Origin of the sequence: Legionella sp. PATHC035 (genome assembly GCF_026191115.1) — a bacterium.
Classification (GTDB): Bacteria; Pseudomonadota; Gammaproteobacteria; order Legionellales; family Legionellaceae; genus Legionella.
The window spans coordinates 2,522,672-2,753,357 of record NZ_JAPHOT010000001.1 but is presented as its reverse complement, the minus strand read 5'-3'; the positions used below and the strand labels follow the sequence as shown (position 1 = coordinate 2,753,357).

The following is a 230,686-nucleotide window of genomic DNA, read 5'->3' as shown; positions in this document are numbered from 1 at the left end:
GTGATTGTGAAGGGGCCGGTGAAATGTTCCGCGTATCGACCTTAGACCTCTTAAATATCCCTAAAAATGAATACGGTCAAATTGATTTCAGTAAAGATTTTTTTGGAAAAGAGACTTTTCTCACCGTTTCAGGACAGTTAAATCTTGAGGCGTATTGTATGGCCATGTCGAAAGTATATACTTTTGGACCGACTTTTCGTGCTGAAAACTCAAATACAAGCCGCCATTTGGCTGAATTCTGGATGATTGAACCTGAAATCGCTTTTGCCACTTTGCATGACATTTGTACCTTAAGCCAAAAGATGTTGCGTTATTTATGCAAAGCAGTTCTTGATGAGCGTGCAGATGATATGGACTTTTTCAATCAGTTTGTCGCTCCAGGATGTATTGAACGGCTAGAACACATCGCGGATTCTAATTTTGAAATCATGACTTATACTGATGCCATTAGAATTTTGGAACAATGCGGCCAATCATTTGAATTCCCTGTAAGCTGGGGATTGGACTTACAATCAGAACATGAACGTTATCTGGCAGAAATCCACTGCAAAAAACCGGTCATACTGACTAATTATCCTCAAGAAATCAAAGGGTTTTATATGCGTCTCAATGATGATGAAAAAACCGTTGCTGCTATGGATGTTTTAGCACCTGGAATTGGTGAAATCATCGGCGGCAGTCAACGTGAAGAGCGCCTGGATATCCTGGATAAGCGCATTGAAGAATGCAATTTAAATAAAGAAAGCTATCAATGGTATAGAGACCTACGTCGATATGGTACGGTACCCCATGCAGGATTTGGTTTGGGCTTTGAACGCTTGGTCAGCTATGTTACAGGCTTAGCTAACGTACGCGATGTCATTCCTTTCCCACGCACCCCAGGGCATGCAAACTATTAAACAAATCTCTTGCTGCATTGGGTAATTTGTAGCCTGGGTGAAGGCGTCAGCCGTAACCCAGGAGATTTGGATGGAGCGAATTAGGCTTCTTGATTTAGAAATCTTATTCCCGCTTGGCTCAGAAACCCGGATTTCGCGTGGCTCCACCCAGGCTACATACGAAGGTCTATACTTGCTTAGATTATAAATTTGAAGGAGCTTTATTTTCAGGCAGGTTATATTCTACTGCTTCGATTTCCTCAATAATGATCGGTAATTGATGGGCTTTAATTTTTGAACTTTTATTTCTTAAAAATCGATGAGGATTTACAGCCCCCATATCGACCAAATCATATGCTACTTTATCTTCTCTGATTCCATCGAATATATCTTTTTTTGCCTCAGCTGGCTGAGGGCTACCAACCCCCTCATTTTTTTTATACATACTTGTTTACCCCTATTTCTGTTAATAACCCTGAATCAGTACTCATTCAGGAAAACAATCACCTAATACAAAATTTATTTAAACTCAGATAAAAGACCATCACCCAGCACTAAAACACGATCCATTTGTTTTGCTAACTGCTGATCATGAGTCACAATAACCAAAGCCGTATTCATTTTTCTATTCAGCTCCAGCATTAAATCAAACACTTTGGTTGCCGTGGTCTGATCGAGATTGCCTGTAGGTTCATCAGCTAGCACGCAGTAAGGTTGATGTACCAAAGCTCGAGCTATGGCAACGCGTTGCCGCTCGCCTCCTGAAAGCTGAGCCGGTTTATGTGTTTTTCTTTCTTTTAGTCCAACATCATCCAACATTTTACTGGCTTCAGCCGTAGCATCCTTTACTGAGATATTCGCTAAGAGCAGAGGCATAGCCACATTTTCAAGTGCGGTGAACTCAGGTAACAAGTGATGAAACTGGTAAATAAATCCCAAACCTTGATTACGTAATCGGCAACGTTGTTTTTCATTTACTTTTTGCCAATTCACATCCTTAATTAATACATCGCCAGTGGTTGGTTTATCCAAACCGCCCATTAGATGCAATAAGGTGCTTTTTCCAGATCCTGATGGACCAATAATTGCCACGCGTTCTCCTTTGGCAATCGACAAATCGATTCCTCGCAGCACATCTACTTTAGAAGCGCCATCATTGTATGATTTACATAATTTTGTAGCATTTAAAATAACGTCACTCATAATGCAAAGCCTCCGCAATCACTGTTTTTGAGGCACGCCAGGCAGGATAAATTGTTGCCAGAAAGCTCATTAATAAAGCCATAACACAGACGGTCCACAGATCGCTTAACATAATCTTGGAAGGTAAATAATCAACAAAATAAATACTGGATGACAAGACCTTGAAATGAAACCAGGATTGCAGATGGTTCACAATTGTGGTCGCATTTTTAGCCAATACTAATCCACCCAGCAAACCAAACAATGTTCCGACGACTCCTACCATCATTCCTTGCACAATAAATGTCCACAATATCGTAGAAGGGGTCGCACCAATGGTTCTTAAAATGGCAATTTCTGCTTGTTTGTCATTAACAACCATCACCAAAGAAGAGACCAGATTAAATGCAGCTACGGCGATAATGAGCAATAAAATCATAAACATCATCGTTTTTTCCATTTTGACAGCCTGAAAAAACGCACCATATTGCTGTGTCCAATTGCCGACCTGATATTCTTCTCCCAGCAAATGAGATAATCGAGAAGTCAATTCCGGTGCTTGGTACACGTTATCAATTTTCATTTTGATCCCGGTGACATCATCGCCCATTTGTAATAACTTTTGGGCATCTCCCATATTGATGAATGCCAACTTTGTATCAAAATTAAATCCAGTGCCCGCCGAGAAAACACCAACTACGGTAAATCGTTTAAAACGAGGAATCATTCCAGCTGGAGTCACGGTTGCTTGAGGAATCATCACCGTGACCTTATCGCCAATCATGGTGCCCATACTGTCTGCGAGACCTCTACCTAAGATAATGCCAAAATCTTTTAAATTGCTTAGACTACCGGCCAGCAATTTATCTTGTAAGTGACTCATCTTTTCTTCTTTTTCAGGCAATACTCCCGTTAAGACAATAGGTAAAACTTGCCCTTCATGCACCATTAACCCCTGTCCACCAACATAAGGAGCTAATGATTTAATTTCGGGAACTGTTTGAATTTTTTTAGCTACTTCAGGCCAATTATTGAGTCGCTCATTGGGGCCAGAGACCGTAATTTCAGGGGCCATACCGAAAAAACGGTTATGTATTTGCTCATCAAAACCATTCATTACTGATAAAACAGTAATAAGAACCATCACTCCTAAGCCTATACCCAGCATGGAGCTCAGGGAAATAAAAGAGACAAAATGATTCTTTTTTCGAGAACGCGTATAGCGTAAGCCCATAAAAAGAGCTAATGGTTTATACATAATTACTATTAGTTAGAGTTAAAGTCTTATTGTAGAGAAAAAATCATCCAAGAGATATACCTCATAAGCAGTTCTGCTATTTTATTGTTTCGTCATCAGATAACCCACATACTTATCCACAGAATTTGTGGATATTTATAGACTGTCAGCCCGCAGTCAAGGGATGTTATTAAGCCATTAATTCTACAAATTGTGAATTATATTGAATTAAAGTAAACTGTTTTATCAAAAAGAATTACAGGAGTATCTTATGGCATCATCTCCATTCCAGGTAAAAAAAATCATTCTCAGTGATAAACTTAGAGCCTTAATCAACACCCCCCAAGTTTGCATTGATGAAATTAATGCCGTATTGGATGCCGAACTCACTACGGTTACAGCAGGAAGAGCACTCGATCAACTAACTGATTTCATTCATTTAGTTACGTTCCTTCGTTTAAAACGCTTTTCTGATCCTCTTCGAGCGCTGCAAATATTTGCGGATATAAATACAACTCCAGAAACAGCAAAAGCACTCGTTAACGCGATTAGAATGGCTCCAGCGCAAGATGATAAAATTTATGAGCTCATCTGCATTTTAGCTCAAAATGAAAAGCTGTCTCGCTACACCAACATCACCCATGTTACGCCACTGCGTTTTGCCATGATTGTAAATAAATCCGGGAGTGCAAAGGAACCCATATATGTAGAGGAGGAATGCAAGGAATGGTATTTGCTGTTTGACTTATTTGGACTGTGTAAAAATCTACCTCGCGATTTAATTCCCTTACTCGCAAAACATCTTTGCACTACGAGTCCTTCGGCAGAGGATCTTCAAGCCCTCAGATTATTCTTAAATCATTTAGATAAACTTAAGCTGTTACACTACGAACTAGTAACCGTGATGCTGCCCCAGCTCAATAATAAAAGGAACATCGTCAACCTCCAGTCCCTGCTGCTTCTTTTACAAAATAATGATTTGCTCCATCCTCAAATTTTAGACCAAGCACTCCCTTGGTTGCCTCATCTGGATGTGCTTAAGATTTTTTTCTCCATCTATTATGAAGAACTGCAGTCCGCGAGCTCATGTCGAGAAACATTAGAAAAACTCCCCTTATATTGCCAATTGTCTCTTCCTGCTGCCGGCAATTTTGATGATGTAGTGACTACAAACACCCCCTTACACCTGGCAGTTATCCAAGGTACTCCTTTGAGTCTAAAACAAGCATTACGCCTAGCGAATCCCAAACTCCTTTTGGCGACTTCCTATGAAAATACAGCCTTGGTCTTAGCGTGCAAACTGGCTGATAAACAATCTGCAGAGCTTATTCTGGCACGGATGCGTGAATTAGGCTGTGATGTAAATCAGGCTGATCATCACGGGATGACTGCGCTTCATTGGGCGAGATTATACCATTTTGATAATTTAGCTACGGAACTTATTGCTGCAGGGGCCAATGAAAAAATAAAGACCGCCAATGGGAAAAGCAGCACCTACTTTGCAAAACACCAATTTACACTCGCTGATTTCAAAATAGAGGGGCATGAAATTATTGAAGATAATTTCAAATTAAACAATTCCGCTTTAACGGATATTGCCTTTCATGCAGATAAAATAGCCTTAAATTTAAAATTAACCAGTTCCGATGAGATCATGGATTTGTATCAAAGGGACGGGGCAGCTCAAATTCGGTCTTCTAACCGTTTTATTTTATTTTTTAAAACATTTCGTACTCGATTAATTGAATGGTTAGGCAAACAAAGAGAATTAGATTTAGAAGCCGGTCAATCAGCAGCTGCTCGTTCTACTCCTGGCTAAAGTAGACTGTAGGTTTCCGTTCTCCTCGTCGAGGAGAATGTGCCCGTCAGGGAGGAATGAGCGAATTGATTACGACAAATGAACCATCACCACTACCTCTCAAACCAGAAACTCATTCCCTCGGTTAGACCACAAACCTAGCAAGGAATAAGAATAACATACTGAGTAGTGTCTTTTTAATAGACTACCAGTTATCCTATATAACATTTTGTAAACTCGCTAACAGGTAAGGTAATTTGTATGAATCCGAGCTCTTGGTATTTGCCTTCACTCATTGCTTTATGTCTTTATGGTGCCTGGGGCTATTGGGGCACAAGAGCATCAAGCTTTATCAATCCTCTTTCCATTACCTTTTATTCAAGTATCGGCGTATTAATTTCAGGCATCATCGCCTTGGTATTACTTGATTTTAAATTGGATCTTTGCCCGCGGGGAGGAGCGTATGGGTTATTGAATGGTTTAGCGAGTGGTATTGCCTGTATTTTTTTCATTTTGGCACTACAAAATGGACCTACAATGCCGGTAGTGCTCGTCACATCCATGTACCCTATGATTACTCTATTATTATGCGTCGTGTTTCTCAAGCAAGGATTGACTTTCAAACATGGATTGGGAATGGTTTTTGCAATTCTTGCGTTAATCTTACTGGCGACAGAATGATTGGTAATTGGTGCCCAGGGCCGGAATCGAACCGGCACGGAGGTTAAGCTCCGAGGGATTTTAAGTCCCTTGCGTCTACCTGTTTCGCCACCTGGGCAATTTTCTTATGGAGGCTGAGGCCGGAATCGAACCGGCGTACACGGCTTTGCAGGCCGCTGCATGACCACTCTGCCACACAGCCTCATTTGATACTTCTAATAGGTCTATCTCTTAAAGCTCTTAAAAAAAAAAGCGACTTTTTTTGTCGCTTTAATTTGGAGCGGGAAACGAGACTCGAACTCGCGACCCCAACCTTGGCAAGGTTGTGCTCTACCAACTGAGCTATTCCCGCGTCTCTACGGGGTGTGATTCTACCGAAATTTAACACCCTGTCAATAATAAAATTAATTTTTTTTCGTTAATTCTGGCCAAGCAATCGCCAAGTAAATAATCATCGACCAAATCGTTAAAATTGCGGCCACATACAGTAAGACAAAACCGAAAATACCACCCCATGTATCTAAAGAATTAAAAGCCAACAATAAAAATAAAGCCACCATTTGTAAAAAAGTTTTTATCTTGCCGACATAACCGACCGTCACACTGGCACGCCGACCAATTTCAGCCATCCATTCCCTTAATGCTGAAATAACAATTTCCCTTCCAACAATGACAATAGCGGGAATAGTAATGTAATTAATTTCCTTAGCGCCTACGAGCAACAGTAAGCTCGTAGAAACCAATAGCTTATCTGCAACAGGATCAAGAAAAGCACCAAAGGGAGACATCATCTTCAGTTTACGTGCCAAGTAGCCGTCTAACCAATCCGTAAAACTTGCAGCAGCAAAAATACTAGCTGCCAACATATGTGCAAACGAAAACGGCATATAAAATATGATAACTAATACTGGAATCAGTACGATACGCAGCAAAGTTAATAAATTAGGCAAACTGGTTAATGTACTCAACGTTTGATACTCCCTTTACATATGACTAAATAAAGCAACTCCCGTTTCTATGAATCACTGCCACTAGGTTAAGGAGTTTCCCTTCTCCCCATAGGAAGAAGGGGTCTGAAGGGCGGATGAGAGTATGATGATGGCCGATGAACCCTCAACCCTGCCCCTCTCCCACAAGTGGGAGAGGGGCTCCTTAAGCTTAACGACAATGGTCCTATGAGTGTCCATATAAAAACGTACCCTAGGTGAAACGAAAACCTACACCCGGAATTGTGCAGTTTTTATTTTTCATACCCACACAAAAACAAATAGCTAAGGATTCAGTTAACTCCATTTGGATAAATTTAAAAAATCCGCTACCTGTTTATAATCATCAAATACGGCTACTGCCCCAGCTGCCATGAGGACAGCTTCTTCTTGTTGATGATAAATATCTATTCCTACCGCAGTTACTTTAACACTTTTTGCCATTTCCATATCGGTAAGAGAATCACCTATCATCAATGTTGTCGCAGCAGTTCCGCCGTATTCTTCAATAATTTCTTCTAACATTTGTGGACAAGGTTTTGCTGGTACTTGTCCCGCAGAGCGAGTTACTTTAAATAGTTTATCAAGCCCTGCAGCCTGCAAAGCACGAGATAAGGATTGATGTCCTTTATTGGTTGCAACAGCCAGATTTATCCCAGCTTCATGTAATTGATGGATCAGTTCACGTACACCAGGCATCAAACAGACATCTGCGGAACGAGAATGCATCGCCAATTGCACTGCCTGTAATAATTGTTGATGTTGTGGTTCAGTCAAGTGCGGATAAGTTTTTTTTAAAGCCTGTACCAAACCTAAATCAACAAATTTTCTCGCCTGATTGGGGTCAAAATCGCCAAAGCCTAGCAAATTGGCCTCTGTAGCAACAACATGTAAAACTATCCCTAAAGTATCCGCAATAGTACCTTCCCAGTCAAATACTACCAAATCATATGGATTGCTCATTGCTCACTACGCTCCTCGCACGTAATTGTTTTAGTGCGGTAGAAAAATGGTTATCTGCATCAGCTTGAAACAAATGCTTTGTGCCATTTAATTCAAATTGAATCGATCGTGCGTGTAAAAAAAGACGATGATGCTGATTATCTATCCCTTCTACATCTCCTGCAAGTGCCCCATATTTTTTATCACCGACTATAACATGTCCTAAATGGGCACTATGTACACGAATTTGATGCGTACGCCCGGTTTTAGGACTGGCCTCGACCCAACAGGCCTGTTGATAATTTTCAAGAAGTTTAAATACCGTTTCAGAAGCTTTTCCTTCTTCTTTAACGGACACAATACGCTCACCTGATTTTAAAGTATTTTTTTCAAGTGCAGCTCGTACGGTGACTTGTTTTTTACCTTCCCAGCGATGAGTCAATAAGGTCCAATAGGTTTTTTGCACCTCGCGCGCCTCAAGTAATGCATGCATTGCCCTCAGGGTGCTTCTTTTTTTAGCTAATAAAAGACATCCCGAAGTGTCTTTATCAAGTCGATGAATCAATTCAAGATAAGTTAAATCAGTTCGGGTTTTTCTCAACGCTTCGATTACTCCAAGACTCAAACCACTTCCACCATGAACCGCTATGCCTGCTGGCTTGTTAATGACCAAAAAACACGAATCTTCAAAAATGATGCAGTCTTTCAATCGTTTGGCCAAAGCATCGCCCACAAATACCTCTTTTGATTCGGAAACCCGAATTGGAGGAATACGGACATTGTCCCCGGCATGTAATCGTGAATTGATTTGTGCTCTTTTTTTATTAACCCGAACTTCACCACCACGGATAATTCTGTAGATATGGCTTTTGGGAACACCTTTTAAAATGCGAATCAAATAATTATCCAGACGTTGCCCTTCTTCTTCATTACTGATTTCTCTATAACTTACTTCACTCATTTGTCAATAAACCTGTTTGCTGGGCGTGATTTTTTTGATATGATCGCCTGTAGCGTGGGAAAATTTCCATGCAACCGAATTATAACGCATTTAAATAAAAAAAGCGTAACTATTTACTTTAAAGTATATGCTAATCATTGAGGAAGAAAGGCTTTAGCCCATCTAAATGAATGATTATTTGTTAAATAGAGTTACATAAAAATAGCGCTTCCATTTAAGCATAAGATATAAGGAAGCGACCCAATGCCAGAGATAAATTGACCATATTTTTGACAGAAACCTACGCATGCCAGACATGCTTTATACCGATTACGAATTATTTCAGGGCTTTCGCACGCCTTTGGCTTCCTATTTCAACCCGTTTGGTTTGTAATCAGTATATCTCACAGTATGCACCTCTCATCAGACCTCTTTCGAAACTCGCTGTAGAGCGACAAATGCTAGGAGGAACGGAGCACAGAACTTCAGTGTACACGTTAGTACATAAGGATTCTGTTGAACAAGGTACATGTGTAACGTCTGTTTATAGGGCCATGGGTTCGCCTAAAGATCACATCGCTTATTGTTCAATTCCAGGTGCTACTGATCGATTACCTACTTGCGGTGAAAACCCCGGATTTTCCACTATTGCAACAGAGCATACCAAGGTATGCCATGAAGCACAGAAAATCCAGACCTCAGCCAAAAGCATCGAAATATCAGTAAATCCCATTGAACCTCTAAGGTATTTTGAGCCTTATATTAGGTTTTTTTCACGTTTCGCTAGCTTGAGCCAAAAATGGCTTGATTTTCGAGTATTGAAGCGCAACCTCTACGAAGTAGGTGCGCATCGAAACGCAGACAATCAAACCGTCTTAGCCAAGATAATAGAAAGGTAAAAAGACCCTATCTCAACTTGAATGATGGCGCCCTTAATTACGGGGTAACAGATGGAAAAAATGTTAATCAATGCAATGCAAACTGAGGAAGTTCGTGTTGCACTTGTTAAAGATCGTTATTTATTTGACCTGGATATTGAATGTCCCGGTGAAGTGAAAAAAAAGGGTAATATTTATAAAGCAACCGTCACCAGACGAGAGCCGAGTCTCGATGCTGTTTTCGTAGAATATGGTTCTAAACGTCAAGGTTTCTTGCCCCTTAAAGAAATAGCACCTGAATATTTAAGCAAAAATCCTGATGAATTTGGCGATGAAAAGCCACCCATCACTTCTTTAATCCGCGAAGGTCAGGAATTGTTGGTTCAGGTTGACAAAGAGGAACGTGGCAGCAAGGGAGCAGCGCTAACAACCTATATTACTTTAGCCGGTTGTTACTTAGTTCTGATGCCTAATAATCCTCGCTCAGGCGGTATCTCCAGACGTATCGAAGGTGAAGAGCGCGATGAACTGCGAGAAACACTCAATGCATTGACTTTACCTGAAGACATGGGACTTATTATCCGTACTGCGGGTGTAGGCAAAAGCCAAGAAGAATTACAAGATGACCTGGATATGCTGTGCAATCAATGGCAATCGATCAAACAAGCTTATAATTCGGAACTTGCCCCTTCGTTGATACATCAAGAAGGTGATGTCATCATTCGTTCTATTCGTGATAATTTACGTAAGTCCATCAGCGAAATCATCATCGATGATCAGATTTCTTACATTAAAGCCAAGCAATATATCGAGCGAGTAAAACCAGAATTCTTGCCTAACTTGAAGCTCTACAACAGCAGCATCCCTCTGTTTAACTTCTATCAAATTGAAAGTCAGATAGAGACTGCATTCCAGCGTCAAGTGATGTTGCCGTCTGGAGGTGCTTTGGTGATCGACAGAACCGAGGCTCTGGTTTCAATTGATGTCAACTCCGCTAAAGCAACGGGGGGATCAGATATCGAAGCCACTGCATTCAATACAAATATTGAAGCAGCCGACGAAATCGCTCGCCAGTTACGTCTACGTGATTTGGGTGGTTTAGTTGTTATCGATTTCATTGATATGAGCTCCAGTAAAAATCAACGGGATGTCGAAAATCGCCTGAAAGAAGCATTGCAAGCGGATAGAGCACGTATTCAAGTCGGACGTATTTCCCGCTTTGGTCTTCTGGAAATGTCACGTCAACGTCTGAGATTATCACTAGGGGAAAGTGCTCAGGAAGTGTGTCCACGGTGTGAGGGACGAGGTACGGTTCGTAACATTCAGTCGCACGGGTTGGCAATTACACGTCTCATTGAAGAAGAAGCATTAAAGGAAAAGACCGCTGAAATCCAAGTACAGCTTCCTGCAGAAATGGCAACCTTCATTATGAATGAGAAGCGTAATTTCATTAAAGACATTGAGAAAAGACATAGTGTTTCAGTAATGATTATCGCCAATCCTTACATGCACTTACCACAATACTCAATCACTCGTCTGAAAGAAGATAATGTCGGTAAATCGAAAAAACCTAGTTACTCTCTAATCCAACAGCCTGAATTACATGTTCCTGGTAGTGAGGTAGATAGTTCTTTACGAGATGAGCCTGCAGTTAAGCCACTAACAGAACATCAACCAGTAAAAAGCGCTCAAGCCAGCTTTATCAAGCGCTTATGGTCGAGTTTATTTGGTGGACATACAGATACTTCAGTTTCAGTACCACAAAGTCAGGCTAAAAGAGCACCAGGCCGTCATCAAGCTCAGACAAAAACGTCTAAAGGTTCTGGTGGTGACCGCAGATCGCAAAATAGAAGACGTCGGCCCAGTGGTAATCAACAACAAAGAACCGGTGCCGGTAATAATCCAACTGCTTCTAACCAGAATCGTAGAAGAACAGGACAACAGCAGCAGCAAGGAAATATCAAAGCGGTTGCTAAAGGAGATGGCCAGAAAAAAAGAGAGACTGCAGTAAAAGAATAACGCTGCCTCTTTAATCTGATGAAACAAGAGATCTTCCGCAATAGCAGGTTGTTATCACGGGAGATCCCTCGTTGCACTCGGGATGACGGCAAAAAGTCCCCTCGTCTTCCGGCCTTATCCTGGCTACAATTCAGGTACCATCCCATGAAGGCATACTCCACAAGATAGGACTTCACCTTCATGAGTAAAGGTAAAATAATTCGACATAACAAGGAGAGTTTTAGATGATACCCGTAAAAGGTTATGCGGCTCAAAGTGCAAAAGCCCCTCTTAAACCTTATTCATTTGAGCGTCGTGATGTTGGAACAAATGACGTGCTAATTGACATTCATTACTGTGGCATCTGTCACTCAGACATTCATCAAGTAAAAGATGAATGGGGTGGTTCCTTATTTCCAATGGTTCCAGGTCATGAAATTGTTGGCGTAGTCAGTCAGGTAGGCCCATCGGTCAGTAAATTTAAAGTAGGCGACCGCGTTGGTGTCGGTTGTTTTGTTGATTCGTGCCGACAATGTGAAAGCTGTCATGAAGGAATGGAACAGTTTTGCGAAGAAGGTATGACTTTAACCTACAACAATGTGGAAAAACAGAGCGGTAACTTGGCTCAAGGTGGCTACTCGACCCAAATTGTTGTTGACGAAAATTATATTCTAAACATTCCTAAACACCTGCCGTTGGACGCTGCGGCCCCTCTGCTTTGTGCAGGAATAACTCTCTACTCCCCCTTAAAGCATTGGCAGATTGGCCCTGGAAAACGTGTCGGTATTTTAGGCTTGGGTGGACTTGGACATATGGGTGTCAAGCTGGCACATGCAATGGGTGCTGAAGTGACCGTTTTAAGTCATTCGCTCAGTAAAGAAGCAGATGGTAGACGCATGGGTGCCGATCATTTTTTGGCCACTTCGAACCCTGAAACGTTTCGAAAACTAAAAAATTATTTTGATCTCATAATCTGTACTGTTTCTGCTAAGATCGATTGGAATGAATACATCCAATTACTCCGTCGCGATGGGACTATGGTTGTTGTTGGGATTCCAGAAGAGTCCGTTCCACTGAATGCATTTTCTTTAATCGCGAAACGTAGAAGTCTTGCTGGGTCAATTATTGGAGGAATCAAAGAAACCCAGGAAATGCTCGATTTTTGCGGCAAACACAACATTGTGTCCGATATTGAACTTATTCCCATACAACAAGTAAACGAAGCTTATGAACGTGTCCTAAAAAGTGATGTCCGCTATCGTTTTGTCATTGACATTGCCACGTTGTCATAACTCCCCCGCATCATCCCGGGTCTAACGCGGGATGATGAAGATTCTTGAGCGCACCTAGGGCAAATCTACGGCAATGCAGTAAGCGATGCGGTTCCAAATAAACTCAAAATTAAAAATGCCAGGAAAATAACGATAAACAAAAAGAAGAGTACTTTGGCAATACTGGTTGCCGTGGACGCAATGCCGCGAAAACCAAATAAACCTGCAACAATGGCGACTACCAAAAAAATGAGCGCCCACTTTAACATGATGATCTCCTTATCTGAATCGATAATTCGTACCTTTTGAGTATAGTCGAAAAAGTGGCGATAATTAAAAAACTGTAGGTCTCCTAGGCTGCTTATAGCGAAACCATCATTTCTCGCACTACATCCAATTCAAATCATAAATCGGTGGCAACGGGATTCACGCCAATATTGGGATTGATCCCGCAATCATCAAGAATTTTGAGTAAATTATTCCCTTTTTTGGTTAACCGTTTGATGCAATACTCTTCAAGATAACTTTTTAAAATGTATTCATAATCTGGCAAGGTGAGAATTTTGAGTATTTTCTCTGCCATTTCCAAATGGCGCGCATTGTTATAATGACAGGCTTGGAATAAAACGCCACCTAACATGGCGGCAATACTGGCTTTACGGAGAGGATTAGCCAAATAAAAACGTTGAATGCATTCATCGATAGCTCGTTCCTTGTCCCAAGATACCCACTCATCATAAAAGCTCATCGCTGGATCGAAATTAATAAAATTATTCTTTTGTAATTCTTGAATGGCATAAGCAACTGCAACAATCGCCTGGATATTGGCCCAAGAGCAATTACCACTAATTTGCGAACTAATTGGCATTTTTGCGACGGGAATCAACCCTAATTGCTGGTTAATTACTTGATGGAAATAACGTCTCGGCTGTTTTTTATAAAGAAAATCTTGCAGAAAACGAACATTCAAGGCTTCGGGATTACTCATTTTATAGATATTAACACTCCCCTCCTGTAAGCTGTTTTCACCGCGATCAATTTTAGCCCACCATTGACCAAAACGAATAAATCCCATAGCATGGCCGCGACTGGCTGCAGGAAGAATCAACATAGGTGCTTTTAAAAATTCCTGCACCCGTCGTATTTGTTGTTCGTTCAAATAAGGCAAGTGCTGATATTGTAAAAGCTCCTCTGCAAGCGTAAAGCCATCGATAATGACGTAAGCCAATGGAAAATAGTCTCGTAAATGGCGTGTTGAATAGCTGCTGATAAAACGTCTTAAGGCATCCCTGATCACGGCAACAGTAAATTCAAGAATAAAACCTTCATAATCCAGTTCAATAAATTCGCCCTTGGCATTGACTATATCCACATCCCCTTGCAACTCAAAACGATGGCCAATGAGTTTGCCGTTAATAAAATCAAGGGCAAAATCAAGTTTAGCCCCATACTGATACAGTAAACGTTTGAGCGTCTCTTGACCGCGCAATACGGGATAGACCAATACAGAAAGTCCATTACGCGTATAGGCATTGGGATCTGCACCACTATTTAATAACAATTGCGCCATTTCGACATCATTATTATCCACCGCCCAATGTAAGGGAGTACGCCCGGTCACGTCGGCTTTATTCACATTGACTTTACGAACAATTAATTGCTCAGCAATGTGAGTTTGGCGGGTAATAGCACACTCAATTAAGGGTGTAAAACCATATTCATCAATATCATCCAACGATTCCCCTGCTCGAAGATAAGCTTCAAAATCAGGCATTCGATGGCTGATTATGTCACTTGCAATTGTCATTAAGGACCTCTAGGTTTAGGTGTATTAGTGAATCGAGGCATATTACCTAAACGCAGTTGCTTTTCTTGCTCCTGGTTGCGTCGTTCATTATCGTATTCGCGTCGCGCGTCCGTATTTAGAGGAGGTTCAGGATTTAAAGGTGCATCAATGCCATCAAAACGCTGACTGTCTAACGCGGGATGTTGCAAAATATTATTTTGCAACTCCCCTTCAAGACCCGGTTGAGCCTCATAATTGGAGTGTTCACGCGCTTTCACCGACGCCATTCGCCGCTCACCTTGCTGCTCAGCCAGACGTCTCTGCCGCTCCATAGCTTTAGTTTCCACAACTAAAAAGGAAGAGCTTTCCGTACGAGTGAATACAGGAAGATCCGATACTCTTTTAAGTAAAACATAGACTGCGCCAGTACCACCATCACTAGGCTTCGCGCTATGAAACGCAATGACCTCTGGGATTTGCGGCAACCAGTGGTTCACTAAATTCTTGAGCAGAGGAGGAGCATTTTTGGCGCTTTGTGTACCATGAACAATAAGTAGGGAATGTTTATTCTTCTTCACCTGTTTTTGAATAAATTCAAGCAAAGCCTGACGTGCATCCTCTGGCTTTAGATTTGAAAGATCCAGTTTTGCTTCCCAAGGAATTTGCGCAGTTTTTAATTCATTAAAACGCTTACCAGAAACATTAGGTGTCACATAAGCTAAAACACTACTCGCAAGAACAGGCTCTTCAATATCATCGGTTAAATAATATTCATTTAGCATAGTTTAAAAATCCAATCATGTTAATCAAAGTATAACTTAGGTTGCAAAAAGTAGGAGGATTTTTTTAAAGTTCTGCTTATCGTACAAAAAATGTGATTCTTGAAGCCTCGATGTGTTGTAGTCCGGATTAGCGCACCGTAATCCGGGAACTTTTGACGTCACTCCGAGTCCTATAAGGGATCTCTCATCATCATACAGAGTACTGGGGAGATCCCATCTCCTCACTAATGTTCGGGAGACGGACCGATCATTCAGGCAACAAAACCGCACAAAATATCTTACAAAAATTCTCTTTGCAAAATTTCAGCAATTTGTACTGCATTGGATGCCGCACCTTTGCGGATATTATCTGCAACGACCCACATATTTAATCCATTAGGATGAGAAATATCTTGTCGAATTCGCCCAACAAACACCTCATCATGCCCTATAGCGTTTTTAAGAACCGTGGGATAACTTGCCTTAGCCACATTATCAACGACTTTCACTCCAGGAGCTTTAGAAAGAATCTTACGCGCCTCGTCAGCAGTTAAAGGCTTTTTTAATTCCAAATGAATGGCTTCAGAATGACCATAAATAACAGGTACTCTAACTGCCGTAGGATTGACCATGATGTGGTCATCTTCCATAATCTTACGTGTTTCCCAGACCATTTTCATTTCTTCGCGGGTATATCCATTCTCTTCAAACTGATCAATATGCGGAATCGCATTAAAAGCAATCTGTTGTGGGTACACATTGATATTCGCAGGCCGACCATTCAAAAGATCCCCTACTTGCGACACAAGCTCACTAATCGCTTTCTTTCCCGTACCAGAAACGGATTGATACGTCGCCACATTAATTCGAGCAATTCCTACCGCATCATATATAGGCTTTAAGGCAACTACCATCTGAATCGTAGAGCAATTGGGGTTGGCAATAATGCCTCTATTTTTATAGTCAATTATACGGTGAGGATTGACTTCGGGAACAACTAAAGGGATGTCCTCTTCGTAACGAAAGCAAGAACTATTATCGACCACCACACATCCGCTTGCAGTAGCTTTGGGTGCATATTCTTTAGATACAGAACCACCTGCTGAGAATAAAGCGATATCCGCTTTACTGAAATCAAACTCAGCCAAATCTAAAACATCAAATTGTTCATTTCTAAATTCTACTGTTTTACCTACAGAACGAGAACTTGCCAATGGATAAAGATTCTTGATAGGAAAATTTCGTTCTGCCAATACGGTTAGAAAAGTTTCACCAACTGCCCCAGTAGCACCAACAATAGCTATATTTAACTCTCTGCTCATGATTAACCTCTTCTGAATTCTTTTATCTTTTTTTCTCCACGGGGAGAAGGGAAATAATTAAGGGGAGTTTAGGATAATGCCTTATTTCTCAAATAGTGATCCATCAGCACCAAAGCCATCATTGCTTCAGCTATAGGCACAGCCCTAATTCCAACACAAGGATCATGTCGTCCCTTAGTCACTACAGTCACTTCGTCCCCAGCAGTATTGATCGTCTTTCCTGGGGTAGTAATACTTGAAGTAGGCTTTAATGCAATACTTACTTCCACATTTTGTCCTGTAGAAATACCACCCAAAATTCCACCGGCATTATTACTGAGAAAACCCTGACGAGTCATTTCATCGCGATGTACAGAACCTAACTGATTTACCGACGCAAACCCTGCTCCCACTTCGACGCCTTTAACCGCGTTAATTGACATCATAGCATAAGCTAATGTTGCATCCAGTCTATCAAATACTGGATCACCTAATCCAACAGGCATATTTTTAGCGATCACTTTAACTCGGGCGCCCACTGAATCGCCTCGACGTCTTAAGTGTTCAATTGCCTCCTCAAGATCCTGAATTTGAGTATTATTGGGGCAGAAGAAAGGATTATTAGGGATCTCCGCCTCATCGACAAAGTCCAGAATCAAATCGCCCATTTGCTGTAAGTAACCCACGATGACCAAATTTAAATGACGTTGCAAATACAAACGCGCAATCGCACCGGCTGCTACGCGTGCCGCAGTCTCGCGCGCTGAAGAACGCCCGCCGCCGCGATAATCTCGATGACCGTATTTATGATGATAAGTAAAATCTGCGTGTCCTGGTCGAAATAAATTTTTGATTTCTTCATAGTCGCGAGATCGTTGATCGGTATTATGAATCAATAAGGCAATAGGGGCGCCTGTCGTCTTACCTTCAAATACACCTGAAAGGATTTGTACTTTGTCTTCCTCACGGCGTTGTGTCGTATATTTGGATTGGCCTGGCTTGCGTTTGTCGAGAAATGGTTGAATGTCTTCTTCCTGCACCATTAATCCGGGTGGGCAACCATCGACCACACAGCCAATAGCTGGACCATGGCTTTCACCAAATGTTGTTACCGTAAATAAAGTTCCAAATGTATTACCGGACATTAAAATACTCGTCTAGCTGCTGCTTCGTTAATAAAAATATACCTTGTCCACCATGGCTCATTTCCAGCCAGGTAAAAGGAACATCGGGATAGGCCTCGCATAAAGCCTCCTCACTGTTCCCTACTTCTACAATCAGGACACCCGCTTCACTTAAATACTCAGATGCATTGTGCAGAATCGTTTCAACAATAGCCAATCCATTATTGCCAGTTTCCAAAGCTAAAACCGGTTCATGACGGAATTCATCAGGTAAAGTCTGCATCTCTTCCTTGCCCACATAAGGAGGATTACTAACAATTAAATCATAGCCTACCTTTGGTACTTTGGAAAAACAATCAGACTCAATTAACGTCAGTTGCTCTTCAACCCCTAACTGTTCGCGATTCCTTGCAGCAACAGCAAGCGCTTCACTAGAAATATCAACTGCATCAACTTTGGCCTCCGGAAAAGCATAACAACAGGCAATCGCAATGCATCCGCTGCCCGTACACAAATCCAAAATACGATGCACTTTTTCCGCATCGACCCAGGGCGAAAATTCATTTTTAATCAGTTCTGCCATGGGTGAACGGGGTATAAGCACTCGTTCATCCACATAAAAGGGGATGTCACAAAAATAGGCTTCTTTGATCAAATAAGGCACTGGTACGCGTTGATTGATTCGCTTTTCCAATTGATGGTGTAAATATTTTTTTTCACTGGTAGTCAAACGGGCATTAAGCCAATTGGGTTCTAAATCATAAGGCAAAGACAAGCTTCTCAGGATTAATGAATGCATATCATCCCAAGCATTATCGGTGCCATGGCCATAATATAAGTTTGCATGGGTTGCACAGGACACACTAAAACGTAAAAAATCCAAAATCGTAACTAATTCTTCCGTTTCCTTAAGTATATAATTGCTCATAGGGGGTCAATTCTCATCCAGAAAAAGTACAAATTGTACCCTATGTTAGTCAACAAAAGTAGTTGTATGTTTTACCTTGATGAAAACCCAGATTTGAGTGCAGCACAGCAAAACCCGGGTTATACTTCTCATATCACTTATTATTTTTAGTACAATATGGCTGATGATTTTTTGTCCGATGAAGACAAAGCCTTGTTTCGCGAACACATGCGTTCTGTAAAACCATTGCAGAAACAAGCAAAGCAGGTCAAAGTGGTTCAACCAAAGCCTTCTGTCCCACCTCAGAAAAGGACACCCCAAGCAACATACCCAAAAAAGAAGTATTACTTATCCGATATGATTGTTGACACAGTTCTTTCCGAAACCATATTATCCTATTCTCATTCCAGCCTGGCCAGCCAACGATTTAAAGCATTAAGACATGGCCAAATCCCATGGGAAGCCCGTTTGGATTTGCATGGACTAAAAAGTGAAAATGCCCGCGATACCTTATGCCAATTTATTCAAACCCAAGCCGAAAACAACAGCAGATGCATTTTAATTATTCACGGTAAGGGCGGTTACCAAGGTGCACCCCCTGTGATTAAAAATTTACTCAATCGTTGGCTGCCCCAGCTAGATGAGGTTTTGGCTTTTCACAGTGCCCTTCCCAAGGACGGAGGAAGTGGAGCAGTTTATGTGTTGCTTAAGAGAAACAAATAACCACGTCATTCCAAGCAGCCGAAAGATCTCCACTCTACAGCACCCTATTTCATTAGCGCTCTCGCTACCCTAGGGATAACCATAAAAGATCCCGGGTTTCGCATAATGGTGTCCCCCCGTGACATAGAAAATAGTTCTGTGACTTGCGTTAATGCCTCATTCTGGTGATAATTCCCAGATTAATAAAATATGCAAGAGAGAACATGGAACACTTTAGTCAATTTATCATCCATCATTGGCAGCTATGGCTCGCCTTTATCGTGATTTTATTATTAACTTTTATTAACGAATTAATCACCCAAAAACGGAAAGCAAAGGAATTAACCCCTCAAGCCGCTGTCGATTTAATCAATCATGAAAATGCTGTGGTCATTGACTTGCGTGACCAAGAAGCCTTTTCGAAAGGACACATAATTGATTCGATCCATGCTAAAAGCGAAGATTTTGATCAACAGAAAATGGATAAATATAAAAATAAACCCATTATTCTGATCGCCTCACGCGCTTTTGATGCTCAGGCTGTTGCCAATAAAATTCGTGCTCAAGGCTACCAGCCCCACGTTTTAGGTGGTGGAATCGCTGCCTGGCAAAATGCCGAGTTACCCTTAGTTAAAGGAAAATAAATTATGGCTGAAGTCATTATTTACAGTACCGCATATTGTCCCTACTGTGTCCGAGCCAAAGAGTTATTGCAACAAAAACAGGTTTCATTCACAGAAATTCGTGTTGATGTGCAACCCGAATTACGTGATGAAATGATAACCAAAAGTGGCAGACGTACCGTTCCGCAAATTTTCATTAATGGCCAACACGTGGGTGGCTGCGACGATTTATATGCCCTGGATGCCCAGGGAAAACTCGATACATTACTAAGAGGATAACAATAACATGAACGATCAAGCTAACCAGGCGCAACAAAATCAAAATGAAACACAATTCATGATTCAAAGGATTTATACTAAAGATTTATCTTTTGAAACGCCTAATACCCCAGCTGTATTTCAGCAACAATGGGAACCTGAACTGAATCTTGAACTCAATACCGCCAATACCAAACTGGAAGAAGGTGTTTTTGAAGTAGTATTAACCGTGACTGCCACTGTAACCAATAACAAAACAACTGCTTTCCTTGTTGAAGTAAAACAAGCCGGTATTTTTACCATTCAAGGCGCTCCAGCAAATCAACTGGATCATTTGCTAAACAGTTTCTGCCCCAATATTTTATTTCCTTATGCTCGTGAAGCAATTACATCGCAGGTAATTCGTGGTAGTTTCCCACAACTGGTCCTGGCACCCATTAATTTTGATGCGCTGTACATGCAACAACTTGCCGAAAAGCAAAAAGAAGGCAAAGCTTAATATAGCAAGTGCACTGATAAGATAAACAGGATGCAGGCAAAATCGTATTACCTAGGTAAGGAATTTCTCTTCTCCTCCTGACCAGTAGTCATCCCGAGTTCATCGGGGATAATGTGGACAAAGAGAAGAGGCCGTCAGGGCAGATGAGGTGTTGATTAACAAGGAGCCCTCACCCCTGACCCTCCTCCGCTTCGGGAGAGGGTATTTCTTAACTTAAAGAGAGTAAACACCTGCTTCCAACTCTATTTAACCCCTATTCAAGAACATAAAATGAACCAAAAAACCATTGCTATATTAGGTGCTGGCTCTTGGGGCACTGCCGTCGCAATTCACCTAGCCAAAGCGGGTCATCGTGTTTTGTTGTGGGGGCATGATCCACAACATGTTGCTCTAATGAAGGGAAAAAAATCAAATCCAAATTATTTACCCGATATCGCTTTTCCTGAAACGTTGGAACCCTTGGCTGATTTGGATCAATGCATCAATGAAGCCAATTACGTCATTATTGCGGTTCCTTCCCATGCATTTGCAGAAATTATTGCGAAAATTAAAAAATCACCCCAAGGTTTAGCCTGGCTAACTAAAGGTATTGATCCACAAAGTCATCGATTATTAAGTGATTTGGTGAGCCACACTTTTGGTGCTAGTTTTCCACAAGCCATTATTTCAGGTCCATCGTTTGCCAAAGAAGTGGCTCACTTTTTACCTACAGCGGTCACTTTAGCCTCCAACGATCCGCACTATCAAAAAAATATTCGCGAACTACTTCATCATCACAACCTACGTGTTTATCTGAGCGATGATCTGATCGGGGTGCAAATTTGTGGCGCGATAAAAAACGTCTTGGCTATTGGCTGTGGAATCAGTGATGGTTTAGGTTATGGGGCTAATGCCAAAGCAGCATTAATAACCCGTGGCTTGGCAGAAATGGAGCGTCTTGGACTGGCTTTAGGTGCACGTCCGGAGACTTTTCTTGGTTTAGCTGGCGTTGGCGATTTAGTATTGACCTGCACCGATGATCAATCACGAAACCGTCGCTTTGGTTTACTTTTAGGGCAAAATATCAGCATCAACGATGCAGAAAAGCAAATTGGCCAGGTTGTGGAAGGAAAATATAATGCATCGCAAGTTTGCTTCATCGCCAAGCAATATCAAGTGGAAATGCCGATATGTGAACAAATTAACGCCCTGTTACAAGGAAAAATCACCCCAAAACAGGTGGTGCAAAATCTAATGAGTCGGCCGCCGAAGGAAGAATAATGTTCTTTTAACTCCCTCACCCCTTGCCCCTCTCCCGATACGGGAGAGGGGATGTTTTCAGGTGTAACTCAAAAACTTCCTTGTTCTCCCCTTTTCCTTCATTTTTTCTTTTCCTAATTCACCTCATTTTCGTCATCCCGAGTGCAACGGGAGATCTCCAAGTAATAGAACAGTGTGTACATAAGGAGATCCCTCGCTAAGCTCGGAATGAGGGTGAACAGGGCCTCGTCAGGGCGGATGAGGGATACGTTCTACTTAATTCCTAACATCCACGAGCTCAATATCGTCTGATGCCAACTGCTCACCCAAAAATATCTCGCCTACAATCTGGAAACGTTTGATGGAATCGGTTACTAAATAATTGACTCTGCGATTCAAGGAAGGGGTATCATTCAGTAAATCCTGCTTTTCGAGCAACTGATGCAATGCCAGCGATGTGGCATGTGCTGAATCGACTATAGTGACTCCTTGCGGCAATAAACTGTGTAACAAAGGCTTAAATACCGGGAAGTGGGTGCATCCCAACAAAACTGTATCTTCGTTAGTAAATCCATCGAGATAATGTTTTAACGCTTCACGGGCTACTTGATTGTCCACCATACCTTCCTCAGCCAGGGCAACCAAAACACTACACGCACGAGTATTAATTACTGCCTGAGGTAGTTTTTGGATGATGAGCTTCTGGTATGCGTTGGATGCAATCGTGGTTTCAGTCGCTAAAACAATAATACGTTTGTTCTCAGTTGCCGCAACAGCTGCTGCAGCACCTGGAGCCACCACACCAAGCACCGGCATATCGGGCAGCATTTCCTGCAAATAAGGGAGTGCAGCTGTAGTTGCGGTATTACAGGCGATCACTAAAGCCTTAATCTGCCGCTCTACCAGCAACTTTGCCATTTGCATTGCATATTGTTTTACAGTATCTGGACTTTTAGTACCGTAAGGCAGCCGGGCTGTATCCCCTAAATAGATAAACGATTCTTGCGGCAAGCCCTCTCGCAATGCCCGCAAAACCGTTAGTCCGCCCATCCCAGAGTCAAATACACCAATCGCCAGTTGGCTTGAATTCAATTGAATCCCCCTTATTGTTAGCTGTTACGGGTTGTTAGTTCCACCTGGTACAGGAGTAATAGTAGCTTCCATCTCGCCTCGCGCTTTGATATTGCGCTCTGCTTGGTCTGCAATACCTTGCCGACCTGTACTCATTTTATCTCTAAAGAGACTGGTGGCACTCACAACCCCTTTATCGACTTGATCTCTTTTCTTTGGATTAACCATGGCCTTAAACTCGTTTTCAACCTCCTCAACAAGTCCTCTGGCTGTCCCTTTAAATACTGTATTGTAATAAGAATCCTTAGTAAAACTTTTTCCGCGTATCCCACCTAACTCCTTTTTATGGCCTTGATCAGGTCTCCACGCACAAGAACCTCTAAATTCTATCTTATCCATTGAAAATTTGGGGTGATGCTCTCCTAAAACGCACACAGCGGTCCATAAATAAGCCAATTCTGTATTCTTTCCGTGCACCCCTCTTAATCGGATAGGGCTTTTACCATCCCAGTCTTTTAAAAGCTGTTTCGCTGCTTCCATACATTGTTCTGCCAGATAGTTTTCATCCTTAGCTACGATAGCCAGGCTTACGCTTATCGGTTTAGAACCGGATGCACTGGGTTTACCCTCAGGATGATAATTTACAGTTACACGGGCTTTGCCTTTGGGGTTTTCTATCTCATCCGGTTCACCGGGACTACCGCGCTTGGGATTGTCGATTTTGTGAACTAAATCAACACCGAAGACATGACCTTTTGCAGGGATTTCGTGAACTTTATAGTTAGGAGAACTTTCGTCAACATTAGTAGCGGCATTGGTTATGCCTACATTTTCGCCACTTTTTGATTGAAGTGCTGCTGTTCTTTCCTGGCCTATGGGAATTACTGAATAAGTAACCGTTGCTTTCTCCACTTGAACAGTAGCCTTACCCTTCACCACTTTATCAATGTTTGCTAAAGCACCATTCTCACCATTGATTTGCGTTTGGAGTCCTTTATAAAACTCCAATTGCTGATCAATTGCCTTGATTTCGCCCTCTAGCGCTTTGCGTTGTTCTTCAAATTGTCCTGTAGGAGACTTAGGTATTGCCTCAAGATACTTATTAAGATCATGCTTTGTGGTATGTAAATGCTCTACAATCAAAGTACATTGTCGTGACAAATCTTGATACTTCTCCTTCACTTCTTTAGCTTTGTTCTTCGCTTTTACATCATTTGCTCCGCTGAATAAAGCAGGTAATGCCGCAAGCTCTTGATTCAGAGCTTTTAAATATCCCTTATGTTTTTCTATTGTGGATTTTGTTTCTTGTACCTGCTCTAATTTTCTATCAATTAAACTTGTACCTTTCTCTTGCGCTTCATCATCTCCAGCTAAATAAGCCTTAATATTTGTAATACTTATTTCACTGTATAGATCAGATGTAAACTCTCTGCTTAATGCGTCTTTTTGTTTTCGCTTTACTAAATCCTTATTCGCTTCTGCTTCTGGAATTAGTTTATCAAGAAATTCTTGAACATTTGTGCTCTGATTAAACGCATTTACAGCTTTCGTGATTTTATCCCTAGTATCTGCTACCCCCTCCGGTCCCGCCCTCAAAAAGGCATTCAACAAACTCCTCGTTGCCGCATTATTAACTATATTTGGGGCAACTGAGTAATCAAATAAAGCTTTATTGCGATTATGATCCGCTATAACCTGTTGCGATACAGTTGGCGCGACAGGAAGAACAGTGTCATTCTGAATTAGATTAGCATTATTATGGTCTGTCAGATTAAAAGCTTTATATAAATCTGTGCTATCTTGGCCGTTATCAAATGGCGGATTACCACATGCAGTATGAATGGCATCAACAAGGTCTTTATAAGTATTTTGGGCAGTGCCATCAAATTTATTATCTTTTTGTGCTAATAAAGCCGCATTTATAGCAGGAATCTTATCTGGAGCAACCTTAGCAAGCCCCACCAAAACTCTAGCAACTGCGGGGTTATTGATTTGCCTAAACGCAATGGCCCGTGTATTTTCAGCGGCTAAATCTACAAGTCCACCAAGTGCCCCGCCCTTAATATTTTTACTTCCCAAATGGAACTTGATCTCTGCTTCTGTTTTTGCTTGAATTAGCACCTCAAGCTTTGCAGTATCGACTTCATTCGTTCCATTGGATAATGTTTTAACTAACTGTTGTTGTTTTTCATTGGGTAAATCTTTAAAAACGGCAATTAATCTCTGATGTGCTCCTGCGCCTAGGCGAGATTTTTCAACTGCAGCTGCAAAATCTACTTCACGTTGTGCTCGAGCGTAATTCTCTAACTGCTCATCAATCGCTTTACTTAACTCAGGTAAATCCTCTTTCTTCAGAAAAGCAAATGTACCACCGGCAACCTTTCCCTCCATTAGTGTTTTAAATTTCTCTAAATCACCTGCGTTATCCTTGAGCTTTATCATCTCATCGCGACCCGCAGGAAGCGCAGCAGCTCCCAATTTCTTGATTATATTCTTTGCTAAAGCGACTTGGATTGCGGTTATGTTATCATCAGTTAGAGCCTTAGCCGTAATAGTCTTATCACCGGGGTCTGTAATCAAGGCATCTAATGCATCTTTTAGATCCTTTTTATTTTTCGCCTTCAATGCGCTGGCTAGCTCTGCTTTATTAAGCGCTATATCTTGAGCGAGTATGTTTGCTTTCAGATACTGTTCACACAAGAGTTGTTGATGAGCCGTTGCCAGTGCCTCTTTTTTGTCATCAGGCAAAGTCGCCACTCTAGCCTTATACGGGTTCTGAGGATCTTCTTTTAAACTAGCATGCGCAGCTAAATCATTGATGAAAGTTTTTTTATCATCCTCTTTGAGGGGAGCTTTCAGTCCTAAAATTTCGCTATCCGTACCACTACTTCTTAATTTTTGCAGCTGTTTTTCAAATTCAACTATGGCCGATGCATCTAATATGGCGTCTCTGCGTTTTGTAGCTGCAGCATCAACTTCTGACTTTGAATCCAAAGCCAAAGCCGCTGTAAGGTCATCTAGTGTTTTTCCTTGGGGAGGGGTAATTCCTCCTGCTTTAAGAAGGGCTTTCGCAGCTGAGCGGTAATCTAGGGGAGTTGTAGCCTTGGCTAGGTTATCAAATAATTTAGGATCAGTGAGTCCAGGGTTAGCCATTAATTTAAGTAATAGCTGGTTTGCTGCTTCTGTTCTAATACTATCTAAGGCAGCTTTATTAAGGATGTCGTCATTAGCAGGAGCCCATCCATGCATCTCATTAAATTTAACACCCAAATTAGGTGATTTTGATTCCAAGTAGCTCCTAAGTATCGTTCCATTATCGCTGAAATCAGATGTTAAAATACCAACTAAAACATCAGTATCAACTGTTGCTAAGCTATATTTGACGCGTTGTGCGGCTGCAGCTTGTTTTATATCTTTGAAACTAGGAGGGCTATCTTGTGGTTTGGTACTCAAAATATCATCATTTTTTAAAGGATCGGTTGAGACGAATGGAGCTCTCACTCCTCTTTTTAAACTACCCCAACCCCAACTTGGAGGTGCAATTCTTCCGTCTACCTTCATCCAATATTTTAAGCTTTCATCTTCTAATACCGCTTTTCTAAAGTCTTCTGCTTTATTAACATCAGCTTTTAGTATTGCATCTAATGCCTCTTCTCTTTCCTTTACCGTAGCAGTACCAGGTAAGGTAGTATTTTGTATTGCTTTTAAAAGTTCTTTATTCATAGGCATAATCGCACACTCCGCAAACCATTATGTATTCATTTTAACCTTATTTTATTAAAATAACCTTAAATTTCATCGCCTATGCATATCTTGCTTGAATAAAGGCGGTAAGATGGACTAACGTTATAACATCATTATAGCAAGATTAAAGGATTAAGTGTGAAAATCATACTGACTGGACTATTATTTGCATTAATAAACGGTGTTTATGCTCAAGGCTGTGTCATTGGGGAAATCCCCTCTCAACCACGTTATGTCTGTTTTGATGGCAGAACCTTGCAACTTGCAGAAGATGGTCATTACCGCTGGAACGCTAAAAGAGGCTGTTTTGTCAGCGCTGTTCCCTGTTGTGCCTACAAGGCCACCCATTACGCCTTTTACCCTAACCCCGCCAAAATTGGCGCCGCATACGCCCGTTGCCGTCATGATTACCCCTTCCACTTGGGAGAAATGCAAACCCATTAGCTAAAAGTCAGACTACAGATCTACATACGATGTAGGTTGTTGGGCCAAGGCCCAACCTACGTTTAGCACACAGGAACGGTGCTTGCGCAACATAACTCTTGCGCTTCAGAACTTATGCCCCGTTCTCTCTGGCCATCAGAAATACAAGAAAAGAATGAAAATAAACTATCTCCCTTAGGCTTATTTTGCGCCATGGCCTGGTTAATCAGGGTATTGGCTTCCCATTGGGTTGAAGTCCAACCATATAATCCGCGTAATTGACGAATAATCCATAATCTGCTCCGTAATTGGCGTATGTATTTCACGCCAGCAGCTTCTTCTTCCGAGGAGCTGCCATTTATATCGTCCTTTAATTGCTGTAATTGGTCATTAAAATCAGGGCGTCCCTTATTCAGCTGAATAAAACGTTTTATGCATCCAAGGGCCAAATCTTTTTTAAATTTCAAACCAAACTGATGATCTTCACCTATATCCCTTAAAATCTGTTTGAAATCTCGATAATCCATATTGTCACTAATTCTTTTTAAGTATGGGTTTTTAAAATGATACGATCTGATGGTTGACAAGAGCTCACTTGTATATTCTTTTGCGGGTTGCGCCTCGTTTATCAATAAATGTTTGGCAATTAAGACGCCATTGTCTTGTACCGTGTCATAATCAATCTGTTCCCCATGAACACGCTCCAGTGCAATATCTAGAGGAGTCTTGCCCGCTCTGTTTCGGACATTAATGAATTCGCCAAACATATCTAAGGTTTCTTCATACCGATATTCGCCAAGCTTAATTGCAACATGTAGCGGAGTATCTTCAGGATCAAATCCATCTTCATTTTGAGATAACTCTTTAAAACGAGCAATTGAGTCCTTGATTTGCTGCAGGACCCTTTCTGTTGCCCAACGCGGGGGGATGATTTCTTTTACGAAAGCATCTACTTGTTGTTCATCTAATTGACTTACATAATTACGAAATTCTTGGCTGGAAAACAATACAGCGCGCAAACGCGCAAGCCTCGTGGTAGTGGCCTGGATCATCAAGGCAACTTGCGCACGCTCTGAGGCTTTGCTCACATCCGCACAGTCATGTAAAGTCTGCTGAATGAGCTCTTGGGGCATCAGAATATGTTTAAAAAAGGATTTCCATTTCGCTCTGATAAAATGAGGATTAGTCCCTAATTGAGCAAAAGCATTGATTTCGGCATAACTACGATACTCCTTATTATCAAAAGGATTGGCAACATAACAGAATTTCGTAGGCCAATAAACGTTGCATGAAGTGCTTAAACACATGAGCGACTCAAGATCATCCACAGTGATATCAAACGCATGAGGTCCATGGAATAAATGGAAAGGTCTTCTGGTTTTAAATCCCATGATGCTGTCTACAAACATTAAATCATGATCAATTTTGAAAAATACCGCATGGGGCTTGCCGGCACGCTCTACCAAATAAAAACCATAATTTCCTTTATGTAAATCATCCTCTTCGAGGGTATAGGAAGTCGCAAAGATACTGGCCAGTGATTCATAATCAATGGCTAATTGTCCAGCCTCCTCGGCGTTCAGTAAATCGGCAAAAAATCCTTGGGGGAGCTTATCTAGAAAATAAATGGGTATTTTGGTGGGTGCTTCCACGTGTTTAGGGGAGCAATCACAGCCATCATCCGTTTTTTTTAAGCTATAAAAATCATGCTCTAAGCCTTCTCTATTGGCAATGACATAGCACAGATGCTGGACTGCTAAACCAAGAATACGATGGTCTTCATTAACTACTAAATTGTTAGCAGGAGTGAGTTCTGGTAATAGAAAAAGACGAGCCAATTGGCCAAACATCACTTCAAGGCGCGACAACTCAGGCAAACCGTACTTATTTTTTTTATAGATAATTCTGTAAGGCGAATTTTGGTTATCGGGAGGAGTATATACGGCATTGAGAAAAGCCACATGCGAGGTTGCTTGTGTCGCTGGACCTTTATTTATGTCTTTTATATGAAAAAATTCTGCCATACATCAAGGGAGCCAAAGGATCGCATAAGGAATCAAATTGTGTTAAATTTTAACATACGGTAAAAAAATATCAATTATCTTCTATGCTCAAACTGTCATCTTGCGAATCAAAATCTCCAGCACTGTTCAAACGAATTTGTAAACCCACATTATTTTTCGAGTCGGCATATTTGATCGCATTTTCCTTGGAAATCGCCCCAGTCCGGTATAATTTTAATAAAGCCTGATCGAAGGTCTGCATCCCTTGCTCTGTACTACGCTCCATCGCTTCCTTAATGTCATCAATTTTGCCTTTCTCGATTAAATCAGATATGTAAGGAGTGTTTAACAAGAGCTCCACAGCTGCCACCCTTTGATTGTTCACCCCTGGAACCAGCCGCATCGATATAATAGCTCGCAAATTAAGGGATAAATCCATCAACACTTGTTTACGTGCGTCCTCTGGAAAAAAATTAATGATACGATCCATCGCTTGGTTCGCATTATTCGCATGCAAAGTTGAAATACATAAATGCCCTGTCTCTGCATAGGCAATAGCATGTTTCATGGCATTACGTTCTCGTATTTCACCGATTAAAATCACATCGGGCGCTTCACGCATTGCATTGACTAGAGCATTGTCATAACTCATCGTATCAATCCCTACTTCACGTTGATCCACTATGGATTTTTTATGTTGATGAATAAATTCTATGGGATCTTCAATCGTTAAAATATGACCGCTTTGGTTTTCATTGCGATAATCGATCATGGCGGCCAAAGTGGTTGATTTTCCCGAACCGGTAGCACCTACTACAAGAACAAGGCCGCGTAACTCCAAGACAATAGTTTTTAAAATAAGAGGTAAATTTAACTGCTCAATTGAGGGGATTTTATTCTTGATGTAGCGCACCACCATTGAAATATCACCACGCTGACGAAATAGATTGATTCTGAAGCGTCCAACCTGGTTAATGGAAAGCCCCATGTTCAGCTCCATAGTGGCTTCAAATTCTTTACGCTGATCATCATTCATCAGTGATAAAGCAATTTCAGCCATTTGTTGCGACTTGAGCGGTGCCTGCCCCACCGGGGAAATAACTCCTTCAATTTTAATATTGGGTGGTGCACCCACACTAAAAAACAAGTCTGAAGCCCCTCGATCGACCATCAATTTAAAAAAAGGAGTTATGTCCATATATCACCTTCGTATCATTAGAAACGTAGCCTGGGTGTCACACAGTTGCCCTCCCCTCTCCTTAAAAGGGAGAGGGTGCCCGCTAGGGCGGATGAGGGAATTAATTGTAGCGAATGCCCCTCTCTCATTTATGAAAGAGAGGATTCTTCTTAACTTTAAGGCAACACTACTGTGCTGCATCCAGGTTACATCAATCCATTTAACTAATCACCAAATCACGTAATCTTCGATTTTCCAACTCACTGTCACACGTCTGTAAAAAAGCCGCCTTCGCATTTTTTGCAGCTTCATGATGCACAGGCATTAACGCAACGACCTCGCGTAAGCGAGTTAAAAATTGTGTATGCTCCTCTTTAGTATATTCTAAAGACGTCTGTTTGGGTGGAAGAATTTCCTCTTTTGTACTCTTCTCTTCCTCACTGGCCAATTTAGGACTAAGATCAAGCATCTCTTGAAAGTAATTCGTATTATAAGGAGCCATGGCCAAACGCTCTGCCCCATCATTCTGACCTGGGGTTGCATTCCAACGCTCTGCCGCTTCAATAAATTGTTTTATTTTTTTTGGATCTAAAAATTGAGCATAACGAACTACTCCCGCGGGAAACTCTTTTCCTAGATGATTTCTGACTTCAAATCCTTTTTCTTTTAATTTGCCCATAAAAACGGTTTCAAAACGAGCAATTCCTCTCGCCTGCGGGTGAGTGACCACATCCAAAGCTATAATACGCTCATCAGGTGCCTGAGTACTGGTTGGAGACAATCCTCCATTGGTGCCTTTCAAATAGCGAACGTAAATCGCATAGGTTACCGGATTCTCACCTTGTTTTGCCGCACTTTTTATCTGACGTTCAATTTGCTGCAATATTTCTTCCAGCTGTTCCCCTGCCTTCTCATCTTGGACAGGGATAAAATAATCCACATCACGCAATACCTTTGGAAAAGCGACTTGTGGATGGGTAATATGGTTTTCAAAGTCAACTATGGGCTTGGTGCCACGACTTTCAATCGTTTCAGCGGCAGCAATCAGCATGAATTGGGGTAATAAACTTCTCAATTCTGAATTCACTAAAAAATTCATCAAATCCGCCCCCAGCCTTAACTCCAATTCTTGAACAAAGGAAGTGATTGAGGGCGCATAAGTCGCTTTGCTGGATTGGGTTGGTTTCTCTGTAGTAAAATTCCACTTCCGAACTTGCCATTGGTGAATGTGGTCGCTAAGTTCCGAATCAGCAGAACTGGGCATTCCTATAAAACTCACATAGTGATTGTTTTTTAATATGTCGCCCAGTTTGCCTTTCATTTCCTCTGTGTTATGAAACAGCTCTACTGTTTCACGTAAATTAAAGGCCTTCACTGCACGCAACTTCACACTCAGCACAACCCCTAAAAAACCACTATTAGCCCCGCGTAAGGTCTCAAAATCAGGATGCTCTGGAGTCAGCTCGCGAATGGTTCCATCCAAATCGCACACTCTGATTGATTCAATCAGGCCACTTACAGCAGGTTCATCACGCCCCGTTCCATGCCCACCAGGAATAGATAATCCCACAAGACTCGCCCAACTGAGCATACTGAGTGTCGATGAAGATAAATTATTCTCTCGTAAAAATTCTGCATATTCAGCGATCTGAGTTCCTGCGTTTACTTCCACAAGCATCGCTGAGAGTTGATGAATCGGATTTTCAGGATTGATCCATGACGGCTTGGTATCAAGAGGTCCTAAGACTTTGGCTTTATGAAATTTCTTTTTAAAACAGATAATAATGTCCGTTCCTTCACTTTGCGGCGATGTTCGCCCCCCTACTACTTCCGAGAAAGAGAAACTGCCTTTATATTCTTCATCCTGAACTTTAGACCAAGGAAATAAACAACAACCGGCATTCTTCTTATCTTCCCAACCGGCACTTGCTCTTAAAGTAATCTTATTCTGTGGCGTCCGTTTTTCATTCATCTTCTTAACTTCTTTCATGATGAGTTGCACTTGCGCTTCGCTCTCAACATAAACAACCACGGCAGAGGGATTCCTCACATTCCCCATAAAATTGGACCAACCTTGACGGTGAGAAATTTTGTTGCGGGTTAACATATCCATAAAGTCACGTTTTAGCTGGGTGGGAAAAGTCATCATTGCTCCTGTGTTGTGTTGTTTCAATACGATAAAGACTGTGTCTTAAACTCTTAAAACGTTTACAAAGAAGACTGCTTACGTAACCTGGTGCGACGAATGTCCCCGTCATCCGAGTGCCAACGAGAATTCTCCTCTTTCTAGGTGGTGCTAGAGCAGGAAGATCCGTCGTTGCGCTTGGAGTGACAGTGAATTATTGGTTTTGCTTTAATACCAGCGGCACATAGGATTTACATTTTTTCCAAAACTTCATGTAAATATTTGACCGGTTCGATAACCATTGAAGAATCGTGTTGTTGCTTGGGCGCATTCGCAAAAGGAACTATAGCTCGTTTAAATCCATGTTTTGCTGCTTCTTTTAAACGTTCCTGCCCACTTTGTACGGGTCTGATTTCACCAGCAAGACCCACTTCACCAAAAATTATCGTTTCCCTGTCAAAAATCCGATTACGCAAACTGGATACTACCGCAGCTAATAATGCAAGATCTGAGCCAGTTTCTGTCACTTTCACACCACCGACTACATTGATGAAAATATCTTGATCGTAAGTAGCAATTCCTCCATGCCGATGGAGCACAGCAAGTAAAATGGCTAATCGATTGGATTCAAGCCCCACAGTCACCCGTTTCGATTGTTGCCCATGCGCTTCATCAACCAAAGCTTGTACCTCGACTAACATGGGGCGTGATCCTTCCCAAGTCACCATCACGGCACTCCCGGAAGTAGGTTCTGGCTGACGCGACAAAAAAATTGCCGACGGATTAGCGACTTCTTTTAACCCTTTATCGGTCATCGCAAATACACCCAATTCGTTGACTGCGCCAAAACGATTTTTAATGGCGCGAATGACTCTGAAACGGCTGTCGCTTTGACCTTCAAAATAGAGAACACTGTCTACCATATGCTCTAAAACACGTGGTCCGGCTAAAGCACCCTCTTTAGTCACATGCCCCACTAAAAACACGGCGGTCTGGGTGAGTTTAGCAAAACGAACTAATTGAGCTGCCGATTCCCGTACTTGGCTTACTCCACCTGGAGCAGAGCTAATCGTCTCGGTAAAAATAGTTTGGATGGAATCAATCACAATCACTTTAGGATTTTCTTTTTGTGCGTGTGCAATAATCGATTCAACCTGTGTTTCAGCTAAAAGCCTTAATCCCGCTAAAGGTAATCCCAGACGTTTGGCCCGCATGGCGACTTGTTGTAAGGATTCCTCACCCGTGACATATAAAACAGTTTCCTGCATGGAAAGATTAGCCAAGGTTTGCAATAACAAAGTAGACTTACCAATACCTGGATCCCCTCCGATAAGAACCACCGAACCATATACCAAACCGCCGCCAAGAACTCTGTTAAGTTCTGATAAACCGCAATCCATCCGTACTTCTTTATCCATCACGACATCTTCGACTGCAGTAATGACAGAGCGTTGATTAACCCAAGACCCACTGCGTGAGTTACGATTCACCGGGATACCTTCCTCCGCAATCGAATTCCATGCGCCACAATGGGTACATTGTCCCGCCCATTGTTTCGAAATCGCGGCACATTGACTGCATACAAATTGGGTTTTTGTTTTCATGCTTATTCCATCAAATAGTGTTGGCGCTAATATACACGATTTATCACATTGAATCTTTATAATAGGTAGCCAGGATGTTGCGACGCCCCCTGAAAAAACTGGCCCGGTTCTGCTCTGCCTACGTCCCGCGGCTTGTCCGCGGGACGTAGGCAGGGATGTGATTATGCATGACGCAGAAATGAACCCGGATTACAGCTTTGTCTTCACCCAGACCACATCCAATTTTCATTAAAATTGATTCACGTACATTGAATCCTGAGAACAACTCAGTATAATCAGTACATTTTGAACAATCAGGACAAAATCTATGAGCCAGGACATGCATTTTGAACAATCGATCATGGAGCTAGAGGAAATTGTCAGGCAACTCGAAAAAGGAGAGCTTTCTCTTGAAGAGTCGCTCAAGCAATTTGAAAAAGGAATTAGTCTGGCCAGACGATGTCAGGATGTATTACACAAGGCCGAACAAAAAATAGAAATATTAACCTCTGCTGAACCCCGCTCGGATGAACAATTAAGTGATCAGTAATTACATACAAAGGCATGAAGAGTTTCTTAGTCAAATCATTAACGAATCTTCAGTACCTGCCGCAACCATACGTTCTGCAATCAATTACTCGCTGTTCCCTGGCGGAAAGAGAATCCGCCCCATCCTGGTCTATTTAACCGGGAGCCTGCTTGATCTGGATCTAAAAATTCTGGATGTAATTGCTGCGGCTATAGAATTAACGCATTGCTATTCTTTAATTCATGATGATCTCCCTGCTATGGACAATGACGATCTCCGTCGGGGCAAACCGAGTTGTCATAAGGCTTTTGATGAGGCAACTGCCATTTTAGTTGGTGATGGCATGCAAGCCTTAGCCATTGAAGTCTTATTAAACCGCCTCTCTCCTCTGCTGCAACCCCAGCAAGTGATTGCCATCACGCTGGAGCTGGTTAAAGCCAGCGGCATTAGTGGCATGGTGAGTGGGCAAAGTTTGGATTTATCGGAGTTATCCAAATCATCTATTAGTGAAAAACAACTGAGAGAAATTCACTATCTGAAAACCGGACGACTTATTTTAGCGTGTATTGAAATGGTGCTTAATGCCCAGGCTTCAGTCTCTGAAACCGATAAGACCGCTTTACGCACTTATGCCAGTCATCTGGGCATAGTTTTTCAAATGCAAGATGATTATCTGGATCGTTATGCACCTGCTGAGGTATTGGGCAAAGGGCGATCCTCCGATTTGGCGAATCAAAAAACCACCTTTGCAGCGCTCTATACTCAAAATAAATTAGAAGACGAAATCAGCAAACATTATCAAATCGCTCTGGATGCATTGAAAATATTTGATCAAAAAGCATCTACCTTGATTGACTTAACCAAGAAATTACAAGAACGGAGTCGGTTGCACAAGTAACCTGGTGCAACTGCGAATTCTGATTAAGGAAATCCAATTCACTAGTAAACCCCGAGGTATTTATCTCTTTGGCCTAACGATTTGGGAAATGGGAATCATGGTTTCGATTCCAAGTTCGGTTTTTCTTTGCTCCCCTTTCCAGGCATGACCGTATACTACTTCATAAGTCAGGGGATATTTTCCATTATCCGTTTGCAGGGCGGCATAATTTTGTTCAAAATGTCGCCAAGCTGTTTTGCCGGTTAGACCTTGGTTTCTTCTCGGATTAATGTTTTTTACTCCCTGAGCTTTCAAAGCCTGTAAGAGCTTGGGCAACGTTTCATAATGCACCGATAATAATTCCATATCCATTACTGGTTCTAAAAAATGCTCTGCCATCAAACAATCACCCACGTCATGCATGTCAGCAAATTCATTGACATGCGCGTAATGATTGACTCCCGTCCAAGCCTGCTTCAACTCTTTGAATGTATCAGGCCCCAAAGTAGTGAACATCAAACAACCATTCGCTTTCATGACTCGATTCAATTCACGAAAAACAGGTGTCAAAGCACTACCCCAGTGAATCACTTGATTGGCAAAAATTAAATCAAACGCACCAGTAACAAAAGGCATATTTTGCATATCTGCAGCCACTAGAGGCCACTTTCGCAGCCAGCCTTGTTTTTTTTGCGCCTGAATCAACATAAACTGTGCTAAATCCAAACCTACGATCTGTGCTTTCGGATAGATTTTAGTCAATTCATAAGTAAAAAAGCCAGGTCCGCATCCAAGATCCAGGATACGCTGTGGCTTAATGTTCAAATACTGCAAACGCTCTAATAAACGCACCCCAATTTCTTGTTGTACTTTGGCAGCCAATTCATATTCAGAAGCATGTTGATTGAATGTCTTGCTAATTTCGTAGATAACAGCCATTATAAAACCAGGAAAAATTAAAGGAATCCAACACTCGTGCGCCAGAAAATATGGAGTGTAACACAAAGTTTACGCTTGTACTCAATATGTACTTTATGTAATCAATTTCATAATAATAAAATGGCCGTTTGTACCCCTTGCATTGACTTCATGCCTCATCTAGGCTCTGCGTGTGAACGGTGTGCTTATCCTTTAGCGGATACCCATCTGCAAATCTGTGGTCGTTGTATTAAAAAAACACCTCACTTCGATCGGGCCTATATTAATTATACTTTTGAAGAACCGCTACGCAGTCTTTTGCATCAATTTAAATATCATGAGGGGCTTTATCTAGGCTCTTTTTTAAGTCATCTAATGGTTAATTCGCTACCAAACCTTGAAAATCTACCCCAGTGTTTCATTCCAGTTCCTATGCATCCACAACGCATTAAAGCACGTGGGTTCAATCAGGCCGCAGTTTTGGTACGTTTGTTGGCTAGAAAATTAGGAGTACCTTACGATATCACCAGTTGTCAAAAAATTCGCAATACTGAACCTCAAGCAAGCCTTGATGGAGAGCAAAGACAAAAAAATTTACGGCATGCCTTCAAAAGTAAAAAACTGCCTTGGCAGCATGTTGCGATTATTGATGATCTCTTAACTACAGGAAGCACAGCGAATGAGCTGGCATTCACTTTAAAAAAATCAGGGGTGAAAAAGGTGGATATTTGGTGTTGTGCACGAACCGTAGGTAAATTGTAGACACTATAACTATCAAGAAATCGCCCCTACCACTCCTGGCAGAGGCATAGGCCAAGGGTTGATTGACCTCGTCATCTCGAGATAGCGAGGCGTATCCTCGTTTTAGAACAGTGTCGACCCTGCGTGACTCCTCGTTGCATCCACAATAGCGGAGGGAAATTATATTTTGGCCGCTTGGTCTTCTGTCGCCAGGCAGCCCAGGATAGGACCTTATTTCATACCCATTTGCGTACTCAGTGTTGACGGGTCAATCCCACAAAACGCCAACATCATCGGAATATCAATTCCATAGGGAGTAATATCGCGCGTCGTATCGTTAATTTGTAAAAGGCCAAAACCTTGTCCATATGCAGTATAAGTTGCCGCATTCTTATCTAAAAAATCCTGAATTGCTTCTTGAGCGAGCTCAAGGCTCCCTTCAAATTGACCTTTCTCGACGGATAAATAAGTATTACTTAACGCAAAACGAATCGTATCATCTTGTATTGAATTTTCTTCTATCGACTTTTCTGTAGAAAATAATTTTTCTATTTTTGGGGTATTTTTATAGAGTTGTGATTTCATGGAACATCCTTTCATAACTAAATTGAGCCATCAATCGAGATGGAATTTATTTTTTCGGCCTAACTCTCTTTGAAATGAAAATCATGGTGCTGATACCAAATTTTCCTTTTCTTTGCTCCTTTTTCAGGCATATCGATAGATTATTTCATACCGAGCTGATTCGTTAGTGTCGACTCATCAATCTCAAAAAGCTCTAACATCTGAGGAATATCCATTGCATCGAAGGAAGAAATAAGGTTCCGGATGGCGTGTTCGTTAACCAAGTTTTCAAAGTTATTTCCATCCTTTAGATAGGTTAATACCATTTCTACCGCCTCATCTACAGAAGCTTGGATTGCTTTTTGAGCACGCTCTAAACTGCCTGCAAATGCACCCTTGTTGATATGATGGCCTCTACCCAAAAATACAATTCGAATCGTATCATTTTGTGGCGGCTGATTTTGTTCCAGCTTCTTGATTTCATTATCAATAATATTCTTAATATTGTTACAATCAAAAAATTTGGAGGTAAAAGTAGATATTTGATTTTTCACAAAAGAGTCCTTTTTTTAACTAAACTGCACAATAATACCTCGAAATCTTGCATTGTGCAATCATTATGAGTGCAGGAATTGCTGTACATTTAGGATCAAAGTCGTTGCAGGTCATTCATCAATAAGTGCACCAAGAGGACACAAAATACAATAATAACCAATCGATGCAATAAGAGCTCCATGGGCACAGAGACCGCTTTACCGCGGACTTTTTCAATAATTGCATAAACAATTGAGCCTCCATCTAGGCCCGGGATAGGAAACAGGTTGATCACAGCAACGGCAAGGCTTAAGCTGGCTATAAATAACAGAAATACAATGGTTCCTTGCATCAGTGAGGACACCGAAGCTGCAAAGATGCCTATTGGTCCTAACAACACAGAAAAAGGGATCACCCCAGTAAATAATTGCTTTAAGGTCATCATAAAAAAGTAAACCATATTCCCCATGAACTGATTGGCTTGATGGACCGCATCTAAGAGTGATGCAGCCTTTAGTGTGCTTTTGGCCGCAGCCAGATTGGGTTGAATCCCGAGTTGAGTCAATAAAGATAATTTTACCCCACGAAAGTGTTCTTGACTTAAATCAAGCACAACGATTGACTCTTTCCCATCCGCACGACTCACAGTGACTGGAATATTTTTTTTCCCCCATAGAATCACTAAGCGCATCCCCACATCACTCCAAGTTGGAGTAGCTCTGCCATCAATGGAGATGAATTGATCGCCTGGGAGCATTCCTGCTTGGGCTGCGGTACTTTTAGGAAGTACTTCTTTGATTTCAGGCAAAGTGTACGTCAAACCAATTGTGTACACTACAACAAAAGCAAACCACGCAACAATTAAATTTGCAGCAGCCCCAGCTAATAGAATGAGAATACGCTGCCAAACAGGTTTTTTATCAAAACATTCAGGATATTGTGCCGGTTCCACTGGGCTAATGCGTGTATTTTCTAATTGAACATACCCTCCTAAAGGAAAAAATGCCCAAACCCATTCACAACCGCTGCGGCTTTGCCAGCGTAATAAGGGTTTACCAAAACCTATAGAAATTTTTTTGATTTTTACTGAAAAAATGCGTGCTACTAGTGCATGCCCCCCCTCATGAATGCCGACTACTAAAATTAATGTCAGAATGATGGCGATAATTGCCAAAAACATAAGTTACTCCTTCACCGAGGGCGAGTGTTATCTACGATCAATTCGAGTACTGGTGTTCCTTTTCTACCACCTAATTCATAACCTTTACGATATACTTCAAAAACACGATACGCTTGATTCGACTCACTATCAACTAATTCAACATCATCGCCTTGTTCATCAACCAAAGTAACCGTTAAATGAATTTCACGAAATCCAGCGATATGATATCGTTCTTTAAATAATTCTAATACACGCGCCAAACTTTCTGCAGCCTCTTCGCCACTGTGAGCACCTTGCAGGATTATATCCATGATCGACTCCCCATAACTTGGGATTTTGTATAAAACCCTCTACTCTTGTTAGCGGCTGAATAAAGATGTACTTTAATTTTACATGGAGTTTTTTTTCATCAACCTGAGTGCAGCGAGGATCTCCGGTTTTACCTCCCTGGGCTATGAAGTAGAGACTATTTGCTGGAATTGCAATGATCAGTGCACTTTTCTCAGCCGCAGAATCCCATTTCGCGGCTCAGAAGAAAGAAATAAGGCAGCGTACACTACAAATTTAACGGCTAATCGTTTACAATCCCACGATTAACTCAATAATTCATATTCTAATAATTCATATTCTATGGTGTTTGTTGCTTGCGGGCTAAATCATAAAACTGCTCCAATAAACGTGCGTGAAAAAGTCGCATTATCTCCTGCTACCCAGGATTCCGTGCTCGATAGTTTGTTGTGCCTCCCTGAGGTCAGTGAAGCCGCAATCCTATCTACCTGTAATCGCACAGAAATTTATTGTGAGACTCAAGATCCACAGATCATCACCCACTGGCTTACCCAAGAACACCAATTACCTGCAGATTCACTCTCCCCATTTATCTATATGCATAAAGGGCATCAGGGAATCAAACATCTTTTACGCGTTGCCAGTGGCTTGGATTCGATGATGATCGGTGAACCTCAAATCCTTGGACAAATGAAACAAGCATACCAACATGCATGCAGCCTTGGCGCAATAAAAACAGAATTAAGACCCATTTTTGAATATGTATTTTCTGCGTCGAAACGAGTACGCACCCAAAGTGGCGTCGGCACGAACCCCGTATCCGTTGCCTATGCTGCAACACAATTAATAGTCCAACTTTTTACAAACTATAAATCGCTCAATGTATTTTTAATTGGTTCAGGGGAAACCGCCTCATTAGTTGCTAAATACTTACGTCAACAAGGTGTTGAACGGTTCATGATCGCCAGTAGAACACTAGAAAATGCAGAGAAACTTGCCCACTCATTTAATGGACAAACTACGCCGATCACCCAAATTGCCGAATATCTACCGCAGGCAGATGTTATTGTCTCGGCAACAAATTGCCCCATCCATTTTATTAATAAAAATTGGGTTGAGCAGGCGCTACATCAAAGAAATAATGCCCCCATGTTCTTTTTGGATTTATCGGTTCCTAGAGATGTTGAAGACAGCATTAAAGAATTAGAACACGTTCATCTTTACAATATCGATGATTTACAAACCATGATCGATAAAGGAATGGAAGAAAGACGCCATGCTGCATTACATGCAGAGCAATTAGTCGATGAGGAATTGAATAAATACATCCGCAAACATCGTTCGCTTAAAGCCAAAAAGGTCATTTGTGACTACCGCAGTCAAATGCAAGATTTGGCACAAAAGGAACTGCAACGCGCTTTAAAAAAACTTTCTGCAGGACAATGTCAGCAAGTCGTTTTAAATGAGTTTAGTGAACGTCTCGTAAATAAACTGACGCATAATCCGACTGCGGGTTTACGGCAAATTGCCAAAGATGGTCGAGAAGATTTATTTACCTTAGCTCAATATCTTTTTAATACAACAACACATCAAACATCCTATGAAGAAATCTCTTGAACTCAAACTACAGCAAATGCTGGAGCGATATCAGGAAGTGGGTCGTTTACTATCGGAAGCTTCCATAATTGCCGATCAGAATCAATTTAAAACGCTTTCAAAAGAATACGCCCAACTCGAGCCTGTTGCGACATGTTATGAAACCTATATCGTAGCCCAAAATAATTTATCATCACTGCGCGAAATGCTCGAAGGGGACGATAAAGAATTAGCCTCAATGGCGGCAGAAGAATTGGAAAGCGCCCAAAAGCAAGTGGAAGAACTTGACGAACAACTGCAGTGGCATCTCATTCCCAAAGATCCGGATGATGAACGGAATGTTTACCTTGAAATCAGGGCCGGAACCGGTGGTGATGAAGCCGCAATTTTTGCTGGCGATCTTTATCGGATGTACAGTCGATATGCGGAGACTCAAGGTTGGCAACAAGAGTTGATCAGCGCCAATCATGGGGAACATGGCGGATATAAAGAAATAATCACCCGAATTAGTGGTCATTCCGTTTATTCACAACTCAAATTTGAATCCGGTGCACATCGAGTTCAACGTGTTCCTGAGACTGAATCTCAAGGTCGTGTCCATACCTCTGCATGTACGGTTGCGATTATGCCTGAGGTTGATGAAATTGATGACATCCAAATTAATCCTGATGACTTACGCATTGATACATACCGCTCATCAGGCGCTGGGGGGCAGCACGTCAATAAAACCGATTCGGCCATACGCATCACCCATATTCCAACGGGTGTCGTAGTGGAATGCCAAGACGAGCGTTCTCAGCACAAAAACCGTGCTAAAGCGATGTCATTACTTAAAACCCGCTTACTGGATGCAGAACAAAGCAAACAGAAGAAAGAACAGGCGCAAACTCGTAAATCGCTGGTAGGCACTGGTGATCGTTCCGAACGAATTCGTACTTATAATTACCCACAAGGCCGACTGACAGATCACCGCATTAATTTGACGATCTATCAACTCGGTGATGTAATGGAAGGTAATTTAACATTGGTCATCGATCCATTAAAACGTGAGTACCATGCCGAATTGCTCGCAGAGCTGGGACGAAATGATTAATATCCGTACAGCTCTGGGGAAAACTCCGGATCTGGAAACAGAAATCTTACTCTGTCACGTTTTAAATAAAACCAGAACTTATCTCTATGCACATCCTGAGAAATTATTAACCCCGTCACAGTGGGAGGCCTTTCAAAATTTAATGGCTCAAAGAGCCCAAGGGACCCCCATTGCCTATCTCACAGAAGAGCGTGAGTTTTGGTCGCTCAATTTAAAAGTCAATCCGCACACCTTAATTCCGCGACATGAAACAGAGCGATTAGTTGAATTAGCTTTAGAGCTCATTCCCAATCAACCGAATACCTATGTGCTTGAATTGGGTACAGGAAGCGGAGCCATTGCTTTGGCACTTGCTAAAGAAAGGCCTAATTGGAATATTGTTGCTGGAGATATCAGTCAAGAGGCCCTAAATATCGCTCAAGAAAATGCACGAAATCATAAAATACAGAATGTCAGTTTTTATTTATCGAACTGGTTTGATAACATTCCAAAAAGACCCTATCATGCTGTTGTTGCGAACCCTCCATACATTGCAGAACACGATCCGCACTTACAACAAGGTGATCTACGTTTTGAACCACGAAATGCGTTGGTGAGTAGTCAAGAAGGCTTAGGTGATCTACAATGTATTATCGAACAAGGTCATGAGTACCTTTTACCTGGTGGCCTGATCCTACTGGAACATGGGTACGATCAAAAATTAAAAGTACAAGCTATACTTAATGAATTACAATATAAGAACGTAACCTGTTGGCAAGACATTCAGGGCAATGACAGAGTAAGTGGGGGTTGGCGATAATTTTATTGATGATAGAATAGTTTTTTGGTATACCTAACCGCTTTCTGTAAACCCAGGTTGTACGAGTTGGGTACGGAGGCTAAAATGATCGAACAATTAATTGATAAAAACAATGAGAGACGACACAACGTGAAAAACGACGCAATAGGTAGTATGGGTATCACCCCCTACAAGGAAACCCCAGGTGAAGAATATATGAATGAAAACCAGTTGGCACATATTGAAAAAATATTGCTCGCTTGGCGTCAATCATTGATGGAAGAAGTTGACCGAACAGTAACGCACATGAAAGATGAAGCGGCTAATTTCCCTGATCCTTCAGACAGAGCAAGTCAAGAAGAAGAGTTCAGTATTGAGTTGCGTACTCGTGATCGTGAACGTAAACTGATTAAGAAAATTGAAGATGCCTTAGAGCGCTTGCGAAATGAAGATTTTGGTTATTGCGAAGCATGTGGTATTGAAATCGGCCTTAAACGCTTGGAAGCAAGACCCACTGCGACTTTATGTATCGATTGTAAAACTTTGTCTGAGATTAAAGAAAAGCAAAATCAAGGCTCCTAATTACCTGAACCTCTCCCGCAAGTCGGGAAGAGGTCTGTTCTTAATCCATTCCTTATAGAGATTGTATTTAATCAATTCGTAACCTGGGTTAGACAAAGCCGTAACCCGGGGTTTCTGACAATTACATGTGTTCACGCGATGGCGTCAATTTACACTTTTATATGTAGCCCGTATTAGCGTAGTAATACGGGAAGCTGATCATAATTCCGGATTACAACTTCGTCTAATCCGGGCTACTCCTCTTTAAGTCTATCGAAGATATCCTGATTTAGCCTAAATCACCCCTTCAATTTGCTGTAAATGACGTATGACCGATCCCTTATTTTTTTCAAAAACCGCGTTGGCATTTTTAATCATCTGCTGACGAAATGTGGGATCGGTATGCAACTTAATGATTCCGTCAATGACTTCATTAGCTTGCTGTACTAATAGGATACCCTGGGCTAACTTGAGATCATTGCAAATGGCTTTAAAATTATGAACCTGGCTGCCACTTAATACCGGGACATTCATCGCGATGGGTTCTAATACATTATGCCCACCAACTGGAACCAGGCTACCACCAACAAAAGCATAATCACTAATTTGATATAAACCTAAAAGCTCACCCAAGCTGTCTAATACCACAATTTCGTTTTCCGGGCTTAAGGTAGTTAAATCTGAGCGTAACCCAGTCTTAAATCCCGATTGAAGGCACAATTGATAGACTGTTTGAAAGCGTTCCGGATGACGTGGAGCGATTAAAAAAATCACGCCAGGAATTGCTTGTTGCAATCGTTTTAAATGAGATAAAAGTTGTGCCTCTTCATTCTCATGGGTACTGGCGGCAATCACCGCTATTCGCTCAGCGCCCCAATGACTTTTTAAATCACTAAAACGTTTGCTGTCGATTGTATTGGTTTGCAGGTCAAATTTCATATTTCCTAAAACGTGCACTATCTCCTCTCTTGCTCCTAAGGTGATATAACGTCGCGCATCCTCTTCTCCTTGCGCCAAAATAGCAGTGAATTGATTCAGAAGCGGTTTAATTAAAAATTTAATCTTTTTATAGCCATTTAATGAATCATCAGAGATCCGCGCATTGGCGAGCAGTAACGGCACCTTTGCTGCCCGTGCTTGATAAATTAAATTCGGCCATAGCTCAGTCTCCATAATCACACCAACCCGCGGCTGAATTTGTTTAAAAAAGCGTTTAAGGATGCCGGGAAGATCATAGGGCAGGTATTGATGAGTTACCTTGTTACCAAAACGTGCTTGTACGCGCTCAGAACCGGTTGGCGTCATCGTGGTAACAAATAAAGACCACTTTTTATCCAACATCGCATCTATCAATGGAATAGCTGCAATAACCTCCCCCAAAGAGACAGCGTGAATCCAGACATCAACCGGTTTATATTCCTGTTTCGCAAGAAAAAAACGTTCTAATATACGTTCCCTATAGGCAGGTAAGCTTCTTCCTTTCCACCATAAACGGACTAGAATAAAAGGAGTGAGCAAATACATCAAAAAAGAGTAAAAAAATCGCATATAAAACCAAACCCAAAAGGCGACAGTATATACTTAAAATGTGGTATAAAGCGATAAAATCAGTTTAATGAACAAATTTAAGGAATCATTTTAATGTCTCTTCGGGACTTCTTTATCATCTCAACCTGGTGGGGAAAGATCATTGGCGCATTTTTCGGCTATTTAATCGCCGGTTCTACAGGGGCAATTTTCGGCCTCTTGGTGGGTAACTTTTTTGATCGCGGTTTGTACAACTATTTTTCCAATCCTCATTGGTTGTATTACGCTGAAAAGCGTGGAGTAATCCAAAAAATATTTTTTGACGCCACCTTTTCGATTATGGGGCATTTAGCCAAAGCAGATGGTCGCGTTACAGAACAAGAACTGGATATGGCGCGTTTATTCATGGACGAAATGCGTTTGAATAACGAACAAAAAAACCGGGCAAAGCATTTATTTAATGAGGGCAAACAACCGAAGTTCAATCTCGATGCAATGCTTGAAGAGTTAAAAAAAACCTGTAAAGATAACCGTGACTTATTACGGTTATTTATAGATATTCAATATCGTGCAGCACAAGCAGATGGACTTGATGCCAAGAAAATCCAAGTACTGGATAAAATTTTTTCCAGGCTAGGCTTTGCCCCCCTACACAATCAATATCGCTTTTATGAAGATTTTGGCGCAAGTTACTCATCCGAGTCACCAAATAGCGGCAGGCAGCAATCAGAACAATCGCAGCAATCCCATTCCTCATCCCATTCGTACTCATCCTACAGCAGATACAATTATCAACCGACTAAAACAAACATGGATTATGCTTATGCTCTTTTGGAGGTGTCACCGGATGCCAGCAAACAAGAAGTGAAAAAAGCGTATCGACGTTTATTAAGCCGCAACCATCCCGACAAATTAATTGCGCAAGGCTTACCGCAGGAAATGATTAAAATGGCAAATGAAAAAACCCAGAAGATTGTGAAAGCTTATGAATTAATTTGCACCAGCAAAGGGTGGTAATTTCATCTAATGAGCTTTATATATAAGAATGCGCATCAGCTGTGCTCATTCTTAATCGATCTCAAGTGGCTGCTCAAAATATTTGTCCCAGTCCGATGACTTACTATTTGCGAGTTGCTCTTTAAAAAATAATGCAACTGGAGCCAAATAAGAGTACATAACCGGAGGAGGTTTAGGTTGAAACTCAGGAAGCTTTACCATCCAACCATGGATAAAGGAAAAAAGTAGCTGCCGCGAATATTCATAATCATGGTGAGCGCCAGGTATCTCTAAAGCGAGGTAATTATCTTTATTTGCTCCCAATTCTTTTTTTCTGGCCGCCATTTCTTGTTTGGTCATATCAAAATCAAACTGACCCACAATATCAAAAACAGGCATCTTTAATTCAGGCTTTTTATCGGTATTATTTGGAGGAGGAACATCGTATGCAGACAACAGGACCAAGCCTTCGATTTCGGGTGCCGGCGATTTCCCTAAGAAATCAAATGTTTGTTTTAATTGCTCCCCATAATGCAAGAGTACAACACGTACGTTTTTTTGTTTTCGTAAGGCAGTAATCACTTCTGGGAATTGTTTGATCCAAGGCACAGTAATACTGCTGTCATTATTGAGTAATACAACCTGCCATCCATTTTGAGCCAATTGATTGGCCAAATTATCCAGCAATGCGGTGGCTTGTGCTTGCTCACCTCCATTAACTAGGAATACGGCTCCATATTTATCCTTTTTTGCAGGCCAATAAGGTAAGTCAATGTTTTTGGCATCGACTTTAATGTGTAGTTTGTCCGCAAGAGCAATGGAAAATAAACAGAAAAATAGTAAAACTATCCTTGTAATATATTTCATATCGTCCTAATAAATCTGATCCTGATCGAGTAAAAATGAAATCAAATCGCTATGTCCAGCGAAGCGGAAGCGCGCGACCATCCATTCCTTTTAACATCATCCCTCACTATGCTCGGGATGACGTGGCAGAGGCTAAGAGCAGATAATGGGCGCTTCATCAAATCCAGACTCAATTGATGAATGTACTGCATCTAGTCAGCTAACTCTATACCCGCCTGATCCAACATTTCTCTGGCTTTATCACCAAGAATTTTATGTGCCAATTTAGTTGGATGCACTAAATCAAAAAACAAATAACCGGTACATGCATCCTGAGGCAGGTTCGGTTTGACGGAGGCGACCATTTTCAGAATCGATGTTTTGGTGATGTCTTCAACTACTGAATTAACACAAGTACCCGTTAAATTGGTAAATCCATAGTCTTGTGGATGAGACATCAGCTCTTCAAAAGCTTGATGCAGATCGTAATACAACCATTGTACATCGGGATACTCTTGTTTTAACTCATCAATCGACCTACTTAGCATGTTATTATGTTCTTTGGCAAAATAAGTCATCTCATTCACGGAACCAAATTCAATTGCTGCAGGAGTTCTTCCTAAATCCGGCAAATTCACGACTAAAATATGTTTCGCACCTTTATCAACTAACCGTTGTATGCTGTGTATAATTCCTGTATGCACATCGTGTAATGTTTGTTCAACCTCTGAAGGAAATGCAAGATAATTATTTGAACCTATCCATATCACAAAAAGACTGTCTTCACTTGCTTTATCATGATGCTCTGATAAATAATTGTTCACTTCCCTTCTTAGGGTAAATAAAACATCGTCAGCCCCTTCTTCCTCAGATACACCTGCTCCACCATAAGCATAATCTAATAAATGAGCACCAGCATTTTTAGGAAAGTAAGAAGCAATTACGTGTTCGATCCAGACGGGGCCATTAGAAAAACGACCATCATAATAAGGAGGGGATGGAGGTAATTGATATTTCATAAACTTATATAAATTACCGTTATCAGACAAACTATCACCAAATACAACTATATTATGAAGAGGTGTAGCCCATACAATCCCAGTGAATAAAAAAGCCCCTATAGTTGCTAACAGTTTCATGAATACCCTTAAGTTCTAATCCTAAAAAAAGCAGCGTCATCTTGATTAAAGAGGACTACCGCACTGAATTTTGAAGAGTTTATCTGGTTATTTTAAAAACAAAAGCCTCCCGCATTATAGTATGAAAGATCCTTTATAAGCAATTTTTTTAAGCGCGCCTCTTTTTCATAATTTTTTTATATTTATCAAGTAGTTAAATACATATCATCCCTTCTTGGAAACAATACAATAAAGCAAATATGCTTATTTACTGCACAAAAATAAGACTTTAAGCGCTTTCGATTGCGCCCTAGGTAAAAGATATTTATATTAATATTTTTTGCCAAGGAGGCTCGAAAATGGCTTTTGAACAAAATTTTATCCTCAAATGTCTTAGCTATATGGAGCAAATTCTTTCTGATGAAAATGAATTAAAAGAAGCGATTGGTCACTTCACCGAAAATAAAGCAGATAATCCGCGCTATCAATTAAACTCTAAGATTACTGACTCGTCACAATGGTTCGAACACGATAAGCTGTGTTTAAGCGCTACTTTTTTTGAAGCGATTGCCCGCACTTCTTTATCTTTTTACGCAACAAACCCGGAACGGGCCTATGAAATAAATTCAGCGATTACAGCATTTCAAGAACATTTTTTACCGGCTCTAACTGAACATACCGACCCTAACAATCGAATTGATTCCGTAAAAGAAAAGATTGTACGTATGAAAACTAATCTGAAAAATGAAATAGAACGCGCTGAAAATCCTTATGCTTTTTTTACCCCGGTCACCGCAGGCCTGGTCGTTCTAGCTGCTGCAGCGACAACAGCAGCTTTATTCGCTTACAAAGCATAGAGAGCCTGGGTTCAAGCACCCAGGTTACAGATTATGCACTGCCAATTAAAGTAATATTGAGCTGACGTCCACAAACCCAAGCTTTAGTCAAATCACTCATTACTTCTTTAGGCATCCCCTTGGGCAGGCGCACCGTTGAATGATCGTCATGAATTTTAAGACCCGTAATATGTTTACTTTGTAAACCCGCCTCATTCGCAATGGCGCCTACAATATTACCTGGTTTCACACCGTGAATTTTACCAACATCGATTCGGAATAAATCCTGTCCGACCACGTCATCATTAAATTTTTTACGTCCATCACGTGAACCTTTCTTGTCCGCAGCAAAACCTTTTCGTTCCTCTGTTCGAGCACGTTCAAATTTGCCGCCACGTTCAGCACGACCTTCTTTAGCCGGACGGGGTGATTTAGGTAATACTTGCTCTTTTTGCCAAGGCAAATCCTTGTTTAACAGCAAAGCAAGTGTGGCTGCAACATCGACTGCGGAAACATTATTTTCTTTAATGTATTCCTCAATAATTCGTTTGTATGAAGGCAGGTTTGCATGTTCCAAACGTGCTGTGATATTTGCCATAAAACGTTGTTGACGTGCAGTTTGAATCATATGGTCATTAGGGACCGCCACTTTAGCAATACGTTGCCGCGTATGCCGCTCAATGCTACCAATTAAACGGGATTCTTTAGGGGTTACAAACAAAACAGCTACCCCAGAACGCCCTGCTCTACCTGTTCTTCCAATGCGATGGACATAGGTTTCATTATCATGCGGTAAATCATAGTTTATTACATGGGTTACTCGCTCCACATCCAGACCACGAGCAGCCACATCCGTAGCGACCAGGATATCAATCGCTCCTTGTCTGAATTGCGCAATAATACGCTCACGTAATGCTTGGGTAATATCACCATGTATGGCCATAGCCCGCAGACCTTGTTGTTGCAAGAGTTCGGCAACTTCTTCCGTACTGCTTTTAGTACGTACGAATACAATCACTCCTTGATATTCTTCTACGGCCAATACACGTAACAGAGCATCAGGTTTTTGATGTCCAGAAGCAAATAAAAATCGTTGCTCGATACTTTTTACAGTAGCGGTTTCTGATCGTATTTCGATGGACACAGGATCATGCAAATAAGTGTTGGCAATTTGTCGAATACGGTAAGGCATCGTTGCTGAAAACAGACCGATTTGTTTCTTTTCAGGCAATTGCGCCATGATGGTTTCAATATCTTCAATAAAGCCCATCCGCAACATTTCATCTGCTTCATCCAGAATGAATGTACGCAAATTATCGAGATTCAAAGTACGTCTGTCGATATGATCTAAAATACGGCCAGGAGTTCCTACCACAACTTGAGCACCTGCTTTTAACTGCTTTAATTGACGGCCATAATCTTGACCACCACATAAAACAGCAACCATGACGCCCCGTTGTTTAGCACTCAATAATTCAAACTGTTCGGCAACTTGAATCGCTAATTCGCGAGTTGGCGCCAAAATTAAAGCTTGAGTACCTTGCACATTAGGAGATAAATTTTGCAATATAGGCAAAGCAAAAGCAGCCGTTTTTCCTGTTCCTGTTTGCGCCAAAGCAATCGCATCTCGACCTTCCATCAGTAAAGGTATCGTTTGTACTTGAATTGGAGAAGGAGTAGTAAACTTCATATCCTCTAGTGCTTTGTTTAAAGCATCTGAAAAATTAAAGGACGCGAAGCTTGTTATTTCTTGAGACATAAAAATCCTGATCGATTAAAACATAACCTACAAAAGGCTAAGTGATATAAAAATTGAACAGTATAATAACAAAATAAACAAAATAATGCACTATATTTATAAAATTATCAAATAAACTCAACCGTAATTTTTAAAGAGTGACAGCCTGGTTTATAGCCTGCATCCCCTAACTATTTATTTCGAATGTTAATGCAACGACGCCCTATTTCGCGTCTCAAAAAAATTAGCGGGAAACGCATAATCTGTCCAGGGTAACTGCCATTAAAGTGAACGGCTTTTCCATCCCCCTCTCCCAGCAGTGGTGAGGGGATTCTAAAATGAACCAGATAAGATGTTCCTCAAATCAAAGCCGCCAAACGGCATGCCTGATCAATTGCATGGCGGGCATCCAACTCTAAGGCTTTATAAGCACCACCGACTAAATGTACGACCTTTCCTGCTTCTTTTAAGGGGGCGAACAATTCAGCCAATTCGACTTGTCCGGCACAAATCACCACTGTATCTACGGGTAAAATTTGTGGTTTTTCATTAATGTGTACATGTAAGCCTTGATCATCAATCGCATCATACTGTACCCCGGAAATCATTTTGACTTGTTTATGCTTTAAGCTGGCACGGTGAATCCATCCCGTGGTTTTACCCAAACGTTTGCCCATTTTTTCTTTTTTACGTTGTAACAAATAAACTTCACGAGGACTGGGAGTAATTTCTGCAGGTTTAAGTCCACCTCGAAATGTTCCATAAATATCAATACCCCATTCATTGTAAAACTGCTCCCTGGGAACTGGGTGTTGGTGCGTTAAAAATTCAGCCACATCGAAACCAATTCCGCCTGCACCAATAATCGCTACCCGTTGCCCTACCTCTTTTTTCCCCGTAATCACATCGATATAACTTGCCACTTTGGGATGCTCAATCCCGGGAATCCTAGGAATACGTGGTTTAATTCCACTGGCTATAACAATCTCATCAAAATCGCGCAATTGTTCTACTGTGGCTTCGGTATTTAAACGGATGGTCACTTTAAATTTCTGCAGCTGATAATTAAAGTAATCCAATGTATGTTGAAAAATTTCCTTTCCTGGAATGCGTTTGGCCAAATTAAATTGACCGCCGATTTGATCGCTTTTTTCAAATAAGGTCACCTGATGGCCTCGCTCTGCAGCAACTGTTGCAAATGCAAGCCCCGCTGGGCCCGAACCCACCACTGCAATGGATTTAGGTTGTGCAGTAACCTCATAAATCAATTCTGTTTCATTGCAAGCACGGGGATTCACCAGACAAGAAGCGGTTTTGTTGACAAAAACGCGATCAAGACATGCCTGATTGCAGGCAATACACACATTAATCGCCTCACTTTCTCCCCTTTTAGCCTTTTCAGCAAATAATGGATCGGCTAAAAAGGGTCTGGCCATCGAAACCATATCCGCAACCCCAGACTCAATTAACTCATTCGCTAATTCTGGTGTATTGATCCGGTTTGAGGTGATTACTGGAATTTTAACTTCCGGCTTTAAATGTTGGGTCAGATGAGTAAACGCTGCAGCAGGAACCATGGTTGCTATTGTTGGAATTCGCGCCTCATGCCAACCAATTCCCGTATTAATGAGCGTCGCTCCCGCTGCTTCAATCGCTTTAGCGAGAATCACGACTTCATCCCAACTGCTACCATCCGCAATCAAATCAAGCAACGACAAACGAAAAATAATAATAAACTTCTCGCCTACGGCTTCACGCACACTGCGAACCACTTCAATGGGAAAACGAATACGATTTTCATAACTGCCACCCCATTCATCCTGACGTTGGTTGGTATGGCTGACGATAAATTGATTTAGTAGATATCCTTCGCTGCCCATGATTTCAATACCATCATAACCTGCCCATTGAGCAAGACGAGCGCAACGCGCAAAATGTTTAATGGTTTTTTTAATACGGTACTGGCTCATTACCCAAGGCTTAAAAGGGCTAATGGGCGATTTGATGCCACTGGGTGCCACAATAAACGGATGATAGCCATAACGACCTGCATGCAAGGCTTGCAGAATAATTTTGCCCCCGGCTTCATGTACCGTGTGGGTGATTAATTCATGTCGATGTTGTTCTTTACTGTTCGTCAATTTAGCGGCAAATGGTGCTAAACGTCCTGCGCGATCGGGTGCAAAGCCACCTGTGGTGATTAATCCCACTCCCCCCAGTGCCCTTTCTCGATAAAACTGTGCCAAACGATTTAAACTTTCCTTATCTTCTTCAAGGCCAGTATGCATGGAACCCATTAACAAACGATTTTTTAATTGGGTAAAGCCTAAATCTAAAGGCTGAAATAGCGCCTTAAACGGGGTATTATCAATTCTCAATTCCATGAGTGCTCTCACAAAGGGACATCAAAACGAAAGTAAAAGTATAAACCCTGTTGGCCTCTTTTCACAGTGAATAAGTAAGAAACTTAGGACATCATCGATCTGGAAAATCTAGAGGAAGATTCAGTTTTGCGTGCCCAAGTTGGCTTTTCGACGCGCCTGAAAGTGATTGGCAACAAAAGCACCCAACAGAGTAATACTGCATCCTGCAAGCGAGCGGGGTGAAACGTGTTCATCCAAGAAAAAAACACCCATCAAGGTCGATACGATGGGCAGTGCATAAAGGGTGATGGATGCATTGGAAGCAGATAAATATTTCAACACGTAGCCCCATGCCAAATAAGCAAGAGCAGCCGGAAATATGCCCATATAAATAACAGCGGCGGTAGTTTGAAAATCAGCACTTTGAATTTGCTGGAGCATGTCAGGCAAAAATAGGGCTAGCAACAAAGTGCCTCCCCACATAACCCAAGCAATGATTGCCACAGGATGATAAACACTCACAAATTGCTTTTGAATGATAGTTAAGATCGCACCCATTAATGCCGATACCAAAATGGCGAGAATTCCCTGTTGCATTCCAGGTTCTGAACGCTCTCCAATCGCTAATAAAGCCAGACCCAGTATACTGATGAAGATACCGAACCAAACGCCGCGCGTCAGTTTTTCCCGTAAAAAAACCAGTGATAAAAGTACGGTCATCACCGGCATTAAACCAATAACAAAACTGGCTATGCCAGCAGAGACGCTTAACTCCCCATAATTCAAACAAATATTATAAATTCCTATCCCGGCCATCCCCGCAAGAAGCAATTGAATACGATCCTTCCATAGCACTCGTTTCTTAATTCCCAAACTACAGTAAATGACCAACATACACAGCGATGCAACAATAAATCGTAAAAGAGCAAGTGCTCCTGGAGAGTAGCCGGCTAAACCAATACGTATGCCAACGAATGCTGAAGCCCAAAAAACAATGGCAATAATAATGACACAGCTTACCTTGAACGACTGCATGTTGCGCACCTGCTTTGGGAAAAATAATGGACTTATTGTACCTGAATTATCCGATACAAGCACGTCGCTTTAGGTTCATTCATGCACACCAAAACTGCTGCTTTTCACTGTACATTTAAATGGCGCAAATGCTGCATTGCAGCACAAAATCATTGATTTTAAGATCTTTTTTTACAAAATAACACTTTATTGAGTGCAATATGTAAAAAAGCTTGGCATTTTCATTTTTTATAAACTACTTTTAAAGAAGGGCCTGCTCCTAATGAGGATGAATCTATGGATGACCCTTTTGCTTCTTTAAACGAAGCCATTGAATCTGTTTTTCATTTGATCCCCATGAGAAATGGAAAATATACCTATGATGAAATTCAACAGCTCAAAGACGCGATGGATAACTATGAGGCTAATGAAAAAACGAGCTTCCGTGAATTGGTAAAAGCTTTGGGATCCGCATTACCCCATTTTGAAAAGTGGGGCATCAATTTTGAACCGATCAAAAAATCCGTTGATTCGCTGGCTGAGCAACATCAGGATGTTGTTGACTGGAATAAATACCTCATTAACCGTCCTAAAATTTCATCCAGACTCCATTTTTACGCTTTGCAAAATCCTCAACATGATGTGGAGCTTATCCCCTGGCTAAACACCATATCTGAAAAAACTTCCCCGCAAGAAGAATCTGAATTACCGGCCATGTTAATTGCGCACAGGAATTTTCTCGGGTTTAGCAAAAGGCTAAATTCTCATTTGAAAAAAGATCCGGAATTTTTATCACGTTTGATCATGGAATCTAAAGAAAATTTTGTTCAGATTGCAGGCACACGTTTAATTCTATACTTAACCGACGAACAACTCGCCAGAGCAATTGTCAAATACATACCTGACTTGCTGCAAAACCATCCAGATCCCCTAGTCCAAGTCGAGCAACTCATGGATAAACTCAATGGAATATTATCTAATGGACGCTCAATTTCTACTCTTCTACGCAATTCTGGAGCCGAAAAGATTTTAACTCGATCAGAGTTTTCAGAATTTTTTAGAATATATCAGAGTGAAGAATATAAAAATCGTCAAGAACATTCATCGTTTGAAGAAAACGATTTTAATTCGATCAGTATGGCAAATAGGCCAAAGTGACCCTCATCCGCCCTATAGGCACCTTCTCCCCAAGGGGAGTAGGGATTCAAAAGTATCTACCCCTTTGAAAAAGAAAGAAACCTATTCTTATTCTAAAGCAAAAAACCTATGCCGATTCTAAAGAAAAAGGCTACCGCCATTCTAAAGAAAAAAAGCTATCGCCATTCTAAAGAAAAAAATCCTATTCTAAAGAAAAAACCAATTCCTATTCTGCAGAGGGAAAATTTGAAAATCCCCTCTCCCGTCATCGGGAGAGGGGCAGGGGTGAGGGCAAACCTACAGAAAGGAAATTATCCTTAATCCAACAACCCTAAAGACTTAACAGTATCACGCTCTTGTCTCAACTCATTCAATGTCTTGTCAAACATCTCACGACCGTACGCATTAAAAGGTAATCCCTCAACAACACTTAACTCTCCGTGTTCGCGACGGCAAGGGAATGAGAAGATTAACCCTTCATCGACACCATATTCACCTTGAGAACTACGACACATAGAGAATGATTCACCTGCTGGAGTATCATGAACCAAATGATTCACACCGGTGATGATGGCATTCGCTGCTGAAGCCGCAGACGAGGAACCACGGGCTTTAATTACTGCAGCACCGCGTTGTTGTACCGTAGAAACAAAAGTATCTTTCAACCAAGACTCATCAATCACTTGAGCAGCAGAAACCCCATTAATCTTCGCATTATAAAAGTCAGGATATTGAGTGGAAGAATGGTTCCCCCAAATGGTCATTTGAGTGACTGCAGTGATATCGACACCTGCTTTTTTAGCCAACTGAGTTCGAGATCTTAATTCGTCTAAAGTAGTCATGGCATAAAAACGATCATTGGGTACATCTTTGGCATGATGCATTGCAATCAAGCAGTTTGTATTGCAAGGATTACCTACTACAAAAACGCGCACATCATCGCTGGCATTATCATTAATTGCCTGACCTTGTTTGGTGAAGATCCCGCCGTTAATTTCCAATAAATCAGCGCGCTCCATCCCTTGTTTACGTGGCACGGAACCGACGAGTAATGCCCAGTTCACGCCGTCCATTGCCTTATTCATATCTGCAGTACACACAACACGCTTCAATAAAGGAAAGGCACAATCATCAAGCTCCATTGCAACTCCTTCTAAGGAGGGAAGCGCTGCTTCAAGCTCAAGCAGATTTAATTCTACCTCGGTGTTTGCACCAAACATTTGTCCCGAAGCAATACGAAACAATAATGCATAACCAATTTGTCCAGCTGCCCCAGTAATAGCAACTCTAACTCGTTTATTTGCCATGTGATTTCCTCTTATTTTTTAGGTAACCGCTGCACATTCTTTCTTACGAAGCGGTAAAGAAAGCTCATTGCATGATTACATTTTTTGTTACAAAACTCGCAACATGATACTATTGCATTCCCAAACAAGCCAGTATAAAAAAGAGTAATGATACCCTTATCGTTGTACATTCACATTCCATGGTGTATCCGCAAATGCCCTTATTGTGATTTTAATTCCCACAAAAGCCCGGAAACGTTGCCAGAGCAAAATTATATTCAAGCACTTATTGCTGACTTAAAAACTGATTTGCAACACATTGAAGCACGTGAGATTTACTCTATTTTCCTTGGCGGTGGCACCCCGAGCCTTTTTTCTGCTCAAGCCTACGACACCTTATTTACTGAATTGAGGCGCCTTTTGTCCTTTGCCAAGGATATAGAAATCACCATGGAAGCCAATCCAGGTACTGTAGAGCAACAACGCTTTACTGAATACCGACAAATTGGTATTAATCGGCTTTCCCTGGGCATTCAAAGCTTCAACCCAGAACATTTACACGCCTTAGGCCGGATTCATGATGCCCAACAAGCGCATCGTGCCATTGAATCCGCCCGTAATGCCGGGTTCACTAATATCAATTTAGATATTATGCACGGTTTGCCCAAACAAAGTGTAGCTCAAGGAATCGATGATTTACGCACAGCAATCGCGCATCAACCCGAACATTTATCCTGGTATCAATTAACCATAGAACCTAATACGGTATTTTACAAAGTAAAACCCCCATTACCTTCTGAAGATGAAGCGTGGTTTCTCGAGCAAGAAGGACTCGCTCTACTTAAAGAATCTGGTTTTTCACGCTATGAAATTTCTGCCTTTGCCAAACCGGATCGACAAGCGCGGCATAATTTAAATTATTGGCTATTTGGCGATTACCTAGGCATAGGCGCAGGAGCACACGGCAAAATCACTACGAAAGAGCGAGTACTAAGAACGCGCAAGCACCGTCAACCCAGAGAGTATCTCGACTCAGAAAAACCCTTTTTAGCCAGTCTAGAGGAAGTGAGCACTCCCGATCTTCTTTTTGAATTTATGCTTAACACAACGCGTTTGGAACACGCCATTCCTTTAGCCCTTTTTACTCAAACCACAGGGTTGCCACTAAGTCATCTGCTCCCTAAACTCCAAATTGCGGCAAATAAGAAACTCATCTCTTTAAATGACACCCACTGGCAAGTAACTGCTTTAGGAAGACGTTACACCAATGATTTACAGGCTCTGTACTTATAGAGATTATATCCCGCATAAGGCCCCTCATTCGTACTACGGGCTCCTCTCCCTGGCAGAGAGAAGAGATACTCTTTAACTCAAGTCAAGAGCTCCCCTCTCCCACTCGTGGGAGAGGGGCAGGGGTGAGGGCAACTCGACTCTAAAACTCATAACACCACGAATTACACTCATACGATAACGCAGCCACTTGCTTGAAAATAAAGATTATTTAATAATAAGTTACTTTCCGAAAAAGGAGCAATCGGTGATATTGTTCATATTCTTGGTAGTTATTGCTTATCTAATGGGATCATTTTGCTCTGCAGTCATTGTGAGTAAAACGTTTTCTTTACCTGACCCACGGATTGAGGGCTCAAAAAATCCAGGCGCCACCAATGTTTTGCGGCTTGCAGGAAAAAAATATGCAGCCTTGGTTATGATTACCGATATACTCAAAGGTACGATTCCCGTACTCATCGCCAAACTCTTGGATGCCAGCCCTGCCACAGTAGGGTTCACTGCTTTAGCAGCAGTTATCGGCCATATGTACCCGGTTTTCTTCGACTTTAAAGGGGGCAAAGGGGTTGCAACGGCAATTGGAGCGCTCTTAGGTTTTCATTTTCTTGTCGGTATTTTAGTCGCAGCAACTTGGTTGTTGGTCGCTAAATTCTCCCGCTATTCCTCTTTAGCGTCGATTACTGCTATAGGTTTTTCCCCATTTTATTCGCTGTTACTTATCCAACGTTTGGATATTTTCCCCCCTATTTTCATCATGGCCCTCTTAGTGCTCTACAAGCACAAAGACAATATTGTGCGACTTATTGATAAAAAAGAACCAAAAATTAAATTAAAGAATAATGTGATTAACGACATTATGCAGGATGAGCCGCCAGAGGCTGCAACACCAGCTAGAACAGCAGAGCCATCTGTACCAGAAGTAGAAATTGAGGTAGAAACTATCACCATTACCGAAACCGTAGTGACTCCACCTAAAGCAACAAAAACAACTAAAACTAGAAAAACAACCAGCACAAAGGCCGATTCACCTGAAAAGAAAGCTAAAGCGGCTAAAAAGGCAACCTCTCCAAAATCTAAAGAAAGGAAACAAAACGAAGAATAAAAGGACTATTGGAGAGAATCAAAACTTGCACTTGCCTATAGACTTCATTCAAAAATTCAATCGTTTACTTATATTTATTCTACAAATAATAGATAAGGGTATGAAATCATACCCTTATCTATTTATACTCTTTAGAACCAGTCATTACTCCCTAATATTTAAATTTTTATTGCTGTCATAAAAATACCCATTTTAATATCTACTTTATATACTAGTAGTATACATTAGTGCCCACTTTGAGTATAATATATACATAAAGTTCGTATTTTGAGGAATACTATGAGTAAAAGTAAGTGGGCAAAAACCAGATATGAATTCGAAAAAAGAGAAGGAAAAGCATATCATTCGTTTGATACAACCACAGCTAGTCCTTTTCATGAGGTCAAAGTACACAAAGGACAATCAAATATCTTATTGGACTGGTCTAGGTTTGAAGAGGACTCTATAACAATTAACGGAATGAGCTTAGATACTCTCCTTAAAGCACGAGGTTTTGTTAAAGATGATGGTGGGTGCTATTTCAAAAATGTACAGGAATTAAAAAAATTTTTTAAAGAACTGCTAGTTACAGGATTACCGGCAGGTCAACAAGATGCCGCCGTTGATGAATTAATGCTTGTCTTACATCAAGGCGGACTTCAACGCCCAGCCACCACAGCTGCAGCTGAAGCTTTTAGTAAGATGAATATAGAAGCGGCCCAAAAAGTGAAGCCTGCTGATCAAAAAGACGTCTTCAACAAACCACAGGAGCAAAAAGGTGCCGATAACATCATGTCTTGTGCAATAGATCCAGAACCTGATGAAGGCGCCGACCCTATTTGGCAAAAAAGAAAACTGAATTTCGTTACCACCAAAACAGGATTTAAACTGCAAGAGGTCGTCACTCAAAAAGCTTTATATGTGACTAATGAAGCAAATACTACAAAAATTTATCCCGATGATCCAAAGGGTGAAAAGCCTTATGTCTATGAAGCACTAATGACTATAGATGTTGATTTAACAGGCGAAGAAGCAAAAACAACAGTAACAGAATGTGGAATTAATTATGGAAGTAAGCAAGTCCAAGAGCTTTTAGATAGTAGGGGCTTTTGGAGTAAATTTCTTGATGCAGCAAGAAAGTTTTTGGGTTTGGACAGTAGTAAAATCCAAGACTTATCAAAAGTTCAATCTGAAGTAGAAACTACAGCACTAAGTTCTGAAGAGGGGGAGAATGCTAAATTCTCCTTCTGATAGTAAATAATCCCCTAAAATTCATCGAGTAACGAATTTTTTAGGGGATTAGTATAGAAAACTAAAGAGCAATTTTGGACTTGAGATTAGAACCATAATTAAGCCAAGGGCCATCGTGCCTTAACTTCTACTGCATCACTTAAATCCTTTTCTCCCCTTAACATCCGCAAACATCCTGCATAAGCAATCATCGCCCCATTATCGGTGCAATATTCTAAAGCTGGAAAATAAATCGTCCCGCCAATACTCTGAATCCATTCACTTAAGCCTGAACGTAAGGCTTTGTTCGCCCCTACTCCCCCTGCAACTACCAACTGCTTACACCCGGATTCTTGTATCGCACGTTTGCATTTAATCATTAAGGTATCGACAACGGCTTGCTGAAATGCCTTGGCAATTTCAGCGCGTGCACGCTCATCTTTTGCGCTTTGATTCCAAGTATTTAAGGCAAATGTTTTTAAACCGCTAAAGCTAAACTCAAGGCCGGGCCGGTCGGTCATAGGACGTGGAAAACGATAAGGAGTTGATTCACATTGATCAGCAAGTGCTGCGAGTACCGGTCCCCCAGGATAGGGTATTCCCATTAACTTGGCGGTTTTATCAAACGCCTCACCTACCGCATCATCGAGAGTATCTCCGAGTATGCTGTATTTCCCCAAATCCCTTACTTCAACCAGTTGGCAATGGCCGCCGGATACCAAAAGCGCTATAAAAGGAAATTCGAGTGAAGGCGTTTCCATTTTTGCCGCCAAAAGATGTGCTTCCAAATGATGAATGGCTAACGCAGGAATTTGCAATGCATAGGCCAAGCTTTTGGCAAAACAGGAACCTACCAATAATGCACCAATTAGCCCTGGGCCTGCCGTATAGGCAATTCCATCCAATGCATTTTTATCAAGCCCTGCCTGTTCTAATACTTTATCGAGTAAAGGCACCAAGTAATTAATATGATCCCGGGAAGCAAGCTCAGGCACCACACCACCATGCACTCGATGGGTGTCAATTTGCGAATGCAACGCATGCGCTAACAAACCAGCATCGGAATCATAAATCGCTACTCCCGTTTCATCACAAGAGGATTCAATACCCAAAACCAACATAAAAAGAACCTGATAAAAAAATTAAGTCATTGTACCATATATCATAGAGACTGGGTGAAACGCAGCGGAGACGGAAATTCACTGCTCGATACTCGTTTCAGCTGTCTTCTCCCGAATCTTCTATGTCCCCGCTTACCGGCGGGAAGCCTAAGAGCGGTACTTTCGTCAGATTACCCAGTATTCAAGCTGCACTTATTAAAAAATAAAATTGTTGATTTAAAACTTGACGAGGGCTTCAACTAGCACTAGAATTGCCCACCTATTAAGATCAAATAACCAGAGGACTATTTAATGCCTACAGTTCGCGTCAAAGAAGGCGAAAATCCAGAATACGCACTGCGCCGTTTTAAGCGCTCTTGTGAAAAAGCCGGTATTTTAACCGAGTTACGCCGTCGTGAATTTTATGAAAAACCAACTGCTGAACGTAAACGCAAGCAAGCTGCTGCAGTAAAACGTCATCTGAAGAAAATTTCTCGTGATATGACAGCAAAACAACAAGGCGGCAAACGCCGACGTAAATAGGATTTTTGCCTGTCCTGTATTTTTTACTAGGCCACATCTACTTCGCATAGTCACCATTTCATAGATGATTATGATGTTGTATTTAGTGGCCTTTCGCTTTTTAGAATAGATTAAACTTCTTCCAAAACTCATGGTAGTGAGGAGAGAGGTTTCCTTACATAGGGCCGAGCCGCTCATTCGATTTTAAGGAATAAAAAATGACTATTAAAGAACGTCTCAATAATGATGTTAAAGATGCAATGCGAGCCAAAGAAAAAGAATTGTTAGCCGCACTTCGTTTAATTACTGCTGCCGTCAAACAAGTTGAAGTCGATGAACGTATCGAAGTGGATGATGAGCGTATGTTGGTTATTTTAGATAAAATGAGCAAGCAACGAAAAGAATCCATCGCGCAATATGAAAAAGCGAACCGAGATGATCTGGTTGCTCAGGAACAATTTGAACTGGATATCCTGAAGAACTATTTGCCTGAGCCTTTATCTGCCGCAGAAATTGAGCATATGGTTCAAGAGGCGATTGCCTCAACTGGCGCTGAAAAGATGGCCGACATGGGTAAAGTGATGGCACTTTTAAAGCCCAGCTTGCAAGGACGTGCTGATATGGCGCAAGTCAGTGCCATGATTAAGGCTAAGCTAAGCTAAGGATCCCTATGTCTGGCTTAATCCCTCAGCCATTCATTGATGATCTTCTCCACCGCACGGATCTGGTTGAATTAATTGACAGCTATGTTCCCTTGAAAAAACGAGGGAACAGCCATCTTGCTTGCTGTCCTTTTCATAATGAAAAATCCCCTTCGTTTAATGTCGTTGCCAAAAAGCAATTTTATCACTGCTTTGGTTGTGGTGCCTCAGGAAATGCCATCAGCTTTGTGATGAACTACCTCAATCTGGGATTTGTTGATGCAGTGGAAGCTCTGGCTACTCGTGTAGGCTTAACCATTCCGCGGGACAAACATACTGACAAAAATAATCCCTCGCAGGATCTATATAAACTCTTGTCGGCGGTAAGTCTGCATTATCAAAAAAAATTAAAGCATGAAGGGCAACCTGCCATTGATTATTTGCGTGGTCGAGGCTTAAGTGGAGAAATCGCCAAACTGTATCAGTTAGGTTATGCAAGCGAAGGATGGCACCATCTTGAAAAAGCGTTCCCCCGTAATCAACGTGAATTGCTTGCCACCGGTATGTTGATTAAAAATGAAGACGGAAAAATCTATGATCGGTACCGTAACCGGGTCATGTTCCCGATTCATGACCGCCATGGGCGCATTATAGGCTTTGGTGGACGGGTATTGGATAAGGAACAAAAACCCAAATACCTTAACTCTCCTGAAACCGTCATTTTTCAAAAAAGCAGAGAATTGTATGGCTTACATCAAATTCTAAGCCAACAAAAGGCAGTAGAGTACATTATTGTGGTTGAGGGCTACATGGATGTGATTGCATTAGCCCAACATGGAATTATGAATGCAGTAGCCACCTTAGGTACTGCGACCAGTACCTATCACATTCAACTGCTTGCCAAACATACCAAGTCATTAATTTTTTGTTTTGATGGCGATAATGCTGGAAGACAAGCAGCCTGGCGTGCCCTTGAAAGCAGCTTGCCGCATTTAAATTTAGGGCTGGATGCCAGTTTTATGTTCTTACCCGATGGGCACGATCCGGACAGTTTGGTTCGTGAGGAAGGTAAAGACAATTTTTTAAAACGACTCAAGCAAGCTACCCCATTGCACCGTTTTCTTTTTGATAACTTAGCCAAAGACCTCAATTTACTTCGACCCGCAGGCAAAACTCAACTCATTAATTTGGCCAAACCCTTTTTACAAAAAATGGATGAAGGTTCGTATAAACAACTCCTCATTGAAGATCTAGCGCGTTTAACTCATATCGAAACCCACCGCTTAACTCAGCTAGTTACTGAGGAGTCTAAAACGCCCCAGCAAGAACAGGCAATGACCATTGCCCGTACGCCAATGCGTATTGCGGTTGCCCTCCTCTTACAACACCCGGAAATTTATAGCCAGATCAAACAACAAATCAATCTTGAGCTATTGGATGCAAAAGAACATGAAATTTTACTGAGCGTGTTGGGACAACTGGAAGCAAACCCGCAAGCCACTACGGCAACATTAATCGAATCGTGGCGTAATCACCCTTATTTTGAGTCCCTGAACAAACTTGCGGCCTGGGACCATCTGGTTCCGGAACAAGAATTAGTCAAAGAATTCATTGATATTATCCTGTTTTTACAAAAACAAAATCGTGAATTAACCATCCGCCAACTGATTAATAAATCACGCCAGCACGGGTTGAATGAGGAAGAAAAAATACTATTGCAAAAGATGTTAAAAGAACGGCATATTTGAAATAGAGGCGTGTAACTATTTCGCTTTCGCCTCTCGTGCACCGAGGTTCCTCAATGCAAGCCATTGATTGGTCGACAACAGACGAAATGGATTTTATTGTGCATTTTGTATAAATTATGATAACTTGGCGCTTGATCATAGTGAACCCAAGCCTCATAAATAGGATGTTCTAAAAAAAGCAGTGAAAAATTACTAGTATGTTGCAAACTACCGGTCTATAATTGTAAGATTTTGTAATCCTAAAGAAGCAATTATTTCCAACGGTGTTTTAAATGCTACGTGGTTTATTTGTTTTTTAGGATTGTGTCTAATTGTCCCTAGAGAAGTGCCTATGACCATGAACGATCAAGAACAGCAAAGCTCACAGATAACCAAAGTCATTAGCTTGGGAAAAGAGCAGGGTTACTTGACTTACAGCCAAATAAATGACTTATTGCCTAATATAGTTGACACGGAACATTTTGATGTCATTATCAGCATGCTGGAAGGCATGAACATCAAAGTATTTGAGTTACCCCCCGGCGATGATGAACTGGCACTTCTGCTGAATACAGAAGAAGTACCTGATATCGAAGAAGCCGCGATGGTACTTGCTTCTGTAGACAAAGAAACTGGACGCACAACCGATCCAGTTCGCATGTACATGCGTGAAATGGGTACAGTAGAGCTGTTAACCCGCGAAGGTGAAATCCGCATTGCCAAACGCATTGAAGAAGGGATTTACCAAGTTCTTAAATCTTTGGCCAGTTACCCAGAAACGATTCAATTAGTACTTGATGACTATGAGCGCTTTAATGCCCAAGAAATTCGCCTCAATGAAATTATCAGTGGCTTCTCTGACGTTGAAGATGAAGTAGCTCCCGCGGCAAGCATTGGCTCGATGCTGGAAGAGCAACAAATCGATGACCTACTGTTGTCTGATGAAGAAGATGAAGATGGCGAAGGCGGTATTGGCGAAGTCGATGACGGTCCCAATCCAGAACAAGCTAAAATTTATTTTGATGATTTACGTGATACGTATGAAGAAGCCATGGTGGCGTTAAAAGAGCATGGTAGAGAACATGCCAAAACGCTTAAAGCCTTGGAGAAAATGTCTGAATCGTTCTTAAAGCTTAAGCTCACTTCCAGACAAGTTGATCGCTTAACGCGTCATTTCCGTCAATTGCGTAATCACATTAGAGAATTCGAGCGCGGTATTATGCGTCTTTGTATTGAAAGAGCGCGAATCCCCCGTAAACTGTTTATTGATACATTTCCAGGCCAAGAAACGGACATGGAATGGCTCAATGGCATTATTGCCAAACATGGCAAAAAGCTGGATATGGCTCGTATCCAAGAAAACACCGACGAAATTTTGCGCATCCAATCTCGTTTGGTCGCATTCGAAGTGGAATATGGCTTGACGATCGGAGAAATCAAAGACATCAATCGCAAAATGTCTATTGGTGAAGCCAAAGCACGTCGCGCCAAGAAAGAAATGGTTGAGGCCAACTTGCGTTTGGTTATTTCCATCGCAAAAAAATACACCAACCGTGGTTTGCAATTCCTGGATTTGATTCAGGAAGGGAACATTGGCCTCATGAAAGCAGTCGATAAATTTGAATACCGTCGTGGTTACAAATTCTCTACCTATGCAACCTGGTGGATTAGACAGGCAATCACCCGCTCGATCGCTGACCAAGCTCGTACCATCCGTATTCCGGTACACATGATCGAAACGATCAATAAGCTCAACCGCATTTCCAGACAAATTCTTCAAGAAACTGGGCGTGAAGCCACCCCTGAAGAACTCGCGGAAAAAATGGAATTGAGCGAAGACAAGATTCGCAAAGTTTTAAAAATAGCCAAAGAACCTATTTCCATGGAGACCCCAGTCGGTGACGATGACGATTCGCACTTAGGTGACTTCATCGAAGACAACAACATCGAATCGCCAATTGATATGGCAACCGCCGAAGGTTTACGTGAAGCCACTCTGGAAATCCTGGAAACCTTAACCCCAAGAGAAGCCAAAGTACTGCGTATGCGTTTTGGTATCGAAATGAATACCGACCATACCCTGGAAGAAGTGGGCAAACAATTTGACGTAACTCGCGAGAGAATTCGTCAAATCGAAGCCAAAGCGCTCCGCAAACTGCGCCACCCTTCTCGCTCAGAAAAACTGAGAAGCTTCCTAGAAGGCGATGAAGGTTAAAGCTTATCAAGAACCGTAGCCCGCATTAGCGCAAGCGTAATGCGGGTTTCTTCCTATCCCCAAAGATAAAAAAATTTCATCCCCCTTTCCTCAAACACACAGAAAAATCTCTAAAAAAACTCAAAAAAAACTGGCACATTAAGCCAATTAAGTTTAAAATGACCCCCTCTCCGGGCCCATAGCTCAGTTGGTCAGAGCAGCGGACTCATAATCCGTTGGTCCTAGGTTCAAGTCCTAGTGGGCCCACCAATTAAATCAAGTAGTTACGGCAGTTTTCAGAAAGTTCGAAAAAGTCATCTAGTCGCAATGTAGACAGTTTTCAAGGAAGAGGCCAATGAACACAAACCATTAAATAGCTAACCAATTAATGATACAAATTTATCTTATAGGAGCATGGTGTGTATTTGTTTCGTTTAAATCTACCTTATATTGTCTTAACCATTACGTTATTTCTATTTTTTTGCATTCCTTTTACTATGCATGGATTGTCAAGTGATGGACGATTATATGCTTGTTTTGCATTAGACATTGCAAATCACTTAAGTACCGTCTGGCAACCTTTAAGTTCAGTTTGGTCCGTTTCTTCAATATTCCATGAACATCCTCCTTTATCTTTTTATACTCATTCATTATTCATTCAATTATTTGGTGAGGGAGTTTTTGTAGATAAATTTTATTTTTTCTTGATGGGATTATTATCTTTATTTTTAGTTACATTGTTTTGGCGCAAACGTCATCCCCAGCTACAACATACGTTTTTATGGATCCCCATCCTTTCATGGTTATTAACAGTTGGGACTTTTCATCCAGCATGGGAGGGAAATATAGAGGCTACATTAGTTGTATTCACAACAACAGCTTCTCTTTTTATTTTAAACGCATGTGTAACCTCCGATTTATCAAAGCGGTTTGCATTCCTCTTGCTTGGGTCAATATTTATTATCGCAGGATTTCTTACTAAAGGTATTCAAGCTCTTTTCCCTGTTACAATACCAATCATTTACTCATTAACAATTCCTTCATCGTTCATATTAAAGAAAGGAATACAATCAAGTCTGTTAACTACTTTCTTAGCAGTTAGTCTTTTTGCACTTATAGTATTTTTTTATCCAGTGATATTAGAAAATATCATCGCTTATTTTCAACAACAAATAGTAGGAACATTTAAAGGAGCTTATGGTGTTAACATCCATGTTCCAAGATTTATACATATTTTCTGGTTGATCTTTAAAAATCAAATATTGATCATTGCACTCACTTTATTTATGTACAAAATTATAAAAAGAGAGAGCATTTCTTTTACAAACATCGCATGGTTCAAAAATATCCTTTTAAAACTGCGTGACTACCCCTGGGTCTGTTTTTTTCTCCTACTTGCCTTAGTTTCTTCCGTACCCGTGGCGATTTCTCCTCGACAATCTAGCCGTTATATTGCGCAATCCTTCCCTTTTTGGGCTTTGTTTTTTGCAGAGATATTAACACCACTATTTCAAGTTCATATTGCAGCAATAGATTTACAATCTACTAAATATAAACGTTTCATTCGTATAAGTTTTGCTTGTCTTGCAGGTGTGGTTCTGCTTGGTTTTTGTTGCTTTGGGGGAATTTTCAGAACTAATAAACTCATTAAAGATACGTTACTTTTACAGCAAGTTCTACCACGGTCCTCCATTATATCCATTAATAAGCAGGTGGATGAAAGACTAATCCATTTACTGTATAGATATCATCACGTCAGAGTTTCGTTTGAACCTAATCATAGGTATTATGTTCAGCGAAAAGATGAGACTCATGTCCCCTCGTCTGAATATAAGCCGGTTGAACTTCCTTTTGAATCCATTTCATTATTCAAAAAATGACAGCGAGGTAGGTTGGGTTAGACGCTAGCAAGCGTAGGTCGGGCGCCTCGCCCGACATTTCCTTTTCTTCTTGCATACTACAATCAAAAACTGTGATACACACTGCCATCACGGAATAGAAAAACAATCCAACATGCGCTATCGAAGAATGATAAATCCCGGAGGGACTTATTTCTTTACAGTAAATCTGCAACATAGAAAAAGTAACTTACTCGTTGAATACATTGATCAACTGCGTTTGGCTTTTCGTCATGCAAAATATCATTATCCCTTTACAATTGATGCTCTTGTCATATTGCCTGATCACCTGCATATGATCATGACCTTACCGGAACATGATGGGAATTTTTCATTGCGTTGGAATTTAATAAAAGGCATCTTTTCACCGCAGTTGCTTATATGGGAATCCAGATCACCAATACAAAAAAATAGGCGGGAACGGGGCATTTGGCAAAAACGTTTTTGGGAGCATCTCATTCGTGATGAATTAGACTTTGAACATCATGTCAATTATATTCATTACAATCCGGTGAAACACGGGCATGTTGAGCATCCAGTAGATTGGCCTTATTCAAGCATCCATCGATTTATTCGAGATGGGATTATTCCTTCTCATTGGACGTGTCAAATACAACCTTCATTTGTATTTGGGGAATAATGAAATGTCGGGCGAGGCGCCCGACCTACGCGTGCTGGAAATCGATTGGATACTATCCTGATATAAATAAACTTGTTTCTTATTTGACCGGAATTAAAGTAGAGGTGATTCATAACCACCTCTTAATCAAATTGTTAAGAGAACATATTTTCCAAAGGAGTTGCCTGTTCATCAGGCTCTTTGGGCTTGGCCTTAAAGAAGATGTTTTTTTCTAAAAAAACCAGACTTTTTCTTTTACCTGCATCTCTTGATGGTTTCTCCTTTAGGGTTTTTGGAGAATTCTTGGACGTATTTAAGTCTGAAAATTCTTCTGAGGTGTCCAATTGCTTATGTAAGTTATCCAATAAATTGATGAATAAGACCGGATTTTTTTTGTCGGATAATTTTAATTCATGATAGTACTGATTATTTACTTCTATAATTTTCAAAACAGCCAATTTTAATTTTTTAAAACAGCGTTCAAAAAGAATTGACTCTTGTTCGATTTCCTCTCTTGTCTTGCCTTGCTGTTTATCTGCTTTAAATCGCTTAAGATGTAAACTAAATAAATCAATAAGTACCTCAGCGGTCTGAGTGGGTTTGTTTATCTTTTTATTGATCACAATACATGGAAGTATGTTGTTGGGTAAAAAGTTCTTGTGGAGCGTATCGAGCAGCGATTCGATTGCGGCCATATTATTTTCCAAATCGAATAAATCAGCTTTTCTAGGCTGTATTCTGACAGAAGCCCAATATTGACTGTCTTCATCGACGGGTCTGAACTCCTGAATAAATGTGGTCATATTGGTTTGATAGGCAGTTATTTCAAAGTTAATCAATAACTTAACCTCTAGTATTTTTTTAAAAACAATACCTAAGGCTTCTGCTCTCGATAATGGATTCGGATTTCCATCAGTTGCAAAGGTAGCTTCAGTTAAAAGAAGTCCTAAGAAGGGGAGCGCACTTCTAAATGCACCATATACTTCACGCATGTATTTTGAGTTTTTTTCGGAGGAAATTAATTTATTGATTTCCTCGATGTAATCAAGATCCTTGGTTGACAACCCCCTGAAAGCGCTCGGTAACCGAAAAGCATCCTTATCATACAAGCGAGAGATTTGTTGGTTATTAAGAATCCCTGCGATAAGCATCATATGGTTTAGATCCGGATAGTTCTCTCCTTTAAGCGGGCATAATGCCTGTGCCAAATCAATGATAAACTGAAGCGCATTTTTTAAATTTTCCGGCGGCTGGCTTAAAATTTTAAAACAGAAGTAACTGCTCAATAGGTTAAAGCTGTCCGTCAATTCCTTGATATTGGGGGAAAGGTTGTCTTTATCGGATTTTAGCCAATTTCCATCATTTAATTCTGTAATTGATACCTTCTGATAAAATGCAATGGTCAGCTGTCTTAATTCGTGCGCGATTAACAAAACCTCCTCTACTCTGTTCTCACGGTTTTTAGTTAGTGCCTGGTTAACTAACTCATCAAAGGATTGATTCACACCAATTAATGCAGGGCAACGCAACTGTTGGTTTAAGATGAGAAAATTATGTAATAAAGGACAATTGGTGTAAACAGAAGTCAATTCAAAGACTTCCTTTAAATGCTGGTTCAGTTGGCTTCCAAGCTCACCCAACCCTTTATCCTTGTCACCGTTGATGTTACAAAAAAAACGTAACTGCATAGAGAGTGTCGGAACCTCTGTGATCCGGTCAACGGCACTGTAAAATAGCAGTTGCATTACAATAAGATTCGCAATTAATTTCTGATCCGCATCAAAGTGAACATATAGTGTTCTTAGGTTGATCAAAACTTCAATTAACGGTGTCGATCCCAACAAACCCAAGGCCTGGTTAGTGATTTGCTCCAGGTTAAACTCCCTTTTGGATTCAGGGGCTTGCTGACAGGCAGTTAAGAGCCATAACAGATTCAACGTTTGCTTTTTTTGTGGCGTGGCTTCAGGAAATAAGGGGATTTCCCGAGGTTTAGAATCTTCAAGTGAAATATTAGGTAGCAGCAATACTATGAACTGACTCATTAAAATATTAATTTTTTCCTGAGACTGGGTATAAATGCTATCGACGCTTGGATAGAGGATGCCTATTGCGTCCGAGACCACTTCTTGAAATTCAGGTTCTGTAATCAGCTTGGGCGCGAAGATGAACTCTTCAGGAAAAAAGTTTGTTTTGCACAACCCATGAAATTTTTTTTGGGCTTTTAAATATTCAGCGGAATGCTTATTGACTCGGTATTTACCCACCAATTCCTGCACATGTAAATTGATCTGTTCACTGCTGACAACTGCAGCATTCTCCTGAGCCGATACCATTTTCAAGTTTGAAAGATCTCGTTCTGGAGATTCCCCCTGAAGTCTTAATGAGGAATGAAAGGAATCATAACTGGTGGAGGGCGATGAGGAGGGATCTGACCCACTCCTTGAGGAAAGCAAGGGGAATGATTCTCCCAATTTCTCTGCAGAACCAGGACTAGATTTCCGATAGCGCAAATCCAGTGACTTGATGCGGCTTAAATCAATCGATAATAAAGCCTTCCTTAATTCAAGGTTATTTCCCGCCATATCAAGCGGTGTTTTTTCCTGTTCGTTTTTGAGCGCACGATGACATTTTTGTGTACTGACCAGAGTATGTATGGCCCAAACATTATGGTGTAAAACAGCCTCATGCAAGGGAGTATTTCCCAGGTTATTGGTATGATTAATGAGTTCGGGAATAAATTCCAAAAGCACCTTTAACGTTTCAGTGTCTTCTTCACTTCGTACAGCATAATGTAAAACAGTAGCATTTTGCCGATCACCCAGAACAGCGATGTCCCGCCACGGCCTACCCTGCATTAAAGACAATGTTGTATCGCTGAATAGGGATTCCAATACCTTCGCTTTATTTTTTAAAACCAAAAGATGAAAAACAGTCCTATCGAAGAGATACCTTTCTTGAATAAGCTCAGGATTTTTGGTAAACCATTTTATTAGCTTTGCTGCTATTTCTTTTTCATCTTTATCAGAAAATATGAGTTCTTGTATTTTTTCCTTATTCATGTACTTGTTCCTTTCAGAATGAAATCCTCTCCTCTTAAAGTGATTGGAGATATTTTGTAGTAACAAAATAACTTTAAGCCCTTTTTGGAGTTTTATTTTCGGATTAGTTGCTCAAAAATTAGAATCTTGGGTTTAAAAAAGGCTTAATACATCAAAAAATGTAGTGTCGATATTAGGGAAAACCATGGGATACTGAATAAGCTACAATTAATCAATTGGTTATCGATGACTTAATTGTGTGCAGGAGTGTCAATGGCTTGCTTACCTGGTTTTTCCTATTAGCCTGATTTTATCACCCGCGAAAAAGAGCAACAGTTAATTCAGGAACTACAAAGCGTCACATAGAACCCTGGGGCTTTATTTGGTCCAATGGATTATTCTTATAAATGTAGAGAGACCGACTTGCAGAACTACGAGGTATTAGAGTAATAAATTTCAGATTATTGTGTCTCACTATCTATGGATTTAGATACGGTACACAATGAAATTGACGCGAAAAATCGTGTCTTTTGACATGGGTGTATTTAGGACTTGACCTATTGGTACGCCAGCCAACATCAGCGAAAAGTGGTTCACAAATTTCGTTTGTTTATAGCAGGTATTGAGGTTGTTATCACCGCAAAGCGACGCTGGCTCACTAATTAAGTCAGCGACTTCTTTTTGCTGCGGATTTAATCCTATGAGTCGATAATGCTATAAAAATGCCCTTCCTAGAAAATTGATATTATAAAACTCGATTCATTTCTTCACTGCCACAGCAAGTTTACAGTGGATCCTTGAGCCCTCGGCCGCGCGAAGAATTTGATTAAAAATAGGCTTTAAATTGCGAGAGATTGGATTCGGTGTTTTAATAAAAATCAAAATGAAGTACAATTAAGCAAAAAATTATGGGGAGTATATAAGTCATGTTTGTAAAACAATTTCCTGAAAATTCACTTATTAAAAAAATTAAAATTAGCGGCCCTTTTATTAGCGTTTATGTACCTAAAGATCAATTAGAAAATTTTCAAAAAAAATATGAAAAGCTATTAAGCAAATCCAGAGTTTTATCGATTGGCGAAGGATTAATGCATGACTTTGCTCATTATACTCATAACAAACACATCTCGTCTCTTTTTGGGGGCAAATCGAAGAAGGAAGAAGAGAAGGAACATTTCCATTTCATTTTACCTGCAACGGTCACTAGCGCTAACTTAACAGCATTTTTAAATTTTTTTAAAGATGAGGACTTAAGTAAAGAGCAAAAACAACAACTCTTAAAAGAATTCAATGATCATTCCGCTACAGTGACTCTAGAAACATTATCAGAGCAAATTAATTCTTATAATTATTTGATATCCGCGTGGTTACATGAAGACCCATACCTTACACAGATGATGCCATTATTTACTGAAATGGCTCGTAACTTAGGGCCTTATTTGAATGGTAATGCAGATGAGCCTATTGATATATCTCCCTCGATTAGGATCAAGGTCGGTGACCATCAAGTATCTGCGCGAGAGGCTTCGAATAACCTTACTGCATTATTAACCCACTTAGGATTTTTATCATCCTTCGAAAAGATTATTGACCAATTGAAAAAAGATGGGAAAAAGTCTGTTACACCTGAGACCATAAAGGAACTAAATAGACTCTTCAATTCTGCATCTACAACTCCATTTCCCAATTTTAGTACATCACCTTATCTATTCAATGAATTGGTAGCACATTTCCCCTTTATTGATGCAAATTTAAACAATCTATATGGAATGCTGAAACAACAACTCGAAAGATTCTTAGAAACAGAAGAAATTATTTTTGCCCCACAAATAACTCAGCTTCCTCCTGAGGAGGTTTCTTATAATGATGCGATACTTTTCTTAAGTAAGCAGGGAAATATAGGATTAAAAATCATGGAAACTATGGCTCGCTTACACGAAGGAAAAACGAGCTTGAATCCCTACTGGATGAACAGTGGTACAAAACTTCAGGGGATAGTGGATGCCGTATTAAAGCTTAAAAAGGGAGAGGATGTTCTAGGTGAAGTAGTTCAAAAACCAGATTCCGAGCTTTATTTGGCCCTTAATAAACCTCGCCTTTTACCTTTAACTTTCTTCGGAGGTTTTGCTGTTAACAAATCACAAACAATGGTCAAGGTTGAAGCCGAAATTTCAAATTCACTGACCTACTGATAAGCATTCAAACAAGTAAGTTGGGGCATTTTGACCCAACTTACGTTTGCTAAATAGGAGCAAAGGTATTTATAGAGGGATCTCTCTCATGTGTGCGGTATATTTATCCTATATCAATATCTAACTTCTCCTGATTGTAAGGTCTCTAATAGAGAAGGCTTCGCAAGAACATTTCTGTGACCTCCCCCAGTCAAATAATATACGTCCTCACCTTTAGTTTTAGAAATACCAAAATCTTGCAGTTTAAATTCTCTGGGTTTGTGAACGAGGGCGAGAGCCGGGAAATTTCTAATTTCCATAGTAAATAGCTTCGAAAACTTTAGTCATTAATCAAAGTTCGGTTTGGGGAGGAGCTATAGAGTGCCTCCCTCAAGAAGGACTCCTCACCATATACATCGAACTTCCACATCTATATTCATCATCCAGAATTCTAATCCTCATTATTAATTTTTTATTAAGAATTTTAAGAAAAGGCTAATTTTCCATCGATAAAATATGAAAAATCAACTCAATAAGCTTAAAAGTTAGTCATATTGAGGTGATGAATTTATTAAACAATGGTCAATTAGGAGTAGTCCATGCGTAGCAAAACAGAAAAATTAAGCAGTAAACGTTCAGTTATCAATCACGATCACTTAATCTCTAATGAGACTTTCATGATAGGAATTTATAGAGAAGCTGGTGATTTATCAATTTATGCTGAGTCATCTGAAGGAATCGAACATTTCTCTATAAATCGAGGAAACAGTCTTGATACAGTACTATTGACTGATACTTTAGTTGGAACCTGGATGCATAATCAATTACCACGTACGGTAGATCAAGCAGCCCAGATTCGAGCCTTAAGAATGAGATCACATGAGTACATCGAACAATCAGTCACCCGAAAGGAATTCGAGCAATTCAAAGAAGTATTTATGATCGCTTGCGAAGAGAAAATAAGCAATCAACCTGAAATTGACGATTATCTACAAACAGCTTTGGGTAAGTTATATGGAGAACCTGAAATGACTTACAACCCTAAGTACTCAGAGCAATGCAGTATTCTCTAATTTTTATTAGGATTAACAAAGAAAAAGCTCGCGGTTCAAAACCTGCGAGCTTTTTTTATGTCTTTTATCATTCCGATTGGTATCAAGCTTATTTGCAAACTCTATCGTTCTCGACTATACCTCAAACAAGAAGCCGGTATAAATAGAAGTTCAAAGCCTATTAGGTCCGCTATTTATGGATAAACTTAATCTCAATTTACTTCGCGCACTGCATGCATTATTAACCTGTCGTCATCTAACTCTTGCCAGTAAAAAACTGGGTATAAGCCAGTCCTCAATGAGTGTTTATTTGAAGCAACTGCGTGAGCAGTTCCATGATGATTTACTGGTTCGCGGCCAGGGTAATATCATGCAATTGACTCCCTTAGCGCACTCGTTAATCGGCAAAACCCGACAAGCACTCTCACTGATTGAAACACTATTTAACACTACCGAACTCTTTAATCCTCTAATTTCAGAACGAAGTTTCTCAATTGGTATGACTGATTTGACGTCTATTTTATTGACTCCAAGCTTGATTCAACGATTGGAGCAAGAGGCTCCTGGAGTAAAATTGAATATCAAACATCCGAGTTATTTAAATACCGTGGAAGTGTTTGAGTCGGGCGATATTGATTTAATGATTGGTATGTTTGAAGGAGTTCCAGAAAACTTAAAGCAACAAAAATTGTTTCAGGATGAAGCCGTCATCGTTGGGGGCAGAAACCATCCAGGAATCAAAAAAGGCAAAATTTGCATGGAAGAGCTATTTAAGTACCCATTAATTCAATTTTCATTAAGAGAAACTCCTTTTTACAATTATTTCGATCGCTATTTACGTCAACTAGGACATGACAAACGGGTTTCTATTACCTTAGGACAGGGGATCATGCCTTTACTTGTTTTAAATGACTCGCTTTATCTGACCTTAAGTATTCGCCAAGTAGCTGAAAAGCTGGCTCAGTTGATACCATTAAGTATTGCTTCAGTACCCTTTGAGGTTGACCGTTTTAATTGCTATCAATATTGGCACCAAAAAGATGATGTTGATCCTGGGCATCGTTGGTTACGGGAAATGGTTCGCAGTATCGCCAAGCACAGGTGATTGCTAGAATTAATGATCGTACTCACCTGATGCTGCTGGCCTATTGAACCCACTTCAAAACTGGGAACTTCTCTGGAGAAAGGTAAAAATGTGAACTGCAAGTATTTATATCGCTGTTTTTGTTTGCACGTTAACTATTATTCACTACAGTACTCTGTTAATTTATTCAAAAGATTAATTTGTATGTTTTTACAGGATGTTAATTTGAGAAGCGTTATTTTTTTAGAAGTGTTCTTTTATCTCATTTTGGCTACAACTACCCCCTCAGTCTGGGCAAAAGATAGAACAATACCCGATCAAACCCCATCAAAATGTAACCCTTATAATAACTATACGTGTTTGGATAGCTATTTAGGGGAAGATTTTTTTACACGTTTATTTCGTTATTATAAGTTGGAAATCGGACATGCAACAGCACCCTCTGATCCTCATGCCCCCTCCTCTCATAGAGTAGGTTGGCCTGCAACCCCACAGTCCACACCACCAATGCCTTTTACAGAGTGGCCTTATGGTGCTACCACGACTTTAGGCGTAAGCCTACCTAATGCCGTTGATAGTCCATTTATGGTTGGCATTGCTAATACCTCGACTGGAAAATGGTTACAAAAAAACCACATTCAAGCATACGGTTGGGTCAATGGCGGAGGCAATATTAGCACCAATACAGTAAAGCCAGGTGGTAATGCACCTATGGCTTATATGTACACGCCTAATACAGTACAGCTGGATCAAGCAGTGCTTTATATTGAGCGTGTTCCCAATACGGTTCAAACAAGCCATATTGATTGGGGTTTTAGGCTATCGGGAATTTATGGGGAAAACTACCGCTATACCACAGCCTATGGAATTGCCAGTTATCAGCTTTTAAATAACAACTCGGTTTATGGCTATGACTTTCCTATGGTTTATGGTGAGTTATATATCCCTAATGTAGCTCAAGGATTACTCTTTCGAGTTGGACGTTATATCTCAATCCCTGATATTGAAGCGCAACTTGCACCAAATAATTACCTGTACTCACACTCCATGACTTACACTTTTGATAACTATACCAACGAAGGGCTTGTTGCGAGTTTAGCGGTAGCCAAAAATGTCATTTTCCAGTTAGGTCTAGTCGGAGGAACTGATACCGCGATTTGGAATATAGGGAAGAAAGTAAAGAATCCTGCTCCCAATCCTTTATATCCAGATTCAACTTTTCTCAAAGATCCAGGAGCTAGAGTATCAGCTGTTGCTTGTGCTCGCATTACCTGGAATGATGGCAAAGATACGTTCTATCCTTGTATGGATGGTATTAATAATGGCGTATGGGGTTACAATAATCTACAGTGGTATGGATTCACTTTTTATCATAAATTCAATGATCGTTGGCATATTGCCTATGAGCTTTACACACTCCATCAACATAAGGTGGCTAACATTAACAATCCTATTGCAGCTGCCGCCATTGCCGCTGGAGGAACCCCTTTTTCGCCAGAATATATTCCTTTTAACGCACCCAATGCAGCACAATGTAATAACACTAATGCGCTTACTTGTACGGCTTCAGTATTGGCTACCGTAGCCTACATTAATTATCAATTCTCCCCTCTCGATAATATTTCATTGAGACCTGAATTTTATGACGACAAACAGGGACAACGTACTGGTGTAAAAACTCGTTATCTTAACTTTGGACTTGGTTGGCAACATTGGCTATCACCACAAATCGAACTGCGTCCAGAAATTGATTACGATTATGCACTGGATAGGAATGCATTTAATGGCAATGTGAATGCAGGGATTCCTCCAAGCAAACGTTATACTGTTTTAGGTGCAATGGATATTATTGCTCATTTCTGATGCCTAAGTTTTTGCCATATTCACGATAAGGGACTAGAGAACAGGGATACGAATGTAAATCAGCCCGATTCATCTCTGATGCAGCAATCCCAAATAATGCGATTGGAGTATTCACCCATTTGGGAACATGCTTGCACTTGAAGCGAGTTAAATGCAAACAAAGACTGGGCTTTTCAGCCCAGACTACGCTTGCTACAATTTCAGTGAAGTGATTACGGGCAAGGAGCCATTATCATGTATCAGAATATTATGCTAGCACTTGATGGGAGCAAGGTATCTGACACCTTAGTAGACGAAGTGATTAAACTCACTAAAGACCAGAGCCCTAAGCTGCGGATTATCCATGTTATTGATGAAAGCAGTATTCGTTATGGTGGACCTTCTTTTGACTATCTTTCAATTATTGCTGCTTGGAAGAAAGATGGGGAAAAGATATTAGCAAATGCTGCAAAAAAAATAGCGAAGCAATCATCTATCAAACCTGAAACATTCATTTTGGAATTAAAGCCATTTCAGGGAAGAGTAGCTGAGGTAATTGTTGACGCAGCAAAAGAATGGCCTGCTGATTTATTAATGATCGGCACGCATGGCCGGCGTGGCTTTAGTCGTCTCTTTATGGGTAGCGTGGCGGAGAATGTTGTTCGAATTGCCACAACACCAGTACTTCTTGTGCGCGGCACTGATGCCTAAGCAAAATCATAGGAATAGATACTCCTATGCATCGTTCACCATCCATTGTGCTTTGTATGTAACCAGAGCCCCAATCAGGGAAAGTGAGGCAAGGACAGCGGTGGCTCAGCAATGACACGGGTGCCCCACGAGTTGCTTTTGTCCCTGCATTTTGTCTTTTCTGGCTCTATAGCTTTGTACCAGTTTATGATACGTTACAATACCCATTCACTAATTAGTTCTATGAGAGTTTAACTCATGAATACAAGTTTGCATGTTGTTTGTCCTCATTGTAATACAATTAACCGAGTACCTTCCTCGCGTTTGAGTCAACATCCAAATTGTGGGAAGTGCCAACAGTCGCTTTTTAATGGTAAACCGATAAGTTTGGAACAGGATCAATTTGATCGCCATATCGAACGGAATGATATCCCTGTGCTCATTGATTTTTGGGCTCAATGGTGTGGCCCATGCAAAATGATGGCACCACAATTCGAATCTGCAGCACGCCTTCTGGAACCCAGGGTAAGGCTCGCCAAAGTTGATACTGAAGCACAACCCTATCTAGCCTCACGTTTTACGATTCAGAGCATTCCCATGCTCGTTCTTTTCCGTCACGGCAAAGAAATTGCGAGAAATGCCGGTCTCATAAGTTCACAAGATTTAGTAAAGTGGGTAAACAAACACCTCGATTGAGTATGAGGTGAAAATTCATCGTATAAGGTATCATACTCATGGAACATGAGCTGATACCAATACGCAGTGCAAATAAAGGGAGAGTGAGTATGAAATTTTCAGCAAAAGTTGTCTTGGTTTTTACTTCAATTTGCCTTTTCAGCATATCAACATCCTATGCCATGCCATTGAATATCCATGGTAAGCAAGCAAAAAAACTCTACAATGAACTCACAGGTTCTAAGGTGCAGGAAGAAGGGGCTGCAGGGCATTTATACCGCAAGGGAAAAAGCATTCTTTGCCGTTATACCAATGCCGATATGACCAGGAATGGGAAAGAAGTTCCTAAAAAATCAGCATATCGTTATGCTTGCTCCATCCATTTTGACCACAATGGATTCGCCTCTCCTGGACAAAATCCCCAGTAAATTGGGACAAACCAGCATGTCCCGGATCTCGTTTTACTTGATTCGGGCTACGCTTGCTTATACCGCTTGATGATGGAAAAAATCGGATTTTCTAAACCTGTCCATTTAATTCACATCAGGGAAACGACCCCATTCACCACTCTGCGCATCTCGCTTTTTTTACAACGAGCCCCATCCATGCTTCATTTTTATAGGAATCACGCCGTCGCTAAGTCCCCCAAACTCTAATATTGAAAGTGTTTTTTATTATTTATTGTGCGATCGGATATTGATTTATAGCCATTATTACGGGTTTATACCATACTGAATAGAAGCAGCCCCTGAAAAAGATTATGGCTATGCAAAAAATTATTGACAGGAGTCAGAAAATGAAATGGCTACGTTGGTGTGCACTTGTTGTTTTTTGTTTCTCATCCATGGCTTTCGCAGTGAATGATCAGGAGCTATCTCCTAAGCTTATCTTGAATCAAATTAAAATGATAAAAAAGGGAGAGTGGTTGGGCGATGATTTATATTTTGATATTAGTGTATTACGAGCCCAACAGCCAATGAAATATATTCGAATCCCAGAGTTTCCACTGCATTTGCCACCCTCAAAAATCAATGCTCTTAAGCCAACTCCTCTATGGTCTGAACCCATCAAGAACGAAGAAAAAGTTGTTTTGATTGTATCTCTGATGGATCAAGACTCCAAACCTTTAAATCCTGATGATATTATTGGATCAATTCGTATTGAATTAAAAAATGAAAATGGAATTTTACATTCGCAATGGAGTATACCTAATCAAAAATCAGCACCAGTGACTTGGGATATCAACACAACTCAAAAATTCTTACTCGGCAATACCCATGGTCAATACGAACTGTATTTATCCGTTGTAAAGTAAGGAACCATCCCATCCACTGAGTTGGAAAATCGTTGATAGTCACTTAGTATGCGACATGGGAAATTTGAAACTGAACGAGAGGTTCACCAATGAATATGAGAGTCTTAGGCATGGACATAGCGATGCTGTAAAATAATTCAAAAGCATCGATTGATTCAACAACGCCACCAAGCCGGATACTATAAATTACCCACTTGGTGGGGGGGATGATTCATTCCATTAGAACCCCCAAGCCTCTGTAATTACTTTTGCGACTGACGTTGTTGCATAGGATAAAATTCCGGATTGTTTACTTTTTGTATACTATCTTCCACAATAGCATCTAATGTTTTAGCTAACTCCAAGTATTCGCCAGCGATTTTTTCCATTTCGAGATAAGTATTCTCAGCCGGTTTTAAAGAATCATTGTAGATGTCTTTGAGTGATCTATTCTTTACACTCAACTGCGTGGACAATTGTCTGAACTGCTCATTGGCTTTGGCAAACAGTTTCTCAACCTTTATCATTTGCACGTCAAGATTATAAGTAGTACTTGACTTTGCTGTGGCAATTTTTTGTTGCACATTCTCGTGCATAGGATCATATTGATCATCTGCCTGGGGATGATTTTTTCTTTTTAGCTCCATGATAATATCATGATTTTTTTTAAACATGTCTTCTAACTCATGAAACATTCCAAGACATAAATTGACCCTAGTAATTAACGGTGATTCGAGTTGATCCTTATCCTCCTTATCTGGAAAATAGGTTGAATGAAATTCTTCTTTATCGATTACATGAGCCATGGTTTCTTTTAATTTTGAAAGTAAACCTTGAGTTTGTACTACTTGAGTAGATAACTTATCTAACATAGGGGGTACAGTTTCTAAATAATATTTAATCGCTTTTTCTTTTTGGATTTTTTGGAGCTGCATCCTCTGATATTCAGATTGTGAAAACAGTCCCGGCTTTTGTTCTTTTTTCTCAATGGATTCTTCTTGTTTTTTTTCTTGTTTCTTCTCGTTTGGAAATTGACTCCATTGATCCATTAATTTATCTAAATACTCATCAGTTAAACTGACCTCTTCGAAGCCCGTATCAAAATTCATCTGAATTGCTAATAAATGATGCAGAATAGCGCATAGTTCATCTTTATCTTTTAAACTGTTTTCGTCTAATTTCGTTTCTTTAAGAGTAATACGAAAATCATTAATAAGTTTTATCAAATGATCTACTGCCTTAACGTCATTCATATCGGTTCTACTAACTAAATTTCGGCAAATCATTGTCTTGATTTCGATTGAAGCTTCTGATGAATTAAGTAACGATTCCAGTTCTTTTTTATTCATTAACTCAACTAAGGGTTGGTACACTTTCAGAATCATTACCCTTTTTTCTTTAATGTCCGCTTGATACCATAATGTATCCGCTTGCATCGCTAAATTTTGCAGTATCTTTTGTCTTTCCTCATTGGTTAGCTTCAACCCATCCAAAAGATTGCATTTCATTCCCAGAGATATATTTTTTGCGTTAAAAAACATGTTAGCCAATGATGCTGATTGAGAACTTTTGATCTGATTTACCACCTCTTGGCATAATTGTTCCAGTTTGGCTGATTCGTTTAGGAAGTCGGAGCTAACTTGTCCAAATTTATCTTTATAAATTTCCTTCATTTTTTCTAAAAAAACATCACGGAAAATACTCGCTGCTTCTAAAATTTTAATGCATTCAACTGTATTCTTGTTTTTTTCTCTGCTGGCCAGCAAATTCATCGTTGCCAACATCGGAGAGACGATGTATGCCAAATGCATACTGACATTGCCACCAGAGAAATAAAATTTATTAAACGCAAAAACCGCTTTGGCAAAAAATTGTTTTGCTGTATGGTAATCCTCGTCAGTGACATTTTCTTGAGTCAGCAAATGATAGGCAATTTCGAGGTTACCATAGGCAGAAAGAAGCTTTTTCTCTTCCTCACTATTTTCTATGTAAAATCCTGGTTGCCAAGATGCAACAGAAAAATGACCATTAAAAATAGTTTGAAACCCACTGAGATTGTATTCTTTTAAAAAATTTTCTCGATACGCCTCCATTTCTTCCTCATCGTCCCAATCTGCATAAGGCATTGCCAGTTTCGGGGTGATGATTTGCTTGACCATTAATCCCAATAGGCTTACATCGGCAATTTCTAGTTGAAAATTGTCTTCACCTGGGCACTGGATAGCCAGTACAAAGCGAGCGGGTTGACTGACATCAGTGCCTAAAATTTTTTCGATCCGTATGTTGGTGGCTTTCTTAATAATTTTTTCCAGTTCTTGTATATTTTTTTCACCTGATAGTTTAATTCCTGCCTCATTCAAAAAGCTGGTTAACGTAAGCGGCTCAAGCTTAGAACTATTTTTAAGTACAATAAGCTTATGAAAATTTCCAAGCAGCATCGCTTTAAACAAAAAGTTTGCTCTTAAAATTGGGTTGTCGATGCTATCAAATTCCCTGCTCACATCTGCTAATAATTTGTTTGGGCCGACTATAACCTTTCGCATGATTAATGCTGCTTGAGCAGAGGAAACATACCCAGACATTAAATTTACTGTATTTTTAATAAGGTCAACTTCGAAGAATTGATTGGCTGGTGATGATTCTGCTTGTTTCGATTTCCTTACTTCTTGTTTGATAAACATGATTCATACCTGTTTTATGAATAATGTGATAATTGTAGCATATTTGGGCAAAATGAAGGCAATAAACAAGGCCTTAGGCACCGTCCATGAATTAAGCCGCCCAGAATGAATTAGTTTTGGTTTAACGTAGGCTGGGCTGAAAAGCCCCGCGATTATTTCTATTTTCTAATGGATTTCTCTTGAACATTGCATTTAAATAACCAATTGAAATGAGTTGAAGATGCTGGGCTTTTCAGCCCAGCCTACGTTGAGTTGCTCCATCCTTTGTTGGTGCTTGGCTCACCTGGGCAGGCGCATCACGAAGCAAAGTCAGATGTTCCTGAAAAGTCTGATTTACGAACCCTTGGATGTGATTTCACGTGCCAGAGTGGAAGCATCATAAAAAATGGAATCAGGCAGCAAATAAATAATGTAAGGAAGAAATTATCCCAGCCGTAGTTTTTAATAATCGCTCCTAAAGGAGCACCAGCGAGGACCGCCCCTAAACAATAGGCAAAAAATCCCGCAAAGCCGGTTGACGTTGCCGCCGCTTTTTTATGGGTCAACTCCGCACAGGCCATACCAATCATCATTTGGGGACCAAAGATAAAAAAACCAAAGAAAAAGAGAAATAATGAATCGAGAAATGGGGTATATGCCTTGGTCAATGAAAATAACAACAAAGTAACAAATACACCTGCAGTAAAGAGAATATTAATCGGGTTGCGTTTCCCTTGATATACTCTATCAGAAAGCCAGCCGGCAACCAGATTTCCAAAAAAGCCACCAACCTCAAACCAGATGACACAACTACCGGCTGTAATCAAGGAATAATCCTTCACTTCCGTTAAATACAACATGCTCCAGTCATTCAGTGCCGTGCGAACAATATAAATAAACAAATAAGAAACGGACAGTATCCAAATATAAGGATTACTTAACACATAATTCCAAAGAATTTCCTTGACTGAAAGTTCTGTTTTTTCTGAGTGGTGGCTTGATGAGCCAGAAAAATCCTCTCGATATTCCTCTATCGCAGGTAAACCAAGTGATTGCGGGGTATCTCTTAAACGATTAATTAAAAAAATACCGCCCAAAATGCAGATGATTCCAGGCACAAACATGGCTGAACGCCAGCCGAAATATTGCGCACACACAGCAACAACCAATGGAATTAAGGCACCACCCACGTTATGTGATGTATTCCAAATACTCCACCAACGGCCACGTTCGGATTGAGAATACCAATGGGTTAATAATTTAGTACATCCAGGCCATCCCCAGCCTTGAAACCAACCATTCAATCCCCAAAAAATAGCAAATAACCACCAGGTAGAAGACAATCCAAATAAGATGTTACAAATACCCGTCAAAATGAGTCCAATCGCCATTAAATAACGAGGGTTTGACTTATCACCGAGAATTCCACTCAAAAATTTGCTGATGCCGTAACTTAAACTCAAAATACTCGCAATCATTCCCAGTTCTGTTTTGGTCATCCCCAAAGTACTTTGTAATGCAGGCATCGCGAAGGTAAAACTTTTGCGCGTAAAGTAAAACAAAGCATACCCTATATACATTGCATAAAAGGTACGAATACGCCAATAGCGATACTGCTGTTTCACAATGGTTTTATCTTGTATTTCATGAAGATAAGGTGCAGGTTTTAGAAATTTCAAAAAGCCCATGATTGTCCATATCATGATAAAAAATACGATTAGAATTTAACTTGGACAGTATGTCAAATCCTTTCTAACAAAAATGATAAAGGTTCATACCTATTGATAATTAATTTTTTAAAAATTTAAATGGAATTCTTGTGAAATTATAAATAAGCTACGCAGCCTGTATTAAAAAAGGATTTGTCGAAATGAATGAAATACTTGATATATTAGAACAAGATCAAATCGATTCTACGCTTTATAAACCCGAAGTCATAATGGTTTTAAAAAGAAAATTTCGTACTCAAAAAGATTGGATTATTGCCTCGTTCAACCAATATCAATTTAACCCCAAAGAATCGGCTAAAGTCCAAAAAGCCATTCTCAATGGGGATCTTCGCGTAACAGATATTCTAATACGTCCTTTTTCCCACTATTTTTGGAGTTTCCTGACCTTTAAGTGGGGAGAAATCCTTTCGGGGGGAAAAAGATTATCCAAGCAAGAGGTCTTACAAATTGCTACCTGCTCTTGGAATGGCCAAGAATTTACGAGAACCCCCGAGCAAAATAAAAATCGGTTGATAAAAGGTGTGCCATTAGTGATTGGTAAGGTGGTTACCTCCATGGCGCTGTGTATGGTATTTTGCCTTGGATTATTAAGCACTTTAGGAGCTCCTTTTGGCTTTAGCCTCGGCTTAGCAATAGTACTTTCCTTATGTAACGGAATAGTCTGTTTATTAAGTCGTGGGCAAGCGATGCTGGATAGTGCGGGCTTTCAACCGAGCAAACAGAAAACATTTAAGACGCCTGAAGAAAATGCACAGGAAAAAACAATACTCGACAGAGGTCAGAAATTATTGTTTGGTATGGTGACCTTGTTGGCGTGCATTTCTGCCGGGATTACTGGATATGCTGGTCTTGTAGGACTTCTCACTTTTTTGGGGGCAGGCCTGCTCATCTCTAATCCTTTAGTTATGGCAGCTACAATCGGATTGTCGGTGATCGCAGCGATTTCTTTTTATTCGTTTCAAGCGGTAGGTATACGTGAAAATTATACCAAATTTAAAAATCTTTTTATTGAAGATTATAAAAAACCCTATGGTCTTCTGCGATGTATCTTATTAGGACTCGTCAGTACGATCTTTTTAGCAGTTTATGCGACGTTAACCTGGTTTACCACTGTATCAGGGGTTAATAAGTTTTTTAACGCTGTAGGTGCCACTCCTGACACTCTTTTAGCCTATGTTATTGCGATGATATGTACTTCGACAACCATGTTTGTTAATACTTTTTCTCAAGTATATAAAGTCTTTAACCCCAAAACGTATGTCGATCTCAAAGAAAAATTTGAATCAATTTATCAACCACCAGAAGAGGACCAAACAGACGCACAAAAGTTAAAACAGGGATTTCTCAATATACTCAAGCTATGTGCATTGATAGGCGATTCTCTTGCTTATTCTGTTGCTGGTGGCATCCGAAGCGGAATTCATGTTGGAGAAACCCTGGGAGAAGCAATGGGGGCAAAATTTGCATTAACCGTTACCATGGCAATATTGTCTCCAGTCATTTTAGTATTCGTATCAATCGCTTTTACTTGGCCTACCGTTTTTAATAGAAAAAAATCAACTCAAGATTCTTCGCCGAGCGAGAAGCCATCCACAGAGAAAATGCGTCAAAGCGATACTCCAGATGCATTTCCAACTAAAACGGTATGGCCAAGCTTAGAAAAAACTTCCAAACCTAATCCTAAAACCAGGCAAACTGGGCCAGGTTTCTTTGATAAAGGGTTGAGTGAAGGGCTCCATGGTGACCCTACATTAGAGAGCAGAACAGTTTTCACAACCTCTTCGTGTGATTGGTGAGGTTTTTGAATCGAGGAGGTAGGTATCGATTGATTAAAGTCTGGAGAAAAATAAAATCAATCGATACTTTTTTAACAATCGGTTTTGCAACCAGGATTCGGGACACCACGCCTATTTTAAGAATTTGAATCCCTCACCAGGAGTCATATAATTAAAAGAATACTACCTACTCACTTTTAAAAATGATTACTCTTATCACTGGTGCTTCACGAGGAATTGGTCAAGCGTTAGCTTTTGAGTTTGCACGCCACGGCCATGATTTAATTTTAACCGCACGGAATCAGCATTTATTGGAAGAGCTCGCTGTGCAAATCAAGGAAAAATATTCAGTCAAAGTACGTGTCATCGCATTAGATCTAAGTAGTCCCGGAGCAGCTGCTGATTTATTCAAGCAAGTCGAGGCCCTCAACATAGAAATTGATTGTTTAGTGAATAATGCAGGCGTAGGTTACCTTGGTCACTTCGTCTCTATGGATGCAGAGTATTTAAATTCGTTGATACAACTCAATATGACGACATTGACGATGCTTACTTATTATTTTGCTAAAAAATTTGTTCACAAAGGCCAAGGCAAAATACTCCAAGTCGCTTCTACTGCAGGCTTTCAACCAGGTCCCTTTATGGCAGCATATTATGCCTCCAAAAGTTATGTTGTCTCTTTTTCGGAAGCACTGGCTTATGAATTAAAAGGAACAGGAGTTACCCTTTCCATTCTCTGCCCAGGTCCTACTCAGTCCGATTTTTTTAAAGAAGCGGGAATGGAAAATAGCTATTTAGCTAGAGGTTTTATTGGGATAAAATCTACAGAACAAATCGCCACAACTGCCTATCGAGGCTTCAAGAAAAACAAACTGTTTATTATTCCCGGGATTGTAAATAAAATGCTCGCTTGTTCTGCTAAATTTACTCCTGATGCACTAAGTATCAGAATTACCGCTTTCCTTCACAGACGCAATCAGCAAGAGTAGCGAAAGTATAATAAATCTTAAAAATCGAACTCAAAGTAAACAGGATGATTACCTTAACAAATTAGAAGAAATGAAAGATAGCCTGCCTTCGTATTTTAGCAAGAACAATACCAGACCAACGTTACAATTGGAATATGATGACATCCTTTCTCCCTGAGCTAGGTGATTTCAAAGGCCAAATAGTGACTCATTGCAGCACTCCATCCCCTTCTGCTATGGATGATGATGAGAGGTAAAAAAATATCGGGATAACAATGGAATGCTGTCTCAAAATTGAGGCCAAGTATTGATTTAAACTCAGTATGCCAGAGGCGATATTTTAAAAAAATTTCAAGTCGCGGCACGAAGGCAGTGAGGATGAATTGTCAACATGACCTAATTTTGAAGATTATTTTTTTCTTGTTCAAGCCACTCCAAAAAAGCTTCGCGATCTGCTTGAGACAAATTAAAAAATTTATTTTTTATTGTTTCAATAGGTTGTTGTTGTTTTCTGGGAACTCGGCTCCAAGCCTCGTTTATCTTCATTTTTCCTTGTATCACTTGTTCATAGGCAAGAGGATCTTTCTTTTTTAACTTCATAAGTTGCCCATCAATCGATCGCGAATGTGAGGGTAAATAGGTAATATTGTTTTCCTGATGCAGATTAGGATTGGTATTATCTTGCTCCCTTAGATCATGATTCAACTCTTTAATCGAGATTTTATTTTCCTTCGCATAAACCCTGACACTGTGATCTACCATATTAAGAACATCACCCCAATGAGCGACATGCTGGGTATTTACATCCATAGTCGACCGCAATAACCACAACATTTCGTTGTTAATAATACCCAGGCCATCTGATGATTTCTCAAGGGCATATTCGCCAAAATTTTTATAGGGATTATTTCTTTTTTTCCAAACTTCCCGTTCAATGATCTGGGATATGACTGAGGGAAGACTCTGAAAGATAAGTTGTTTAAATTCATCGATATACTGATTTGCTTGAGCATGCAGTGCTTCATCAGAGAGAGTTGGCCTCTCTTCATTGGGTATTTTATTTATTATTTCTTCTGATTGCATGATAAATCCACTTATTAATCAATATCTGTTCGGCATTTTAAAACGACTAAATGGTTATCTTAAGCTGATAAGCTTGTTGAACTCAATAAAACAATATCGCTGGATGCAAAAAAAAAAATGATTTAGACGAGCAAGCAATACCCCTTAATACCCTCTTAATGCTGTTCATTTATAATACACTATGTGCTTTTAAAAACTTACGGTGTGTGTTATGCAAGAGAAAAATGAACTTGAGGTGGATCAAACCTCTTCAAAGGTAGTGATTAATTATCACAAGCATCCCGAAGTTGGTGGTACCGGACATGTTTCTGTAGAAGCCACTCATGAGGGTAAAAAACACGTAATTAGTGTTTATCCCAGTCAGGAGTTATCTCCATTTACGCCTCTTGTTATTAGCTCGATGTACATTTTTCCTACAAAAGCAGTAAATCATAGTTCCCCCTCAACGTCAGACAGTCCTGTATATGCATCTTACGACATTACTGACCAGATAGAAGATATGGGTGCAGTTATTGAAAAGATAGACGAATTAAACGAATTAATGAATTCAGGCCGTGCCAGCTTTAGCTTAGCTCCAGGTTCTGTAACAAAAGCTGCAACAGCACTTTTAAATATTAATTCTTCTACCTCAAGCATGTTGCTGGGATTGAAGATGCTCGATAGAGAGATCATTGAATCTGAAATTGACAAAGTTGACGTAATTAATTGTGCGGAAGCAGTGAGTAGAATCCTAGAGGCAGGAGGTATAAAAAGACCTGAAGGCATAATGTCCTTTCCTGCACCATCATGCATCAATAGTCATTTTGCTGCTCAGTTTAACAAAACAGAAGATGCTGTTACAGCTACAGAGCAAAGTAAAACGAGTTCAACTGAGGAAGCACCTGGCTTGCTTCGAAGCATGTTCAATTCTGTAAGAAATTTTTTTACCTGGCCGGCAACTTCGGAAGAAACGCCCTCCAACACGAGACCAATCCAGCAAAGCTCCAGTAGCTACGATTATGATTGGTCTACGTATGATAGTCGGTCTGTAGAGGAGCCTGAACAAGTAGATGCGCCGGTTGAAATACATTCACCAGCAGCAGAGCCAACATCTAGAAGTGACGATCCCCCCTCTTCAAGACCGTCAGAATGTTCTGAATCATTTTTTAGTAGTGAACCGATTACCACACAAAGAGACGATGAATCGGATCTCGATTACTGCTCAAGATATGAGTCGATGGTCAACTAACAGGACGTGTAACCTAATTAAACCTACCTCTCGTTCAACGGGCAGTAGGTTTGTGTATTGCGAATATCTTTCATTGTATTCAAGGAAGCTTAGCCAAATTACTGCTAGCAATAACCTTGCAACCAGCTCATTTGTTCCATATAATCACCTGAACAATTTTTAACAAAGATGTTCTTCACATCAACAGCATCGGTTTGGTTTGCTGTTAAATAACCAATAAAGGGAGGAATCCTTTATGTTAGCTAAAAAGGAAAGCGTTAGTATAGAACCAGTCCCATTTGAAGACGATTCAGTCACCATTTATGTTTGGTCAAGCGGATTTAATAGCCTTGGTCATGTCGCAATGAAATTTAGCGATGATCAGTATTGGAGTATTTGGCCCAAATCAACCCCTGCTGGAGGTCTTACGTCAATATGGCCATTAAGAGCCACTTTAGCAACAAAATTAGCAGATGATTGTATGCAAGAAGCGATTAGGCCAAGGGAAGATTTCGCAAATCTCATGCAGCCTGATGAAATTTTGCCAGTAGATCCCGATAAAGTATTTGTAGTACATGGCGTCGACAAGCAAAAAATGATCAATGAGTTCACTCGGATAAAAGAAGGATTGGATACGGGTGAGGTGTGCTACCAACTTCTCCCCGGAGTAAAAGCTTCTGGCTTTGTTCACCGCCTGCTCTCAGGGACTCCTACGAACGCTGAAGTATATAACTGCGTTACCCTTACAGGGCATTTATTAGAGGTTGGAGGCAAGTCTTTAACGAACGACCCTTGGGCAACTCCCTCTAATTTTGCAGCGCAACTAGGCAATCTAGAGCAAGTAAAACTTATTACTCCTCCTGCAACGGACACTGAAAAGCCAAGTTTGAGTAGACAACAAGATGCTCCTAATCCTGAATCAGCATCTACCTCTATTAGTAAGAGGTTGACTAGCCGTTGGTTTAGCGATGATTATTTTGATGATGATACCAATGGTCAAGAGACAACCGATACAAGTTCTGCAGAGCAAGAATTTATATCGAGGAGGCAAGATACTCCCAGTCCAAGAGCCTCAGAAACTTTATGTTCTTTTTTTGCCAATGAACCTAGTTCTCGGTCTTTTTTGCAACAAAGGGATGAAGAGTCTGACTCAAAATATATACAAAGAATGGATTACATGCTCAATTAGAAATCCATGACGGGCCTCCAAAAGTGACCGCATTAAGCCCCTCAAAATCATTCGATTGATTGGAGTGGTTTGATCTCATTTGGAACAGAGATTGCTGCCCTTTTCTGGAATACAATGGTACGATGGCATCAACTATAGAACAACATGAACTAAAAGAGAGACTCTTGCAATGAAAATGGCGGCGGAACTGTTAGTCGAATATTTAGAGTATGTATCCCAAGCTCTAAAAAATAGCCCTGTTGGTGGTCAAGATCTGGGGGAGCTTTTAAATAGATTAAATGGAAGGCTATTTTTTACACCGTCGCAGGGCAATATCCAGATAAAAGAACCCACGGCACTATTAGAAATATTATGTGAGGACAAAGTACTCGAAACATTTGGCGAACTCTTCGATAAATGGAAGCCTCGCGTGAATGAAACGAATCTAAATCACACCAAAGCAATTTTTTATAAAATTTTTTTCGAGCCTCTTCAAGAGAGCGAAGCGTGGCGTAACTTTTGGGAGAAGCAAGTTCAATTAATCGGAGAGCGGCTTCAGACTGAACGAGGCGAAGCCACAAAAGAAGAGATAAGTAAAGAAATCCAAAAGATACAGGATCAAATCGCCAGTGCCATTATTTATAGAATACAACAGAGTTGGTTAAACAAACAAAACAAAAAGATTTCTGATGATCTCTTGCATGCATTCACTGAATCGGAACGGGCTGAAGTATTGCGACGAAGAAACCTATTGACTGCTAAGGTAGCGGTATTTACTACGATAATTAATAATGCCTGGAATACTCTAGAACATTTTTTAGGTTCAGAAAGTAATCCAGAACAAGGAACCATTTATTTTGATTTTCGTAATGAAATGAGCACTTTAGTAAAAGGCTTGGAAACGCGTAGCTTAGAAATAGCAACAATGAAAAAAGGGCCAAAAAAAGAAGAGATAATAAGTAATTTAGCAGCTCAAATTCATAGTGCAAGACAAGGAAAAGGGTATCGTAATCTTGGTGAAGAGGTCAATGAACAAAAATTACAACATGCGTTGCGGGTTTTTGTTACTCAATTAATGGAGAGCACTTCCGGAACCGGAAAAGGTTCACTAATTCTTGAGGTCATAGCGAAAGGAATATTAGAAGATATTAAAAAAAATCTTACACAACGCGTTGATGCGGATAATGTAGCAGAATATTTAACGACGATAGATGTGTTAGGTACTATCGAAAATAAAGAGATTAAGAAACAGTGTAACGATTTATTGCTTTTATGCACTATCAAAAAGGATAACGTGAAATTAGATGATAAATCTGAGAAGAGTGAGCTATCCCCTTCTCATAGCTACGGTCGAGAACGTACTGAGACCATTTCAGAACCCTCAACATACAGTCCCCCCTCATCCCCGCGTCCAACGCGCAGTTATACGATGCAGCAAACGCCAGTCAAAGAAAAGAAACCGAATCTATTGGAACGATTTTTTATGAAAAAAGAATCCGCTCAGAGTAGACCTATTCTTAAAAAAAATAATTCTTTTATGCTTCCACAAGGGATGAAAGATAAAGAGTTAAGCAAAATAAAAAGATCGGCAAGCTCTTTTTTTCAAACTCACGATGATGAGGACAATCCATTGCTTTCCCCAAAAACTAATTTAAACTCAGGATTAAATTAAGTCCAGATGAAATCCAATAAGGCGGGTCGATAAGGACCCCACCTTATTGGAGAAGCGCCACAAAATCTTAGAAGAGTGAAATCAAACCGAATCAGAATCTCCTTATAATCAAATCATACCGGAGTTGTTCGAAGTACCAATTGAGAAGGACAGTTCCGCACTTAGCGCCGATCTCTATATCAAATAGAGTGACCTACAAAGATCTTAATCATCAGGCCAATCACTGAGCACATCGTTAAAGAGAAATAGGGACTAAAGCAAATAATATCTTCGGATCCGGAGTAATACGGATGGCTCTATTTCATTGCTTTGGATAAATCCCGATTGCAAGCAACCAGGATTTTAACTTAAATGCCAAGTCGCTTACCCCTATGGGAAGCCACTAATCTCTTATCGAATGAATCAGGCGTTACTTTTTATTATTATCTGCAGGTGCGTTACTATTTTTCGGTTCGCCACATTTGCAGACCGCTTTATTATCTTCATTGCACCAACAACCACAACCTTTACCTGGGCAATCAATTTCTTTTTTCTCACCTTTACAGTCCACCGCACAATCATCAGCAAATACAGTCATAGGAGTTAATGATAAAAAGGAAAAAAAAGCAAAAGTTGAAATAAGAGTTCTTAAAATTTTCATTTTGATGCCTCCTTTCAAATCGTTGAGTTTTTATCGCATTCCATGCGATGTTATTTTGTTACAGATAAATAATAGTTGATTAACTCGTACTTCTCAATTTTGATCATTTAAAACCACATACAGATAGAATAAAAAATAAGCAAGAAGCAATTAGCTGCGTTCACCTTGTTCACTGTTAGTAATGGTTGATGGTATTTTGCAAGGGATAATATGTATTAATGTTTACTTATAGTACAATTGCATTTTTTTTAGTATATCGTGAGGTTTTTTTATGTTCGATCTTATTCGTTTGTGGGAAAAAACTGTATCTCAACACACCAGTACCGATCAATTATCTCGTTCTTATGCTACTGATACAAAACAAGCCGCAATTAATTTTGATACGAATACAACGCAATCAAGTTTTGAATTTAAAAAGAGCCCGAAGGTTATTTTTGTAAAAAATAGTTCCACTTTAGAACCTGCTGATTTTTATGATGATTTACCAGAGATTAATCTGAGTCAGGAAGAGGAAGATGCTCGATTAAAAGTAGTTGCAGAACAAAAAAGCAAAAATCCACGTTTTTATGATGGCAAACAAATGGTTATCACTGGCGTAACCTACAATGAAAGCACGAATACGCTTTATTTGGAGGCTAAAAAAGTACCTTATTCTTTTATTGTCGCGCTCAGTAATAAAAAATTCCCTGAGTACAGTACTCTTTATCAACATAATTTTTTCAAGACCGGTGTTCTTTCCCCATTGGTCACTCGCAACGGCATGTCGATGTTATTACAAAGGGCAGCTCTTGGATTATATTCAGTTCCCGGTGGTTTTCTAGAAGCTCATGATGAAGAAAAAAGACTAAATTTCTATAATGGAAGTAATTTGGTAGTTGAAACGGCTGCCACTGAATTAGAGGAAGAGCTCGTAGGAATTAAAGGGACCAATAAATTACGCTTCAACTTTTCTAAACCACAAATAACCTCGATTTCATTTAGAAAGACCGGTACAAATCCAATCGGAACGGTCGAGTTTGTTGCTCCTTCTTATGCCGATTGTCATAGTAGTTATTTACAGCAGGTTTTTCTTTCCAATCAGGCTAAAGATGCATGTGAACATACGACCCAACATGAATTAATCCCTTTAGATTCTCAAGAGCGAAATACTCTTCTGGAGAAGCTGTTAACTGGACCCGTTAAATTACCTGGGGCAAGCTTATATCTACCTGTAGCGTTGAGTTTAACTCGTCTTGAGAATCAGGCTTCCATGATGGCTTTGCCTAGGGCTATTCCCAACAGTTCATCCATTGCCTGGCCATTAAGTATCTTTGCAGCTAAGCCAATGAAATCTTTACCTACACCCAAGGTTGAATTAGATAGTGAAGCAGATGATGAAGTACGCAACGAAAGATTCGACCTCGTTTCTTGATGCCATTGATCTGCTTAATAAATAAGGAAGCTTATTTCATAACCTTCCTTATTTATGAGTCAAAATACGGTCTATTTGATTCCACTGAGATACAAACCAAGATTTTATTTTTCCCACATCACTCACTCTAAAGTTCGGGTGTGGGGTGTGGATCTTTTTTAAAAAAATCAATTTTGATCATACAAACCATTCCACATTCTTCCAATGACCCATCTCTATTTTTTTAGCTGCAATTCTGGTTTGATAGTTGCCAGCATGAATCTCGAGTTTATGTCCATCTGGATCCAGAAAATAAAGTGAGTCACCTGGCGAAGTGTTGTCCTTGAATCGATATGCCCCTGATTCAGTAATCTTTTTAGCCAGAGATTGAAAGTCTTCGCTGCTGACACTAAAAGCATAGTGAGTATAACAAGGCTGAGGTTTCCTGGCTAAATCAACATTGAGACAGAACCAAAAATCTCCTACAAGAAAATAGGCTCCCTTATCCCATTTTACGAGAGGCTTAAACCCCAGAATATCCTTGTAAAACAAGAAGGACCGATTAATGTCAGCGCATGCAAGCGTAATGTGATTAATATTTGTGATACTCATACTCTGGTTATCATCATAAGAAGAACTCTAGTTTGAACTATGGCTTACGTTTAGTCATCATTTTTGCGACCTAAGAGCCCCAAATTTTTTTAATTAGGCGAATAGGCCAATTAATCAAATGATTATTGGTTTGCAGGCACTTGGCGGTCCGGTGATATTGGCTGATACCGACATCATCTATCACATCCATGATGATATGAATGCGATCCTCGTTGCCATGGTTGTATGCTCTGTGCAAGCAATTAACCGCAACCAGATAGCAATAGCCGTCTGCTGGCATGTGAAATGCACCTTCTTCAGTTTCGAATTTACACTCAGGATTGGTGATCACAGGAATATGCAATCGAACTTTATAGGAGTTTTCCCATGTATCTCGATGCCAAATAGTGGTTCCTTGGGGCGAAATCCGTGTCCAACGGGCATGGTGGGGTTGTAATCCTAATTTGTGAATCGTCTCAATGATGTCAGCAATATATCCAGTAGCCACTTGAGTTGGATTAACATGCATCCTCGGCCATGTATAACCAATTTCACGATGGGCTCTTTCATAGTCAAACTGATATTCGCCACTAGCCTGATCAACAAAGTAGAAACGCTTTTCTGTTTGTTGAAAACCATCTCGATAATCACCACTTGTACTCAATATACTCCAACCACCGAACATCTCATTTTGTTGCACGGGCTGCAGGTGTTTGACGTATTGATTAAAATAATTTTGAATACGCTCAATATCAAACTTGATGTTTAACTTTTCTGCGATCATGAGAATAATTCCTCTCTTTGGATACTGCCAAGATCCGTTTAATGCGAATATCCCGTGAACTCTTTTTGGGTGTCATAACTTAATCAAGTTGATATTTTATGATTAACCTCTAAAAACATGATAGACCTATTTAATTATTTTACTAAATGTTTTATAACAAATCTATTTTTGCAAATAAAAACCAATTAAACCTATAAAAATGAGCTGATTTTGATATTTTAATAAGCAAGCGTCGGTTGGTCATTTGACCCCAACAATACACTCAATACAAGATTTATTGATTTAATAAAACCATTAACGAAGCAGAAATTCTTCTTTGGATCAAAATTAGAGGTTAGGTTGGGCCAAATGACCCAATCCAGTTGCTAAAAATCAAATTGAACAACTTGATTCTGGGGCTGTTTTACTTACAATTTGGGAGTCAGGATTTGAGTGGCCAAATAGGGTTTGAGGTGTAGATGTAAGAAGAGCCGCTGATTTTGCATGATTCAACTTTTTTTCTTCGTCGGCAATAGAAGCATCCTCAGGTGCGAATTTCTTAGCGTCACTCAGTGCCTTTGCCGCCTCATCCCACTCTTGCTCCAATCGATAGGTACAAGCAATGTTTAAATAAGCATCCGCAATTTCTTGTTTATCCTCTGTTTTTAGCAAAATCGAAGAAAAATAGTGTCGTGCCTCTAAGTATTGCTCCTGTTTCGAAAGGGCCATTCCAATTTGATTCATCACAACAAGATGTTCTGGATCAAGAGAAAGTGCTTCCAAATAAGTCTCTTGCGCCTTTCTATACTCTTTATTTTGATACAAATGATGGCCATATTGCGCGAGACATTCGGTGAGGTTAGATAAAATAATGTTTCTCAATGCCAACTCTTGTTCGGAACATGCTGATAATGCTTTTCGGTAATAATCGATCGCATCATTAAAACTGCTAGCTATATTCTTCTGAACAGTTTCTTCGTCTTCAACCACTCGTCCAAGAACTTCAACGTATTGTTCATACCAACTGGCTAGACTGTGTAAAAATACTGGGTTATTACTGCATAGTTCCAAGGCTTTTTTGATAAATGCATATGCACCTTTAAACAGCCTCCCGCTATTGGTCAAGTCTGCTTCAAGATAATGCTGCGCGGATTTCATGTAAAACAAACCCATGTTATTCCAGGCAGAGGCGCCGGAGGGATAAATTTTGGTTGCCGTCTCGTAACATTTGAGTGCGGGCGAGTTCCTATTTTCCGTTTCATAACATTGGCCTAATAAGTCGAATGCATAAGCAACATTGGCTACTTCATCTGAATTAGTTTGTCTCAATTCAATGAATTTTTTTAAAGCAGGAATCGCTTGTTGTTTTTTATCACCAAAAAAGAAACATTGTCCTAAATAAAAATAGCTTTCCGCTACTTCTGGATTTTTATTAATTGCTTGCAGAAAAAAATCTTTAGCTAATCCATAGTTTTTTTGATCAAATGCCTTTACTCCAGCACTATGAAATGTATTAAACATCCTCAAACCTCATTGATAACCATTAAAAAATGATCATTATTTTATCATAGGAGATCACTTATGTTTAAGTAGCTTTCAAAAATAAGTACTTGCCCAAGACAAGATCTGTGAAGATTATTCTTTGTATTGATGCTCTCAGAGTTAGCTGGGCTTATCGGACCTAATTGTGCTCAAATTTTTCGGCAGCACTATGAATTTCGTTAACCATTCTGATTTTGTCATCATAGTTCTTTGTTTTAGCAAGATACAAAATAGCAACGAAGCTAAGACTTATTGCGCTCATTAAATAATAAGTAAAAAACATTGGGTTGTTACTTTGTTCAATTAATGCAGTAACAATAAAAAGTAATCTGGTGGGAAAATCCATTTTCTTGAGATTCATCCAACGTAGGCTGAGCTACAAAAAGCCAGCATCCCATCTTGAGCATACTTAGAAATTGCTAATTAACTGATCTCGCATTGAGAATATGGGCAACAATTAAAGCACGAACCGAGCACGAAACTAATAACCTAGAGCGTCAGAGTTAAGTAGTTTTATTTTAGAGCTTTGGTAAACCATAAAATTAAATCATCATCTAGGGGGTATGCCTGCCCGGGAACAGTTGGCTTGTAGTTATAAGTTACCCCTAAACCATCAGGAATGTAACCCCGATTTACATAAAGACGTTGGGCTTGTCCATATCCGCCATCAGAGCCGCCATATAATCCAACACCAATGCCAACTCGATCATACCGATTCGCTGCCTGTTCTTCAGCAACAGTGAGTAGAGCACTTCCTATTCCATGCCTGCGAAAAGAAGGTAATACATTCAAATCCATAATTTCCGGGATTTTTTGCTGAGCAAAAGGCTGATATTGTGATATCCATTTTAGAGTAGCGTAGCCTGCAATCTGGTCTTGAAAATAAGCGAGCCATATCACTCGCTCAGAGTGTTGTTGTTCTTGATAATACGTCTTAAACAATGATGCAGGTTTTTGCCAATTTGCCTTTTGAAAGGCATCGACGAGAATAGGAATATCAGAGATCTCCAGTGTCTTAATAACAATTGAGTGTTGCTTTACTGATAAAGGCTTAAGCTTTTTCACCATATACACCCTATTCCATTCATATTCTAGGTTCAATATTTTTATGAATCATAACACAATTCAGGAATGGCGAATTTTTAAGGAGAAAATGCTCTGAAAAACAAGCAGCGAGGGGCCATAAAAACACAATCAATGAGAAAATTACCGGATAAAATGTTCAATTCAAATTGATTTGTTTTTATACAATCCCCTTGGATTGTGCTTTAATATAAATAATAGGAGCTTTATCCAGTTGCTTAGATATTTTTAACCTTTGCGCCTATCTCTGCAAGGAATGGAAAAACCATCTAATCTTTATCTAATTTGCATTATAAGAGGTTTGTAAATGAATCCGTACAAAATATTGGGTATTGATCCATCTGCAAAACGAGGAGAAATAAGAGGAGCGTATAAAGCGCTTATTTTGAAGTATCATCCCGATAAACAGGCTGGTAAGAGCCAGAAAGAGAGAGAAGATGCGGCGCGTCAATTTACATTGGTTCGAGAAGCTTATGACCGACTTATGGGCAGCGGACCTGAAATTGCATCCAATCCACATGATTCGCTCAAGTCAATTGAGCCGGCTCCCGAGCTAATTCGCATTGAGGATGAACGTGTAGAGTCAATAAATCCATTTGTTCTCGATGATTTAAATCATCTTAAAAACAGGTTATTTGATTTAAAAAATCAGATTGAGGCGAATTTTAAAGAAAGTGACTCAGAAAAATCCCAAAACATTTTTTTAGACGACTCCTTATCGGATCAATTAATGGAGCAAGAAAGCATTAGTAAAAAAATGGATGAAGCTGAAAATAGATACACCGATTGTCCTGAGCTTGTGAACGATGTTGCATTTTTATGGAAAGCTGAGAAGGAGGGATGTCCACCAATTTATTTATTCAGTACCTGTCATGAGTTCCTGTTGGATACAAAAGATTATTTTGCTGATGTATGTGAAGGGGTGGTAGATAAAGTCGATGAAGTAATGGTTGAAGTAGTCTCAGAGGTAAGAGTGGAAACTTCTGTTGATGATTTAATTCAAGAAAAGGCGATTGAATTAAACAAAAATCTCAAGTCTCTTGAAAATCGGACTGTTATCGCTGCGTCAGGTTTTGTCAAGTCTGAAACTACAAGCACAAAAGATGAACCGACACAATCTGACAAAGAAGATTTCAACAAGCAATATTTAACGTCAATAGCCCCTTTAAAACTTGATGACCGTAGTAAAGCAAATCCTCTCTTACATTCGGCAATAAGACGGAACCTATATTGGTTAGATGATATTCTTTCTCAGAAAAAATCAACGCTAGTAGCCTGTGGTTCAATGCATAATTCGGGTAAATATGGATTACCTAACCTGCTTGCTTTGGAAGGGTATACGCTAACACCACTGATGAAAAAAGCGCCCACGCCAAAAAGTGTCCAACTGCGGGAGTTGGTATACCAATCAAGACAGTCTTTTTTAAAAATCGATCAACCAGATCCTGACGAATCTCCTTCAGGCCCATCTAAACGGGGTAACTAAGTGTAATCGAATAAATAACCACTTTATAAGAAGTTGTTTGATCCAGACTTGCTATAATTAAAATATTAGGACGTATTTTGGCATGGAGCTTAATCATGGACACCAAAAACGATTATAAAATACTTCGGGTTGTTTTGTTTATCATAGGTCTGCTTTTTATTTTCGCTCTCTATCCGTTAACCCTTTTATGGCCTTCTGGATGGGCTTGGCATCAAGTTGGCCAAAACGTCTATTTACAAATGATATTGGGAATTTATGCAACATTAGGCGTGTTTTTAATCCTGGCGGCAAAAAATCCAACTCAGCATTTAAGTTTAATTTGGTTTACCGTTTGGTCTAGTGTGGTCCATGGATTCATCATGACCCTCCAAGCGTTGTACTACCCCAACCATTTTGCTCATCTATATGGTGATGTCCCGGTTTTGTTTCTCGTTGCGTTTGTTTTAGCAGTTTTAACGCCACGAAATAAAAAAAGTGATTGATGTTGCTCTAGAACGGTGGCTTAAATCGATTGTGACCACAGCACAGTCGTTGCAAGAACATTTTAATCGTGATTATTTCTATTAAAAATAATTTCTTAAATAAAATGGTTTTATTGATCAGGCAACAAATCGTGACCTTGAGAAGCAAGTGCAAAGACAGTATCTACCTGGGCTGCTTTAATAAGCTCTTCAAAAACAAGAACAATTTTTAGGCCGCGTTGGTTCAACCCACCTAAGTTTTTCCTGCAGCTCTGCAAGTTCCTCTGTTCTTACTTTATCAAGCTGCTCTAACGCTGCCAAATCAATGTCTATGCGCTCCGCCAGTTCCAGATCAAACCAATTAGGTGAAAGACAGATGGTGTTACTATTTCGTATCAAAAAAGTATTATTAAAATTGGAAAACCAAGAACCGTTGCTTTCACTCCCTGTGTGATAAATTTTTAGCTTTCGTGGCAAGGTATCTTCCTTAAATGTAGGGGTAGGATAAAATGAACGATCCTTACGGCAATATTCATTCGCCACATGGACTGGTACATCGCGTTGGGCTTGAACGATTAGAAGGTCTGCTGCAAGCATCACTTGGAGACCCCACAATGTACTCCAGTTATTATGCCTGTCTCTAAAATTTTTTAATGCACTTAGGAGTGGCGTCATATCATAATGCTTAGAGCCCTTAACCTCGACTCCATGTTGCTCATAGGTCAATCCATTTTTTTCTATGGCTTCACAACGTTTGAGCATTGCCAATTTAGTCTCTCTATCCATGTGTCGTTCCAGCATTCGACACATATGGGTGTCCTTTGCCCAATAGGCGTACTCATACGCCGTTATGTTTTTAAAGGTTCTACCCGAATAGTCTGTTATTGTACCGGGCTTCAGTTGCAACTCAGGATGCATATCGACTAGCCTTTCTGCTTTATCTTGTTGCCCAGTTACCGTATTACACAGCAACTGCTGGGTTAAATCGCCAAGTCGTGTGGGTTGAAATAAGGTATGCATCCTTTTATGCGTCGCGACTAAGGTGCTAATCGCTTTTTCGTCTCTTGCTCCATCCTTCCTGAGACGAGTGATAATTTCCATCACAAGCTCTTCGGGAAGCTTATTAAAATAAGGAGTGCGACACATCATATCAGACAGTAAATTATAGAAATCCCAAAGTTGTCTTTTAATTGTATTGGATAAGGGCGTAGAAGAATCTTTTTTTTGAATCTGTTCTAGACTTGTCTCATCAAGCGACTTCAAAGGGATACTCAGCTTTGGCCTTTCTATTTTAGATTCTGACATATCCCAGTTAATTGAGGTGATTTAATTAAAGCAGATTATATTATATTCTCAATAAATTGATCAACACCAATCCAATTGATCAATTATTTGAACATTAAATTCCTTGGGCATAGGGCAAGCTCAGAGTTGAAAGTCCTATGAATCCCTGCCTACGCTTGCTATTTGTCCACAAGCGAATAAAGTGATGATTACGTCGGCTAGCAAAATACATTCAACTTTGTACTAGAAAGTGCAAGGACATGCTATAAATAAGATTAAAAATTTAGGGAGAATCATAATGGACTCACGAATTGATTTTTATAAAGCAGCACCTGATGCGGTTAAGACTATGTTAGGCGTTGAACAGTACGTTAATCGTTGTGGATTAGAAAAGACCCTTCTTAATCTGGTTAAGCTACGTGCCTCTCAAATTAATGGCTGTGTCTATTGTGTCGATCTACACAGTACTGAAGCAAAAAAAGAAGGTGAATCTGAACGCCGTCTCCATTCAGTGGTCGTATGGAGAGAATCTCCGTTTTTCACCACTCGTGAGCGAGCCGCTTTAGCTTGGACTGAAGCCGTGACTTTATTATCAGAAACTCATGTTCCTGATCCTGTTTATCAGGAAGCCCTGACTTGTTTCGGTGAAAAAGAGCTCATTGATCTTACTATGGCAATTATTGCGATTAATAGTTGGAACCGCTTATCCGTTAGCTTCCGTAAATTACCAAACTGAAAAAAGGCGTATTAGGGTGTCTCATCGGCGTTCGATCACGTGTAGAAGGTTAACGTGTGCAGGATCTGCATGAGTTCAGGATGATTTTTTCGCTAAGCCAGGAAAAATTACTCCGCAAAACATTCAGAACACCTTTTAAAAATCGGAGTTTTCGATGAAACAAAACATCTCCCATCTACCAAGAGAACTCGGTCATATGGTTTCTTGGTCCCTTACTCGTTTAGGGAACGCCATTGCAGAAGTTTATGGAAAAGAAACATTCGAACGAATTGAGCATATCCGACTCTCCATGCAAAACACCATTGGGAATGAAACCTATTCACTTAGAACTGCTCTTGCTAGTCTTCAAATGGAGCTTTCCGAGCTTGATGGTACTCAGCTTTATCACATTGCTCATGGTTTTTCTCTCATGATGGAGCTCATTAATGCCTGCGAGAATGCCTACCGCATTTTTCGTATTAATCAAAGAAAAGAAAAAATCTACGCGGACAAACCTCAGGGAATTCATTATGTCCTAACAGCGCATCCGACAGAAGCTCGCACCAATGAATTTTTAACCCTGTTTAAAGCAATTCGTGACTATCTTGTCGAAGTGCTGAAATCCCCTTATTTGATGAATGAGTCTTATCTTGATCAAATGCTTAGAATTGCACTGCAGATTAATATTTCCTTTTATGAAAAACCAAGCGTCGAAGATGAGGCTCAATACATCTATCAATACGCACTCAATCCATACAACATCAAACTGTATCATTCTTTTTTATCTAAGGGTGCCCCTATTCAATTACGCACCTGGGTAGGAGGTGATAAAGATGGGCATTCAGGGGTTAATGAAAAAATCATGGTTAAAAGTCTCGAACTTTCCCGATCTTTTTTTATCAATTATATCCAGGAATGTCTCAAAGAAGTATTAGAAACTGTCAAACTCTCAACCGCATTAAGTGAAAATAAAGTCTTAGAAAATAAGCTCCATCAGTTTATTAAAAAAGCGAACCATCTTAAGAAAATAAAACCAAGAGATCATGAAACAGTAGCGGCATTCAAAAACGAATTAACTGGGTTACAAACAGACACCTTTCAGTTTTTAAATTTCGAGCTCGAGCAATTTTCCATAATCTCCAGTATTTTTCAGCTCTACCCCACTCTGGTGATACCATTAGAGCTCAGAGAAGATTCAGCTGTAGTAAAAGAAAGCTTAAGCAGCATCAAAAAAACAACGATTAGCAAAATGCTTGAGCAAGTCTACTCGATCACTCAGGGGACGGATCCCAAAAACTATATACGCGGTTTTATTCTCAGCATGGTTGAATCTGCTGAGGATATAAAAAATGGAATTAGCCTGGTGAAGCAAGTTTTTAAAAGTTACGCCTTACCTGTTGTGCCTTTGTTTGAAAATCAACTCGCGCTTACTCGCGCAGATACCATATTAAATGATTCAATCACTGAAGACATTCGACAGAAGCATCTAAAACAGTGGGATGGAAATTATGAGGTCATGCTGGGCTATTCCGACTCGTCTAAAGAAAACGGAGTATTGCCTTCCCGACTGATGATAGCAAAAAGTCTAGGACGTATTCAGACCACCCTGGAAAATAAGAATCTTCGCCCCATCTTTTTTCATGGATCAGGTGGCAGCATTGAACGAGGAGGTGGGGATATCAAGGAACAAACTGCTTCCTGGTCCAAGGAGATGATGAGTAATTACAAAGTGACCATTCAAGGTGAAATGGTCGCTAGACTTTTTGGTTCCAGTTCCATACTTAAAAGTCAGATTGATAAATTTCTTGATATCTATTCACACAAAGAGAAGAACACGGATAATGATTATCCCGAAGAATTATTATTATTTTCCGCAAAAGTCAGTGAGAAATATAAAGAACTGATACAAAGCGAATGGTTTTGGCCAACCATTGAGCAGGCATCGCCTTATCATTTTTTAAACGAACTAAAGATTGGATCTCGTCCGACCAAACGAAAAGCAGGGCCCGATCAAAGAAAACTTCGAGCCATCCCATGGATCCTATGCTGGACTCAAACCCGACTGCTGTTCCCAACTTGGTGGGGTATTGGTTCCACTTGGTTAGAGCTCAATGCATCTGGAAAAAATAGACTTAAGGTGCTTTATAGAGAAAATGCTCTTTTAGCAGCTTTTGTAAAACAATTAGGCGTAACGCTTTCTAAAGTGTACCTCCCTATCTGGGAACAATACCTGGTCCAATTGACTGGCTCCAATGAATACCTAAAGCCGTTTCAATCTGAACTCAAGTCAACCACCTTATTCTTCCATCAGATAACGGGTGAACAAGATTTTTGTTTTCATCAACCCTGGCTTGGGGAAAGCATTCAATTAAGATCAACTCTGGTTCATCCTTTAAATCTCATTCAAATCGAGGCGATGAAAAGAAAGGATTTACCTCTTTTAAGAAAAACGGTCACCGGCATTTCTTGTGGCATGTTGACAACAGGATAATCTAGATTAAAAATCCTCTGCTTGTGTTGTACTATTAACACGTGTTAGCGGAGTAGGCTAGTTCGTTTCCCTGACTTACCCTGTTTGGATATTTAAATATAAGGAGTTACTAATGAAACATGATGTAGAAATGCGATTATCCAAATATTGGTTTTTGAAACCCCAAAAAAAGAAAAAAGATACTCTAGATCTCAAGAAAATCGCAAAACGTGGTGCCAATATCATCGATCAATGTCAAATTATCCTTGCATTAACCGATGACGCTTATACCAAGGAACAGTTAAATCTGATCATTCGCAATACCACAAACCTCATGTCATTAGTTGCAGAAGCTCCAGCAAAAGAGTCATCCGATCATGAAAAAAAAATTTCAGAGGCATGCAAAGAACTACAAACTAATGCGTTGAGCATCCCCGCTACAATCCATACCCCTACTGATTTACCCAGCGCAAATTATAAGCTTGCCCTGGTGTGTATGTACATCTTGTTATTCAGTCTCGCATTGACCATCGGCGCCTCATTCGGTGCCTGGTATTTTGGGTTTCTTACTGCAAGTTACTTTACCGATTACCTTGCAGTCGCTCTCGCAAGTATTGGAATTCCTGCTCTATGTGTTGGTGGTTTTTCTTATGGAATCTATTCTTCACAAAAAAATCCTATGACGGAACAATTAAATAATTTAGGTAAAAATATTGATCAGTTCTGTGATGAAATTACGCCCATTGAAGAGGAAGAACTTTTATTGGCCTTCAATTAAAAATTGCGGTGCTGATGCATCAAGCAAGGAACAACTGGCTTGAACCGATTATTTACGTATTCAAGCAGTTGCATCACCATTTAATTGACAACATCAATTTTAAAGGTACTATAGCAAATCTTGGCCAAAGCGAGCTCTATTGATTCATTGACGCACAGCGAGGCCAACATACTTTATGAAGTGTGATTCAATTAACGAATCATGGAATACAATTCGTGTCTGATTTTAAAGGAGTAATTTTCATGTATAGCCATTTAGATCAATTTAATAATTCTGATGAGTCTGCTTCAAGTGCTTATACTATATTGTTCCTACTCACTGGTCTTGCTGTAGCAACGTATGCACTTGCACGATATGCTGAGTCAAATAATCGCCTTAACTTTGACAATCGTTTTGCTCGTATAATAGCCGGTCTGTTGGTACTCATGATGCGTATGATGCATACAAAAAGTGGTGATCTGGAAATTACGAATAATGAAAATGAAAAGAAACTCATTGCGATAGGCCCACATCGAACGGGTTGGGAAGCCGTTGTTGTTGCCTCCAAGATGAAGGGGACTCCACCTCGATTTTTTGCTACCACCTCTTTTAATTCGGTACCGGGTGTTGCTTCTTTTTTGAAAATGTTTAACACGATACCAGTGGATGCAAACGCTAAAGGCAATAATGGACGCTCTGCTAATGCTGGCTCGCTCGAACTGGCAAGTAAAGCACTTGATGAAAATGGATGCGTCGCTCTTTTCCCTCAAGGTAACTTTGCCAGAATAGGCCAAGAACCACCTAGAGTCTACACCGGGGCAGCCAAACTGGCATTGATGAATAAAACCCCGATTCATGTTATCAGACTTGATGGTTTCTCAAGTTTAGAAAACTCCCTTATTCCTTTATTTGTTCGCAACAGCGCTGCTTATCGTGCATTTTTATCAGGGCTTCATTTTAACAAGGTGCGTGCCACATTATGTTGTGTGATTGATTTTCATCTACAACCTGAGAATGAACAATTAGGTGATGAGGAAAAAATTGAGGAGATATGTGCCCAACTTTACGCTTACTATCGTCATACCGGGGAACTTACTAAAGAACAAATTGGTGTGATTAAAAAGGAAATAGATAATGGAACTCATCGCAAAATTTGGGATCTTAAAGTTCAGCGCGATAAATTAGGAAAGGAGCTTTTAAGTCTAAAAAAAGAAGAGGCTCAATTGGAAGAACTCACTTTATCCTCAATGAAATTAGCATAACCTGTAAGGACAACTGTCTTAGATTAAACGATTTAAGACAGTTGCTGTATTCGAATAATCCATGATGGATTTTATGGCATTATACTGGATAGGATAATGCTGAGCCCTCATAAGAAGCTCCGGTTTCTGCAATGAAAAAAACGACACTCCATACCTTTTTGTCATGCAATATCGCCATCGAATAAATGTATTACAGTGTTACTGCGCATACCAATGCATTAGCATAAGTATTGCCAGTAGTTAAATTATCGAGATATTGATCATTAACCGCATTTAAATGACCTTTACCTAAATAAAAGAAACGATAACCGCATTCCACTGGCATTGGACCAATAATATTGTTTAAACGAATACCGGCTCCAGCCATTACAGAAAAATGGGTTGTGGAGGTCCCTTCAAATGCATTATCAGGGATTGCAAAGTCTTCTAATGGTGTTTCATGATAGCCAGAAGTCCACATAAAGTTTGGACCTATTCCTGCGTCAACCGTAATATTGTACTTTGGGTTGTTCGTCGGTATAAGGGCCTTAGCGGCGGCATAGACAGGGACGTTCTGAATACTGTATTGATAAGAAAAGTTAGTAAACAAGTCCTCTTGAATAATATCACCTCGGACTTTAGTTTGCCCTAAATAAAAAGCGTCGACTCCATATGAAAGCTGAAACCAATGGTTAGAAGGACCATTAAAATAAAGCCCAACACCAACAAGTCCGCTAATTTGAGAATTGCTATCCAAGGTATATTCGTTACCTATCAACCCATCAATATCAATATGTTGCTCTTTGCCCTGAGATGCTCCAAAAAAACCTCCTTGAATAGGGACAGACCAGAGTTTAGAAGGACTTACATTGCCCATTGTCCCTGCAGAACAAACAAGAGGTAATGCCAAGCTAATACAGAGTATTTTAGGTAAGCGCATAATTATCCTTAACAAGTTGCTCCATGGTGTTATGCAGCTGGAATACCCTATTATATATTTTTATAAAGGTCAATTAACTCAAAACGATTGCATTGAATCGTGTAAGGACCGTGATTTTTACCCGTGGAGCACCGCAGTTGGTGTTCAATAAATGCTTTTTGTTGAAATCAAGAGTAGGATAATAAGATCCTACTCTGATTGCCTCAAATCAAAATTGGGAAAAAGAAGATCTTAGTTCTTCTAGCGGTTTTACGGATGGATTTGATTTAAGTTGTTCCTCCATAAACTCAAGAAGAGCCGGTGTGTCACCAGGTTTAATATGACTTGGAAGTGAAGCGACTTTCATGGTCTCAGTAGTACCATAAATCCCTTCCCATACTTCTAATTGATTCGAACGCATCACCGCACAGGCATCTTCAAGAGTCGGTAATCGAAATCCTTTAGGCATCAGTTGCATGTCTACTGCTTTAGCATTCATTTCTTCAAATTCTTCAGGAGTATCAGCAAACACGATATCCAATGCAAAAAGTTCAGGAGAAAAATCTTCATTGGTCCACTGTCTTACATGGGCGGGCTCATTAGAGCTCATAAACTTAGATGCGATTCGCCCAGGACCACACACTTCGATAACGCTATGCACTCGCCTGTCCACATCAGAGCGCCAATCGTCCTTTAACGAGGCACCAATAATCCCGGTAATTTCATTATTATTTTTTGTCATCGTGACGATGCTTTGATATCCTCGAGCTTCATCCAGAGGCATCGACTCAATCATTCTTTTATCGTAACGCTCAAACATTTTTTCATTTAAAAGGAGAAGCTTTTGTGGGGTCGTATAAACTTTCGGTAGTGCAGTTACAAAAATATAACCCTTTTTAGGAATTAATGATAAGCCTACTGTGTAAGGTTTTACAGTTTCTTTGCAGGGAGTGAAGGAGAGGAAAAAACTACTGTCATTATCACGAACATATCCTATGATATTGTGTGTGGGTGTCTTTCTGCTCTCTTCAGCTTTTCTGCCTAACCGCTTTGATTTCATTGTAGCGAGAACCTCTGTAGAACCTTCTGAACCTCGATATATCAAACTGGGCCCAGTCGGTATTTTATCCCGAAGCAATTGTATCCCTTCAGTTCTTTGTTTGGCCTGAAGTCGAAGGTAGGTTGCATCCAGTGGCAAAGGGAGTCTCTTTGATTGTGATGCAGCTGATACTTCATAATGCACATAATGAGAAAACCCGAGTCGCGCAATTCTTCCTCTCATGGATGCCTCCGCAATAAATTCAAAAATCATTTTGATGTATATATTTTTATCATAGTGCATATAAATAATAATTCAACAATCAACCTAAGTGACTGTTTTTTATACATTAAACCGTGTGATTTTTGATTAATGATGGATTATGGGTTCAATTTCTTTGTAGTAATTGGCCTTAGTTCATCGGTGATTAGAGGTTTTCTTGATGAGATTTGCTGAATTGATGTCGGTTAGGCCTTAGCCAACCTAGAACTTATTTATTTAGATTCCTGGTTAAGATAAAGTTACATGGTGCAAGCAGCGCTTGATGATCTCTTGATGAAGAGTATAGTAATATCGTAACTCATGATTTTAAGGAAAAAACATGCCCAGATTTTTTAGTGGTTCGAAACCGACTTCAACCGTTCACCATAATGTACAAGTTTCTAATAGCATCATTCAGATACTTACAACAACCGTGGAATCCTATGCCCCCTCAGTGGTTATACCCGGCACCGTGGCACAAACAATAGGCTCAATTTATGCGGTTTCCCATAGTGACTCCCATGTTTCAGAAAAGCTTTTGCATGTACTGCAGGGTCTTATCGCTTTAGCTCGATTTGGACTCGCAATTGCCTTAATGTTTGATAAGCAAGAATGCGATGTTTCTTCTCAAGAAAATAAGTGTATAGCTTCGTTTTTACTTTTGTTGATCTATTCAGGTATTGTTTCAGTCGGATTGGCATCCAGTGCCTTGTCAAAAGACATAAATTCCTCGCAAGCATCTCATGAGGAGGCAGAGCAACAAAGACTAATTCAAAATGTATAGGAAATAGGTGCCCCCAGCAATGGTTTAAAAAGTGATGATTCAATGCAAAAATAGTAGTTCTGCTTACCTTGTAACCTAGTTTCAAATAATCGACCTGGCTAATGCCCCCTTCCCCCTTGCAATCAATTGAGTTGCCATTTATTTTAGAAAGGTTGTCTGGTTCTGTAGGGCGATGTTTCAAATTTTGAAAAAAACTTAAAGGAGAAAATATGGGAAGCTATGGATGTGCTCAAGGCGAATGCCATTGTCCTTGTCATTATATGCATGAAGAACACCATCATGGAGATCATGGCCATTGTGATCATGCCCATGGAGAAGAAATGCCATCAGATTACTTTTTAGAGCTTGCTGATGAGGCATGGGAAGAGCTATTAATAGACAAAATTAAAGCATATATTTTAAAAACTCAAAATGATCGTATGGAGAAATTGGCTAAATTAGTTGCCGAAGGAAATCATCACCGTTGGAAAAATAAAATGGAGAAAAAACAAGTGCATCAAGCATTTATGGACGAAATCAGCAATTTTTTTCATGAATCAAAAAAATAAGTGAGCGCTCCACTTTTATTCATAAAGTCACCGGATCGGTACTATGACTGATCCGGCATACTCAATTTATGCGCTCAGGGGATTTAAAGACGCAGAGCCCTTCAAACGCCAGGTTGAAAACCTACCTTGCATAGACTAGTACTAAGGCATCAATTTTTAAGGATTGATGATACTTTTAAGCCAGGCTTTTGCCTCTGGAGTCACCTCATCGTCCTTAAATAGAAGGTCATATATGGCTGTTTGGCGCGAAGTCTCATCTCCATACATATCAACCAACACTTCATTCCAAAGTGTTAACAGAGTTGAAGAAGAGGTTTTTCCTACCTGTTGTAGAATGCCATAAATCCGTTCTCGCCAGTACGCATCCATCGCTTTATCCATCCATGATACGATTTCTGGTGTCAAACCCACCTCATCAAGACCTTTGCCTTCCCCAAAACCTTTTTCAAATTTTTTGGTTCTTAAATGGGCATATTTTGTACCGTACACTCCATTAACCCAATCCATCAGTTTTTTTCCTAACTCAACCCCTATTTTTGAATTGGGATCGTGCTTAAGATGATTGCTCACCTCATCCACCAATTGATTCCAATTCTTTTCAAAAGCGGCTTGTTGTTCTGGTGACACATTGGCTTTTATTTCTTGTTCAAACGCCACATACTGCTTTAATTCATCGGGTGTGAATATTTCTTTAACCCAATTATGCTCAAGATGCGCTGTCATTCTATATACCTCAATAAGTTGAATAATGGTTTCCCAAGGAATCGATTGATGGTTGTCAACAGAGTCAATTATGCTTCTCAAAGTTTTGGCACCCTCAAGTAAAGCAGCGGCTTTTTGTTCCAAGACTTGGGCTTGGCTGTTAAAATGTTTCAGCACGCTATGCTCTTCATTGAGTAAGGTTTTTATTTGTGACAACTCAAAACCAAAAAATTTCAAAGCAATAATTTGTTGCAACCTCAATAAATCCTTCTCGGAGTAAACACGATACCCATTGGCACGTCGCAATGAAGGCTTAAGTAAGCCGGTGCGGTCGTAATGATGCAAGGTTTGCACCGAAACACCGGTTAATTTGCTTAGGTCTTTAACGAACCATTGGGTCATAATGTTCCCTCCTTAAATCCAAAGGTAAGGTATATAGCAACAATAGGGTCAAGCATTTTTTTCAAATTTTTTGAGTCACTCGATCTCTTTTGAAACTCGCTGCGCGGAAACCAATGTGCCGAGGAACGGAGCTTAGAACCGGAGTGTCGTCTCGTGCGGATTCGGGCACTACGGACAAGTCAGGTGTCCCCTGCAATAGCGTTTCCACAGAGTTCAATTATTTTTCCAGCTCATTAATCAAGTAATGTAATTTAATCAGTGCGTCATTTCGCGCTCTAAAACTCGCAAAGGTCGTTTCTTCTTTACTGTCAGCGATATGGTTCACAAAAGTAACTACACGGCCATTCTTTTCAATCCAGCCGATGAACCATCCATGTTGTAAAGGAAGCTTCTTGCTTTTATCTGCCGTTAATTGTCGACCAGTTCCTGTTTTCCCATACAGTTTCCAACCACCAGCTAATTCCTGAATATAGAGAATGTCTTTAGTCATAGTGAATGCTTTTTTGTTCACTGGAAGTTTTTTATAGACTATTTTTTGTAGAAACTTATTTTGCTCTGTGGGCGAAATGGCAAGCGAACTGGAAAGCCAGGCATGAGTTAGTCCATTGTCCTGACCTTTATCGCCGGATACATCTTGGTTACCGTATTGAAATGCCGCTACATAATTTTTAAATCGCTTCATACCTAGATGGCGTGTCAATACCTGTGAATACCAAACACAAGAATCTCTTATCCAAGTGCGCGGGTTATGAGGGTATTTCCATACATTGAGATAAAGTTCATATTCTTTCTTATAAGGCCATTCGGGATGAAGGGTATCTTTTAATATCCCTGAATCAAAACCCATTAGACTTAATGCAATTTTAAAGGTCGATTCAGGTGCATAACGCTGATTACACTCATCCCCTTCATGTTTTAACACGGTTTGATTTTCATAGGCCAAGAAGCAGGTGCCTTGAGCCCAAATCGAAGCACAGAAGAACAACCCCATACATAGTAATACACTATTTTTTTTCATCACCACCTCAAAATTGTTTTAATTAGACTAGGAAATTTTCTCCTCTCTCAAGAGAAAGAGGCACTCACCGGATAAGGGATTTGTAACCCTAATGTCCCCTCACCCCTACCCCTCTCCCACAAGTGGGAGAGGGGATTTGCGTTTTAATTGAAATCCCATGACCTCAACTCTCATTGCTATTTCCCTTCTCCCCCTAGGGGAGAAGGTGCCCGACAGGGCGGATGAGGGATTCATTAAGCCCCCCTCACCCCTACACCTCTCCCACAAGCGAGAGAGGAATTTTAGTGATTTTGATTTGTCCCTACAGACTATTGATCGCGACATTATGAAATACAGGAGCAGCTAATTCCCCGCCCGAGGTCAATGTCTTGCCCTTCATGTTTAAATGACCGTCTTCAATCACGATTAACATGACATAACGGGGTTTATCAGCCGGCGCATACCCAGCAAATAAAGCAAGATGCTTATTCCCATTCTCGATAACAGTTCCGGTCTTACCAGCCACAGCAACACCAGGAATCACTGCACGCTTCCCTGTACCATTAACGACAGCATACTGAAGCATATGATTCACTGCATTGGTCGTGGTTTCTGAGATAACAGGTTTATCGCCTCGAGCAAATGGACGTCCCTTGTTCGCAAGAACAGCATAGGATTTTGTTAACGACTCCATGGTGACAGGGATATTCTCACCCAGTGAAGCCATTGCCAGTTGCACTTCGTCGCCTTGATCAGCTTGCCACCACGAATTCATATCAAAACCAAATTCAGCAAGTTTTTTTCGGATAATTGGTGCCCCAGTCTCTTGCGACACCTTAATCAGGCAAACATTAATCGACTGTGCAATCGCCTCTGTTAAAGAAGCAGAGCCTACATCAGAAGTGTGATTTGCAAATGTTTTCCCTTTTAGGGAATAAGGTGAATGACAATCATAGTTTTTGGTTGCAGAACTTGTACCAGAGTCAATTGCCGCGGCTGCAATAAAAGGTTTTATTGTCGATCCAGGTGAAAAAACACGCGACCTCCAACTGTTTTGCCCCTGCTGATTTGATTCAGCAAATGCAATGATATCGCCGGTACTGGGATCAGCAATAGCAATAACCCCAGATTTTGCGTGATAGCGTTTGACCGCTGCGCTAATTTCTTTCTCTGCGATGTTTTGCAGTCTAGGATCTAAATGAGTTGTATCCACTGCGTTCGTCTTAGGACTGTTTAAGGATCCTACCGCTGAATAAGCCACACACATGGGTGCCAAAATAGATAACCCAACCAATGCAATCCCTAAGCAAAAAGGCCTAGATGCATGAAACGGATAAGTTGATAACATTGAAATTCTCCTTATGATGAAAGTACAGTCTTCGTTTTCATTGTTCAGAGCCATGCCCACCGCGCATGCAAATTCTCGATTAGATGGCTGAGAACTTTGAGATACTGTCTGGATCACTTGGAACAGACAGTGGCCATAGTCATGTGCCGAAATTTTTGGGTGGCCAACCAGTACTTCATCACATGAAAATTCTTGTAATTCATTTAAAACGTTATGCCATCGAGTTACACCTGGATTTCCAAAGAAGATAATACGCAAGGTCTCAATAAAATAGGACCATAGGCAATCTCCATTACGATGGTGTTGCCCTTCATGCGCAATCGCAATGTTCACATTCTTGGGAGAAGAGAATAAGGATACGGGCAAAACAATATAAGCTTTGTTTAATAAAAACACTGAGAAAGGAATGTAGCAGCGATCAGAGACTTTAATGATCAGTTTTCCAGCGCGTCGATAAGAGATTGCCTCATCCAACAATAGGCGTAAGCAACCCAAACCGGATAGCAGGTGGTAACCACGAAATAAGATAATGAAAGCCAATATGAAATAAATGAGCTGGCAATAACTGACATTTCCCAGAGTTAATGCAGCTGCTGATTCGTTGACGGATTTTGTAGGTTCTTGCTTTAAAATCGGCTGATTCATATATTCTTGCAGCGTATCCAATGAAACTGAGCTCGGGCGCTCCGGCATTGGATTAAAGTTCACACAATGAACAATTAATGGAGAAACCACACAGCTGACTAATAAAAAACGGGCCAGTTTCAGTTTAAAAGAAGGCTGATTTGCTAACCAACGTCCCCCGATAAAGTATGAGCTGATCAAAAGTAAGCAATGGATACTCAGAAAAATTTCTATGAATAACATTATTCCACCCCCTCTTTTTGGGGGGCAGTCGCTAATTGTTTCAATGCCTCCTCTATGGCTTGCAGGTCATCGTGTTGTAATTTTTTGGCCATCAAGAGTCTTTGGACAAGAGCAACAGGCTCTCCATCAAAAACATTAGCAACCAGATGATCAAGACAGGTATTTTCGTAGTCAGATTTTGTAACAATTGGCACAAACACATGGGCGTAGGAGTTTTTTTGGCATTCAAGAAACCCTTTTTGTTCAAGCACTTTGACCACCGTCGCCACTGTGGTATAGGCTAAAGGCCGTTCTTGTGACAGATGAGCAACAACCTCTTTAATTGTTACTCTATTAAGACTCCAAATAATATTCATTAACTCAAGCTCTACTTCTGTAAGCAGACGATCATGGGCTGACGATACTTTTTTGACGGACATTTTCCTCTCCAGTAACGAAATAGAGCATTCTCTACTATTTTTTTAGTAGATGCTACTATAAAAATAGTAGGATTGAAATAACCAAACGAAAATTATTACCCTGAATGTCGATTTAAAGCGGTTTAATCCGAAAAGAAGGGTGAACTGGTACTCCTTGAACGCTGCTCGGAGTGTGCGGAGACGCGAAGCGCTGGGTTAAGACTGAAATTGCTCCATTTTGTGGGGAACCTTCCGATAGAAACCGCCCACTTCTGTGAGCGGCTAATACGCTGGGAGCATCGGATAACTACTATCTATCTGTTTTTTAAAAAGGAGGAACAAGTTTCTTGGGCAATGTTATGTTCGGTTGCCCTTTCCAACACATGGTTAGATGTATATTGAGCAATTTTTACTAAAACCTCCTTGTGTGCTTCCTCGACAGTCTTACCACGCTTCGTTTCGAAATCCTTTCTCTGCTCAGAAGACATTCCTGTGGAAAAAAGTCCTTGTCGATAACCTTGACACAATATTAAGGTGTTTCTACGAATAGTGGCGAAATCCTGAGCTCCGGGGTTTTTGAGGGAAGGTTTGTCTTTAGGATAAAGTTTCCCCCCTAAATTTCCTGCCAAAGCAATTGCATTAATAGGATCAGAAACCAATGAATCAAAATTCAATGCATTTAATTGATTGCCATTCGCCAGACACTGCGCCCCATGATGCAAAGTTTTAACCCAAGCTAATCTTGGCAAGAGAATATCTAAACTGTCCTGATTTAGAATTTTTGCTTCAAGCATAAGATTCAGCAAATTAAGTAACGCGTTACTCGTTAATTTTGCTTTACACACAGCAATAATATTCTTTTCATCATGAAGTTTATGTTCTTGTAAAAATTCGATCACTTCAGCAGTGTAGGAGGCACATTGAGGTTGTTTCAACATCGCGGCACGACAGGATAAATCGACGCATCCTGCATTCGAGAATTGAATCCAAAATTGCGCCAAACCCAAAGCATATTCCGGACTAAGACTAATATAAACTTTTGTGGCCTCATTAAAACATTTTGCTTTTTGCAGCATCACAAGGGCTGCCGCAAGCTCGGTGGAAAATTTAGGTATTGCAAATGCGATTTTAAGAAAACCTTCATCTAAACCCTCTTTATGCAGTGTTTTCAACGCCTCCATTAATTGCGCACTTTCGTGAGAGTTGTTAAAAATAGGGGGCAGGATTAGGGGTAAAAGCTCAGGGTTTATTTTCAATTCAATTAATTCTGTTATGGCTTTGTTCACGGCCACGCCATTGATTTTCCCACTTAGAATGATCCCTAAATAGGGGTGAAAGTCCCAACTTGCGTTTTTAAATTGGGCAACGAGGTCTCCGATCCAATAATATTGTCCCAAGGTATAGTTATCGCCTGATTGAAATAAGCTATCCAGGGTTTCCTGATCTGGCAGCAGGATTTTTAATAGAGCATGGAAATCATAATGGTGTTTTATTTTTAAAATATTAGCCAGATTAGGTAGCGTAATCAGCGATGGATTTATTTCGGCCAAGGTAACAAGTATTTGATTAATAATTATAAAATGTTGTTCAGATCCTTTTAATAAGGGCATTACCTCATCTGTATTAAGATTGTGTTGATTTAACAGGAATAAAATATTAATGGTGTAATAAGAGTGTGCAACTAATGCCAACTCTTTAAAGACAGCCATTAATTCGTGTGGATTTTTTAATTTTTCGGCTATAGAAAGTGTCTTCTTTAAATCGGAACCCATTGGGTTCTTAGCGATAGATACGATGAGAGGGGCTAAAGCTTTGGCTTCATTGGGGTGTCTTTCCAAAAATACGACATTATCTTCAGTTAATTGTTTTGCAGCGTATAAGGTGTCGAGTGCTTCATATCCTCCCAGTTTATTAACCAAGCCTTTGAATGTTTTGCCGCTTGCGCTCTCTTCAGTTCGTGTGTTTTTGCCAATTAAAATCAGCGCTAATTTCACTAACGACGAAGGAGATAAATCATCCTCCTGCAAGTTTTCATAAAAGCTTCGCAATTCTTTAATATGGGGCTCTTCCTTGATATAGGTTCTTCTATGACCCTTATTATCATCATAGTTATCTAGGGCTTCTTTTAAAGTGATTTTTTTCATTTACTACTCCTATAGTCTATATAGCTCCTGCCATAAATAGTTACTGCGCGTTTTCGGTAATTTTCACCGTCAGTACTATTACTTTTAGCAACATGAAAATATGTAAAATTTGTTCCTACTTTTAAAAGCCTCCAACATTACCAATAATTTTGACAAACGTCACATATTAAAATTTATTTAATTGCTCAGCCCGAAGATCAGATAAATCTAAACACCACTAGCCGCAGTATACTCTCTAAAAAAACCTGCGAGTCGATTAGGCCTGTCCGCGTAAAACAACTTAAAGGACTCTTGATCCACGCTATGTAGGATACGATAAAAAACGAGCGCGGAATAAATAGGCCATAATTTTTTGGCTAACATCAATCCTTCAATTAGCTGTTCTTTTGATGCCAAGTCCAGCCAGTTTTCGAAACACGTTTCTTGAAGTTGATGATAGGTTTGATCCAGCTCGTTTAGGCCATGGTGCGTGATGGATTGACGCAGAAAAGTATGTAAGGAAAAAAATGGATGGGTGATCACTATCTCTCCCAAATCAATGAAGGTTAATTTTTTGGTTTTCGGATCAATCAAAATATTGTTCGTGTGAAAATCAGATTGAACTAGAGTTTCAGGAATCTGAAACCGCGATAAACAGTCAATTTCCGATGCGATTTGTGGTCTTAAATCGTGCAAAGTTTGTAGTTCGTTGTCGTTCATACCCTCAGCTTTTAAAAAGGCCATCTGGTTGATCAAGTAATCATAGATTTGGGGTAATTTATCTAATCGCCAATCAGGGACTCCCAGGGCAAATAAAGATTCTATATGATTTTCCGTCGATCGCTGCATCGCGGTATATTGCTGAATGGCTTGGCGTAATAGGACCGGCTGAAATTCATTTTGAAGATATTCACGCAGTGATTGCCCAGCATCATTCATCAAAAAACAATGCAATTCCTCGTTCGTTGCGATCACCATCGGTACATTGGCGTGAAATTGCGCGGCCAATAATTGTGTGATTTTTGCTTCTTGGGCTATTAAGGGTGCTGGCTGCTTTAAATAGACGTTGCCTTTTGAAGTTGGAAATCGAATCACATTTGACCAAGGTGTTTCTAATACAATTTCGGGTGAATGGGGTAACAAATACCCTTTAGAGAGTAGGTAATCAGTGGCCCAATTGAGAATCTGTGTATGATTTTTCATTTTTTAACCCATTGAAAAAAAAGTATTTTCATCCCTCTATTTTTATTGATCTCTATTCAGTATTCAATTTAAGATAAAGTCCACTAAAAATGTACCTGAAAATGGATTTGAAGATGCAACGAGTTAAAATGACTTTGCCCCAGCTTTTGATCGCTGTGATTGCTTTTTTGTTCTTGACACTAAGTCATGCAGTGAAACCCGTATGGACTTTCACCCCTGATCCTAATTATCCACCAACCGTTTCGGTCACATCAATTGGATCGGCAACGATTAAATATACGATTACCAATCAATCTCGGCGAACACATACCTTGTCTATGAAGCCCATTACTGGGATTACCCAGGTTACTTCAGCGGGAAATTGTCCCAATCCATTTACATTGCAAGGTCATCAATCCTGTACGCTTAATTTGTTCGTCAATGGGAGCGCATTACAAAATAATATTAAAGAGGGCCCTGTTGTCTGTGAGCAAGGAAGGATACTGGAGTGTTATCAACCTGCTTTAGCTAACATTTTAAACATTACTCTCATTCCAGTCACAACCTATATGATTACACCAAGTGCTGGTGCAAATGGGACTATTAATCCCAATACCCCACAAACCGTTATTGCAGGAAGCAGTCTGACTTTTACAGCAACCCCTAACAGCGGCTATCAAGTGGATGAATGGGTAGTCGACGGGGGCAGAGCCCAAAAAGGGGGAACGACATTTACTTTCGCCAATATTGATGACAATCATACCGTAGAAGTCACTTTTACCCGCGTCGGCACAATATATTCAGGAACTGCAAAAGGTTTCGTTTACTTTTCTACTGATAATGGTCTAACTTGGACTGCGACCTCTGTGCCATCACCAGGTAATGCGGTGAATAGTGTCTTTGCAACACCAAGCGCCTTATATGTAGGCAGCGCAGATGGTAAAGTATATTACTCAACCAATAATGGTACTTCCTGGACTGCGACCAATGCACCAGGGACGTCATCAGTAAATAGTGTTTTTGTCACCGCTGCTTCCATAATTTATACCGGAACCCAAGAAGGAACCGTTTATTATTCAGCTAACAATGGCGTGTCGTGGACTGCAACCACAACAAATCCAGGTACCGGTCCCATAAACAGCATATTCCTGAGCACTTCTTCGATTTATGTAGGAAGTAATGATGGGAATGTCTATTATTCAACGAATAATGGAACGAACTGGAATCAAATCCGTGGTCCCGAAGCAAGTGTTTCGGTGCCAGTCCAAAATGTTTTTGCAGTAAATGGTCAACTTTATGTCAATACACGACAAACCTCAACGAACAGTACTTTACCCCCTGGAACCATCAATTTCGAATATGCCTATTTCGCCAATAGCTTGACGGATCCAAATCCAACCTGGACTCTTTTATCCCAAATAACGTACACCTTGTTTGTTAATTCCGATGCAAGCTTGATGCACGCCGGGACACAAAACGGTCATGTTTTCTCCTTGACCACTGGCGATGACTTGGGATTCATCACATCCAGCCCAATCACTAGTTTATTTTTCTTCGGGTAACATAGGGAGATCATTATGTTGAAACTTAAAAAAGCAGTAGTTCTTATATTGTCATTGAATTTTGTCACATCAACTCCCTATGCAAAACCAGAGCATGATTTATTGAATTTGCCCAATCCGGGGTTAAATTTACTCAATCAGGCAACCTGGATAAAACCAGTGCCCTCTGAGAAAAAGATTTCATTTATTGTCTGGTTAAAATTACGGAACAAGGCAGAATTAGATAGGCTTGTCCAAGAGGTTTATGATCCCAACAGCCCCCGTTATCATCAATTTTTAACTGCAAAACTTTATGAACAGGAGTTTGCACCGAGCAAAGAAGCAGAAAAGACGGTACAACAATTTTTTTCTTCTCAAGGGATGCAAACCAAAATAGTTAACCACAGCGTGCGTGTCACAGGGACCGTGGCGCAAATTGAGCAAGCACTTTATGTACAAATGAACTATTATCAGTATCAAAACGAAACCGTTCATGCGAATACAACCCCTCCCCAACTCAATCGGGAGATTGCTCAATATGTTACCGAAATTACTGGCCTTAGCACGATCCCACAATTTCACTCAAACATAGAAAATCTTCAACATGACGCGACAGAAGTTCATGATTTAAATTTTATCTGGAATTCTTTTGTTCCCTTTGCAGTTCCTACAGACATTTCATTGCAAGGCTTTACAGGAGCCAATTTGCAAAAGACCTATAATTTGAAAAACATCCCCCGCATTAATGGCAAACATCTCGATGGAACCGGGCAAACATTAGTGATCGTTGATGCATGTGGCACGAATACGCCCCAGCAAATTTTACATGATGCCAATAAATATTTTAATGCGAATAATATCAAGCCTTTTGTGACCTCAGGACCATTGAAAAATTTTGCGATCATTAATCCTGATGGCACCCCCTTTAGAACATGCCCCAATGCATCCTCTTTTAGTAATGAGATCGACCTAGACATTGAATCATCGCATACGATAGCCCCTGGGGATAACACTGTTTTGGTGTTAGGTAAGGATCAAAAGACCCTATTAACCGAAGTGATTTATACGCTGATTCACAATAACTTTTCCATTGCCGGGTTTTCTAATGCTTATGTCATTTCTAACAGTTGGAGTGGCCAAGAAACTTTAGATACTTCGTTTGAACAAACCTTGGAATTGGCTGCGGCGGCAGGAATCAGTGTTAACTTTTCTTCTGGCGATTGTGGTGACAACACCTACGTCACGCAAAAAAAATGCACTCCACCCCGCCCTTCCTCACCAACAGTTGAATATCCTTCCAGCTCGGCTTACGTCACAGCGGTTGGGGCGACTGCTTTATTTGTCGACACAAATTACCGTTATGCCTTTGAAACAGTCTGGGGTTCAGTGAAAAACGACAGTGGGAGCTATGCCTTTGATGGGGGTACCGGTGGGGGCATTAGCCGCTTTTATGGACCAGTGACTTGGCAGAGCTCCATTAGCAACTATACGGCTGGTGGTTATGGAGTAATTAATAATTACGGAAGGCATCGTGCACTGCCTGATATCGCCATGCTGGGCGATCCGCAAACAGGATTACTGATTATTGCCGATGACGTAACCGTGCAGGATGGAGGCACCAGCTTGGCGTGTCCTTTATTTTCGGCAACTTTAATTTTAGTCAATCAAGCCCGAAGCCTACTGAATAAAGGAACACCCATAGGGCATGCAGCACCTTATTTGTACCAGATGAATGATGTTTTACTTTCAAGTAGGGCAATTAACCTGATTATTCCACCATCGCTTATTATAAGTGGCGCCACTCCTCCACCATCAACAACCATCCAGGGGATTCCTGCTCCCGCATCGGCATTTAGCATTAAGAATAAAACTTTTGGCTGGGATTCAGCGCTTACTCTTGAGCCTGAAGATCAATTTTGGAATGATGGCGTAGGAGTTGGTTCGCCTAATATTCCGAATTTTGTGGTCACCATGGCGAATATGTAACAATCCTCAACCTGGCGTTCACTGCCATTTAGAAACTCCCCTTCTCCCCATGGGGAGAAGGTGCCCGCCAGGGCGGATGAGGGTAATGATGGTAGCTAATGAACCCTCCCCCCTATCCCTCTCCCACGGATGGGAGAGGGGATCTTAAACTGAATTTTAATCTACTTTTTTGCCGCATCAGAATATTTTGTGTATAATTTGAATAAATATCAATCGGTATGCAAATTATGAAAGCATTCAAAGAACTCCTTAAAAAATTTTCCTCGAAAAAAAAAAGTGAATTAACCTCTGATGAACTGAGTTCTCCCAAAGAAGTACCGATGAGTAAGCCACTGTTTACACCCCCACCCTCTTATGACTTTTTCTCCCATCCAGAAATGAGCGATTTAGCTCAGGTTGGAGCAACAAAAGCATTGGGATATTTGCCACTGGAGACCATTCGTGGTTCTGGGTTTGACTCATTTCAAGTTTTTCAACTATTGAAAAAAAAGGGGCTCAAAGTTTTCATGATTCCAAATGCGACCAATGAAGAGCTATATGCTTATAATCCCACTAAAAATATATACGTGCATGTAGCAGATAATAAGGAATACAAAGTAATTCCCAAGGGTGGTTTTGCAAGTATACGTTCAGGAGCCCTTGTAGCGTATGATGAAGAAGCTGTAAATGCATTTTTAAAAGCAAATGAAGCACTTATCGATGAGGAAAATAAAAAAGAGCCGAATCCTGAAGATCATTGGCCGCTTGTAGCCGAAGATTTTGTTAATATGTTGTTTAGAAAAAAAGCTGAATCAGGAAAAATGGATTATTTTGTGCATCAAGTTTTCCAAGAAATGCCACAACAACCGCAACTGAGCCCTAATATAAAATAGAAATCGCTCGCGATTGAGTTGTAAAATCCTGACTGTCTTTGGCCATATCACATCTGAGAACGTAGTATCAATGACCACCGTAAGTGTAGGTTGGGCCTTGGCCCAACATGTCCTTGCCAATGCATGATGGCTCATACAAATGGATTCAGCTGTACTTAAAAAAGATACTGCATGCCCAGCGCGACAGTATAATTTTTGTTGGATAAACCCGCTGAATTGCTTTCATAGCCGTGTTGCCCTGTATCGTTATCCATTATTTCAGTATCAGCACGTCCATTCGAATAATGATTGTATGAGGCTTCAACAAAAATTTTCGCATTTTGTGTTAAGAAGTAGCCTGAATTGAGGGTTGCAGCATAATAAGTGAAGTTATTCCCATGCTCATTGAACGTTAAGTTGCGGGCATAATGCTCATCATGATCGCGCGCTGACACCCAATCGCTAAATTTTAAAAGCGCATTAAACTCAAAATGATTGACCGAATATTTTCCGGCCAGACCCACATAGGGCGTACTGAATTTTTGCCGGTATCCAATTCCAGGCTGATCGCTGGAAAAACAACCGGTATATGCGCCATTGTTATATTGGTAACACCCTCCCTTTGCACGCCAACTAAAGGAGTTCCATTGATAGCCAGCCGCCAGCCCTAGCTTATAATCTGGTTGTTGCATCAACCAGGCTCTTAAGCTCAGGTCCAATTCATTCGCATAATTTAGATGTGTATTTTCATGATGTGACCAGTCAGTCCAGGTTTCTTGATTTGGATTGAACCAATCATAGTCATCCATGGGCGCCTTATTTTTTGCCAGAGTTGTCCATCCTCTGCCATTGATGCTCAACCAAGTGAGAAAATCATAATTGAATTCCCCGTTGATTATTGCGGCATTTTTTATACGCCAGTCCAGCTGGCTTAACTTACTCTCTGTATCTGGATAATAAACATATTCGTGGGCCTTACCTGACAGAATTCCTACTGAAGTACTTAACGACAAACCATTCAAGCGGTACTCAGCAGCATAAGTATCGAGAGAAAAAGTTAGGGGTAAGGAGGTTAGTGCCAACATAACTATTTTATTTTTCATATTTTTTCCTAGTTAGAGCCGGCAATCCGTGCAGCAAACTGAATTTTCGACAAATCAATCGAATTATTGTGATTCATAATGACGGTGTCAAGAACAGCATAGAGAAAAATTGAGCACCACGGGAGGGAGTAGTCAAAGCGTTTTTCTGGGTACTGCGCATCAAAAAAAATAGGGACAGGGCTTAAACAGCCCTGCCTAGTTAATCAAATAACGAGAGTCTCTCTGGGTTGACAGTCTCTCAGACTACACCTGCTCGTTCAATCGTTCCTTCGCATAGATTTTCATTGCTTCAACTAAAAATACCACTAAATCAGGATGAAATTGATTGTAGAAGTTTTTAAAATCCGGATGCTCAAGATACATCTGGCCTAGTCCAATATAACTTTCTCGGGTAGGTGTCCAGAAGTGTTTTACCCAATTATAATGTCTGTGGATTAAATCCTGAACCTTCTTGGCCGTTGGCTTATCATTATTCAGAATGCAGTTCACCAGGCCGAGGTTAATTTCCTCCCCCTCTTTGGCATGTTCGTCCCAGTTCTCTTTCTTCCAATGACGAATATTTTTCCAGCTATCATTAATTTCTTTTTGGGTGATGTTACCGCGTTCAACGAGATACTTTTCGTATTCCTGTTGCTTTTTAGGATCAAATCCTTCATACATTTCAATGTCACTCATGATTAAATTTCCTCTAATATGTGAAATAGTTTTATCAATGGTCTTAATAAGCACTTTCGCTCTTTCAAGACTTTCCAAGAGGATTGATTTATGAGTTGTCAATGTTTCAATTTTATCAAACCCATCACTACTAATAATCCTCTGTATGTCATTGAGAGGAAAACCCAGTTCACGGAAAAATAAAATTTGCTGTAACATCAAAAGTTGCTCTTCCTCGTAGTAACGATATTGATTCTCTCCATAATAAGCAGGCTTCAATAAACCAATCTGATCATAAAAACGGAGAGTTCGTGAGCTCACTCCTGAAATTTTAGCTAATTTATTTACTGTGTAAGGCATCTCATCTTCCTCTAAATGAACAGTTCACACGATAAGGGATTACGTAACGGCAAGGTCAAGAGTCAAATTATCCTATTAAGCAACGAATTTTACCTTCATATTGTGCTGCGTGCTTGATGATCAGGAAAAATAACATGAGATATTGTTGTTAAATCGAGCCCCTGATGTAAAAATTCTGCAATTTGTTGTTCAAAATGTTTACCTTTAAGCTATTTGACTTTAAAATATTCAAAATGATCCTTTTGGTTTACAATGAATAGCCCATATCGTTTTATGCGAATGTAGTGACATGGTGATAGGCATGGGACCTTTTTCTAGGGCCATAGTAATGTGATTGACGCTGATATCTTGGAGAAATTCAGAATAAATAGTCAAATATAATTCAGCCTAATTTGTTAGCAACATACTAGAGGAAGAGTGGAATGGCATTAAGTTCAGAAGTGCAACAATCTAGCTTAGAACAATTAACGAAACGTTGCAAAAAAAAGTTAACCGAGCCAAAGAAAAAACTTTTGACAGCTCTCAATGCTTTTGCTGCTGCTCACGATGAACCCTTAGGTTTTCAAAGTGATGAAGTCATTGCTCTGATTAGTAAAAGCCTTGACATTCCCTTTGAAGACTCTTCACTCCCAGAGGTGGTTGTTTCTATTTATTCTCAGATCACCGATCAATTTGACCGCGAAACCGCTGAAATTCAACGTAGGCATCGCGAGCAAGGACATTTCGATAAAAAATATATTGATCAACGTGCTATGCACGATCAATTGCAAGACCATGATATGGACCGGTTAATGCCTCAATCTTATGGGAATATTGAAGTACTGGCCGCAGCAGATCGCTACGATCCAACCTCTCTCGACGTACAAGAATATTTAATGGCAGCCTTAAAAAATGAAGGGATTCAGCATATTTTCATTCCAGTAGGTCCAGGCCATTGGCGAGGCATTTATTTAACGAAACCTTATGCGGCTGAAGGAAAATATCAGCTTGAACTGTTTGACCCTTTTGGCCCCAGCGGTGCGGAGGGAATCAAAGCCTTTACGCTGAATTTATTAGCGAAATGTGGAATCAAAGAGAATCAACTTACCATTACCCTCACAGGCCCCACTTATCCACAACGCGATGTCTATGCCTGCGGTGATTTTACCTGTGCATACAGCCATAAAAAAATGAAAGCACTAGGCGCTCCCAGTAGCGCGTACAATCAGGATTATATCAATGTGTTGGATACTCAGGGTAATAAAAATGATGAGTTGCGCAAAAAAAGTCGAGCGCTATCCAAGACATTAGAAATCAGCCCCCTAGCACCGGTACCACGTGAAGAAATTGAGCGAGGAGATCTTCAGTTTTCAGAAATGGACAAACGTGAATTTTGGGTGCAATTAGCGAAACAACTTTCCAATCCTGGTAGGGTAGACAAAGTCGTTCTTGACAAAGAAATTGCCAAAATAAAAAGTACATTCGGAACATATAAGTTCGCATCCTTGCGTGAACTTGAGGCTTATAAAGTATTTAATGCAGACGGTTCTGTAAACAAAAGCATTGCCGCCCAATATGAGATTCAATTTGAAGAAAATCGAATTAAAAAACGACTGGAATCTTATGGACTGAAACATCTCTCCTTTCGAGAAATGATAATTTTTGAATCGGTTATTAGTTCGGTAATTCACGATCTCACTACCGCTAACAGTAAAAAAGAGATGATGCTCGAAGATGAGCTTAAGTCTTTGGCAAATGATTGGGGCCCGAACTCACGAAGCAGAAAAGAAGCAATTAAAAAAGAACTAGACTATGTCCGATCGCATACGCCCAAGAAGGGATTAGCTAAAGAGTGCTTTGCTGAATTTGGGGAAGCGGCGAAAGAATTTAAACTGACAGACCCCTTAAGCATGGAATTAGCAATTCCCGCCAAACAAATGGTGGGTATGGGTTATTTTAAATTGAAAGACATCAACGTTTCAATTTCACCAGGCCCTTATTCCGCCCGCTCACTTATTCCTGCAAAGAGTTCCGAAGTTTACGAACCACAACGTGACATTGCAAGATTTTTAAACAACTTATTAACCAATAATGTGACTCATGTTTTTGCGATGGGCCGGGTGTTTCCCTATGCTCAAATGCAAGGGGGTTTAGATAAAGATTTTATTGACTATTTCATACCTGATGCCAACGGGCGAGTGACACTTCCTCATCTTCCCGAACTAAAGGACACCCACATTACTTCACGTCCCATTGAAAAAGTCGGACGATTTATAACTTATGAAATCAGCATCAATGGCAGTAAGCCCATCCAAGTACATCATTTTCCAATTCAAGAGAAACAACCTTTGAAGTTCACTCGAGAAGAGTTAGCCTATGTTGAAAAAGTAGGCAAGAATACTCTTCCTGAACAAAATATTCATACCCATTGCCGAGACGGGAAAGGAAGTAGCACCCAAATCGCCGATCTTTTACGCGCTTTAAATCCTCAACAGCAAAAAGTAAATCGGGAGCAATTAATTGCCCAGATGACGGCAGAGGAAGCTGACGCCTCTCTTGAATTCGAAAATCCCGAGCTTTATATCATTTATGGCACTTTATTAAAGCAAGATATTGATCATTACCTGAAGCAGATTAGTCCATCTCAAAAACTGGTAAAAGAAGAGCATAAGGAACTTCTTGCCCTGGTGGAGCTCCATCAAGAGTTAAACGCCACTCCTTTTCCACAATTAGCAGATTGGGTGTTAAAAGTTAGCCAAAACTCAATTCCTTCGAGCAGAACAAAAACATTATTGTCTACAATTAAAAGTTCTACTGATTTACTAGTGCACGCATTTAAAGAGAGATGGAACCCTGATGAGCTGGAGGTGTTCTTTGATTTACAGGCACGCAGTGGAGGTTATCAGGTTCTTCTTGATGAAATTACCAAGGTAACTCAAAGTGAGGCAGTCTCTGAACAGGCTCAAGCAAAACAAGAACAATTAAAAGCATATGAATCTTTATTCGTTGCACGCCTACAAAACGCTTATTTAAAAAACTGGGATAAGATATCTAAAGAAGATCAAAAAGCATGTATTGCAGTAAATGAGCAGGTTGCACAAACACTGACTGGAATATTAGATGCGATTATTCATCACAATCCCAAAAATTTCTCCAGAGCAGCATTTGAAAATTTACAAAACGAGTACGAGCGCTGCAAACAACGCATTGAGCTTTTAGAAAAGGTAGATGGAGCAGACTATAAAGTGCTTGACGACAGCTTGCTCCAACGCAGCGAAGTCATAGAGCAGTTGTTCGTTTTAGGTTATGACCATCTTGAAGTAGATCCAAAACATATCATTACAAAAATGCATTTGATTTATCAGCGTTTAGGTGAATTAAATGTCACTAACGAGCTCAGTCCGCAAAAGTGGGACGAGTTAAAAAAACAGTTTACTGCTCTGAAAACAGTATTTCATTTTGTTAATCCCGTTAAAAAACAACCCGATTTACTCCTCACTTTGGATAACTTATTCCAAGGAAAAAGAGAACACATCACGCATCCCTTTAGAATGGCTGTTTTACAAAAGCAAATCAAAACAGCATACCTCGAAAATTTTGTAGGTGAAATAGGTTTTGCCTTGTTAGAAGCCGGGTTCAAAGAACTTCCCAAAGAGTATTTCGGTGAGAGTGCCGACGGTGCTTATTCTAAAGAAATTCAGCGATTATTAAGCGCGATAGAGCATTTAGCTGACAGCTATAAAAAACCCGCGCCAGAAAAAGTTGATTTACTTCATGAACCCAAACCTTTAACTGAAACGGAATGTGAGCAAGCGCGACAGCAAGTTCTGCAGTTAATTGCAAAACATGTTCCTTTTTTAATTACCTCATCAGATGCTCTGAGAGTAAGGCTTGAAAATTTAGATAAAGATTTTTCACGCTTGGAGAAGCTTTCTCAATTGAGAACTCGTGAGTTTCAGGAATTGAAAACTCGCTTTGCTGAATTGAGATTAGAATATCTAGGCAGCCACCAACAGGATGTGGTGATAAAGCAATTGATGGAAAAAATGGAAGTGCAAATCCAAAAAGGGGTTGATCTCGATGAGGAAGAACAGTTACGTCTCGAATCCGCAACAGAAAAATACAGCAAATCGGTGGACAATCTCCTAAGAATCAAAGCCATTAAATCTGGCGCTTCCCAAACTACCCTCGATGAAATTGATTATTTTGAATCACGCATTGAAAAGCACATCCCTAAATCGATTCAATATCCTAAACGGCCCAAACTCATTGTGTTTGATATCGATGATGTTCTTATGGATATGAGTAGCGGACAAGAGAAACGCGTACGTGAACTAATCAATGTCCTACAATATGCTGAGAAACAAGAGATAAAAGTGGTTCTTACCACAAATCACAGTTCATGTCCAGATGCTGAGGCTCAAGTACTCATTACCAATTTAAGAAAGCGAATCGCGAAAGAAACAAAGATTGATATTTCGAATCTGGTGACTTACTTAGACTCTGTTCCTTTGCGCCACGAAAATGAAACCATAGTTAAATATCTTCAAAACAAAACCGCTTCGTTGCAAAAAGAAATTGAACGCTTAAAGGCTCAAATCCCGACAGCAGAAGATAGGAATAAATTAGAAGCCATTATCAAAAAGTTACAACTGAAACTTGATTCTTTAAACGAGAAATCAGCGCCCGTTAGATTAAGCTCAGGGACGCTTTTAAATTTAGACGCCATCAGACACTCTCATGGGTTTCAAAACTTAGAAAGTTATTATCTAGCAGTTGAAGCAGGTGTTTTAAAGGATTTTAAAAATACTGAGTTAACAAAAACTATAGGAATTCCTGATTTTGTTGAAAAAGGAAAAGCTTGGGCCGATTTATTTGAATTAGCAAAAGAGATAATGGAATCTCCGTCGCTAGAAAAACCCAAGCCTTCACTACAAACTATATTAAAAGATCTTATTTTTGATGCCGGTAGACCCAAGGTATTGCAAAATAAATACGCTAAACTAGAGTCTCAGGCGATAGAGCAAATTAATGAAAATAGAGAATATTTCCTCCAATATATTGCTCAAATCGACTCATTCTATCAAAAACGTCTTGCCATCCAAAAATCGAAGTATGAAAGCGACGCGATGTTGCATGAGGAAGAAATCGTATTTTTTAAGGCCGAGCAAGATCTTATCGATCAGGCGCATCAACTCAGTAATTATCGGGCCATTAAATTAAATGATTATGATAAAGACTCATTGCAATACCTGATTGATTTGAATTATGAGATGGGTTTCTATAATGGTGTCATTGCTTACTTAAACGATGATAAAAAACATGCCCCTATAGGCTATGGGCCAAAGGGCATCAACAAAACATTAGAACCGTACCTAAAGTCCATCCCCAATTTTAGCACACACGAATTTCAGCATTCTCCTGTGGTATTGCAGGTAAAAATGTCAACAATCGTGGCCAAACTATCTGAATTAAGTACAAAAGAAGCCGTACAAAAACGCTTTATGGAGCAATTTTTTGAGGCTGCCATTGAGCGTTTTGCTCAATTACCTTCAGAGTTGCAAGATGATTTCTTGACGCATTATTATGAAGATGCAAATCGTGCTTTAGGAGGAGTCAATCAAAAATTCAGAGACTTAATCGAATCTGCTCCTAAACTGAAAGTGTCAGAATTCATGGATGAGTTAAATAAGCTCAAAGCACCTCTCCTTGAAATTATTAAAAAGGATGCGAAATTTGCACAAGGAGTTTCACCAACGTTTATAGGTTCTGAGGCAAAGCTATTAGGCTCGATGATTGAGGGGATGCTTACCGGCAAGGTCGTTGCCGATGATTTAGATACAGCAACGCAGCAAGTACGGTTTAAACAAGGCCATGATAAAATTCGAGCAAAGTTTTATAAGGAAGCAATAGCCAATCAACCGCGTGTTTATTTGAAAGCGATTCATCCGACCGTGGAAAAAATGGAGTTTTTTAATAAAGCGTTTGTCGGTGAGCAATACGCATCATTGGTTGAGCAAGAGTTAGCACAGATTATTAAAAAATATAAGCTCAAGAACGTCGCGCCTACTTTACCCGCTCTTTTAAATGCTCTTCAGGAATTTATGATCAAAAATGATCCTAAAAAGAATGATCCATTCAAATTTAAAATCCTGAGTCAATTACCTATTGTGAAAAAACTATGTGGTGAATTAACCCAAGTTGTTCCATACCAAGATAGAGCACATCATTTAAAGGGAGAAGAAGCTGGGGTTGATTATAGTCAATCCATCACCACCCTATTGAACCAAGTCACGGCTTACACCAAAACAATTGAATCCTCGGAAGAATATAAAGCCAAAGTCTTTTTGGATAACGCGGAACAGTATCTGCTTGCTAAAGATTGGAACGTTGGATTCCAATGGACGCCCCATATCGTAAAAGTAGGCGGTAAAGAGAAGAAAATTCCGGCAACGGTTGCACAACAATTAGAGGTGATACAACGCGCCCGAGAAAATGGTAATTATGTCGAGGCTAAAAAGGCCTTTTTACAGATAGGCCAAGAGAAGGAGCTTTCTTGGACCTCTTCAAACAAAGCAAGAAAATACTATTCTCTGTTTAAATATGAGGAAAGCGAAAGTGATGACTTTTTGCAGAAAGAATTTTCAAAAAGTATAAAGCCTCGCTAATACCGAATTGACTCATGTTGGTTTTCTCCCCTCACTCTAACCCTCTCCCCAAGTTGGAGAGGGAATGGTAGGTTAAGTACGATTCAGGGTCACTTAAAATGTTCTTGGTACGCAGCAAAACTTTTTCAGTTACAAGCCCCATCCAGAGTACTCCTTAATAATTTCTTAATCTTATTCCAATATAATGTTGCTCAATTATTAATCTTTTTGTGTGATTGGGAGCAACAGCACCTTGAAACGAAAATATGAATTAAATAAGCACGAACAGCACTATTACAAAGAAGTGAACAAGAAAATTGTGGTTATAGACGACAAAAAGGAGCAACAAAAAATTGATGCCTTTATGAAAACGCATCATTCAACCACTCCTGCAAATACGGCCCGTGAATCAGGTTATTCCGCTTATTTGTTCAAGGGTAGGCAAGTTGAAGTCAATCCGTCCATGGTAAAAAAACGAAAAATAGATAAAGAGCATTATTTGATTTCACGCGATCCCAACGCCCCCAAACTACCCGTTTCTTGTTTGGCGTCAACAGAGCATGTTGTTGCGATGAAGGATGAAGTGACAGATTTTGAGTCGGAGCTGGAACCTAAAGAAAAACAGAATGTGATGTATCTGATTGCCCTATCGAGTAATTCAAAGCGAGTAAATGTCCGCCTTGAAACAAAAGCCATTTTAAGTCTCATCCACCAACACGATAATACGTTAAATCAAAATAATGTCAGCATTACCTACAATAAGGAAAAAAAGGTCTTTGAGATTAAGGTAAGTACCCAAGTTGCAGACATCCAATTACTTGTTCGTGCATTGAGCAGTGCAGAAAAGTACCAAATTGTTGATTGCGATTTTGCCGAAATTGGGTTAAATGAAGGCGTGTGTCTGGTTAAGAGGGATGCCTCCAATCCCATTCATGCCCTGGTTAATATTGCAGATTCTACTAATGAGAAAGGATTTCTCGAACGGGATGCAGGCACCACATCTGGACGGAGTACAGCAGCCTATCAAGATCGCAATTGGACATTTAATTTCTTTAAGAGTTTGCAAGATATGCGTGAAAAAACGGAATATCCTCCAAGTGCTCTTGCCATAAAAATTATGAATAACAACTAGAATCTCATGGTGCTAGAACACATGACATTTCAATATCCCTCCTTGTTGCATAAACTTTAATTCAGATTTTTAGCCTCATTAAGCGCGCAACTGACTCATTAACCGATAAATCCCCTTGTCATTGAGACTATAAACCTTTAGTGATAAAATTGCTCACTAAGATCAAAAATTGAATTCATGCGGATAAGTTGCTGATTAATCCGCTTTTTTAATTAACTTAAGGAATAAGAAGACTCATGAGTAAGTCTATAAAACAGTTATTTGCCGCAATTGCAGAGCTCAAGAATGAAAAACAAAAAGAAACGCAATTAAAAAAAATCGAGGAACTCGCACAGAAGGTTCTAAAAAAACACAATACACTTAATGTCTTCCAAGAGGATTCTGATTACGTGCATACTCCGCTTGAAGCGGCAATTGCAGCTGGCTCTATCCGCGTATTTCAATTACTAGTACGACTCGGGGCTGATCCATTTTGGAAGCCCAAACCTGACCGGCCATCGGCAATCGACTTTTTTATAAACCATTATTTTTCTCGAGACCATTACCATGAAAGAGGCGAATTATTTGAATGGGTGCTAACGGACAAAGGGAGTCCCCTTTTCACCTGGGCAAAGCTAAAAACAAATCAGAAGCTGGATGAAGCGTTTAAAAAAGCAAATTTAAAAAAACCGTATCTCAATGAGCTCCCCATACACGTAGCAATTCAGGCAGGCAGTATGGATTTGGTTCAGCAGGTGGTAGACGCTGCGGGAGGCCTGCAAAGGGCTGGCGATATCAGTCGAATGAGTGTTCTTAGCACCGCGCTCGACGCCGTGCTTGAGGGGCAAAAGAACTCGCTGGAGATATTAAAGTACTTACTGGAACAAGGTTCCAGTCCCCAAACATCGGATGTAGAGGATGCACCGCAACTAATTCACCTACTAACGAGGATGACAGGCAGCAATATCGAAGAATTCATTGCATTGGTGGCAGTCAATTTACTGCTTCATCATGGTGCCTCTCTTGATGTGACTGATGCTCGTGGTTGTACACCCTTGATGCTTGCTATGGAAGTAGGCATGCCCAAACTGTTTGTTCTCCTTTTAGATAAGGCAGATGCAAGAACCTTGAATGAACAGGCTCAAATACTGCTTAATTACTTGCTCTTTCAATTACTGGACAAAGAAGAGAGTCGATTGAGTACATCGGATGTTCTAATAGCATTGCGCCAATTGAAAGAGAAGGGTTTAAAGTTTGATCAAACCATTGACTATCATTCTCCTGCAGATCCCTTCGAAAATGCTACACATAGCCCATGGAGAGAAATAGCTGTACAAAACATGTCGTTATTGCATTTCTATGTTGAAAATATGACTCGTACAGGGGGGGATCCATTTCAAGCGATCGATCACCATCTTGAGGTCATACAAGCCTTAATTGCCCATGGGGCAAATCCTCATGCTAAAGCTATTTTTAGCATGCAGAAAAATCCCTATTCTTATGGAACAGATAGCCAATCCAGCATGGAACTTACCGCTTCTCAGTATGCTAGAAATATCGTTGAGCGAATGCTTGGTCACTATTATTTGAATTATGGGGCTTATTGGATCAAAACCTATGAAGAGGAACATCACTTTTTAAGTGTGATCTCGCATGAAACCCACGAAACCCAAATCAGTCTACACAAAAAATTTCATCAACTCAGGAACCTGGAACGTGTTTTATCAGGGAATAAACCTTTGCCTTATTCCGGATTACCGGACTTAAGAAAACTGGAAAAATTGGCTTTGAATAAACCAAATCAATCCAAATCAGCGACAGTAGCGATTGAACTCGATCCAATACACAGTCAGGATGAATTACTCTCGGCACGAAACCAAAAAAATCAAGGTAATTGGCAAGCGCGAAAAAAAGCCCTAGTCAACTACGTTAAAGAGGCAGAATCATTGGAAGATTTTTTAGCACGGGTCGATCGATTTAAAGCACCATTACAACTGCATTTCAATATCAGCACCGACGCAAAAGGAGCAACGACCTATGGTTCCACACTGTATCGCTTCTTCCACTTTTTTGATGCGCATCAATTCCCAAATTCCTGGGAAACGTTAAGAAAATTTGGGCAAGAGACCTATGGCGTAGACATCAATACGCCATACGATGAGGTATCGACCGACTTAAAAATAAATTAGTCTCTAGCTGAGCTTCTTGCAAACGATCCATGCTAAGCCTGGCGGCAGCCAGGCCAGCCGCTGTTCCAGTAGTCTCATTACTTACTCGTTTTACAATTTATGAAAATCCTGTTGCTGATTCTGAATATGATCACGACGAATTTACTTTAGGAACGAGTTTATCTCTCTAATTTATTTGCCCCTAAATATGGCAACTCAGGGGCGAAAACCATCCTAACCCGTTTAGCAAGTACCAAGCGAAACCCTTTTAGCCCTTTAAAAAGAGTATCATTTTATAAAAACACCGTTTTACGGCTTCTTTCTACGCCCTTTGGCCTTATGTCGCTTTTTTCCTTTTCAATATTTTAAATTTATCGCAAATTTGGTTTCATTGAGCATTCTAATTTTTGATGCTAAAATGAGCACCTAGATCCAATTTTAACCTTTCAAGATTCTGATTAATCTTACTTTTTCATTAAACTTAAAGAATTAGGGGTGCTCGTGGGCAAGTCCGTGAAAGAATTATTAAATGCAATTGAAGCGCTTAAATATCAAAAAGAGATCGGTGAGCAATTAAAAAAAATAGAGGAGCTGGCTAATAAAGTCCTAGAAAAACACCATACCCTTAATTTAGTCCAAGAAGATGCTCTTAGAAAAACTCCTCTTGAAGCAGCGATATTCGCAGCCTCTCTACCTGCATTTCAATTATTATTGGGACTCGGCGCTGATCTATTTTTTAAATCAAAGCCAGATATGATGTCTGCAATAGACATTCTTGCCTATATGTCCTTGCGCTTGCCTTACACAAGCAAAAAACCATTATTTGAATGGATAATGACGGCCAAAGAAAGCCCTGTATTTAACTGGACCAGACTCAATGATAATCCGACGTTGTTTGCAGCGTTTCAACAAGCAGGTTTAATTCCCCAAAAACCGACGCTTAATGAATTACCGATACATGTAGCCATTCAAGCGGGTCAAATTGATTTGATTCAGCAAGTAGTCAAGGCTGCGGGCAGCATTCAAAAAGCCGGCGATTTCTGTCAGATGAGTATTCTTAAGCCAGCGATCCTTGCTGTTCTTAAGGGACAAAAACACTCACTAGCGATATTAAGGTATCTATTACAGCAGGGCGCCAGTAACCAAACATGGGATACGAACAATTTACCTGCACTCATGCAAGCCATCTTAACTGAGAATCCAGCTCATTTTTATGATGGAAACCAAGAAGCGGTAGTTGACATAGTCAACCTGCTGTTTGAATATGGCGCGACTCTTGATGTAACCGAACCGACTAAAAATAATACACCCTTGATGTCCGCAATGGAAAGAGGGCATAAAAACTTGTTTTATTGCCTATTAGAGAAGGCAGATGCAAAGGTTCTAAATCATTGTGCTGCACTGCCCCCCCATTATTTAATCTTTCAATTATTTAATAAATTTGCAAATCGATTACGTCGAATTGATGTTTTAAAACTTTTAGCCGAACTGAAAGAAAAAGGTTTGGAGTTTGATAAAACCATTGATTGTTCATACCAAATAGATCCCTTCAACGAGAAGTCATTAAGCGAGACACGAGCAGTAAGCGCACAGAATATGTCTGTATTGCATTACTATATTCAAAATATGAAGATCTCAACGGATGATCCTCTTGAATCGATGGATGAACATCTTAAAATAATTCAAGCGCTAATTGCGCATGGAGTTAATTTTAAAACTAAAGCTACTTTTACGCTGACTCCAAATGTTATGACAGCTGATTCTGGAGCTCAAAAAGTGCAATCCCGTATGGAGCTTACAGCGTCTGAGTATGCGAGAAAAATCGCATACCACATCCTCAATCACTACCATGCTTCTTTGATTAAGGAGCATCAAGATGAAAACGCCTTCTTAAGAGACATTACCGATCAATCGCGCGAAGAACAAACAAGATTACACAAAATATTTCACCAATTCAGGAATCTGGAGCGGGTTTTATCCGGAGAAAAGTCTTTGCCTTATTGCGGTTTACCGAATATAAAAAAACGAGAACAATGCGCTTTGCAAAAGCCCAAAGCAGAATCCAAACCAATTCCAGCTCTATACCAATTAGTACTGGAAGCTGACTTCGAGCCAACACGATTTAAAAGCTTATTAATCAATGCAAGAACCCAACACATTCATAGCAGTTGGCAAGCCCTTAAAACATCCCTCGTGGACTATGTTAAAGAGACTGACTCATTGCAAGATTTTTTAGCGCGACTCGAGCAATTTAAAGAGTCGTTACAGCTTCATTTCAATGTCACTACCAACTCAAAAGGAGAAGTGATTTATGGTTCAAGAATCTATCGCTTCTTTCACTATTTTGATCCCCATAAATTTCCAAATTCCTGGGAAACGTTAAGAAAATATGGTCAAGAGACCTATGGCATAGACATCAATACGCCATACGATGGGGTATCGACCGACTTAAAAATGAACTAGTCTCTAGCTGGGCTTCTTCCAAACGATTCATGCTAAGCCTGGCTGCAAGGAGCCAGGCCCCCCACTGCTTCAGGCTTTTCTGGTTAAAAAATAATCTTGGAGCTCTTTCAAAAGTTACATCCTAAAAATAGTATTTGTTCATAGAAAAAGCGTTTTAGATAATTTTATGCTAATATGTGCCCATTCTTTAACCCACATGAGCGAATAATCATGTTTGAAATTTTTAAAAATGAACAATTTGTTTTGTATTATAAAAACGAAAACAAATCTTCTGGTTTTACCCATCTACTCGAGGTAAAGGATTTATCAAAAGGGAAGACAACGGGGATGTGGATCGATCCAACGGGCACCAGCACTTGTTCCAATTTTTTGGATAAAGTTCTGAAGCTCCAATCGTTAAAAGGCTCTCTTGATCAGCAAGCGTATGACCATGAAGTGGCCTGTTTTATTGAGCGCCTTATTGCAAATGGTGGCTACTCCAGCCTGCAAATTTCAAGCTTAATGAAAGATGCATTAAAACATCATAAAGACCCTCAGCATTTATTGGACACCATTAAAAACGTGGATTTATCTTACCTTCGACATGAAGATAAGGAACGATTCCAAAGTATTGATGAAATGAGAACTTCAGTTGCTGGATTCATCAAAACACTTACCGATTTTGTTTGTGAGCTCTTGTCGATACCCTCTGATGTCTCAGTAGCGTCATTACTCACTCGTTTCACAATTTATCAAAATCCTGTTTCTGATTCTGAAAATGATCAAGAAGAATTAACTTCAGGAAAGAGTTTATCTCTCTAATTCATTCGCCCCTAAGTGTGACAACTCAGGGGCGAGAACCATCCTAACCCATTTAGCAAGTACCAAGCGAAACCCTTTTAGTCCTTTAAAAAGAGTATCATTTTATAAAACATCGTCTTACGGCTTCTCTCTACGCCCTTTCACCTTATGTCGCTCTTTTCTTTTTGAGTATTTTAAATTTACCTATTCATGGTTACACCACTTAACGGCGTCACCTCTGGATTCGCCTGTTGAGCCTGATACTGCATCTGTTTAATATAATGAATTCTGCGTGCCAAAGATCCTGTGTGATTAAAATCTTTTTGGCTCTCTATCTCTTGAAGCTTATTCAATAAATCCTCGAGGCCGGTACTTTTTTGCACTATTTCATTTACTTTATCCACATGATGCCGATTCCAGTGACCTGTAAAAAAAAGGGCAACACCAGGGAAGCAATTGCTATTTTTGGTGTAATCATTCAAAAGATCCTTTGCACTATCAAATAAATTATCTGAGGTAAATTCTTCATAACTCTTTGGGAAGTACTCTTTTTTTCTGTATGCATCCAGGTTTATTGTTCTTTCTGCCCCATTATCGAACATGCTCATCTCTTTAGGAACCTTGAGCGTTTTTACAGAAATAGGTAATCGAATAATCAAATCACGTAAGACCTTATCACCAATAACGAGGTTTTTTGTGTCACTCCCTAAAAGAGAAATTTCTTTTACATGATTTGGGAAACTGCTAAAAAATGAACTCAGTTCCTGATGAGTGCAATTTTCAATGACGTCTGCATTAATCGTGAAATGAGTGACCTGTTTTGGAATAGCCTTTATTACTTCTTCTGGATTGTTCCATTTATGGCAGACATTAAAATGAACCTTAGTAATAAAATCAGGAAGTTGTCTCAGATACTTGATGCAATCGTGCCTGGACTGCTCAGCCTTTCCAGATGGAGTAGGAGCGTTAAACACTGAATGAAAAAACATGATCGATGAGAATCTGGGGGGAAACAGATCCAATTTTTCAGCCATTTCCGGACTTGTTATAATGATATCCGGTTTTTTGATCTGCAAGTCCTCGACCAAATCAAATGCTTCATCGAGAAGCTCTTTTGTTATTGAGGTCTCTTCCTCTACAAGACAATCAATCCAATTTCTACCCCATCGATCAGGTATCATTTTTAGATTTGCAGTTTGTTTTTGAGGGGTACCTTTAGTACCTTGCACTTTGAATAGTAAGGAATTGCCCATTGTTATAGCTCCAATCGCTCAAACCAATATAAAACGTAATCAGAGGCAGGTGAGAAATTCTTCGAATGGGTCTTTACAGGATTTGCTTCGCCGCATTAAAGTCTCAAGAAAAAGCCTTTTGCTTTTTCTTATTCTTTGCCTCAGCGACAAACCCGTTTAATGATTAAAACTAAGTGAAGTACCAGTCCTCTAGCTTTCCCTAAGGAGAGGATATGTCGTATCTTTATTATAACTACCGTATATTAAGAAAATATTAAGTCAACCTAGGTGGGGCCTTGACCCGCCAAACTCTTATTCATTTACGAGAACTGTTGATTGCAATCGAAAACCCACTGGCATTAGCCCATCTTGTTGCGGATAATCCTCTATTGCGTAACTTCATTAGCTTGACCAGCATGACCAATGCAACCAATATGTCGTCTGCAGAATTCACTCATCAATTAAATTCAATGTTAAATGAGTTAATCCCCCTATTACCCCCTCCTAGCTCAATACAAAAAAATTCATTCCCCCAAGAGCTCAACACCAACATTGAAAAGTTGTATGCGCTATTAAAATCGCCGCAATATCAGGAATTAACATCATTGCCACCTATAAATTATGGCCTCGAATCTGAAATAGCCCCTGGCAAAGAGAGCGGCAATACTCCGATTAGGATTTCTGAAACCAGGTTGGGAATATTTTCAACAATCAATCAAAGCAAAAGCCCATCAACAGAACCGCAATCAAAAAATACAGATACACCTGATGCTACGTCATGGAATAAAGATTTCAATTAAGCATCTCATAGTCCGCAAACCCATCTTTTCGCGGAAAAGAATGTTAATTAATTCTCAAAACACCAAGCACTACTCCCAGGTAACGCGGTATGAGTAATCACCCCATTGTAATTCCGCTGTCGTGCCTTTTGATATTGAGGTCACTCCTGCAGGGGTTCCTGTATAGATAATGTCCCCTGATTTTAAGGGAAAAAACTGGCTGATATACACTAATAAATCTTCAGGCCGCATCATCATGTCTGCTCCTTGAGCACGTTGCTTAGGCGCGCCATCAATCAGCAGTTGAAATTCAGTATTCATATAATCCTGAAACTGATGAGAGGCAATCCATGGACCCAGGACAGCCGCATCTTTAAATACCTTGGCCGTAGTCCAGGGATGACCTTGTTTTTTCAGTTCAGATTGACGTGCTCTTAACGTCATATCCAGACCAAGGGTGATGTCCGCAATTGCGTTGCGAGCCTCTTCATGGGTCATTTTATAGCCATCACAGGCTATGCGTAGAACAATTTCACATTCAGGTTGTACGGCGTTGTCTTCATTGGGAAAATCAACATGGAGATGCGCACCCCAGCTAGAGGCTTGTTTGAGGACACTGGGTGGTTTTAAAAACAATACCGGTTTTTCTGGTATTGGGTCGCCAAGCTCCTTGGCATGCTCCAGATAATTTTTTCCTACACAAACGATTTTGTCTATGGGCATATGATTTTATACCTTATGGTTTAAGTATTCGGTTGTTCGTCCCATAATTTTTAAGGATATCCATGGCCGTTGCAACAGTACTGGCTGAGATCAATCAACTATTTTTGCAACCTCCTGATTCAGAACACACTTAAATTAGTAGAAATTTCCTCTCCCAAGATATTTTTAAATGTTTGCTTCATGATGCGCATTTCACTATAGTTGAACCACCTTGAAATCCGATTTTATCGTGCACCATGTCTGAGAAAAGCTATTGGGTTTACATTTTGCAGTGCAACAACCAAAGTTATTACACAGGATATACCGATAATCTCGAAAGACGTTTTCAAGAGCACCTCTCAGGTAAAGGCAGTAAATATACGCGAAGCTTTAAACCGCTCGCCATTGCTCAAAGCTGGGAGATAAAAGGAGGCAAACTCATCGCCATGCGCATCGAACGCTACATTAAAAAACTTTCTAAACACCAAAAAGAGCAACTGGTGCTCAATCCTTATTCTGATACGCTAATCAATAGTTTATCCCTTGAAGTTTCAGGGTAATCAATTGAAGTAATATAATGACTCTGTTTCTGCTGAGGAAGTCCATTGCTCTATCGAGGGAATGCGCCAATCGCGCAACGACTGACATGCAGTTTGGATACTTGCTTGGACCAATTAATCCCAGAAGCTCTGGAGCCAGCTGGTTTAAAATAACTCGGTTTCTAAGTATCATGTCTTTGCATTCGATAAAAATGCCCCTTATTTTGCAAGGGGAAGTTGCCCCAATGATTCAAGGAAGAGCTACTCTGGTCGCCCAAGCTTGGGGAGTCCATAAAAGGAGTGTATAGACCTAGGAACCTGCTAGGTAAATCACTCTTTTAATCTATGCCTATTTTCTTCAAGGAGATTGAGTGAAAAACGCACCATTATCGAGCCGTAGTTTGCTTGCATTAAGCCTGATGATATTTTTCATTGCCGATATCCAAGGGGGCATTGGTCCTATTCTCTCCATTTATTTACGCTCCAATTTAGGATGGGACACTAGCCAGGTCGGTATCGCGCTCGCTACAACCGGTATTGTTGGCGTATTGTTTCAAATTCCAAGTGGCATGCTGGTTGATGCGCTTCGATTTAAGCGATCGCTGATAGCCTTTGCCTGTACTTGTATTATTTTAAGCTGCGTCATTTTGTTAAGCCAAACTTCTTTATATTTCATTATTGCCGCGCAATCCCTTGTTGGCTTGGCCTCCAGCCTGATCCCTCCGTCAATTGCAGCGATATCATTGGGCTTGGTGGGTAAAGACTTATTTCCCCAAAGAGTCAGTATGAATGAATCCATCGTTCATGCAGGAACCGTTATTGCTATGATCATCATCGGATTATTGGCCCAATTATATGGGCACTCTTGGATAGTATATGGCACCATCATGTTTTCAGTCCTGGCATTAATGCCAATCCCATTTATCAATGCAAATGAAATAAACTATTCTGCAGCCAGGGAACTGCCCCTGATACAAAATAGCAATAATGAACCACAAGCCGAACCGGTTAACTTGTTAGAACTTGCACAATCAAAATCAATTCTTATCTTTTTTAGCGCAGTAATTGTTTTTCATTTTGCGAATGCAGCGCAATTACCGTTGGTTGGCCAAGAGCTGGCAAAAATTAATCCTGATAGTGATTCGCTCTTTATGGCAGGTTGCATTGTCTTAGCACAAGTCGTTATGGTAGTAGTTGCCTTTTCCTTGGGATTCATAATCGATAAAATAGGCCGTAAGCCCATTTTTTTATGTTCATTTATCTTTTTAATCGTACGCTCCCTTTTATTTTCAATCACAGAAAGTTCCTTTTATTTACTGATTATCCAGTTGTTAGATGGCATTAGCGCCGGGATTTTTGGCGTAGTGGCCGTGGTTATCGTTTCTGATTTAGCAAGTGGAACCGGGCGATTTAATTTTTTATTGGGTACTCTTGGATTATGCGTAGGCATCGGTTCATCACTGAGTAACATTATTGCAGGATTCATTGCAAAAAGTTACGGATTTCATGTGGGATTTATTTCACTATCTTTTGTTGCCGCAATGGGATTGATCCTCTATACCTTTACCATGCAAGAAACCAAGGCACTGCGTGATAATGATTGAGCATGCCTTTTGATGTGCGAGTTTAATTATCTCTCATTGCGAGCACACATCGATCGAGCCTTGGCCCGACCATTGCGTAATTTCCCCTCATCCCAAACGCTACGGAGGAAGTGAATTGTCTCATTGATGCAGTGCTCAAATCGTTTAGGTACTTGCCAGCTAGACTCACCTCCACGCTCACCACCCCTCACCCTTCATTTCTCTTTGTGAATTTGGAAAGGGGGATCAATGAAAATAGGAGCTTAAAAAGAATTTACTGATAAACACAATGAACCCGATTCAAAGCAGCATCTGCTAAATCGATTGCCATTTCAAAGGTGTCTCCCTCGGTGATCACGGCACATAACAAATGATCATATCCTTGCGGCGGAACCGTAACCAACTCATTGACCTGTCGCAAAATTTTAAAATCCCTTACCCCAGGTTGATGAGTCATTTCGTCAACATGCTTCCAATCCATAATGGTCCCCTTCTCGGTGGCGAATAAATTTCGTTCACATGCAAATTTATTTTTAGTCGCTTTTAACTCAATCGGTTCACCAAGTGCGGTTTGGATACTTGCTTGCGCTAAATTAATTCCGGAGGCTAGTGGAACAAGGTGGCTTGAAACAAAGCCACCAGCCATTCGGGAGTTCACTTCAACAATTTTAGGCCCTTCGGAGGTCAACATGACTTCAATATGAAAGGCACAATTGTTGATGCCAACGGCTTGAATGGCTTTTTCAACCACCCTATAAATTGAAGAACAAATCTCTGGTTCCGGCTCATATGGGAAACAATGCATCCATTCTGTGAAACCAGGTTTTTCTACAAATTTTTTGGTAATCCCCGCAAAATGAACTTGAGATTGATTAATAATCCCTTCTACACTAACTTCCTGCCCAGCCATAAACTCCTCAGCAATATACTCATCAGCATACAACCAAAAAGATACACGTTCACAACTGCTCATCAGCGCAAAAGCATCCTCGAGTTCAGCTTGGTTGTTCAATTTAAAAACCGCGACACTTGTTGATGCAGCTACGGGTTTGAATATTAATGGGAATCCGATAGTGCTTGCTGCATTTTGCAAGTCCTTGAATGTTTTCACCAATTGAAATTTTGGATGGGGAACCTCGCCCATCTTCAGCGCTTCTCGCATCTTGTATTTATGTTTCACTGTAGTCGCTGCTGCAAGTGAGCTGCCAGGTAACTTAAATTCTTCAGCGATTGCGGCAACCAACTCAACACTCTTATCCAGTATGGTAATAACACCATCAAAAGGTGTCTCTTTATACTCTTCCTTTAAAACAGAAATAGTCTCTGCAAAATTGGTGGTATCTGCCTGAATAAATTTATCAACTGTATCTTTTGCCCAATCAGGTAAATGAGGAGCTATCAAAAAAACCTTTACCCCTAGATTTTTTGCAGCCTCTATTTTTACCAAATTATGCTCATCAGAAACATTCACAAATAAAATCGCTCTACTCATATTTACTCCATATTATTAAACGCTCTTCCTAAAGACTGTTTCATAAGAAGGTTTCCCGTACTCACCTAAATAAACAAAAAAATATGAAATCAAAGACAACACTCCTATTATGATAAATAGGATCTGACCTCCAAAAGATTCAAGGATAGCCCCACCTAAAACTGGGCCTAAAGCCAAGCCCAATTCTCTAAAAGCTAATGCTCCAAAATAAGAGCCTTTCAAATGCGAAGGAGCCATCTCATCTACAAACAAGAATGCAAAAGGAAATATGAACAACTCACCTACAGTGATAATTAAAATAGAATAGTAAAAATAGCTTGCTTTATTACTACAATAAGAAAAACCCAAACAGCCAAGGGAAAATAAAAGGCAACCATAAAAAATGGCTTGATGCTTCGGTATCCCTCTGCACAATAGAAAAATAGGAAGCTGTCCAATCAGCACAAACAATGCATTTAATGCAATCGTTAAGGAATAAACACGTATACCATCATCGATTTGTTGGGATATGAATTGAGCTAATGTTGAATCGATTTGCGAGTAGCATAAGGCAAATATTATATTAAAAAGAATGAAATTTAATAACCTACGATCTAAAGAAATGGCACGTAAGCTTTCAGATAAAGAAACATTATTTTGTTTGTTTCTACAAATTTGCTTGGGTTCTTTTAGCCGGACGGCATATAAGAAGCAGCCAAAACTAAAATACATGAATCCTGCGGTATAAAACGCAATGGGAGATAAAGTAACTCCTAGATATACTGCTAATAAAGGCCCCAAAACAGCACCAATATTCATTGCCGCGTAACGTAAGTTAAAAAATAACTCTCTATGTTCTTTATCAACTAATTCGCTGATTAATGCGAGTGCGACCGGCTGAAAGAAAGAAGAGAATAACCCAAACATTCCATTAAGTATGCTTATCAGTATTAATTGAAGATAGCGAGAATTAATTTGCCAACTTAAACCTAATAATATGAAGATACAGGCTGATGTGAAAATCGAAATATATAATAAAGGAATTCGTCCATATTTATCCGATAATTGTCCACCGAGAAAACCACCAAATATTGAACAAAATGGAGCAATTCCGCAGACTAAACCACTTATCCATAATGAAAAATGAGTATTATGATTAAGAAATAAGATTAAAAAAGGGAGGCACATAAATTTTGCTGAGTTCACGCAAACAATGCCAAATAGCAAACACCAAATCAGCTTTAAATTAGGGTTAAGTGATCTCATTATTATACCCCTAATTAAGTTGTTCGATTTTTGTTATAATTGCATTTACATGTATTTCAATCGTATCAAAAAGTGGGATATTAACATCCGCTTTTGATACCAATAGAGGCAGCTCCGTACAACCAAGTATGACCCCATCTAAATGGTAGCTTGAGGCTAATTTATTAATAATATTTAGAACGATCTCTTTTGATCTACTCGTAACAATACCGTGACATAGTTCATGATAAATGATCTGATGAAGCAACTCCCGATCATAAGCATCGGGAGTTACGACTTGAAGTCCTTTTTTAAACAGTTTATTTTTATAAAAATCTTGCTCCATTGTATAACGAGTGCCAATTAAGCCCACTTTTTGAGTGCCTAAATGATGTAAATAATCACCGGTTGCATCAATGATATTAATTAATTTTTTGTGGATCTCAGCATCCAATTGATTCGCCAACTTATTCGTGGTGTTGGAACAAATTGCGATTACATCTGAACCCGCCTTATCCAGCAAAATCACTTTTTCTTGAAGTAATCTTAATTCCATCGCTTCATTTTGCTTTTTTTGATGCTCCAGAATTTCTTCGAAATCAAAACTATACATTACTATTTTGGCTGAGTGATTTTTTCCTTTTGCTCTATTAATGGTTAAATTAAGTCGCTTATAGTATTCCATCGTAGAAGCCCAGCTAACACCACCCAGTAGACCAATGCACTTCATGCTGCACCTCGTAAGTCCATTTCTTCATTATAATTATTTGTTTTATTCTTCCTGTTAAGACTGTTTTTAAATGTCAACTGAATAAAATCAGACATTGAGATATTGATTTCTCTAAGCATTTTCGGAAAAAAGCTAGCATGACTTAATCCAGGCAATGAATTAACTTCAAGAAAATAAATCTTCCCTTCTGAAACGATAAAATCAAGTCGAAACATGTTTTCAAACATTAAATCAGAGAAAATTCGTCTAGAGATATCAGCAATTTGAGTTGTAAATTTATTATAAGACTGGGGGATAATTCGCTCACTCACTCCAAACTTACATAGTTTTTCTCTACGACCAAAAAATCTATTTCGGGTTCTCACTAAAATTAGAGGCAACACCTCAATACTTCCCAGATTTTCAATGCAGCCACAAGAGTATTCCTCACCAGGTATATACTTTTGTAAAAGAGCAATATTATCTATCTTTAAGATATCTATGATTAAGTTTACCGCGGCATCAATTGAATTTTCATTAAGCAACATACGCTCAGTAAACATACTTGTGCCAAGTGAATTAGGTTTAATCACTACTTCTTGATTATAAAAGAGCAATAACTTTGACTTGATATGTGAGATGTTTGCATCTCTGATAGAGAGCATCGGTATTGGCTCTAGCTCGGGATACATTGATTCAATATATTTTGAGCAGTGAAATTTACTTTTGGTTAGGCTAGAAGAAAGTACTGAGCCAAATGAATTTTTTATATCGAATATTTTTCCTAGACCTTGAATATGTCCATCCTCACCAAACTGCCCATATAATAAAGAAAATACATATTCGTTATTTTTTTTAATCTGCTGGAATGCTTCGATAATTGAGATTGGAGCTTTTTTGCTCGTCATGTAATAGTCAGGATCTTTTTCGAAATCAAATGGTTTTCTAATAACCAAACCTCCTTCAGTGACATAGTAGACATATTGATATAGGTTTGTATCTTTTACTTGATGTTGTAACTCAGAATAAATGCTGTGAAAAGTTCTCAAAGAAAGATCTCGTTCAACAGAAACACCACCAAAGATAAAGCTAATTTTGGGATTTACAGTATTGTCCATAATAATTCTCCAATTGATGCAATTTGGTTATCTTGAAAGATAACGATTTAGTCTAAATTTCTTGTTATTTGAATTTCTGAATTGAGCTAATTTACAAATAAGGTATTAGGAATTTCCTGGTCTGAACGACTGTGGATGGTATTATCTTCATTCATAAAAACAACTTTGGGGATATGTTTTGATACCTGATTTTCATTAAGATTGCAGTAACAAATAATTATAATTTTATCACCTTCATGAACAAGCCTTGCCGCCGCTCCATTCACACAAATCTCCCCACTTCCTTTGCGCCCTTTTATTACATAAGTTTCAAATCGTGAACCGTTATTTATATCCACAATTTGAACTTTTTCATTTTCCTGTATTCCAGTTTCTAGTAGTAAATTTTCATCAATAGTGATACTTCCTATATAATTCAGATTTGCCTGAGTTATTGTTGCTCGGTGAATTTTTGCTTTTAACATTGTAACTAACATGATTGCTCCTTTTATTATTAATTCCTTATCGATGAGCAATTTAGTCGTAATTAAACAATGAAAAAATTTTTTTTTTTACATGTAAATTTTTAATGGAAAATAAAAGTCTTATTGATATTTTTATGAACAACTTAATTAAACTTATCTTGACAGTTCTATTTTTAGGAAACTAGAATGCAACATTTTTTTAGGGTCATATACGAAGGGAATTGTATTAATGTTCACTGCTATTGATGAACGAAATGGACTAGTAAAAGTATTTTGGACTGATGTTCGTCAGCGAGTTACAGAAATAGAACCAGCCTTCGCAGCAATTATTGATGAGTTAAATCCTGATCAATCGTACCCTCTTTATTTAGCATATTATCCATATGGTGCAACAGATGCAGATACACAAAGTTCGCTTTTCCCCAATATAAATGGCGGATATTATCGAATAACTGATCCGGAAGTTCCAAAAGATATAATAAAAAATCTTGGATATAGTGCAAATAATACACCATTAGGAATAGTTCTTGATAAAGAAATTGAATGTTATATTGATTTGAAAAATGATAATATCACCATTCCCTGGCTTATATATAAGCCAGGGGATATTTTTCCTCTCTCTACTGTTTTAAGTAAAGTTAATGATAGAGTTTATGCTCCTAACGGTCTACTATCATCGACCGCTGGTGTTAGATCTGCATTTATGCTACCCAACATTGGAGCCACAACAAATCACTCGAATTTACAACGTGACTTTAATATTAAGAGTCGAGTGCCAAAGTCATTATATGAACATTGGCAAGTTTTTAGAGAGATAGTTAATAGCAAAATAATTAACTCAGATTGGCGTTGTTGTGTAATGTACTTCTCTGAAAAATGGTTAATTAGCTTACATAATGATGTTAAGTGGAAAAATTTAAAGCAGTATTTACATGAGTTAGCATGGTATCGATATGAATACGAGAGAAATAGAGTCTTTTATGATATTACATTTTCAATTATCCAGAAAAATCGAAATTTGAAACCTAACCCATATTTAGCTGATACCGCTAAGCATTTATTTGCAACCGCTCTAGGAGCTGCACCTGGGTACGTCCCATCGATAGATAATAGTGCTTTACCTTTAGATATCTTGCAGTATGTTTTTATAGAGTCATACGGCTTAAAAAAATATATCCCAACAATTATGCAACCCAAACATTTTAACTTTGAGAAAGATTTTTTTCCAATATATTACTCATTACAGCATCCAGCGACACATGTATTTTCACCAAGGTCAAGACAGGTTACAAGTACAATTTATGAAATGCGTGAATTAGAGCATATAATGAGTATTTTTATTCAAGAGTTGTCAAAAAATAATGCTTTGTCTTCTGATACCATTATTGGAAAAATAGCAAAATCAGTTGAGTTTAGCTACTTTCATAACACTCAAGACATACACCATGTCATGCAAAGTTCCCTTGAAATATTAAATATTGATAGTCGATTTAATAACTCTCAATTCGCAAAAGAACAACCGGGAGCTATCTTTGCTGCAGATGCTTCGTTTTTACGAGGCTGTGTCAGCATAAAAACGGCTAAAATACCAACAAAGCAGGAAGCTAAATATGCCAATGATTGTGCTGCAATACCATAATATATTTCCACCACAATATTGATAAATGAAGCTTCCCAGAGAAGGGCCAACTACGTTACTAAAAGCAAAAGTAGATTGAAAAAGCCCTAAGTTTTGCCCTTTTCTCTTATTATCACTGTTTTCATAACAAATCAGTTGGGCAGTAGATATAAAAAGCATTTCACCCGTTGTCCAAACAATACATGATAGAATAGCAAACGCAAATATGAATGAAAAACTCAGAATTAACATCCCTAAGCCCATAAATAAAGCACCTAGCCCAGTAATTAGCAGTTTATTTTGTTTACTGACTAATACAGTCAGTGGTGCTTGGAATAGCACAATTAAAGTGGTATCTAAAAGAAATAAAACACTAACAGCTAATTCTTTCAATTTGGGAAATGCCCCTTGAACATATAGTGGATAAGTAGAACTCAACTGCGCTATGATAAGCCCTACAAGAAAGACGCAGGAAAGAATTAATATATAAATTTTTGCTGACTTTTTTATTTGATTTGAATGGTGTTCTACAGTGTCTTTTGGGGGTATGAAATTTGTTATATTGCCATGTATTACAAGATAAATTGCTGAAACAAATAAAATTAAACTTGATAGGCCAAAAATAACAAGAAATCCATATGTTCCAACTCCGGCAATAAAAATACCTGATAGCCCAAGTCCTAAATTTGATGCTACATGAGAGATACTGATGGTTCTATAGCGTAAATCCAAGTCATTAGCACACAAACTTAGCAAACTCATGTTATTTGATGTTTTAAAGCCATAAGCAGATAAACCAAGGAAGAACTGATCTATCAGTAAAGTCGGAAAAGAATGCAGATACATTAAAAAGAAAAAACTTGCAGATTGAATGCAAAGACTGATGATTGAAACAAAATATGGTGTAATTTTGTCTGAGAGTTTCCCCCCTACGAAACCACCGATCACCGTGCCTAAGCCATAAGAAGAAATTAGAAGACCTGCTGTTGGAATACTCAATTGTTGTTCATTAACAAAATACAAAGATAGAAAAAAACAAATGCCAATAGTAGATGCATTGATACAAATTAAGCTTATTATCGGCCAACAAAATTTGGGTAGTCCTAAATAATTTTCAGAATAATCTTTGATGAAAGTTATAAAATAATTGTACATTTTTATGCGAGTTCAAGAGCTTTTAAAATGGCTTGATCACAAGCAGCAATTTTAGTAGGTGGTATATACAGAGTTGAAAGATTGGATAATTGAATATCAGGCAAATATTTTAACTGATTATGTTTGATTGTTGGTTCAAATCCAGGATATTGCGCTGCTTCATAAATAATAATCTTATCTGTAACTTTATAATATTTTATCAAATAATCTAATAGTAACAAAATTCCTATTTTCTTATTGTTTGTTGTTTCATGATTTAGAATTCCTATAGCGTTAATTTGCCAGAGAATTAAATGAGAACTTATATCAACTTGCCGTTGATGAATCAAAAAATCACTAGCTTCAAATGATTGAGAACCTGATGAGCCAGGATCGATTAATAGATCTGCAAAAAGACAAGCTTCAGCTGAAATTGCAGGTAGGATTTTTGCATAATATCCTTCTTTCTTTGCTTTTTTTACAGCATCTATACCTGGTTTAGCATACACACTAGGATGTCCATAAAGAACAAAGCATATATGCTTATTTTGATATAAATGTTCTAAAACATAATCTGTTATCAGGCAATAAGAATCGGCTCGATTTGGGCATGAAAAATATAATTCATCTAATGACTCTGTGTATTGATTTTGCTGTTGAATCCATAATTTTAGAATAGGATCATTCACCAAATAAAGTACAATATCAGATTGTTTGATATATGCTATTACTTCATTCGTAAGATGAGCAAAAAATTTAATACCGCAACCAACAACGATCAATGAAGCTTTATGAGACATATCATACATTAAATTTAAATTTAAATTTCAAAAATTGTAGTTCGATCAGCTAATGCTTTATCCTCATTTAAATTATTTTTAAAATATGCAGCATCGTTATAAAGGAATGCTTTTTGAATTGTAGAAGGTTCATCTTTTAATAATAAATCAAGATTGATTTTATGATGCACTGTACTAGCTAATTGTTCTAGAAGTGTTACGATGCTCATGACTTAACTCCCTTCAAGTTTAAACTTAACTCAAGCATATCATATTGATTACTCAAGTTTAAGATAAAGATTATTAAACCGATTATTCTTTCAACATATATTATTTTAAGAATTGATTGGATATCTTGAGATCATCTAGAACTTTATGCACCTGATCTACAGAAAGCCCATACAAAACACAGTGGTACCAATTGGGATAGCAACCATAGCGGTCAATTTAAGGATTATATATCTACAAGGAGTACTTGCTATATAACAAGCTTACCTATATCAATAGAACATTCGCCCTACCTAATGTTCAAAATGTTGACAATTGTCAACGAAATTTACTATACTCAATATAAAAAATGAAGTTATGGTGAGACCTAAACATCCCAATAAAGATATCGAGTTAGCTATAAAATATGCTGAAAGGAAAGGCTGGCGATATCAATCATCAGGAAATTCTGCTCATGCATGGGGTCGATTACTCTGTCCGCTTGCTAGTCGCGAAGGACATTCTATGAGCATCTGGTCTACACCAAAAGTTCCTGAAAATCATGCAAAACAAATTAAACGTAATGTTGATGCTTGTGAACATCAAGGAGAAGAAAATGAGTAACTTATATCAGTTTACCTTAATTCTTGATGGTGTTGATGAGAATACACCTGGTTTGGAAGATACCCTATTTGAATCAGGTTGTGATGATGCTTTAGTTAATTACAAAAATGGTACCGTCTATCTAGATTTCGATAGAGAGGGTGAAAGTCTTGAGCATACTATTATATCTGCTATAAAAAATATCGAATCAACAAATTTAGGTGCAAGAATTATAAGCGTTGCGCCAGAACATTTAGTAAGTCTATCGGATATTGCCAAGCGAGTTTCAATGACGAGACAAGCTGTTTCTTTACTAATACAAGGTGCTCGTGGTTTAGGAGATTTTCCAAAACCTATTTTAAAGATATCCAACAAAAGTCCATTATGGCGCTGGAGCACTGTTGCCGAGTGGTTTTATAAACAAGGAAAAATAAGCGATCATAATCTAATAGATTCTGCACATATTATTGAAGATATCAATGCAGCTCTTGAGCTCAGAAATACTCTATCACTTGAGGATAAAACAAGAATTCTAAGAGAGTTAGAAGATAAGGTAGTTTTTCAAACAGCAGCTCATTGATCTTTAATGTAGAAATTTATTTGCTAAATCAAATGGGCCGAGTCTAGATGGATCATTTGAACGCAGTCAGAGGGTCAGGCCTTGAATTGTGAATTTTCAATTCGATGTTGATTCATAATTCAAGGCCTGACCCCATATGTGCTGCGAACAAAAACTATAGAGTTTTGGCACGACAAACATTTGGAGGAAATAATGTACTAGACTTATCTATATTAACGGATGAACTAGGTTGAAAATGAAAAGGATTGCATTAGAAGAAGCTATTGTTGTTCCTGGCCGAGACCTAATTTTAGAGCACAAAAGCCATCCCGAGTTTAGTCAAAACTTAGTTCGTTTAAAAGATATACATAAGCTAAGAATTGATAGTATGGATGAAGCAGGGATTGATTTATCAGTACTCTCCGTAACAACTCCAGGACTACAATCATTAGCTCTAGCATCACAACTAGAATCTTGTGCCCAAAAGTGGAATGACTACTTAATAGACTGTGTCACTCAATCCCCAAGTAGATTTCGTGCCTTTGCATGCATACCTACTTATGCTCCAGAGCTTGCAATCAATGAGCTTGAACGCCTTAAAGGTGTTCAAGAAATCGTTGGCTGCCTAATTAATGGATATGATAGCAGTGGCTATACCTCTGCAAAATACCTGGATGACAATGCTTATGACGAATTTTGGGGCTACATTAATGATAACAACATTCCAGTTTATATTCACCCCAGAGGGATTCCTGAGGGAAGAGTAGCTACTTATTCACCATATCAAGCATTACATGGCTCAACATGGGGATTTCATATTGAAACGGCCGAACATGTTTTGCGTTTAATGCTGTCAGGGCTTTTTGATAGGTATCAAAACCTTAAAATCATCATTGGACACATGGGGGAAATGTTAGCATTTTGGGCTTGGCGACTCGATCATCGACTAGAAGAAGAAGGTTGGCTTGAAAAATTACAATGCAATAAAACAATTACAGAGTACCTAAATTCCAATATATTCTTAACAACAAGTGGTTTTTTTGATACTCCATCTTTGATGCATGCAATTGCTACAGTTAGCATAGATAGAATCATGTTCTCAGTTGACTACCCTTATGAAGAGAACTTGAAGGCAAGCCAATGGTTAGATTCACTACAATTGGATGATGAAGATAAAATGAAAATAAGTTACTTAAATGCTGCTAAATTATTAAATATATAAATTTCACGAGTCCTTTGTAATGCGACAACCATAATCCTCATTGCGATAGGGCATCTCGATATCATGTGGTTTAGGAGCTAGGATATTACAACTTAATTAATAAGTTTTTTCGAATAAATTTATCTTGAGCCAAATTAGTTGTACAGTCAGAGGGTCAGGCCTTGAATTGTGAATTTTCAATTACAAGTTGATTCACAATTCAAGGCCTGCCCCCCAGATGTGCGGACCGTCCCCGTGTTGTGTCTGTCAAACCACTTCCTATCTGGATTAGGTATCCTATAGCGGCAAATTAGATTGAGAATTTCCCCGACAAATCATATTCTGGTCATTAGGTATTGATACTAGAGGTTTGAAAAGGTTTGGCATTTTAACAACTATCCCAGGGATGCCTTTTTTTTCAAGCACTTCATTACACGCTGCGATTAATTTGAGATCACAGTGACCATTATTAAAGATTAGCGCTTTACGCACAAACTCTTTTATGTGCTCAGCATATTTAGATAATTTTCCAATGCTATCCATATAATCAATAATAACTGAAGCATGATCTTTTTTATTCTTTTTTAATGCATAGAAAAATGGGTCAAGCCGATTTTTTTTATGACGTTGGAAATTAGTAACAGAAGGTTTAATTTTCTGCAGTAGATGCTTTAAATAATTGGGGGAACCATTATCAATCAATGTAAAAATAGGCGTTCTATGATTCCTATCTTTGAAATCTAAGCCCGGTTTTTCTATAAGCAGATCTAGAGCAGCTAATCGATTTTTTATGTCTCGAGGTGTTCTATCTAGGGAGGTACCCAAGCACGCAAGATGTAATGCGGTACGGCCCGACATTGATTGCTGAATCGTTGTATCCATTTTAGGATTCTGGAGTAATTTCTTCAATACCGTTACGTTACCCAGAAAAGCGGCCATCAAAAGTAAAGTGATACGCTCCTGCTGCCACAGCGGCATGAATTGCCCATCTTTTACTTTTAAAATTGGCAACGGCAAATGAGAAATAGAATCATATTTTCTGATATTTCTATTTTGTAGCATTTCGTAAACAGGTTTAGGTAGAAAAGCAGTATCTTCTTTGGTAATACCTAAGGGGCTAAGATCATACGTACAGTTTGCAAAATTGTAAGGAACCGGATGATAGTGATCCCGATACTCTTCAAAAATTTCCTGAGCACATCTAAAATTATCCGAAGGGTGTAAAAAGAGAGGTTTAAAGCAAAAATAATAATCTTTACCATAATCAACTAATAATTGCTCATCTTCATAAATATCTCTGGCGGCAATAACCAACATTCTCTTTTTCTTTTCTATAAATTCGACATTTTCCTGAATGGTTGAAGCATTAATAAAACGAGAGACATTTCCTCGGTATTTTGCATCAAGTATTTTGTTTCTGTTTTTCAAAAACATAAAATAATCTCTGTCTTTCTTTTCATCCTGATTTTCCTCATCGGAAACTTTTTCACCAGTGTACTCGAATAAAACAGTTCCCTTTTTGATGAAACGCCTGGCGTAAACACCATAGTGAATTTGCTGTGATGAAATGAGATTCAGAGGAGCTATGTAAACCAGATCGGGTTGGTCTTTTTTGCCACTTTTGTATTGAAAGTTAACCTGGGAACCATTGACTGATAAGTGAATTGAATTCTCTAGCTCTTGAATGGATTTATTATCATCAAGATAGAATATTGGTCTGTGACTTTGTGCAGGAGTAGTTGTAGGAAAACGGTTGTCGTCTGTCACCAACTCTTTCTCTCTTCCCTTGTCTTCATCATCAATAGTAAGGATCTGTACCCCTTCATTATTCCCCTCCACTGTTTGAGTCATAACCTCTGTTTGTTGTGGCTCATTAAGTGGGGAAAATATGGATGAATATGAATTAGGATTCAGTGGTTGGGGTGTTAAGACTTCCGGTTGAGAAAACATCAATTTCAGTAGCTCTTCCATGATTGTAGGAGGTAGCAATTCAGTAGAGCTGCTATCAGTGATCTCTTTTTGCCTTTTAGGCGCTTTTTGCTGATAGAATTCTGCTTCCCCTATTTCCATTATCCCATCTACCTCAAGGCTTCCCGACCCATCTAATTGGACTTGTTCTATTGCGCTTGCTTTTCTTTTGAGAGAAATATTTTCATCTTTAGATTTCATGGAGGTCTATCATTAGCCAGTAAAGAACAAAATTTTAACATCTATTTATTAAAGGAAGCTTAATGAGTTAGAGGATCAGGCCTTGAATTGTGAATTTTCAATTAGAAGTTGATTCATAATTCAAGGCCTGACCCCAGGTGTATTATAAAAAGTAGCTATAGTAGATAGGGATTGGATTTATAAGATAATTAAGGCTTAGGCGTGTTTTTTAAAAATTCTTCTAAATCGTCAGCTACTTGACTAGTTCTAAACGCCTTCTTAAAAAGAATAAAATCATGAACTTGTTGATCCTTGGATGTTTTTATCACATTAGCAATCGGTTGACTTAAATATTTTTGAACTTCGTCTAGTGTTTTCATATCCTTGGCATCTTCTATCTTGTCTTTTAAATCTCTGATTGCTTTGTATTTGGGATCATCCTTTTTTTTACGTTTGGGGTCTTCTGGATTTCCATTAAATAAATCTTTCCAATGTTGTTTTTTAAAACTATTTTTTAAACCAGTTAAATAGTTTTGAATTTTAATAGATTCTTCATATTCTTTTTGAAATAAAATTTGAAATGTGCTCTCTTTAGGATTTTGTGTAATGACTAAATCACCTTTTAATTCAACGTCGCCTACTTTATAACTCGAATTTAATCTCATTCCACTTATTTTATTATGAGTTCCTGTATCCAATATTTGCACGCTTCTAGCACCTGTCAATTCTGCGACACCAGGAACATCTTTAAAAGAATGAACATGTGTGTTGCCCATCAATGCACACCACTTTACCCCTGAGCCAGCTTCCTTTTTTATAATTTCATGAGCAGTAAAGTTCATGTATCTCTGTCTTTTATCATCTAATTGTTCATTGTTATAGTCAATCTTTTGTGCTTTATAAGTCGTACTAACATCAATTCCAACAACTCTTATACCCGCCTCACGCGCTGCATATAAAACATCGGTGAAACTATACTTTACCACTTCATCACCTATGATTAGCTGATGTCTTTCCATTTCCCTTAATCTTGCTTGAAGTGTACCTGATAAAGGAGCATCTTTTGTTTGAAAAAATTTATCTAAATCAATTTGATCGGTATCATAAAAAAAATGTTCCATAAATAAAATTTCAAAGCCTTCTTTTTTTAACATCTTCATGTTTTCAATTAAAAATCGTTTAGAACTAACATGCTGATGGGCTTCGCCAATGATAAAGGAGGATTTTTTTAAATCTTCAGCATCTTTTAAAGGCTCGTTTGCTTTTTTAACTGGCGGGTTACTTATAAATTCAGCAACAGTTTTGTCCATCTCTTTCGAATCTAAAGTATATTCATAAGTTGAATCAAATTCCTTTCCTCGGGTATGAACAAATTGTTGACAAAACTCTATATTTTTCTTGTTTTCTTTGTAATGACTTAAAGTGACAGAAGTATAAGTGTCCCCGCCACTGGATACAAATGCTACATTATTATCACCCTTTGACCTCATGAGCGCTAAACCAATTCAAAATGTATTGATTTTAATTATATAGCATATTTATAATTTTATTTTTGTATAATTTATACAATTATAGTTTTTTTATATCAAATTTTTTTACCATTGCTTTTAATATCATTTAAAAATTGGGATTGAATACACTGTTTTGTTAAACCTTTTTCTCTTGTATTGAAATCAATACCAAAATCAACCACAACCACTTTTTATGAAATACAAAAATTCATCAATAGACTCAACCTTTTTTGTTTCTATAATTAACTCCAAAATGGTAAAAATTTTTTAATTATTGAGCCTTGTATAAAATTTAAGACATAGACAATGACATGCAAAGTTCTCTTGAAATAGTAAATATTGATTCAAACAGTCAGAGGGTCAGGCCTTGAATTGTGAATTTTCAATTAGAAGTTGCTTCATCATTCAAGGCCTGACCCCAGATGTACGTAGGGTTGGTTTTCTAAGCATCATTGTTTTTCATTTGTATATGGTTTATTACCATCTCAATTAATTCGACTTTAGACTTAGCACCCATTTTATTTCTAATATTATTAAGATATTCTTCCACTGTCCGCGAAGATAATTTTAATTGTTGTCCTATTTGTTTTGCCGTTTTCCGCTTTATAGTCAATGCTAAACATTCCATTTCTCGTTTAGATAAATAAACTGAATTAATTTCTGCACCTATAGGTAAATGTGGAAAAGAACTACTGCTCAAAAGATTTAGTTTGGTGAGTTGTAATAATGAATCAGCTAGAGGTTGATTGCCTAAATCAATCGTACAGCCAAATAATCCAATTACTTTGTTCTCATTGCTATACCAGGGCATTTTAATAGAAAGAGTATGAAGTGGCTTGTCATCATTGAGGTTGGCATGTTCCTCTACTATTTTATATTGCTGTTTTTTCATGACCTCATTGTTATTTTCTACAGAGGGTTTAATAGAGGTGGATTTGAATAATTTGTACCAAGGATTGCCTATGCTCTCTTCTCTGGAGCTAAATCCACAATGAATAGCCGCAATTCCATTGCAGTTTTGAGTGATCATTTCTGTATTTTCTAAATAAACAGAAAAGGGAAGCGCCAATAAATTCTGCAGACTCTGCTTAGTATTGTGTTCGCATAAAAAATAGTCAACATCTCGATGGTCTGGCCGCTGTAATTTAATACCACTGCCAAATCGATAAATAATAAGCTCTTCGCTGGTGTCTAAAGCTTTTTTAGTCATTATAGTTGGAATTGAATAACAATTATTTTCCCAATTATATAATTTTAATACAAATTATTAAAATATTAATAACCATCATGGTACATACAATAAAAGAAGATATCTGCTTATCCTCTATGTTTTCCCGTAATCGATACGGGTTTTAATCAGTATTCAAAACGAGTAAAATCTCGGCCCGATAATTCATACTAGGAGAAAAAAATGTTTTCTAAGCGTTTTAACGGCAGCTATCTAAATAAAGATAAATTTAAAAAAATAGATGAAGAGTGTAAAAAAGAAACAGATGCAATGATTGATCAATGTTTTGAAGATTATGAGCGTAATGAAAATTCAGCCGCTTTAAGCATATGTTGTTTAGAAAGAGACGCAATGAACGAAATGTGTATTAAAGATCGTGTTAATAAAGAAGAGGTAAAAGAATTATTAGATCGAGTAGAAAGTATGGGTGATAAATTGGGTCATGAGTGTATCGCTCCCGCTACGTCGTTTATTGTGGGTGAACATAGGCTCAATAATGCATGGAGATTGCTTCTGAATGCACCAAAATGTTATGGCATAGGCAAAGAAATAGAAAAATTATCCGAAGAAGATTCTATCCTCAGCGAACCCAAAATAAATAATGCATTGGGAGAGCTATTTCAAGCAGCAGGAAATACAGGTTCATGCCGTTTTTGGCAGCGTGGCGGTAAGGAACTTGCAGAATGTAAAGAGGTCACTAACAAACAATCTCAAGCAAGAAAAAATGCACAAGAAGAAATTATTCATAGGTTGAGTAAATAATAGTGATTAACCAATAAATTTGCTTCCAATAATGATGGACTAAATAAGGAAAATATTAGTGTTTAGTAGCTCGAAAAAAGATCCTGTCAATAAAAAAATTAATTTAGATGAATTAATTAAACTCTTACTCGAAAAGGAAATGAAAACTAGGCAGAAATTGTATCCTCCTCCACCAATCTCCGATAAAAATTTCTTAGATGCTAAACATGTCATTGAAAATTTTTATCTAAAGGGCTTGCGTGCGGATAATTTCTGTATCGATTTAACGGATGCCGGCTTGGAGAATTGGAGTAAAGAACAATCCAGAGCTTTTGCCAAGCTGTTTGTAGCATTTTCTAACGAAGTTGAAGATCAGTTAAAAATGAAACAAGAGAAAAAATTAGATATAAAGGAAGACGTTCAGCTTTTGTGGATAAAGTTCCCTACACAAAATGATGAAAATAAAAAAGTAGTTAATGGTATTATCAAATCGTTACTTAATCACGGTTATAAAGATCATACAGGAAATGATGGTAGTATTACTTTGTTCAAATACATTAACTCCCAAAGAGCAAATCCTATTGTGCCTTTCTCACGAACCAGCAAATCAATCTCGCTCGTGATTGTGACAGACACTAGCAAAGTATTATTGCTAAAGCGTGGTGGTCTATCTGGTAGGGCAGGAACATGGGGAACGTTGACAGGTACGATTGAAAATAGTTCAAAAGAAAAAACGCTGATTAGAGAAGTCCATGAAGAAATTAATGTCCTTGTAGCAAATCGGTCTGTCCATTACCTTGGCTCTTTTCATACTGATAATATGTCTAAAGATCTGGTAATGAGTGGCCGTTCAGTCACTTATGCGGACGATTGTTGTTACTTATATGGCATGATAATACCTGAGGAAGACTTAGTTAAGTCAATTAAATTAGATGATGAAAATTCTTCTTGGCGTTTGTTTACTAAAGAAGAATTAAATGCTGAATTAAAGATACCTTGCTCAGAGGGGGAGAAAGAAACAAATAAAGACGAATTGCATGTGGCCTTAGCCAAAGCATCGTTAGTCTTAGAAACAGCAAAGAATAATTTTGCAAATGTTGAGCAAAAAAGATTTAATTACCCTTATACCAATAGTCCTGGTTTTTTTGCACATATCAAAGTCAATCCAGATATCGATGATAAAGTCGGCCAATCTATGACCGCTTCCATAGGGAGTTATTTTGGATGAAAATTAAACTTTTTATTTTAAAATAGTCATTGTCAAGAACCAAGTGAGGTCGCGGGAGTGGCCAATAATCGCGGTTCCCCTGCATAAAAGCTAGGTTAGGTTTTATTTAAGAATAACGTTGAATTTATTGAACAGATCGTTAGAAGAGTCAGAGGGTCAGGGCCTGACCCCATATGTGCATCTGTGGGTGTTGCGGCGTTAGCAAATCCTGGCCTACTAATTGAAGTCACTTGCATTGCAGCCTTAGCAAGAGAGGGGTGAAAGAACAGCCGATTTTAATTCATGATGCTCTATTATTTGCAAATTTTACACTAAATGAAATTTTATGATACGTGAAATTTGGCCAATATTCTCTAATTTTATGATGGATGTGACTTTATTCGTTGAGATTTTTTTGTCAGGGCTTTAGTTTACTATTGGTGAGCTTAAGTTAAAATTATGGGATATTTTTTACAAAAATTGTTCCAACTATACCATTCAATTTTGTCTGTTAGACAGTATTCCTCTGCAATTTCTTTTGGTATTGGTAAGCCCAAAGCGGCTGCATCAAAGGTTTTTTGTGAGTGATTTACTAACCATTGCGCTTTTTGTTGTTGATATTTCTCTATCATTAAGCGAGCACAATAATAGCTATTAGAAAATAATCCCGGCCAGATAAGATCGAAATTATCAAAATTTAAATTATCCGTATAATAATCATTTAACTTTTTGAAATCATTAATAGTCTTAAATTCTTTACTATCAACAGGATAGTCGATCTTGGGGCCTGTATAATAACCAAATTCAAAATTACCACTTTCAAGCTTTAACTTAGGGAATAGGGCTTTCAATTGGGTAATACACCGTTTGACTAAGAGTGGATCATCAGCCAATTCTTCGTCTAAAGGAACGGAGCTTCGGGTTACTTCTAACCCTTTGAGATAACTCATGATGGTATAAACCTCTCCCTTAATCTTTCTTGAAGCCATTGTGATATCGTAGGGTAGGTAAGCACCTGTGAGAATAGGCATTTTGCCCTTAAAGACTAACATTGGAATGAGTCTGACACTATTTTGGGGACAGACAGCTTTCAATTGATTATCTTTATAGAGATTTTCTAAAAGAGCTTGCGTGTTTCTGCCGGTACAAAGAAAATACTGCTTAGCTCTAAATTCAATCGGTCCTTCTTGAGTATCTATTTCTACCTTTTTAATAGAGGTTTTAGATTCATTACAAATGAATTTCCGCAAAGAACCGTGAATTAATTGATTATAATTATCCTTAGCGAGTGCCGTGATGATCCCATGCCCATTAATATAACCTTCAGCAACAGTGAATAATTTTTCATTAGCCCTGAGCTTATAGCCTAGATCCACTAAATCAGAAGGTGGTTCTTTTACTTCATGATAGCTAAAAGCTCTTAATTGCCAGGATTGGATTAATAATTGCGCATCTAATTCATTGGCAAGTGCATAGGTTTGAGCGATTGATCCGCATTCGCTGCCATGAAGTTTGAAAAAATTATCCCACCATGCATTACTTTCAATTGTCGCATCAAGGCTATTAAAATAGCCTCTATTGTAGTAGCCGTGACTGTGGGTTGTTTCACCTTCACCCAATTGTTTATCGGTAACCAAAGCAAGAGATTGAACTCCCGCTTGTTTGAGAAGATAAAAAAGAACAAAACCTTGAACTCCACCACCAATAATTAAGCAATCACAGGTAAATTTTCTCATATTTTTCTCCAACTTTAGTTACCTTGAGCCAGAATTATGTTAAGCCTCTCGAGACCTCATTACCTCCGATAATCACGCGATGAGCAAGGGCCGTTACATTCATTGCGCCAGTACTATTTGCAGAGATTGAATCCAATATAATGCGGCCGTTTCCAACAGCTTATCTAAGATTTCCTAGGCAAGCGCTCCATATACTCTTCCTCTTTGAAGCGCTATGCTCGGTAGTTAAGGCCATTTTCCATGCTCCTATCCGTAGAGTTTAACTTTCATTAAGTCTTAACATTTACTTTTCATACTTTTTATTAAGTTAACTCTGGGTGCTATCTATAGGTATAGCATAATTTAAATCTAGGTATAGGTATTTCCAACCCACCTATTTCCCGTTTTCAGAATACTTTTCTGCGTCATTGCAAATCCTGGCAGTGACGACGAGAAACAATTAAAAAATTAAATATTTAAGTCAATAAATTAAACTAATAAATTCAATCCCACACCACAGGATTTAACAAAATATTCCACCAAAACCTGTTACTTCCTGACTCACCTTTGCTAAATTTTTCGTCCGCATAACTGATGAACCTGTGTAACTCAAGCGAAACCTTTGGGTCTTATGCCAAGTCACTCTCATTCCCCAACCTGTGGCTGGACGTCTCATCGGAATCTGTAGTTCTAGGATAGGCTACCATCGGGTAGATAAGTTAATAATCACTTTTTTATTAATCATGGTTCAGCGGCAATGCTGTTGGATTGCCGATTGCGTTTTTGCATTTAACGATAAGGAGATAAACCACTAAAAACCGTTGTAAAGCAATAATCATTAACCTTTGATTTGCCCCACCATTGCGAGCCTTGCGCGCAAGCTGAATATACTAGACTGAAGGCAGCAAATGAGAAAATTAATTTGGCACTACCACGAAAACTGGACTGTTTCGAAAATAAACTTTAATTATGCTGCCTATGGTCATACATCCATAAATATGGCGTAATCTATCAACAGCACCGCCTTCGAAGGCTATAGCAATCAATGGAGCCAGATCGTTGCTGTGATGTGAAGGGGGTTCTGCATAATCTCTGATTTAATGAGTAAGCTATTTGATTTGTGTCCGATCAACTAAATTTTTTCCTTGACGTTGATTAATCAAATCATAATCAAATAACAATACCCCCTAAACCATCACCGCATAACCAATTCACTATGGGACTTTGCTCATCAATTGAGCCACCAGCAAAGCTCATGGCAAGCATTTGTACAATTTGATGCCTAAATAGAGAGCAGCAGAAGATCGGCTACTTTCGAACACTCTTCAACGCCTGCCCCCAGCTAATTACCTGATCTAGCATCGTGTGTACTTCTTTTTCATGATGTGGACTCGGTTTGAAAGTTGAAAAATTTTCGAAATCGGTGAACAAAGATAGCATCACCTGCGCGCGAACAGTAGCGATCATAAGTTCCGCCATGACAAGCCTAAGATGTTCTACAGCACGCGCACCGCCTATACCACCGTAGCTCACAAAACCAGCAACCTTGTTGTTCCATTCCTTATAGAGATAGTCAATAGCGTTTTTTAGTGCACCTGAGGTACCATGATTGTATTCTGGAGTTACAAATACAAAAGCATCAAAGCGAGCGATTGTTGCCGCCCATTTTTTTGTATGCTCATGGCTATACTGGCATAGGGACGGCGGCATTGCCTCGTCTAACAACGGGAGTTGATATTCTGCAATATCTATTAATTCGAATTCCGCATCATTGCGCCCATTCGCCAGATCATAGACCCAACGCGCAACAGATTCATTTTTGCGGCCTGGTCGCGTACTTCCTGTGATTATGGCGATTTTTAGATGTGCTTTCTTTTCGTCTATAGTTGCGTCCACATTGCTATCCTTTTCAAGTTGCTATTTTAAACCTATTTATCATAAGGATAGGAAAATTAAATATCAAGAACTGGTGCCAAAAAGCTAAGCTACTCGAGTTAGAGGGTCAGACCCTGACCCCACATGTGCATACAAGCTTTTTCTTATATCAGTAATTAAGTATTAAATTGGGAAAATTATGATTGTAAAAATTATGACAGGATCGTTCCAGGCCTGCCCCATATGTATTGGCTAAATTGGACTTTAAGTGTGGCGTTTAAAGAAGCCCCTTCATGGTAATTTCATTAAAGGATTGCTATATTTATTGCAATCCTTCATAGGAGTAGTGGATGAAAGTCTTTGTCACAGGTGGCTCTGGGTTTGTCGGTGGGCATTGCATCAAGCGGTTACTGGCAGATGAGCATTCGGTGGTCGCGCCCGCTAGGCATGAGGTGGCCTGTAAACGGCTGCGCGCACTTGGAGCATCGTCGACTGTGCTCGAATATGCAGATCCGGCCGCACTTAAGCAAGCAATGGCTGGGTGTGATGCTGCCGTTCATATTGCTGCGCACCTGAAGATGTGGGGGGCGTGGGAGGACTTCGAAGTCAGTAATGTGACCTTGACAGATCAAGTGCTTAAAGCAGCGACAGCATGCAGCATCAAGCGCTTTGTTCACGTTAGTGCCGCTTCCGTAGTGATGCAGGAGGCGATGCCGATTACCCATGCCGATGAGTCTTGGCCATTGACTGAGTTGCGCCATCTGCCTTACTCATCAACGAAGGCAATCGCCGAGTCGCATGTTCTAGCCGCGCATTCCGATGGTTTCAGTACCGTGGCTTTGCGTCCGCCTCTCATTTGGGGGCCAGGCGATATGGTCGATGGTGACTTCGGCGACCGAGTCCGTAAACGACAGTTTGCGTGGATCAGCCGAGGGGAGTACCCCTACGCCACCTGTCATGTTCAAAACCTGTGCCAGGCTATCGCGCTCGCATTGCGTTCCGAGGTGACCGGAGCGTACTTCTTGACAGATGACGAAGATATCACCTTACGCGAATTCATCACCCAACGCCTGCATGCGAGTGGGCTGGAGACACCACGGATGTCGGTACCTGCTCCGGTTGCCTGGTTGATGGGAAAAGGAATGGAAAAGCTTTGGGCGACCGGTTGGTTGCCTGGAGAGCCACCGCTGACGCGAGAGTTGGTTCGGCTGATTGGCTACCCGTTTACGCTGGACATAAGTCGCGCTAAGACAGTTCTGGGTTACAAGCCGGAAATCACTATCCGCGAAGGAATGTCTAGAGTTAGAGGGTCAGGCCTTGAATTGTGAATTTTCAAATAGAAGTTGATTCACAATTCAAAGCCTGCCCCCCATATGTGGATACTTAGGTTTTATGGTGAAGTACGGCTGCAATGCAGGTGACTTCAACCAACAATCCGGGATTAGCCAATGCCGCAACGCCAACTGAGGTGCTCGTGTAGGACGAGACGGGCATGCATTCTTTTCTGGTAGTAAAATAAGCTAAACCATTTTTTTCTATATCAACTACATAGGAGGTCATGGCCAGAATCTGTGTTAAATCGGAGTTCGCAGCATGTAACGCAAATTCGATGTTTTTGAATAATTGTCGGGTTTGAGACTCTATATCCTTACCCACCAATCTTCCGTCCCTATCTTCTCCCGCTTGTCCGGTCACAAAAATCAAATCATTGAATTGAACACATTGTGTAAAACCATACTTATCATAAGAGAGAAGTTCAGGTACCTGAATCACCTTTTTGTGCATAGTCCTATCTCCTTCAGCCTTTAATGCATTTCATTTTTATTATTATAGACCACCTGGTTGCTCATTGGCTTAGCACTTTAGAAATTGCGTCCCGATACAAAAACTTAAAATTTAAGAACGAAAAAACTCTTATGGAATTCATTAAAAAAATAATTTTTTTAAAAAACAATATCTTATGTCGAAAAATAAGGAGCCAGTTATTTATTAAACGCACACCGTGCAGGATTAATTCTTTTTGAAAATGGACCATACAACTGATTTGAGCGTTATCGCTACAGTCTGTTTTCCGCCAACATGAGAAGCAAAATAATTTTGGTGACCAATGTGCTCTGTATCAGAGGCTTTAGAGTGAGCGTGAAAATAAATCCCGCTCGCTATAAACTATGCTGAAATGAACCAACAAAATTTTATTGGCACGTCGCGGTTCCTTTACCTACTGCAGCAACCTCCTAGAATCGAACAATCAAAGACATAAGAAGGTCATTGCCCTTGCTTTTGACGCTTTTTAACTCAAAAGCTACAATCGCGCAATTTTTGACAATTTAAAAAATTTAGGGAGCTTCTGAAGTACATACAGCAAGGAAGGTTTTTCAATTTAAAACAAAACCAATTGGAGTACATTTTGAAAGTAAATCTGACTGATTATATAAGTACTTTTGCGGCATTCGACCCAACTTTTGATGCAATAAAATCAAACCCTCTGGTTCAAGTTAAAAATTGTTATCAAACGACAAAATCCTTTCTGACGTCTTTAGAGAAGTTCGCGCATAATTTTCCACAATTATAAGAAATTAGAGCAAAATTAGCAGCTCTCAATGAGTTTTTTGCCGATATGCTGTTAGAGCAAACTAATGGTACATTACAACTCGTTGAGGGAGCAAATCTGCAGGTTGCAAAAAGTCGGAATAAGCTGAGCCACGCGTTAGCAAAAAAGATTATTCAAGACCCAGACGAATTATTAGCACAAATCGAAGAGTTTCTTGAGGATATTAAGAAACAAGTTAGCCTATCCAAGCAAGTAACACTTGATGAAAAGAAAAAACTAGACGATGTTGATTTAAATCTTCTGACTCACTCCATGCTCTCTCTAGGATTCCAGGACAGATTTTTTGGTGGTGCTACTGATATCAATGCAAAAACACAACGTTCTAACGAATCTTTATTTGCAAATAAAGATTTCAGCAATTTAGCTAGCCCTACAACAAAAACTCCAGTTCAAGATGAGTTGTTAGACATAGCCTCAACGTTGCAACAATTCATAGATAGAACGAATGTCATAGAAAATAAATTCGGATTTATGCCGGAGGAATCAACCAGCTTCACCCCCGCCCTATAAATCGAACTTGAGCCAAGGAAGGCTAATTGCTAAATCAATACCTCCCAAGACAATTACGATGCACAAAGATTAAAGTTGAGTCAATCCTCCATCGACAAAAAGCTCACTTCCTGTAATATAAGAAGATTCCGAGGCAAGTAAGAAAGCGACTGCCGCGGCAACTTCTTCTGCTGATCCAAAGCGTTTCATCGGATTGGCAGCCTTGATATCCTCTAAAACCTTATGCACCTGATCTGCGGAAAGCCCTCCTTCTAAGAACCACAGTGGGGTATCAATCGGTCCTGGGCTGACGGCATTGACCCGAATTTTTCGCTCCAAAAGACTGGCTGCAAAAGTACGCGCCATGGAGCGCACTGCCGCTTTAGTGGCACTATAAACTGAAGCGGTTGCGCCACCGGTACTCCCAGCAACAGAGGCATTCACCACAATGGATGCCCCCTCCGCCAAATGCGGAATTGCTTTTTGCAGAGTAAAAAAGACACTTTTCACATTGGTATTCATGAGATAATCGAAATGCTCTTCCGTCACTGCGTCTACCGGTTCAAAGAGTACCGTGCCTGCATTGGCAAAAAGTCCATCGATAAGACCCACTTCTTTGTTAATGGAAGAAAACAAGGCTTCGATATCACTGAGGCGACTGGCATCAGAAACAAGGTAGTGCCCCTTTGTTCCAAGGGCTTTTACAGCAGCTTCCAGTTTCGGTTGATTGCGGCCGGTGATGATCACGCGTCCACCTTCATCAGTAATTCGTTTTGCTACAGCAAAACCGATACCGCTGCTTCCACCAGTAACTACTACCGTCTTTCCCTGAAATCGCATGATATTCTCCCAATGTGTGTTTGGTACATTCCAACGGCTGCTCGGCATGGAAAATAATCCTGTCGCAACGAGACGAAACTTACTTTGCCCTGCTGTTATTTATCCACGTTTAATGTAAATTATTAGCCTAAATTCCCTCGAGATACAATCTGAGTCGATGAACAACGAACGATTGACCACAGCCCTTATACCCGAATTATATTGTTCTGATATAGACCTTAGCTTGTCTTTTTATACGGAGGTATTAGGATTTACTATCCAATATCAACGTGCCGAAGAACAATTTGCGATGCTCGAGCGTCAAGGAGCACGCTTAATGTTGGAGGAAATAAAGCACGTGGGTCGAATATGGGTAACTGCTCCACTCGAGGCCCCTTTTGGTCGGGGGATAAATTTACAAATAAAAACGACTGAGGTCGAACAATTATACCGCCACATTCAACGCTATAAGATCAATCTCTTCATGCCTATCGAAGACCGATGGTATCAAGCGGGTGATCTTAAGATTGGCCAACGCCAATTCATTATTTTGGATCCCGATGGTTATATGTTGCGCTTTGCTGAAGATTTAGGTGACAAAATATGAGCTATGTCGCATTGCTGCGTGGGATTAATGTAGGTGGACACAAAAAAATTGCGATGCGTGATTTGTGTCTTTTGTTTGAGACCCTGGGCTTCAAGCAAGTAAAATCCATTCTGCAAACCGGGAATATTGTGTTCGAGGCAACGTCTCACATGTCGGAAACACACCTTGAGAAGCAGATTGGCTCTGCCATTGAGCACCAATTGCAATTAGAAACTGCCGTATTGGTGCGCCGCAAAGAATCGCTCGTTGAAATAATCCGCAACAACCCATTTTCTGAAATGGCGGTTTCCGACCCCAGCCATTTGCTGGTCCTGTTTGTTGATGCAAATCCTTCATCTTCAGCCCTGGAAGCGCTCATCAAAAGCATCCAGGGACGAGAACAAATCATTGGTGGTCATCAATGTCTCTATTTGGCTTATCCTGATGGGATAGGCCGTTCCAAATTAACCCATCAATTGATAGAGAAAAAACTTGGCCTACAAGGCACTGCACGAAATTGGACAACGCTTGCCAAGATCAAGGCGTCCATGCCCTAAATCTGGATATCTGACAATTATCTTATTGATTAAGAAACAGCTCGGTTGAGGGTTTCTTTGGCTAAAGTCAGGCGACGCTCGACTTCCCCTAACTCTGCTTTTAAATGCAAGATCGCATTGGCATTCGGATTATGCCTCAGATGTTCCAAAGCTTTAGTCATTGCTTGCTGTTGTTCTTCTAAGGTTTTGACTTCCGTCTCGAGATCATTAATCCATTGCCGCCGAGTACTTAACATCTTAATACCAAATGAAGGCTTTTCCTCTGGCTTACTCTTACCTTGATGCATTTGACATAAAACAACCAGAACATTAATTTTTTGTCGAATTCGCTCTGCCAAATAAAACGCACTGCGCTTATTTTGTTGCTTACCTAAAGCGTGGATGTCTGCTTTAATTTCCGCAATACATGCAGCACCACTGATCTCTGCATCAAGACGGAATAAGCCTTTAGGCAAGCGTTGACTTGAAAAAAAAGGACCAAGCTCGCTAATCTTCCATTCCAATTCGGGTAACCTTGCCATTAACTGGCTTAGTAATTCATTAGATTCTGCTGGTCTATCCATTTGCTTTGGCCATCATGCTTTGGTCCATAAATGCCCCTGCTTACTGAGGACAAGAAAGGTATCCAAGGATCGTTAATCTGGAACAGCCTCCAAGACCGCTGCTTTTTCTTGCGACCAAGAACTGATAAATGGGGGTAAACACATTAAAATTAAGCCACCAATCAAGGTCATTTCATAACGGACAATACCGCCAACGTTGATCCCTTCGGGTGGAATAAAACTCACCGCTAAGGTAGCACATACCCCAACGATGCCAATGCCTGCGACAAATAACATCCCTGCTATTCCGCCTGGGATTGCAAAAGGTCGATGATGGTGCGGCTCAGAAAAGCGCAATTTAATTGCTGCAGCAAACATGATGAAATACATCAACATATACAATTGCGCTGCTAAAGCAGTTAATAACCAATAAGAACCATTCACACTCGGCATAAATAAGAATAAGGCGGATAAGACGGTGACAATACTCGCCTGAGTATAAAGCATCACCACTGGGGCACCTTTTGCATTCGTACGTTGGAAGTAATCTGGCAAATTACCATCCTCTGCAGCGACCAATAATCCTTTTGTGGGGGCAATGATCCAGTTACTTACACCACCCAGACCTCCGAGCACCAGCATTAAAGCAACTACAGGCATCATCCAGTACATTTGATAGCTGGAGAAGAACGCCTCGAATGCTTGCATAATACCCGCTACTAAATTGATATCTTTTCCAGGTAAAACAATCGCAATGGCTAAAGATCCAAGAATTAAAGTACTTAAAATAATCCCTACCGAATAGATTAAAACCTTGGGAAAAGCATGTTGTGGGTTGTTGACATCATTCGCATGGACTGTGGCAATCTCGATACCACAAAAGGACATAATAATCGCGGTTAAGGATACCCACATCGATTTATCAGACAAATGAGGCACGATACTGGGAATATCAAATTGAATCTGTAAGGGATTCCCTTGGGTCATCCATACAACCCCAAGACCAATAATTAATGACATAGGTAACAATAAACCCGCAAGAGAACACAAATTACTGAATGCGGCAGAAGATTTCATTCCGCGCAGGTTCAAAATGGTAGCGCCCCAAAAACAACTGACGATGATTGCCCATAGAAAAACAGGATTACTGGTTAACTCGGGATTGATTAAATAGCCTATAGTTCCGGCGACAAAAGATAAAATCGTGGGATACCAAATGACATTTTCTATCCATTGCAACCAAATGGCCAAGAACCCCATTTTTTTGCCAAAAGCCTGTTTTACCCAGATATAAATCCCACCTTGACGAGCCCATCCTGAAGCCAACTCTGCTGAAACCAAGGCGGTGGGAATTAGAAAAAATAAAGCACCCAAAACAAAATAAAAGATTAATTGACTACCAAATAAGGCTGTAGCAGGCAAATTGCGTATGCTGTCTACCGAGCCAACGGTTATCATAGTCAGACTGAAAATTGTCAGTGAATGTTTTTTATCGATCATCGCATTCCTTCAGTGCAGTTTTGGGCATGCAGAAGCTTAATTATATAGAAATTAGCTTAAGAAACCCTTAATAATAGGGTAATTATTAAACAAAATGTTCCTTAATTTTGTTTGGTAACCCGCGAATTTTTAATACGCACTGTAAAATAACATGATTTAATCAGAAAATCTCTGCCTTTTTTCCTGTCTTTGTGCACAAAATCACTCGCCACCGCAAGAGAAGTGGACAATACTATTATTTATAGAGAGCGCATATCAGCCGGCGTGGGAATGTGGTCTTAATCGCGGATTACGGCATGGTCTAATCCGAGCGGCATCCCCTTAACTTGAGACGATATTCCCAACAGTTTCATATCATGGCTTCTCTGTGCTATAGTTTCAATTTTTTTCGGGCACCACATCATGTTTGAAACCTTAACCGAACGTTTGACTCGCACCTTTAAAAATTTACGGGGACAGGGTCGATTAACTGAAGAGAATGTACAACACGCCCTGCGCGAAGTCAGGCTTTCACTGCTTGAAGCAGACGTTGCATTGCCTGTTATTAAAGAATTTATTGAACAAGTCAAACAAAAAGCATTAGGGCAAGAAGTCCTCACGGAATTAAATCCTGATCAAGCCTTTATTAAAATAGTTCATGATGAATTAATCCATATCATGGGCGATGAGCGTGCCGAGCTTAATTTTAAAACCCAACCCCCTGCAGTTTTTTTAATGGCAGGATTGCAAGGCTCTGGTAAGACAACCAGTACGGCGAAATTAGCTCGTTATTTAAAAGAGTCTGAGAATAAAAAAGTCATGGTAACCAGCGTCGACGTCTATCGACCTGCAGCAATACAACAGCTTAAAGTATTGGCCGATCAAATAGGTGTCACCTTTTTCCCAGCAGAATCCAATGAACAGCCACTTGCCATTGCAAAAAAATCGCTTGATGCTGCAAAAAAACAATATATGGATGTTTTGCTGATTGATACAGCAGGCCGCTTGCATATCGATGCGGATATGATGGCTGAAATTAAAGGCCTCCACAAAGAAATTAATCCGATTGAAACCCTGTTTGTTGTCGACAGCATGACCGGGCAAGATGCTGCAAATACCGCAAAAGCTTTTCATGAAGCCCTGCCGCTGACCGGGGTCATTCTGACCAAAACCGATGGTGATGCACGAGGGGGGGCTGCTCTTTCTGTAAAACAAATTACCGGCCAACCGATTAAATTTATTGGTAGCGGTGAAAAAGTAGAGGCGTTGGAGCCGTTTCATCCTGAGCGAATTGCCTCAAGAATTCTTGGCATGGGAGATATTCTCACGCTGATTGAAGAAGTTGAACGCAAAGCAGACAAACAAGCCAGTGAAAAACTTGCTAAAAAACTGAAAAAAGGCAAAAGCTTTGATCTGGAAGACTTTAAACAACAGCTTCTGCAAATGAATAATATGGGTGGTATTGCAGGAATGATGAGCAAACTACCCGGTGTCAGTCAAATGATGCCACAACAGGCAATGAAACAAGTGAGCGATAAAGCCATGGCGCAAACCATTGCCATAATTAACTCCATGACGCCCAAAGAACGTCGTATACCCAAGCTTATAGTGGGTTCACGCAAAAAACGTATTGCTTTGGGATCGGGAACGCAAATACAGGATGTGAACAAGTTATTGAAGCAATTTGAACAAATGCAAAAAATGATGAAAAAATTTACCAAACCTGGTGGAATGCAAAAAATGATGCGTGGACTTGGTGGAATGGCCGGTTTAAAAGGCATATTACCCGATGATTTTAAATAATTCGCAAGAATTACTTCACATGCTGAATTAATTTTCGTACAATACACGGCATTTTTACGTAACCACTCTAAAGTAGAGGAAAACAATGGTCGTTATACGTTTATCAAGAGGTGGCGCCAAAAAGCGTCCGTTTTATCATATGGTCGTTACTGACAGTCGCAAACGCCGCGATGGCAGTTATATTGAGCGTATCGGTTATTTTAACCCTGTAGCGCGTGGGCAAGAAGTACGTTTGCACATTGATGCAGAAAAATTAAGCCAATGGCAAAAAGTAGGCGCACAATTGTCTGATCGCGTCAGCGCTTTAGTCAAAGAGTTTAATAAGAAAGGCCAAGCTGCTTAATAACGTGAATAATCAGGAAAACTGGATAGTAATAGCCCGTTTTGGGCGGCCACATGGTATTAAAGGTTTTGTTACGGTTCACTCCTTTACAGAGCCTCGAGATAATGTGCTGAAGTATACAAATTGGCATGCCTTTATTAACAATAAATGGCAGCCAATAAAATTATTGCGTGCTGAAGTACAAACTAAATCCATCATAGCCCAAATTGAAGGTTATCCTGAACGCGAGTCAGTAGCTCACCTCACTAATATAGAAATTGCAGTTCAACAGGAACAACTGGAAACACTAAAACCTGGTGAATATTATTGGCATCAACTTATAGGAATGAACGTGATAAACCAAAAAGGTGAATCTTTTGGGACTGTCACCGAAATAATTCCTACAGGTGCAAATGATGTCCTGGTTGTAGAAGGTACTAAAAGACATTTAATACCTTACCTACTCGACCAGTTTATATTAGATATTGATACCAACCAGCAATTAATTACTGTTGATTGGGATATGGATTTTTAAGTGGTACTTCATCTCGGAGTAATCAGCTTAATACCCGAAATACTGAATGCATTAAATTATGGCATTACGGGTAGAGCAATTGAACAGAAATTAGTCAAAATTGATTACTGGAACCCAAGAGATTGGTCGTCCAGGCCCTATAGGCAAGTCGATGATAAGCCTTATGGTGGCGGTCCGGGAATGGTTATGATGTATGAGCCCTTAAAAGGGGCAATTATGCAGGCGCGCAGTCAAATGCCGAGTCATTGTAAAACGGTTTACTTGAGTCCTCAAGGTAAAGTAATTCGACAAAATGACTTAAATCAAGTGGCACGTGACAAACAACCCTTGCTGTTTATTGCCGGGCGATATGAAGGAATTGATGAGCGTATTCTTCAACAATATGTAGATGAAGAATGGTCTCTCGGGGATTTTGTTTTAAGTGGCGGTGAGCTGGCTGCTACGGTATTTATCGATGCAATAATTCGTTTAATACCAGGGAGTCTAGGGCATCTTGGTTCAGCAGAACAAGATTCTTTTATGAATGGTTTACTGGATTGCCCTCATTATACTCGACCAGCAACCGTTGACGGGTTAGAGGTGCCACCCGTTTTGATAGGTGGTAATCACAGAGATATAGAACTGTGGCGAAGAAAGCAATCTCTGGGTAAAACTTGGCTTAAACGTCCAGATTTACTTGAAAAAATACAGTTAAGTGAAACAGATAAGCAATTGCTTGCTGAGTTTATGTATGAACACGGTGATTCCTAAAGGATGAACCAATTTGAGGAGTAGTCCATGACTAATATTATTGACCAACTGAATGCTGAGCAAATGCAAGGTAAAGAGATCCCTGTTTTCAACCCAGGTGATACTGTTTTGGTTCAAGTGAAAGTAATTGAAGGTAACCGTGAGCGTTTACAAGCATTTGAAGGTGTTGTTATCGCAAAACGTAACCGCGGTTTGAATTCTGCATTCACTGTTCGTAAAATCTCTCACGGTGTTGGTGTAGAGCGTGTGTTCCAAACGTACAGTCCTATTGTTGATAGCATTACCGTTAAAAGACGTGGTGATGTGCGTCGTGCTAAACTTTATTACCTCCGTAACTTAGCTGGTCGTGCAGCACGCATCAAAGAAAAGTTAACAGGTAAAAAAGCAGATTAATACCTAATTCCCTGGACATGAATTATCCCCGTGCATACGGGGATTTTTTATTTATAATAAGGATTCGCCCCCTATTCACGAAAAGTCTTGTGTTAAAATTAAGCCCCACGATTCAAACTGCCCCCCTAAACTTTTTATACGAACAAATTTTGCTTTGAAAGTAAAATAATCCTAATCCAAAGTTTTTCTAAAAAGTAAAATTGCTGAAAAAACCATAACAACCATAAAGAGTAGAATAGGCCAAATATCAGGCCAGAGAATGCTAAAATCCGCCCCCTTCAACATGATATTGCGGGTAATTCTTAAAAAGTGCGTTAAGGGGATCAATTGACCTATGTATTGCGCCCACATCGGCATTCCGCTGAATGGAAACAAAAAACCCGAAATCATGATGACAATTAACATATAGGCATTAGTTGAAGCAACCGCCTGAAATTGGGTTTTTGCGAAGGCGGACATAGCTAAGCCCATTGCCAAACTGCCAATAGAGTATGGTGCCATGATCAGAAGATACAGAAGAAAACTTCCATGAAAAGGCACAGAGAAAACAAAATAAGAAATAAATAAGAGCATAAATAAGATCAGATAACCCACTATAAAATGGGGAATAACTTTACCCAAAATAATATTTGCTGCGCTCAGTGGCGTGATTAATAGTGTTTCGAAAGTACCTACCTCATATTCAGCTGTAATAGACATCGCGGTTAGAAGGGTCAGTGTGGTAAGCATCAATACGGCTATTAATCCAGGAACAATATTATATTGTGAGAACCCTTCAGGATTAAACTTGGGATGTATATCCAATTCAAAAGGTGTCTGTTGTGACGAAAGATAAGCAAGAGAACCACGCAGATCATGATCAAATAATTGAGCCGGGAGAGCGGCCGCTGCTCGAAATGCATTTGAAATTGCAACCGGGTCGGAGGCATCCGCTTCAATGAGTACATGCGGTTTTCTTCCTCTCAATAAATCCCTTGAAAAATTGGGCGGTATATTAATGACAAAAAGGCCTCTTCCGCTAAGCAATAATTTATCGGCCTCCTTTTCTGTTCGAGCAATGGAGTCTAAGGAAAAGTATTCTGTATGTTTAAGACCTTCCAATAAAGTGCGGGTAAATGAATTAATTTCAGAGGATATAACGGTCGTTGGTAAAAATTTGGGATTGGTATTAATCATAAAACCAAATAATAATATTTGCAGTACAGGAACTAAGAATAGGAACATAAACGTAGAAATGTTGCGTTTAATCTGGATAAATTCCTTTTTAGCAACCGATATGACACGACAAAAATCTGTTTTTATCATTTATAATCTCTGATCACCATACGTAGAGAGCCAAACAAAAACATCATCTAAAGTCGAATCAATTATTTTCCCATAAAAACAGTCGCTTTCGATATAGGGCTGGATGGCTTTAGACAATTCCTCCTGATTTTTACTGCTTACATGCAGTGAATTATGAAATCGTAAAACTTGATCGACTCCCTCGGTAGACTCTAATTGATGAGAGAGCATCGCAATATTTTTTCCTTTTATTTCCCAGGTGGTCAAATTTACAGAGTGTAAAATTTCGTCAATCGTTCCCGACATAAGAGTTCGTCCATAACACATGTAGGCAATTTTATTGCATTTATCTACTTCATCTAAATTATGAGAGCTCAATAAAATGGTAATTCCCTCTCTTGATAATTGATGCATCAAATCCCAAAACTCTCTTCTTGCTTTGGGATCAATATTCGCGGTGGGTTCATCTAACAATAACAATAAGGGATCATGCAATAAAGAAACAGCCAATGATAAGCGTTGTTTCCACCCCCCAGATAAAGTGCCTGCAATTTGATCTTTGTATTTTTCTAAATCAAATTTGTGCAAGTACTTTTCTATTTGATTCTTTCTGTCCACTACGCCATAAACCTCAGAGAAAAAAAGCATATTTTCGTAGACAGTAAGATCTTTATAGAGACCAAAACTCTGCGACATATAGCCCACAAGTGCTTTGATCCGACGAGATTCAGTTAAGATATCAAAGCCAACACACTCACCAGTACCCGAATCAGGAATGATCAGACCGCATAGCATTCTTATAGAAGTAGTTTTTCCAGCGCCATTAGGTCCAAGAAAGCCATATATATCTCCATATTCAACTTTAAGATTAAGATTGCTAACTGCCTGATAGGTATTGAATTTTTTAGTTAAATTTCTTACATCGATAATATAATTGCTTTTATCCATAAAAAACCTTATTTCTTTCCAGAAAATTTCAACCAAAGCTGTTGAAATAAAGATGGTTGATGCATGGTTATAAATTTTTTAACAAGCTCTGTTTCTATAACTAATAACTCACTATCAATTTTTGCAAACGCGGCTTCAGTTCTCTTTATATCCTTCATAAATTCTGCATCCCCAAACATTTGATTTATTTTAATTACAGTAGGACTGCTTGCTTTTTTACTGAGAAGAACAACCTCACCTTTGAGGAGATAATAACACGCATCAGCAGCATCCCCCTCTCGATACAAATAGGTACCTGCAGTAACCTGAATATTTATTGCTGTTTTCACCATGGTCTGTATTTTCTCATGGGAAAAATTACTAAACAGATGATGCGCACGAATAAACTGAATTAAAAGAAATTCTTCACTTAACTTTTTCAAATTAGGATATTTTATCTCTGGCTGCTCCAAAAAACTGAGAAAATCATAAAGACTAATTTTTAGTAATTGCATAGGGGTAAGTGCTATCACTGTAGCCGTACGAAGACCTGTCTGAGAAACAAACCCCTCTGAGGATAAACCTATAATTTCGCCTTTTGTTAATTCAGCTATACGCATAGACTGTCTTGTTCCCTGCGCATGCACCGCTCTTCTTACTGCGGCACTTCCTGAAACAATTAAAAAAATACAATCAATCGGTTCACCCTCAACAACAATAACTTGATCTGCTTCAACATGCTCAGGTTTCGCATATCCAATTAATTGATGCGCATTTGAACGATTGAGAAGACAGAAAAGAGGATGCTGTAAAATAAGCTCCTCATAATGTTCAGCGTTCTTTTTCATAAACTATCTGTTCTCTCATCAGCATAACATGATTATCATAATCAATTAGTCTAAGGTTCTTCTAAAAAGTACGATTCCCAAAAAAATAATAACTATGGAAAATAAAATTATAGGCCAGGTATCAGGCCATAAAATATCCCAACCGGCGCCTTTTAACATACTGTTTCGCGTGATCCTTAAAAAATGCGTCAGCGGTATCGTTTGACTGATTGATTGTGCCCAATGGGGTACGCCAGTAAATGGAAATAAAAAACCCGAGACCATAATTGCCACTAGACCATAGGCATTCGTTAAACCTACAGCCGCAAATTGTGTTCGAGTAACCGCCGAGATGGCGAGTCCTGTTCCTAAGCTGGAAATAGAGTAAGGGGCTAAAAGTAATAAATACAGGAAAAAGCTGCCATGAAAAGGAATCGAAAAAATAAAATAAGCGATTGCCAACAATATAAATAAAAGTAAATACCCTAAAATGAAATAGGGTATCACCTTACCAAAAATAATATTAACTGGAGTTAAAGGCGTTATTAATAAGGTCTCGAACGTTCCTCGTTCAAATTCTGAGTTTATAGATACCGCCGTTAAAACGGTTAACGTGGAAAAGATCAACAATGCAATTAATCCAGGTATGGTATTGTATTGTGGAATACTTTCAGGATTGTATTTAGCTTGAATATCAAAAATGAATGGAGCATCCGTGGACGCTAAATAACTCAGTGGGCCCTGTAAATCATGTTCAAAAACTTTAGGAGGTAATTCAGATGCAGCACGAAACGCATTTGAAACCGCTACAGGGTCTGAAGCATCAGCCTCGATCAATACATGCGGGTGCTTTCCACGAATTAAATCCCGGGTAAAATTCGGAGGAATATTAATCACAAAAAGCACCTTTCCACTCAGTAATAAGCGCTCGGCTTTTTTTTCATCCGCAGTTATTGTTTCAATTGAAAAATAACTCGTGTTTTTTAGACCCTCTAATAAAGTTCGGGTAAAAGGAGTATCCTCAGAGGTAATCACTACGGTTGGAAGATTTTTGGGATTGGTATTTATAATCGCCCCAAACAATAGTATCTGCGTCACTGGGATGATAATTAACCATGAGAAAATCAAAAAATCGCGTTTGATTTGAATAATTTCTTTTTTTGCAATCGACCAGATACGAAGAAATTCATTTTTTATCATTTATCATCCTTGAATGAGAATTAGAATGACTTAATTTTTCTCAAAACAATGTCTGAATTTTCCCAGAAAATGTCCAAATATCCATAAAGATGATTTTGTTGATACGGGGCATTATGGTCTATGGTATCGTAATATGATCATCACTGACAGTCTATTTTTCAATGTGATTTCTTTCATTAAAGAACAACAGTCACGAAATCGATGGTCAGCAAGCAGACATCGAGCAACCTGTTAAGGTTCCTGGCATTACTTTTTGGCGCCCATCTAAAATGAATCACTAAAAAATTTTTCATTTTATTAGAGATACTTATATCGGTGTATTGTCAGGTACTGCCATTTGGTGGTAAGTTTTTTTATTTCCTTCAATTTATTTGATGAATTCGTTTGAGATCAAAATAATATGCGCAAATTCACTCAGCGATGGTTGTTTCTATTAATAATTTGCACACTTACAGTGAGTTGCAAAAAAGAGAACAATTCATTGCAGGGATATATCGATGCTGATTATACTTATATCTCAAGCAATTTTGCTGGTAATCTTATCAGTCTTGATGCCTCCAAAGGCACTGTAGTGCATAAAGGAGATAGGCTATTCACCCTGGATGTACAGCCCCAAAAATCCCAGCTCAACAGAGCCCGGGCAAATCTTACCCAAGCTTTAGCACAAGTCGAAGTCAAACAAGCCGAACTGGATTACCAGAGTCAATTATTAACTCGTTATCAAAGACTGGTAAAGTCAGGCGGGGTTAGCCTTGAAGAACTTGAAGAAGTAAAAAATAATTACCTTAATGCGAAAGCATCATTAATCTCCCAACACGCCTTGGTCGAATCGTCCCGGGCAGATTTAACTGAGGCAAAATGGAACAAATCCAATAAAGAAGTCTATTCTTCAATTTCAGGCTATGTTTACAACACCTATTTCACTGTTGGTGAATTAGTATTATCTGGACGTCCAGTATTATCTCTCGTTGCACCTGAAAATCTAAAGGTTGTTTTTTATGTTCCTGAGCCTTTATTAGCTCAGTTAAAATTAAAAAACCAAATTACCATCAGCTGTGATGGGTGCAAAGAAAATTACCCTGCGACGATAAACTATATTTCTTCAAAAACAGAATATACGCCTCCTTATATTTTTAGTGAAAGCTCAAGAACCAAATTCGTTTATCGAGTCGAGGCAAAACCAATCAAATCAGCATTCAATAATTTACATCCAGGACAGCCGGTCAGCATCAACTTAATTTTATGATCGTTTAAACGAATTGGTTTTGTTCTAATGGTTAATACATCTATTTAGATAAGAAGATCAAATGCAAAGAATTTATTTATTTTTAGGCACATTACTCCTTACAAGTTGTAAAGTTGGGCCTAATTTTCATTCACCAGATGCCCCTAAAGCTACCCACTATAATTCCGGGCCGGTGAAAAATAGAACAGTTAGCGCGAAGAGCCGAGCGGGTCAACCACAACACTTTAATTTTAAAAAGAAGATATCCGCATCATGGTGGGAGATATTTCATTCCAAAGAATTAAATTCATTCATTGAAAAAGGATTAAAAAATAATCCATCAATAGAAATGAGTAAGGCTAATTTGCGTAAAGCACAGGCCAATTTACTCGCTGAGGCAGGACACAACTTATTTCCTACAGTGGATACTCAATTTCTGGCGAGTCGTGAAAGAAATAGTTTACTTGCCACGGGAATTAATATTACACCAATTCCAGGAGCTAAACTTCCATTTTCCTCAGTCAACACATTCGACCTGTACAATACCTCGATCAGCGTCCGCTATAATTTAGACTTATTTGGCGGTACTCGTCGTCAATTAGAGTCCCTAAGAGCCGCAATTGATTATCAACGTTTTGAATTGGAAGCGACTTATTTAACTCTAACAGCGAATATAGTCACAACAGGCATCACGATTGCATCATTGCAAGAACAGATTAAAACAACCAAAGAACTTATAGCGTGTCAAAAGGAATTGGTAAAATTAGAAAATAACAACTATGTGCAAGGACATATTTCCAAGCTTACTCTACTCGATAGTGACAATCGGCTTAGGGAAACTCAAGCACAACTCCCTGCCCTCAAAAATGATTTAGCTAAAAAATATAATGCTCTTGCAATACTGATAGGATCATTGCCGAGCGAAACCGAATTTTTTGATTTTACACTGCAAAATATCCGTTTACCCACCGATCTTCCGGTTACTCTGCCTTCACTCCTTGTCAAACAACGACCCGATATAAAATCCTCTGAATCATTACTGCATAAAGCGAGCGCAGAAATTGGCGTTGCCACCGCTAATCTCTACCCTCAATTAAATATAGGTGCTACCTATGCCTGGTACTCAACTGCACTAAGTACCTTGTTCAATCCTGCAAATAATGTGTGGAATTATGGCGGTCAAATATTCCAAACACTGCTGAAAGGTGGTGAATTACGTGCTAAACGCCAACTCGCTATTGCGGTGTATGATTATGAACTTGCACGATATAAGAAAGTGGTACTTGATGCCTTTCAACAAGTTGCAGATGCCCTACATGCTCTTGAGTTCGATGCTGAGTTATTGCGTGAACAAGTGGGCTCGGAAACAAACACACGGGAACACTTTAAAATAGTGAGGATGCAATACCAACTCGGTAAAGCGAACTATTTAGCCGTTTTAAAGGCGAAAGAATCCTATTTAAAAATACACTTAAAAGTAATCCAAGCTGAAGCAGCTCGTTATAATGATACTGCCGCCCTCTTTCAATCACTCGGCGGAGGATGGTGGAATAATGGGTAGGTCCTGTTTACAAATCTACTGTACTGTCTAGGCCAAAATACGTGCAAACAGAGCCTAGTGTTTCTGAAGTTCGTATCCCACTCCTTTTCTTTCCACAGTTGCAGTGGTACGAAGCTTCGCCAAATTTAATTTCATTAACATCTTGATATAAAACCAACCTAGATCAAATTCATTATCCAACAACGATAGTTTTGCTGAGGTAGGATTGTTATGATGGTTGTTATGTAATTCTTCCCCATTCAACAAAATACCAATACGCATTAGATTATGCGAATTATCCTTTGTATTGAAGTTTCGATAACCATATACATGAGTCAAAGCAGCAAATGCTCCGAATAAGACCATAGTAATCGCAATAATATTGATATCCCACATAACCATACCCCACAAGCCAAAGAGTAGAATGTAAAGAGATAAAAAGATGACTAAACCTAACGACTTAAATTTGTTAAAGAGCAATTTTTCAAGTGCATCGTTATCAGAAATACTTCCATATTTTTCTATAAGTGATGACGGGTTACATTCAGCACAAATTTCAAACCCGCTCACAAATAGATTTAATGTCCCTTTATATAACGGGCTGTGCGGATCATTGGGCAAATCTGGGTTTTGATGGTGTAATCTATGGATTGCTACCCACTCTGCTCTGCTTAGTCCCGTAGCAAACCAAAGCCAAAAACGGCTAAAATATCTTATTGAAGGTGCGAGCTCAATTGACCTATGAGTTTCGCTTCGATGTAAATAAATACTGAATACAACAATCGTTATGTGGTAAATAATAAGACAAAATATGACTTTTCCTTTCCATCCCAGATTCACTATCCCGTAAATAAGAATTTCATTGTTGAAAATCAGACAAGAAAACAAATAAATAATCAGAAAAAAGGATACTAATAAAACATCTTTAGATAAAATTCTTTGATTTTGAATTTTCATTACAACCTCACTTCCCTAAAACTTAGATAAATCCAATAGAGTCATCGCCGATACATTAAAAAACTCTATTCCGCATTTAACTTATTAAAGTTTTTTTCATCCAAAGATTTGATTGCCCCATTCGATTTCCTTAACTCCAGGGGAACTCTATTAAGATCATGAACAACTTTAATTTTCTCTAAAAAGCATAATAAATAATAAGTTATATCTATTTGCCACCAGCGAAATCCCTGGCTTGTTGACCTCTGATAGTAGTGATGATTATTGTGCCACCCTTCACCCAGAGTAATTAAAGCCAGTAGGAAATTATTGCGACTCTCATCTCCTGTATCAAACGGTTTTGTGCCCCATACATGACAGAGAGAATTGATAGAAAAAGTAACATGGAAGAGAATAATTGTTGAAATGATGCCCCAAACAGCTAACTGTAGACCACTAGTATGCAGGTTAGGATAATGATGTTCCAAAAAATTACCCATAAAATAGAGTAAGAACAGTGTACAAATTGGTACCACATTATCATAGCGATTCAACCAGCGTAATTCAGGATATTTTACAAAATCCCGTACTGCCGAATAGTCTGTTTTAAAATTGTTTGAATAAAAAATCCATCCCACATGGCTCCACAATAAGCCATGTTTCACCGGAGAATGAGGATCTTTTATTTGATCTGTATGTCGATGATGAATACGGTGATGGCTTGCCCACCAAAGTGGTCCTCTTTGCACGGAAGCATTAGCCAATACCGCAAAAATAAATTGCCAAAAACGATTTGTTTTAAAAGTCTTGTGTGAAAAATAGCGATGGTAAAAACCGGTTATTGCAAACATTCTAAGGAAATAGAGCACAGCAGCAGTAAAAACTGATGTAAAACTCCATCCAACCCAAAACACCCCCAAACAACACAAATGAAGTAATATAAAGATGAAAACACGAGCCCAATGTATCGTGTCTTGTTGTACATTACTTTCTTTTAATTCGGTATCCAACCACCCATATATAGAGAGAACTAAAGACTTGAGTTTCATTTTTACCATCTACAAAAAACAAATGAAAATGAACTGAGTGAAAGGTTTTATATCTTCTCTGAGTCAAGCATCTTGATTTTTTAAATAAGCTTGTTGTTTTTTACATCTTTTGAAAATACAACGCTCCCACTAACATTAACCCAGCATCTGTCTATGTTGCAGGCAGAAAACCATGATTTTAAAAGTGTAGCAGATAGTAAAAATTTGGTATTAAATATGGGCTAATCAGCGAAAAAATTACTGAAATTTAACAAAACTAAAGCTTAAGGCCTTCATCCTTGCCCGAAATTAACTCGCCAATTGATTTTTCATGTAAGACCAAGCTGAAAAAGCCAATTCCTATCCCAGTAAACCAACGCCAGGTATTTTCAAGGGCTGAAAGTGGGCAAATCTTATCCAAACACGCCAATTCTTCTTGACCCGGACGCAACTCACGAAGCGAGTTCACATAAGTAGCAATTACCTCAGCTACTTCAGACGTCAACTCGGTTTGTTCATATAAATAACCGAGAAAGCGCTTTGCCATGCTTAAGCGTGTGGCATAGAGTTCATCGTCTTTTATTTTGATGCGTTCTAAATGCAAAATGTAATTTTCAAGACGGTATCTGGGCTTAGTAATCGCTCTGATTTTTTTATAAGCATCAAGCACCTCTTTTTGATCAGCACCTTTCACGTACAGATAAAACTGTGTTTGCATGTCTTCTAATCGCTTCTTATAAGTAAATGAGTTGAGCTGAGCAAGATTTTGTGTAATCAGCAACTCTGCTTCACGTGGTTTTAATTTTTTTTGCTGGGGTACGGACACATTGATATCTGAAATCCGGAAAACCATACATATAAATAATGCAGTGGTGATCGTTTGAAGTGAATAGTCCAATTTACCTTGTAAAGTTTTAGAATCCAAATCATATACGGCTTGTAAGACCGCTATTTTTTTGGCATCTTCTTCTGAATAATCACTGCTTAGCCATTCAAGAATCAAAAAATTTACGGTGTCTTCTGCACCCATCAGCTCATACTTCTGGGTGACAAAATCGACCCACTCCAAAAAAAGGAGGTACTTTCCTTCATGTAGCGCTTTAATGTATTCAGAACTAGATAAAAGCATAATGGTCCCTTGACTGCTTTTTTCGAATCTTATCCTATACTTAAAAAACATAAACATGCAAATGGTGCACACTATGAAAAGGAAGTGGTATGTAACTATTGCTGTATCTCTTTTGCCCTTGAGTTTAGCACTTGCCAATTCCGCAAATTGTGATTTAACACAATTTCGTTGGGAATGTGATTTGCCGGTGCAGGTTAAACCCAAGCCTGGAGCAACATCACTGGTGTATTGTGGTAACTCTTATGGCTATCTCACCAAACAAGAGTACGACATATTGGCTCGCTATCAACGCGCCAATGTGAATATGGTTTTAAATATTAATGGTGAATATATAGACAGTCCTTGTATCGGCGCGCAAAGATAGTACAATAGCCCTCATTCTTATCCCGATTATAGATTTGGGAACTATCGTAGCCTGGGTCCAGCGCAGCGAATCCCAGGCTTTTCTATATTTAATTTTCCGAATAAGTAGATTAATGAGATGATCATTGAACTCGATGGTATTCCTATAGAAATATCAAGAAAAAAAATTAAAAACATGCACTTACGTATTTATCCCCCTGATGGATTAGTTAAGGTGAGTGCCCCTTTGCGGTTCAGTGAACAGCTGATAAGACAAAATCTTGAATCTAAAACTGCATGGATACATCAACAAAGAGAACGCATCCGTAATCGGGCCGTCGCTGAAGAATGTACCTTTACGACGGGAGCCACTGTACCGTTCAAAGGGAAAAAGTATTTACTAGTCATTGAAGAACATCATGGCCCTACACAGATTAAAATTAATGATGAGCTGATGTATTGTTTTACTCAGCCCAATAGTTCTCCTCCACAAATACAAACCATTGTAGAACGTTGGTATAAACATCAAATGCAGATCTTATTGCCTGATCTCATTCAACATTGGGAAACGATTATTGGGGTCAAAGTCAGCGAATGGGGAATAAGAAAAATGAAAACCCGCTGGGGTTCATGTAATACTAAAGCTGCACGTATCTGGTTAAATCTCAACCTCATCAAAAAACCTACGATTTGTCTGGAGTATGTTCTTGTTCATGAATTAATTCATCTGCTAGAACCAAGCCATAATAAACGCTTTTATGAACTTATGAGCCAATTCATGCCACAATGGCGTGAATATGAATACCAACTTGAAGGACGAATGCTTTGATTGATTCAGAACAACTTATTCAGAACCTTTGCACTCAAGGGTTTTATATTATCGAAGGTTTTTTAGAAGCCAACCAATGCCGCTCATTACGTCAAATAGCACAAGAACTGTATGAGCAAGGGCTATTCCGAGGGGCTAAAATTGGCCGTAGATTGGATTCGCACCATAATGAGATCATCCGCGCTGATGAAATTTTTTGGTTGGATGAGTATGAGGGCAATCCGACAATACAAATCTTTTTAAAGCAAATGCAGCATTTAGCTCAAATATTGAATCAGTCACTCTTTTTAGGTTTACATGAATTTGAAACCCATTTTGCTGCCTATCAACCAGGTACCTTTTATAAAAAGCATGTCGATCAGTTTGCTACACAAAAAACACGAAAAATCTCTTGTGTCTATTATTTAAATGATAATTGGCAACCTGAATATGGTGGTGAGTTAAAACTCTATAACACAGAAGATCAATTGCTTAAAAAGGTTTTACCCTCCGAAAATCGCCTCATCTGTTTTAACAGTGAATTACCTCATGAGGTTTGCGTGACGCATCAGCCTCGATACAGCATTACTGGTTGGATGAAAACTCAATCGTCTTGTTTATTGAATCGGAGCGAGTTCTCCAATTCACTCACCTCATTCCAAGGATAGAAACTCAACGCGGCGGCATCGTGTGACGATGGGAGCTCCCTCTGCATTTGGAGGAGGGAGTAATGACTCGCGAAATAATAGGATTATTGTGTATAATAATCTTTTTATTTTCACTAAATATCTATGCACGCCTTAGACATTAAACAGTTATATAAAACCTATGCAAATGGGGTACAAGCCGTAAAGGGCATTGATTTAACCATAAAGCAGGGTGATTTTTTTGCTTTATTGGGTGCTAACGGCGCGGGAAAATCAACTACCATTGGCTTAATTACCACATTACTTAATAAGACATCTGGTAGCATCAGTATTCATGGTTATGATTTAGAAAAGGAGGCGGAGAAAGCCAAATCGTGTTTAGGACTCGTCCCCCAAGAAATCAATCTCAATATTTTTGAAACCTGTGAACAAACCCTCCTCAATCAAGCCGGCTACTATGGAATTTCACGAACATGCGCACAACCCCGAGTTGAGTCCCTTCTTCAGCAATTGGGCCTCTGGGAAAAAAGAAACTCAATAGCACGCCATTTATCGGGAGGAATGAAACGTCGACTCATGATCGCCAGAGCCTTAGTTCACCAACCTAAGGTATTGATTCTTGATGAGCCTACGGCGGGTGTCGATATAGAAATTCGTCACAGTATGTGGGAATTCCTAACTCGAACCAATGCAGAAGGGACAACCATTATTCTCACCACTCATTATCTGGAAGAAGCAGAACAACTGTGTAAAAACATTGCCATCATTGATCAAGGGGAGATAATAAAAAATACCTCCATGAAGGCTTTGTTACAAACCCTTCGCCATCAAACATTTATTTTCAACACAGAAAACCGTATCGATGTTTTACCCGATTTACATCCCTTTCAACCGACTTTGCTCGATAGCACAACAATAGAGCTCCGAGTCGATAACCATTTAAATTTAAACGATGCATTCGCCCTGTTCACAAAAAACGGCATAAAAATTCATAGTATGCGTAATAAAACGAATCGCTTAGAAGAACTCTTTTTGGATCTGATAAAAAATGGCCATTAAAAAACAAATCATCGCATTATATACTTTGGTTCGACGCGAATTAGTTCGTATGTTTCGCATTTCAACTCAAGTTTTTTTGCCACCAGTGATTACGACAACACTTTATTTTCTCATCTTCGGTAGTTTGATTGGTCCTCGCATCGGCTCGATTCAAGGGGTCAGTTATCCAATGTTCATTGCTCCTGGATTGATTATGATGTCAGTCATTGTCAATTCCTATGGAAATGTATCTTCCTCACTCTATAGCGTTCGCTTTCAAAAAAGTATTGAGGAAATGCTCGTAAGTCCAATGCATAACAGTCTCTTGCTGCTTGGGTACGTTTTGGGAGGAGTATTTAGAGGATTAATCGTTGCTGCATTGGTCTATATTATTGCGAGTCTTTTCTTAACTATTGAGCTAGGCCATTTGCCGATGACGCTGCTGGTTGTATTGCTGGTATCTGCTGTATTTTCCCTGGCGGGTTTTACCAATGCCATGGTGGCTCGAAACTTTGATGATATTATGATTATTCCAACCTTTGTGCTCACTCCCCTCACCTATTTAGGTGGCGTATTCTACAGTATCAACATGCTTCCTGAATTCTGGCAAAAAATTTCTTGGCTTAATCCTATTCTCTATATGGTCAATGCGCTTAGGAATGCGATGATTGGTCAAAGTGAAGTCAATACCTCTTTAGCCATGGCAATTATTGTCCTCATGTTGGCATTACTCACGCTACTCAACATGATTTTATTAAAAAAAGGGGTGGGGTTTCGCGAATAATCATCTCCAGCTTTCGCCGGAGTTGCCCGCAGAATCAGGAGAATACGTTAAAACACAGCCCCCCGCGAACAAGCACCAGGAGTAGGCAGAGTGGAAACAAAAGACTGGTGTTACAAACGTTCCCTCTCCAATAGGAAGACGTAGGTTGAGCCTTGGCCCAACCGCATTCTGCTCCTGAGTAACCCATTAAAGACTGGTCGGGCCAAGGCCCAACCGTGCAACCGGGATGAGACTTCAAATCACGCCTCCTTTTGCAACCAATCAGGCTTCACCCGAGACTTCCCGGATTCAGGCAAATTATGGAAATATCTGCTATTGCAGCAGCTTGAGCAGCTTGTGTTGCCGTAGAAGTTGACGTTGCGGTTACTTGCGCTGTAGAAAGATAGGATACACTGTCAATACCACTCCCAGCATCATTAGTGACAGTCTTCCCTGCCCCAGTGGTAACTGATACCACATCAGCGGTCGTTGTGACCTCTCCCTCTTTAGGGAAAGGGGCATTAACAATCTTATCTGCAGTAACGCGCACACTTGCTCCTGGTCGAAGGTATTCATTTCTGGCCAAAACAAGTCCTTCAATCACCTCGATATAAGTCATACTGTGCGAAGGGACGTAGATACGCACATCGGTTCCAAGAATTGCAAGAGATAAAATTGGCGTTTTAAGTGACTCTTTAATTTTTTCCGGAGTTTTTATTTCTGCCTTTCCCTTACTCAATTCCGCCTTAATTTGTACAGACTCCTTGGGCGAATACGCCAGAATTTTATAATTTGAATTGTTGCCAATGTTAACTAATGCGCCATTTGTATATTGGAGGCTCGCTGCCGCACCATCACCTGTAATCACTTCATCACCAGGATCCAAAGCCGAGCCACGAGTCAACACCCGCTCAACACCATTATGATTGGCGAGTACTTTTTTCTGGGTGAACAAAACAGTAGCCGCAGATTGCGCAAATACTTGACTGGCCAACATGAATAACCCTGTAATTATTATTTTTTTCATATAGATTCCTGTACAATTTTTCCATTAAAAATAGTTATGGGTACTAAGCATAAGCCTATCCTTATTCATTTATGCAGATGCGTATAGACTCCATCCCAGTCGCCAGGAGGAGGCGTTTTCATGAACGCTTTACTGCGTTCATGATACATCTGATATAAATAAACATCGGGAAATTTATTTTTTAGCAAGGCAAATTTTTTTTCTGCAGCCTTCCAGTTCTGTGCGGAATACTCACCCAAAGCTTGATGGTACTCTTTGAGCTCCGTTAAAACCTCCTCAGAAACTTCATTCACCCTGCCCAGAGGCTGATAGATAACCAACCCACTTTTTCTTCCCTTAACTGTAATTTTATCGATGATTCGCCAAACAAATTGATTTTGTCCAGTACGTGTTCCATCACTCACTAAAATACTCACCTGATAAAATTTCGTTAAATCTTGTAATCGAGAGGCAAGATTCACTGTATCGCCAATGACAGTATACGCCCGGCGAAACTCCGAACCCATGTCACCCACATTCATCATTCCTGTTGCTAAGCCAATACCGATATTCACTGCTGGCAAGTCTTTTTCTTGCATTGATACATTAATTTCGGGTAATTTTTGGGCTACAGTTAACGCGCAACTAATGGCATGCAAGGCATGTTCCTCATCATGTATAGGCGCCCCCCAAAACGCGACAATCATATCACCTACATATTTATCAATTGTTCCTCTAAAACTAAAAATGATCTCCGTGACTGGCGTAAAAAAAGCATTTAATAACCGCTTCACATGAGATGCATCTAAAGTTTCACTTACTCCTGTAAAATTACGTATGTCACTAAATAGAACCGTCATGTTACGTTCTTGTCCTTCCATACTGTATTGATCAGGAGATTCGATGAGTTCTTTAACATAGGCCTCTGGGACATATTGGCCAAACAACTGATTTATTTTTCTTTTTTGTTTTCTTTCAATGATAAACAAATAAGCATAATTCGTTACGGTAATCAGTACGATTAAGGTTAACATAAGTGCTATTGGGAGGTAGAAACTTTTGGATACAAAGAGATAGATTGATAAAACCCGAATACCGATAATACTAATCACTGCAAGAATCAACATTCCGGAAACACTCAGGAAAGAGATTAAAAAGGTAAACAGTAATCCAATCAATACTAAATACACTCTGCCTTGAGTAGTCCTCCAATCAAATTCTGAAACCAATTGCTGTCCAACAATACCTTGAACCATGTTCCCTACCATCTCAACACCAGGAAACGATTGGGCAACGGGGGATTGGTGCAAATCGGCCAAAAGGATGATTGTTGAACCAATGATAGCAATGGCTCCCTGCAATTCGTCTGGGTTAATTTTGCCTTGTATCACATCTGTCGCAGAATAATAATTAAGTGTCCCAATTTGTCCCCAAAATGGAATAAGAATTTGTCCGTGCGAGTTTGTAGGGATAAACACATTCCCCATTTGTATTCCATATAATTGATGATCATGAATTTTAAGTGCAATGTGCTGTACCATTAAATAATTCATGGCCGTTGCAAGAGCTAAAGTCGGGTAGAGCTTGTTATCATAACTGGCTAACATAAGTCCATGTCGCACCGTCCCATCCAGATCGGGTACGTTGGTCACCGCACCCGCTTGGGTGGATGCATTCAGAAATAAAGGTAAGCACCCGTTATATCCAGAGAATTGATGAAGAGGCAGATGCTCTCTGCATAACTCTTGATTCTCTGGATTAGTTAAAGGAGGAGGTAACACCCCTTTCCTAATTTGCGTGTCATTATGAAATAGAAAGCCTAATACCACATTATGATCCATCAATGCCTGAGCCAATATGCGATCATTGTCTACTTTCGGCGCAATCTGCTCGAGCAAATTAGGTAATTGCTTTTGTTCCAGGGACAACTGAGGCATTAATTTATTTAATTCATTTTTTAAACCAATCGCATAATTAACCTCTGCCTCAGCCATTACAATATCTGTTGCAATCGTAACGACCCCATTTTTCTTTAGTTGATTAATTAAATCAGCCATCTTGTCGCGAGACCAAGGCCATCGGCCTTCTTGTTGTACTGATTTATTATCAATATCAATAATAACCACTCGAGGAATTGTTTGATGCGGACGCCAGTTTAATTGAGCCACCTGGTCATAAGTTCGATAGTCTAATTGAGTAATAAATGAACTTAGAAGCGGGATTTGCATGACATCCGTGCAAAAAATCAGAGCCACCCAGAAGAGACCTAAAAGGATTTGTATCCATTTAGATTTCAAAGTTTTCGGCGAAAAATAATCTTTCTTTTTCACGAGATATCGTCCTTAATACGCTTCGCCACAACACTGAAAGGAAGCAAAGATATAGAGCCCTATAACCTCTTTGCCTCATTTTTTTGCGCCTTGTCTTAATCATAAGGGTTGATGCTATCAAGTTCTATCCTAGGGCCGGGTTTCAAAAAATCAACAGGTTTTGGTCAAGAGAGTCTCGTTGAAACTCGTCCTAACCAAATTGATATTCCAATGCGGCCAGAGTTTGATAGCTCTGAAACACGCCACTAGCATTATAATATTTTTCTTCAATTCGGATGGTTGCATTTTTATAGGTTATGGCGATCCCCCCCCCTACGCGAAAACCACTTTTATCCATGTTCAATTGGGGGAGCGAACCATTAATGACGCTTGCAGGATTTATTAATGAGCGACTATTGGAAAATTGTGCTACTTGAATTAATCCACCACTCAGAAAAGGCATCACCGTAGGCTTAATATAATAACCTAATTCAATATTTTCCAAAATTAAAGTTGCTTTATTCGTCAAAGGTTCAATCACTTGAAAGGTATCAGTCGCCGGGAAAAAATAATTATATCGTCCAGTATCAATTTGGCTGTACAACACTCCGGCATTGGCTCTCAACAGAAATTTTTTCCAGATTTTTCTATAAATTCCATTAAAGCTAATAAACCAGTTGTTGTTATTATTCGTTGCTTGAGCGATTAATGGCACAGGCTCTGTGGCTATCTCCGTTGAGGTAATAAACTTATTAAAACCATATCCCCCACCCAAATCAGCATAAATTTCGGGAGTAAAAATTTTAAACAAATGGCCAAAAATTGTATGATTATGTATGGTCTGTTCTGAGGTAGTTACCGAGCCGGGAGTGAGTAAAAATTGAGAAGAAAGTTCTGTATCAATTCCAAAATAATAAACACCCACCATCATAGTCTGACCTAGAGAAACATGATCTGCTCCTGCTGAATAAAGATTTGAATGTCCATTATATCGGTTAAAATTGGTCCCTGAAGTCGAATCGAAATTAAAATCGGTATACCCATACAGAAATTCTGGCGTTATTTTTCTAAGAAATTCTGAATTATTTAATTGATTGCTTGTACCATCCTTTGACAGCGTATTTGCATTGAGACCAAATCCGCTAAATACCAAAAAAACAGATAAAACTAATGACTGAATTTTCATCACATCCAAATTCCTTTTTAGAGAAGGTATAAACTTTTAGACCCTAAGTAATCTTTCACGACCCCTGTCATCCTGAGTTCTACGATTAATGATCTCCGAATTTCAGCATCATATCATAATGCTGATACTACATAACTAGAGAACACGCACTAAGTTCGGGTTGACATAGTCCAGTGTAGGTTTCGTGTATAATCATATGCTTAAACATAAAATTGCACAAGAACTGAGGCATACAGAGATAAAGGACACGATGTTACCCTGGTACTTTTTTACTTACGCTTAAATCCCAAAGCGCGTAAACGAGCATCAATTGAGGGATGTGTTGCAAAAGCACTGCTTAAAGATTTAACCGGTTGCATATCAGAAGGATCAAAAAGATAGGATGCCTGCCTGACCTGTTCGTGAGGGGTATTACCGTATTCTTGGGTATACTCTTCCACATGTTGCGCATGATCATCACTAATTTTGAGGAGCGCCCGCGCTAAAGGCTCATTGTCACGCATTAATTCCACGCAACCCGCATCCGCCATGTATTCACGTGTTCGACTTAAGAATAAAGTTAACAGGACAGTAATTAAAGGTAAAACATAACGAAGGACTACTATAACCAGTAACAGGCGGTTATCTTCACGTCTGTCGTTGCGCCTAAATAATGCCGAATAAAACAAAATATCGACTACAATCAAAAGAATATTACTTAAAACCGCCACCATCAAAGTTAATTTAATATCATAATGACGAATGTGGCTTAATTCATGAGCCATCACCGCTTGCAATTCTGCCCTGTCTAATTTTCCTATTAAACCTCGAGTAATTGCTACCATTGCCGATTTTTCACTGTAGCCACTTGCAAAAGCATTCATATAATCTGCTTCGATAATAAAAACCTTGGGCATGTACTGCAAGCCGGCAGCAACTTTCATTTCCTCGACCACATTATATAACTGTTGCTCGAGTAAATTCTGGGCTGTTTTGGGGGTTATTTCACGATATTCCGTACCTAATAGCATGATGCGATCGTAAAATGCGTACGTTATCATTAATGACACCACCGCAAAACCCACCATAAGAATGGTCGCATAAGGAATCACTTTTAGCTGAATCAATGCGAAGAAACATTGCTCAAGAGTAACTTGCGGGTAAGTTGTATGCAAAATAAATAAATCGGCAATCAAGCCTACAGCAAAATAAATCGCAATGAACATAGCAATCACTGATCGTGTCTTGCGTTTATTTAACCGTATTTGCTCGCGCCAATTACCTACGCCGCCATGATACTCTTCAAGCCCCATATCCTATACTCAAAATTTTACGGTATAGTTTTCTTTTGCCTGGATCTGCTCTTCAGGAAGTCCCCAATAAACAAAATCTTTATCTAAAGAGGATGCAAAAAAAGAGACCACCATCGATTCAAAGAACGATTTCTTTTTGGCATTATAACGCTCTATACCATCGTTATAAGCTTGCTTAGAATAAGCTAACTTATTTTCAGTATTGACAATTTCTTCCTGCAATTGCATGACATTCTGACTTGCTTTTAAATCAGGGTATTGTTCGAATACTACATTAAGTCCAGAAGCAATCTGGGAAATTTGATTCTCTGCAGCAATACGCCCTTGTTCATCCCCAGCAGCTTTGGCTACTTGAGCCTGGTTACGCAAAGCAACCACGTCTTTTAGTGTAGTTTGTTCGTAATCCATGTATTTTTTTACGGCTTCGATCAAAGATTCAAATACCTTAAAACGACGATCTAACTGGATATCGATTTGTTTTTTGTCGTTATTAATCGCTTCGATTAAGTGAATTAAGGTATTGTAGACACCAATAGCCCATATGAATAAAAGTACTACAATAATGATAAGAACAATAAAAAAAGTACCCATTTTTCTTCCTATGCAAAATTTCCTACAATTTAGTTATAGATCGAAAATTTAAAAAAGAACAGTACGCGCTTTTTAAATAATGCGAGGTTGAACAAAAGCGTATGCTTTTTGAGCATCGAAGCGGGATGGACAAATATCAATCCTTCCGAATATTCGGATCCGTGCTGTAGCACGGTGTTCACCGGAATAGGAGAGCCCTCGCGGCACTTGGGATGATGTGCCTATTGGCAAAGGAGACGTTTTTGCCCCAAACATAAGAGTAGAACTAATGAGCAAAAGTAGGATTGGATGGTGTATCCATTTTTCATCGTATTATTTGTGCTGGATAGCCTGTTTCTATTTTGCAGCACAAAACAATGTATATCTTGGGCCAATTATTGGCATTTTAATAATTGCCGTGCAAATCGGATGGCAATTAATTAATCGATTGCCTTATTTAAATGCCCTTTTTTTTGCATTTCTTATTGCATTTATTGGTTCGCTTACAGACACAATTTGGCTTCATCAAAACTACATTTATTTTAAAGCAAATCCTTTCAGTTCTTATTTTACAGCCCCATGGATGATTTGTATTTGGTTAAGTTTCGGATTAAATCTGATTATTCTTAATGAAAAATTCACACGCTACTATTTCATTTGGTTTCTACTGATTCTTTTTTTGATGCCTTTTGCTTATAAAATTGGGGAATCATGCAATATTGTAGTCATTGAAAAAAGCTATCCCTTTTATCTTTCTGTGGGTATTACCTGGGCATTACTCCTGCCAATCAGCTTTTATGCATATAATTATTTAAAAAAAACGAATCGCATTGATGCATAATCCGGTTGCGGGTCATCCCGAACGCAGCAAGAGGTCTCCACAATACAGCACCGTGTTACTCTGGGAAACCACTCGCTTACTTTGAGATGAGACAGGGGTAGTAAAAATCAGCGTGTAGCTAAAATAGGCTTCAAAAATTGCCCTGTATAGGAATGCTCGCATTCGGCAACCTGTTCAGGCGTCCCCGTTGCCACGATACGCCCACCTTTACTACCCCCTTCTGGCCCCAAATCAATAATCCAATCGGCCGTTTTAATCACATCCAAATTATGTTCGATAATCACGATGGTATTGCCTTGTTCTCGCAAACGAAACAATACGGATAACAACTGTTTGGTATCATGAAAATGTAATCCGGTTGTTGGTTCATCGAGTATATATAATGTGCTTCCTGTATCGCGCTTTGACAGCTCACGCGACAATTTGATTCGCTGTGCCTCCCCACCAGAAAGTGTAGTCGCACTTTGCCCTAATTTGATATAAGATAAGCCCACATCCATCAGGGTCTGACATTTTCTGGCTAATACCGGAATCGCTGCAAAAAAATGGCTGGCATCTTCAACCGTCATTTCTAAAACTTCATGAATGTTTTTGCCTTTGTATTGAATATCAAGCGTTTCCCGATTGTAACGTTTGCCTTTGCATACATCACATGACACATAAATATCAGGCAAAAAGTGCATCTCGACTTTAATCAGTCCATCACCCTGACACGCTTCACAGCGCCCCCCACGGACATTAAAGCTAAACCGTCCAGGCTGATAACCCCGTGCCCGAGACTCAGGAGTTGCGGCAAATAATTCGCGAATATGAGTAAATATTCCAGTATACGTAGCCGGATTAGAACGCGGAGTCCTCCCAATCGGACTCTGATCGATATCAATCACCTTATCGCATAGATTTAAACCCGTGATCTCTTTAACGGAACCAGGAGTATATAAACTTGCCCTATTTAATAAATTTGCGGCACTCGGATATAAAGTATCATTGATTAAACTGGATTTCCCGGAACCAGAAACCCCCGTAATACAAGTAAGTAAGCCCAAAGGAATACTGACATCGACATCGTATAAATTATTACAAACCACCCCTTTTAAATGAATCATTTTTTCGGGATTAATTGGCCGGCGGTTGTCAGGAATTGCGATGGATTGTTTCCCAGATAAATATTGACCCGTCAATGAAGCTGGAGATTGCATGATTTCTTGAGGTGTCCCACGAGCCACAATTTCCCCACCATGGACCCCAGCGCCAGGACCTATATCGAGAACAAAATCAGCACTGCGAATCGCGTCTTCATCATGTTCCACTACAATCACTGTATTTCCCAGATTCCTTAAGTGCATTAATGTTTTTAATAAGCGATCGTTATCTCTTTGATGCAAACCAATGGAGGGCTCATCCAAAATGTACATCACCCCCACTAATCCCGAGCCAATTTGACTGGCTAAACGAATACGTTGGGCTTCCCCGCCGGACAATGTTTCAGCACTACGTGTTAAGGAGAGATAATCCAGGCCTACATTGACCAAAAACCCTAATCGCTCAACAATTTCTTTGTTAATCTTTGCTGCAATCTCACCTTTATAGCCGGTCATATGCAAATTTTTAAAAAATAGATAGGCTTTTTCGATCGAATAAGCGGTAACTTCAGGTAAATTTTTGTTATCAATAAACACATTGCGGGCGGATTCACGCAATCGTGTTCCTTGGCAACTCTGACATGGACGCGATGATAAATATTTAGCAAGTTCTTCACGTATCATTCCCGAATCGGACTCCCGATAACGTCGTTGCATGTTTGGAATGATGCCTTCAAAAGCATGTCGCTTCACCATATACCCACCATTGGGCCTGTGATAATGGAAATCGATAACCTCATTTCCCCCATATAAGACAATTTGGCGCACTTCTTCAGGCAAATCACAAAATGCGGTATGAATATCAAAACCATAATGTTGTGCAAGCGATTCGAGCATTGAAAAATAATAAGTCGTTTTTTTATCCCAACCACGAATAGCACCTTCGGCCAAACTGGCTGTTTGATCATGAACAACACGATCTGGATCAAAAAACTGATCAACACCCAACCCATCACAAGAGGGACAGGCACCAACTGGGTTATTAAATGAAAAAAGTCTGGGCTCTAATTCACTTAGGCTGTATCCACATTCTGGGCAAGCAAATTTGGAAGAAAAAACCAAATCATCAAATTGATTTTCCATAGAAGCAACAATTGCAAGGCCCTCTGCCAAATTTAAAGCATTTTCAAAGGACTCGCTTAAGCGCTGCGCAATGTCAGGCCTGACTTTAAAACGATCGACCACGACTTCAATCGTATGCTTAGTACGTAAACCCAGCTTAGGAGGAGAATCCAACTCATAGAGTTCTCCATCAATTCGAGCGCGTACATAGCCTTGCGCTTGTAACTGCTGTAAAAGCTGGACCTGCTCTCCCTTACGTTCACGCACAACCGGAGCCAAAATCATCACTTTGCTGTCCGTAGGTAAGGCAAGTACTTGATCTACCATTTGACTGATCGTTTGCGCATGCAAACTGACGTGATGCGTAGGGCACCGAGGCTCGCCCACTCGTGCGTAGAGTAACCGTAAATAATCATATATTTCAGTAATAGTCCCGACAGTCGAGCGAGGATTGTGCGAGGTTGCTTTTTGCTCAATGGAAATTGCCGGTGATAAACCCTCGATTGAATCCACATCAGGCTTTTCCATCATCGATAAAAATTGTCGTGCATAAGCGGAGAGCGATTCGACATAGCGACGCTGCCCCTCCGCATACAATGTATCAAAGGCTAACGAGGATTTCCCTGAACCGGATAACCCCGTAATGACAATGAGTTGATCGCGGGGTAAATCCAGGTCAAGATTTTTAAGGTTGTGGGTTCGTGCACCACGTATGGTGATAGTATGCATAAAATTCGATAATTTTGGTTAAGACAGATTAGTTATGGTTTAATTATTTGCGGCTTCAAAAAAATTTAATTATACGTCAAAAAAATAGATCGTATAGATCAAATAAGCATTTTTACTTTGGAAACAGATCAAAAATAATTTTTTATTTTAGCATGTTTTTGCAGAGAAAAAATGAAATTGTTCGATTCCTGTTTCTATTAGACAGGTTGTACTACAATAAAAAGACTTAACCTCTTCATTTTAAAAACTTAAAAGGATTTTAAATATGAATACGCTCTTGCAAAGGATATTGCTATGGCTCGTTCTTTTCATATCTCCATATGCTCTTTATGCTCAAAATGAATATACACAAAATGATGCAGCAGTATGTCAATGGGTGAAAAAAATTCTATTGAATACTTTATCCGTAGATTACAATTATGACTCTAGTAATGATGCAGAATTACATAAAAATTATACGGGGAATGCCTGGAATGCCTTAACCGACTTCCTGGGCAATTATCTTGAGGTGATCAAAAGCCAACAGCTCACACTTCATCCAGTATTTGTTACAGAGCCCTATATTGCTGAAAAAGGTATCGCTTTAAATATTCATTATTGGCGGGTTAATGAAGTGGTCTCAATTCCTGAATTAAATCTCACGATTGCTTTTTCCCTCATAGTTATTGAGGCAAATCCACTGCCCCAGGGACGTTTGCTCATTCAAAGTATGGATATGGTAAAAAAGGAAAGCCAATGAACATGTTGACTCGTTTTAAATTCTTTCTTTGGAAGTTTAGTCATTTTCAAGTACCCCTGATCGGCTACTTAAAACCCCGGCTCATAAAACTTACCGATACTGAAATCATTGTTTGCCTCCCTTTGAATCGGCGCAGTCGTAATCATTTAAATTCCATGTATTTCGGCGCACTCAGTGTTGGTGCTGATTTAGCGGGAGGGTTACATAGTTTTTATCATGCAAGCCAAAAAAAATTAAATGCTTCTATTGTTTTTAAATCATTTCAGGCCCAATTCCTACGTCGTCCTGAGTCGGATGTTTATTTCGTTTGTAGTGAAGGGGCAAAAGTCGAAGCTATGTTAGACGAGTCCCAAAAAACTGGGGAACGAATAACTCAACCCATCCAAATCAAAGCCTATACAGATTACCCTGGTTTCACCGAGCTGGCGGCAGAGTTTACTTTGGAATTATCCGTAAAAATACGTTCCAAATCCCTTGAGCCTAAATAATAGAGACTGAAGTTATTGTTGTTTTATCGAGAATTACAGTCGAAAATATTGCCAAATTGAGGTATTATTAGTACCGACTTAGTAATGCCCAATAAAATAATTAATGATTAGGCTACTGTAAATGATATTTGAAGAATATGTAAAATTATTAGAGTCATTTAAGAAAAACCAGATATCTAAAATACTGGAGCAAATTGACACTAAAATTTTTGACATTCTATACAGCAAACATGTGAGTCCTCTAATAGTTCCTTATTTTCCTCGCTACGGGCTTTGTTTCATGTCGGATGAAACCGAATTAAAAGAGAAACACATCTACATAAGGGAAAAAAATGGTAAAATTGCCTATTCAGTAATCACTCCCGGCGAAGAGCGGGTTAAAGATGTTGTTTTAACAGAGCTCGACGCACCAGTCCCTTTTAAATACAACATTGGCTTAATGACCAGCGGCTTAGTCCCTGAAAAAGGTTCTTTTTACGCCCGGATAATTGATGCCGGCCTGGAATATACCGTTATTGACCCACAAGGAAAATTGATCACATCGGTAATAAAAAAGGAAGAATTACAGATTAACTTACGCTCAGGTTTTGCACCCAAGGACCTTGAGCCTTATATGCCCGAAATTCTTAAAATTACATCAAGCAGAAATCACACCCTTCCTTTTACACTCGATGCATTTAGAGCTCGTGTATTATCAGCGGCCTCAAGGAATGGTCATCTCGAGTGGGCTCCTTTTAGCAACTATGATCTCGATCCTGATAATATTTCTCAAATTAAAAAACTTATCAATGCACTCTATCACGCGCGTCTTACTTTTTTAGATTTGGAAAATATTGATGTCAGAGATCTTAAGCGCAGCTATACTGATCTGAGTTTACTCTACAGTAAAACAATTAATTCAGCTTATGAAGCAAGCTATCTAGCGACTCATTTAGACGTTGATCTGAGAGACATGTTTAATGAGGAGTTAGCGCTTATTTTGCCTGTATTCAGTCAAATTCAAGCGTTTGCAGAGAACCATGCTAAAGAACAAAAGGCGTTTGTCAAAGCACTCAACCCTATGCCATTAGCATCGCAAATAGGGGAAGTAGCTGGAATCACCGTCGATCAACTGCGGCCCATTAGTAGTAATGTAGACTATAATTTTCTGACTCAGTTCAGTGCCGTGTTACCGAGTTATATTGATAAATTAACTCATTACATAGAACAATATTCTTCACAAATAAAAAAATCAGAACCTAAACTGAACCAGGAAAAGCTGGCTGAGCTGCAAAAAGCGGCACTAAGCCTTTTGAATGATATCGAAAATTTAAAAGGAAACCGCTTTTTTATTTCATTTAAATTCTTAAATTATATCCACATAATCAGTAATCTAATTACTTTATCGATGAGCACTTTAGAACAAATTGGAGAGCTCAGTGAATCATCTCAAGATCTAGTTCGCGATAAATTAGCGCAGCTAAAGTACAGCTTGTTACCCACTTTATTTGGTTTTGTTGATAAAATTGAAGACAACGCCATGCTAAAACCTGGCACTTTGTCTGTTCCTTTAATGGAAAAAATCAAAGTTTTATACGAAAAAATACTTTACCTGCCCCAAAAGGCAATTGATTTTAAAGAGAAAGGAGCAGATTTACTGGAAATAGAAGATCCGCGCTTTATCGAATTAAGATTAGAAATGACGTATAAAAGGATCGATAAAGACAATAAATCATTATATAAAATTAAAAAAGCAAATACCGCATGTAAAGAATTTTTTGAGCTGTTACAAGATCCTCGCTATAGCAATCTTCGTTTGTATCAACTCCCCCCAGAGGTTAAAGAAGAGCTCATAAAACACTATAAGCTTATTAAGCCTTATATGGCCCAACTCGACATCGATTTAAATGAACTCATAATCTCGAGATTAACAGGCCCTGAAAAAGAAGGTTGGTACTCTTTTATGGGCTCGAGCATACGCAAATTAAAAAGACAGCTTCCTTCAGACCATATCAGTTTTGTTCTGGAAAAAGAAAAGGCGTTAAAGAATTTAATTACTAAAGATGAAAACAGTAAGGTCTTTCATATTAAATTAAATAAAAACCTTATTGATTCGGTGCACAAAAAAGCCAATTTAGTTTTATTTCCTTATGGTGAAAAAGCGAATGTGTATACGGTCGATGAATCAATACCGTTACAAGTTGAGTCAGAGCAAGATAAAACATCAAAGATTGGTAAAAGAGGATTTATACAGATCCAATCTGCTTATTTGCGTTTTGTCCATCTAGTAAAAGAACAAATCGCCGCAAAACCAACGCTCTATGAAAAAAATTTGGATCTAAGCAAACTCGATGAAGCTGTAAAAGCAGAGTGTCAGCAATTATTTAAAGTGTTTCAACCGTACTTGGGCTCTATGACCTCCACTGAGTTTAAAGACTCAGCAAAAAATCTTGAACTCTATTTAGCCGATTTGTTTGCACAGAATCCGATTACCGATATCCCCCTAAAGAGTTCTTTTCTCAGTCTGGATAAAAATATCCAAAGCTTTTTTGATTACATCAATTTTGAGTGGTTCAATAAAGATGAGTTCCAGAAAATTCGTACCGCCTACACACAATTTTCTCAAATAGTAAAAAAACAGATCGAAGAAAAACCCCAGCTCTACGGTAATAACTTGCTGTTAACCAGTTTTGATGCCGAGACAAAAAGTAAGTGTCTCGAGTTATTTCAAGTCTTCCAGCCCTATTTTAAACTGGGTATACCCTCAGAGCTTAAAGAGGCTGCTCAAAATTTTGAAAAATATTTGGCTGCATTTCTTGCCAATAAGCCAGTCGAAATATTAGAAGCCCCCCCTGTATCCCTGTTTTTACAATTGGATAAACACACCCAGGACTCCTTGGCCAAATGGCAGGATAAAAGCCAAACTTATTATGATTTTGCTAAAGCTCGATTTCTTGATGAAAAAGAATCGGAGGCCCTGAAGAGTAAACGAGCAAAAGATGCAAAACTGCATTTTAAACAAGTAGAAGACGATAAATTGCTGCAAAATCTTGATCAATTAAATTCGGATCAAGCTCTTGAAATCTACCAATGGTATCAAAATAAGCATAATAAATTCCTAGTTGTGGCCAATGCGTATTCTCAATTTCTCGAGTTGCTTCATAAAGCAATAAAAGAGAACCCTAAAATTCGAAAAAATATATCGTTGTTAAGTTCTCTTGAGCCAGGAGTAAAAGCTCAACTCCGCAATTTATATAGTATTTTTCAACCTTACTTAATTTGTGCCCTCCCCCCCGAACAGAGAGAAGATGCGTTAAATTTTGATAAATATTTGGTTGCCAGTTTATCAAACAGAACGATATTTCGCAGGGATGCTCCACCTGTTCTAATGTTCTTGGGATTAAAAGACCATTTCAGGGAAACCTTTATTCGTGTCACTAAAGAATGGAAACGAAGAAAGGAACGTTTTTATAACTTAGCTGAAGAGAAATTTACTCTCGAAAATGATGCAGTAGAACTCAAACCCGATCCCAAAACAGGTAGAGAACACTTTGTTATCCAACATACTAATTACTCGAAATGCATTCATGCATTCAGACAATCTTTATTTGAGGTAACGAAACTATTTAACCATCCAATGCAGGCGGCATTAACTCTCTATGTACCCCCAAAAAACATGGATCTTTCACCCACAGCAATATTGAATGATGCCGTGCAGACTGTGTTCCCTCAGTCGGCAGTACCATTCCCTGAAATGGAGGATAATAACAAGAGATTGAGTCAAAGCAGACAAGTCTGTGCATTAAAAGACATTTTTAACAGTTTGTTTCATTTGGAAGGAATTGTTCATGAGTTAGAAAATTTAAATAATCAAAGTTTTAAAACTCAATACGTACGCTATTTATTACAGGCCTACGGGCATCTCAATGAAATCATTAAGTCAGCACAGCGTTTGGCTGAAGATCCGCACTTAGGATTCATAGCTCGTGATTTACTGAATAAGGCTCAGGATCTTTATGCTACATTCCAGGAGCATTCGGATGCATACCAAGTAGCACCGGAACAAGTCTCTTACGGACCTGATAAAGTCCAATACAACGCACTTTGGTATATTCTCAATGCCTTTTATATCAGCCCTAAACACATTCGCGCCTTAAATAATACCAATTATCTGACTACTGAAGAACTTGCTGAGTTACATTTTCGTGCGAAAAAATCAACTTTAATTATAGAAAGTTTGATTAATGATTCTAATTCCTATGTTAAATTGTTCCTACAATCAGCCAATATGATTTTTCTTTACCAGGAACTCACAGCAAAGCTTAATGAATTTACCAGCACTTCTCATGACGCCATAATGGATAACATGGAGAAGATCCGCTCAAGCATATTTACGCCCATGCTTCTAGAGGCAGATCACTGGGAAAACCGATTAGGACTCTCCCCAGGAATTTTATCCGGTCCCTTAAGGCAAATCACTAATGAATTTTTTAAAGGCTTACTGCATCCACTGCCACTGAGTAGTTTGGATTCCAAAACGCGTATCGGATTAATATATGATAAAGAGCCCCTAGAGAAAAGAATTAGTCTGGCTACAAAACAGATCAAGAGAAACCAAAAATATCTCAAGAAAATAGATAAAGACTACAAAGATATTGAAAATCTATACTACTGGTATCTTCAAGTTACTACCCCACTTGAGCTTTTTGATATTGCCCCTCACAAGCCCCAACTTGAGTCAACTCAAGCAAAAATTGAGTTATGTGCTGCTTATAAAAAAGCACTACCCAAACTAGCGCAACTGAAACGGAATAAAAAGGTCGAAATCGCTCCTAGCCCATACCCTGAACATCATACGCTAGATGGGCTATGTAATTCTGGACTTAAAGCGTATGATCCTCATTTTACTGAAATCGAAGCGTTAATCGTTGCTAGCCATCACTATTACCTGGGTTTAAAAGCAACGCATCAAATGCGGCTAGCTACATCAGAAGAGCATTTAGTTTATCTCAAGAGTTTAGAGCCAATCGAAGAGCAAGAAAAACTGGCTTTCATTGAAGAGTATACTACTGAATCATTCGACAAAAATCTGGAAGCAAAGTGTAATCCCATAGACTTACAATTTACTGATGAAGAATACATTGCTGAACTTAAAGCCTATTTAATGACACTCAAAGATGAAATAATCGCAAAAGCAAAAGTTTCTAAGAATATTGACCGAAGTATCGAAAAGCTGTTGGAAATAGAAATCAGTAAATTCGAGAAAAAATTCTACGCTGAATATTATCATCTTGATACGGTACAAGTGGCTTTGGCTCAATTTAAAACTTATTTCAAAGATTTAAAAGCGGCAACCCGCAATAGAACTTCAATATTTGAAAACAAAGAAACTTTATTTAAAAAATCAAAGTGCATTCGCCTTTTAGATGAAATTGCCCGGAATAAAACGTTAAAGGTACCAGAACGCATACAAAAAATAAGAGAACAGGTTGAAAATCCCAATTTTTCAAGAATAATGCTCGAGCATAAGCAAGTGGATACGTTTAGTTGGACTTACTTAAAAATGTGTTTTTTATCCCTGCTTGAAGCGTTGAATTTATATACACCAACTCGACAAAAACTCCTGGATAATATCCATGATGCTCTGCACAATCCACCTGAAACCAATGCGTTAACTCAACGACTTGGCCTATTTGCTGCAAAAACGGCTCAAGATGCCGATGCAAAAAGATATGAAGCGCCAGCAATGCCTGTCGCCACTCCCTCTGCTTGATTTGATTTAACCCAACGATTCTTCATCTTCTAAATGCTCTGCTGCAGCTATTTCTGTATGATCTGCCGCTAATAACACATACATTGAAGGCACCACAAAAAGCGTAAACAAGGTTCCTATCGAAATTCCCGTGGCGATGACTAGACCAATATTGTAACGGCTCTCAGCACCGGCCCCTGTAGCAAAAATCAATGGGATAACACCTAAAACCATTGCCGCGGTAGTCATCAAAATAGGGCGCAATCGAATTGCCGCTGCAGCTCTTATGGCATCTAATTTTTTTTGCCCACTTGCCTGCAAGTCATTGGCAAATTGTACAATTAAAATACCATGCTTGCTGATAAGCCCAATCAGGGTAACCAGTCCCACCTCACTGTAAATATTCAGTGTAGCATCACCGATCCCTAAACTGATAAAAATCATGGCTCCACAAATCGACATAGGCACACTAATCAAAACAATAAGAGGATCACGAAAACTTTCAAATAAGGCTGACAACGATAAAAAGATAATGATTAGAGCAAAGAAAAAAGTAACAATCAGACTGGAGCCTTCCTGAATGTATTGACGTGATTGAGCCGCATAATCGATGTAATAACCTTGAGGGAGAACTTGGTTGGCAATATTGGCAAGGGTACCCAACGCTTTGCCCATAGAGACACCCGGAAAGGCAACCGCAGAAATTGTGGCAGAATTAAGCTGTTGAAAATGGTTTAATGATTCAGGAACAACTTGTCTTTGCAAATTAGCAACCGTGGCAAGAGGTATTGAGGCTCCCGAAGAAGTTTTTATGTAATAATTCAATATTTGATCCGGGTTTAAACGTGTAGCCCGCATTACTTGCGGAATAACCTGATAGGAGCGGCCTGCTAAATCAAAATAATTGATGTAACCTTCACTTAAGGCGGATCCAAATACATCGCCAAGATCTTGCATGGTCAAACCAAACTGAGATATTTTATCCCGATCTAAATTGATTTTTGTCTGTATTTGGTCGATTTTGAGATCAGGATTAATATAAGCAAAAATACCGGCCTCATCCGCTTTCTCTAAAACACGCTGTAACACAATGTTTAATTTTTCAAACGTTTCTGTAGTTGTAATAACAAATTGAATGGGCAATCCACTTCCACCTCCAGGTAATGAAGGCAATTGAAACGCTGCTACCTTGGCTCCAGCAATTTTATTGAGCTCATTTTGCACCAGGGGCTCTAAATCATTGGAGGTTCGTGTGCGTTCATCCCAAGGCTTTAAAACCATACCAATGATGGATGTATTCAATCCTTGGTAACCATCAACTTGGAAAATATGGTCCGTTTCTGGAAATTTTCTAAAAATGTCATTCACTGCATTGGCAGAAAGTTGTGTTTGAGCAAGAGATGCGTTTGCTGATGCAGTCACCTGAGCAATCACAATACCCATATCTTCTTGGGGGGCCAGCTCAGTCTCTGAAGTAATAAAAAGAAAATAATTACTGAAGAGAATGATGATTGCAAAAACAATAACTACTGACAAGTGATTTAATGTAGCAGATAAAATTCGTTGATAAAAATGCTCAAGCTTTGCAAAGGAATCATCGACATACGTCATAAAACGCCCTTTAGCCGCTCCATCTCCCATTTTAAGCAATTTGGAACACATCATTGGCGATAAAGTTAATGCAATTATAGCCGAAACAGTAACCGCACCCGCGAGTGTAAAAGCAAACTCGGTAAATAAGGCACCGGTTAAGCCACCCATAAAACCAATGGGTAAATAAACAGCAATTAAAACTACCGTAATCGCAATAATAGGATTCGCTAACTCACGCGCGCCTAGTAGAGCGGCTTTAAACCGTGTTTGCCCTTCCTCTATATGGCGTTGGACGTTTTCAACAACAATAATTGCATCATCAACTACCAATCCTATAGCCAGAACTAAGGCCAGCAAAGTAAGTAAGTTAATTGAATACCCCAAAATGAGCATCATCCAAAATGCTCCGATCAAAGATAAGGGAATAGCAACTATAGGAATAGCCACCGAGCGAATTGAGCCAAGAAAAATAAAAATGACCGCAGTTACAATTAAAAAAGCCTCCAATAAGGAAAAGATTACTTCATTTATCGAAGAATTAACAAATAAACTGGCATCATATACTATTTTTCCCTGTAGACCTTGGGGGAATTGCTCCTGGATACTGGGAAATATTTTTTTAATCTCATTGATTACGGTCAAAAGATTCGCTGAAGGTGCTACAACAATCCCAATATATACTGCTGTTCGTCCATCAAAACTCACTGCAGAATTATAATTTTCTGCCCCTAGGCTGACATTAGCCACGTCTTCCAAACGAATAATCGCCCCATTTTGAGCTTTAATAACCATTTTCTTGAATTGGTTTACATCCGATAGATTAGTACCTGCTGTAAGATTTTGGATGAACATTTGCCCATCAGTACGGCCCACTGCAGAAATAAAGTTATTATTTGCCAGAGCAGTTCCAACTTCTGCTGCGGAAATTCCATATCCTGCAAGTTTAACGGGATCCAACCACGCGCGCAGGGCGAACGTTTGATTCCCCAGAATTTGGGCATTTTGAACCCCGTTAACTGCCTGTAATTTAGGCTGTACTACCCGAATGAGATAGTCGGTAATTTTATTAATCGGTAATTCATCGCTATAAAAGCCAATATACATAGAATCAATGGTTTGCCCTACTGAAACGGTGATCACGGGTGTTTGTGCGTTTTTGGGAAGTTGATTCAGTACCGCATTCACTTTAGTTGTAATGTCGGACAACGCTTTTAGAGGATCATAATTGAGAAGAAGGTTCACTGTAATCGTACTAGTACTCGGAGAGCTGATGGAAGTCATGTAATCAATTCCATTTGCTTGAGCAATGGAGTTCTCCAGTGGAGTAGTAATAAAACCAGCAATAATATCTGGGTCTGCACCGGTATAAGTGGTAGTTACAGTAACAATAGCATTTTCAGTAAATGGATATTGCATTACCGGTAAAGAACCAATAGAACGTAAGCCCATTGCTAAAAGCATCAAGCTAATCACCGTAGCCAGTACAGGTCTTCTAATAAAAATATCGGTAAACCGCATTCTCTAATCCTTAGATTATTCTTTATCTAAACTGCTCGTTTCATAGTTCATCGTAGCTTGGTGAAGACACCAGCCGGAACCAGGACTTGTAAGTTTATTTCATGTCTTCAGCACCCCGGATTAGGTTAGCTAAACTGGGACTGCATTGTTACCGCTCAGCGACTTTGGGCGATGCCTCATTACTTGGCTGTATCTTGTTATTAATAAGAACATGACTTCCATTTTTAAGTTTTAACTGGCCACTGGTTACCACAATATCACCCTCATGCAATCCTTTAAGCACAGCAATTTGATCTCCCCTCGTCTCGCCAACCGTAACAAAAACCTGTTTGACTACAAGGATTGGTTTATTATTCTTATCTTTTTGATCGCTTTGTTTCACCAAAAAAACAATATCACCATAGGGATTAAAACTAATCGCTGATTGCGGTAAGGTTAGATGGCTTTCTTTTGCCCCAGTTTCCACTTCAACACGTGTAAACATACCTGGCTTCAACAAATAATCAGGATTGGGGATAGTCGCCTCTACCTGTACATTACGAGTTGCACTATCGACAATAGGTTCTATCGTAGTAATTTTTCCCAAAAATACTTTCTCGGGAAACGTATCACTAACAACCTTCACAGTTTGACCCACTTTTAATTGGGCTAAATCTTGTTGTGGTAAATAAAAATCAGCATAAAGTGGATCTAGCGCCTGTAATGTGGTTACCGTGTCCCCTACGTTAAGATATTGTCCTGGATTAATGTTGTTGATACCTAATTGACCTGCAAAAGGTGCGCGAATTGTCTTTTTTTGAACCGTTGCGGCTTGTTGGGCAACTTGGGCCTCTAAATTCCTGAGATTCCACTCATCAGTATCTACCGTTTGCCTACTCACAGCACGAACCGCATATTGTGCCTTATCACGCTTATAGGTAATTTTTGCTAATTCAACCTGTGCTTGTAAGGACCGTAATTGCCCCTGTTCGGCATCTGCATTTAATTGCGCCAAAACCGCCCCCTTTTTGACTAGGGCACCTGGGGTAAACAAGATGGTTTGCACCATACCCGCGAGCTCGGTGGTCACATTCACACCGAGCCGTGCACGCATACTGCCCACTGATTTCAGAGTAGGCTGCCACAAGGAAGCTTCGACTTTCATCGTAGACACGGTAACTGCCGGTGATTTCATCTGCAGAAAATATTGGCTCATCATATAGTTACCAATTGCCTTCCAGCCAAAAATCAAGCCAAACAAAATGCCCACTGCAACCAACATAATAATCATTTGTTTTTTTAAAAATATCTCTTTCATCATAGACACTCTTTGACACACCAAGGTTTATGCCACCAGCCCCCGCCTAACGCCTGGAATAATGCGGCTGTATCACTGTAACGCGTAGCTTGGGCCTGAATACGATTAATTCGAGCCTGTTGGTACTGCTGTTGCGCGTTTAATAAATTGATGTAACTTACCCCACCTAACCGATATTGTTTGAGCGTGAGATTTAGGGAAGCGCGTGCTGCATCTTCAGCCTTAATTTGCGCTTGTAATGTGCGCGCATCGACTTCCAAACCTCGTAAAACATCGGCTACATTTTGAAAAGCCTGCAATACAGTTTGTCGGTACTGTGCCCAAGCTTGCTGATAGGCTGCGATCGCCGCACGTCGCTGTGCCAGTAATGCCCCTGCATGAAATAAAGGTTGCATCACCTGCGGCGCTACAGACCACACATTATTTTTTGCACTGTAAAGGCCTGAAAAGGTAGTACCAAGCCATCCCTCATTGGCATTTAGAGTAAATTGCGGAAATAAATTGGCTGTTGCTACGCCAATATTTGCGCAAGCCTGATGAAGCGATGCTTCCGATGCACGCACATCGGGCCGTTGACGAACAAGATTCGAAGGTAAGCTTACCGGTAACTCAACAGGCAATTTTAATCGGTCTAAACGAATAACGGGTAAGGGTTCATCGGGAAATGTGCCCACGAGTGTCGCTAAGGTATGTTTGGCTTGTGATAGACTTTTTTGTAATGGGGGTAATGTTGCTTTTGATTGTTCAAGCAAGGTTTGTTGTGTCAATATATTTTCTTGTGACACCCCTCCCAAACGATACTGCTTGTTTAAAATATCAAGAATCCCCTGCTCCGCCTTAATAAGGTCAAGAGTTGCATCAATTTGTGCTTGATAAGATGCGATAGCCACTGAAGTAGTAACGATATTAGCAGTCAGGGTCAAATAAGCAGCAATCACTTGAAATTGCTGATAATCAACCTGGGCACCTAATGCTTCAATTTGACGCCGCGCACCACCAAAAACATCCAAAGTATAAGACAAATTAAATGAAGTATAATAAATGGTAAATATGGCGGTTTCATTTGGGATACCAATTTGGGCACCGGAGTAGCGTTGTGTTTTCATGAGGTTAGTCACATCGACGGAAGGAAACATTGAATTGCCAATTTGTTCCTTTAAGTTTTCCTGAGCTTGACGCAAAGCAGCTGATGCTGCCGCTAAATTAGGGCTGTGTGCCAAGCCTTTACGAATGAGCTGATTAATCTCAGGGGAACGATACAATTCCCACCACAATAGAGGAATGTCCTCATTAGTGATAAAAGCTTGTGCTTGACCACCTGCACCGCGAGTACCTACCGTTTTTTTGGGTAGTGGTGTTTCCGTAAGTCTTTTGACTTTGGGTGGCGTGGGTGACTGAAAATTAGGGCCAACCTTACACGAGGTTTGCAAAACGGTACTCAGCAAAACCAAAATAAATACGATTACATGTTGTCTCAGGTTAAACACTAACCACAATCCTTTGCGAATCATTCCACGAATAATGGTTAATTTATCATGGATTGAAAAGGGTTGACAGTGTAAATTGTTACATCAATTTCAACATCCCATATTTGATTAACAAATAGCCACACAGTATAATGCCCCTCTATTATCTTCCATTTTTGTAACATTTCGAATTTCACAATGGAAGCAATGAAGGAATTGAGTATGCCTGCTGTAAAAATTACAGGAATGGGACGTTATTTACCCCGAAAAAAAGTTCTATCGTCAGAACTGGATAGCCAACTAAAATTACCCCCCGGAAGTGTACAAAAAAAATCTGGCTTGATTTCACGCCATTTTGCCTCCCCTGATGAAACAACTTCTTATATGGGAGCACAAGCTGCATTGATTGCAGTACAGCAAGCCAATATTCAACTCACAGAGCTTGATGCCATCATCAGTGCTTGTGGGGTGAGTGAGCAGGCAATTCCTTGTACCTCTGCGTTGATTCAAAAACAATTAGGACTGGGGCAAACGGGAATTGCTTGTTTTGATATCAACAGTACGTGCCTCAGCTTCATTAATGCCTTGGATATTGCCTCGTATCTGATTGAGGGGGGGCGATATAAACGAGTACTTATTGTGTCCAGTGACATTGCTTCAGCGGGGCTAAACTGGCAGGACATGGAAACATGCACCATTTTTGGTGATGGAGCAGCAGCATGTGTCCTTGAAAAAAGCGATGGAAGACATCGAATTTTATCATCACATCATGAAACGCACAGTATTGGTGCGACTTTTTGCCAAATTGAAGCAGGTGGTACACGTTTACCGGCAAAAAATCCACTGAAGAACTTAGATCAAGGTCTGTTTTATATGGATGGTAAAAAAGTATTTAAATTAGCCGCTAAATTAGTCGATAGCCTGGTGGAAAATCTTTTATGCAAAGCCAATTTAGCCCTCAGTGATATTGATTGGTTTATCCCTCATCAAGCAAGCTTGCTGGCGATGCGCCATATACAAAAAAGGGTGAATATTCCAACTGAAAAATTTGTCTCAATTTATTCCAATCATGGAAATCAAATTGCAGCATCCATCCCAACTGCATTAAGCACTTTAATTGACAGCAAACAATTACACCGTGGACAATTAGTACTCTTGATGGGTACCGGTGCTGGTTTAGCAGCTGGCGGCATAATTATGGAGTATTGAATATGGTCTGCGTTGTTACTGGTGCCACAGGTTGTTTGGGACTAAGCTTGACTCAGCGATTAGTAGCTGACGGCTATGAAGTCATCGCCCTGGGGCGCAACAAACAACTTGGCAAATTGATCACTCAATTCGGTGCTCAATTCATTGCTGTAGACTTACTCGATAAAGAAAAGTTAAAAAAAATCGCACAGAATGCCCAAACCATTTTTCACTGTGCCGCGCTGTCTAGCCCTTGGGGACGATATAATGACTTTTATAACGCCAATGTCCTCGGCACACAACATGTCATTGCAGCCACGCCCCCAAATGCCCGATTAGTTCATGTTTCATCACCAAGCATCTACTTCAATTTCACGGAACAACATAATATAAAGGAAGACTCTTCATTACCCCTGAAACCCGCCAATTATTACGTAAAAACCAAGTTACTCGCTGAATCCCTTATTGATAAAGCCTATAGAGAACGCGATCTGAATGTGATCACCTTACGGCCACGAGCTATTTTCGGCCCCTATGATCGCGCCATTTTACCCCGCATACTTCAAAATGAAAAAAATGGCATTCTACCCATTATTGGTACTGGACAAAATCTAATCGACATTACTTATGTCGAAAATGTAGTAGACAGTTTGCTGCTTGCAGCACAAGCAGATCGACGATTTTGTGGCAAGAAATACAATATAACTAATGCTGAGCCCCGCGCTCTAATCACGATTCTTTCTGAACTTTTTAGCGCATTACAAAAACCTTTTCGACCCAAATTTATTCCTTACTCGTTTGCAAAAATATATGCAGCCTCAATGGAAAAACTATATCACCTTTCATTGACTGGAAAAGAGCCTCGGCTGACTCGCTACAGTGCAGCAGTTTTATCTATGGGGCAAACTTTAAATATCGAAGCAGCACAAATGGATTTGGGCTATCAACCCAAGATCACTATTAATCAAGGCATAGAACGTTTTGCAACGTGGTATCAAAGAGCATGATAGAGTATCAATTATTCGAAGCCGGTTATTGCAGGCATTGTGAGCGAATGACCCTAAAAAAGGGGCGTTGGAAGCAACGCGAATATCCAGCAATTTGTGCCTTAATAAAACACCCAAAGCAAGGATACATCCTCTTTGATACAGGCTACAGCAATCGATTCTACACACTAACCCAAAAATTTCCTTATTCCATCTACAGACGGTTAACACCCGTGGCATTAAAAAAATCGCTTAAAGAACAATTAGCGGAAAAAAATATTCAAGCCGCGGAGATCAAGGGGATTGTGATTTCCCATTTCCATGCAGATCATATTGGTGGTTTAAAAGACTTCCCTAACGCACGCTTATTCTGTCATGCCGAAGCGGTAAACGACATACGCCATAAAACAGGAATCAAAGCGTTATTGCAGGGATTTTTACCCGGGCTCCTGCCAAAAGATTTTTATCAACGTTTAGTCGTATTAGAACACGAAGTACGACTCGAAACGAACCTAATGCCCTTTACCACTGGATTTGATCTGTTTGATGACGGACAACTTATTGCTATTCCTCTGCCGGGGCATGCCAAAGGTCAAATCGGCCTGTATTTTAAAGCGCCCCAAGAAACGTTCTTAGTAGCAGACAGTTGTTGGCATCAAGAAACGTTTAAGGACGGCGTTTTTCCAAGTGAGCTGACTTATTTAATTCATGATAATAAAGAAGCGTACCAGCAAACCATTAGAAAATTGCAGCAGCTTTTTAAGAACAATAATGAAATCGATATTATCCCTTCTCATTGTCAACACATCCGTGCTCGCCTTTTGGAGAATCAACCATGATACTGAGGCTGCTTTATTACTATTTTAAAACCCATTATCTTCGCAAACGGTTTAAATCGCGTGACCAATTGTCTGCCTATCAGGAAAAAAGATTTAAAAAATTAGTCAAGTCTACTTTGTACAAGTCTTCTTTTTATCAACCTTATCTGGATAAGCCCCTGAACGAGTGGCCAATTATCGATAAAAAAATAATGATGCAGCATTTTGATGAAATAAATACCGCAAACATTAAAAGAGACCACGCCTTGAAACTGGCATTAAAAGCAGAAAACACCCGCGATTTCTCCGCTTTAATCAATGGCATCGCAGTGGGACTTTCTTCCGGAACATCAGGAAATCGCGGTTTATTCCTAGCCAATGCGAAAGAACGCGATGCCTGGGCTGGGATTTTACTGGCTAAAGCCTTACCCGAAGGATTTAAGAAAAATGAGCGCATTGCTTTTTTTCTCAGGGCAAATAGCAAACTTTATACAACCCTGAGTAAAAGCAAAAAAATTCAATTTCATTTTTTTGATTTGCTTGAACATTTCGAAACACATCTGGATCGTTTGAATGAAATCCAACCTACCATTTTATCGGCACCAGCCTCTGTATTGCTGGCCTTGGCTAGGCAAAAGCATCGCTTATCAATTATCCCTGAAAAAATATTCGCGGTTGCGGAAGTATTAGAACCACGTGATGAAGCAATTATAAGCAAGGCCTTTAATTGTCAGGTAGCACAGGTCTATCAATGCACTGAAGGCTTTTTGGCTATCAGTGATAAAGAAAATAACCATTTATTAATGAACGAAGAATATTTAATTATTGAAAAAGAATGGCTGGATGAACGCCGATTTGTTCCTATCATTACTGATCTGCTGCGCACAACTCAACCCATAATTCGTTACCGCTTGGATGACGTGTTAATTGAAGAACCATCAAATGGCATTTTTACACGGCTGGCAGGAATCGAAGGTCGCGTCGGTGATATTTGTTATGCAACCCAAAATAACCAATTATTTCCCATTTTTGCTGATTTGATTCGTCAAAAAATGGCATCGTTTCCTTTTCAATTTGATGACTACACCATCCAGCAACAGGCTTTAAATCACTTCACCATTCAAATCACTCCTGATTTACCAGAAAAGCAGGCCTTGATTTCTCATTTAAATGAGTTATTTCAGGCACATGATTTTGATATTCCTGTATGGCACTGGCAACCATTTAGCAAGAGAGAAATGGGGGCAAAAAACCGAAGAATCCAAGCATCACCCGAAATCTCCCAAGCAGAATTATGAGTTTTTAAATCAATATATTCAGCCAATAATGAAAAATAATTGAAAAATGTGCTTTAATTAAAGACAAGAGTGTTTTTTTATAAATGGCTGTTTATGAAGATATCAGTAGGGCAGGCATTATTAATTCTCCTTGCAAAATATCACGATGATGAAGATAAATTTAACGAATTAAAGCACTTATATTTAGCGGGTGCTAAAAACGAAGACTCTCGATCTGCAATTGACCAGTATCTCAAAGACTCTGCATTGGCAGGCTTCCAGATCTCCAAATCCCCTGAGGACATTAATAATGACAGCTCCCGTCGATATTTTGAGACCCATTTGGCTTATGAAACTTTAAGTAGCCAACTGGGACAATTTACATTGAATGAAATGAGTCAACATTTAGACGCGATTAAGGGAACCGCATATAGTTCTTACGCAGATCTATATGAAGAAGTTTTGCAAGGAGGATACACTCCATCTGATGATACAGAGCATGAATATGCTGATTATCTAACAAAACTACGAAACAAGGAAATATTCGGTCAATTTTCTGATGAGCAAAGACAAAAAATCATTGAAATAGTCTCATCTGCTTACGTCGCGATGATTATTGCCTCACAGGGTCCCCATTTATTGCCTTTGGACATTTATGGTGAAGATATCTATCTGGAGAGAGGAAAAGTAGCCAAACAAAAGCAGTCTTCTACCCAAAAGACCGCGCGAGGCGTAGTACACAATACCACAACGACAAGTGCGCTTGGTATCCTACAAAATCGCGATCCAGTACCGGTAGATGATCCAGCACGTATGGCCAAAACCCAAGAGTTTTTGAAACCTTCCGATCAATCAACTTATGATACCAATGCTCAATGGGTACAAGATAATTTTTCTCGCTTAGTTCATCCATTCTCAAACTCTATATCAGGAACCATGCTCTGCCAATTGCGTGGTTTAGCGAAAATAAAAGAGCTTAAGAAATTAGCAGACTCTATGGATGTCCTGGCAAAACCTAATGATGATGGAGAGCAAAGCAAGCCGCTCGATGAAGCGACGAAAAAAAATCAAATAGATCTGGTTATCAGTATTATGGATTCCGGTAAAGTAACCAATGAGGTTCTAGAGCAAGCTGCTGAGCTTATCAAGGAAGGCCAAGTATCACCAGAAGTAATAAAGCACATCCAAAAAGCGACTGACGAGACTCTTTTAGCATCTAAAGAAAAATTGGGATCTTTTTTAAAACTCTATGTTTCTGCCTTATTGTTTAATTCTGGAGGACATAGCTTACATGAGTTTGTTGCCCCAATCGGTCTGCCTAAGACGCAACAAGAATTCGCTCACATCGATGGTTTTGACACTTTAGATTTAGAAGAATTATTTTTAAACACGAATCAGGATGCCTTCGATAAAGCATTGGATAAAGCAATAGCGTACAACGAACAAATGCTGAACAAAACTGCTGTCCTAGACGAATTAAAAGTTCTGAAAAAAGCTTTTGATAAAGAATCGATACCTGACTTAATCAACAGTTCCACACTGAGCCATGATTTAAAAGAGAATCTTTTGGCCGTTGCCAAAAAAGACGTACATCATGCAGCCGATTGTTTTAGGTTAGTGGAAAAACTACAGCAGATAATCACTATAAATGATGCTCGAGTTCAATCAGAATATTTTTCATTCTTTAGACAAGGTGCACAAAGACAAGTAGTACTCAATAAAAATCTCAACAATGCAATAACAGAACTCAGCAAAGGCGATTGGCAACAGGCAAAAGCAACTATTGAAGCGACACTAAAAGAACTCAAAAATTATAACTCCGCTCACAAACCTGAGTTAATATCTCTTCAGAGATTTTATGATTTAATGGAGGATCAAGTCGTTACTGAAAAACAAATGCAGGTTGGAAAAAGTTAAGTTGTTTTCTCTTAGCAAGATAGCTAAAATATTAACCGATCCACATGCTGATACCTATTATTTATGCCTATCCTGAATAAAATCGATGATCAAGGAAACTATCTGGAATTTCCCGGGGTTACCATTATTGCTGATGTAGGACAAACAAATCATAATCTATGGCACGAGATTTATCATTTTCTTAAAAACACCCCCGTGCTTTGCGACTATTTTTCTCCTCTGCCAGCTCAAAGTTATCATGTGACAACCTGTAATTTGTATACAAAAGAAGAAACAGAGGAAGATTGGGTTTCATTTATATCAAAAAAATTGCCATTTTTTCAAAAAATCAATAAAAAACTGTCTGAATTGAATTTTACCCCCTCAATTTCAGTTGAATCTATAGACTATTTTTCTGGGTTACAGCTCATTTTATCCATACCTGAAGAACAAAAAAAAGTGATTCAACAGATCGCCAAAGAATTAGGTCTGGAAAACAAAGTTCCTGGAGTATTTCATATTACTTTAGCTTATGGATATAAAGAAATTGAGGATGAGCAAGTTTTTAAGGAAATCCAAAATAAAATAGGAGAGCTGTTTCAAATTTGTAAAAAATACGATCAAAAAATTCTTTTATCTTCACCTAAATTATGTTTTTTTCAAAGTATGGAGCAATATACTCCTTGGGATGGGATTACCAATCCATTCGCGATGAAATCTACTTCTGTGCGTTTGGGGTTATTTAACACCGAAAATAAAACGCCCAAACCTAAAGTTCCAGAATCTTCTTTTTGCATCACAATGTAATTTTTAAGAAAAAACACGGACACTTCAAGATGACAGTTGAACTAAGCTAAAATTTTTTCACCATGCCCCAAATACGGCTTGGGAAGAATCAGTGCGCTTCAATTTGTGGGCGAAGAAGCAAAAGAATTTAACGAAATAATTTGTGGAGGCATAAACCATTTTTTAACGCGTGGCGAGCAATCCATTTCCGTCAGAGTAATACTCGCACCTAGGCGTGATCATAGAGCTCCTAGTACCGACGAAGATTTGGCGCCACAAGCACAAAACAAACTCCCTATAGGATTAGCTATAGGGAGTGAGAAAAAATGATTATCGTGAGGCTCTTTGAATGTCTTTACCCACATGCGATACGTCTTGTCCGAAACCATGAACAGTTCCACAGGAACTCAACATTCCAAGTGTGGAGAGACAAATGCTAACTATGATTATTTTTTTCAGCATGTTATTCCCCTTTTCTTATTTTAAAATTATTCTTTATGTAAATTATTCTAGACCATATTTTTATAAAATTAAAAATTAATACCAAAATTTTTAAATAAATTCATCAATGTATTTTCTCAAAAAATATTGATACAGTACTCAATTCCATCAAACCAAAAGGGATCTAAATTTTGCGCTCGTTTTTTGTAATTTGTGCATTAATCACACTCGCATTAACGGGCTGTTCCCTCTTTGGTGAAGTCCATACGAATACAGAACCTCTTCATGCAGCTGACTTAGCAGTAAAGCATCGTTATAAACTTCCTAAAAAAATAAAATCAACCCATTATCTTAAACCGCTTATCGATCCACAATTAAAACAACTCGTATCCGTGGCACTCGCTGATTCACCGGATATGCGCAGCGCAAAAGCTCGAGTTCAACAGGCGCAACAACTTGCAAAAATTGCCTATTCATCACTTTGGCCATTTATAGACTCAAGCGGTTATTTGGAAAAGGCATACTTTCCAATACATGGCAAAGTTCCCCCACCAATCAATTCTATCAAAGTCGATCAAGCGAACATTGCAGACATTGGCTTAAAATTTAATTATGAGCTGGATTTTTGGGGTAAAAATAGAGAAAACCTAGCAAGTAAAGTCAGTGAAGCATTTGCTGCACAGATGGATCTCGCTGAAACACGGCTCATTTTGAGTAGTGCCGTTGCTAGCACTTATTTCGACATCCAAAATAATATCATGCAACAACGGTTAGCTAAAGAAAATGCGCACTTGTTAAAACAGCTTGCTGATATCATCGTAGGTCGCGAACAGCAAGGCATTGAATCCAATATCCCAGTAAAAACCGCATTAGCCAATGCTCAAGCAGCGACACTATCAATAGAAGATTACAAACGCGCTGAATTGCAGTCACGCCATCAATTAGCCGTATTAATGGGAAAAAACCCTTTGAATACACAAATTGAGACAGCAGCTTTTGTTTATAATAAGAAACAACTCCTGTTGCCTGCAGTAATTCCTGCCAACATACTTGCCCAAAGACCGGATATCGCCTCAGCTCGGGCCTTAACTGAAGCTGCCGCACATCAAGTCAATGTAGCTAAAACAGCATTCTTCCCGAATATTAATTTGAAAGGTCTGTTAAGCCTGCAAAGTATCTATTTTACGAAAGCATTCAATATATGGCTGCAAAATGATAATGTAAGTGCTGCCTTTGAGTTACCTATTTTTGATGCGGGTGCACGCAAGGCAAATCTTGGGGCGAATTATGCGCAATACGAGCTCGCAGTGAACCAATACAATCAAACCATTTTAAATTCATTACAGCAAGTAAGTGACCAATTAGCTGCCCTGAAAACACTGGATGCTCAAATTACTGCGCAAAACCAGGCATTGAATTATACTGAATCGAATTACAAATTACTCCGAGCTCGTTATACTCAAGGAATTATTGATTACACCCAACTTATTGAATTAAAACAGTTATTAATCCAAGAAAAAGCTATTTTATATAATTTGCAAACGCGTCAAAAGCAAGCTTTTGTAGGCTTATTAGCAGCCTTAGGTGGAGAGCTATAAATTATGGCAGAAAAAAAAGAATCTGAAGCCCAATCCAAAGATCAGGGTGGTCCAACAGCTGAGACTTTACGTAAACGCAAGACTGCGATGCTCATTCTTGGCGGTCTTTTTCTACTTATTGCATTGATATGGTTTCTCTATTGGCTTATTTCGGGACGATTTAAACTGTCCACCGATAATGCCTATGTGAACGGGAATATGGTTCAACTTATGCCTCAAGTCCCCGGCACCGTCGTTAAAATTAAAACGGATGACACGCAACTGGTGACTGAAGGCCAGACCATAATTCAACTGGATCCCACGGATTATGCGGTCGCGCTACAACGAGCCAAAGCAGATTTAGCACAAACTGTACGTCAAGTACGCCAATATTTTGAAAATGCCGCACAAGCACAACAAAATGTCATTGTAGGTAAAGCAAATCTGATTCAAGCACAACTGGATTTGAAACGCCGGGAAGGTCTCGTTGGAAATCGAGCGGTATCTCGTGAAGAGATGCAACATTATAAAACGGCCTTAGAAGCAGCTCAGGCGAATTATGATCTTTCTTTACATCAACTTGATGCCGCACTTGCGTTAGTTGAAAATTCTCATCTTTACACTCACCCATTAGTTGAAACGGCCAAAACAAATTTAAAAACGGCGTACCTGAATTTTCGCAGAGCCACTATTGTTGCGCCTGCTACGGGTTATGTAGCGAAACGTAATGTTCATCCTGGGCAACAAGTGTCTATGAACTCCGCCATGTTAGCGATTATTCCCTTAAATGATACTTGGGTCGATGCCAATTACAAAGAAACTGAATTAAATGACATCCGTGTAGGCCAACCCGTTACGCTTTACGCTGATGCTTATCCCGGAATGACCTATCATGGACATGTGGTTGGCTTAAATGCAGGAACAGGCTCAGCCTTTGCCCTACTTCCGCCACAAAATGCTACAGGAAACTGGATTAAAATCGTACAACGACTGCCTGTGCGCATTAGTTTGGACCCCGAAGAATTGAAAAAAACGCCCTTGCAACTCGGCCTATCCATGCGGGTGACCATTGATATTCATAATTTAAAAGGAACTCGCTTGGCTCAAATAACAGAGCCTAAAGTTACATTTCAAACCAATGTTTATAAAAAACAGCTCGCGGAGGTAGAGTCGATTATTAATGAAATTTTACATGAAAACTCACCGAATATGTCCTTGCCAAGGAAAAAAGTATAATGACTGAGCGCCCGCCACTAACTGGCAGTAGATTGGCTCTAATGACCATTTCTTTATCACTAGCCATTTTTATGAATGTCCTTGATGTTTCTATTGCTAATGTGGCAATTCCTACTATTGCAGGAGATTTAGGTGTTAGCCCCGATAATGGAACTTGGGTTATTACCTCTTTTGCAGTCAGTCAAGCCATTATGCTGCCTCTTACCGGATGGCTTGCTAAACGTTTTGGCGAAGTGCGTTTATTTCTTTTTTCTACAGCTTTATTTACCATTGCTTCAGTGCTCTGCGGCCTATCCATAAATCTAGAAATGCTGGTTTTTTTCCGCGTTATTCAGGGTGCTGTTTCAGGCCCGATGATTCCTCTATCACAGAGTATTCTTCTTGCCAATTACCCTCCCGAAAAACGAGGATTGGCAACTGGAATATGGGCAATGACCGCTGTTGTAGGTCCAATATTTGGCCCTATCATGGGTGGAGTTATTACTGACAACTATACCTGGCCCTGGATTTTTTATATTAACGTTCCTGTTGGAATTTTTTCTGTAATCTTCACCATGATCACTCTTAGTGGAAGAGAAACCCCCATCACTAAATTACCTATTGATTACATAGGCTTGGTTTTATTATGCATAGGCATCGGGTGTTTGCAGGTTTTATTAGATAAAGGCAATGATCTCGATTGGTTTAAATCAGAATTTATTCTAACTTTGGCGATTATCTCAACGGTTACTTTAAGTTTTTTAATTATTTGGCTTTTGACCCAAGAGCACCCCATTATTGATTTATATTTATTTGCTCACCGTAATTTTACCATTGGAACGATTGGCCTGACTTTGGGTTTTATGGTCTATTTCGCTACTGTTGTTATTTTTCCTTTATGGTTGCAGACCCAAATGGGATATACCCCAACTTGGGCGGGGCTTGCAGTTGCACCCGTAGGCGTTTTGCCCTTTTTTTTAACCCCCATTGTGGGAAACTATATGGGGAAATTTGATTTACGCATTATTATCAGTTTAGGGTTTATTGTCTTCGTTCTTACCTGCTTATGGCAATCTACCTTTTATACTGAAGTGGGATTTATTCAACTGATTACCCCTCGATTTATTCAGGGAATTGCTCTTGCTTTTTTCTTTACCCCATTAATTGCCTTAATATTGGCCGATTTACCCCCTGAACGGTTAGCCAGTGCTTTAGGCCTTGGCAACTTTTTTCGAATTTTGGGAGGAAGCTTCGGAACTTCAATCAGCGTTACTATATGGAATCACAGAGAAGCCTTACACCAAAGCCATCTTGTAGAACAAATTACGGCATACAATCCTTTGGTCCAACAAGCAATCGATCACTTGCATTCATTAGGAATCTCGGGTCTAAAAAGTTTTGGTCTCCTATACACCCAAATAATTAATCAAGCATACATGCTCGCCACTAACGATATTTTCAGACTCTCCGCTTGGATTTTTATGATTTTACTTGCAATGATATGGCTTGCTGAACCAACCTATGCCCGCACCTCTGGAAGCATTGCAGCAGAGTGATTGTTTTATGCTCAATACTTCCCTATAATCCTATCGGTTTTAACAATAATAACAATAAAAGGTGTTCTGAAATGAAAAAATGGATGATATTAGCGACAACCAGCTTGATGATGATGAATGCTCATGCAGATAAATCTTGGTGCGGTTATAAAGATTATTTTCGTTTAAGCGATACTTCTCACCCAGGCATCCACATAGTAAGCGGATTTAACGATGCGGATGTGTTTCTCAACATCATTGGCCCACGTAGCTTTGAAATTTTAGATTCATACCAATGCCGCAGTGGCTATGCCCATGTTACCGTTGCTTATGACTCAGATAATTGGTGTGTGCTTGATATTAAAGATGGTCCATTAATGAATCACCCAACAGTTAGCGCTTCCTGTAACGGAATTCGTTATATTGATACAGTGTATGATGGAATGGGTAGCTACTCTTATACCATTAATCTCGATTAATACGGCTACGTTATTGCAAATGCAAGCTGGGCTGTTAAGCCCAGCCTCCCCTTGTCAGACCACCAGCTTGTGATTCGCATCAAGGATTAATTGCCACGATTTGGATTATTTCTTGCCTTTATCGATTGACGGGCTTTACTTTGCCTATCTAAAGACCAACCCCCACCTAAAGCTTTAATTAACTGAATACTGGCAATTTGTCGGCGCGTATGAATGTTTACTAATGAAAGTTTTGATTGCAATGCAGCATTTTCAACTACCACCACCTGCAGAAAAGTAACAAGACCGCCTTTATATCGATACAATTCCTGATCCCAAGCTCGCTTGGCTGCACGAGCCGCTGCTTTTTGACTTTGATACTCCTTATCGAGCTGATTGATTGCAACCAGATTATCCTCCACTTCCTGAAATGCAGTTAATACGCTTTGTCGGTAAGTAGCTACTGTTGCGAAATATTGTGCTTTAGCTTGATTGAGTAGACCTCGCAATCGTCCCCCATCAAAAAGAGTCACTTCAGCTACAGGTTGAGTCAAGGATAATAAACTCAAAGGGCCGAGTGACCAGAAAAGACTGGGTTTCGAAATGAGATTAGATAAGCTCCTGCTTTGATAACCTCCACTGCCAGTTAAATCAATCACAGGAAAAAAAGCAGCGCGCGCTACGCCAATATTTGCATTTGCAGCAATAACTCGAGATTCAGCAGCTACGATATCAGGTCTTCTCTCTAAAATAGTTGAAGGTAAATTAGGGGCTATCGCTAAGAAAACCCTAGGTGATTTCGCCGGAGCCAAGGAAAAATTACTCGGTATTTCGCCAACTAATACCGCAATCGCATGTTCCAGCTGAGCTCGCTGTAAGTGCATGTCGGCAGCCATTGTTTTGGCATTCTCAAGCTGAGTTTCAGCTTCGTCTACATCAGATATAGGTGCCGCCCCACCTTGATAACGTTTTTTGGTTAAGTAAAGGGCTTTTTGATAGGCAACAACGGTGGTATCTAAAATTTGTTGCGCCTCATCACTTCCCCTTAAAGCCAAATAATTGGAGGCAAGAGCAGCTTGTAAACTTAATCGAATCGAAGCCATATCCGCAGCACTTGCCTTGGCGTTACTTTCATTGGCAATGACTGTGTTGCGGACACTACCCCATGCATCCAGCTCATAACTAAGAAAACCACCTAATAAAAATTGATTATATACTGGAGTCGATGGAGGATTAGCAACGGTTCTTGAATTTTGTTGTCTATCTGCATTGAATAATCCTTGAACCGTAGGAAAATAATATGAACGGGCAACTTGAACTAATGAAATCGCTTCCTGAAAATGGGCATAGGCTAATTTCAAATCTTGGTTTGCCACACTCAGCTTTTGTTCCAAATCATTTAACACCGGATCGTGAAAGGCCAACCACCACCCATCAGGAGCAACAATTTGCGGTGCTGATTTAATTTTCACCCATTTTCCAGGTTCCTTAAACTGTTCAGGGATTGGCATCGGTGGGCGATGATAGGGGGGAGCTAAGGAACAACCCACCAACGCAAAAACAAGAACACCGGCAGTGATCAACTTTTTCATGAAACAACCCGTACGACTTCGCCGTTGATAATAGAATCAGGAGGATTAATCACAATGCGGTCACCTGGCGATACCCCAGTAGCAATTTCAACTTTGGCTCCAAAATCACGTCGGATGGTTACTGATTTCAAAACAATTTTATTGTCTTTACCTAAAGCAGCTACTTGTAATCCCTGTGCACGAAAGAGCAAGGTATTAACGGGCAAAATAACTGTCTTAGGAGGAACGGCTAAGGTAAACCATACTTCGGTGTAACCACCAGGTAATAATTCCCCCTTTTTATTTGGGGAAATAAATTGAGCGAGTAACGTTCGCGTCTTAGGGTCAATGGCCTGTGCTGTTTGATATAATTTTGCAGGAAAAACCTGTTTAGGATGCTCTGCAAAATGCAGTTTTACTGTCATATTGGGTTTGATACGCGCCGAATAATACTGAGGAATTTTGACGTAAATTCGCAAAGGACTTGTTTGCGCAATGCGGAATAATGGTTGTGCCGTTGAGCTACTTCCCGCATCAATTAAGTCACCGATGTCTGTCGCACGATCCGTGATGACTCCGTCAAAAGGTGCGGTAACCTGTTCAAATCCTACCAGCTCTTGTAACCGTTGCAAATTCGCCTTCGCTGAGAGCATCGCGGCCTCAAGAGCTGCAGCGGTGCTCACCTTTTCATCCGTTTCCTGTTGGGAAACAGATTCCGTTTTTAATAAATTAAGCCAACGTTTTGCTGTAATTTGTGCCAGTTGATTATTAGCAATTGCTGTATTTAAATCTGCCCTTGCCTGACGTTCCTGTGCATCAAGCTCTGGGGTTTCAATGACAGCAAGTAAATCCCCTTTTTTCACACGACTGCCAATATCGACATACCATTTTTTTACATATCCATTAGTCCGGGCAAAAATAGGTGATTCATGCCAAGCCTGAACATTACCGGGCAATATAATTTTATCAAGTCCTTTTTCTTGTTTTGCTTTCATCACGCGAACGATAGGAACTGCATCTGCAAGTGTCTCCTTGCGCAAGCTTATCGCGGCATAAACACGTAAAACAATAAGCACTAAGAGAAAGAATAAAAAAACAGTAAGCGCCATAAGAAGTCGCTTATGTTGGTGGTTCTGTATCTGCGACTTGATCGTTTTAAGCATGATCCTTCCTTTGCTTTTTCTTCAATTTGCGTTCATGAATGACATAAAAAACCGCAGGGACAAAAAAGAGTGTTGCTACTGTCGCAAAAGATAACCCTCCGATGACAGCCCGTCCTAGAGGAGCATTCTGTTCACCGCCATCCCCAAGCCCCAGCGCCATAGGAAACATACCAATTATCATCGCTAAGGCAGTCATCATTACCGGTCGTAAACGCGTTTTTCCTGCTTCAAGGGCTGCTTTCATTGGATCATTTTCAACCGCTAGATGATCACGAGCAAAACTAATAATCAGAATACTATTTGCTGTTGCAACCCCCATGCACATTATTGCTCCCGTTAAAGCAGGTACACTCAATGCCGTATGAGTAAGAAACAGCATCCAAGCAATTCCAGCAATCGTGGCAGGCAATGCTGTAATAATAATAAAAGGATCAGTCCAAGATTGAAAGTTAATAACAATTAATAAATAAACTAACAAGATTGAAAATGCTAATCCCCAATATAAGCCATTGAATGCATTTTCTTTGGTATCAATTTGTCCACGTATCGCCACAGATGATCCTTTAGGCAAATCTTTTTTGGTATCGTGAATAATTTTCTTGATATCTTTTGTCACCGAGCCTAAATCCCTGTCTTGTATCGAAGCAAAAATATCAATCACTGGTTGTACATTATAATGAGACTCAACCACAGAGGTCCAAGTACGTTTCAAAGTGGCAAAAGAACCTAAAATTTGTGCTTGGCTCGGCGTGGTCAAACTTCCGATTGGAATATTGAGCAAATCATTTAACGAAGTCATCACATATTGTGGTGCTTGCGTCACAATAGGATAGGAAACACCGCTTTTGGGATCCAACCAAAATGTAGGGGTTGTCTGAAAACTACCAGATAACGTAATTAATAAATCAGAGGCAACGTTTAATTGAGTAAATCCAAGTTCATTGGCCAAACTGCGGTCGACGTCTACAAAAAATTCAGGATAGTTATTGGCCTGTCTTATTCGTACATCAGTTAAGCCAGGAACTCGTTTCAACTGACTCATCAATTGATTCGCATAATGTGCATTTTCCTCTTTTTTTAAGCCAATAACTTGAATATCAATTGGCGATGGCAAGCCAAAATTGATGATTTGATTTACAATATCGGCCGGTAAAAATGCAAAAGTCACTTGGGGAAAACGCTCTCTTAAAACCGATCTCAACTGGTGAACATAACCTGGGCTTGGGCGATGTCCATCTTTTAGAGAAATTAAGATATCGGCATCTTCCGGACCATTTGTTGCTGAATTACTGTACGATAAATTAATACCACTCACCGGCAAACCAATATTATCAACAATACTTTCCAAATCCTTAGGAGGTATCACCTGCCGAATCACCGTATCAATATTATCGACAAGTCGTGCCGTTTCCTCTACGCGCGTCCCTGTTGGCGCACTAATATGTAATTTAATTTGTCCCGCATCCACATTAGGGAAAAAATTTGAACCAAGCCATGGCCAGAGTAATAATATAGAGCCCCCAACAAAAGCTAAAAAACAAGGAATAAAAATTTTGGCATTGTCTAATGCCCATGATAATGACTCAGAATAACGGGAGCGGAGGCGTGTAAATTTGTTTTCGAATTGTGCATGGAGACGAGCCATGCGGCTTTTACTTTTCTCCTCGCCCATCAGTTCATGTTTGTGTAGCCAATATTTTGCGAGCGTAGCTACCAGTGTCCGTGATAACACATAAGACATCAGCATAGCAAAAATTACCGCCTCTGCTAAAGGTACGAATAAGTATTGAGCGACACCCCCTAAAAAAAACATCGGTACAAAAACAATACAAATACATAAGGTTGATACCAGCGCTGGTATTGCGATTTGTTTCGCACCATCAAGTATAGCCTGTTCTACTTCTTTCCCTTGCTCTAAATTCCAGTTAATGTTCTCGATTGCCACGGTCGCATCGTCAACTAAAATACCCACCGCAAGTGCTAACCCTCCCAAGGTCATAATATTAATCGTCTCGCCTAAAGCGGAAAGGATAGTAATCGATGCAATGATGGATAGTGGAATAGACAAGGTAATAATCAAGGTGCTACGCAGACTTCCTAAAAAAAGTAAAATCATGAGACCCGTTAAAGCTGCAGCGATGACGCCTTCAACAATAACCCCGCGAATGGCTGCAGTGACAAAAATGGATTGATCCGCAAAATTTGATAAATTAAGTCCTTCCGGAAGCATGTCCTTCACTACTGGCAATAAATCCTTTACCCGATGTACGATATCTAAAGTGGATGCATTTCCAGTTTTTTGTATGGACATCATGACCGCTCGCTTTCCATCGACCCGTACGATATTGGTTTGCGGCGCGAATCCATCACGTACGTGAGCCACATCACGAATATATAAAACTCGACCAGGCGTTGATTTAACAGGTACATCATTTAATTCAACAGCGGAAAGCGGACTGCCATTTAATTTGACAATATACTCATATTCGCCAATTTTCTGTGTTCCTGAGGGGATAATTAGGTTTTGTGCAAGAATTGCGTTATTAATGTCTTGTGCAGAGACACCATAGGTTTGCATAGCCTGTAAATCCAAATCGACTTGTATTTGCCGAATTTTACCTCCATAGGGGTATGGAACTGCCGCTCCTTGTACAGTTGCCAGTTGCGTACGAAGAAAATTATTGCCCAAATCATTTAATTTTTGTTCTGGGATGGTCGCACTGGAAAGCACAAGTTGTAAGACCGGGACTGTTGATGCTTTATAACTTAAGATCAATGGCGGTAAAGTTCCGGGGGGTAAATTGCGGAGTATGGTTTGTGCGATTGCCGTGACCTGGCTTAGAGCGATATCAACATTCACACCGTGTTGAAAGAATAATTTGACGACGCTGACGCCAATCAGTGATTCCGATTCGATATGCTCGATATCATTGACTGTGGTAGTTACAGCACGTTCAAACACACTCGTTATGCGGTTACCCATCTCATCGGGAGGCAAGCCGGTGTAATTCCATACCACACTCACAACGGGGATATTGATGTCAGGGAAAATATCTGTAGGAGTTCGCATTATTGCCAAAGGGCCAATAATGAGAAGCATTAGAGCCATTACAATAAACGTGTAAGGTCGCGAAAGTGCAATCCATACAATCCACATAAATATCCATATCCCCGATTGAAACAGTAAGTCATTATATCAATGCAATGAATTAG

At 39.6% G+C, this 230,686-nt stretch carries 191 protein-coding genes and 4 tRNA genes (1 of these 195 only partly in view); 101 read left to right on the top strand and 94 right to left on the bottom strand.

Annotation, left to right across the window (positions count from 1 at the left end):
* Positions 1-899, top strand: partial view of an asparagine--tRNA ligase gene (asnS, locus tag OQJ13_RS12170; RefSeq protein WP_265711079.1) — the 3' portion only. 505 nt of this gene lie to the left of the window's left edge; 899 of the gene's 1,404 nt are visible here — the last part of the coding sequence; its start codon lies beyond the left edge, outside the window; the stop codon is at positions 897-899.
* 181 nt (positions 900-1,080) lie between these two features.
* On the opposite strand, the gene OQJ13_RS12165 is transcribed toward asnS, so the two are convergent.
* The 3 genes from OQJ13_RS12165 to OQJ13_RS12155 form a co-directional block, all read right to left on the bottom strand.
* Positions 1,081-1,323 (bottom strand): hypothetical protein, encoded by a 243-nt coding sequence (locus OQJ13_RS12165; RefSeq protein ID WP_265711078.1) that lies wholly within the window; start codon positions 1,321-1,323, stop codon positions 1,081-1,083.
* Between the two features lie 74 nt (positions 1,324-1,397).
* Positions 1,398-2,081, bottom strand: a complete 684-nt coding sequence (gene lolD, locus OQJ13_RS12160) for a lipoprotein-releasing ABC transporter ATP-binding protein LolD (protein WP_265711077.1) — start codon at positions 2,079-2,081, stop codon at positions 1,398-1,400.
* Positions 2,074-3,318, bottom strand: coding sequence for a lipoprotein-releasing ABC transporter permease subunit (locus OQJ13_RS12155; protein WP_265711076.1), 1,245 nt, complete (start codon positions 3,316-3,318; stop codon positions 2,074-2,076). The genes lolD and OQJ13_RS12155 overlap by 8 nt, the downstream gene beginning before the upstream one ends.
* Positions 3,319-3,568: 250 nt before the next feature.
* On the opposite strand from OQJ13_RS12155, the gene ankQ reads away from it, so the two are divergent.
* Together ankQ and OQJ13_RS12145 are read left to right on the top strand one after the other, a co-directional pair.
* Entirely contained in the window at positions 3,569-5,116 is a 1,548-nt protein-coding gene (ankQ, locus tag OQJ13_RS12150; protein ID WP_265711074.1) for a Dot/Icm T4SS effector AnkQ/LegA10, read from the top strand.
* Between the two features lie 240 nt (positions 5,117-5,356).
* A complete protein-coding gene (locus tag OQJ13_RS12145; RefSeq protein WP_265711073.1) occupies positions 5,357-5,776 on the top strand; it encodes an EamA family transporter in 420 nt (139 codons plus the stop codon).
* An 8-nt stretch (positions 5,777-5,784) separates the two neighbouring features.
* Here the strand turns inward: OQJ13_RS12145 and OQJ13_RS12140 are convergent.
* The 6 genes from OQJ13_RS12140 to OQJ13_RS12115 all read right to left on the bottom strand — a co-directional run bounded on the left by OQJ13_RS12140 (position 5,785) and on the right by OQJ13_RS12115 (position 8,644).
* Positions 5,785-5,873: transfer RNA gene (locus tag OQJ13_RS12140), tRNA-Leu, on the bottom strand.
* Between the two features lie 10 nt (positions 5,874-5,883).
* A tRNA-Cys gene (locus OQJ13_RS12135) sits at positions 5,884-5,957 on the bottom strand.
* A 74-nt stretch (positions 5,958-6,031) separates the two neighbouring features.
* Positions 6,032-6,107: transfer RNA gene (locus tag OQJ13_RS12130), tRNA-Gly, on the bottom strand.
* Positions 6,108-6,159: 52 nt separating this feature from the next.
* A complete protein-coding gene (pgsA, locus tag OQJ13_RS12125; RefSeq protein ID WP_265711072.1) occupies positions 6,160-6,723 on the bottom strand; it encodes a CDP-diacylglycerol--glycerol-3-phosphate 3-phosphatidyltransferase in 564 nt (187 codons plus the stop codon).
* Between the two features lie 315 nt (positions 6,724-7,038).
* Positions 7,039-7,704: an HAD family hydrolase gene (locus tag OQJ13_RS12120; protein ID WP_265711071.1), complete on the bottom strand. Its 666-nt coding sequence runs from the start codon at positions 7,702-7,704 to the stop codon at positions 7,039-7,041.
* Positions 7,688-8,644 (bottom strand): RluA family pseudouridine synthase, encoded by a 957-nt coding sequence (locus OQJ13_RS12115; RefSeq protein ID WP_265711070.1) that lies wholly within the window; start codon positions 8,642-8,644, stop codon positions 7,688-7,690. Before OQJ13_RS12115 ends, OQJ13_RS12120 begins: the two co-directional genes overlap by 17 nt.
* Positions 8,645-9,081: 437 nt before the next feature.
* Between OQJ13_RS12115 and OQJ13_RS12110 the strand changes: the two genes are divergently transcribed.
* The 3 genes from OQJ13_RS12110 to OQJ13_RS12100 all read left to right on the top strand — a co-directional run bounded on the left by OQJ13_RS12110 (position 9,082) and on the right by OQJ13_RS12100 (position 12,791).
* Entirely contained in the window at positions 9,082-9,522 is a 441-nt protein-coding gene (locus tag OQJ13_RS12110) for a hypothetical protein (RefSeq protein WP_265711069.1), read from the top strand.
* Positions 9,523-9,573: 51 nt separating this feature from the next.
* Entirely contained in the window at positions 9,574-11,520 is a 1,947-nt protein-coding gene (locus OQJ13_RS12105) for an Rne/Rng family ribonuclease (RefSeq protein WP_265711068.1), read from the top strand.
* 224 nt (positions 11,521-11,744) lie between these two features.
* Complete coding sequence (locus tag OQJ13_RS12100; RefSeq protein ID WP_265711067.1) at positions 11,745-12,791, top strand: NAD(P)-dependent alcohol dehydrogenase; 1,047 nt, start codon at positions 11,745-11,747, stop codon at positions 12,789-12,791.
* 65 nt (positions 12,792-12,856) lie between these two features.
* On the opposite strand, the gene OQJ13_RS12095 is transcribed toward OQJ13_RS12100, so the two are convergent.
* From OQJ13_RS12095 to prmB, 6 genes are all read right to left on the bottom strand, one after another.
* Positions 12,857-13,039 (bottom strand): DUF1328 domain-containing protein, encoded by a 183-nt coding sequence (locus tag OQJ13_RS12095; RefSeq protein ID WP_265711066.1) that lies wholly within the window; start codon positions 13,037-13,039, stop codon positions 12,857-12,859.
* Positions 13,040-13,173: 134 nt separating this feature from the next.
* On the bottom strand, positions 13,174-14,577 hold the full coding sequence (ankH, locus tag OQJ13_RS12090) for a Dot/Icm T4SS effector AnkH/LegA3 (protein ID WP_265711065.1): 1,404 nt from the start codon (positions 14,575-14,577) through the stop codon (positions 13,174-13,176).
* A complete protein-coding gene (locus tag OQJ13_RS12085; RefSeq protein ID WP_265711063.1) occupies positions 14,577-15,338 on the bottom strand; it encodes a Smr/MutS family protein in 762 nt (253 codons plus the stop codon). Before OQJ13_RS12085 ends, ankH begins: the two co-directional genes overlap by 1 nt.
* Before the next feature lie 278 nt (positions 15,339-15,616).
* Positions 15,617-16,639: an aspartate-semialdehyde dehydrogenase gene (locus OQJ13_RS12080; RefSeq protein ID WP_265711062.1), complete on the bottom strand. Its 1,023-nt coding sequence runs from the start codon at positions 16,637-16,639 to the stop codon at positions 15,617-15,619.
* A 68-nt stretch (positions 16,640-16,707) separates the two neighbouring features.
* Positions 16,708-17,763, bottom strand: coding sequence for a chorismate synthase (gene aroC / locus OQJ13_RS12075; RefSeq protein ID WP_265711061.1), 1,056 nt, complete (start codon positions 17,761-17,763; stop codon positions 16,708-16,710).
* Positions 17,753-18,670, bottom strand: coding sequence for a 50S ribosomal protein L3 N(5)-glutamine methyltransferase (gene prmB, locus OQJ13_RS12070; RefSeq protein ID WP_265711060.1), 918 nt, complete (start codon positions 18,668-18,670; stop codon positions 17,753-17,755). The genes aroC and prmB overlap by 11 nt, the downstream gene beginning before the upstream one ends.
* 156 nt (positions 18,671-18,826) lie before the next feature.
* Here prmB and OQJ13_RS12065 point away from each other — a divergent pair, with 156 nt between their 5' ends.
* From OQJ13_RS12065 to OQJ13_RS12045, 5 genes are all read left to right on the top strand, one after another.
* Positions 18,827-19,372, top strand: a complete 546-nt coding sequence (locus tag OQJ13_RS12065; protein WP_265711059.1) for a Smr/MutS family protein — start codon at positions 18,827-18,829, stop codon at positions 19,370-19,372.
* A 203-nt stretch (positions 19,373-19,575) separates the two neighbouring features.
* Positions 19,576-19,995 carry a rhodanese-like domain-containing protein gene (locus OQJ13_RS12060; RefSeq protein WP_265711058.1) on the top strand — a complete coding sequence of 140 codons (420 nt, stop codon included), beginning with the start codon at positions 19,576-19,578 and terminating at the stop codon, positions 19,993-19,995.
* Between the two features lie 3 nt (positions 19,996-19,998).
* A complete protein-coding gene (gene grxC, locus OQJ13_RS12055; protein WP_265711057.1) occupies positions 19,999-20,253 on the top strand; it encodes a glutaredoxin 3 in 255 nt (84 codons plus the stop codon).
* 7 nt (positions 20,254-20,260) lie between these two features.
* Positions 20,261-20,731 (top strand): protein-export chaperone SecB, encoded by a 471-nt coding sequence (secB, locus tag OQJ13_RS12050; protein WP_265711056.1) that lies wholly within the window; start codon positions 20,261-20,263, stop codon positions 20,729-20,731.
* Positions 20,732-21,001: 270 nt separating this feature from the next.
* Positions 21,002-21,991: an NAD(P)H-dependent glycerol-3-phosphate dehydrogenase gene (locus OQJ13_RS12045; protein ID WP_265711055.1), complete on the top strand. Its 990-nt coding sequence runs from the start codon at positions 21,002-21,004 to the stop codon at positions 21,989-21,991.
* A 255-nt stretch (positions 21,992-22,246) separates the two neighbouring features.
* Here the strand turns inward: OQJ13_RS12045 and murI are convergent, their stop codons facing one another.
* The gene (gene murI / locus OQJ13_RS12040) at positions 22,247-23,062 is read right to left on the bottom strand and encodes a glutamate racemase (RefSeq protein WP_265711054.1); all 816 of its coding nucleotides are present in this window, start codon (positions 23,060-23,062) and stop codon (positions 22,247-22,249) included.
* A gap of 24 nt (positions 23,063-23,086) precedes the next feature.
* Positions 23,087-26,770, bottom strand: coding sequence for an interaptin (locus tag OQJ13_RS12035; protein WP_265711053.1), 3,684 nt, complete (start codon positions 26,768-26,770; stop codon positions 23,087-23,089).
* 153 nt (positions 26,771-26,923) lie between these two features.
* Between OQJ13_RS12035 and OQJ13_RS12030 the strand changes: the two genes are divergently transcribed.
* Entirely contained in the window at positions 26,924-27,229 is a 306-nt protein-coding gene (locus tag OQJ13_RS12030) for a hypothetical protein (RefSeq protein ID WP_265711052.1), read from the top strand.
* A gap of 62 nt (positions 27,230-27,291) precedes the next feature.
* Here the strand turns inward: OQJ13_RS12030 and ankK are convergent, their stop codons facing one another.
* The 4 genes from ankK to radA all read right to left on the bottom strand — a co-directional run bounded on the left by ankK (position 27,292) and on the right by radA (position 34,117).
* Positions 27,292-29,232, bottom strand: coding sequence for a Dot/Icm T4SS effector AnkK/LegA5 (ankK, locus tag OQJ13_RS12025; RefSeq protein ID WP_265711051.1), 1,941 nt, complete (start codon positions 29,230-29,232; stop codon positions 27,292-27,294).
* A 70-nt stretch (positions 29,233-29,302) separates the two neighbouring features.
* Positions 29,303-30,409, bottom strand: coding sequence for a PilT/PilU family type 4a pilus ATPase (locus OQJ13_RS12020; protein WP_265711050.1), 1,107 nt, complete (start codon positions 30,407-30,409; stop codon positions 29,303-29,305).
* Positions 30,410-30,608: 199 nt separating this feature from the next.
* Positions 30,609-32,537: an L-gulono-gamma-lactone oxidase gene (locus OQJ13_RS12015; protein WP_265711049.1), complete on the bottom strand. Its 1,929-nt coding sequence runs from the start codon at positions 32,535-32,537 to the stop codon at positions 30,609-30,611.
* Between the two features lie 227 nt (positions 32,538-32,764).
* Entirely contained in the window at positions 32,765-34,117 is a 1,353-nt protein-coding gene (radA, locus tag OQJ13_RS12010) for a DNA repair protein RadA (RefSeq protein WP_265711048.1), read from the bottom strand.
* Between the two features lie 307 nt (positions 34,118-34,424).
* Between radA and OQJ13_RS12005 the strand changes: the two genes are divergently transcribed.
* The gene (locus OQJ13_RS12005) at positions 34,425-34,646 is read left to right on the top strand and encodes an exodeoxyribonuclease VII small subunit (protein ID WP_265711047.1); all 222 of its coding nucleotides are present in this window, start codon (positions 34,425-34,427) and stop codon (positions 34,644-34,646) included.
* Entirely contained in the window at positions 34,636-35,523 is an 888-nt protein-coding gene (locus OQJ13_RS12000) for a polyprenyl synthetase family protein (protein WP_265711046.1), read from the top strand. The genes OQJ13_RS12005 and OQJ13_RS12000 overlap by 11 nt, the downstream gene beginning before the upstream one ends.
* A gap of 60 nt (positions 35,524-35,583) precedes the next feature.
* On the opposite strand, the gene bioC is transcribed toward OQJ13_RS12000, so the two are convergent.
* Entirely contained in the window at positions 35,584-36,441 is an 858-nt protein-coding gene (bioC, locus tag OQJ13_RS11995; protein WP_265711045.1) for a malonyl-ACP O-methyltransferase BioC, read from the bottom strand.
* A 36-nt stretch (positions 36,442-36,477) separates the two neighbouring features.
* Between bioC and OQJ13_RS11990 the strand changes: the two genes are divergently transcribed.
* Entirely contained in the window at positions 36,478-37,182 is a 705-nt protein-coding gene (locus OQJ13_RS11990) for a ComF family protein (protein ID WP_416209909.1), read from the top strand.
* Between the two features lie 210 nt (positions 37,183-37,392).
* Here OQJ13_RS11990 and OQJ13_RS11985 read toward each other — a convergent pair whose 3' ends face one another.
* The 4 genes from OQJ13_RS11985 to OQJ13_RS11970 form a co-directional block, all read right to left on the bottom strand.
* Positions 37,393-37,746 carry a hypothetical protein gene (locus OQJ13_RS11985; protein WP_265711044.1) on the bottom strand — a complete coding sequence of 118 codons (354 nt, stop codon included), beginning with the start codon at positions 37,744-37,746 and terminating at the stop codon, positions 37,393-37,395.
* 140 nt (positions 37,747-37,886) lie between these two features.
* Positions 37,887-38,279 carry a hypothetical protein gene (locus OQJ13_RS11980; RefSeq protein WP_265711043.1) on the bottom strand — a complete coding sequence of 131 codons (393 nt, stop codon included), beginning with the start codon at positions 38,277-38,279 and terminating at the stop codon, positions 37,887-37,889.
* A 95-nt stretch (positions 38,280-38,374) separates the two neighbouring features.
* On the bottom strand, positions 38,375-39,439 hold the full coding sequence (locus OQJ13_RS11975; protein ID WP_265711042.1) for a M50 family metallopeptidase: 1,065 nt from the start codon (positions 39,437-39,439) through the stop codon (positions 38,375-38,377).
* 11 nt (positions 39,440-39,450) lie between these two features.
* Positions 39,451-39,732 carry a hypothetical protein gene (locus OQJ13_RS11970; protein WP_058387266.1) on the bottom strand — a complete coding sequence of 94 codons (282 nt, stop codon included), beginning with the start codon at positions 39,730-39,732 and terminating at the stop codon, positions 39,451-39,453.
* A gap of 319 nt (positions 39,733-40,051) precedes the next feature.
* Here OQJ13_RS11970 and hemA point away from each other — a divergent pair, with 319 nt between their 5' ends.
* The 4 genes from hemA (at position 40,052) to dksA (ending at position 43,758) form a co-directional block, all read left to right on the top strand.
* On the top strand, positions 40,052-41,326 hold the full coding sequence (gene hemA, locus OQJ13_RS11965; protein ID WP_265711041.1) for a glutamyl-tRNA reductase: 1,275 nt from the start codon (positions 40,052-40,054) through the stop codon (positions 41,324-41,326).
* The gene (gene prfA / locus OQJ13_RS11960; RefSeq protein ID WP_265711040.1) at positions 41,310-42,398 is read left to right on the top strand and encodes a peptide chain release factor 1; all 1,089 of its coding nucleotides are present in this window, start codon (positions 41,310-41,312) and stop codon (positions 42,396-42,398) included. Before hemA ends, prfA begins: the two co-directional genes overlap by 17 nt.
* Positions 42,391-43,197, top strand: a complete 807-nt coding sequence (gene prmC / locus OQJ13_RS11955) for a peptide chain release factor N(5)-glutamine methyltransferase (RefSeq protein ID WP_265711039.1) — start codon at positions 42,391-42,393, stop codon at positions 43,195-43,197. The genes prfA and prmC overlap by 8 nt, the downstream gene beginning before the upstream one ends.
* An 84-nt stretch (positions 43,198-43,281) precedes the next feature.
* On the top strand, positions 43,282-43,758 hold the full coding sequence (gene dksA / locus OQJ13_RS11950) for an RNA polymerase-binding protein DksA (protein WP_265704212.1): 477 nt from the start codon (positions 43,282-43,284) through the stop codon (positions 43,756-43,758).
* Between the two features lie 273 nt (positions 43,759-44,031).
* Here the strand turns inward: dksA and waaA are convergent, their stop codons facing one another.
* Entirely contained in the window at positions 44,032-45,285 is a 1,254-nt protein-coding gene (waaA, locus tag OQJ13_RS11945; RefSeq protein WP_265711038.1) for a lipid IV(A) 3-deoxy-D-manno-octulosonic acid transferase, read from the bottom strand.
* Positions 45,286-45,378: 93 nt separating this feature from the next.
* On the opposite strand from waaA, the gene djlA reads away from it, so the two are divergent.
* Complete coding sequence (djlA, locus tag OQJ13_RS11940) at positions 45,379-46,281, top strand: co-chaperone DjlA (protein WP_265711037.1); 903 nt, start codon at positions 45,379-45,381, stop codon at positions 46,279-46,281.
* 51 nt (positions 46,282-46,332) lie between these two features.
* Here djlA and OQJ13_RS11935 read toward each other — a convergent pair whose 3' ends face one another.
* A complete protein-coding gene (locus OQJ13_RS11935) occupies positions 46,333-47,127 on the bottom strand; it encodes an alpha/beta hydrolase (RefSeq protein WP_265711036.1) in 795 nt (264 codons plus the stop codon).
* A 191-nt stretch (positions 47,128-47,318) separates the two neighbouring features.
* Positions 47,319-48,245: a GDSL family lysophospholipase PlaA gene (plaA, locus tag OQJ13_RS11930; RefSeq protein WP_265711035.1), complete on the bottom strand. Its 927-nt coding sequence runs from the start codon at positions 48,243-48,245 to the stop codon at positions 47,319-47,321.
* A 338-nt stretch (positions 48,246-48,583) separates the two neighbouring features.
* Between plaA and OQJ13_RS11925 the strand changes: the two genes are divergently transcribed.
* On the top strand, positions 48,584-49,081 hold the full coding sequence (locus OQJ13_RS11925) for a hypothetical protein (RefSeq protein ID WP_265711034.1): 498 nt from the start codon (positions 48,584-48,586) through the stop codon (positions 49,079-49,081).
* Between the two features lie 31 nt (positions 49,082-49,112).
* On the opposite strand, the gene OQJ13_RS11920 is transcribed toward OQJ13_RS11925, so the two are convergent.
* The 3 genes from OQJ13_RS11920 to OQJ13_RS11910 all read right to left on the bottom strand — a co-directional run bounded on the left by OQJ13_RS11920 (position 49,113) and on the right by OQJ13_RS11910 (position 54,196).
* A complete protein-coding gene (locus tag OQJ13_RS11920) occupies positions 49,113-50,819 on the bottom strand; it encodes a DEAD/DEAH box helicase (RefSeq protein WP_265711032.1) in 1,707 nt (568 codons plus the stop codon).
* Positions 50,820-51,157: 338 nt separating this feature from the next.
* Positions 51,158-53,182 (bottom strand): NADPH-dependent 2,4-dienoyl-CoA reductase, encoded by a 2,025-nt coding sequence (locus OQJ13_RS11915; protein ID WP_265711031.1) that lies wholly within the window; start codon positions 53,180-53,182, stop codon positions 51,158-51,160.
* A gap of 120 nt (positions 53,183-53,302) precedes the next feature.
* Positions 53,303-54,196, bottom strand: a complete 894-nt coding sequence (locus OQJ13_RS11910) for a DMT family transporter (RefSeq protein WP_265711030.1) — start codon at positions 54,194-54,196, stop codon at positions 53,303-53,305.
* Between the two features lie 276 nt (positions 54,197-54,472).
* Between OQJ13_RS11910 and OQJ13_RS11905 the strand changes: the two genes are divergently transcribed.
* Positions 54,473-55,333: a hypothetical protein gene (locus OQJ13_RS11905; protein WP_265711029.1), complete on the top strand. Its 861-nt coding sequence runs from the start codon at positions 54,473-54,475 to the stop codon at positions 55,331-55,333.
* Positions 55,334-55,629: 296 nt separating this feature from the next.
* Here the strand turns inward: OQJ13_RS11905 and OQJ13_RS11900 are convergent, their stop codons facing one another.
* Positions 55,630-56,619: a malate dehydrogenase gene (locus OQJ13_RS11900; RefSeq protein WP_265711028.1), complete on the bottom strand. Its 990-nt coding sequence runs from the start codon at positions 56,617-56,619 to the stop codon at positions 55,630-55,632.
* 147 nt (positions 56,620-56,766) lie between these two features.
* Between OQJ13_RS11900 and hemW the strand changes: the two genes are divergently transcribed.
* From hemW to OQJ13_RS11885, 3 genes are all read left to right on the top strand, one after another.
* Complete coding sequence (hemW, locus tag OQJ13_RS11895; protein WP_265711027.1) at positions 56,767-57,891, top strand: radical SAM family heme chaperone HemW; 1,125 nt, start codon at positions 56,767-56,769, stop codon at positions 57,889-57,891.
* 244 nt (positions 57,892-58,135) lie between these two features.
* Positions 58,136-58,990: a glycerol-3-phosphate 1-O-acyltransferase PlsY gene (gene plsY, locus OQJ13_RS11890; protein ID WP_265711937.1), complete on the top strand. Its 855-nt coding sequence runs from the start codon at positions 58,136-58,138 to the stop codon at positions 58,988-58,990.
* Positions 58,991-59,269: 279 nt separating this feature from the next.
* Complete coding sequence (locus tag OQJ13_RS11885) at positions 59,270-60,220, top strand: hypothetical protein (RefSeq protein ID WP_265711026.1); 951 nt, start codon at positions 59,270-59,272, stop codon at positions 60,218-60,220.
* Between the two features lie 98 nt (positions 60,221-60,318).
* Here the strand turns inward: OQJ13_RS11885 and tsaD are convergent, their stop codons facing one another.
* Positions 60,319-61,320, bottom strand: a complete 1,002-nt coding sequence (gene tsaD, locus OQJ13_RS11880) for a tRNA (adenosine(37)-N6)-threonylcarbamoyltransferase complex transferase subunit TsaD (RefSeq protein WP_265711025.1) — start codon at positions 61,318-61,320, stop codon at positions 60,319-60,321.
* A 291-nt stretch (positions 61,321-61,611) separates the two neighbouring features.
* Here tsaD and rpsU point away from each other — a divergent pair, with 291 nt between their 5' ends.
* From rpsU to OQJ13_RS11845, 7 genes are all read left to right on the top strand, one after another.
* A complete protein-coding gene (gene rpsU / locus OQJ13_RS11875) occupies positions 61,612-61,842 on the top strand; it encodes a 30S ribosomal protein S21 (protein ID WP_010652681.1) in 231 nt (76 codons plus the stop codon).
* 197 nt (positions 61,843-62,039) lie between these two features.
* Complete coding sequence (locus OQJ13_RS11870) at positions 62,040-62,483, top strand: GatB/YqeY domain-containing protein (RefSeq protein WP_265711024.1); 444 nt, start codon at positions 62,040-62,042, stop codon at positions 62,481-62,483.
* Positions 62,484-62,491: 8 nt separating this feature from the next.
* Positions 62,492-64,210, top strand: coding sequence for a DNA primase (gene dnaG / locus OQJ13_RS11865; protein WP_265711023.1), 1,719 nt, complete (start codon positions 62,492-62,494; stop codon positions 64,208-64,210).
* A 331-nt stretch (positions 64,211-64,541) separates the two neighbouring features.
* A complete protein-coding gene (gene rpoD / locus OQJ13_RS11860) occupies positions 64,542-66,404 on the top strand; it encodes an RNA polymerase sigma factor RpoD (RefSeq protein WP_265711936.1) in 1,863 nt (620 codons plus the stop codon).
* Positions 66,405-66,576: 172 nt separating this feature from the next.
* Positions 66,577-66,653: transfer RNA gene (locus OQJ13_RS11855), tRNA-Ile, on the top strand.
* 149 nt (positions 66,654-66,802) lie between these two features.
* Positions 66,803-68,263 (top strand): ArnT family glycosyltransferase, encoded by a 1,461-nt coding sequence (locus tag OQJ13_RS11850; RefSeq protein ID WP_265711021.1) that lies wholly within the window; start codon positions 66,803-66,805, stop codon positions 68,261-68,263.
* A gap of 133 nt (positions 68,264-68,396) precedes the next feature.
* Positions 68,397-68,921 (top strand): REP-associated tyrosine transposase, encoded by a 525-nt coding sequence (locus OQJ13_RS11845; RefSeq protein ID WP_265711020.1) that lies wholly within the window; start codon positions 68,397-68,399, stop codon positions 68,919-68,921.
* 134 nt (positions 68,922-69,055) lie between these two features.
* Here OQJ13_RS11845 and OQJ13_RS11840 read toward each other — a convergent pair whose 3' ends face one another.
* A complete protein-coding gene (locus tag OQJ13_RS11840; RefSeq protein WP_265711019.1) occupies positions 69,056-71,959 on the bottom strand; it encodes a RasGEF domain-containing protein in 2,904 nt (967 codons plus the stop codon).
* Between the two features lie 905 nt (positions 71,960-72,864).
* Between OQJ13_RS11840 and OQJ13_RS11835 the strand changes: the two genes are divergently transcribed.
* From OQJ13_RS11835 to OQJ13_RS11800, 8 genes are all read left to right on the top strand, one after another.
* Positions 72,865-74,130, top strand: a complete 1,266-nt coding sequence (locus OQJ13_RS11835) for a hypothetical protein (RefSeq protein WP_265711018.1) — start codon at positions 72,865-72,867, stop codon at positions 74,128-74,130.
* 578 nt (positions 74,131-74,708) lie between these two features.
* Positions 74,709-75,182, top strand: coding sequence for a hypothetical protein (locus OQJ13_RS11830; protein ID WP_265711017.1), 474 nt, complete (start codon positions 74,709-74,711; stop codon positions 75,180-75,182).
* A gap of 175 nt (positions 75,183-75,357) precedes the next feature.
* Positions 75,358-76,266, top strand: coding sequence for a LysR family transcriptional regulator (locus tag OQJ13_RS11825; RefSeq protein ID WP_265711016.1), 909 nt, complete (start codon positions 75,358-75,360; stop codon positions 76,264-76,266).
* Between the two features lie 183 nt (positions 76,267-76,449).
* A complete protein-coding gene (locus OQJ13_RS11820; protein ID WP_265711015.1) occupies positions 76,450-78,108 on the top strand; it encodes an outer membrane beta-barrel protein in 1,659 nt (552 codons plus the stop codon).
* A gap of 234 nt (positions 78,109-78,342) precedes the next feature.
* Entirely contained in the window at positions 78,343-78,798 is a 456-nt protein-coding gene (locus OQJ13_RS11815; protein WP_265711014.1) for a universal stress protein, read from the top strand.
* 237 nt (positions 78,799-79,035) lie between these two features.
* Positions 79,036-79,473 (top strand): thioredoxin TrxC, encoded by a 438-nt coding sequence (trxC, locus tag OQJ13_RS11810; protein WP_265711013.1) that lies wholly within the window; start codon positions 79,036-79,038, stop codon positions 79,471-79,473.
* Positions 79,474-79,562: 89 nt separating this feature from the next.
* The gene (locus OQJ13_RS11805) at positions 79,563-79,880 is read left to right on the top strand and encodes a hypothetical protein (RefSeq protein WP_265711012.1); all 318 of its coding nucleotides are present in this window, start codon (positions 79,563-79,565) and stop codon (positions 79,878-79,880) included.
* Between the two features lie 368 nt (positions 79,881-80,248).
* Positions 80,249-80,767, top strand: a complete 519-nt coding sequence (locus OQJ13_RS11800; protein ID WP_265711011.1) for a hypothetical protein — start codon at positions 80,249-80,251, stop codon at positions 80,765-80,767.
* Between the two features lie 242 nt (positions 80,768-81,009).
* Here OQJ13_RS11800 and OQJ13_RS11795 read toward each other — a convergent pair whose 3' ends face one another.
* Both OQJ13_RS11795 and pgtP read right to left on the bottom strand, forming a co-directional pair.
* The gene (locus OQJ13_RS11795; RefSeq protein WP_265711010.1) at positions 81,010-83,427 is read right to left on the bottom strand and encodes a hypothetical protein; all 2,418 of its coding nucleotides are present in this window, start codon (positions 83,425-83,427) and stop codon (positions 81,010-81,012) included.
* 296 nt (positions 83,428-83,723) lie between these two features.
* On the bottom strand, positions 83,724-85,094 hold the full coding sequence (pgtP, locus tag OQJ13_RS11790; protein ID WP_265711009.1) for an MFS transporter: 1,371 nt from the start codon (positions 85,092-85,094) through the stop codon (positions 83,724-83,726).
* Positions 85,095-85,276: 182 nt separating this feature from the next.
* Between pgtP and OQJ13_RS11785 the strand changes: the two genes are divergently transcribed.
* Positions 85,277-86,932, top strand: coding sequence for a hypothetical protein (locus OQJ13_RS11785; protein ID WP_265711008.1), 1,656 nt, complete (start codon positions 85,277-85,279; stop codon positions 86,930-86,932).
* Positions 86,933-87,114: 182 nt separating this feature from the next.
* Positions 87,115-87,900 carry an SDR family NAD(P)-dependent oxidoreductase gene (locus OQJ13_RS11780; RefSeq protein ID WP_265711007.1) on the top strand — a complete coding sequence of 262 codons (786 nt, stop codon included), beginning with the start codon at positions 87,115-87,117 and terminating at the stop codon, positions 87,898-87,900.
* Between the two features lie 375 nt (positions 87,901-88,275).
* Here OQJ13_RS11780 and OQJ13_RS11775 read toward each other — a convergent pair whose 3' ends face one another.
* Positions 88,276-88,962, bottom strand: coding sequence for a hypothetical protein (locus tag OQJ13_RS11775; RefSeq protein ID WP_265711006.1), 687 nt, complete (start codon positions 88,960-88,962; stop codon positions 88,276-88,278).
* A 211-nt stretch (positions 88,963-89,173) separates the two neighbouring features.
* On the opposite strand from OQJ13_RS11775, the gene OQJ13_RS11770 reads away from it, so the two are divergent.
* The 3 genes from OQJ13_RS11770 (at position 89,174) to OQJ13_RS11760 (ending at position 93,009) form a co-directional block, all read left to right on the top strand.
* Positions 89,174-90,190 (top strand): hypothetical protein, encoded by a 1,017-nt coding sequence (locus OQJ13_RS11770; protein WP_265711005.1) that lies wholly within the window; start codon positions 89,174-89,176, stop codon positions 90,188-90,190.
* A gap of 235 nt (positions 90,191-90,425) precedes the next feature.
* The gene (locus OQJ13_RS11765; RefSeq protein ID WP_265711004.1) at positions 90,426-91,358 is read left to right on the top strand and encodes a hypothetical protein; all 933 of its coding nucleotides are present in this window, start codon (positions 90,426-90,428) and stop codon (positions 91,356-91,358) included.
* 169 nt (positions 91,359-91,527) lie between these two features.
* Entirely contained in the window at positions 91,528-93,009 is a 1,482-nt protein-coding gene (locus tag OQJ13_RS11760; protein ID WP_265711003.1) for a hypothetical protein, read from the top strand.
* A 409-nt stretch (positions 93,010-93,418) separates the two neighbouring features.
* Here the strand turns inward: OQJ13_RS11760 and OQJ13_RS11755 are convergent, their stop codons facing one another.
* Entirely contained in the window at positions 93,419-93,649 is a 231-nt protein-coding gene (locus OQJ13_RS11755; protein WP_265711002.1) for a hypothetical protein, read from the bottom strand.
* Positions 93,650-93,920: 271 nt separating this feature from the next.
* Between OQJ13_RS11755 and OQJ13_RS11750 the strand changes: the two genes are divergently transcribed.
* Positions 93,921-95,060 (top strand): hypothetical protein, encoded by a 1,140-nt coding sequence (locus OQJ13_RS11750; protein WP_265711001.1) that lies wholly within the window; start codon positions 93,921-93,923, stop codon positions 95,058-95,060.
* A gap of 177 nt (positions 95,061-95,237) precedes the next feature.
* Here the strand turns inward: OQJ13_RS11750 and OQJ13_RS11745 are convergent, their stop codons facing one another.
* From OQJ13_RS11745 to OQJ13_RS11725, 5 genes are all read right to left on the bottom strand, one after another.
* Positions 95,238-95,651, bottom strand: coding sequence for a fosfomycin resistance glutathione transferase (locus OQJ13_RS11745; protein WP_265711000.1), 414 nt, complete (start codon positions 95,649-95,651; stop codon positions 95,238-95,240).
* 70 nt (positions 95,652-95,721) lie between these two features.
* Entirely contained in the window at positions 95,722-96,414 is a 693-nt protein-coding gene (locus OQJ13_RS11740; protein WP_265710999.1) for an aspartyl/asparaginyl beta-hydroxylase domain-containing protein, read from the bottom strand.
* A 372-nt stretch (positions 96,415-96,786) separates the two neighbouring features.
* Positions 96,787-97,914, bottom strand: coding sequence for a tetratricopeptide repeat protein (locus OQJ13_RS11735; RefSeq protein WP_265710998.1), 1,128 nt, complete (start codon positions 97,912-97,914; stop codon positions 96,787-96,789).
* 160 nt (positions 97,915-98,074) lie between these two features.
* Entirely contained in the window at positions 98,075-98,281 is a 207-nt protein-coding gene (locus OQJ13_RS11730) for a hypothetical protein (RefSeq protein ID WP_265710997.1), read from the bottom strand.
* Positions 98,282-98,448: 167 nt separating this feature from the next.
* Entirely contained in the window at positions 98,449-99,003 is a 555-nt protein-coding gene (locus tag OQJ13_RS11725; RefSeq protein ID WP_265710996.1) for a GNAT family N-acetyltransferase, read from the bottom strand.
* Between the two features lie 322 nt (positions 99,004-99,325).
* Here OQJ13_RS11725 and OQJ13_RS11720 point away from each other — a divergent pair, with 322 nt between their 5' ends.
* Both OQJ13_RS11720 and OQJ13_RS11715 read left to right on the top strand, forming a co-directional pair.
* Complete coding sequence (locus OQJ13_RS11720) at positions 99,326-100,504, top strand: DnaJ domain-containing protein (protein WP_265710995.1); 1,179 nt, start codon at positions 99,326-99,328, stop codon at positions 100,502-100,504.
* 95 nt (positions 100,505-100,599) lie between these two features.
* Positions 100,600-100,986 carry a DUF6632 domain-containing protein gene (locus OQJ13_RS11715; RefSeq protein ID WP_265710994.1) on the top strand — a complete coding sequence of 129 codons (387 nt, stop codon included), beginning with the start codon at positions 100,600-100,602 and terminating at the stop codon, positions 100,984-100,986.
* 189 nt (positions 100,987-101,175) lie between these two features.
* Here OQJ13_RS11715 and OQJ13_RS11710 read toward each other — a convergent pair whose 3' ends face one another.
* A complete protein-coding gene (locus tag OQJ13_RS11710) occupies positions 101,176-102,270 on the bottom strand; it encodes a hypothetical protein (protein ID WP_265710993.1) in 1,095 nt (364 codons plus the stop codon).
* Positions 102,271-102,547: 277 nt separating this feature from the next.
* On the opposite strand from OQJ13_RS11710, the gene OQJ13_RS11705 reads away from it, so the two are divergent.
* The 4 genes from OQJ13_RS11705 to OQJ13_RS11690 all read left to right on the top strand — a co-directional run bounded on the left by OQJ13_RS11705 (position 102,548) and on the right by OQJ13_RS11690 (position 107,453).
* Positions 102,548-102,985 (top strand): carboxymuconolactone decarboxylase family protein, encoded by a 438-nt coding sequence (locus OQJ13_RS11705; protein WP_265710992.1) that lies wholly within the window; start codon positions 102,548-102,550, stop codon positions 102,983-102,985.
* 154 nt (positions 102,986-103,139) lie between these two features.
* Positions 103,140-105,455 carry a phosphoenolpyruvate carboxylase gene (locus OQJ13_RS11700; RefSeq protein ID WP_265710991.1) on the top strand — a complete coding sequence of 772 codons (2,316 nt, stop codon included), beginning with the start codon at positions 103,140-103,142 and terminating at the stop codon, positions 105,453-105,455.
* A 112-nt stretch (positions 105,456-105,567) separates the two neighbouring features.
* Positions 105,568-106,212 carry a hypothetical protein gene (locus OQJ13_RS11695; RefSeq protein ID WP_265710990.1) on the top strand — a complete coding sequence of 215 codons (645 nt, stop codon included), beginning with the start codon at positions 105,568-105,570 and terminating at the stop codon, positions 106,210-106,212.
* Between the two features lie 242 nt (positions 106,213-106,454).
* Positions 106,455-107,453, top strand: a complete 999-nt coding sequence (locus OQJ13_RS11690; protein ID WP_265710989.1) for a lysophospholipid acyltransferase family protein — start codon at positions 106,455-106,457, stop codon at positions 107,451-107,453.
* Between the two features lie 190 nt (positions 107,454-107,643).
* Here the strand turns inward: OQJ13_RS11690 and OQJ13_RS11685 are convergent, their stop codons facing one another.
* Positions 107,644-108,372 carry a hypothetical protein gene (locus OQJ13_RS11685; protein WP_265710988.1) on the bottom strand — a complete coding sequence of 243 codons (729 nt, stop codon included), beginning with the start codon at positions 108,370-108,372 and terminating at the stop codon, positions 107,644-107,646.
* Positions 108,373-108,580: 208 nt separating this feature from the next.
* Positions 108,581-109,633 carry a hypothetical protein gene (locus tag OQJ13_RS11680; protein WP_265710987.1) on the bottom strand — a complete coding sequence of 351 codons (1,053 nt, stop codon included), beginning with the start codon at positions 109,631-109,633 and terminating at the stop codon, positions 108,581-108,583.
* Between the two features lie 358 nt (positions 109,634-109,991).
* Between OQJ13_RS11680 and OQJ13_RS11675 the strand changes: the two genes are divergently transcribed.
* Complete coding sequence (locus OQJ13_RS11675) at positions 109,992-110,435, top strand: hypothetical protein (protein WP_265710986.1); 444 nt, start codon at positions 109,992-109,994, stop codon at positions 110,433-110,435.
* A 209-nt stretch (positions 110,436-110,644) separates the two neighbouring features.
* Positions 110,645-110,983 (top strand): hypothetical protein, encoded by a 339-nt coding sequence (locus tag OQJ13_RS11670; protein WP_265710985.1) that lies wholly within the window; start codon positions 110,645-110,647, stop codon positions 110,981-110,983.
* A gap of 156 nt (positions 110,984-111,139) precedes the next feature.
* Here OQJ13_RS11670 and OQJ13_RS11665 read toward each other — a convergent pair whose 3' ends face one another.
* The 6 genes from OQJ13_RS11665 to OQJ13_RS11640 all read right to left on the bottom strand — a co-directional run bounded on the left by OQJ13_RS11665 (position 111,140) and on the right by OQJ13_RS11640 (position 119,023).
* Positions 111,140-112,087, bottom strand: a complete 948-nt coding sequence (locus OQJ13_RS11665; RefSeq protein ID WP_265710984.1) for a MerR family transcriptional regulator — start codon at positions 112,085-112,087, stop codon at positions 111,140-111,142.
* Between the two features lie 217 nt (positions 112,088-112,304).
* A complete protein-coding gene (gene blaOXA / locus OQJ13_RS11660) occupies positions 112,305-113,105 on the bottom strand; it encodes a class D beta-lactamase (protein WP_265710983.1) in 801 nt (266 codons plus the stop codon).
* 301 nt (positions 113,106-113,406) lie between these two features.
* On the bottom strand, positions 113,407-115,299 hold the full coding sequence (locus OQJ13_RS11655; protein ID WP_265710982.1) for a M56 family metallopeptidase: 1,893 nt from the start codon (positions 115,297-115,299) through the stop codon (positions 113,407-113,409).
* Positions 115,299-115,718, bottom strand: a complete 420-nt coding sequence (locus OQJ13_RS11650) for a BlaI/MecI/CopY family transcriptional regulator (RefSeq protein ID WP_265710981.1) — start codon at positions 115,716-115,718, stop codon at positions 115,299-115,301. Before OQJ13_RS11650 ends, OQJ13_RS11655 begins: the two co-directional genes overlap by 1 nt.
* A gap of 293 nt (positions 115,719-116,011) precedes the next feature.
* The gene (locus tag OQJ13_RS11645; protein WP_265710980.1) at positions 116,012-117,841 is read right to left on the bottom strand and encodes a hypothetical protein; all 1,830 of its coding nucleotides are present in this window, start codon (positions 117,839-117,841) and stop codon (positions 116,012-116,014) included.
* 207 nt (positions 117,842-118,048) lie between these two features.
* On the bottom strand, positions 118,049-119,023 hold the full coding sequence (locus tag OQJ13_RS11640; RefSeq protein ID WP_265710979.1) for an aminoglycoside phosphotransferase family protein: 975 nt from the start codon (positions 119,021-119,023) through the stop codon (positions 118,049-118,051).
* A gap of 113 nt (positions 119,024-119,136) precedes the next feature.
* On the opposite strand from OQJ13_RS11640, the gene OQJ13_RS11635 reads away from it, so the two are divergent.
* From OQJ13_RS11635 to OQJ13_RS11625, 3 genes are all read left to right on the top strand, one after another.
* The gene (locus tag OQJ13_RS11635; protein WP_265710977.1) at positions 119,137-120,564 is read left to right on the top strand and encodes an InlB B-repeat-containing protein; all 1,428 of its coding nucleotides are present in this window, start codon (positions 119,137-119,139) and stop codon (positions 120,562-120,564) included.
* Between the two features lie 15 nt (positions 120,565-120,579).
* Positions 120,580-122,529, top strand: coding sequence for a S53 family peptidase (locus OQJ13_RS11630; RefSeq protein WP_265710976.1), 1,950 nt, complete (start codon positions 120,580-120,582; stop codon positions 122,527-122,529).
* A gap of 227 nt (positions 122,530-122,756) precedes the next feature.
* Positions 122,757-123,401, top strand: a complete 645-nt coding sequence (locus tag OQJ13_RS11625; protein ID WP_265710975.1) for a hypothetical protein — start codon at positions 122,757-122,759, stop codon at positions 123,399-123,401.
* A 155-nt stretch (positions 123,402-123,556) separates the two neighbouring features.
* On the opposite strand, the gene OQJ13_RS11620 is transcribed toward OQJ13_RS11625, so the two are convergent.
* Together OQJ13_RS11620 and OQJ13_RS11615 are read right to left on the bottom strand one after the other, a co-directional pair.
* Positions 123,557-124,483 carry an omptin family outer membrane protease gene (locus OQJ13_RS11620; RefSeq protein WP_265710974.1) on the bottom strand — a complete coding sequence of 309 codons (927 nt, stop codon included), beginning with the start codon at positions 124,481-124,483 and terminating at the stop codon, positions 123,557-123,559.
* 243 nt (positions 124,484-124,726) lie between these two features.
* Positions 124,727-125,497 carry a MerR family transcriptional regulator gene (locus OQJ13_RS11615; RefSeq protein ID WP_265710973.1) on the bottom strand — a complete coding sequence of 257 codons (771 nt, stop codon included), beginning with the start codon at positions 125,495-125,497 and terminating at the stop codon, positions 124,727-124,729.
* A gap of 422 nt (positions 125,498-125,919) precedes the next feature.
* Between OQJ13_RS11615 and OQJ13_RS11610 the strand changes: the two genes are divergently transcribed.
* From OQJ13_RS11610 to OQJ13_RS11590, 5 genes are all read left to right on the top strand, one after another.
* Positions 125,920-132,144, top strand: a complete 6,225-nt coding sequence (locus OQJ13_RS11610; RefSeq protein WP_265710972.1) for a hypothetical protein — start codon at positions 125,920-125,922, stop codon at positions 132,142-132,144.
* A gap of 232 nt (positions 132,145-132,376) precedes the next feature.
* The gene (locus tag OQJ13_RS11605) at positions 132,377-133,255 is read left to right on the top strand and encodes a hypothetical protein (protein ID WP_265710971.1); all 879 of its coding nucleotides are present in this window, start codon (positions 132,377-132,379) and stop codon (positions 133,253-133,255) included.
* 236 nt (positions 133,256-133,491) lie between these two features.
* Positions 133,492-135,423: a hypothetical protein gene (locus OQJ13_RS11600; RefSeq protein ID WP_265710970.1), complete on the top strand. Its 1,932-nt coding sequence runs from the start codon at positions 133,492-133,494 to the stop codon at positions 135,421-135,423.
* A gap of 480 nt (positions 135,424-135,903) precedes the next feature.
* Entirely contained in the window at positions 135,904-137,865 is a 1,962-nt protein-coding gene (locus tag OQJ13_RS11595) for a hypothetical protein (RefSeq protein WP_265710969.1), read from the top strand.
* Between the two features lie 210 nt (positions 137,866-138,075).
* Positions 138,076-138,666: a hypothetical protein gene (locus OQJ13_RS11590; protein ID WP_265710968.1), complete on the top strand. Its 591-nt coding sequence runs from the start codon at positions 138,076-138,078 to the stop codon at positions 138,664-138,666.
* Positions 138,667-138,845: 179 nt separating this feature from the next.
* Here OQJ13_RS11590 and OQJ13_RS11585 read toward each other — a convergent pair whose 3' ends face one another.
* On the bottom strand, positions 138,846-139,898 hold the full coding sequence (locus OQJ13_RS11585) for a DUF5617 domain-containing protein (protein WP_265710967.1): 1,053 nt from the start codon (positions 139,896-139,898) through the stop codon (positions 138,846-138,848).
* A gap of 275 nt (positions 139,899-140,173) precedes the next feature.
* On the opposite strand from OQJ13_RS11585, the gene OQJ13_RS11580 reads away from it, so the two are divergent.
* The gene (locus OQJ13_RS11580) at positions 140,174-140,677 is read left to right on the top strand and encodes a hypothetical protein (protein ID WP_265710966.1); all 504 of its coding nucleotides are present in this window, start codon (positions 140,174-140,176) and stop codon (positions 140,675-140,677) included.
* Between the two features lie 69 nt (positions 140,678-140,746).
* Here OQJ13_RS11580 and OQJ13_RS11575 read toward each other — a convergent pair whose 3' ends face one another.
* Positions 140,747-141,379, bottom strand: a complete 633-nt coding sequence (locus tag OQJ13_RS11575) for a fumarylacetoacetate hydrolase family protein (protein ID WP_265710965.1) — start codon at positions 141,377-141,379, stop codon at positions 140,747-140,749.
* A gap of 236 nt (positions 141,380-141,615) precedes the next feature.
* Between OQJ13_RS11575 and OQJ13_RS11570 the strand changes: the two genes are divergently transcribed.
* Together OQJ13_RS11570 and OQJ13_RS11565 are read left to right on the top strand one after the other, a co-directional pair.
* Entirely contained in the window at positions 141,616-141,918 is a 303-nt protein-coding gene (locus OQJ13_RS11570; RefSeq protein ID WP_265710964.1) for a GIY-YIG nuclease family protein, read from the top strand.
* A 350-nt stretch (positions 141,919-142,268) separates the two neighbouring features.
* Positions 142,269-143,501: an MFS transporter gene (locus OQJ13_RS11565; protein WP_265710963.1), complete on the top strand. Its 1,233-nt coding sequence runs from the start codon at positions 142,269-142,271 to the stop codon at positions 143,499-143,501.
* A 253-nt stretch (positions 143,502-143,754) separates the two neighbouring features.
* Here the strand turns inward: OQJ13_RS11565 and OQJ13_RS11560 are convergent, their stop codons facing one another.
* The 5 genes from OQJ13_RS11560 to panD all read right to left on the bottom strand — a co-directional run bounded on the left by OQJ13_RS11560 (position 143,755) and on the right by panD (position 148,499).
* Positions 143,755-144,972, bottom strand: a complete 1,218-nt coding sequence (locus OQJ13_RS11560) for an ATP-grasp domain-containing protein (protein ID WP_265710962.1) — start codon at positions 144,970-144,972, stop codon at positions 143,755-143,757.
* 15 nt (positions 144,973-144,987) lie between these two features.
* Positions 144,988-146,217 (bottom strand): MFS transporter, encoded by a 1,230-nt coding sequence (locus OQJ13_RS11555; RefSeq protein ID WP_265710961.1) that lies wholly within the window; start codon positions 146,215-146,217, stop codon positions 144,988-144,990.
* 10 nt (positions 146,218-146,227) lie between these two features.
* A complete protein-coding gene (locus OQJ13_RS11550; RefSeq protein ID WP_265710960.1) occupies positions 146,228-146,926 on the bottom strand; it encodes an aspartate/glutamate racemase family protein in 699 nt (232 codons plus the stop codon).
* The gene (locus OQJ13_RS11545; RefSeq protein WP_265710959.1) at positions 146,923-148,023 is read right to left on the bottom strand and encodes an ATP-grasp domain-containing protein; all 1,101 of its coding nucleotides are present in this window, start codon (positions 148,021-148,023) and stop codon (positions 146,923-146,925) included. The genes OQJ13_RS11550 and OQJ13_RS11545 overlap by 4 nt, the downstream gene beginning before the upstream one ends.
* Positions 148,024-148,109: 86 nt before the next feature.
* Positions 148,110-148,499, bottom strand: a complete 390-nt coding sequence (gene panD / locus OQJ13_RS11540) for an aspartate 1-decarboxylase (RefSeq protein WP_265710958.1) — start codon at positions 148,497-148,499, stop codon at positions 148,110-148,112.
* 217 nt (positions 148,500-148,716) lie between these two features.
* Here panD and OQJ13_RS11535 point away from each other — a divergent pair, with 217 nt between their 5' ends.
* Entirely contained in the window at positions 148,717-150,126 is a 1,410-nt protein-coding gene (locus OQJ13_RS11535; RefSeq protein ID WP_265710957.1) for a hypothetical protein, read from the top strand.
* On the opposite strand, the gene OQJ13_RS11530 is transcribed toward OQJ13_RS11535, so the two are convergent.
* From OQJ13_RS11530 to OQJ13_RS11520, 3 genes are read right to left on the bottom strand one after another with little or no spacing between them, the layout of a single operon-like run.
* Positions 150,040-151,260, bottom strand: coding sequence for an MFS transporter (locus tag OQJ13_RS11530; protein ID WP_265710956.1), 1,221 nt, complete (start codon positions 151,258-151,260; stop codon positions 150,040-150,042). The genes OQJ13_RS11535 and OQJ13_RS11530 overlap by 87 nt on opposite strands.
* Positions 151,261-151,262: 2 nt before the next feature.
* Positions 151,263-152,039, bottom strand: a complete 777-nt coding sequence (locus OQJ13_RS11525; RefSeq protein ID WP_265710955.1) for an SAM-dependent methyltransferase — start codon at positions 152,037-152,039, stop codon at positions 151,263-151,265.
* Between the two features lie 20 nt (positions 152,040-152,059).
* On the bottom strand, positions 152,060-152,248 hold the full coding sequence (locus tag OQJ13_RS11520) for a hypothetical protein (RefSeq protein ID WP_265710954.1): 189 nt from the start codon (positions 152,246-152,248) through the stop codon (positions 152,060-152,062).
* Between the two features lie 355 nt (positions 152,249-152,603).
* Here OQJ13_RS11520 and OQJ13_RS11515 point away from each other — a divergent pair, with 355 nt between their 5' ends.
* The 3 genes from OQJ13_RS11515 (at position 152,604) to OQJ13_RS11505 (ending at position 154,609) form a co-directional block, all read left to right on the top strand.
* A complete protein-coding gene (locus OQJ13_RS11515) occupies positions 152,604-152,849 on the top strand; it encodes a hypothetical protein (RefSeq protein WP_265710953.1) in 246 nt (81 codons plus the stop codon).
* Positions 152,842-153,408, top strand: a complete 567-nt coding sequence (locus OQJ13_RS11510) for a helix-turn-helix transcriptional regulator (RefSeq protein WP_265710952.1) — start codon at positions 152,842-152,844, stop codon at positions 153,406-153,408. Before OQJ13_RS11515 ends, OQJ13_RS11510 begins: the two co-directional genes overlap by 8 nt.
* Before the next feature lie 235 nt (positions 153,409-153,643).
* A complete protein-coding gene (locus OQJ13_RS11505; RefSeq protein ID WP_265710951.1) occupies positions 153,644-154,609 on the top strand; it encodes an amidohydrolase family protein in 966 nt (321 codons plus the stop codon).
* Between the two features lie 276 nt (positions 154,610-154,885).
* Here OQJ13_RS11505 and OQJ13_RS11500 read toward each other — a convergent pair whose 3' ends face one another.
* The 3 genes from OQJ13_RS11500 to OQJ13_RS11490 all read right to left on the bottom strand — a co-directional run bounded on the left by OQJ13_RS11500 (position 154,886) and on the right by OQJ13_RS11490 (position 159,457).
* Entirely contained in the window at positions 154,886-156,427 is a 1,542-nt protein-coding gene (locus OQJ13_RS11500; RefSeq protein ID WP_265710950.1) for an SET domain-containing protein-lysine N-methyltransferase, read from the bottom strand.
* A gap of 518 nt (positions 156,428-156,945) precedes the next feature.
* Entirely contained in the window at positions 156,946-158,226 is a 1,281-nt protein-coding gene (locus OQJ13_RS11495) for a membrane-targeted effector domain-containing toxin (protein WP_265710949.1), read from the bottom strand.
* 463 nt (positions 158,227-158,689) lie between these two features.
* On the bottom strand, positions 158,690-159,457 hold the full coding sequence (locus OQJ13_RS11490; RefSeq protein WP_265710948.1) for a helix-turn-helix transcriptional regulator: 768 nt from the start codon (positions 159,455-159,457) through the stop codon (positions 158,690-158,692).
* 201 nt (positions 159,458-159,658) lie between these two features.
* Here OQJ13_RS11490 and OQJ13_RS11485 point away from each other — a divergent pair, with 201 nt between their 5' ends.
* Positions 159,659-160,237 (top strand): hypothetical protein, encoded by a 579-nt coding sequence (locus OQJ13_RS11485; RefSeq protein ID WP_265710947.1) that lies wholly within the window; start codon positions 159,659-159,661, stop codon positions 160,235-160,237.
* A 58-nt stretch (positions 160,238-160,295) separates the two neighbouring features.
* On the top strand, positions 160,296-161,444 hold the full coding sequence (locus OQJ13_RS11480; RefSeq protein ID WP_265710946.1) for an NUDIX hydrolase: 1,149 nt from the start codon (positions 160,296-160,298) through the stop codon (positions 161,442-161,444).
* A gap of 425 nt (positions 161,445-161,869) precedes the next feature.
* On the opposite strand, the gene OQJ13_RS11475 is transcribed toward OQJ13_RS11480, so the two are convergent.
* Both OQJ13_RS11475 and OQJ13_RS11470 read right to left on the bottom strand, forming a co-directional pair.
* Positions 161,870-163,159 (bottom strand): FAD-dependent oxidoreductase, encoded by a 1,290-nt coding sequence (locus tag OQJ13_RS11475; RefSeq protein ID WP_265710945.1) that lies wholly within the window; start codon positions 163,157-163,159, stop codon positions 161,870-161,872.
* Positions 163,160-164,446: 1,287 nt separating this feature from the next.
* Entirely contained in the window at positions 164,447-165,034 is a 588-nt protein-coding gene (locus tag OQJ13_RS11470) for an NADPH-dependent FMN reductase (RefSeq protein WP_265710944.1), read from the bottom strand.
* Positions 165,035-165,363: 329 nt separating this feature from the next.
* Here OQJ13_RS11470 and OQJ13_RS11465 point away from each other — a divergent pair, with 329 nt between their 5' ends.
* On the top strand, positions 165,364-166,341 hold the full coding sequence (locus tag OQJ13_RS11465; protein WP_265710943.1) for an NAD-dependent epimerase/dehydratase family protein: 978 nt from the start codon (positions 165,364-165,366) through the stop codon (positions 166,339-166,341).
* 55 nt (positions 166,342-166,396) lie between these two features.
* Here OQJ13_RS11465 and OQJ13_RS11460 read toward each other — a convergent pair whose 3' ends face one another.
* Complete coding sequence (locus OQJ13_RS11460) at positions 166,397-166,798, bottom strand: RidA family protein (protein WP_265710942.1); 402 nt, start codon at positions 166,796-166,798, stop codon at positions 166,397-166,399.
* 832 nt (positions 166,799-167,630) lie between these two features.
* Between OQJ13_RS11460 and OQJ13_RS11455 the strand changes: the two genes are divergently transcribed.
* A complete protein-coding gene (locus OQJ13_RS11455) occupies positions 167,631-168,134 on the top strand; it encodes a hypothetical protein (protein ID WP_265710941.1) in 504 nt (167 codons plus the stop codon).
* 69 nt (positions 168,135-168,203) lie between these two features.
* Here OQJ13_RS11455 and OQJ13_RS11450 read toward each other — a convergent pair whose 3' ends face one another.
* Positions 168,204-168,953, bottom strand: a complete 750-nt coding sequence (locus tag OQJ13_RS11450) for an SDR family oxidoreductase (RefSeq protein ID WP_265710940.1) — start codon at positions 168,951-168,953, stop codon at positions 168,204-168,206.
* A 157-nt stretch (positions 168,954-169,110) separates the two neighbouring features.
* Here OQJ13_RS11450 and OQJ13_RS11445 point away from each other — a divergent pair, with 157 nt between their 5' ends.
* Positions 169,111-169,539, top strand: coding sequence for a bleomycin resistance protein (locus tag OQJ13_RS11445; protein ID WP_265710939.1), 429 nt, complete (start codon positions 169,111-169,113; stop codon positions 169,537-169,539).
* Positions 169,536-170,075, top strand: coding sequence for a DUF1697 domain-containing protein (locus OQJ13_RS11440; RefSeq protein WP_265710938.1), 540 nt, complete (start codon positions 169,536-169,538; stop codon positions 170,073-170,075). The genes OQJ13_RS11445 and OQJ13_RS11440 overlap by 4 nt, the downstream gene beginning before the upstream one ends.
* A 29-nt stretch (positions 170,076-170,104) precedes the next feature.
* Here the strand turns inward: OQJ13_RS11440 and OQJ13_RS11435 are convergent, their stop codons facing one another.
* Both OQJ13_RS11435 and OQJ13_RS11430 read right to left on the bottom strand, forming a co-directional pair.
* Positions 170,105-170,638 (bottom strand): hypothetical protein, encoded by a 534-nt coding sequence (locus OQJ13_RS11435; protein ID WP_265710937.1) that lies wholly within the window; start codon positions 170,636-170,638, stop codon positions 170,105-170,107.
* Positions 170,639-170,710: 72 nt separating this feature from the next.
* Complete coding sequence (locus OQJ13_RS11430; RefSeq protein WP_028381308.1) at positions 170,711-172,117, bottom strand: APC family permease; 1,407 nt, start codon at positions 172,115-172,117, stop codon at positions 170,711-170,713.
* A 402-nt stretch (positions 172,118-172,519) separates the two neighbouring features.
* On the opposite strand from OQJ13_RS11430, the gene ffh reads away from it, so the two are divergent.
* The 5 genes from ffh to rplS all read left to right on the top strand — a co-directional run bounded on the left by ffh (position 172,520) and on the right by rplS (position 175,899).
* Positions 172,520-173,899 carry a signal recognition particle protein gene (ffh, locus tag OQJ13_RS11425; RefSeq protein ID WP_265710936.1) on the top strand — a complete coding sequence of 460 codons (1,380 nt, stop codon included), beginning with the start codon at positions 172,520-172,522 and terminating at the stop codon, positions 173,897-173,899.
* Between the two features lie 85 nt (positions 173,900-173,984).
* Entirely contained in the window at positions 173,985-174,242 is a 258-nt protein-coding gene (gene rpsP / locus OQJ13_RS11420; protein ID WP_028381310.1) for a 30S ribosomal protein S16, read from the top strand.
* A gap of 4 nt (positions 174,243-174,246) precedes the next feature.
* Entirely contained in the window at positions 174,247-174,756 is a 510-nt protein-coding gene (rimM, locus tag OQJ13_RS11415) for a ribosome maturation factor RimM (RefSeq protein ID WP_265710935.1), read from the top strand.
* Positions 174,757-175,506: a tRNA (guanosine(37)-N1)-methyltransferase TrmD gene (gene trmD / locus OQJ13_RS11410; protein WP_028381312.1), complete on the top strand. Its 750-nt coding sequence runs from the start codon at positions 174,757-174,759 to the stop codon at positions 175,504-175,506.
* 27 nt (positions 175,507-175,533) lie between these two features.
* Entirely contained in the window at positions 175,534-175,899 is a 366-nt protein-coding gene (gene rplS / locus OQJ13_RS11405; protein ID WP_028381313.1) for a 50S ribosomal protein L19, read from the top strand.
* A gap of 171 nt (positions 175,900-176,070) precedes the next feature.
* Here rplS and OQJ13_RS11400 read toward each other — a convergent pair whose 3' ends face one another.
* From OQJ13_RS11400 to OQJ13_RS11385, 4 genes are read right to left on the bottom strand one after another with little or no spacing between them, the layout of a single operon-like run.
* Positions 176,071-177,204, bottom strand: coding sequence for an ABC transporter permease (locus tag OQJ13_RS11400; RefSeq protein ID WP_265710934.1), 1,134 nt, complete (start codon positions 177,202-177,204; stop codon positions 176,071-176,073).
* Entirely contained in the window at positions 177,205-178,131 is a 927-nt protein-coding gene (locus tag OQJ13_RS11395; protein ID WP_265710933.1) for an ABC transporter ATP-binding protein, read from the bottom strand.
* 8 nt (positions 178,132-178,139) lie between these two features.
* Positions 178,140-178,958: a cyclic nucleotide-binding domain-containing protein gene (locus tag OQJ13_RS11390; RefSeq protein WP_265710932.1), complete on the bottom strand. Its 819-nt coding sequence runs from the start codon at positions 178,956-178,958 to the stop codon at positions 178,140-178,142.
* Between the two features lie 45 nt (positions 178,959-179,003).
* Positions 179,004-180,137 (bottom strand): ABC transporter permease, encoded by a 1,134-nt coding sequence (locus tag OQJ13_RS11385; RefSeq protein WP_265710931.1) that lies wholly within the window; start codon positions 180,135-180,137, stop codon positions 179,004-179,006.
* A 454-nt stretch (positions 180,138-180,591) separates the two neighbouring features.
* Between OQJ13_RS11385 and OQJ13_RS11380 the strand changes: the two genes are divergently transcribed.
* Together OQJ13_RS11380 and OQJ13_RS11375 are read left to right on the top strand one after the other, a co-directional pair.
* Entirely contained in the window at positions 180,592-181,383 is a 792-nt protein-coding gene (locus OQJ13_RS11380; protein ID WP_265710930.1) for an HlyD family secretion protein, read from the top strand.
* A 61-nt stretch (positions 181,384-181,444) separates the two neighbouring features.
* A complete protein-coding gene (locus tag OQJ13_RS11375; protein WP_265710929.1) occupies positions 181,445-182,923 on the top strand; it encodes an efflux transporter outer membrane subunit in 1,479 nt (492 codons plus the stop codon).
* A gap of 54 nt (positions 182,924-182,977) precedes the next feature.
* Here OQJ13_RS11375 and OQJ13_RS11370 read toward each other — a convergent pair whose 3' ends face one another.
* From OQJ13_RS11370 to OQJ13_RS11360, 3 genes are all read right to left on the bottom strand, one after another.
* On the bottom strand, positions 182,978-183,859 hold the full coding sequence (locus OQJ13_RS11370; protein WP_265710928.1) for an acyl-CoA desaturase: 882 nt from the start codon (positions 183,857-183,859) through the stop codon (positions 182,978-182,980).
* A 65-nt stretch (positions 183,860-183,924) separates the two neighbouring features.
* Positions 183,925-184,887 carry an acyl-CoA desaturase gene (locus tag OQJ13_RS11365; RefSeq protein ID WP_265710927.1) on the bottom strand — a complete coding sequence of 321 codons (963 nt, stop codon included), beginning with the start codon at positions 184,885-184,887 and terminating at the stop codon, positions 183,925-183,927.
* Between the two features lie 256 nt (positions 184,888-185,143).
* Complete coding sequence (locus OQJ13_RS11360) at positions 185,144-185,995, bottom strand: helical bundle domain-containing protein (RefSeq protein ID WP_265710926.1); 852 nt, start codon at positions 185,993-185,995, stop codon at positions 185,144-185,146.
* 73 nt (positions 185,996-186,068) lie between these two features.
* Here OQJ13_RS11360 and OQJ13_RS11355 point away from each other — a divergent pair, with 73 nt between their 5' ends.
* The 5 genes from OQJ13_RS11355 to OQJ13_RS11335 all read left to right on the top strand — a co-directional run bounded on the left by OQJ13_RS11355 (position 186,069) and on the right by OQJ13_RS11335 (position 189,614).
* The gene (locus OQJ13_RS11355) at positions 186,069-186,359 is read left to right on the top strand and encodes a hypothetical protein (protein WP_028381321.1); all 291 of its coding nucleotides are present in this window, start codon (positions 186,069-186,071) and stop codon (positions 186,357-186,359) included.
* Between the two features lie 117 nt (positions 186,360-186,476).
* Positions 186,477-187,166, top strand: a complete 690-nt coding sequence (locus OQJ13_RS11350) for a M48 family metallopeptidase (protein ID WP_265710925.1) — start codon at positions 186,477-186,479, stop codon at positions 187,164-187,166.
* The gene (locus OQJ13_RS11345) at positions 187,163-187,813 is read left to right on the top strand and encodes a 2OG-Fe(II) oxygenase (RefSeq protein WP_265710924.1); all 651 of its coding nucleotides are present in this window, start codon (positions 187,163-187,165) and stop codon (positions 187,811-187,813) included. Before OQJ13_RS11350 ends, OQJ13_RS11345 begins: the two co-directional genes overlap by 4 nt.
* A gap of 123 nt (positions 187,814-187,936) precedes the next feature.
* Entirely contained in the window at positions 187,937-188,851 is a 915-nt protein-coding gene (locus tag OQJ13_RS11340; protein ID WP_265710923.1) for an ABC transporter ATP-binding protein, read from the top strand.
* Positions 188,841-189,614, top strand: coding sequence for an ABC transporter permease (locus OQJ13_RS11335; protein ID WP_265710922.1), 774 nt, complete (start codon positions 188,841-188,843; stop codon positions 189,612-189,614). The genes OQJ13_RS11340 and OQJ13_RS11335 overlap by 11 nt, the downstream gene beginning before the upstream one ends.
* Before the next feature lie 268 nt (positions 189,615-189,882).
* Here OQJ13_RS11335 and OQJ13_RS11330 read toward each other — a convergent pair whose 3' ends face one another.
* The 5 genes from OQJ13_RS11330 to OQJ13_RS11310 form a co-directional block, all read right to left on the bottom strand.
* A complete protein-coding gene (locus tag OQJ13_RS11330) occupies positions 189,883-190,620 on the bottom strand; it encodes a FecR family protein (protein ID WP_265710921.1) in 738 nt (245 codons plus the stop codon).
* A 65-nt stretch (positions 190,621-190,685) separates the two neighbouring features.
* Entirely contained in the window at positions 190,686-192,896 is a 2,211-nt protein-coding gene (locus OQJ13_RS11325) for a CHASE2 domain-containing protein (RefSeq protein WP_416209924.1), read from the bottom strand.
* A gap of 223 nt (positions 192,897-193,119) precedes the next feature.
* Complete coding sequence (locus tag OQJ13_RS11320) at positions 193,120-194,094, bottom strand: autotransporter outer membrane beta-barrel domain-containing protein (protein WP_265711935.1); 975 nt, start codon at positions 194,092-194,094, stop codon at positions 193,120-193,122.
* A 269-nt stretch (positions 194,095-194,363) separates the two neighbouring features.
* Positions 194,364-195,386: a zinc metalloprotease HtpX gene (gene htpX, locus OQJ13_RS11315; RefSeq protein ID WP_265710919.1), complete on the bottom strand. Its 1,023-nt coding sequence runs from the start codon at positions 195,384-195,386 to the stop codon at positions 194,364-194,366.
* 9 nt (positions 195,387-195,395) lie between these two features.
* Positions 195,396-195,977 carry a LemA family protein gene (locus tag OQJ13_RS11310; protein WP_265710918.1) on the bottom strand — a complete coding sequence of 194 codons (582 nt, stop codon included), beginning with the start codon at positions 195,975-195,977 and terminating at the stop codon, positions 195,396-195,398.
* Between the two features lie 268 nt (positions 195,978-196,245).
* Here OQJ13_RS11310 and OQJ13_RS11305 point away from each other — a divergent pair, with 268 nt between their 5' ends.
* The gene (locus tag OQJ13_RS11305) at positions 196,246-196,797 is read left to right on the top strand and encodes a DUF2878 family protein (RefSeq protein WP_265710917.1); all 552 of its coding nucleotides are present in this window, start codon (positions 196,246-196,248) and stop codon (positions 196,795-196,797) included.
* Between the two features lie 107 nt (positions 196,798-196,904).
* On the opposite strand, the gene uvrA is transcribed toward OQJ13_RS11305, so the two are convergent.
* A complete protein-coding gene (gene uvrA, locus OQJ13_RS11300; RefSeq protein WP_265710916.1) occupies positions 196,905-199,730 on the bottom strand; it encodes an excinuclease ABC subunit UvrA in 2,826 nt (941 codons plus the stop codon).
* Between the two features lie 265 nt (positions 199,731-199,995).
* Between uvrA and OQJ13_RS11295 the strand changes: the two genes are divergently transcribed.
* The 3 genes from OQJ13_RS11295 to OQJ13_RS11285 all read left to right on the top strand — a co-directional run bounded on the left by OQJ13_RS11295 (position 199,996) and on the right by OQJ13_RS11285 (position 206,709).
* Entirely contained in the window at positions 199,996-200,469 is a 474-nt protein-coding gene (locus tag OQJ13_RS11295; protein WP_265710915.1) for a hypothetical protein, read from the top strand.
* On the top strand, positions 200,466-200,957 hold the full coding sequence (locus OQJ13_RS11290; protein ID WP_265710914.1) for a PaaI family thioesterase: 492 nt from the start codon (positions 200,466-200,468) through the stop codon (positions 200,955-200,957). Before OQJ13_RS11295 ends, OQJ13_RS11290 begins: the two co-directional genes overlap by 4 nt.
* Before the next feature lie 121 nt (positions 200,958-201,078).
* Positions 201,079-206,709 carry an SdhA gene (locus tag OQJ13_RS11285; protein WP_265710913.1) on the top strand — a complete coding sequence of 1,877 codons (5,631 nt, stop codon included), beginning with the start codon at positions 201,079-201,081 and terminating at the stop codon, positions 206,707-206,709.
* A gap of 6 nt (positions 206,710-206,715) precedes the next feature.
* On the opposite strand, the gene OQJ13_RS11280 is transcribed toward OQJ13_RS11285, so the two are convergent.
* The 3 genes from OQJ13_RS11280 to OQJ13_RS11270 form a co-directional block, all read right to left on the bottom strand.
* Positions 206,716-209,799, bottom strand: a complete 3,084-nt coding sequence (locus OQJ13_RS11280) for an efflux RND transporter permease subunit (protein ID WP_265710912.1) — start codon at positions 209,797-209,799, stop codon at positions 206,716-206,718.
* Between the two features lie 148 nt (positions 209,800-209,947).
* Complete coding sequence (locus tag OQJ13_RS11275) at positions 209,948-211,096, bottom strand: efflux RND transporter periplasmic adaptor subunit (RefSeq protein WP_265711933.1); 1,149 nt, start codon at positions 211,094-211,096, stop codon at positions 209,948-209,950.
* The gene (locus OQJ13_RS11270; protein WP_265710911.1) at positions 211,096-212,583 is read right to left on the bottom strand and encodes an efflux transporter outer membrane subunit; all 1,488 of its coding nucleotides are present in this window, start codon (positions 212,581-212,583) and stop codon (positions 211,096-211,098) included. Before OQJ13_RS11270 ends, OQJ13_RS11275 begins: the two co-directional genes overlap by 1 nt.
* A 201-nt stretch (positions 212,584-212,784) precedes the next feature.
* Between OQJ13_RS11270 and OQJ13_RS11265 the strand changes: the two genes are divergently transcribed.
* From OQJ13_RS11265 to OQJ13_RS11240, 6 genes are all read left to right on the top strand, one after another.
* On the top strand, positions 212,785-213,771 hold the full coding sequence (locus tag OQJ13_RS11265) for a beta-ketoacyl-ACP synthase III (RefSeq protein ID WP_265710910.1): 987 nt from the start codon (positions 212,785-212,787) through the stop codon (positions 213,769-213,771).
* Between the two features lie 2 nt (positions 213,772-213,773).
* Positions 213,774-214,757, top strand: a complete 984-nt coding sequence (locus tag OQJ13_RS11260) for an NAD-dependent epimerase/dehydratase family protein (RefSeq protein ID WP_265710909.1) — start codon at positions 213,774-213,776, stop codon at positions 214,755-214,757.
* Positions 214,754-215,575, top strand: coding sequence for an MBL fold metallo-hydrolase (locus OQJ13_RS11255; RefSeq protein ID WP_265710908.1), 822 nt, complete (start codon positions 214,754-214,756; stop codon positions 215,573-215,575). The genes OQJ13_RS11260 and OQJ13_RS11255 overlap by 4 nt, the downstream gene beginning before the upstream one ends.
* Positions 215,572-216,852, top strand: coding sequence for a F390 synthetase-related protein (locus tag OQJ13_RS11250; RefSeq protein ID WP_265710907.1), 1,281 nt, complete (start codon positions 215,572-215,574; stop codon positions 216,850-216,852). Before OQJ13_RS11255 ends, OQJ13_RS11250 begins: the two co-directional genes overlap by 4 nt.
* Before the next feature lie 93 nt (positions 216,853-216,945).
* Positions 216,946-218,748, top strand: a complete 1,803-nt coding sequence (locus OQJ13_RS11245; protein WP_265710906.1) for a hypothetical protein — start codon at positions 216,946-216,948, stop codon at positions 218,746-218,748.
* A gap of 63 nt (positions 218,749-218,811) precedes the next feature.
* Positions 218,812-219,534: a DUF1868 domain-containing protein gene (locus OQJ13_RS11240; protein WP_265710905.1), complete on the top strand. Its 723-nt coding sequence runs from the start codon at positions 218,812-218,814 to the stop codon at positions 219,532-219,534.
* 309 nt (positions 219,535-219,843) lie between these two features.
* Here the strand turns inward: OQJ13_RS11240 and OQJ13_RS11235 are convergent, their stop codons facing one another.
* The gene (locus tag OQJ13_RS11235; protein WP_081776882.1) at positions 219,844-219,975 is read right to left on the bottom strand and encodes an entericidin A/B family lipoprotein; all 132 of its coding nucleotides are present in this window, start codon (positions 219,973-219,975) and stop codon (positions 219,844-219,846) included.
* Between the two features lie 170 nt (positions 219,976-220,145).
* Here OQJ13_RS11235 and OQJ13_RS11230 point away from each other — a divergent pair, with 170 nt between their 5' ends.
* The 4 genes from OQJ13_RS11230 to OQJ13_RS11215 all read left to right on the top strand — a co-directional run bounded on the left by OQJ13_RS11230 (position 220,146) and on the right by OQJ13_RS11215 (position 224,760).
* Positions 220,146-221,552: an efflux transporter outer membrane subunit gene (locus OQJ13_RS11230; RefSeq protein WP_265710904.1), complete on the top strand. Its 1,407-nt coding sequence runs from the start codon at positions 220,146-220,148 to the stop codon at positions 221,550-221,552.
* Positions 221,553-221,555: 3 nt separating this feature from the next.
* Positions 221,556-222,767 (top strand): efflux RND transporter periplasmic adaptor subunit, encoded by a 1,212-nt coding sequence (locus tag OQJ13_RS11225; protein WP_265710903.1) that lies wholly within the window; start codon positions 221,556-221,558, stop codon positions 222,765-222,767.
* Positions 222,767-224,302, top strand: coding sequence for a DHA2 family efflux MFS transporter permease subunit (locus OQJ13_RS11220; protein ID WP_265710902.1), 1,536 nt, complete (start codon positions 222,767-222,769; stop codon positions 224,300-224,302). The genes OQJ13_RS11225 and OQJ13_RS11220 overlap by 1 nt, the downstream gene beginning before the upstream one ends.
* 71 nt (positions 224,303-224,373) lie before the next feature.
* A complete protein-coding gene (locus tag OQJ13_RS11215; RefSeq protein ID WP_265710901.1) occupies positions 224,374-224,760 on the top strand; it encodes a hypothetical protein in 387 nt (128 codons plus the stop codon).
* An 86-nt stretch (positions 224,761-224,846) separates the two neighbouring features.
* Here the strand turns inward: OQJ13_RS11215 and OQJ13_RS11210 are convergent, their stop codons facing one another.
* Genes OQJ13_RS11210 through OQJ13_RS11200 form a run of 3 tightly spaced genes read right to left on the bottom strand, consistent with a single transcriptional unit; the run spans position 224,847 to position 230,630 of the window.
* Complete coding sequence (locus tag OQJ13_RS11210; protein WP_265710900.1) at positions 224,847-226,331, bottom strand: efflux transporter outer membrane subunit; 1,485 nt, start codon at positions 226,329-226,331, stop codon at positions 224,847-224,849.
* Positions 226,328-227,473 (bottom strand): efflux RND transporter periplasmic adaptor subunit, encoded by a 1,146-nt coding sequence (locus tag OQJ13_RS11205; RefSeq protein WP_265710899.1) that lies wholly within the window; start codon positions 227,471-227,473, stop codon positions 226,328-226,330. Before OQJ13_RS11205 ends, OQJ13_RS11210 begins: the two co-directional genes overlap by 4 nt.
* Complete coding sequence (locus OQJ13_RS11200) at positions 227,466-230,630, bottom strand: efflux RND transporter permease subunit (RefSeq protein WP_265710898.1); 3,165 nt, start codon at positions 230,628-230,630, stop codon at positions 227,466-227,468. Before OQJ13_RS11200 ends, OQJ13_RS11205 begins: the two co-directional genes overlap by 8 nt.
* Positions 230,631-230,686 lie beyond the last annotated feature (56 nt).

Coding starts and splice junctions, on each gene's coding strand:
- OQJ13_RS11395 (WP_265710933.1), bottom strand. CDS start 178,131: ATGGATAAAAGCAATTATATTATCGATGTAAGAAATTTAACTAAAAAA.
- OQJ13_RS11555 (WP_265710961.1), bottom strand. CDS start 146,217: ATGAGATCACTTAACCCTAATTTAAAGCTGATTTGGTGTTTGCTATTT.
- OQJ13_RS11775 (WP_265711006.1), bottom strand. CDS start 88,962: ATGCAATCAGAAGAAATAATAAATAAAATACCCAATGAAGAGAGGCCA.
- OQJ13_RS11525 (WP_265710955.1), bottom strand. CDS start 152,039: ATGTCTCATAAAGCTTCATTGATCGTTGTTGGTTGCGGTATTAAATTT.
- OQJ13_RS11765 (WP_265711004.1), top strand. CDS start 90,426: ATGTTAGCTAAAAAGGAAAGCGTTAGTATAGAACCAGTCCCATTTGAA.
- aroC (WP_265711061.1), bottom strand. CDS start 17,763: ATGTCCGGTAATACATTTGGAACTTTATTTACGGTAACAACATTTGGT.
- OQJ13_RS11785 (WP_265711008.1), top strand. CDS start 85,277: ATGAATGAAATACTTGATATATTAGAACAAGATCAAATCGATTCTACG.
- OQJ13_RS11400 (WP_265710934.1), bottom strand. CDS start 177,204: ATGATAAAAACAGATTTTTGTCGTGTCATATCGGTTGCTAAAAAGGAA.
- OQJ13_RS11705 (WP_265710992.1), top strand. CDS start 102,548: ATGGACTCACGAATTGATTTTTATAAAGCAGCACCTGATGCGGTTAAG.
- OQJ13_RS12020 (WP_265711050.1), bottom strand. CDS start 30,409: ATGGACATAACTCCTTTTTTTAAATTGATGGTCGATCGAGGGGCTTCA.
- ankK (WP_265711051.1), bottom strand. CDS start 29,232: ATGGCAGAATTTTTTCATATAAAAGACATAAATAAAGGTCCAGCGACA.
- OQJ13_RS11905 (WP_265711029.1), top strand. CDS start 54,473: ATGGATGACCCTTTTGCTTCTTTAAACGAAGCCATTGAATCTGTTTTT.
- OQJ13_RS11900 (WP_265711028.1), bottom strand. CDS start 56,619: ATGGCAAATAAACGAGTTAGAGTTGCTATTACTGGGGCAGCTGGACAA.
- OQJ13_RS11295 (WP_265710915.1), top strand. CDS start 199,996: ATGAATACGCTCTTGCAAAGGATATTGCTATGGCTCGTTCTTTTCATA.
- OQJ13_RS11545 (WP_265710959.1), bottom strand. CDS start 148,023: ATGGACAATACTGTAAATCCCAAAATTAGCTTTATCTTTGGTGGTGTT.
- OQJ13_RS11265 (WP_265710910.1), top strand. CDS start 212,785: ATGCCTGCTGTAAAAATTACAGGAATGGGACGTTATTTACCCCGAAAA.
- OQJ13_RS11290 (WP_265710914.1), top strand. CDS start 200,466: ATGAACATGTTGACTCGTTTTAAATTCTTTCTTTGGAAGTTTAGTCAT.
- OQJ13_RS11445 (WP_265710939.1), top strand. CDS start 169,111: ATGAACAACGAACGATTGACCACAGCCCTTATACCCGAATTATATTGT.
- OQJ13_RS11340 (WP_265710923.1), top strand. CDS start 187,937: ATGCACGCCTTAGACATTAAACAGTTATATAAAACCTATGCAAATGGG.
- OQJ13_RS11275 (WP_265711933.1), bottom strand. CDS start 211,096: ATGAAAGAGATATTTTTAAAAAAACAAATGATTATTATGTTGGTTGCA.
- OQJ13_RS11925 (WP_265711034.1), top strand. CDS start 48,584: ATGGCTTTTGAACAAAATTTTATCCTCAAATGTCTTAGCTATATGGAG.
- bioC (WP_265711045.1), bottom strand. CDS start 36,441: ATGGCTGTTATCTACGAAATTAGCAAGACATTCAATCAACATGCTTCT.
- OQJ13_RS12110 (WP_265711069.1), top strand. CDS start 9,082: ATGCTAGGAGGAACGGAGCACAGAACTTCAGTGTACACGTTAGTACAT.
- ffh (WP_265710936.1), top strand. CDS start 172,520: ATGTTTGAAACCTTAACCGAACGTTTGACTCGCACCTTTAAAAATTTA.
- OQJ13_RS11670 (WP_265710985.1), top strand. CDS start 110,645: ATGGGAAGCTATGGATGTGCTCAAGGCGAATGCCATTGTCCTTGTCAT.
- dksA (WP_265704212.1), top strand. CDS start 43,282: ATGATCGAACAATTAATTGATAAAAACAATGAGAGACGACACAACGTG.
- OQJ13_RS12145 (WP_265711073.1), top strand. CDS start 5,357: ATGAATCCGAGCTCTTGGTATTTGCCTTCACTCATTGCTTTATGTCTT.
- OQJ13_RS11560 (WP_265710962.1), bottom strand. CDS start 144,972: ATGAGTAGAGCGATTTTATTTGTGAATGTTTCTGATGAGCATAATTTG.
- rpsP (WP_028381310.1), top strand. CDS start 173,985: ATGGTCGTTATACGTTTATCAAGAGGTGGCGCCAAAAAGCGTCCGTTT.
- OQJ13_RS11505 (WP_265710951.1), top strand. CDS start 153,644: ATGAAAAGGATTGCATTAGAAGAAGCTATTGTTGTTCCTGGCCGAGAC.
- OQJ13_RS11870 (WP_265711024.1), top strand. CDS start 62,040: ATGACTATTAAAGAACGTCTCAATAATGATGTTAAAGATGCAATGCGA.
- OQJ13_RS11370 (WP_265710928.1), bottom strand. CDS start 183,859: ATGAAAATTCAAAATCAAAGAATTTTATCTAAAGATGTTTTATTAGTA.
- OQJ13_RS11225 (WP_265710903.1), top strand. CDS start 221,556: ATGGCAGAAAAAAAAGAATCTGAAGCCCAATCCAAAGATCAGGGTGGT.
- OQJ13_RS11645 (WP_265710980.1), bottom strand. CDS start 117,841: ATGAAAAAAATCACTTTAAAAGAAGCCCTAGATAACTATGATGATAAT.
- tsaD (WP_265711025.1), bottom strand. CDS start 61,320: ATGTTGGTTTTGGGTATTGAATCCTCTTGTGATGAAACGGGAGTAGCG.
- OQJ13_RS11615 (WP_265710973.1), bottom strand. CDS start 125,497: ATGCCTTACACAGTAAATAAATTAGCTAAAATTTCAGGAGTGAGCTCA.
- OQJ13_RS12105 (WP_265711068.1), top strand. CDS start 9,574: ATGGAAAAAATGTTAATCAATGCAATGCAAACTGAGGAAGTTCGTGTT.
- OQJ13_RS11805 (WP_265711012.1), top strand. CDS start 79,563: ATGAAATTTTCAGCAAAAGTTGTCTTGGTTTTTACTTCAATTTGCCTT.
- OQJ13_RS11365 (WP_265710927.1), bottom strand. CDS start 184,887: ATGAAACTCAAGTCTTTAGTTCTCTCTATATATGGGTGGTTGGATACC.
- OQJ13_RS11885 (WP_265711026.1), top strand. CDS start 59,270: ATGAGTAAAAGTAAGTGGGCAAAAACCAGATATGAATTCGAAAAAAGA.
- OQJ13_RS11475 (WP_265710945.1), bottom strand. CDS start 163,159: ATGAGAAAATTTACCTGTGATTGCTTAATTATTGGTGGTGGAGTTCAA.
- OQJ13_RS11920 (WP_265711032.1), bottom strand. CDS start 50,819: ATGTCTCAAGAAATAACAAGCTTCGCGTCCTTTAATTTTTCAGATGCT.
- OQJ13_RS11510 (WP_265710952.1), top strand. CDS start 152,842: ATGAGTAACTTATATCAGTTTACCTTAATTCTTGATGGTGTTGATGAG.
- OQJ13_RS11335 (WP_265710922.1), top strand. CDS start 188,841: ATGGCCATTAAAAAACAAATCATCGCATTATATACTTTGGTTCGACGC.
- OQJ13_RS11935 (WP_265711036.1), bottom strand. CDS start 47,127: ATGAAATATATTACAAGGATAGTTTTACTATTTTTCTGTTTATTTTCC.
- OQJ13_RS11570 (WP_265710964.1), top strand. CDS start 141,616: ATGTCTGAGAAAAGCTATTGGGTTTACATTTTGCAGTGCAACAACCAA.
- OQJ13_RS11625 (WP_265710975.1), top strand. CDS start 122,757: ATGAAAGCATTCAAAGAACTCCTTAAAAAATTTTCCTCGAAAAAAAAA.
- OQJ13_RS11350 (WP_265710925.1), top strand. CDS start 186,477: ATGATCATTGAACTCGATGGTATTCCTATAGAAATATCAAGAAAAAAA.
- OQJ13_RS11355 (WP_028381321.1), top strand. CDS start 186,069: ATGAAAAGGAAGTGGTATGTAACTATTGCTGTATCTCTTTTGCCCTTG.
- OQJ13_RS11815 (WP_265711014.1), top strand. CDS start 78,343: ATGTATCAGAATATTATGCTAGCACTTGATGGGAGCAAGGTATCTGAC.
- OQJ13_RS11440 (WP_265710938.1), top strand. CDS start 169,536: ATGAGCTATGTCGCATTGCTGCGTGGGATTAATGTAGGTGGACACAAA.
- OQJ13_RS11620 (WP_265710974.1), bottom strand. CDS start 124,483: ATGAAAAATAAAATAGTTATGTTGGCACTAACCTCCTTACCCCTAACT.
- OQJ13_RS11220 (WP_265710902.1), top strand. CDS start 222,767: ATGACTGAGCGCCCGCCACTAACTGGCAGTAGATTGGCTCTAATGACC.
- blaOXA (WP_265710983.1), bottom strand. CDS start 113,105: ATGAAAAAAAATAGTGTATTACTATGTATGGGGTTGTTCTTCTGTGCT.
- OQJ13_RS12065 (WP_265711059.1), top strand. CDS start 18,827: ATGGCTGATGATTTTTTGTCCGATGAAGACAAAGCCTTGTTTCGCGAA.
- OQJ13_RS11530 (WP_265710956.1), bottom strand. CDS start 151,260: ATGTACAATTATTTTATAACTTTCATCAAAGATTATTCTGAAAATTAT.
- OQJ13_RS11390 (WP_265710932.1), bottom strand. CDS start 178,958: ATGAAAAAGAACGCTGAACATTATGAGGAGCTTATTTTACAGCATCCT.
- OQJ13_RS12005 (WP_265711047.1), top strand. CDS start 34,425: ATGAGCCAGGACATGCATTTTGAACAATCGATCATGGAGCTAGAGGAA.
- OQJ13_RS11800 (WP_265711011.1), top strand. CDS start 80,249: ATGAAATGGCTACGTTGGTGTGCACTTGTTGTTTTTTGTTTCTCATCC.
- OQJ13_RS11215 (WP_265710901.1), top strand. CDS start 224,374: ATGAAAAAATGGATGATATTAGCGACAACCAGCTTGATGATGATGAAT.
- OQJ13_RS11430 (WP_028381308.1), bottom strand. CDS start 172,117: ATGATCGATAAAAAACATTCACTGACAATTTTCAGTCTGACTATGATA.
- OQJ13_RS11485 (WP_265710947.1), top strand. CDS start 159,659: ATGTTTTCTAAGCGTTTTAACGGCAGCTATCTAAATAAAGATAAATTT.
- OQJ13_RS11465 (WP_265710943.1), top strand. CDS start 165,364: ATGAAAGTCTTTGTCACAGGTGGCTCTGGGTTTGTCGGTGGGCATTGC.
- OQJ13_RS12115 (WP_265711070.1), bottom strand. CDS start 8,644: ATGAGTGAAGTAAGTTATAGAGAAATCAGTAATGAAGAAGAAGGGCAA.
- OQJ13_RS11640 (WP_265710979.1), bottom strand. CDS start 119,023: ATGAAAAATCATACACAGATTCTCAATTGGGCCACTGATTACCTACTC.
- lolD (WP_265711077.1), bottom strand. CDS start 2,081: ATGAGTGACGTTATTTTAAATGCTACAAAATTATGTAAATCATACAAT.
- OQJ13_RS11795 (WP_265711010.1), bottom strand. CDS start 83,427: ATGTTTATCAAACAAGAAGTAAGGAAATCGAAACAAGCAGAATCATCA.
- OQJ13_RS11760 (WP_265711003.1), top strand. CDS start 91,528: ATGAAAATGGCGGCGGAACTGTTAGTCGAATATTTAGAGTATGTATCC.
- OQJ13_RS11330 (WP_265710921.1), bottom strand. CDS start 190,620: ATGAAAAAAATAATAATTACAGGGTTATTCATGTTGGCCAGTCAAGTA.
- OQJ13_RS12155 (WP_265711076.1), bottom strand. CDS start 3,318: ATGTATAAACCATTAGCTCTTTTTATGGGCTTACGCTATACGCGTTCT.
- OQJ13_RS11320 (WP_265711935.1), bottom strand. CDS start 194,094: ATGAAAATTCAGTCATTAGTTTTATCTGTTTTTTTGGTATTTAGCGGA.
- OQJ13_RS11360 (WP_265710926.1), bottom strand. CDS start 185,995: ATGCTTTTATCTAGTTCTGAATACATTAAAGCGCTACATGAAGGAAAG.
- hemW (WP_265711027.1), top strand. CDS start 56,767: ATGATACCCTTATCGTTGTACATTCACATTCCATGGTGTATCCGCAAA.
- OQJ13_RS11755 (WP_265711002.1), bottom strand. CDS start 93,649: ATGAAAATTTTAAGAACTCTTATTTCAACTTTTGCTTTTTTTTCCTTT.
- OQJ13_RS12045 (WP_265711055.1), top strand. CDS start 21,002: ATGAACCAAAAAACCATTGCTATATTAGGTGCTGGCTCTTGGGGCACT.
- OQJ13_RS11285 (WP_265710913.1), top strand. CDS start 201,079: ATGATATTTGAAGAATATGTAAAATTATTAGAGTCATTTAAGAAAAAC.
- OQJ13_RS11515 (WP_265710953.1), top strand. CDS start 152,604: ATGGTGAGACCTAAACATCCCAATAAAGATATCGAGTTAGCTATAAAA.
- plaA (WP_265711035.1), bottom strand. CDS start 48,245: ATGAAACTGTTAGCAACTATAGGGGCTTTTTTATTCACTGGGATTGTA.
- OQJ13_RS11770 (WP_265711005.1), top strand. CDS start 89,174: ATGCAAGAGAAAAATGAACTTGAGGTGGATCAAACCTCTTCAAAGGTA.
- panD (WP_265710958.1), bottom strand. CDS start 148,499: ATGTTAGTTACAATGTTAAAAGCAAAAATTCACCGAGCAACAATAACT.
- OQJ13_RS12120 (WP_265711071.1), bottom strand. CDS start 7,704: ATGAGCAATCCATATGATTTGGTAGTATTTGACTGGGAAGGTACTATT.
- OQJ13_RS11845 (WP_265711020.1), top strand. CDS start 68,397: ATGCGCTATCGAAGAATGATAAATCCCGGAGGGACTTATTTCTTTACA.
- djlA (WP_265711037.1), top strand. CDS start 45,379: ATGTCTCTTCGGGACTTCTTTATCATCTCAACCTGGTGGGGAAAGATC.
- OQJ13_RS11235 (WP_081776882.1), bottom strand. CDS start 219,975: ATGCTGAAAAAAATAATCATAGTTAGCATTTGTCTCTCCACACTTGGA.
- OQJ13_RS11630 (WP_265710976.1), top strand. CDS start 120,580: ATGTTGAAACTTAAAAAAGCAGTAGTTCTTATATTGTCATTGAATTTT.
- OQJ13_RS11700 (WP_265710991.1), top strand. CDS start 103,140: ATGAAACAAAACATCTCCCATCTACCAAGAGAACTCGGTCATATGGTT.
- OQJ13_RS12100 (WP_265711067.1), top strand. CDS start 11,745: ATGATACCCGTAAAAGGTTATGCGGCTCAAAGTGCAAAAGCCCCTCTT.
- OQJ13_RS11205 (WP_265710899.1), bottom strand. CDS start 227,473: ATGCTTAAAACGATCAAGTCGCAGATACAGAACCACCAACATAAGCGA.
- OQJ13_RS11655 (WP_265710982.1), bottom strand. CDS start 115,299: ATGTTATTCATAGAAATTTTTCTGAGTATCCATTGCTTACTTTTGATC.
- secB (WP_265711056.1), top strand. CDS start 20,261: ATGAACGATCAAGCTAACCAGGCGCAACAAAATCAAAATGAAACACAA.
- OQJ13_RS11745 (WP_265711000.1), bottom strand. CDS start 95,651: ATGAGTATCACAAATATTAATCACATTACGCTTGCATGCGCTGACATT.
- OQJ13_RS11240 (WP_265710905.1), top strand. CDS start 218,812: ATGCCTATCCTGAATAAAATCGATGATCAAGGAAACTATCTGGAATTT.
- OQJ13_RS11970 (WP_058387266.1), bottom strand. CDS start 39,732: ATGGATATAATCCTGCAAGGTGCTCACAGTGGCGAAGAGGCTGCAGAA.
- OQJ13_RS11385 (WP_265710931.1), bottom strand. CDS start 180,137: ATGATAAAAAATGAATTTCTTCGTATCTGGTCGATTGCAAAAAAAGAA.
- OQJ13_RS11730 (WP_265710997.1), bottom strand. CDS start 98,281: ATGGATTTTCCCACCAGATTACTTTTTATTGTTACTGCATTAATTGAA.
- OQJ13_RS12035 (WP_265711053.1), bottom strand. CDS start 26,770: ATGCCTATGAATAAAGAACTTTTAAAAGCAATACAAAATACTACCTTA.
- OQJ13_RS11685 (WP_265710988.1), bottom strand. CDS start 108,372: ATGCGCTTACCTAAAATACTCTGTATTAGCTTGGCATTACCTCTTGTT.
- radA (WP_265711048.1), bottom strand. CDS start 34,117: ATGAAAACAAAAACCCAATTTGTATGCAGTCAATGTGCCGCGATTTCG.
- OQJ13_RS11600 (WP_265710970.1), top strand. CDS start 133,492: ATGAGTAAGTCTATAAAACAGTTATTTGCCGCAATTGCAGAGCTCAAG.
- prmC (WP_265711039.1), top strand. CDS start 42,391: ATGATTAATATCCGTACAGCTCTGGGGAAAACTCCGGATCTGGAAACA.
- OQJ13_RS11535 (WP_265710957.1), top strand. CDS start 148,717: ATGTTCACTGCTATTGATGAACGAAATGGACTAGTAAAAGTATTTTGG.
- OQJ13_RS11520 (WP_265710954.1), bottom strand. CDS start 152,248: ATGAGCATCGTAACACTTCTAGAACAATTAGCTAGTACAGTGCATCAT.
- hemA (WP_265711041.1), top strand. CDS start 40,052: ATGGTGTTTGTTGCTTGCGGGCTAAATCATAAAACTGCTCCAATAAAC.
- trxC (WP_265711013.1), top strand. CDS start 79,036: ATGAATACAAGTTTGCATGTTGTTTGTCCTCATTGTAATACAATTAAC.
- OQJ13_RS11255 (WP_265710908.1), top strand. CDS start 214,754: ATGATAGAGTATCAATTATTCGAAGCCGGTTATTGCAGGCATTGTGAG.
- OQJ13_RS11840 (WP_265711019.1), bottom strand. CDS start 71,959: ATGAATAAGGAAAAAATACAAGAACTCATATTTTCTGATAAAGATGAA.
- OQJ13_RS11375 (WP_265710929.1), top strand. CDS start 181,445: ATGCAAAGAATTTATTTATTTTTAGGCACATTACTCCTTACAAGTTGT.
- OQJ13_RS11835 (WP_265711018.1), top strand. CDS start 72,865: ATGTTTGTAAAACAATTTCCTGAAAATTCACTTATTAAAAAAATTAAA.
- OQJ13_RS12095 (WP_265711066.1), bottom strand. CDS start 13,039: ATGTTAAAGTGGGCGCTCATTTTTTTGGTAGTCGCCATTGTTGCAGGT.
- OQJ13_RS12060 (WP_265711058.1), top strand. CDS start 19,576: ATGGAACACTTTAGTCAATTTATCATCCATCATTGGCAGCTATGGCTC.
- rpsU (WP_010652681.1), top strand. CDS start 61,612: ATGCCTACAGTTCGCGTCAAAGAAGGCGAAAATCCAGAATACGCACTG.
- OQJ13_RS12080 (WP_265711062.1), bottom strand. CDS start 16,639: ATGAGCAGAGAGTTAAATATAGCTATTGTTGGTGCTACTGGGGCAGTT.
- OQJ13_RS11650 (WP_265710981.1), bottom strand. CDS start 115,718: ATGTCCGTCAAAAAAGTATCGTCAGCCCATGATCGTCTGCTTACAGAA.
- OQJ13_RS11610 (WP_265710972.1), top strand. CDS start 125,920: ATGGCATTAAGTTCAGAAGTGCAACAATCTAGCTTAGAACAATTAACG.
- OQJ13_RS11460 (WP_265710942.1), bottom strand. CDS start 166,798: ATGCACAAAAAGGTGATTCAGGTACCTGAACTTCTCTCTTATGATAAG.
- grxC (WP_265711057.1), top strand. CDS start 19,999: ATGGCTGAAGTCATTATTTACAGTACCGCATATTGTCCCTACTGTGTC.
- OQJ13_RS11680 (WP_265710987.1), bottom strand. CDS start 109,633: ATGAGAGGAAGAATTGCGCGACTCGGGTTTTCTCATTATGTGCATTAT.
- ankH (WP_265711065.1), bottom strand. CDS start 14,577: ATGACAATTGCAAGTGACATAATCAGCCATCGAATGCCTGATTTTGAA.
- OQJ13_RS11310 (WP_265710918.1), bottom strand. CDS start 195,977: ATGGGTACTTTTTTTATTGTTCTTATCATTATTGTAGTACTTTTATTC.
- OQJ13_RS12015 (WP_265711049.1), bottom strand. CDS start 32,537: ATGATGACTTTTCCCACCCAGCTAAAACGTGACTTTATGGATATGTTA.
- rplS (WP_028381313.1), top strand. CDS start 175,534: ATGACTAATATTATTGACCAACTGAATGCTGAGCAAATGCAAGGTAAA.
- OQJ13_RS11585 (WP_265710967.1), bottom strand. CDS start 139,898: ATGGGCAATTCCTTACTATTCAAAGTGCAAGGTACTAAAGGTACCCCT.
- OQJ13_RS11675 (WP_265710986.1), top strand. CDS start 109,992: ATGCCCAGATTTTTTAGTGGTTCGAAACCGACTTCAACCGTTCACCAT.
- OQJ13_RS11450 (WP_265710940.1), bottom strand. CDS start 168,953: ATGCGATTTCAGGGAAAGACGGTAGTAGTTACTGGTGGAAGCAGCGGT.
- OQJ13_RS11435 (WP_265710937.1), bottom strand. CDS start 170,638: ATGGATAGACCAGCAGAATCTAATGAATTACTAAGCCAGTTAATGGCA.
- dnaG (WP_265711023.1), top strand. CDS start 62,492: ATGTCTGGCTTAATCCCTCAGCCATTCATTGATGATCTTCTCCACCGC.
- OQJ13_RS11665 (WP_265710984.1), bottom strand. CDS start 112,087: ATGACCCAATGGTTCGTTAAAGACCTAAGCAAATTAACCGGTGTTTCG.
- OQJ13_RS11720 (WP_265710995.1), top strand. CDS start 99,326: ATGAATCCGTACAAAATATTGGGTATTGATCCATCTGCAAAACGAGGA.
- OQJ13_RS12085 (WP_265711063.1), bottom strand. CDS start 15,338: ATGCTAAATGAATATTATTTAACCGATGATATTGAAGAGCCTGTTCTT.
- pgtP (WP_265711009.1), bottom strand. CDS start 85,094: ATGGGCTTTTTGAAATTTCTAAAACCTGCACCTTATCTTCATGAAATA.
- OQJ13_RS11715 (WP_265710994.1), top strand. CDS start 100,600: ATGGACACCAAAAACGATTATAAAATACTTCGGGTTGTTTTGTTTATC.
- OQJ13_RS11305 (WP_265710917.1), top strand. CDS start 196,246: ATGAGCAAAAGTAGGATTGGATGGTGTATCCATTTTTCATCGTATTAT.
- OQJ13_RS11985 (WP_265711044.1), bottom strand. CDS start 37,746: ATGAAATCACAACTCTATAAAAATACCCCAAAAATAGAAAAATTATTT.
- prfA (WP_265711040.1), top strand. CDS start 41,310: ATGAAGAAATCTCTTGAACTCAAACTACAGCAAATGCTGGAGCGATAT.
- uvrA (WP_265710916.1), bottom strand. CDS start 199,730: ATGCATACTATCACCATACGTGGTGCACGAACCCACAACCTTAAAAAT.
- waaA (WP_265711038.1), bottom strand. CDS start 45,285: ATGCGATTTTTTTACTCTTTTTTGATGTATTTGCTCACTCCTTTTATT.
- OQJ13_RS11280 (WP_265710912.1), bottom strand. CDS start 209,799: ATGCGGTTTACCGATATTTTTATTAGAAGACCTGTACTGGCTACGGTG.
- OQJ13_RS11690 (WP_265710989.1), top strand. CDS start 106,455: ATGTATAGCCATTTAGATCAATTTAATAATTCTGATGAGTCTGCTTCA.
- OQJ13_RS11830 (WP_265711017.1), top strand. CDS start 74,709: ATGCGTAGCAAAACAGAAAAATTAAGCAGTAAACGTTCAGTTATCAAT.
- OQJ13_RS11910 (WP_265711030.1), bottom strand. CDS start 54,196: ATGCAGTCGTTCAAGGTAAGCTGTGTCATTATTATTGCCATTGTTTTT.
- OQJ13_RS11820 (WP_265711015.1), top strand. CDS start 76,450: ATGTTTTTACAGGATGTTAATTTGAGAAGCGTTATTTTTTTAGAAGTG.
- OQJ13_RS11200 (WP_265710898.1), bottom strand. CDS start 230,630: ATGTGGATTGTATGGATTGCACTTTCGCGACCTTACACGTTTATTGTA.
- OQJ13_RS11740 (WP_265710999.1), bottom strand. CDS start 96,414: ATGATCGCAGAAAAGTTAAACATCAAGTTTGATATTGAGCGTATTCAA.
- OQJ13_RS11550 (WP_265710960.1), bottom strand. CDS start 146,926: ATGAAGTGCATTGGTCTACTGGGTGGTGTTAGCTGGGCTTCTACGATG.
- OQJ13_RS11260 (WP_265710909.1), top strand. CDS start 213,774: ATGGTCTGCGTTGTTACTGGTGCCACAGGTTGTTTGGGACTAAGCTTG.
- OQJ13_RS11495 (WP_265710949.1), bottom strand. CDS start 158,226: ATGAGGTCAAAGGGTGATAATAATGTAGCATTTGTATCCAGTGGCGGG.
- OQJ13_RS11750 (WP_265711001.1), top strand. CDS start 93,921: ATGTTCGATCTTATTCGTTTGTGGGAAAAAACTGTATCTCAACACACC.
- OQJ13_RS11695 (WP_265710990.1), top strand. CDS start 105,568: ATGAAACATGATGTAGAAATGCGATTATCCAAATATTGGTTTTTGAAA.
- OQJ13_RS11975 (WP_265711042.1), bottom strand. CDS start 39,439: ATGTTTTTGGCAATTATCGCCATCATTCTGACATTAATTTTAGTAGTC.
- OQJ13_RS11210 (WP_265710900.1), bottom strand. CDS start 226,331: ATGAAAAAGTTGATCACTGCCGGTGTTCTTGTTTTTGCGTTGGTGGGT.
- OQJ13_RS11245 (WP_265710906.1), top strand. CDS start 216,946: ATGAAGATATCAGTAGGGCAGGCATTATTAATTCTCCTTGCAAAATAT.
- ankQ (WP_265711074.1), top strand. CDS start 3,569: ATGGCATCATCTCCATTCCAGGTAAAAAAAATCATTCTCAGTGATAAA.
- OQJ13_RS11710 (WP_265710993.1), bottom strand. CDS start 102,270: ATGTCAGAATCTAAAATAGAAAGGCCAAAGCTGAGTATCCCTTTGAAG.
- OQJ13_RS11590 (WP_265710968.1), top strand. CDS start 138,076: ATGTTTGAAATTTTTAAAAATGAACAATTTGTTTTGTATTATAAAAAC.
- OQJ13_RS11490 (WP_265710948.1), bottom strand. CDS start 159,457: ATGACTAAAAAAGCTTTAGACACCAGCGAAGAGCTTATTATTTATCGA.
- OQJ13_RS11825 (WP_265711016.1), top strand. CDS start 75,358: ATGGATAAACTTAATCTCAATTTACTTCGCGCACTGCATGCATTATTA.
- prmB (WP_265711060.1), bottom strand. CDS start 18,670: ATGAGCAATTATATACTTAAGGAAACGGAAGAATTAGTTACGATTTTG.
- OQJ13_RS11915 (WP_265711031.1), bottom strand. CDS start 53,182: ATGGAATTGAGAATTGATAATACCCCGTTTAAGGCGCTATTTCAGCCT.
- OQJ13_RS11735 (WP_265710998.1), bottom strand. CDS start 97,914: ATGTTTAATACATTTCATAGTGCTGGAGTAAAGGCATTTGATCAAAAA.
- htpX (WP_265710919.1), bottom strand. CDS start 195,386: ATGGGGCTTGAAGAGTATCATGGCGGCGTAGGTAATTGGCGCGAGCAA.
- OQJ13_RS12165 (WP_265711078.1), bottom strand. CDS start 1,323: ATGTATAAAAAAAATGAGGGGGTTGGTAGCCCTCAGCCAGCTGAGGCA.
- OQJ13_RS11780 (WP_265711007.1), top strand. CDS start 87,115: ATGATTACTCTTATCACTGGTGCTTCACGAGGAATTGGTCAAGCGTTA.
- OQJ13_RS11635 (WP_265710977.1), top strand. CDS start 119,137: ATGCAACGAGTTAAAATGACTTTGCCCCAGCTTTTGATCGCTGTGATT.
- rpoD (WP_265711936.1), top strand. CDS start 64,542: ATGACCATGAACGATCAAGAACAGCAAAGCTCACAGATAACCAAAGTC.
- OQJ13_RS11575 (WP_265710965.1), bottom strand. CDS start 141,379: ATGCCCATAGACAAAATCGTTTGTGTAGGAAAAAATTATCTGGAGCAT.
- OQJ13_RS11725 (WP_265710996.1), bottom strand. CDS start 99,003: ATGGTGAAAAAGCTTAAGCCTTTATCAGTAAAGCAACACTCAATTGTT.
- OQJ13_RS11455 (WP_265710941.1), top strand. CDS start 167,631: ATGCTGTTAGAGCAAACTAATGGTACATTACAACTCGTTGAGGGAGCA.
- OQJ13_RS11250 (WP_265710907.1), top strand. CDS start 215,572: ATGATACTGAGGCTGCTTTATTACTATTTTAAAACCCATTATCTTCGC.